The organism is Microbacterium oxydans (genome assembly GCF_900095745.1).
Taxonomy (GTDB): Bacteria; Actinomycetota; Actinomycetes; order Actinomycetales; family Microbacteriaceae; genus Microbacterium; species Microbacterium oxydans_B.
In genome coordinates this window covers 1-212,268 of sequence record NZ_FMIR01000006.1, presented here as the reverse complement: position 1 = coordinate 212,268, position 212,268 = coordinate 1, and the positions used below count along the sequence as shown (strand labels likewise).

The window sequence follows — 212,268 nt, the reverse complement described above, 5'->3', positions numbered from 1 at the left end:
CGCGCACACCCGACCCCGCACCCGCGTCGGCACCGGCCGCGGCACCGGCGAACGGCGCTCCGACGGATGCCGAGATGGCCAGGGCCACCGAGGTCCTGCGCATCATCTCCACCTCCTACTCGGCGAAGATGGTCGGCCAGGAGCGGCTGCGCACGAGCCTGCTCGTCTCGCTCATCGCCGGCGGCCACATCCTGCTCGAGAGCGTGCCGGGCCTCGCCAAGACCACGGCGGCCAGCACCCTCGCCGACACCGTGAAGGCGCAGTTCAAGCGCATCCAGTGCACCCCCGACCTGCTGCCGAGCGACATCACGGGCAACCAGATCTACGACGCGGCGACGGGCTCGTTCCGCACCGTGCTCGGTCCGGTGCACGCGAACTTCGTGCTGCTGGACGAGATCAACCGCTCCAGCGCCAAGACGCAGAGCGCGATGCTCGAGGCGATGCAGGAGCACCAGACGACGATCGGCGGCGAGATCCACCACCTGCCGAAGCCGTTCCTCGTGATCGCGACGCAGAACCCGATCGAGCAGGAGGGCACGTATGAACTGCCCGAGGCGCAGATGGACCGCTTTCTGCTCAAGGAGATCGTCGAATACCCGAGCCCGGCCGAAGAGCTCGAGGTGCTCAGCCGCATCGACTCGGGCGTGCTCGACCCGGACCGGCATGTGACCAGCGCCGTGAGCCTCGACGACGTGCGCCTGCTGCAAGACGTCGCGAGCCGCATCTACGTCGACCCCGCGATCCGCAACTACATCGTGTCGATCGCCTACGTGACCCGGAACCCGGCGCCGTACATCGGCGAGGAGCGCGCCCGCTTCATCAAGTACGGCGCGAGCCCGCGCGCGAGCATCGCGTTCCTGCAAGCGTCCAGGGCGCTGGCGCTGCTGAAGGGCCGCTCCCACGTGCTGCCCGAAGACATCCGCGAGCTGCGCCACCTGGTGCTCCGCCACCGCGTGCTGCTGACCTTCGAGGCGGATGCCGAGGGCGTCCGCAGCGAAGAGATCATCGACCAGATCTTCGCGTCGGTCCCCACGCCCTGACCCCTCCGATGGCCAGCCTGATCACGCAGGTGAAGAGCAAGCTCTTCATCCACTCGACACGCAAGTCGCTGCACGCGCTCGACGGCGCCTACGCGTCGCTCCTGCACGGGCGCAGCCTAGACTTCGAAGACCTGCGCAAGTACGAGTACGGCGATCAGGTACGCGACATCGACTGGCGGGCGACCGCGCGGCTGGGCACCCCGCTCGTCAAACGCTCCCGCGCGACCCGCATGCACACGGTGCTGTTCGTGGTCGACACGGGCCGCTCGATGTCGGCCCTCGCCGCCGACGAGCGATCGAAGAAGGAGCTGGCGATCCTCGCGACGGGAGCGCTCGGCGTGCTCACGCTGCGCCACGGCGACGACTTCAGCACCGTCTACGGCGACGCGGCGAAGGTGCGGCGTCTCGCGCCCGGCCGCAGTGAGGGCGCGCTCGAACACGCCCTGCGCACGATCGACCGGGCGATCGACGAGAGTTCGGCGCCCAGCGACCGCGACGCCCTGCTCTCGTTCGTGACCCGCACGATCTCGCGCCGGATGATCGTGGTCGTCATCACCGACGAGGCCCCCGTGACGAGTGAGACCGAGCGGATGCTGCGCCGCCTGCGCGTGCAGCACGACGTGCTCTGGCTCACCCTGCGCGACGCCGACCCGGTGCTGGACCACGCCACCGGACGCATCCGCAGCGATGCGGACAGCCGCTGGCAGGTGCCGGACTTCGTGCAGGGCGACCGTGCCATCGTGCAGGAGCTGACCGCGCAGCACGACGCCGACGCGGCGCACCGAGACGAGCTCCTCACCCGCCTCGAGATCAGCCACTCCTCCCTCGACGGGCAGGACGACGCCGTCGCGCAGCTGCTGCAGTTGCTGAACCGGAGGTCGAATGCCCGGCTCTGAAGAGCTCTACCCGCCGGCGCAGTACGGCTGGGGATGGATGCTGCTCGCGATCGGCATCCTCGTTCTCCTGGTGCTCGGCGCCTGGCTGCTCATCGTGCTCACGCGGCCGCGGCGCACGCTCCCCGTGGATGATGCGGCCGGGCACCCGCCACTGATCATCGACGTGCTGTCGCAGCTGCGCACCGAGTACATGGGTCGCATCCAGCAGATCGAGAACGAGTACCGCGAGAGCCGACTCAGTGCCCGGCAAGCGAACCTCGAGCTGAGCCGCGTCGTCCGCACCTTCGTGAACGAGTACAGCGGCCTCGAGGCCCCGGTGCTCGCGCTCGACGACCTCGTGGCGCGGGGCGTGCATCCTGCCCTGATCGACGCCATGGGCAGGCACTACTACCCCAGCATCTTCCGTCCGGGGCCGGCCATCGATCCGATCGCGGGCGCCGAGGCCGCACGAACGGTGGTGCGGGCGTGGCACTAGCGAACGTGTGGATGCTGGTCGCCGCGGTCGCCGTCGTCCTGGTCGCCGTCACGGTCGGCCTGATCCTCGGGCTGCGGCGGAGCGGAGGCGGTCGCGGCGGCGACACGGCGCGCGTCGCTCGCGCCGAGCGCCTGCGCGCACTGCCGACGTTCCGTCGCGCGCTGGCGCGGCGGGCTCTCGCGCTGTCGGGCATCCTGGCTCTGGGCGCGGTGACGGCTATCGTGGCGGGCGTCGTGGCCGCTCGACCGATGTCGGCCCAGACCATCCAGCCGGTCAACACGAGCCGCGACATCATGCTGTGCCTCGACGTCTCCGGCTCGATGTCCGAGGTCGACGTCGAGGTGCTGACGGTCTTCGAAGAGCTGCTCGACGACTTCGAGGGCGAGCGGATCGGGCTGACGATCTTCAACAGCTCCCCGGTGCAGATCTTCCCGCTGACCGACGACTACGACTTCATCCGCGAGCACCTGGAGAGCATGACCCGGAGCTTCGACTACGTCGACCAGATCCCCGAACACTGGGTCGGCACCCTCAACGGCGACGGCGCCTCCCTGATCGGAGACGGCCTCGCCGCCTGCACGATGGGGTTCGACCGTCCGGGCGACGATCGTTCGCGGTCGGTGATCTTCGCGACCGACAACGAGGTCAACGGTGCCTCCATCGTCACGCTCGACGAGGCGGCGGCGTATGCGGCCTCGAAGGAGGTGCGGGTGTTCGCCCTGAACCCGGTGCAGGGCAAGGATGCCGACGTCAGCGCGGAGCTCACCGCCGCGGCTGAGGCCACCGGCGGGGCCGCGTTCGGCCTGCGCGACACGACGACGGTCTCCGACATCGTCGAGCAGGTGCAGGAGCAGGAGGCGACCGAGCTGCGCGGCGAGGCGCAGGTGGTCTGGACCGACGCACCGAATCTCTGGATCGCGGTGCTCTCGGTCTGTCTCCTCGGCTTCGTCGTGGTGCTGTGGAGGGTGCGACTGTGATCTTCCAGCCCGTGCTGAACCCGCTGCTGATCCTGCTGCTGATCGCCCCGATCGCCGCACTCGCGATCTGGGTCCTGGTGCGACCGCCGCGGTCTGCCGGAGGGACGCCCGCCGACGCGCGCACGGTCGCCGGACACCGCGCACTGTGGGCGATGCGCCTGGTGCTGGTGCTCGCCTGCGCCGCGCTGCTGCTGCGCCCCGGCATCCCGGGGGGCGCGACCCAGACGCTCGCGACCGATACCGACATCGTGCTCGTCGTCGACACGACCGCGAGCATCGTCGCCGAGGACTGGGGCGACGACGAGCCGCGGCTCGACGGCATCCGTGACGACGTGCGTGCGCTCGTCGAGGAGTACCCGGGAGCGCGCTTCGCCCTCATCACCTCGGATGCAGCGGCCGAACTGCGGATGCCGCTGACCACCGACACCACGGCGCTCATGGGATCGCTGGAGGTGCTGCGCCCCGAGGTGACGAGTCAGTCGCGAGGCAGCTCGATCGGCATCGCGGCGCCACTGCTGACCGAGACCCTCACCTCGGCCGCGGAGTCGTCACCCGACCGCTCGCGGATGGTGTTCTACTTCGGCGACGGCGAGCAGACGGTCGACAGCGAGCCCGAGTCGTTCAGCTCGAGCGAGAAGTACACCGACGCAGGGGCCGTGTTCGGCTACGGCACGGCGGAGGGCGGGCCGATGCGCATCACCACGGGCGGGCTCGCCGAGGGCGGCGCCGAGTACATCCAGTACGAGGGGGCAGATGCGCTCTCGGTGATCGACGAGACGAACCTGGAGGCCATCGCCGACCAGCTCGGCGTGGAGTACGAGCATCGGACCGCAGAGGCCGACCCCGTGCTGCCGGAGGCGCCGGCCACCACGACCAACTACGCCGAGTCGGGAGAAGTCGGCAACGTGATGGAGCTGTACTGGGTCGCGGCGCTGATCATCCTCCTCATCCTGGGCATCGAGCTCACGCGCGCGACGATGCTCATCGCGAAGCTCCGGCAGCTGCGCCCGACGCGGCAGCGGCATCCCGGCGGCTCCGGGCAGTAGCACCGATCGCCTCACGCTCGACTCGACCACCGGGGCCGTGCGCGATCCGGTATGAAGGTGCGGGATCCGTGGCGCTCCCGTCCTCCGGTTTGTATCGTTTTACCTGCCACGGGCTACCTGTCCGGGCATAGGTTCGTCGTCGCGGATCGACCGTGTCGCAGGCTCGTGGGGAAGCCGACTCGGTGGGAACGCGCGGCGATGTCATGTCGGCCTGAAGGTCGACATCAAATCACTGGGGAACAACACATGGGGAACATCCTTGCGCTGAAGCGCGCCCGGAAAGCGGCCATCGGCGCCGCCGTCGGGGCCCTGGTCGCCGCCGGCCTGGTCTCATCCGGTGGCGGAGCGGCGATGGCGGCAGAGACCTCACCGCCACCACTGCTGCAACGTGACGACAACGTCGTCACGTCGGATCCGATTCCGACCGTCCAGATCGACAACGGCTACGTCTGGGCGCAGACGACGATCGGGTCCACGGTCTACGCCGTCGGCAAGTTCGACAACGCGCGCGAACCGAAGGCCGCACCGGGCGCGGCACTCACGGCGCGTTCGAACGTGCTCGCCTACGACATCGACACCGGCGCACTGCTGCCGTTCGCACCCACGGTCAACGGCGTGATCAAGGCCGTCGCGGCATCGCCCGACGGCAGCCGCATCTACATCGGCGGCTCCTTCAACGCCGTCAACGGCAAAGACCGGTGGAACATCGCCGCGCTCGACGCCGCGACCGGCGAGCTGGTGCCGGGCTTCGTGCCCTCGATCGGCGGATCGGGCGTCTATTCACTGGCGACTTCCGGATCGAGCGTGTACGCCGGTGGGCTTTTCACCCAGGCCAACGGCACGGCCAGGAAGAACCTCACCGCGTTCAACGTGCCCGACGGCAAACTGCTGCCCTGGGCACCGACGACCGACTTGCAGGTCGACGCACTCGTGATGGACCCCGCTGGGGCGAACACGATCATCGGCGGACGCTTCGGCCAGATCAGCGGCAACACCGCACTGCGCGGCATCGGAGCGGTCGACAAGACCACCGGCACGGTGGACACCGCCTGGCAGACACCGTCCGCGATCAACAACGTCCGGATCACCCGTTCCGCGGGGCAAACGGGAATCTTCGGTCTCGCCACCGACGCGACGGGCGTCTACGGCACCGCCTGGTCTTACGGAGCGGTACAGCCGACCAACCTGGAAGGGGCCTTCGCCGCCGAAGCCGGCAGCGGCAAGATCCGCTGGATCGCCGACTGCCTCGGCGACCACTACGGCGTCTACTCCACCGGCGAGGTCGTCTACACGACGAGCCACACCCACGCCTGCGAGACCGTGGGCCTGCACCCCGAACAGCGGCAGACGACGCACCGCTACTCCGAAGCCTTCACTGCCGATACCCGGGGAACGCTGGGACACCAACCCAACGTGAACTACAGGGATTGGGCAGGAACCCCGGCACCATCCGCGTACGCCTGGACCCCGGACTGGGGCGTGGGCCAGACCACGGGTATGGGTCAGGCCGGTCTGTCCATCACGGGCACCGGGAACATGATCTCCATCGGAGGTGAGTTCCGCTCCGTCAACAACGGGCAGTTCGAGGGCATCGTCCGCTTCTCCACGACGCCTCCGGGAGGAGCGAAGGACAAGCCGCGTCTCTCCGGCGACGACTGGACAGGAAGTGTCGAGCGGAACGCCGACGGTTCCACCGGCGTCACCGCCACCCTCCCCTCCAACTGGGATCGTGATGACCTGACGCTGACCTACGAGCTCCACCGCTCCGACAGCGCGACGCCGGTGGCCACGACGACGGCCGACGCGACCTGGTGGAACCGACCGCTCGTCACCCTCGTGGACGAGACAGCGACCGACGATACGCCACGGGAGTACACGGTGACGGCGAAGGATGCCGACGGCAACGTCGCCACCAGCGGCGGCATCACCTGGATCGAGCCCAACTGATCGAAGGGTCTCCGGCCGCCCGCCTCCGCATCCTGAGTGGAGTGAACGAGAGCCGACCTCGGGCTGCACCCGAGGTCGGCTCTCCTGCTTCGACAGTGGCCGTCCGGCCGCGCAGGGCCATCGATTTCAGGTCTGCAACGGGGCTGATCTCGCCCTGCTTCGCAAACCGGCATCCGATATGCTATTATTTTAGCATGTCGATAGCTATCATGCTTCGACTTGAGGATTCGTCGTTGCGAACCGACTGAGCACGGCCTCTGGGGAAGCCGTCCAGTCTGGAGCGCACGGCGACGTCATGCCGATCTGGGGTCGGCGTCAGATGACTGGGGAATCAACATCATGGGGAACAACTCTGCGCTGAAGCGCGCGCGAAAGGCGGCATTCGGCGCCGTCGTCGGTGTCTTGGTCGTCAGCGGCCTGGTCTCGTTCGGTGGCGGAGCGGCGGTGGCGGCGGAAGTCTCGTCGTCGCCGCCGCCGCTACTGCAGCGCGACGAGAACGTCGTGACGTCGGATCCGATTCCGACGGTCCAGATCGACAACGGTTACGTGTGGGCGCAGACGACGATCGGGTCGACGGTGTACGCCGTCGGCAAGTTCGACAATGCTCGCGAACCGAAGGCCGCACCGGGCACCGCGCTCACCGCCCGGTCGAACGTGCTCGCCTACGACATCGACACCGGGGCGCTGCTGCCGTTCGCGCCGAACGTCAACGGGGTGATCAAGGCCGTCGCTGCGTCGCCGGACGGCAGCCGCATCTACATCGGCGGATCCTTCAACTCCGTCAACGGCAAAGACCGATGGAACATCGCCGCCCTCGACGCGAAGACCGGCGAACTCGTCCCGGGCTTCATCCCCTCCATCGGCGGAACGGGCGTCTACGCCCTGACGACCTCCGGAACCAGCGTCTACGCCGGCGGGCTCTTCACCCAGGCCAACGGCACCGCCAGGAAGAACCTCACCGCGTTCAACGCGCCCGATGGCAAGCTGCTGCCCTGGGCGCCCACGACCGACCAGCAGGTCGATGCCATGGTCATGGACCCGGCCGGCAAAGACACCATCATCGGCGGACGCTTCACGCAGATCAGCGGCAACACCGCGATGCGGGGTCTCGGCGCCGTCTGGAAGGGCAGCGGCGTCGTGGACACGAACTGGCAGGCCCCCCGGACGATCAAGAACGGAGCGACCGCGACTTCCGCGGGGCAAGCCGGGATCTTCGGTCTCGCCACCGACGCGACCGGTGTCTACGGCACCGCCTGGGCTTTCGAGGTGGGCGAGACGGTCAACCTGGAAGGCGCGTTCGCCGCCGAGGCCGGCACTGGCAAGATCCGCTGGGTCGCCGACTGCCTCGGGGACCACTACGGCGTCTACTCCACGGGCAAGGTGGTCTACACGACGAGCCACACCCACGCCTGCGGGACCGTCGGCCTGCACCCGGAGCAGCCGCAGACCACACACCGCTACTCCGAAGCCTTCACGGCCGACGCGCGCGGAACACTCGGACACCAGCCTGCGGCTCCCAAGTACAAGGACTGGGCGGGCACGCCCGCTCCCTCGGCGTACAACTGGACTCCGGACTGGGCTGTCGGTGTGACCTCGGGCCTCGGCCAGGCCGGACTGTCGATCACCGGAACCGGGAACATGATCTCCATCGGCGGCGAATTCCGCTCCGTCAACAACGGCCAATTCGAGGGCATCGTCCGCTTCTCGACCATGCCTCCCGGCGGAGCGAAGGACAAGCCGCGCCTCTCCGGCGACGACTGGGTCGGCTCCGCAACGCGAACCACCGACGATGCGAAGCGCGTCACCGTCACCATTCCCGCCAACTGGGATCGTGACGATCTCACGCTGACGTACGAGCTCTACCGGTCGGGCACCTCGACGCCCGTTGCGACCACGACGGCGGATGCGACCTGGTGGAAGCGTCCGGACGTCGTGCTCACCGACACGGCGGCCCCGCCCGGTCCGCTGCCGCAGTACACGGTCGTCGCGAAGGACGCCGCCGGGAACACCGCCACGAGCGGCATCGCCCGGACCACGCCGCCGACCGGCACCATCGCCCTGGTCTCGAAGTTCAGCGGCAAGGCCGTCGGAGTCTCCGGCACCGCATCCCCCACGGTGCAGCAGCCCGTCACGGGAGCGGCATCGCAGCAGTGGACCACTGTTCCGAAGCCGGACGGCAAGTTCCAACTGAAGAACGTGGCGACTGGGGCCTGCCTCGCGGTGTCCCTGAGCAAGGTCTTGTCGGGAAACGCGCAGGTGCTGCAGTGGGCCTGTGCCGACACCGCCAATTTCCTCTGGAGCCTCAAGGACGTCGGCAACGGCTACGGTCAGCTCGTCGCCGGCCACTCCGGCAAGTGCCTCACGCTCAGTGGCGGCACCGCAGACGGCGCGAACTACGTCCAGACCGACTGCGGCGCGACCACCGGCGCGGACAACCTCAAGTTCCTCCTGCGCCCCGCCGGCACCGTCGCGCTGGTCGCGAAGGACAGCGGCAAGGCCCTCGGTGTCTCCGGCACCGCCTCGCCCGCAGTCCAGCAGACCATCACGGGAGCCGCCTCGCAGCAGTGGACCGTCGTGCCGAAGCCGTACGGCAAGGTTCAGCTCAAGAACGTGGCGACCGGAGCGTGCCTCGCCGTGTCGTTGAGCGCCAAGGTCCTGTCGGGACACGCGCAGGTGCTGCAGTGGGGCTGCTCCGACCAGGCGCACCTCCTGTGGAGCCTGAAGGACCTGGGCAACGGTTACAGCCAGCTCGTCGCCAGCCACTCCGGCCAGTGCCTCACGTTGCTCGGCGGCAACACCGCAGACGGTGCGAACTACATCCAGAACGACTGCACCGCCACACCGTCGACGTTCTCGCAGTTCACCCTGCCCACCGCAGGCTAGGGCGCACGGACAGAGAGCCGACCTCGGGGATACCTGAGGTCGGCTCTGTTGTTCCCTGGATAGGATGTTCAGCGCTTCCCGTGCCGATTCGAGGACCGCTCGTCTGCCGCAGAACGGGGCGCGAGTGGCGAGGAGGTGGAGCGTGACGCACGCTTCGACACGCCCCGTCGCCGAAGCGCACCGCGCATCCCTCCCGAACGAGGCAGCGGCCGCGCTGCTCCGCTCGAACCGTCGCCGCCGCAGCATCCGCCGGTGGGTCGCGATCGGGACCATCCCGCTCACCCTCGCGGCGCTGCTCTTCGTGGGCAAGCTGCTGAGCATGTACGCGTTCGCTCACCAGGCGATCACCGCCTACGTGGTCGACGACTTCGCAGGCTCCGAAGCCTCGGCGCGCGGACAGGACTTCGTCAACTGGTTCGAACCGTACAAGGCGCCGTTCAACATCGGCACCGCGCTCGGCGCGGCCGAGCAGCTGCCCGAGGCCAGGGCCGAGCTCGAAGAGGCACTCGACCTCGCCAGCGGACTGGAGGTGTGCGGGGTGCGGATCAACCTCGCGCTCGTCGTCGAGCGGATGGGCGACGCCGCGCGTGCCGACGGCGACGGTGCCGCCGCCGCCGAGTTCTACGGCGAGGCGCTGACCATCACGGTCGAAACGCCGGAGGAATGCCACAGCGACGAGGCGCAGCAGCAGTCCTCCGACCCGCAGCGCGACATGTCCGACACCCTCGACGGCACCGAGGATCGGCTCAAGCAGAAGCAGCAGGAGCAACAGCAGGAGCCGCAGGAACCCGAGCAGCAGCCCGGTGAAGACGAGCAGCCCTCCGAGGGCAAACTCGACGAACTCGAGGGCAAGCTCGAACAGGGCACGCAGGAGCGGGATCAGCAGCAGGGCGACGAGCCCGGCGGCACGGGAACGGACAAGCCGTGGTGAGCGATCACGAGCAGCAGCGGGCCCGCTACCTCGCCGGGGCCGAAGGGGCACCGCCCGTCCCCCCGCCCGGCGGTTATCACGGTGCGCGACGCCAGGCCTCGGCTCCCACTCGCGAATCCGCCGTCGCCCCGCCCGCGCCCCTGACGCCCGAGGAGCCGAAGCAACCCGCGAACGCCCTCGGATGGATCGCCCTCGCCATCGCCGTCCTGTTCGCGCTGACCCTGCTCGGCACGCTGGTCGCCGGCGGCACGGACGTGCTCTACGGCGTCACGATGCTCACGGCGCAGCTCGTGGTCGTCGGCACGGTCGTCGCCGCCCTGTTCTCGCCGCGTGCGCGGAAGCTGGGGGCGATCGCGCTGATCGTGACCGTCCTGTTCAACGTCGCGACCGTCGGCGGCATGAGCGCTCTGCAGACCTCGGCCGCGGGCAGCTACGAGGGCGCCAAGACCGCAGATCAGAAGCACGCGGAGGCGTACCCCGGCATCAAGGGCACCGATCCGCAGAAGACGCTCGGGCAGCAGTCTCTGGAAGAGGTGCGCGCACAGTCCGAGGAGCTCTTCGCCGACATCCGGACGAGGCTCACCCAGGAATTCGGATACACGTGGGTTGCCGTCGGCGACGAGGATCTGCGCCCCGAACGCAACGGCTACGGCGGCGAATCGATGCTCGTCGAGTACACCTCCGCGGCGTGGGCGACCGAGCAGCCCGTGCAGGGCTACGCGCGCAAGCAAGAGGTGATGGCCGCGATCGACGACGTGGTCGTGCAGCACGGGCTGTGGAACCTCTACTCCTTCAACGACCCGACCGGGTCGGGGATCGACCCGTCGATGATCGCGAAGCTCTACGGCAGCGACGACCCCCGCACGCAGCACACGTGGGAGTACTACACCGAGAACTACCCCGATCCGATGCGGTTCTACGCCAACATCTACGACCTGTCGAACGACCAGGACGGCGGATTCCTCGCCGCGCGCGAAGCGCAGGCCGCCCGCTCCGGAGAACCGCTCGAGGGTCTGCAGCTCGTCGTGATCGCCAGCGGTGTGCTCGGCGAAGACGACCGTGCCGAGTTCGAGACGAAGCTGCAGGAGTACCCCGGCTTCGAGTGACCGTCCGGAGCATGCGTGACGTCGGCGCATGCCCCACCCGCGCAGGATGAGCCGCGTCCCGACGGCGCCGCGGCGCGTGCCACACTCAGGCATCCCCTCGAAGGAGGACGCATGGACGCGCTCGTCTCCGCGAACCTGATCTGGACGATCCTGGCCCTCGCGGCCCTCGCCATCAATGTGATCGCCCTGATCTACATCCCCCGCGACCGCAAGCCCACGGCCGCGATGGCGTGGCTGCTGCTCGTGTTCCTCGTGCCTTTCGTCGGCATGGGCCTGTACCTGCTGATCGGCAACTTCCGGCTGCCCAAGAAGCGCCGCGACGAGCAGAAGCGCATCACGGAGATGATCTCCGCCGAGGCCGTCGACCATCCCGACGCACAGGCTCCCCGGTGGCTCCAACGCGTGGCCCAGCAGAACCACGCGCTCACGGGACTGCCGGTGGTCGGCGATTCGTCGGCCGAGCTGATCGACGACTACCAGGGGTCGATCGACGCCATGGCCGCCGCGATCGACACGGCCGAGCGCTACGTGCACGTCGAGTTCTACATCGCCGCACGGGACGCCACGACCCAGGGGTTCTTCCTCGCGATGGAGAGGGCGGTCGCCCGCGGCGTCTCCGTGCGCCTGCTGGCGGACTACATCGCCTCCCGCAAGATCCCGAAGTCCGAGGAGACGTTCGCCGAGCTCGACCGGATCGGTGTGACCTGGTCGTGGATGCTGCCGGTGCGGCCGTTCAAGGGCCAGTACCAGCGGCCCGACCTGCGCAACCACCGCAAACTCGTCGTCGTGGACGGGAGGGTCGGGTTCGTCGGTTCGCAGAACCTCATTTCACGGGACTACAACGCGGAGAAGAACATCAAGCGCGGGCTGATGTGGCAGGAGCTGATCGCGCGGGTCGAGGGTCCGGTCGTCGCCCAGGTCGACGCCGTGTTCCTCTCCGACTGGCTGATCGAGACCGGGGAGGATCTGTCGGCCGTCGAACGAGTCCCGGCATCCGCCGTTCCGAAGCCCTCGGGCGCCGACCTGCACTGCCAGATGGTGCCCAGCGGTCCGGCGTACGGCACCGAGAACAATCTGCGGATGTTCCTCTCCCTGATCCACGGTGCCACCGAGAAAGTCATCCTCACCAGCCCGTACTTCGTGCCCGACGAGGCGATGATCTACGCGATCACCACGGCCTGCCAGCGCGGGCTCGACGTGCAGCTGTTCGTCTCCGAGCTCGGCGACCAGGGCATGGTCTACCACGCGCAGCGCTCGTACTACGAGACCCTGCTGCGCGCGGGCGTGCGCATCTTCCTCTACCCGGCGCCGTACATTCTGCACGCGAAGCACTTCTCGATCGACGACGACGTCGCCGTGATCGGCTCGAGCAACATGGACATCCGCTCGTTCAGTCTGAACTCGGAGATGTCGCTGCTCGTGCGCGGCAAGTCGTTCGTGGCGCAGATGCGCGAGGTCGAGCAGAAGTACCGCACCGCGGGGCGGGAGCTGACGCTGGACGAGTGGCTGCGCGAGCCCGCGAAGTCGACGTTCCTCGACGGAGTGTTCCGGCTGACGTCGGCGCTGAACTGAGACGACCCGCTCAGGAACCGAGCGTCAGCAGCATCCGGGCGAGCACGTACCGAGCATGCCCGCGGGAGGTGCGCGGGTCGTAGCCCAGGGTCTCGACGAGAGCCGTCATCCGCTCCTGCACGCTGGAGTGATGACGACCCAGGCGCAGGGCTGCGGCGCGCACGCTCTGCTCCTCGGCGACGGCGTCGAGCAGCTCGCGACTGCGGTCGTCGAGGGCGGCGAGCGCGGCGGCATCCGGATGGAGGGGCCCCTGCTCCGCGGCGTCCGCGACGAGCAGCAGGGCTCCGAGGTCGGCGACATCGACGATCGGCTCGGCGGGACTGGTCAGCCGTACCGCCACCAGCGCGGAAGCCCACGACCGCGGAAGCTGCTCCCCGGGTCCCGCGGCGCCGAGACCGAGGCGCAGCCCTTCGCTGTCAGGCCATGCGCTCACGGCATCCGTCTCGGCATCCAGGATCGTTGCGCGGGTCAGGCCGTGACGGGTGGCGACCACGGCAGACGGATGCTGCGGCAGGGGCGCGGGATCGGGCGGTGAGGCGACCAGGCGCAGCGTGCTCGCGCCGAGCCGGAGCCGAGGCAGCGCGGCAGCCCGCTCGTCCGACCCCGCGTAGGAGCTGATCGCGAGTTCGACGGCGCTCTCCGGACCGACCGAGCGGCGTGCGCGGATGATGCCGAGGGCGAGGGCGAGACGTTCCAGGATCATGGCGTCGTTGGTGTGCGCGGCACCCTCGCGTTCGATCCACGCGATCGCTCCCGGCCCGCTCTCGCGCACCGGCCAGGCATGCGAGGGCTCGATCGGGTCGATGCGCACACCATCGGCCCGCACCCGCACGATCTGCCGTCCGTCGCGCTGGCCGACTGTCGCGCCGCTGAGCACAGCGGCCCCGCGCAGCATGCTCTCCACGCCGACCGATCGGGCGACGAGGGCGTCGAAGTACGTGACGACCTTGAGCGTCTCACTGGCATCCGGGTCGAGGGCGGTGAGCCGCCCCAGCAGATCTTGCATGTCGGGCTCCATCGCGCACGGGGATTCCACCCTACGGGGTCGGTGCGGCCCCGCAGGGTGGGATCGGACTCAGGAGAGCAGGCGGTTCACCCAGTTGTCGCGAGCGGCGAGCATGGCCTGCGCGACGGCGGTGTGCGGGGCGAACATGTCGAAGCCGTGGAAGCCGCCGGCCCAGACGTGCAGCTCGGCCTGGACCCCGGCTTCCCAGAGCTTCGTGGCGTAGGCGACATCCTCGTCGCGGAACACCTCGGCGCTCCCGCAGTCGATGAACGCGGGCGGCAGACCGCTGAGGTCGGTGGCCCTGGCCGGGGCGGCGTAGATCGAGACGTCGTCGGTGCCCTTGCGGTCGCCCAGGAGAGCCGTCCATCCCGTGACGTTCGACCCGCGGTCCCAGATGCCGATGCCGTCGATCTGGTGGGTCGAGACCGACTCGTCGCGGTCATCGAGCATCGGGTAGATGAGCAGCTGCCCGATCAGCTCAGGGCCTTGCCGGTCACGGGCCAGCAGAGCGGTGCCGGCAGCCAGACCGCCGCCCGCGCTCCCGCCGCCGATCATGAGGCGTGACAGGTCGATGCCGAGCTCCCCCGCGTTCTCGGCCGCCCACAGCAGCGCGGCGTAGCAGTCCTCCACCGGGTACGGATCGGGGAACTCGGGGGCGAGCCGGTACTCGACCGTGACGATCACGCCGTTGAACCGCTCGGCCCAGTCGAGGAAGCCGACGACCCCGAGCCAGCGGTTGCCGATAATCATCCCGCCGCCGTGGGTGTGGAAGAAGCCGGGACCGGTGCCGGTCCTGCCTTCCTTCTCGATCACGGAGACGACGATCTCGTCCCCCTCGTGGCCGGGGATCGACACGTCGCGGTACGTGAAGCCGCGCTCGGCGAGCGCGGCGAAGATCTCGTCCTCGCCACCGACCGGCGACTGGCGCAGGAACGGGATCATCTCCGGCGTGAGAGTGGACGGCATCTGGTCGCCCACGAGGGCGAGGGCGGCTTCGAGTTCGGGATCGAAGGGCGGGCGTGCCAGGGTCGTGTCAGTCATCAGAACTCCTTTGTCCTCGGCCGCCATCGCGGCGGCGTCCCGCCAGCCTCGTGCACGTCGCATCCGAGGGTAACCCGCCGGTCGGGGCGGATCCGACGCCTCCCGTCCGCCGGGTGGCGGGGTCGCGGTTCCGCCGGTGGCGGACTCCCTTGAAGGGTCGTGTCGCCCCGGATAGCCTGGCGCCAGAGGGAAGGAATGCGCATGATCCGAGAACTCGATGAACAGCAGTCCTACGACCTGTTGAGCACGACCACGATCGGACGCATCGGCTTCGTCCATGACGGGCGGGTGCAGATCCACCCGGTGAACTTCGCGGTCTCCGGGCACGAGTTGGTTCTGCGAACGTCACCCGACGGCCTGCTGGCCGATCTGACGCGCGATCCGGTCGACGTCTCGTTCGAGGTGGACTATCACGATCCGATCGGGAGCACGGCGTGGAGCGTCCTGCTGCACGGCAGCCTCTCCCGAGCGGCCGAAGAAGTGGCGGCCGACATCACCGCTCGAGTGCACCCCTGGGCGGGTGAGGATCGCAGTCTCCCTCTTGTCCTGCACATCGACAGCATCTCCGGTCGCAGCGTACGCCGAGAGCCGGCACACCCGAAGATCTGAGACGCAGCGGCGGGGTCTGCCGTCGCGCGCGCTCTCACGCCAACGCCAGCCCCGCGGCGAGCGCGAAGCCCAGCACGGTCGCGAGCCCGGTCGATTCCTTCGCCTTGGACTGCGCTTCGGGGATCATCGAGTCGACGAGCATCACCAGCAGCGCTCCGGCCGCGAAGCCGCTCGATGCGGATCGGAAGGCGTCGCCCGTCAAGCTGGCCAGCGCGAACCCCGCGACGGTCGCCGCCGCACAGATCACGGCCACCCCCGCCCAGAGCAGCAGCACCCGCGACTTCGCCATGCCCCCCTCGAGCAGGTCGGCGGCCGACCCGATCGACTCGGGCAGGTTCGACACGAGGATGGCCACCACGAGCGCGATGCTCACCGGCTCCCCTGATGCCAGCCCGATACCGAGCACGAGCTGCTCGGGGATGCCGTCGAGCAGCGCGCCCACGGCGAGCTGGCCACCGCCCGCCTGCGACTTGCTCTTCGCGGCACGGGCATCGAGGATGCGATCGGCGATGTAGTAGCTGATGGCGCCGGCCGCGACGCCGACCACCAGCGGGACGGGACCGGCGAGGTCGAGCCCTTCTTCCCAGAGCTCGAAAGCGATCGAGGCCATGAGGGCACCGGCGCCGAATCCGAGGACGATGCCGAGCCACCGCGGGGGCCATTTCCGGAGCAGGGCCAGCACCGCGCCGATGAACAGCGGCGCGGCCGCCACCACACCCCACAGGACTGCTTCGCCCATGTCGCACCTCCGTGCGGCCTACTCTCCCACCTCCTTCCGCGTCTCCCTGGCTCGACCCACCAGGGGAGAAGGCGGTGAATAGGATGACAGCAGCGGGCGGCGACGGAGTGAGGCGGAATGAGCGACAGACCCAAAGAGGTGCTGCGCGTCCCCGCGTTCGCCCTCTACTGGTCGTCTTCCACCCTCGGCGCGTTCACCGGGGCGGTGACCGCGATCGCGTTCCAGGTCCTGATCGTGACGACGCTGGACGCCACTCCGTTCGAGATCGGCCTGCTCAACGCGGCCAACGTCGTGCCTTACCTGCTCTTCGGCCTGGTGGTCGGCGCACTGATGGACCGATGGCGGCGCAAGCCGGCGATGGTCTTCGCGAGCATCGGCCGTGCGCTGACGCTGGCGCTCGTGCCCGTGCTGTGGCTCACGGGGACTCTGACCGTCTGGTCGTTCGGCGCCCTGTTCCTGCTCTACGGCGCGCTGACCCTCATCGCGGACTCGGCCGCACAGCCGATGCTCCCCCGCCTCGTGCCCCGGCATCAGCTCGTGGCCGCGAATGCGCGCCTGGGCCAGGCCGGCACGGTCGCCCAGACCACGGGCCCCGCGGTCGGCGGTGCCCTCGTCGGCTGGCTCGGCGCTCCGTTCGCCATCCTCATCGATGCGGTCGCGTACGTCGTGAGCGCGGTGCTGTTGAGTCGGATCCGTGTCGAGGAGGCGAAGGCGCAGCGCCGGACCGATGGCCGCCACCTCGGACACGACATCATGGAGGGCCTGCGCTGGACGTACTCCCACCGCACGCTCGCCCCGATGGCCGCATCGGTCAACGTCTGGTTCCTCGGCAACAGCATCGCGCTGACCGCATTCGCCCCCTATGCGCTGAGGGAACTCGGACTGAGTCCGCTGATGTTCGGCATCGTCCTCGCGATGGGCGGCGTCGGCGGATTCGCCGGCGCTCTCCTCGCCCCGGTGGCGGGGAGACGATTCGGCGTCGGCGGCGCCGTGCTCACCGGACGCATCCTGTCGGCGGTCGCCTGGACCGCCATCGTCGTCCTCCCGCTCTCAGACATCGCCTCTCTCGCGATCATCGCCATCCCCCTCGGAGTCGGGCAGCTCCTGTTCGGGTTGGGTATGGGTCTGGAGGATCCCAATGAGATGGGCTACCGCCAGGCCGCAGCCCCCGACCACATGCAAGGGCGGTTGAACGCGTCGATCCGCACGGTCAACCGCGTCACCTTCCTCGTCGGCGCACTGCTCGCGGGCGGCCTCGCCACCGCTTTCGGCTACCGCGTGACGATCGCGGTGGCCGTGGTGGTGTTCACGGTCGCCGCGCTGATCGTTCTGTTCTCCCCGCTGCGCACGGCACGCCATGAGGATGTCGCCCCGCCGGAGTAGTCGGTCGGCCCGACCCCCTCGTGCCGACCAAATGGTATTCTGATGGCATGAAAGCAACCATGGACAAGGCAGGACGAATCGTCATCCCTGCACCGCTCCGTGAGCGCGTGGGGCTGATCCCGGGCCCGGTCGACCTGATCCTCGACGGCAACGGCATCCGAATCGAGATCGAGGCGCCGGACAACCTGATCGAGAAGGATGGTCGCCTCGTCATCGCGTCGTCTGGCACCACTCTCACGCCCGAAGACATCCGCGAGCTGCGCCTTGCCGACCAGCGCTGACCTTCTTCTCGACACGAGCGCGGCGGTCGCTCTCCTCGTCGAAGACAACACCGCGCACCTCGCTGTCCAGACCGCCTGCGCCGGCGCAGTCCTCGGACTCGCAGGCCATGCTTCAGCTGAGACCTACTCCGTTCTCACGCGCCTCCCGGGCCCGAATCGTCTGACTCCTCCCGCCGCGGCTCGCGCGATCCGGACTGCGTTCCCCCGGTCGGTCTCCCTCCCAGAAGAGACTGCGCGGACCGCCGTCGACGTTCTCGCCGACGCCGGGGTCTCCGGTGGAGCGGTGTACGACGGATTGGTCGCGCTCTGCGCTCGCACAGCTGGTGTGACGCTCCTCAGTTGCGACCGCCGCGCCATGGTGACATACGCAGCCCTCGGCGTGGCTGTCGCCGTCGTCTGACGCGGCACGGGGCGACACGCCGCACGCGGATAGACTGGAAAGCATGTCCAAGGTCCTCCAGTCCCTGCCCGTCGGCGAGCGCGTCGGCATCGCCTTCTCCGGAGGACTCGACACCTCCGTCGCCGTCGCGTGGATGCGCGAGAAGGGCGCCGTGCCCTTCACGTACACCGGCGACCTCGGCCAGTACGACGAAGACGACATCGCCTCGATCCCGGGCCGTGCGCTGGAGTACGGCGCCGAGGCCTCGCGGCTGATCGATTGCAAGACCGCCCTGGTCGAAGAGGGCCTGGTCGCCCTCTCCTGCGGCGCCTTCCACATCCGCTCCGGCGGCAAGACCTACTTCAACACCACGCCCCTCGGGCGCGCGGTCACCGGAACGCTGCTGGTGCGCGCCATGAAGGAGGACGGCGTCGACATCTGGGGCGACGGCTCCACCTACAAGGGCAACGACATCGAGCGGTTCTACCGCTACGGTCTGCTCGCCAACCCGCGCCTGCGCATCTACAAGCCGTGGCTCGACGCCGACTTCGTCACCGAGCTCGGCGGCCGCAAGGAGATGAGCGACTGGCTCGTCGCCCGCGACTTCCCGTACCGCGACTCGGCCGAGAAGGCCTACTCGACCGACGCGAACATCTGGGGCGCGACGCACGAGGCGAAGACCCTCGAGCACCTCGACGTCTCGCTCGAGACCGTCGACCCGATCATGGGTGTGAAGTTCTGGGACCCGTCGGTCGCGATCGAGACCGAAGACGTCACCGTCACGTTCGAGGCGGGCCGCCCCGTCGCGATCAACGGCGTCGAGTACTCCGACCCGGTCGCCCTGGTCATGGAGGCGAACACGATCGGCGGACGCCACGGCCTCGGCATGAGCGACCAGATCGAGAACCGCATCATCGAGGCGAAGTCGCGCGGCATCTACGAGGCTCCCGCCATGTCGCTGCTGTTCATCGCCTACGAGCGCCTCGTCAACGGCATCCTGAACGAAGACACCCTCGCCACCTACCACGAGCAGGGTCGCCGCCTCGGCCGCCTGATGTACGAGGGCCGCTGGCTCGAGCCGCAGTCGCTCATGCTGCGCGAGTCGATCCAGCGCTGGGTCGGCCTCACGATCTCGGGCACCGTCACGATCCGCCTGCGCCGCGGCGACGACTGGACCATCCTCGACACCGTCTCGCCGAACCTGTCTTACGGCCCCGAGAAGCTGTCGATGGAGCGCGTCGGCGACGCCGCCTTCGGGCCGGTCGACCGTATCGGTCAGCTCACGATGCGCAACCTCGACATCGCCGACTCGCGGGCCCGCCTCGAGCAGTACGCGGGCCTGGGCCTCGTGGGTGGTGCGACCGGCGAGCTGGTCGGCCGCGTGACCGCCGGCGAGTCCGCCGAGATCACCGAGTCGGTCCACGGCTCCATCTCCGAAGCCGACGAGAACCTGGCGGATGCGGTCGACACCGCGTCCGAAGGCGCGGCTTTCGACTCCGGCACCGACTGACGCCGTACCGTCCGGCGTCGGGAGCCCGTGCTGCCGACGTCGGAGAGGTGCAGCCGCTAGGCCGGTGAGTCGCGGACGCTGCGCCGTTCGTCTGCGGCGTCGAGTTCCTCAGCGCGGTCGATGATGCTCGGCAGCACCTCGTCGAAGAGCGTCACGATCGCCGCGCGGGTCTCGGCCGCGTCGCGCTGCCGGATGGCCTCGCGGACCGCGACGGTGGATTTCTCGACCGCCGCCCAGTCGAACGAGCCGCGCGCGTGCTGCGAGAAGCGGCGGATCTGCGGCCCGAGGAACTCGATGACGGTCACCCGCGTGGAGTTGCCCTCGATGCGGGCGAACCCGTTCGCGATGGTACGCAGCGCTCCACCGAACTCGACGACATCCTGCTCCACGACCGCGGCGGACATGTCCTCGGTGAGATCGACGAGATACGTGACGTCGTCAGCCTGGATCAGCGGCATCGCATGGCGCACCGAGCCGATCCAGATGTCGCCGAAGAGTGCGAGCGCGTCTCGGATGCGGTCGAGGTCGAGGGGAGCCACCCGCGTGTAGCGGTTGCGCTGCATCTCGACGAGTCCTCCCTCGGCGAGTCGCGCCAGCGCATGCCGCACGGGCGTCTTCGACGTCCCGAGATCCGCCGCCAGCTCGTAGTCGCGGATCGGTTCGCCCGGTCGCAGCTCGCCACTGACGATCGCGTCCCGCAGTCGCTGATAGACGTCTTCACTCACTGAACGCCGTTCCAGCGCTCCATCCATGCTCACCAAAATCACACCCTCCTTCGACCACTGTGGCTCCCCCACCACTCGATGCGGCCGACATCGGCGACCGACGGCACTCTCGTGCCGAGCCTCCGCATCGCCCCTGATTCGCGCGTAGCGCAACGGGTAACATAACACATGCGCCTGAATAGATGATCCATGAGCACTCGGACGGATATGATGCGAATGCGCGACCCTGAAACGCGCACTGGGGCTCGGTGGGACTGAGTTCCACCTGTCTACCCGAAAGAGTTCTCGACGATGATGACCGATTCGCAGGAGTCCGCCGTATCCACCCGCCCGTCACTGGGTGCCCGGATCGGACGCATCTCCTTCCTCGTGTTGGCCGCGATCGTCGTGATCGCCGTGGCCGCCGCGTTCTTCGTGACGTGGACGATCCAGCGTTCGTTCCCGCAGACCGCGGGCACCGTCGAACTCGACGGCTTGAAGGCCGAGGTCACGGTGCAGCGCGACGAGCGCGGGATCCCGACGATCACCGCCGACTCGACCGACGACCTGTTCTACGCCGAAGGCTTCGTGCACGCGCAGGACCGGTTCTTCGAGATGGACTTCCGCCGACACGTCACCGCGGGGCGGGTCGCCGAGATGTTCGGAGAATCCCAGGCGGCCACCGATGCGTTCCTGCGCACACTCGGCTGGCGCACCGTCGCCGAAGCCGAGGTCGAGGCGATGGACGACACCACCCGCGGCTACTACGAGGCCTATGCCGACGGGGTCAACGCCTACCTCGCCACCCGGTCGGGCGCAGAGCTCTCGCTCGAATATGCCGTTCTCGGCATCCAGAACCCGGAGTACGCTCCCGAGCCGTGGGAGCCCGCGGACTCGGTCGCCTGGCTCAAGGCCATGGCCTGGGATCTGCGCGGCAACATCGAGGATGAGACCGAGCGTTCCCTCCTGGCCGCCGAGCTGGATGCCGGCACGGACGACGACGCGGGCGAGTCGGTCGACACCGGCGAGATGCTCGCGAAGCTCTACCCCGACTACCCGTTCGACGAGAATCCGGTGATCGTTCCGAAGATCTCGACGGTGCCCGCACTCGACACCGGTGCCGAACCCGCCGCATACACGCCCTCCGAATCGGACGACGAGATCCAGCAGGCGACCACCACGATCGAGTGGGAGGAGACCTCGAACGTGATCGAGGCGGCGAGCGAGCTCGTCGGCGACGTCGGCGAGGGCATCGGATCGAACTCCTGGGTGGTCTCCGGCGACCTCACCGAGACGGGGATGCCGCTGCTCGCGAACGACCCGCACCTCGGCGCCTCACTGCCATCGGTCTGGTACCAGGTGCAGCTGAAGTGCTCGACCGTGAACGACGCCTGCCCGTTCGACGTGGGCGGCTTCTCGTTCTCCGGGCTTCCCGGCATCGTGATCGGCCACAACCAGCACGTCGCCTGGGGGTTCACCAACCTCACCACCGACGTCACCGACCTCTACGTCGAGCGGGTCGTCGGCGACGAGTACTGGCGCGACGGGGCGCTGGTCCCGCTCGAGCAGAGCACCGAGACGATCAAGGTCGCCGGCGGCGACGACATCGAGCTGACGATCCGCTCCACCGTGCACGGACCCATCATCTCGGGGCTCACCGACGACTTCACCGCGATCGCCGATGACCCGGAGCCGGCGCTGGCCGAAGGCACGGAGGCGCCCGCTGCCCCGCCCGCCGGTCAGGACGACGCCGAGTACGCCGTGAGCCTGCGCTGGACCGCGCTCGACCCCGGCACGACCGCGACCGCGATCTTCGCCCTCTCCACCGCGCAGAACTTCGACGACTTCCGCTACGCCGCATCCCTCTTCGATGTGCCGGCACAGAACCTCATCTACGCCGACACCGAGGGCAACATCGGCTACCAGACCCCGGGGCGCCTCCCGATCCGCGGTGCCGACGACGGATGGATGCCGCAGCCGGGATGGGACAGCAGCTACGACTGGACGGGCTACATCCCGTTCGACGAACTGCCGGTCTCGTACAACCCGAGTTCGGGGTACATCGTCACCGCGAACAACGCGATCGTCACCGACGACTACGCGTACTTCCTCTCCCGCGACTGGGACTACGGGTATCGCGCGGCGCGCATCGCCCACCTGATCGAACGACGCGCGGCCGCCGCTCCGCTGACCGCCCAGGACATGCGTGACATCCAGATGGACGACGAGATGTGGATCGGCACGCAGCTGGCGACCGCCATGGCCGACGTCGACGTGAGTCGAGCGGACGTCCAGGCAGCCGTTGACCTCCTGCTCCCGTGGGACGGCCAGAACGCGGCCTCCTCGCCCGCCGCGGCCTACGCGAACGTGCTCTGGTCGAACCTCGTGCAGAACATCTTCGGCGAGCGCGAGCAGCCCCTGCCCATCGACGGGCAGGGACGCTTGTTCACGGTCGTCGCCGACATGCTCGAGGACCCCTCCGATCCGCTCTGGAACAACCCGGAGATCGATGTCGACGGGATGGAGGCCATGCTGGCGTTGTCCGCCGAAGAGGCCTACGACGAGCTCGTCACCCTGCAGGGAGACGTCCCGACGCGCTGGAACTGGGGCGACCTGCACGCGATCACCCTCACCAGCGACACCCTCGGCACCTCGGGGATCGCGCCGGTCGAGGCCCTCTTCAACCGCGGGCCGTACCCGGTGAGCGGCGGGGCCTCCGTGGTGAACGCGACCGGGTGGGAACTCGGCGTCTCGTACGCCACCACCACGGTGCCGTCGATGCGCATGGTGATCGATCTCTCCGACTTCGACGCCTCGACCTGGAACCACCTCACCGGCGCTTCGGGTCACGCCTTCCATGAGCACTACACCGACCAGACGGCCGATTGGGCCGTCGGGCTCCAGCAGCCCTGGGCGTACTCGGGGAAGGCCGTCGGAGCGTCGACCATCGACACACTGATCCTGTCGCCGACCGGCTGATCCGCGGGGCTGCGCCGTCCTGAAGGGACGGCGCAGGTTGCTCCGATACCGTGGGTAGGTGCCATCCAGTTACCTCGCCCCGAAGGGCACGACCGTCACGCTCCTCGAGTTCGAGCACGGCGGCGCCACGCTCATCGCCGAGACGTTCGGCGAAGGCCCGCACACCTACCTCCTGCTGCACGGCATCGGGATGGGTCGCAGCGTCTACCTCGACGTCGTGCAGCGGCTCGAGGGCCGAGTGATCGCGCTGGACCTGCCCGGCTTCGGCGAGGCACCAGAGCCGACGCGCACGCTCACCATGGAGCGTCATGCCGACCTCGTCGCCGCCTACCTGCAGCACGTGGACTCGGGCCCGGTGGTCGTGATCGGGCACTCGATGGGCAGCCAGATCGCGGCCGAGCTCGCCGCACGGCATCCGTCCCTCGTGGAGGGTGTCGTGCTGGCCGGGCCCACGGTGAACAAGGCGGCGCGCAACATCGCGGCGCAGGCCCGCTACCTCCTGACCGACCTCGTCGGCGAACGGCCGCTGGTGATCTGGCGCGGCGCGCGGGAGTACCTGCGCGGAGGCCCGCACCTGATCCGCAAGATCCGTGCCACCGTCGTGCACGAGCCCGAGGACGCCTTCGTGCGCATCGAGTGCCCGGTGCTGGTGCTGCGCGGTGAAGACGACCCGCTCGCGCCGATGAGCTGGTGCCGGGAGATCCTCGACGCGATCCCCGGCGCCGCGCTCGAGGTCATCCCCGATCACGGACACGGCACTCTCATCAGCGACTCCGAGCCCGCAGCCCGCCTGATCCACGAGTTCGCCGCCCGGCTCTAAGGCTCGGTCTCGCGGGCTCAGCCGGCGGCGGGCGGGGTCTGCTTCGACTCGGCGAGCTCGTCCACGACGAGGCCGCGCTGCTCGATGGTGCCGTTGCGGTAGGCCTGTCGCCCGACCATGTGCGCAGACAGCGGAGCCGTCGCGAACTGCATGAGCACGACGGGCGCGACGAGCACGAACCCCAGCAGGATGCCGCCGATCGACCGCTGCGACAGGGCGATCGCGATGCAGATCAGCAGCAGTCCGAGCACCTGCGGCTTGGTCGCCGCGTGCAGACGGGACGGCACGTCGCGGAAGCGCAGCAGCCCGACCGCCGCCGACAGGCACAGCAGCGCCCCGAGCAGGATCAGCACGAGCACAGCCACGTCGATGACGGGGTCGGGGATCACGAGACCGAGGATGTTCATGAGGTCGTGTTGTCCCTTCTCGCGACGAACCGGGCGACGGAGATCGAGCCGAACACCCCGATCGCGGCGATGATGAGGAGCACGGGGATGTTGCGGGTGTGACCGTTGATGGCCATCTCCGCCCCGAGCACGCACATGACCTCGGTCAGGAGCACATCGGAGGCGACGGCGCGGTCGAGGATCGACGGACCTCGGACGATTCGGATCAGCGTGAGGATCGCGGCGATACCGAAGACCACCATGATCAGCATCAGCAGGATGTTCATCGGGCACCGCCCTTCGTCGATCCGGTCAGGCCGGCGCGCTGGTCGGCCTTGAGCGCGCGGTACTGGGCGGGGTCGCCCAGCGCCCGGACGACCCGTCGCTCCCAGCGGAGCACTCCGGCGCGCTGCTTCTCGACGTCGGCGCGGTTCCTCACGCCGATCACGTGCAGGTAGAGGATGCGCCGGTCGCGGTCGGTCTCGACCACCAGCGAGCCGGGGACCAGCGACGACACGACGGCGACGTGGGTCATGACCAGATCGTCGGCGTAACGCAGCGGCACCGCGATGATCGCTGTGCCCGGCTGGCGGCGGAAGTCGAACACCTGCAGGGTCACCGAGATGGCTCCGCTGAGCACTGCGAACAGGAACTGCACCACGAACAGGGCGGCATAGCCGAGGTTGATCCGGCCGGAGAGCTCGACGGTCGGCAGCCGGAACACGCGGGTCACGAAGATCGCGACGACGAGTCCGGAGAGGAACGACAGCACGGTGAACTGCGCCCACAGCAGCATCCACAGCACGACGAGCCAGGCGAGGAACGGCAGCTGGACCCGGATGTCTCGCCAGAGGTGGCGCTTGGTCTGACGTCTCATCCGCCCACCTCCTCTTCCAGTTGGACGAGGCTGACGGGCTGCAGCAGTGCGGCGCCGATGCGGTCGCAGAGGGCGTACAGGGGTCCGGCGAAGATCGTGAGCGAGACGGTGACGGCGACCATGCCGGCCGTGGCGATCGTCATGATCTTCGGGATGCGACGTCGCTCCTGCTGCTCGTCGGCGGCCGGGGCGTTGCCGAGGTACGAGATGCGACCCTCGGTCTCGGTGGAGTCCTCCTCCTCGCGCCAGAACGCGAGGTTCCAGGCGCGCATGAGTGCGTACAGGGTGAGCAGGGAGGTGACGATGCCGCCGAAGATCAGCACGATCATGATCGGTGTGCCGACGGATGCTGCCGCCTCGAAGAGCGCGAACTTGCCGATGAACCCGGAGAACGGGGGGAGTCCGCCCAGGTTGATCGCGGGCACGAAGTAGAGCACGGCGATCACCGGCGCGACCTTGAGCAGCCCCTTGACCCGCAGGATCGACGTGCTGCCGGCTCGACGTTCCACGAGACCGACGGCGAGGAACAGGGTCGTCTGCACGACGATGTGGTGGACGATGTAGTACACGGTCGCCCCGATCGCGGCGGGTGTCGCTATCGCGAGCCCGAAGATCATGTAACCGACGTGGCTGACCAGTGTGAACGACAGGATTCGTTTGAGTTCCGCCTGCGCCACGGCACCGAGCACACCGACGATCATGGTCGCGAGCGCGATGATCAGCAGCAACGTGTCGATGCTGTTCGAGGCGAAGAGCTGGGTCTCGGTGCGGATCAGGGCGTAGACGCCGACCTTGGTCAGCAGGCCCGCGAACACCGCCGTGACGGGGGCGGGAGCGGTCGGGTACGAGTCGGGCAGCCAGAACGACACCGGGAAGATGGCGGCCTTGATGCCGAAGGCGACCACCAGCATCAGGTGCAGCACCAGCTGCGTCTCCTGTGGAAGCTCCGACATCCGCTCGGCGATCTGCGCCATGTTGACCGTGCCGAGTGCGCCGTAGATCATGGCGATCGACGCGAGGAACAGGATCGACGAGACCAGCGAGACGACGATGTAGACGGCGCCGGTACGGATGCGGGACTCGGTGCTCCCGAGGGTGATCAGCACGTACGAGGCGACGAGCAGGATCTCGAAGCCGACGTAGAGGTTGAACAGGTCGCCGGCGATGAAGGCGTTGAAGATACCGGCCGCGAGGATCAGGTACGAGGGGTTGAAGATCGAGATCGGGGTCTCGTCGGTGCCGTCGGCGGCGCCCTGGCCGATGGAGAAGAGGAGGACGGCGAGGAGCACGATGCTCGAGATGAGCACGAGGAGTGCGGCGAGCCGGTCCACGTAGAGCACGATGCCGAAGGGCACGGGCCAGCCGCCGACCGAGACGGCGAGCGGGTCGCCGGAATCCACCACGACCAGGAGCACGGCGGCGATCACCGAGACCGCGGCGAGTGTGGCCACGGTCACGACGACCTGGAGCCGCGCGTTCCTGCCGAACACGAGGGTGATGGCTGCGCCGAGGAGCGGGAGCCCGACGAGGAGCGGGACGAGAGCGGTCATGGCCGGCCCTCCTCGTTCTCGTCGTGGTCGTCGGGTTCATCGGGGCGCGCGTCGTCGCCCTCGGTTGAGCGCGACGAGGGTTCGTCTCCCCACCCGGTCGGCGCATCGAACGGGGCGTCGTCGTGGATGGAGGGGTGGTCGCGCATGTGCAGCACCGTGATCGGTGCGGTCTGCACGCCGACGAAGTCGGTGGTCGCCTCGTCCTCGTCCGTCTCGGACTCGTCGTCCATGAGGTCTTCGTCGGCGTCGGTGCGCTCGCGGAGCGCGATGTCGGCCTCGTCGTCCTCGACGGTGTCGGCCTGGCCCAGCTGCCAGGAACGATAGATCAGGGCGAGGAGGAAGGCCGAGACCGCGAAGGTGATCACGATGGCGGTCAGGGTGAGCGCCTGCGGGAGCGGGTCGCTCATCTCGCCCTCGGTGCCGAAGAACGGCGCATTGCCCGGAACGCCCATCACGGTCAGCAGCAGCAGGTTCGTGGCGTTGCCGAGCAGCAGGAAGCCGATCAGCACGCGGGTGAGGCTGCGCTCCAGCATCGCGTACACGCCGCACGCGAAGAGGATGGCCATGATGACGATGAGGGTGAGCGAGACATCCATCAGCTGCTCCCCCGTCCGCGCGAGAGGAAGCCTTCAGGACCGGGGGTCGAGCGCAGCGCCGCCTGCCTGTCGACCTCGGCGCCGAGGCTGCGCAGCACGTCGAGCACGAGCCCGATCACGACGAGGTAGACACCCACGTCGAAGATGGTCGAGGTGACGAACTCCATGTGACCGATACCGGGGATCTCCCATTCCCAGAACGTGCTCGTCAGAGGCGCGAGCCCGAAGAAGAGCGGGACGACGGCCGTGCCGACGGCGAGGATGAGGCCGGTGCCGAGCAGCCGGCCGGCATCCGTCGGAGCAGCAGCGCCGAGCTCCCAGCGACCACCGGCGATGTAGCGCATGACCAGCGCCATGCCGGCGACGAGCCCGCCGGCGAAGCCGCCGCCCGGCAGGTTGTGCCCGGCGAACAGCAGGAAGATCGACACCACGATGATCGTGTGGAAGAGGATGCGGACGATCACCTCGAGCAGGATCGACCTGTTCTCGGGTTTCATCTTCTGACCGCCGACGAGCCACGCCCGCGGGCTGCTCTCGTTGTCGGAGTTCTGGAACCGGATGCCCTCGGTCGTCTCGACGAGCGGACGGCTGCGCGCGGCCCTCCGCGTCGCCTTCGGCAGGTTCTTGGTGGCGGCGAGCAGGTCGGCTCGGTGCGTGACGAACACCAGCGAGGCCACGCCGGTCGCGGCGAGCACGAGCACCGACAGCTCGCCCATCGTGTCCCAGCCACGCAGGTCGACCAGGGCCACGTTGACGACGTTCTTGCCGTGACCGATCTCGTACGCGAGCTGCGGGAACGCCTCCGAGATCGGATCGGCGATGCGGGATTGGGTGGCGACCACCGCGACGAAGGCCATGGTGACGCCGACGCCGATCGCGAGCAGCGCCCGGGGGACGCGGCCGACCGAGGCGTTGTGCTCGCCCATCCGGGCGGGGAGGCGGCGGAGCACCAGCGCGAACGTGACCATGGTGACGGTCTCGACGAGGATCTGCGTCAGCGCCAGGTCGGGAGCGCCGCTCGTCGCGAACAGCACGACCATGCCGAGGCCGGTGACCGAGACCAGGACGACGCCGGTGTAGCGCTTCTGGGCGCGGACCGCGAACACTCCGGCGATCGCCATGATCGGGGCGACGACGATCTGCGCGGGCGTGTGCCAGGCGGAGAGGTTGTACCGATCGATGTCGCTGGCGATGAGCGCCGTGACCTCGGCGGCGACGAAGACCACGAAGATGGTGCCGACGTAGACCGGCAGCGAGCCGCGCTGCGTGAGAGTGGTGCTGAGCACGGAGAGCCGGTCGATACCGCGCATCACCAGGAAGTAGACATCGGCAGCGGTGAAGCGCAGGAGGCGGGGCTTGCGGTCCCAGCCGGTCCTGCGGGTGAGCAGGAAGATCCCGATGCCCAGAAGGATCGAGACGATCGAGATGCCGAGGGCGGGCTCGAGGCCGTGCCACAGCGCGAGGTGCCCTGGACCTTCCACGGCTTCGCCCGCGTGATCGAGCCCGGGTGTCGCGGTGACGGCGTAGCCCTGCAGCGCCACGTCGAGCGCGGGGGCCCCGATCCCCGCAGCGAGAGTGACGCCGGCGAGGATGATCGGCGCCGACAGGAAGCCGACAGGCGGATCGGGCCAGGCGGTGTCGGGCAGCTGGCCCTGCTCGTCGCGCTTCTTCCAGAAAGCTCCCCAGAGGAATCGTGCTCCATATGCCGCGGTGAGCATAGAACCGAGTACGACGCCGATGAGCGCCACCAGCCCCCACGGAGAGCCACCCAGGGCGTCATCGAGCAGAGCCGTGAGCGTGGACTCCTTGGCGACGAAACCGATGGTCGGCGCGATGCCCGCCATCGATGCCACCGAGATGAATGCCGCCGTCGCCATGACCGGAGCCTGCCGCCCGACGCCGGAGAGCTCGGTGATGTCACGGGTCGACAGCTGGCGGTCGATGACGCCGACGATCAGGAACAAGGCCGACTTGAACAGGGCGTGGCCGATCACGAGCGCGAGCCCTGCCAGCGCCGCCGCCTGCGTGCCGTAGCCGACGACGATCGCGAAGAATCCGAGCTGGCTGACCGTGCCGAAGGCGAGGATGCGCTTGAGGTCGGTCTCCCGCAGCGCCTGGATGCCGCCGATCAGCATCGTGAGGATGCCGAGGGTGATGACGATCGGGCGCCAGGGCGCGCTGAAAGCGAAGATCGGCGCGAACCGGGCGATCAAGTAGATGCCGGCTTTGACCATCGCGGCCGCGTGCAGGTACGCGCTGACCGGGGTGGGCGCCGCCATCGCTCCGGGAAGCCAGAAGTGGAACGGGAACAGGGCCGACTTGCTGATCGCGCCGATCAGGAGCATCACGATCGCGGCATCCACCGCGGGGCCCGTCGGGGCGATCTCGAGGATCTCCCGGATGCTCGACGTGCCGGTGTCGACGACGAGGACCACGACGCCCACGAACATCACGAGTCCACCGAGAGTGGTCACGAGCAGCGCCTGCAGTGCCGCACGTCGGCTGGCGGCACGGCGGCGATAGTGGCCGATGAGGAGGTACGAGAGGATGCTCGTCACCTCCCAGAACATGACGAGCATGACGAGGTCGTCGGTCAGCACGAGGCCGTACATCGCGCCGGCGAAGCCGAGGAGGACGCCCGCGAACTGCCCGACCCCGGCCGAGTCCTCGTAGAAGTACCACCGGCAGTAGAGGAGCACGAGGGCGCCGACACCCGTGACGATCAGCGTGAGCACCCAGCCGAGCACGTCCATGTTCATGGAGAGGTTCAGCCCGAGCTGCGGGATCCACTCGACCGACTCGAACGGGACCGGGCCGTCGAGCACCTGCGGCGTCAGGACGAGCGCGTGCACGAAGGCCGCTGCGGGGACGAGTGCGGCGATGGCGAAGGCCTGAGCTCCGAGCCATCGCACCAGAACGGGCATCAACAGCGACCCGAGCAGGAACACGGCGAGGAGCGTCAGCATATACGCGGCTCCCTCGGGGGTCGTCGGCCTTGAGGCCAGGCGGGGGGGGTGTCGCCATTAGTTTACCCGGGCGAAAAGGCCGTCCGGTCCGCGGGTTGCACGATCGTGCAAGAGTGGTCGCATGCGGCGGGTCTGGGTGCGGGAGCTGGCCGGGTGGTTCGGCGCCCTGTCGCTCGCAGTCATCACCGCCGCACAGGTCGCATCATCGGCGCGATCGGAGTTGCTGTTCCGCGACGGAGATTCCCTGATCGTGGGGATGTTCGCGCGGTCGCTCCTTTCCGGTGAACCGCTGGATTGGGCGATGTCGAGCGTGCTCTTCCTTCCCGAATCCGCCGTGTTCTCGGGGCTCGACCTGCTCGTACCGCTCGACGTGAACGGCCTGCTCGCGGTGAATGCCGTGATCAACATGCTCGCCTTCTACGGCGCGCTTCGGCTCGTCGCGGGTCGCCGGAAGGACGGCGGAGCACCCGTCGCGTGGGCGCTCCTCGGGCTCGCGGTGTTCTGCACCATCGCCGTGACCGAGCTCTCTGCATCGCGCGATGCCCTCGAGCTCGCCTCCCTGCAGCTCACGACGACCTACTACTCGGCCACCGTGGTCGCGGTCGTGCTCTCGGTCGGGCTGGTGCGACGCGCGCTCGACCGCGAATCGATGAGCCTCGGTCTTCCGGTCGCGCTCGGCGCCACCGCGGCCGTGTCGACGCTGTCGAATCCGCTGTATGCGGCGTGGGCGACGGTTCCGATCGCGGTGCTGCTCGCGATTCTGACCATCCGATCGCGGCAGCGCTTCCGGCTGGCGCTACTGCTCGGTGTGCTCCTGGGCGGCACGGCACTCGGCACCCTCGGACGCATTCCCTTTCGGGCATGGATCGCCAACACGGGCGCCGGCTACGTGCAGCCGGCGCGATGGGCCGAGTCGCTCGGGTACTACGGCGGGCTCGTGGCAGACCGCCTCTCGACCCCCGGCGGGGTGTTCGGCTGCCTGATCGTGCTGGCACTCCTCGTGCTCGCGGTGGTCCGCACGACACGAGCCGCGAGTGAGGGCTCGCGCTTCGTCGCCGCCATTTCCTGGCTCACGCCCGTTCTCGTCGTGATCGGCGCCATCGCCCTCGGCACCCACGCGGCCCGTTACCTGCAGCCCGTCGCGTTCGCGCCCGTTCTCGCCCTGGTCGCCCTGCCGCGCGCGGGGTGGATGCCGCTCCGCGCACGGTCGCTCATCGCGCTGGTCGCCGCGGCGCTGCTCGCGGTCGGCGGCATCCTGAGCATCCCTCGACTCGCTGCGGCCGCCGAGGCCAGCGACCCCGACCTCACCTGCGTCACCGACTGGGTCGGTGCCTCCGGCCGCACCGGAGCCGGTCAGTTCTGGACCGTGCGCCTGCCGAAGCTGCACCTCGACGACCCGGCGCAGCTCGTGCAGGTCGATCACGAACTGCGCGGCTATGCCTGGTTGGTGAACCGTGACGATTTCGGAGTCGGCGAGGTCACGTTCCTCGTGGAGGATGCCCAGTCGATCCCGTGGAACCTGCCCGCGCCGGCCATCCCCGACGAGGTGATCGACTGCGGCCGCTACCGCATCCTCGATCTCGGTGACACGGCGCTTCCGCTCGGCCCGCAGCGCAGCTGACCGCGGCCCCGGAGCCGCGTCGGGGGACGGATCTCAGCGTGCGGCCGGGCCGGTCGTGGTGCCGGCGCGGAAACGGCAGGTGAGATGCTGCGTGATCCCCGGCTCGCCTCGCAGCATGCGCGCGACCTGCTCTCCCGCGGCACGGCCCTTCTCGACGGCCGGCTGCACGCTCGTGGTGAGGGTGAGGTCGCCGAGGCCGTCCAGCGCGATGCCGTCGAAGCCCGCGACGGAGAGGTCCTCCGGGACGCGGAGTCCCAGCTCTTCGGCCGCCCGGATGACGCCGACGGCCAGCAGGTCGCTCTGTGCGAGCACTGCGGTCGGTCGCGTGGCGGGGTCCGCGAGCAGCATCCGGCCGACCCGCACGCCTTCGTCGATGAGGCTGCCGGATGCCGAGATCGCGGGGGCGTCGGGGAACACCTCACGGGTGCCCGCCAACCGGTGGACCGTGACGTCGACCGTCGCGTTGGCGAGGCGCTCCGGGGTGACCGCTGCGCACTCGCGGTCGCTGTCGAGCGGCAGGGTGACCAGCGCGACATCGCGGTGGCCGAGGTCGCGCACGTGCTTCGCGATGTCGGCGGAGGCTGCCGCGTTGTCGAGTGTGACCCGCGGGATGGCCTCTCCGGCGTCCCCTTCGATCACGACGACCGGGAGGCCGCGGCCGACGACCACCTCGAGGGATGCCCGGGTGCGTCCGGAGCATCCGATCAGCACGACGGCATCGACGGGTGCATCGGCGATCGCCGTGCCCTCCCCCGGCTCGTCGCGCATCAGCAGGATGCCGGCGCTGAGTTCGGCGAGGCCGTCGGTGAGGCCGTCCATCATGGCCGTCGTCACGGGGTCGAGGAAGGCCGCACGCAGGTGTCCTTCGAGCACGACGGCGACGATGCCGCTGCGACCGCGTCGCAGGGAGGCGGCGCGGGGGTCCGGTCCGGCGTAGCCGAGTTCGGCGGCGGCGGCGAGTACGCGCTCGCGGGTCGCGGGTGCCACCTTCGCCTTGCCGCTGAAGACGACCGAGGCGGTGGACGTCGCCACACCCGCCTCGCGTGCGACGTCGGCGATCGTGGGCCGACGCGGCGTCTCCTGACTGCTCATGCTTCGAGGATAGCTCGCTTCCGTTCCCCCGGGTCGAATCGATTCGATAGGCTGTCCGGCATGGAAGCAGCCCTGACCCGTTCGCAGTTCGTCCGCTGGCGCGCCGCGATCTTCGCCATCTTCCTGGCGAGCGGCCTCTCGATCGCGACCTGGGCGTCGCGCGTGCCGGGGATCAAGCAGGCGCTCGAGCTCGACAACGCGCAGGTCGGGATGCTGCTTCTCGGCATGGGTGTCGCCTCGATCATCGGCATCTCGACGAGTCCCGCGGTGATGGCGCGCACCGGCGCCCGCCGCGGCATGCTGGCGGCGATGCTCATGTTCGCGCTGGGCATCGCACTCGTGGGCCTCGGCGCGACGGTGTTCGGCTCGGTGGCCGTCGTCCTCCTCGGCATGGCCCTGTTCGGATTCGGCAACGGCTGCGTCGACGTGATGATGAACGTCGAGGCCACCGCGATCGAGCAGCAGATGGGCCGCACGATCCTCCCCGTCTTCCACGCCTTCTTCAGCTTCGGAACCGTCATCGGCGCCGGCATCGGCGCCCTCGCCGCCCACCTCGCGATCGATGTCGCGACACATGCGGTGACCATGGGCGTGCTGATCGCCGTGATCGCGGTGGTCTGCTTCTTCCAGGTGCCGGTGCGTGCGGCCGCGCTCGACCCGGAGGATCACGTCAAGCCGCCGTTCCGTGCGCGCATGCACACCGCGCTCGAGGCCTGGCGCGAACCCCGCACCTACCTGATCGGCGTCGTCATGCTCGGCATGTCGTTCGCCGAGGGCGGCGCCAACGACTGGATCGCGCTCGGCACCGAACAGGGTCATGGTTTCGCCGAGGGCACGGGAGCCGTGTCGCTCGCCGTGTTCTCCATCGGGATGACGACGGTGCGCCTGTTCGGCGGCCCCCTCGTCGACCGATTCGGACGCGTCCTGGTGCTGCGGATCCTCGCGGTCGCCGCGGCATCGGGGATCCTGCTGTTCATCCTCGCGCCCACCTTCCCGCTCGTGCTCGTCGGCGCGGCGCTCTGGGGCATCGGGGCCTCCCTCGGCTTCCCTCTCGGCATGTCCGCCGCCGCAGACGACCCGGCCAAGGCGGCGGCTCGCGTGAGCGCGGCCGCCACGATCGGCTACATCTCGTTCCTCGGCGGCCCGCCCGTGCTCGGCGTCATCAGCGAACACATCGGCCTGCTGAACACCCTGTTCATCCTGGTGGCCCTGGTCGTCATGTCCGGACTGTTCTCGGGCGCGGCCCGCCCGCTGCGCGACGACGAGAAGACCCCGGCGGCGAGCGCGGAGCAGCGCTGAGCGCTCAGTCCTCGCGGCCGCGCACGATCGCGGCCGCGTGCGAGCGGCTGCGCGCACCGAGCTTGGTCAGCACGTTCGACACGTGCGTCTTGACCGTGGGCACCGAGATGCGCAGGCGCGCCGCGAGCTGCGCATTCGACCAGCCCTGCAGGATGCCGTCGAGGACCTCCCGTTCGCGGACGGTCAGGTCGGGCTGCTCCGTCGCACTCGATGCCGGTGGCGGTGCCGCCACGCCCTGGGCCACGGCGGCGAGCGCGCGTCGCGTCACCCGAGGGTCCAACGCACCCTCTCCGGCAGCGACGGAGCGCACCGCCTGAACGAGCGCGGGGGCATCGACCGTCTTGAGGAGGAAGCCGACGGCACCCGCGCGTATCGCCCCGAGGACGAGCTCATCCTCATCGAAGCTGGTCAGCACGAGCACGTCGCCGAGTCCTCGTTCGACGATCTCCCGTGTGGCGGAGACGCCGTCCCTGCCGGGCATCCGCAGATCCATGAGCACCACGTCGGGTCGCAGGGCCGCCGCGTTGCGCACGGCGACGTCGCCGTCCGCCGCCTCGCCGACCACGGTGATCCCGTGCGCCTCGAGCATGATCCGCAATCCCGCTCTGATGGCGCCGTGGTCGTCGGCGAGCAGTACGGTTGGCGCGCTCATACGCGCACCTCGAGCGGAAGCCGGCCCTCGACGGACCACCCGTCCGGGACGGGGCCCGCCGAGAAGAATCCGCCGAGCGCTCCCACGCGCTCCCGCAGCATCTGCAGACCCCACCCTTCGCCTCCGTGCGCGGCTGCCGCGCTGGCCACACCTCCGCGGGACCGGACCCTCACCTGCACCTCGGCGTTCCGCTCCACGATCTCGATGTCGACCTCGGCGCCGCCCGCGTGCCGGATGCAGTTCGTCAGGGCTTCCCGCACGATGCGGACGACGGCCTGCTCTGCGGCGGCTCCGAGCTCGGGCTCGTCCGCGGCGTCGAAACGGACCACGAGCCCCGCGCGCTCGGCCTCTCGCACGATGCCGTCGAGATCGGCCCAGCGCGGGGTGGGGACGAGGGCGCCGTCGCCGCGACGGAGCACCGAGATCATCGACCGCAGGGCGCCATGGGCGTCCAGGCCCGCATCGCGCACGGCCTGCAGCGCTTCTCGGTCCTTCGTCTGGTCGGGTGCCGTGGAGAGGGCGGCTTCGGCTCGGATCGCCATCGCCATCACGTGCCCGGCCACCACGTCGTGCAGCTCGCGCGCCATCGCCTCGCGCTCGCGCTGCACGGCTTCGGCGCGGTCCCGTTCGGCGACGGCCGCCGCGTCCTCCGCGCGCTGACGGTGCAGCTCGGCCAGCTCCTGCGCCTGTGAGACCGCGACCGCCCACCAGTAGTCCGTGCCGAAGATCGCACCGAACTGCACCCCGATGAGGACGGCGACCGCGAAGGGCATGTCGGTGAAGAGCCAGGCGACGACGAAGAGGATGACCGTCGCGGCGCTGAGGAGCACCAGAAGAGCGCGCCGGCGACGCGGGCCCGAGAGGAACACCGTCGTCCACAGCACGTCGAGCAGCACGAAGAGCGTCCCGATGCCGCCGACCGTGAGGAGGTCGGCGACGAAGAGGATCGTCACGAGTCCGAGCACGGTCATCGGCAGACGTCGCTTGACGAGCGCGAGCGCACACGCCGGAAGAGCGAAGGCGAGCGCCCACCACGGCGACACCGATCCAGACAGGAGGGAGAACGAGCCCCAGACACCGCGGAATCCGAGTGCGGCCATCACGACGGCGAGGAGCGCCATCCCGGCCGGGTCAGCCCACCCGCGGTGCCGGCGGTACCAGGCGCCGATGCCGTCGTCGACCTGCTCGTGCATGACCTCATGGAACCACGGCGCGGGTGCGGTCGCATCCGTCGAAGGGATGAGGGGCCCGCGGCGAACGATACTTTCGCCCGATCCCCCGCCTCGCCCGCTCGGGCGACAGTGGGGCCATGGAACTCTTCGGCGGGCTCCCGCTCCCCCTCTCCCTCGCGCTGCTGGCGCTGATCGACGGGCTCAGCGTCGGCACACTCCTCATCCCGGTCTTCCTCCTGTTGCACCCCGGGCGCGTGCGTGCCGGACGCATCCTCCTCTACCTCGTGACGATCGCGGTGTTCTACCTCGTCGTCGGCCTCCTCTTCCTGTGGGGGCTGGTGAACCTCGTCGACGTGGCCTCGGACTTCCTCGCCTCGCCGACCGGCCTGGTCGTCCGACTCCTCGTCGGAGCCGCGCTCCTCATCACCGCGTTCGTGATGCCGACCGGCGACAAGCAGTCGAAAGGCGCCTCGGACGCGGCGGGGACTCCGTCCGTCGCGGCTGCGCCCCAGGTCTCTCCATGGACGGGGATGCCCGGGCGCGACACGCCTGCTCCGGCGACGCTGACACCACCTCCGCCCTCCCCTGCCGCAGACCAGGCCGAGGCGACGGCGACTCCTCGCCCCGGCCGCATCACACGCTGGCGTGAGCGCCTGCTCGACCCGCGCACCCGTGGCACCGCCGTCATGGCCGTCGCGATCGCCGCCGGGGTGGTGGAGGTCGCCACGATGCTGCCGTACATCGTCGCGATGACGATGCTCGCGGATGCCGCCGTCGACACCCCGCTGCGTGTGCTCTCACTCGCGGGGTACTGCGCCCTGATGATCCTGCCGGCGATCGTCCTGCTCGTCCTGCGCATCGTCGCCGCTCCCCTCGTTCAGCGCCCGCTCGAACGCTTCGCCGCCTGGATGGAGCGCACGGGCGCCGAGAACACCGCTTGGATCATCGGCATCATCGGGTTCCTCATCGCCCGCTCCGCAGCCACCGAGCTCGGAATCTTCGAGGCGCTCGGCGGGTTCCTCGGCAACTGATCGCCACGCACCCCGAGGCGGCGAACAACAGGACTCCGACGAAGTAGGCTCGACGGGTGCGTCTCGTCATCGCCCGCTGCTCGGTCGACTACACCGGTCGGCTCAATGCCCATCTCCCGCTCGCCACGCGTCTGCTCGTGCACAAGGGAGACGGGAGTCTGCTCGTGCACTCCGACGGCGGAAGTTACAAGCCGCTGAACTGGATGAGCCCGCCCTGCTCGCTGTCGAGCGAGGAACCGGGCGAGGAGGAGGCGAGCGCCGGCGTCGTCGAGGTGTGGCGCGTCACCCACAAGAAGACGGGCGATGCACTGCGCGTGCAGATCTACGAGATCATCCACGACACCTCCCACGAGCTGGGCCTCGATCCGGGACTCCAGAAGGACGGCGTCGAGGCCGACCTGCAGCGGCTGCTCGCCGAGCAGGTGGAGCGCATCTCCGAGGGCGCCACCCTGGTGCGCCGCGAGTACCCGACGGCCATCGGCCCGGTCGACCTGCTGGTGCGGGATGCCGACGGCGCCGCGATCGCGGTGGAGATCAAGCGCCGCGGCGACATCGACGGCGTCGAGCAGCTGACCCGTTACCTCGAACTGCTCGGCCGCGACCCGCACCTCTCCCCCGTGCAGGGAGTATTCGCGGCACAGGAGATCAAGCCCCAGGCCCGTGTGCTCGCCGAGGACCGCGGCATCCGCTGCCTGGTGCTCGACTACGACGACATGAAGGGCATCGAGTCGGGCATCCCCCGGCTGTTCTGAGCCTCTGCCGTCTGATCCCCGCACGGATCAGCGAGCCGCCATCAGCCGCGGAGCCGGACCCTCGAGTCGCGCGACCGCGATCTTCACCTCGGTCATCTCGAGCTCGACGAGACGGAGCCGCTGATCGACCCGGTCGAACCGTTCATTGATCCGCTTGAACCGTTCATCGACCCGTTCGAAGCGGCGGTCGATGCGATCGAACCGCAGTTCGAGCTTCACATCCTGCGCTTCGAAGCGTGCGTCCATCCGAGCGATCATCCAGCCGAACCCGCTGACGATCGCGACCAGAGTCGCCGCTGCTGTCGCCAGCATCGTGATGACTTCTACCGACACGTACATGCCCCCATTCTGACCTGCAACTCCGCTCTTGTCGCGACCTTACATGAGGACATTTCGCCCTCACATAAGGTGTGAGCAAGCTTTTTCGGAGCACAGCTGTGCAGGAGGAATGGCCCTCGCCGCCGGGCCCATAGGCTGGAGGCATGCCCCACTCCCCCTATTCCTGCGTGCTGTGGGACGTCGACGGCACGATCATCGATGCGTCCGTCGGCATCCTCCGCCGGCTGAACGTCGCCCTCACCCATTTCGGCCATCCGGCGCCGACGCGTGAGGAACTGGTGCACTGGATCGGGCCGCCCATGTTCCAGTCGTTCCAGGACCAGGCGGGGATGACGCCCGAGGAGTCCCGCGAGGCGGTCACCTTCTATCGCACGCTCGGCAAGGCCGACGGCTACACCACCGATGTGGCGACGTACCCCGGCGTCACCGACCTCATCCACGAACTGGCGGCGGCGGGCATCCCGCAGGCGACGGCCAGCTCGAAGCCGGAGCACCAGGTCGACGCACTCGTCGACCACTTCGGCCTCCGCACCTCGTTCCAGACGACCGTCGGCGCGACACCCGATGAAGCGACCCTCGCGTCCAAGACCGACATCGTCGCCGAGGCTCTGCGCCGGCTGCGCGAGCTCGGCGCCGACACGTCACGACCGGTACTCATCGGCGACCGGCACCACGATGTCGAGGGCGGCAAGGCCAACGGCGTCCCCGTGATCTTCGTCGGGTGGGGGTTCAGCGACGCGCACGAGGGCGACGACGCGGAGTTCCGCGTGACGAGCGTGGCCGAACTGCGCGCTCTCCTGATCGGCTGACGCCGGCACTGGCGACCCGCGTGCATCCGGCGGTCGCCGTGCCGGCACGCCGGAGCAGACCGCCGGAAGCACAGAACTCCCCGCCGGATGACGCCGTCATGGCGCTCCGGTCGGGGAGTCCTGTGTATCGCCCGTCTCAGACGGGGCGGATGTTCTCTGCCTGCAGGCCCTTCGGGCCCTGTGCCACGTCGAACTCGACTCGCTGGTTCTCTTCGAGAGACCGGTAGCCGGACGATTCGATGGCGGAGTAATGTGCGAAGACGTCAGCGCCTCCGTCGTCGGGGGAGATGAAGCCGAAGCCCTTCTCCGAGTTGAACCACTTAACCGTGCCCTGGGTGCTCATGTACTGCCTGTTCTGCTGATGAAGAAGCCGACGCAGGGATGCCCCGACACCGCTAACGCTAGTGGAGGAGACCCCGAGGGGAATAGCCGCGGCAAGAAGGTAATCCAAATGTTGCACGAGCGGCACATGGCCGTCATGCGGCGGGTTCCCGGGGGCGCGCGAGCGGATGACGCCCAGAAAATGGTGTGGCCCTCACCGCGGGGGGAGCGATGAGGGCCGAAGACGACCGGAGGGTGCGTCAAGAACAGCCTAACTCCTTTTCGGAGCGCGTGTCCCCCTTTTGGGGGACAAATCCGAAAATCGGTGTGCAGGACCCGATAGCGACCCCCTCGAGCAGTCCATTGGGGACTGAACTACTCGAGGGGGCCCAATCGCATGCACGGATCGTCTTGCCCCTGGGGTGGGCCGTCCGTCTCCTGGGGAGAGACGGAGACGATCAATCCCCTTGTGCACGCACCTTCACCATAGGGGAGTGCGCACGGTCCCGTCACGGACCTCCTCCGGGTGAGATCGACCCACGTCGGGCACTGCTCCCGGTGCCCGAAAGGACGCGGAGGTAGCCTGATGCGGTGACGCTGCTCAACAAGGACATGACGCTCTGCATCTCGCTGTCGGCGCGGCCGAGCAACAACGGGACGCGCTTCCACAACCACCTCTACGAGGCGCTCGGACTCAACTGGATCTACAAGGCCTTCGCTCCGACCGACCTCGCGCAGGCCATCGCCGGCGTGCGCGGACTCGGCATCCGCGGCTGCGCGATCTCCATGCCGTACAAGGAGGACGTGATCGCGCTGGTCGATCGGATGGACCCCTCGGCGACGGCGATCGATTCGGTCAACACGATCGTGAACGACGCGGGCGTGCTCACGGCGTACAACACCGACTACTCCGCGATCGCGCAGCTGATCACGCGCAACGAGCTGGATCCCGCAGCCTCCGTACTGCTTCGCGGCTCCGGCGGCATGGCCAAGGCCACCGCAGCCGCCTTCCGCGACGCCGGCTTCACCGACGTCACCGTCGTCGCGCGGAACGAATCCAACGGGCGCGCACTCGCCGACCTGTACGACTTCGCCTGGGCGGCGGAAGTCGGCGATGCGACGGCGGACATCCTCGTCAATGTCACTCCGATCGGGATGGCCGGTGGCGCAGAGGAGCACACGCTCGCGTTCTCGGAGGCGGCGATCGGGGCGGCATCCGTCGTCTTCGACGTCGTCGCGCTGCCCGCGGAGACACCCCTGATCATCGCGGGCCGCGCGGCAGGCAAGACCCTGATCACCGGGGCCGAGGTCGCGACTCTGCAGGCTCTCGAGCAGTTCGTGCTCTACACCGGCATCCGCCCGAGTGTGGAGCAGGTGCAGGCGGCTGAGGAGTTCATGCGCACCGGAACCGCGTGATCGGGAGCCCGATACATCGGTACCCTTGGCGCATGAGCGCCCCTCGCACCGCACGAAGGACCACCATCCGGCGAACACCTGCCGCCCTGGCGACGGCGGCGATCGTCGCGCTGGTGCTGGCGGCCTGCACCGGTGGGGGAGAAGAGCCCACCCCCGACGACAGCCAGGGTTTTCCCGACGACGGCTGCACGCACATCACCGTGGCGACCTCGTCGGAGAAGGTCAACATGCTCGACGAGCTGGCGACCGCGTTCAAGGACTCTCCGGAGCACGACAAGCTCGACACCTGCGCCACCGTGCGTCCGACGAACGTCTCATCCGGCAACGCCGCCCGCTACCTGACATCCGGCGAGGACTGGCCGAGCGACGACCGTGCACTGTGGCCCACCCTGTGGTCGCCCGCATCCACCGTCTGGACCGACCGTGTCGCGGCGGCCGCCTCGCAGAACCTCGTCGGCACACCCGCATCCTTCACCCGCACCCCCGTCGTGTTCGGCATGCCCGAGCCGATGGCCAAGGCGCTCGGCTGGCCGGACAAGCCGATCAGCATCACCGACCTCGAGGGCCTGTGCCAGGACCCCGACGGCTGGGGGAGCGTGGGCAAGGACATCTGGGGCGCCTTCAAGATCTCGAAGACGAACCCGAACACCTCGACCACCGGGCTGTCGACCATCCTGATGCAGTCGTACGAGGCGTCGGGCAAGGCGGAGGGGCTGACCTCGGCGGATGTGGATGCCGCAGCCGACTTCTCCCGCGTGTTCGAGGAGTGCGTGATCCACTACGGCGACACCACGGGCAACGTGCTGTCGACGCTGTACGACGAGACGCAGAACGGCGCCAACGGCTCGGCCTACGTGTCGGCGGTCGCACTCGAGGAGACCTCGCTGCTCAACTACAACAAGGGCAACCCCGACTCGCACACCGTGCAGCCGGGAGAGACCCTGGTCCCGCCGAAGACCAAGCTGGTCGCCGTGTACCCGGAGGGCGGTTCGATGTGGTCGGACAACCCCGTCACCGTGCTCGGTGCCGACTGGGTGACGCCGGAGCAGCGCACGGCGGGTGAGGCCTTCGCCGCGTTCCTGCAGACCGAGGCCGCGCAGACGATCCTTCCCGAGTACGGTTTCCGTCCGCTCGACGAATCGGTCCCGCTGGGCGACCTGTTCACCGCGAACTTCGGTGTCGATCCCGCACAGCCCACCGTGACGCTGCCGAAGCCCGAGGTCGACGTGATCTCCACCGCGATCGACCAGTGGACGCAGGTTCGCAAGCCCTCATCCGTGCTCGAGCTCATCGACATCTCCGGCTCGATGGACGAGCCGATCGGCGACGGACGCTCCCGGCTCGACGGGGCGATCCAGGGCGCACAGTCGACGCTCGACCATTTCCGCTCCACCGACGAGGTCGGCGTCTGGGCGTTCACCACCGGCGTCTCCTCCGACGAGGGCGAGAGCATCCAGGTGCTTCGCGGGGTCACGCCTCTGGGGGCCGACGGCGAGAAGCTCGACTCCTCCCTCGACGACCTCCGTTACGCCGAGCGCAACGGCACACCGCTGTACGACGCGGTGCTCACCGCGTACGAGGCCATGAGCGAGCGGGCAGAGCCCGGACGGATCAACGCGATCGTGGTGCTCTCGGACGGTGAGGACACCGACTCGACGACTTCACTCGACTCGCTGATCGCGAAGATCGGCAAGAGCACGAAGGAGGGCGGCACCGACGCCCCGGTGCGGATCTTCCCGATCGCCTACAGCGCGGCGGCTGACACCTCGGTGCTGCAGCGGATCGCCGATGCCACCGGGGGCCAGATGTTCGACGCGTCGGACGCCGAGCGCATCGACCTCGTCTTCGCCTCCGTGATCAACAACTTCTGAGGTGGGCATGATCATCGTCGCGGCATCCGACCTGAGCGGGGTCACCGACACTGTCGCCGGCGCTCTGCAATCGGGGAACGTCTACGTGGCCCCCGATGTGAAGGGCGGGGACTCCCTGACCGCCGCGCTCACCGATGTCCTTCCCGCTGACGGCTCGATCGCGGTCGTGGTGCTGCCGACGGATGCCGATCTCGGCGCGGCATTCGACCTCGAACTGCTCAACCGGATCACCAAGGAGGCCCCGCAGAAGACCGTGGTGCTCGCCATCGGGGACGACCTCCAAGCCGCGTCGACAGCCATCGAAAGCACAGAGGCGCTGCGGATCGCCAACGAGAACGAGGCAGCGGCGGGCGACACCCAGACCGCGCTCGTCGAGACCGTGCAGCAGATCGTCGAAGAGACCCCCTCCTCTCCGGGTGCGAGCGGCACCGGTGGAGGAGCGGACTGGTTGCTGCCCGTCGTGATCAGCGGCGCCGTCCTGCTCGCGGCGGGCGGCACGGCGATCGGACTGCTCGCCCGACGCCGTCGCACGCCGAAGACCGCGGCGGATCCGGTTCCTCGCGGCATCCGCCTGCGGGTGAACCGACTGCGCGAGCTGCGGGTCGACTACGCGAACCTGCCGAACAACCCGGTGGCCGCGGAGACGGCCGCGGGCATCGACGCGCTCGCCTCACACGTCGAGCAGCTCTTCGTGCGACTCGACGCCAAGGCAGAGACCGACCAGGTCGCTCTGGCCGAGGCGGAGTACTCCGATAAGCTCGCCCGCCTCGTCGCCGCGCTGGAGCCCGACTATCTGCTCGACCTGCTCACCCGGCCCGACCTGTGGGATGCGCCGGAGGAACGGATCGCCGAGGTGCGCGAGGCGCTGGCGGCGGTGACGACGCAGATCGTCGACAACATCAAGCAGGTCAATGCCCGCAAGGGACTGCTGTTCCAGGTGTCGCTCGACTCGCTCATCGGTCGCTCCGAGCTGCGCGACTGGGAGCGGCAGTTCAAGAAGAACTCGGGGGAGTGACCCCGCCCGGGCTCCTGTCGTCGTCACCCGCTCGACCCTCGGCGAGATAGGCGAGCCGGTGCAGTGTCTCGGCGTTGCGCCAGCGCAGCATCGGCGTGGTGAGGAATCGGGGGATGAGCGCCGCCGGCCCCTTCACGGGTTCCTCGTCGATGCGCACCTGACAGCCCGATGCCGTCGTGCGCGCGCGCAGCGTGACCTTGGCCTCGCCCATCGGCCAGCCGCGCGCGGTGAGCACCATCCGGTGCGGCGCATCCCACTCCTGCACCTCGGTCCTGTCATCGAGCAGCGCCGGCCACACACCGAAGGAATGATGCAACTGCGCGCCGACCTCGGGCCAGGACTCATCGACGTCGCGCATGCGCGAGGCTCCGACCACCCATCCGGGATACAGCCAGCCGTTCGCGAGCACGCGGAACACATCTTCCGTGGTGCAGGTCAGGTCACGAGTGTTCGTCGCCATGATTCCTCCGTCCGCGATCATCCTGCACGCCCGGAGACGACCGCAGAAGACGCTTGACACGGGCGGCTGCGCGTCTGTCAACCCGGTTGGCTGTACCGCATCCCTCGACGAACGTGGGCCGACACGGACCGATGATCGGAGGACACCATGAAGGCACTCACCTGGCAGGGCAAGCGCAACGTGACCGTCGAGGAGGTCGCCGATCCGGTCATCCACGAACCCACGGACGCCATCATCCGTGTCACCTCCTCCGCGATCTGCGGATCGGATCTGCACCTGTACGAGTTGCTCGGGCCGTTCCTCGATCGCGGAGACATCCTGGGCCATGAGCCGATGGGAGTCGTCGTCGAGGTCGGTGCGGGCGTCACGAAGCTGTCGGTCGGCGACCGCGTGGTGATCCCGTTCAACATCTCGTGCGGCGAGTGCTTCCTCTGCCGGCGCGGACTGCAGTCCCAGTGCGAGACCACGCAGGTGCGGGAGTACGGCAGCGGGGCGGCGCTGTTCGGGTACACGAAGCTCTACGGCCAGGTTCCGGGCGGACAGGCCGAGTATCTGCGGGTGCCGCTTGCCGACTACAACCACATCCCGGTGGCGTCCGACCTGCCCGACGAGCGCTACCTCTTCCTCAGCGACATCCTCCCCACGGCCTGGCAGGGCGTCGAGTACGCGCAGGTTCCGGAGGGCGGGACGCTCGCCGTGATGGGCCTCGGGCCGGTCGGACAGTTCGTCTCGCGCATCGGACGGCATCGCGGGTATCGGGTGCTCGCGGTCGATCCGGTGCCGGAGCGGCGGGCGATGGCCGAGCGCCACGGCATCGAGACGTTCGACCTGACCAACACCGTCGTCGAGGAGCTGCGGGATCTGACCGAGGGGCGCGGCGCCGACTCGGTGGTGGATGCCGTGGGACTCGAGGCGCACGGCAACTCGGGAGTCGAGTTCCTGCAGAAGGCGGTCGGGCTGCTTCCCGACCCGGCCGCGCGCCAGGTGTTCGACAAGGCCGGGGTCGACCGGCTCGCCGCCGTCTACGCCTCGATCGATGTCGTGCGCCGGGGCGGAACCGTGTCGCTGAGCGGTGTGTACGCGGGGGACGCCGACATCATGCCCATGAAGACCCTCTTCGACAAGCAGATCACCCTGCGCATGGGGCAGTGCAACGTGAAGAACTGGGTCGACGACCTGCTGCCCCTCGTGGAGGATGCCGCCGATCCGCTGGGCGTCATGGACCTGACCACCCATCACGCACCGCTCGACGATGCGCCCGACCTGTACCGCACGTTCCAGAAGAAGGAGGACGGCTGCATCAAGGTCGTGCTGCATCCGTCGACCGTCTGAGGGGCCTCGCCGCGAACCCGGCGAAGCAACCCAGGTTGACATTGTGGTCGCGAGCAACGTAGGTTGACAGACATGGAATCCCTCGATGTCGCACAGATCGCCGCGGACACGACAGACCCCCGTGCGGGACTGCGGGCGGTCGCCTCCTTGCGCACCCTCGCCGATGCCCTCGAACTGCGCCAGGTCGAAGCCGGATTGCGCTCCGGCATGAGCTGGCAAGCCATCGCCGATGCCCTGGGTGTGACTCGGCAGGCCGTGCACAAGAAGCACTCGAAGCGGATCGATCCGACTATCGTCGTCCCCCGGAGGAACTCATGAGCCGGTTGATCGACGCCGCCGCCACCATGCACGCGCTGTCACTGGCCGCGATGGAGGAAGCCTCCCGTTTCGGCGTGCGTGACGCCGACATCGATCACCTCCTGCTCGCCCTGACGATCGACCCCGACACCGGCGGGCAGATCCTGCGAAGCATGGGCGCGGGCCTGAACGCGGCGCGTGCGGCCGTGACTGCCCAGCACGCGGCTCAGCTCGACCTCGTGGGCATCGCCTCCGACACGGACAGCACCGGTCGCATCGTGTTCCACGAGACCTCGGGCTACGAATGGACCGAACGGGCGATCGCGGTGTGGAAAGAGGCGTCGAGTGGAGGTCGCCGGGGTGACTCCGCAGCGGTGCTGCGTGCACTCGTGGACGAGCCGAGCGGTCTCATCGAGGCGATCCTGCGACGACTCGACCTCGACCCGGATGCGCTGCGGACCCGCCTCGACGACGCGCGGCGATTCGGCCTCTCGCGGCGCCCGACATTCACCGAGAACACCTTCTCCGGCACGCGTGCGGTCTTCGTGCCCGCGTCGCTCGACGACGTGTGGGAACTGCTGTCGTCGGCGACCCGTATCCCCGAGTGGGACCATGTGGTCGACGAGGTCGACGCGCCCGCAGCGGCCACCGGCCCCTGGGAGGCGAGGACGAGGACCACCAGCCGCGACGGCAAGGCGATTCCCGTCAAGGATCCCGTCCGGCGGCAGTTGATCCACCTCGATCGTTCCGAGGACCGGGCGTTCGTCACCTGGCGCTTCACGTATCCGGACTCCGACAACGGGGTCCCGCGAGTGGTGGCCTTCGCGCTCGAACATGCCGCAGGCGGAATGCAACTTCGGGTGACCCTCACATGGGAGACCGTCCCGCGCCGCCGCCGGGCCCTCCGTCGCGTCCGCCGCGCACTGCTGGGGCCGATCCTCCGGCTCCTCGTCTACATCCAACTCACCCAGATCGAGAGCGGCATCACCCGCGTCTTCCGGTGAGGGACGGAGTCGGCGGATGCATCACCGCCCACACGAGGATGCATCCGCCGTCGTCGAATCCGATCAGCCCTTGGCGCCCTTACGCGGCTTGATGAACTCGGCTGGTGCGTTCTTCTCCCGCTTCGCAGCGCGCTTCTCCTTGAGCGATAGCTGCGGCGTCTTCTTGCTGTCGCGACCCTGGATGGACTTTCCGGACATGGTTACTCGCTTCCCCTTCGGTGGCTGGCGTAACCTCCGACCATAGCCAGCCTCCCAGGGAAGTCAAATTTCGCCCTGACCGGGAAATTTTTGCTAAGCTATGACGGCGAGAAATGCGTTGACACAACGCTGCGAACGGGACGACCCGGTCGTGGTCATCAGTCGGGGACGACCCCACCTCGAAGGAGTCCTGCGATGTCACGCGCGGAATGGAAACGACTGATCGGACCGACGGACATCGTCCGCGTCGCTCTCGGGTGGGGCGCATTCGCGGCCCTGCTCCTGCTGCACCCGGTACTGGCGCCGCCTGTGCCCGGCCCGGTCCTCGTGATCGCTCTCGTCGCGATCATCGTCGTGATCCTCGTCTGCGCATTCGGGGTGGTGAAGCAGGCCGAGGCGCTCGCACATCGACTCGGCGACCCCTACGGATCCCTCGTCCTGACGCTCTCGATCGTGCTGATCGAGGTCATCCTGATCTCGGCCGTCATGCTCGGACCGGGCGAGCATGCGACCATCGCCCGCGACTCGGTGATGGCCGTCGCGATGATCATCATGAACCTCGTCATCGGTCTGGCGCTCCTCCTCGGCGGCCTCCGCCACCGCGGCATGGCCCACAACCGCACGGGCACCTCGGCCTACCTGTCGATGCTGGTGGTGCTGGTCGCCCTCGCGTTCGGACTCCCTGCGCTCATCGGGACGGACGGCTCGTACACGACGGGGCAGGAGATCCCCATCATCGTGCTCACCCTCGTGCTCTACGCGTTCTTCCTCTACCGGCAGATGGGCGCACAGGCGAGCGACTTCACCGAGGTCGACCCGCGACTGCGGCAGACCGCGCAGCATCAGGACAAGTCGGAGGACACCGGCGGGATCCGGCAGGTGCTGGCCGAGCACCGCACGGAGGTCCTCGTCCGCCTCGCGCTGCTGGTGGTCACCGTCATCCCCATCGTGCTCCTGTCGCACGACATGGCGGCGCTGCTCGACGACGGACTGGGCCGCCTCGGCGCTCCGGTCGCCCTCGCCGGCGTGGTCATCGCGGGAATCGTGTTCCTGCCGGAGTCGATCACCGCGGTGCGCGCCGCTCTCGGTGGCGAAGCCCAGCGCGTGAACAACCTCGGCCTCGGAGCGCTGGTCTCCACCGTCGGCCTGACGATTCCTGCAGTCCTGATCATCGGGATGCTCACCGGTCAGACGGTCGTCCTGGCGGAGTCTCCGGCGAACCTGCTGATGCTCGGCGTCACGCTGCTGCTCTCCGTGACCACGTTCGCGGCGAAGCGGGTGACCGCGATGCACGGCGCCGCGCACCTGGTGACGTTCGCGGTCTACGTGATCGTCCTGTTCAGCTGACGGTTCGGATGCCTGCGGGCATGGGGGATCGCGATGTTCACGCTCCGTGGCGGCGAACCGTGACGCGAGAAACAGTTGCCTCAGGCAACTAAAGGCGTAGACTGACGGCATGACGGTCGCAGACGGTGTCGCAGGCATCCATGTCGCGCTCGTCCGGGTCGTCTCCGAGTGGACTGAGAGCGACCTCCAGGCCTCGGTGGCGGAAGGCGTCGGCGTCGCGCTCGACCCCACCGGCATCCGCGCCGTCTATCTGATCGGCCTCAACGGCGGGGCGATGGGTTTCGGGCAGCTCGCCGAGCATGGATCGATATCGCGCCCGACCGCGTCGAAACTGGTCTCCCGCCTGGAGCTGCAGGGCATCGTCGACCGGGTACGCTCCGGACGCACGGTCGAGGTGCGACTGACCGATGCCGGAACGCAGGCCTACGCACGCCTCGTCGCCGCCGGGCATCGCATGGTCGACGACGCACTGGCCGGCTGGGATCCGCGTGAGGTCGAGCAGTTCCAGTCGCAGCTCTCGCGCTTCGTCGTCGCCCTGTCCCGCACGAGCATGCAGCCGTCTCACGACGTCTCCACCGACGTCGCCATCCCCCAGGAGGAAACATGACACGCACGTACATCGTCACCGGCGCCGCCTCCGGCATCGGTGCAGCCACCACCGAGCTGCTGCGCAAGCAGGGCCACACCGTGATCGGGGTCGACCTCGCCGGCACCGAGGTCGAAGGCGACCTGTCGACCCCCGATGGCCGCAGGGCGGCGGCGGATGCGGCCATCACGGCCGCCGGCGGCATGATCGACGCGGTCATCGCGTGTGCCGGCATCGCCGCGCCGGTCTCGAAGACGATGGCCATCAACTACTTCGGCGTGACCGAGTTCCTGGAAGCGCTTCAACCGACGTTGAGCCTCGCCGACCAGCCCCGCGCCGCCGTGGTCTCGTCCATGGCCTCCCTGCAGCCGGTGTCGGCCGAACTCGTCGACGCCGCGCTGAGCGGCGACGAGACGCTGGCACTGTCGATCGGCGACCAGCTCGCGACCACCCCGGAGGCCGGATTCCTGAACTACTCGTCGAGCAAGCGTGCTCTCTCGCGCTGGGTCCGGCGCGAGTCGGTGTCCGCGGCCTGGGCCGGCGCCGGCATCCCCCTCAATGCGGTTGCTCCCGGCACGGTCACCACGCCGATGACGGCAGGACTGCTCGGAAACCCGGAGGGCCTGGCGCAGGTCGACGCCGCGGTGCCGATGCCGCTCAACTACCACCAGCCGGCATCCTCTATCGCCGAGCTACTGGTGTGGTTGACGAGCCCTGCCAACACCCACATGGCCGGCCAGACCATCTACTGCGACGGCGGCGCCGATGCGGTACTGCGCGGCGACGACATCTGGTCTTGGAACGACACTCCGCGCGGCTGACGCGCAGGGGATGACTGGGCCCGATCCGCAGCGGATCGGGCCTTTTCGCATTTCAGTGTCTCGGTTATTTTGAATGACTCAAAATAACGTGATACGGTCAGAGGGAACCGGACGGCCAGATCGTCCTTCCTGCGTCGACATCCGACAGTCTTCGGGAAGGCCCCTGGCCGCAGGACCGCGCGCCGTCCATCGGGGGCACTTCACCCCAGGGCTGTTCGGCGTGCCCGCGCACGAGACCGAGTGCACCCGCATTCGACAGCGTCCGGAGAGACGAGAGGAAACGCTGATGGAAGAGACCCGAACCGGCTGGAAACCGAGCCCGGTGTTCAGCTCGATGCCGCACTCGATGGGCCGCGGCTCACGCGAAGACATCGTGTGGGAGGCGCTCGAACGCGTGAACGGCAAGCCGACGCCCACGATGGGCGCGATGCAGGCCGCCATGGGAAACGAGTCGCAGATCCGCATCGTCCAGGACACGATCCGCGCCTATCTCGACGCGCACGGCCTCCGCGATCTCGCCGACCTGGGCGCCCGTGCCGGGGGTGCCGCGTGAAGGCCCGGCCGGCGCAGGCGGACCTGACCCTGCGCATCCGCCCGGCGGACCTGTGCCGCACGCCGCCGAAGAGCCCGGCTGCCGATCAGTTCATCGCCCATCTCGGCTCGACCGGCCTCGGCAGCGTCTCCTACATCGTCGGGCGACGTGATCCCGCGGCGCCCCGATGGATCGTGCTCGACTACGCCGACGACGCGCATGAGCGAGTATGGCGACGAGCGCGTGCGCACGCAGACGGCGTGCTGTCCTACACCCTCGTCGAGGACGACTCCTCGAACGGGTACCTCACCGTCGCCTGAGGGGAATGCGCTGGGTGAGCCACGGTCATCCTCCGAAGACGACCACTGAACCGGCCCGCGACCTGGCGGCCCGGAGCGCCACGGCGCCCAGAGCCCCGGTGGCGAGGATGCGCACCAGGGTCAGCAGGTTCGAGACGAGGATCATCGCACCTTGGTCGGTCACACTGCCGGACATGAAGGCGACCTCGAGCAGCGACCCGAGGACGACGGCGGCGAGCGCGATCGCAGGGATGAGCCTCCAGGGGCTCGGCAGCGCACTGCGGAGGATGCCGGCGACGATCGCACCGCTCAGCCCCAACTTGACGAGGGCGTTCAGATAGAGCGGTGCCGCCGAGGTGATGCCGAATGAAGCGGTCAGCACCGGTGGAGCCACAGGAAGCCAGACCGCGAGGAGGAAGAGCGAGATGATCGCGACCCTCGGCAGGCGGAGGGTGTGGTCGTCGCGCACAGCCCCGACGCCGGCGGCGACGAGCGCGAGGCTGAAGGCCAGGGTCACCGCGGTCGAGACCCCGATGAGAGCATCCAGGTCAAGCGAACCGGGAAGACTGCGGAACGCGGCCAGCAGTGCCGAGGCGATGAACAGCGCTCCGGATGCCAGCCACCACGGCGACCACCGCGACGGTGCGTCTTCGACCCCGATCACCGGGGAATCAGGTCCACTCATCGTTCACCGCTTCATCGTCCAGGGGCAGGGCCTGCGTTCCACCCTGTCAGAAACCGCAGAGTATCGCCCTAAAGCCCGGACCGAGGGCCCACCGGGCCGACTCCCTCGCGAAGGCAGGACACACTCACCTCACGACGCGGGTGTTCCCACTGGTCAGCGGCGCACCGTCGGCGCCGAGGGGCGCGGATGCGACCACCCGCTCGCCCGCAGCATCGACGAGAGTCGAATGAGATTCCCCGGCAGCGAAGGCATGGCGCTCTCCCCAGCCCCGCAGGGCGAGGATCACCGGGAAGAACTCTTCGCCGGCCGGGGTGAGCTCGTAGTGCTTGCGCTTGGCCGGGGGAGCATCGACCTGCTCGATGAGCCCGTACGCGGCGAGGCGGCGGAGCCTGTCGGCGAGCATGTTGCGTGCGATGCCCGTGCGCTTCTGGAAGTCGGTGAACGTGCGGGCGCCGTCCATCGCGTCGCGGATGATCAGCATGCTCCAGCGGTCACCGACCAGATCGACGGTGCGCGCGACGGGACAGGTCGGATCGGTCCATTGCGGACGATCGGGGGCATCGCTCATGAGATCTCCAAGAGTTGCAATCTGCAACCATTATGCCCTACCGTCACTTTGGTAGCAATTTGCAACCAAAGGAACGATGTGACTCTCCGGATGAAGACACTGCTGGCCGCCATCTGCGCCGTCGCGGTCGCGACGGTCTATGCCGCGCAGCCCGTGCTCGGCGAGATCGGGAAGAGCCTTCAGGTGCCGACCGATGCGCTCGGCTGGCTGGTGTCGGCGGGGCAGCTGGGTTACCTCATCGGCCTCGTCCTGCTCGTACCGCTGGGCGACCGCTTCGACAGGCGACGCCTGATTCCTCTCCATCTGGGCCTGGTGGGCATCGGGATGCTCGCGGTCGCACTCGCTCCGGCCGCGTGGGTGGCGTTCGCCGGATTGGCGTTCGCCGGCCTGTTCGCGGTGGTCGTGCAGACGACGGTGGCCTACGCCGCAGCAGTGTCCGAACCCGGCGAGCGCGGACGGAACCTGGGCTTCGTGACGTCGGGCGTGGTGGTCGGCATCCTCGGCTCGCGGCTGATCGCCGGCATGATGGCCGATCTCTGGGGGTGGCGCAGCATCTACGTCCTTCTCGCGGCGCTCTCCCTCCTGCTGGGGGCCGCAGCACTTCGACTGCTGCCCGTCGATGTGCGCCCGCCATCCCGCCACCACAGCGTCCTCGTCGGCGGCATCGGTCGGCTGCTCACCGAACCGGCCTTCCTCAGCCGGGGCGTGATCGCCTTCTTCATCTTCGCCTCGTTCGGAACGCTCTGGAGCGGGATGGCGCTGCCCCTGTCGGAGGCGCCCTGGCACCTCACGGAGACCCAGATCGGACTCTTCGGCCTGGCCGGCCTGACGGGTGCTCTGGGCGCCGTTCGCGCGGGCCACTGGGCTGACGGCGGTAAGGCGAATCGCGTGACCGGTCTGGCGCTCGTCGCACTCGTCGCCTCCTGGGTGCTGATCGCACAGCTCCCGTGGTCACTGACGCTGCTGGTCGTCGGCATCGTCGTGCTCGACTTCGCCGTTCAGGCCGTGCACGTCAGCAACCAGCACATCCTGACCGCGCAGCATCCGGATCGGGTCTCCACGACCATCGGCGGGTACATGGTCTTCTACTCGCTGGGGTCTGCCGTCGGCGCCGTCACGACGACCGTCTCCTTCAGCGCGTGGGGATGGGCCGGATCCTCGATCCTGGGCGCGGTGTTCGCCGCCGCGGCTCTCGTCGCGTGGGGACTCGGACTTCCCTTCGTCGGGAAGCCCCGGAGTGGCGAGCCGGACTCGGCACGCCACTCGGGCTCGGTCACGCACCGGGAGTGACCGGCGACATCAGTGGGCCAGGTTGGTCCAGACCGTGCGCGTCTCCAGGTACGACTCCAGGTTGGCGTGGCCCATGTCCCTGCCGTAGCCCGACATCTTGAATCCGCCGAAGGGGGCGGCCGCATCGGTCGCACCGTACATGTTGATGTAGACGGTTCCCGCCTGCAGGAGCGCTGCGAGCCGATTCGCCTTGCCGATGTCCCGCGTCCAGATGCCCGCCGCGAGGCCGTAGGGCGAGTCGTTCGCCCGGCGCGCGATCTCGTCGATGTCGTCGAAGGGCTGCGCCACCACGACGGGGCCGAAGATCTCTTCACGCACGGCGGTGAAGGTGTCATCCACGTCGGTCAGCACGGTGGGACGGATGTAGTAGCCCCCGGGGATCGCGGCGTCGGGGAAGGCGGATCCTCCCGCGGCGACCGTCGCCCCCCGCTCCTGAGCGCCGTCGATGTAGCCGAGCACGCGCTCGTGCTGGCGGGTGGAGATGACCGGTCCGATCTGCGCCGACGGATCGAAGCCGTGGCCGACCGTCATCGACGAGGCGATGTCGGCGAGCCGACCGACCACGTCGTCGTACGAGCGCTTCTGCACGTACAGCCGCGAGCCCGCGGCGCAGGCCTGACCGGCGTTGAAGAAGATCGCGCTGGCCGCGGCGGCCGCGGCCTCCTCGACAGGACTGTCGTCGAAGATGATGTTGGGGCTCTTGCCGCCGAGCTCCAGTGTCACTCTCTTCACCATCGGCGCGGCACGCTGGGCGATGCGCGTGCCCACAGCCGTCGATCCGGTGAAGGCGACCTTGTCGACGTCGGGGTGGTCGACCAGCGCCTCGCCGGCCTCGGCGCCGTATCCGGTGAGGATGTTGAGGACGCCCTTGGGCATACCGGCTTCGAGGGCGAGCTGGCCGAGACGCAGCAGGGAGAGCGGGGTGTTCTCGGCGGGCTTCATGACGATGGTGCAGCCGGCGGCGAGCGCGGGAGCGATCTTCCACACGCCCATGAGCAGCGGGTAGTTCCAGGGCACGATCTGGGCAACGACCCCGACTGGGACCCGCTCGGTGCGCACCATCGCGTCCGTCACGGACACGGGGATCGTGTTGCCCTCGATCTTCGACGGCCAGCCGCCGAAGTACTCGAAGTGGTTGATCGCGAGCGGCAGGTCGACGCTCGCCGCGGCACTCTTGAGCTTGCCGCCGTCGAGCACCTCGAGCTCCACGAACTCGTCGGCCCGCTCCTCGAGCAGCCGGGCGAGACGCAGGATGATCCGTCCGCGATCGAGCGCGCTCATCTTCCGCCAGGGGGCGTCCGGGGCGAAGGCGCGACGCGCAGCCTGCACGGCACGGTCGGCGTCCACGGCGTCGGCGGCGGCCGAGCGAGCGATGACGGCACCGGTGCCCGGGTCGACGATGTCGATGGTGCGTCCGGAGTGGGCCTCGACGAGCTCCCCGTCGATGAGCAGCCGGGGAGGCTGGGCGAGGAAGCGCTTCGTCGCCTCGCTGATGTCGGGGTCGATGCTGATGTGCGTGGGGACGGTCGTCATCGCGGCTCCTGTTCAGGCGTGGTGCAGGGCGGCGAGCGCCTCGGCGGGGAAGGCGGACTCGGTGTCGCCGAGGAGCAGCGCGCGGTAGGTCGCGGTGGCCGCCTCCTCGAGGTTGAGTGCGCGGCGGAAGGCCATGCTCACGGAGTCGCCGAGGGCGGAGCAGCCGTGGTGGCCCATGATGATGCAGTCGTGGTGCGCGGCCTGCTCGGCGGCGGAGTCGGCGAGTTCGTCCGATCCGTTCGGGTAGTACGGAGTGGTCCCGACCGAGCGCACGTAGTACGCGTGGTCGAGGGTGATCAGACGCACATCGTGACCGAGGGCGTTGAGGAGCACGGCGTGCTGCGGGTGCACGTGCACCACCGCGTTGACGTCGGCTCGTGTCTCGTAGCTGCGCTGATGCAGCTTCCATTCGCTCGACGGGCTCGGCGAGCCGCTGACGACCTCACCCGACAGGCTCATGACCGAGAAGTCCTCGGGCGTGAGCCTGTCGAGCCAGGTGCCGGAGCCCGTGACCACGAAGGTGTCCTCATCGATACGCGCCGAGATGTTGCCTCCGGAGGCGAGGGCAAGCCCGCGGGCGACGATGTCGACGCCGACGGCCGAGAGTTCTTCGATGAGTGATTCCACACGCGTGGTCATGGGTGACTCCTTGTCAGGGTGGGGGATTCAGGCGGTGACGGCGGTCGGGGCGGGGCTCGCCGAGACCGCGTCGTCCGCATCCTTGGGCGTCTTCAGCAGGAACGTCAGGCCGAAACCGACGAGGTAGAGGGAGGCGATGATCCAGACCGTGCCCTCGACGCCGACGGGTGCGGCGAGGCCGGCGATGACCGGCCCGATGAACTGGCTGAGGCCGGCGCCGAGGTTCAGGATGGCGACCGCGGCGGCCTTGTTCTTCGGGGCGAGCAGCGGGACGATCGCCGACAACGGCACGAACATGCCCAGCGCCAGACCGTAGACGAAGGCGATCGAGATCGTGATCCAGAAGTTCGGCCCGATGAGGGTGGGGACGTAGAACAGCGCGAGAACCGTGACGAAGCATCCGATGCCACCGGCCCAGGCGACCACGTTGACGCGCCCGATCCAGTCGGCGAGGTAGCCGGAGAGCAGGTTCGCGGCCACGTTCGCGGCGAGCATCGTGCCCCAGATGATCTGCCACTGGGCGAGGTCGAAGCCGACGTCGCGGACCATGTAGGTCGTGAGGAACACGACGAACGCATAGAAGGAGAGGGTGTTGATGATGCGGACCACGCCGCCGACGCCCACCTTCGGGTTGGTCGCGACGATGGTGAGGGAACTGACGACACCCTTGACGCTGCTGGCCACGGTGACCTTCTTGGTCACGGGGTTGCGCAGCAGTACGAGCACCATCACTCCGCCGACGACGACGAAGGCCAGCGCCATCCACAGCGTGGCCAGCTCGCCGATGATCGGGATGACGGCTCCGGCGAAGTACGAGCTCAGGACGCCGAGTCCGAGCGTGGAGAAGAACCAGTACCAGCCGACGGCGCGGCCCATGACGTGCTCATCGGTGTCGATCGTGACCCAGACCAGGAACCCGTAGGCGAACATCGGGTATCCGAGCCCGCGGATTCCGAAGGCGAGGAGCATGATCTCGAAGTTGCCGGCCATGACGCCGAACACGAGGAAGAGCACCTCGAAGACGACCCAGATGCCGAAGCCGAGCATCATGACGCGCTTGGGCCCCCAGGCTTCGGCCAGCGCGCCGCTCAGCCAGGCGGCCACGGCGACGACGATGCCGTAGACCGACCAGAGCAGGGCGATCTGGCTGCCGTCGAAGCCGCGCTCGTCGAGGTACGGCGAGAGGAAGCCGGCCTCGATGCCGTCGCCGATCATGAAGATCGTCAGGGCGACGAAGCCCCAGGCGATGGGCCGCGAGATGCCCTGAGAGCTGAGGAGGCGCGCGAAGCGGCCCTCGGCGGGAGGTGATGCGGGGGTGACCATGGGTGTCTCCTCGTTGAGCGCGTAGAGATTTCGGGATGTGGTGTACATTTGTTCAGCATCGTGAACGAATGCCCATGGACATCTTGGGCACGCGTCGCGGAATTGTCAAGCAAGACCGGAGGAGTCGGCGTGGGAGGATGTTCAGCATGCTGATGGGTCGCGTGGCGCGCATGTACTACGAACTGGGGCTCACGCACCAGGAGATCGCCGACGCACTCGGCCTGTCCCGCGTCCGCGTGACGCGACTGCTCGCCGAGGCCCGCGACAGCGGCATGGTCGAGATCATCGTGCACGTGGAGGAGTCGCTGTTCGCCGCCGAGGAGCAGGCGCTGCTCAGCCGCTACGGACTGCGCCAGGCCTGGATCGCCCCGAGTGTGGACGATCCGGCGAAGGCCTCCCGCGCGATGGCGACGGTCGGCGCGGAGGCGCTCGCGAGCGTCATCGACAAGGACACCACCGTCGCCATGGGTCTCTCCACGGCGGTCGCCGCCGTGGTCGACGCCTTCCCCGCCCGACCGCTCGGCGCCCGCTTCGTGCCCCTCACCGGATCGAGCAGTGGTCTCGCGAACGGTGCCAACCCACACGAGCTCACCCTCGCACTGGCGCGCCGCACCGACGGATCGGCCTTCCACCTCCCCGCACCTCTCGTCGCCGCGACGCCGCAGGCCGCGGAGAGTGCCTACGCCGACCCCGGGGTGCGCGAGGTGCTCGCACGAGCGGCAGAGGCCAGCACACTGATCGCGGGCATCGGCAGCACGCACGACAGCCGCGGACTGCTCTTCGGGTCGCTGAGCGAGCGCGAACGAGCCGCGCTTCTCGAGGCCGGAGCGATCGGCGACATCGGCGGACGCTTCTTCGATGCGAACGGAGCACCGGTCCGCGGCGAGCTCGACTCCCGCGTCGTCGGACTCGACCTGGATCAGCTGCGCGCCATCCCGCACCGCCTCGCGATCGCGGCGGGCGCGGCGAAGCTCGACGCCGTGCGCACCGCCCTCTCGAGCGGCATGGTGAACATGCTCGTGACCGACTCGAACACCGTCACGGCGCTGCTCGACTGAGCGCACCGAGGAGCGGACCGCGCGACGCACGTTCCGCTCCCCGGGCTCAGACGCTCCTACGCTCAGACGCTCAGCCGACCGCGGCGAGCGCCTTCTCGTTCGCGGTTCCGGGAACGCGCTGCCCGCTCAGCCACCCCCGCAGCGCCGCCGCAGCGATGCGCGAGTGCTCGACGATGACGTCATCCGAGGCGCCCGCGATGTGCGGCGTCAGCGTGACGTTGTCGAAGGTGAAGAGCTCGTGGTCTTGCGGGAGCGGCTCCTGGTAGTAGACGTCGAAGCCGGCACCGGCGATCCGGCCGTCGCGCAGGACGGCCATCAGGGCCTGCTCGTCGATGATCGCCGCGCGGCCGGCGTTGATCAGATAGGCATCCGGGCGGAGGAGGGCGAGTTCGCGCTCACCGAGCAGGCCCTCGGTCTCGGGCATCAGGGGTACGTGCACGGTGACGATGTCGGAGGTCGAGAGCACCTCGTCGAGGGGCACGACGCTGGCCTCGTCGCCGAACGCATCGGGGGCGAGGAACGGGTCGTACACCTTGACGGTCATACCGAATCCACGGGCGCGGGTGACCATCCGACGGCCGATCGCCCCGCCGCCGAGGATGCCGAGCGTGCGGCCGCCGAGCCCGATCGAGCGGAAGACCTCGTAGGGCTCGAACACGTCGTCCTCGGTCCAGTTGCCAGCACGCAGCCAGCGCTCCGATTGGCTCACCTTGCGCACGGTGGCCAGCAGCAGGGCGAAGCTCAGGTCGGCCGTGACCTCGGCGTTGCGACCCGGGGTCGTGAACACCGGGATGCCGCGGGCCGTGCAGGCGTCGAGGTCGACGTTCGCCGGTTTGGCGCGGCACGAGACGACGGCCTTGAGTTCGGGAGCCTTCGCGAGCGCGCTCTCGTCGACCACGTCGAGCTCGGCGATCACGACATCCGCTGCGGCAAGCGCCTCGTCGACGCCGCGGTCGGCGAGGGATCCGCCGTCCATGGTCGGGTCGACCAGAGTGACGTCGAACGCTTCGGCGAGGGAATCGGCGATGCCGGCATCGAACGGAGCGGTGATGAGCACCTTCGGGCGGGACGTTTCAGTCATGTGTCTTCTTTCAGGTGGTGGTCAGTGAGCCGGGGATTCGGGGGCGGGATGCTGCTCGGCGCTGTCGCGCAGGCGGCGGAGTCCACCCCAGTGCGGGCGCAGGGCATCGCGTGTCGCGAGGAAGAGCGCATACGCGTCGTCGTACAGCGCGGTGCGGGCGGCGTCCGGCGAGAAGGTCGTCGTCGACGGTGTCAGTCGGCGCGATGCGTGGTGCAGGTCGTCCGCGAGTCCGATCGCTGCCATCGCGAGCGTGGCGACCCCGCGGGCGCCCACCTCCGGTTCGTCTTGACGCACGATGTCGCGTGCCAGGACGTCGGCCAGGATCGTGCACAGGAGGTCTGAGTCGGAGCCTCCTCCGCAGACGAGCAGCGGGCCGTCGAGCCCCAGTGCGTCGGTGGACTCGCGCAGGCTGAAGGCCAAGCCCTCGTAGACGCTCCGCAGCAGCTGGCCCGCCGTCGTGGTGACGCTCATCCCGAGCCAGGATGCCGAGGCGTCGGGGGCGAAGAACGGAGCCCGTTCGCCGCTCGGGGCGCCGTACGGGAGGTAGATCACGCCCCCGCTGCCTGGTGCGACCGCGACGGCCTGCTTCTCGACGACGACCCAGTCCTCGTCCGCGAGGCCGAGCGTGGCGCGCACCCAGTCGAGGTTGGGGGTACCGGTCATCGGGGCCATGGACTCCAGAACCTGGCTCCCTCGACCGGTGGCGAGCACGATGCTCGATTCGCTGCGCACGTCGGCACGCGAGGCGTGGTTGATGCCGACGAGGCTCGTTGTGCCGAGGATGGCGTAGCCGCGGCCGTCGTCGAGCACGCCGAGTCCGATGCCGGCAGCCGCGGTGTCGACGACTCCGACGACGACGGGCAATCCTTCCGGGAGACCCAGTGCTGCCGCAACTCTCGGCTCGAGCCGGCCGGCGATCTGCTGCGGATCGAGCACCTCCGGCAGGTATTCGCGCACGTGCTCCTGTCCGAGTGCGGGGAACAGCTCTTCGGCGTAAGCCCCCGTCGCGGTGTCGAGGTAGGTGCGCGAGGCCTCGCTGGGATCGGTCGCACGGCGACCGGTGAGCTTGAAGCGCAGCCAGTCCTTGCAGTTCAGCTGCGTCGTGACCCGCTCCCGCAGGGTCGGATCCGCCGCCATCAGCTCGTCGACGAGGATCGGCAGCGCTCCGGAGAAGAGGGGAGAGCCGGTGGCCTGGTGCACGGCCGCCGCGCGTCCGTCATCCAGCCACTCATCGAGGCGTTCGTGAGCGCGCCCGTCGAGCCAGAGGGCTGCGGGACCGACGGGCCGACCGTCGGCATCGACCAGCCAGGCGCCGTCACCCTGACCCGTCACGCCGATCGCCACGATCTCCGCGTCGCCGATGTCATCGACCACCGCCGCGATCGTGGTGGCCGCGGCATCCCAGATGTGGTTCATGTCGGCTTCGGCGCGCCCGTCCTCGGCGCGCTGCACGCGCACGCTCGAGCGGGAGACACTCGCGATGCGACCGTCGAGATCGAAGGCGACGGTCTTCACCGATGTGGTGCCGGCGTCGACGCCGAGGATGATGCGAGTGCGGCTCTGCACACTGAACTCCGAACAATAGTGCGGGCTGGTGATCTATTGTTCAGTATAGCTCGGTGTCCGCAGAGCGCAACGGCGGGGGTCGCCAGGGCCACGGACACGGCGCCTCGGCCCAGAGCACGCGCGCGAACCCGGGTGCCGGCCGGAAGGCGGGCACCCGGGTAGGACGAGCGCGACGCTACTCGATCGACTGACGTCGGCGGCGGATCGCCACCAGGAGCCCGCCCGCGACGAGCAGAACGACACCGGCAGCCAGTGCGCCGACGGCCACCTGGCCACCGGTCACCGCGAGTGGATCCGGTTCACCCAGCGGATGCGTGGTGCACAGGCCGTTCCCGTCGACGCAGATCGGTTCCTCGCCGGTCACCGCGATCACGTTGCCGAGGCTGTGGTTCCCCTGATCGGCCCACGGCTGCACCGTGACCACGTATGTCACGGTGGCCGTGCCTCCGGATGCGACCGAGCCCGTGATGCGGATGGTCTGCCCCTCGACCGCCGTGGCCAGCGCCTCCGTCGACCCCTGGGGTCCGCGGGTCAGTGTCGCATCGTCGAGGACTTCATCCAGGTGATCGGTGTAGTCCACGTCTGCACCCGCCGCATCCGGGTCGGTCGAGACGTTGCGGAACGTCACGGTGTACTCCACCTGCTGCCCTTCCTCCACCTCGGTTCCCGAGGCCGGGTCGGCCGACTTCACGACCACCACGCTGCTGACGTGATCGACGGTGCAGTCGGGGTACTCCTCGCCCTCGGCGATGACGCACTCGGTCGGCGGGGCCGCGTCCGGGTCGAGGAGGTAGTTCGACAGGCGGTCGTCGCCACGCTCACCGTCCGCGTTGACCGTCGCCTGGTAGGTGACGGTCACGGCATCTCCGGGTTCGAGCGCTCCGGTGATCCCGAAGCGCCCGTCGACGATCCCGGAGACGGCGAGCAACTCATCGGAACTCACCGGATCCGACGTGACGGTCGCATCATCGATCACGGCCGTCAGATCGTCCTCGCGGTCGACCGTGATCGACCCGGTGCCCACGCTCTCGAAGTGCAGCGTGTACGTCACCACCTGTCCGGGCACGACCGTGCCTCCGGAAGCCGGATCGACCGTCTTCCAGTCGCGCAGTTCGCCGATGAAGTGCTCGGTGCGGGGTGGCACGAACGGGTCGCAGTCGGGGTCGCTGTCGTCGCACACGTAGGGCGGGGCGTCAGGGGTGAGGACGTTGGTGAGGATGTTGTCGCCGCGGTCTCCGTCCGGCAGCACCGTCACCTGGTAGGTCACCGTGACGACGGCGCCCGCGGGGAGGGAACCCTCGATGCGGATCTCCGCCGCGTCCGCATCGAAGGCCGCTGTGATGCCGGCGACATCCGCCGTCGGCTCTGTCGTGACCTCGGCATCGTCGAGCACCGCCGACACATCGTCGGTCGACGCCACATCGCCGGCGCCCTGGCCGCTGTTGGTGAACGTCAGCGTGTACGTGACGACCTGACCGGCCACGACGGTCGTCCCCGAAACCGGGTCCGACGACTTCTCGGGAGTGATCCGCGGCAGCTCGATGTCCACCGGCGGCGTCACCGGATCGCAGACCACGCCCGGCGCGCACACCGGCGTCGCGGCATTGACCAAGTCGGAGTCACCGGCGTTGGTCACCGTCACCGAATAGGTGATCGATACGGACTCGCCGACGGCGATCGGACCCGACCACGCGAGAACGGGACTCTCCAGAGTCGGAGCCGGCACCAGCGATCCATCCGACGCCACCGCTGCAGCGTCGCCGTTGTAGGAGGCGTCGTCGATCACATCGGTGAGGTCATCCGTGAAACCCGCGGGTACGAACGACGTGTACGCGCTCTCCCCGTCATTCGTCACGGTGACCGTGTACGTCACCACATCACCGGTCTGCACGCCCGCCGTCGCATCCGCAGCCTTCTCGACCGAGAAGTGGCGGATCGGGTTCGAGGTGTCCGGACAGTCCTCGATGCCGCACGATCCGTCCGGGTTCTGCACCACGTTCGCCAGAACATGGTTCTCCTGATCGGCGAACGCACTCACCGTGACGGAATAGGTGACCGTGTACGTCGCGCCGGCGGGCACGGATCCGGTGACCACCAGATCGGTTCCCTGCAGCTCTGCGATCAGCGCCGCGTTCGATGGCGTGATCGAACCGGCGACCAGCGCAGCGTCATCGAGCACGTCGGACAGGTCGTCGACCTTGTCCACCGTCGATGCCGCAGCACCGACACTCTCGAACGTGAGCGTGTAGGTCACGACCTGCCCGACCTCCACAGCTGTGCCGGACGCCGGGTCCACAGTTTTGTCCACCGCGAGCTGGCCGACGGGGTGTTCGGTGCTCGGCGGCACGAACGGGTCGCAGTCCGGGTCGCTGTCACCACACACGTAGGGCGGCACGTCCGGGGTCAACACATTGGTGAGGACATTGTCCCCGCGTTCGCCGTCCGGAAGCACGGTCACCTGGTACGTGACCGTGACCGCGACACCCGCGGCGAGCGCGCCCTCGATGCGGATCGCGGCGGCGTCCGGATCGAACGTCGCCGTGATGCCCGCGACATCCGCGGTCGGGTCGGTCGTCACCTCCGCGTCGTCGAGCACGTCGGAGAGGTCGTCGGTCGAGTCCACATCGCCCGCGGCCTGGCCGCTGTTCGTGAAGGTCAGTGTGTAAGTGATGACGTCACCCGCGACGACCCCCGCGCCCGAGACCGGGTCAGACGACTTCTCCGGAGTGATCCGTGGCAGGTCGATGTCCACCGGCGGTGTGACCGGATCGCAGATGACGCCCGGTGCGCACACGGGCGTCGCCGTGTTCACCAGATCCGCATCACCGGCGTTCGTCACGGTCACCGAGTACGTGACCGATACGGATTCGCCCGCCTCGAGCGGGCCCGACCACGCAAGCAGGGGCCCGGTGACCGTCGGAGTCGGCACCGTCGATCCGTCCGACGCCACTGCGGCCGCATCATCGTTGTAGGACGCATCGTCGATCACGTCGGTGAGATCGTCCGTGAACCCGGCCGGCTCGGTCGCCGTATAGGCACCCTCACCGTCGTTCGTCACGGTGACGGTGTACGTCACCACATCGCCCGTCTGCACGCCCGTGGTCGCATCCGCGTCCTTCTCGACGACGAAATGACGGATCGGGTTCGTCGTCTCGGGGCAGTCCTCGACACCGCACGATCCATCCGGGTTCTGCACGATGTTCGCCAGAACGTGGTTCTCCTGGTCGGCGAACGCACTCACGGTCACGGAATAGGTGACCGTGTACGTCGCTCCGGCGGGAACGGACCCGGTGACCACCAGATCCGTGCCCTGGAGCTCTGCGGTCAGCGCCGCATTCGACGTCGTGATCGACCCCGCCACCAACTCCGCGTCGTCCAGCACGTCGGACAGGTCGTCGACCTTGTCGACCGCCGATGCCGCGGCACCGACACTCTCGAACGACAGGCTGTAAGTCACCACCTGTCCCGCGTCCACCGAAGTGCCCGACTCCGGGTCCACCGTCTTGTCCACCGCGAGCTGCCCGACCGGGTGTTCCGTGCTCGGCGGCACGAACGGGTCGCAGTCCGGGTCGCTGTCATCGCATACGTATGGCGGCGCATCCGGGGTTACGACGTTGGTGAGGATGTTGTCGCCGCGCTCACCGTCCGCCAACACGGTCACCTGATAGGTCACGGTCACCGTCGCACCGGCGGGGAGCGCCCCCTCGATGCGGATCTCGCCCGCGCCCGCGTCGAACGTCGCCGTGATGCCCGCGAGATCGGCCGTCGGGTCGGTCGTGACCTCCGCGTCGTCGAGCACCTCCGAGACATCATCGGTCGATGCGACGTCACCCGCGGCCTGGCCGCTGTTCGTGAACGTCAGCGAGTACGTGATCACGTCACCCGCGACGACCCCCGCCCCCGAGGCGGGATCGGACGACTTCTCCGGAGTGATCCGTGGCAGGTCGATGTCCACCGGCGGTGTGACCGGCTCGCAGATGACGCCCGGTGCGCACACGGGCGTCGCCGTGTTCACCAGATCGGCGTCGCCGGCGTTCGTCACCGTCACCGAATAGGTGATCGACACCGACTCGCCGGCCGCAAGAGGTCCGGACCAGGCGAGAACCGCACCGGCCACCGTCGGAGTCGGCACCGTCGAACCGTCCGACGCCACTGCGGCCGCATCACCGTTGTAGGACGCATCGTCGATCACATCGGTCAGGTCGTCCGTGAAACCGGCCGGCTCGGTCGCCGTGTAGGCACCCTCACCGTCGTTCGTCACGGTGACCGTGTACGTCACGACATCGCCCGTTTCCACGCCCGTCGTCACATCCGCGTCCTTCTCGACGACGAAATGACGGATCGGGTTCTCCGTCTCCGGACATCCTTCGACATCACACGACCCGTCCGGGTTCTGCACCACGTTCGCCAGAACATGGTTCTCCTGGTCTGCGAACGCACCCACGGTCACGGAATACGTCACGGTATACGTCTCGCCGACCGCGACGGAGCCCGCGACGATCAGGTCGGTGCCCTGGAGTTCTGCCGTCAGCCCCGGGTTCGAGGTCGTGATCGAGCCCGCGACCAACTCCGCGTCGTCGAGCACGTCGGACAGGTCGTCGACCGTGTCCACTGCCGCCGCTGCCTCGCCCACACTCGCGAACGAGAGGGTGTAGGTCACGACCTGACCCGCGTCGACCGCGGTGCCCGACTCGGGATCCACCGTCTTGTCGATCACGAGTTCTGCTGCCGGGATGCGCACACTCGCGCAGTCGTCCTGTCCTGCTGCCGTCTCGTCCGTGGGGATGCAGACGATGTTGTACAGGACGTTGTCGCCCGCGGCGGAGTCGTACGTCGCCGTGTACGTGATGGTGACGCTCTCGCCGGAGGCGAGGGGGCCGACCCAGGTGAGTTCATCTCCGACCAGCTCGGCGGAGCCGTCGGTCGGCGAGGTGATCCCTCCGAAGGTCGCGTCGTCGAGAACGGCGCTGAGGTCGTCGGTCACGCGGGCGGGCTCGGCGGCCGTGTAGGCACCGGGTCCGGTGTTCGTGGCCGTGATCGTGTATTCGACCACGCCGCCGTCCGCAGGGAGCTCGGTCGTGTCGGCAGCCTTGGTGACCGACAGCTTCGGCAGCAGGAACTCCGCCTCGGCACAGGCGATCCCGGTGGTGGGGTCGACCCCGTCGCCGTTCGGGGGGTTGCACGCCGGGGTCGGGGTATCCGGCGTGCCGCTGAACACCACGTTCCGGGCGATGCCGTCTCCCCCCGCCTCGACCGTCGCCGTGTAGCTGAGCTCCACGCTCTCGCCGACCGCGAGCGGGCCGGTCCAGGTCAGATCGGGGGCTGCGTAGGCGATGGTCCCCGGCATCGTCGCGGTGGCGTCACCGTTGTAGGTGGCGTCATCGAGGACAGCGGTCAGGTCATCGGTGACGACCGCCGGGTTCGCCGCGGTGTACGGTTCCTCACCCGTGTTGGTCGCGGTGATGGTGTACTCCACATCGTCACCCGGACGGGTGTCGATGGTGGCGTCGGATGTCTTCGTCAGCGTCAGGCAGTTCCCGGGCGAAGACGCCTGTGCGCTGACGTCGATGTCGCCGTAGGCCCAGTTGTCGATGGCCGCGAAGTTGCCCCACTGGTTCGTGCCGGTGGATGCCCACCCGTGGATGAAGCCGGCGCTGCTGAGACCGGCGAGATTGACGACCGGAGTGCTCGTCGTGGATTTAGGGCCCACACCCGACAACGGAACCTCGGTGTCGTCCCAATAGATGGTGTCGTTTCCGGCGCTCGACCCGACGATCTGCGTGATGCGGATGCCGCCGGGCAGAGTCTCCACGTCGCCGAGTACGAAGTGGATCTCGTCGGTCTTCTCGATCGCCACCTCGAAGTTCACCGTCGTGCAGACGTCGACGAGCGTGCCGGCGGAGTCCCGACCGTTCCACGGAGCGCTCACGGTGCCGTCCGTTCCCGACTGGGGGAGAGCGACATCCAGAGGATCCGTGTACGAACCGTTTCCGTCGACATCGACCCGCACGACGTAGTTGCCCGTGAAACTACTCAGGTCATACGAGAGCGCTCCGGCGTGCGAAAGAGCGTTGGTACGCGTGTACGTGGTGTCATCGAAGCTCGGAGTGACGTAATCGGGATTGACGAACTCGTTCCCATCGGCCGACGAAGCGAACCCGGGAAGGTCGGCTGCCGGGGGTTCGAAGAAGAGGTTGTAGCCGGGCCCGCACTCCGGGCCCGGACCCTGATGCTCGGGCGAGTTACTCGTCTGCGCGAGCGATCGGTAGGCCGGGGTGCAGAGCGCCGGGTCGACGACGTTCCCGAAGGCATCGCTGCTGAAGCTCCAGCCACCACCGTTGAACACGGGCATCTCCACGGTGTACTGCGAGCCGTTCTCCGACACGACCCAGAAACCGAGGTCGGAGTTGGGGAAGGCGGTGCCCGATCCCGGAGTGAATGAGCTGTACGCGCGGTACTGCTTCGACCACACTCGACCTTCGATCGGTGCGCCGCCGGAGAGCACGGTGATGTCCCATCGCGTGTCGTTTCCCGACCCCGCCGGCCAGTTCGGCGTCTCCGCCCCGATTCCGTCCGTCTCGAGGAGCCATACCCCGCCGGGACCGGTCATGCCGGCCGGCACGGTGCAGACGGTTTCCGGGGCAGTGGCCGGCGGAAGGTCGCAGGTCCAGCGCACGGCGCCCGAGGGGTCGGTCAGGGTGAAGGTCTGTCCCTGCGTCGGATTGAGATCATTGGCGATGAACTCTGCTGTGACGACGTCGCCGGCGGCGGCGTACACATAGAAGGTGTTCTCGCCGATGAGCACCGTGTTCGGTGCATTCGACTCGGCCTGCGCTGGCGCAGCGGCCAGGGGACTCAGCGCCCCGAGCACACCGACGGTGAGGGCGACGGCCGCGGCCGTGAAGCGGCTCCTCAGAGAGTGCGGGTTCTGCCGGGCGCGCCTGTTGCGGGACTTGTCGGTCATCAGAACCTCTTCGTGTCGGGCGAGGTCCGTGCGGACTCGCGGGGCGCGCCCCTATGGACCCGCTCCCTCCCCCGAGAGGCTGCGCATATTCAACCACGCCCACACTTTTTTCGCACCTGATCCGGAGAATATCGCCTGGACTGAAGTGGCTGCCGCGGCATCCGACGCGTCACCTCAGCTCGGCATGCACCGGCTTCGGGATGAACATCGAGAAGATCAGCGCACCGACCAGCACGACGGCTCCGGTGACCAGTGCGGCGACGTATCCGGCCCCCGCTCCCGCCGACTCCGAGGCGAACGACGTCTGAGCGGCGTAGATGACGACGAAGCTCAGCCCGGCGCCGAGGTTGATGGCGCCGGTGTTCAGCCCGGGAAGCGACCCCGGGCGCTCCTTCGGCGAGAGCACGACGCCCAGGCCGTTGAGCATGATGTTCCCGATCCCGGCGTAGGTGATGCCGACGGCGACGGAGAGCAGCAGCAGAACGAGGCGTGAGGCGGTCTCGACGTTGGCGACCATGAGCCCGAGCACCACGATGGTGCCGCCGAGGCCGATCCGCAGCATCGTCCGGTACCCGACCGTGGCGGCGAGTCTGCCGCTGAGCGGACCCATCAGCAGGCCGGCGAGGGCATACGGCATGAGGATCCACAGCGACACCTCCTCGGCACTCATTCCGAGGTTCATCGAGGAGTCCTGCGCGAGGGCCGGCACCACGCCGTTCATGATCGCGAAGATCCCGGAGAGGGTGACGAGTGAGGTGGCGCTCAACGCCCAGGTGGCGCGCTGCTTCAGCTGGGGAATCGAGACGAGCGGATGCTCGATCGTGCCCTCGAGCTTCCAGAAGGAGACGAACGAGACGACGGCGACCACGGCGAGGACGAGCACGAGGATCAGATCCGCATCGGCGAGCTTCCCGAGCTCGTTCAGAGCGACGAGCATCGAACCGACGGAGACGACCAGCAGCAGCGACCCCCACCAGTCCATCCGCGGACGGTCTTCGGCCATCGTCTCGGGCGCGAGGAAGCGCACGACGAGAGCAGCACCGACGGCGACACCGCCCATGGTCCAGAAGATCGAGGCGAAGCCGTGGTTGGTCGCCAGATACCCGCCGAGCAGCGCGTCACCGCCGGCGATCCCTCCGTTGACCGCGGTCACGACACCGAGCAGGGTGCCGTAGACCTTCGGATCCGCGACGGCCGCGCGCAGCATGATCAAGCACAGCGGAACCACCGGTCCCGACACCCCCTGGATGAGGCGACCGATGAAGAGCATCGGCACGTTGGTGGCGAGCGCCGCGACGACGCAGCCGACCGCCATCACGACGAGCATCCCGACGAGAACCCGTCGGCGCCCGATCAGGTCGCCGAGACGGGGGAGGAAGAGGGTGAAGAGGGCGGCGGCCGTGAAGAAGACGGTCTGGGTCGACGCGATCTCGGATGCCGTCGCGTCGAGCTCACGCTCCATCGTCACCAGGGCCGGGCTCAGCATGCTGGCGTTGAGTTGGAACGCGAGGCATGCCGCGAGGAGTGCGATCATCAGCGAAACCACGCTGGAGCGGGTACGAACCGCATCTGTCTGGTTGGTCATTGCTCACTTCTTCGTGTCGAGTCGTCGGGTGTTCGCGTGCGTAATCCTTTACGCACGACATATCTTTGAGTCGTGGTGCCGTCGGCACCGGGGATGAGGGTCGTGATGAAGAAGGCGTCCGTCACACTGCACGAGGTCGCGGCCGCCGCCGGCGTGTCCATCGCGACGGTCTCGCGGGCCCTCAACGGCAAGGACCGCGTGTCGGGACGCACGGCCGAGCATGTCGCGCAGGTGGCCGAGCAGCTGGGCTACCGGGTCAACCTCATCGGTCGCGGCCTTCGTGCCGGCACGGGCGCCACCATCGGCGTGGTCGTCCCGGTCATCAGCAACCCCTTCTACGGTGAGCTCATACACCGCCTCGAGGACCATCTGCAGCGCCGCGGGTTCGACCTCGTCATCGCGGACTCGCATGGCGATGTCGACCGCGAGCGCGACCGCCTGCGCATGCTGGTCGAACGGCGCGTGGAGGGCATCTTCGTGGTGCCGTCCGACGCCGAGCTCTCGTTCGAGGCGGTCGCCGACACCGCGCTGAGAGTTCCGCTGGTGCAGCTCGACCGGCGCGTGCTCGATCTTCCGGCCGACTTCGTCGGGGTCGACAACGATGCCGGCATCGACCTCGCGGTCGAGCACGTCACCTCCCGCGGTGCGAAGCGGGTCGTCCTCGTCTCCGGCAACGACGTCACCTCGGTCGGGCGCGAGCGGCGGGCCGCGTTCGAGGCGACGGTGCGCACCCGGGCGCTGCCGCAGGAGGAGAACATCTTCGGCGAATACCTGCTGTCGTTCGGCGAGAACGCCGCGGAAGCGCTGCTGGCCCGCGGTCCGCTTCCCGATGCGATCATCGCCGGAGACGACCTCGTCGCGGCCGGCGCGATCGCGGCGCTGAAACGCGCGGGGATGAGCGTCCCGTCCGACGTGCAGATCACCGGGTTCGACGGCACGATGCTCGCGGATGTCTGCGAGCCGCGGCTGACGACCGTGGTGCAGCCGTTCGACGAGCTCGCACGCGAGGCGACGGAGGCACTGGTGCGACGGATGGAAGACCCCGACGCCCCGTACATCCTCAGCCGTCTGGCACCGAGTCTGCGCGTGGCCGAGTCGACGACGCCCGTCGCGCCGCGCTGAGCGTCAGGCCAGCGCGCCGACAGCATTCGTCACCAGGTCCCAGAACTTCGGCACATCGAGGGTGATCGCGACGTCGGTGTTCGGCTCCTTGCCCAGCATGTCGTGCAGGTCGACACAGGTCGCACCCGCCGTGAACTCGCCGGTCGTCTCGATGTCGACGTGGCAGCGCTGAATCGACGCGACGGCCCGGTCGATCGCGATGGCGACGGTGATGGGGTCGTGCAGCGGTCCTTCCGGCATGCCCTCGGCCTTCTCGTAGGTGCTGCAGAAGAAGCGCAGCAGCTCCACTCCGAATGCCGAGGTGTCGTTGCCGACCGCACCGATGCGCTGGATGACCTCTTCGGTGATCAGCGCCTGATGGGAGATGTTGAGCCCGACCATGGTGAGCGGAACGCCGGACGCGAACACCACGGCCGCGGCCTCGGGATCTGCCCAGGCGTTGAACTCCGGATACGCGCCGACATTGCCGCGGCCGGTCGAGCCGCCCATCCAGATGATCTCCTTGATCTGGGGCACGACCTCCGGATGCTGCTGCAGGAGGAGCGCGATGTTGGTGAGCGGGCCGGTGGGGATCACGGTGATCGGCTCCGGCGAGGCGGCGAGGGTGTCGGCGAGGAACTGCACGGCGTGGCGCGGGTCGAGCGGCACGGTGGGTTCGGGGAGAACCGGTCCGCCGAGCGCGTTCTCGCCGTGGATCCACGCGCCGGGGGTGAGTTCACGGACGAGGGGCTTGTCGGCACCGGCGGCGACCGGCACGTCCGTCACGCCGGCGACCGTGAGTGCGATCCGCGCATTCCGGGTGGTGTGCTCGAGGTAGCCGTTGCCGCCCACCGTCGTCACACCGCGCAGGTCGATGGCGTCGTTTCCGGCCGCGAGCCAGATGGCGAAGACGTCGTCGTGGCCGGGATCGCAGTCGAGAAGGACGGGAATTGTCATGGTGCTCCTTTGCAGATGTGCGTGCGTAAACGTTTACACTTTCTATCATGAACGTCAAGTCGACCGCGATCTCCGCGTTCCGATGCCTCCGCTCAATCCGAAAGCTGCTGCCATGACCTCTCCTGCTCTTCCGTCCGTCGTCGTCGTCGGCAGCGCGAACGTCGACGTCACCGCGTTCGTCGAACGACTCCCCACTGCCGGGGAGACCGTGGCCGGCGGGCGACTCTCCCGCGACCTGGGCGGGAAGGGCGCAAACCAGGCTGTCGCCGCCGCGAAGTTGGGCGGAAAGGTCCGGATGGTCGGCGCCGTCGGCGACGATGCCGACGGTTCCTGGACCCGGCAGGAGATGGAGCGTGCCGGCGTCGATGTCAGCGACCTGCGCACCGTGGATGACGCCACCGGAACCGCGCTCATCGTCGTCGACGCGGATGCCGAGAACCAGATCGCGGTCTGCCCCGGCGCCAACGACCACGTCTCGCTGGACGGCGTGACCTTCGGCTCAGACGAGGCCGTGCTCATGCAGCTGGAGATCTCGCTCACGGTGGTCGAGGAGGTCGTCGCATCGGCGGAGGGATTCATCGCGCTCAACGCCGCGCCCGCCCAGCCGTTGCCCGAGGCTCTGCTGCGCCGGGTCGACCTGTTCATCGTGAACGAGACCGAGCGCGAGCTCATGCCCGAGCTGGCAGAGGCGGAACTCGTCGCGGTCACCTACGGCGCGGCCGGCGCTGCACTGTATCGCCGTGGCGAGGAGATCGCCCGAGCCGACGGCGTCCCCGCCGAGGCCGTCAACACCGTCGGTGCCGGTGACGCCTTCTGCGCGGCCCTCGTGCTCGCCCTGCGCGCCGGGAACGCGCCCGCCGATGCGCTTGCCGCTGCCTGTGCGGTGGGATCGGCGGCGGTGTCGCACTTGTCGTCCCAGCCGCCGTTCGAGCACCTGAGTCGGTATCTGCCGGGGGCCTGAGCGACGCCCGGAGACGGAGAAGGCCCGGTGCCCTCAAGGGAACCGGGCCTTCATCAGAATGACAAAGGCCGAACCCTCTGGGCCCGGCCTTCTGTCATTCGCTGTGCGCGAGGGGGGACTTGAACCCCCACGTCCTTACGGACACTGGCACCTGAAGCCAGCGCGTCTACCATTCCGCCACTCGCGCGAGTGTGTCGTTCCGAAGAACTCAACTTTCCAAAGATATCACGCGATTTCACCCCCTGATGCACACCCCGGAACCCCGATCGGCGGCGTTCCCCCAGGTCACCTGGCTACGATGTGTCTACCGGTCGGCATGCCAGAGGAGCCCAGTGGGACTACTTGACAGCTTTGAGAAGGGTCTCGAGCGCGCAGTCAACAGCGCGTTCGCGAAGACCTTCCGCAGCGGCATTCAGCCGGTGGAGATCGCTTCGGCGCTCCGCCGCGAGGCCGACACGAAGGCGGCGGTCGTGAGCCGCGATCGCATCATCGCGCCCAACAGTTTCGTCGTGCGCCTCAGCCCCGACGACGCGGAGCGGATGCGCGGACTCGGCGGAGCCCTCACCGATGAGCTGCTCGCGCTGCTGACCAAGCACGCCAAAGCACAGGGGTACAGCTTCTCCGGCCCGCTGTCGATCAACCTCGAAGCCGACGACAAGGTCGCCACGGGAACCGTGCGCGTGAACTCGGGCACGGTCGAGGGCCGGGTGAGCTGGCAGGCCGTGGTCGACGTCGACGGCCGTCGTCTCTCGATCAACCGCGCCCGCACGGTCATCGGCCGGGGGACGGATGCCGACATCACGATCGCGGACGCCGGATCGAGCCGCAAGCACGCCGAGATCCTGTGGGACGGCGAGCGCGCCATGATGCGCGACCTCGGCTCCACGAACGGCACCAAGGTCAACGGCCAGAAGCTCCGCGAGGCCGCCCTCCCCACCGACACCACCATCACCATCGGACGTACCGACCTGGTGTTCCGGATCGTCCCCGTGGCCAGCCCGTCGCGCCCCGCGCCACGCGGCGACGACGCCACCCGAGCGTTCGGAGCCCTCGGTTGAGTGAACTGATCCTCCTCCTTCTCCGCATCGGGTTCCTCGTCCTGATGTGGTTCTTCGTTTTCGGCGTCGTGTACTCGCTCCGCGCCGACCTGTTCGGCGTGCGTGTGCGCAAGCTCCCCGCCGAGGCGTCCACGGGCGCTCCTGCTCCTGCGGCAGCACCGGCTCCGACCCCCGCGGCGAGGCCGGCATCCGCCCGCCCGTCGACGGGACCTGCCACCGTCGCGACCGCGAAGCGCCTGGTCATCACCTCCGGCCCCAAGGCAGGCCTCGAACTGCCTCTCAGCGCCGACTCGCTGACGATCGGCCGCTCCAGCGAGTCGGCTCTCGTGATCCGCGACGACTACACATCCAGCCACCACGCGCGCCTGATGCTGCGCGGCGACAGCTGGGCGATCCAGGACCTCGACTCGACCAACGGCACCTTCGTCGCGGGCCAGCGCGTGTCGGGCTCACCGGTCGCCCTCTCGCTCGGCACCCCCATCAAGGTGGGCGCCACGACCTTCGAGCTGCGAGCCTGACCCCGGCATGGTCTTCGAAGGCTCGAGCGTCGCGATCTCCCACACCGGGAAGATCCGCTCCAACAACCAGGACTCCGGGTACTCCGGAGCGAACCTGTTCGCCGTCGCCGACGGCATGGGCGGCCACGCCGGTGGAGACGTCGCCTCGAGCATCGCGATCCAGCGACTGCAGCCCCTCGACCAGGGCTACTCCTCGGTCGAAGACGCGCAGGCTTCGCTGCAGGCCGCCGCGACGACCGCCGCGGGCGATCTCATCCGCGCCGCGAAGGAGCGTCCCGAACTCGCCGGCCTCGGCACCACCGTCAGCGCGATCATCATGGTCGACGAATACGCGGTCATCGGCCACATCGGCGACTCGCGCATCTACCTGTATCGCGACGACGCGCTGACCCAGATCACCGCCGACCACACCTTCGTGCAGCGCCTGGTCGACTCCGGTCGGATCACCCCGGAGGAGGCGCGCTACCACCCGCGCCGCTCGGTCCTCATGCGCGTTCTCAGCGACATGGATGCCGACCCCGAGCTCGACATGTTCGTCATGCACACGCAGCCCGGCGACCGGTGGCTGCTCTGCTCCGACGGTCTCTCCGGCGTGGTCGACGAGACACGCATCCTCAAGGCGATGCAGCTCGGTGTCGCACCCGGCCGCACGGCGGACTACCTCCTCAAGCAGGCGCTCGACGGCGGGGCCCCCGACAACGTCACCATCGTGCTGGTCGACGTCGGCGGACAGCATCCGATCCACTCCGGCACCCCCACGATCGTAGGTTCCGCGTCGAACCCCGACGGCGTCTACGTCCCGCCGGTGCGCCCGCCGCGCGGAAACTGGCTGCACCCGGTGCGACAGGCCGCGAACGAGCCCAGCCACTTCGAGCCAGCCCCCGAGTACCTCGAGGAGCTCATCGAAGAAGATCGGCGTCGCGCGAAGCGCCGCCGGGCGGGCTGGATCGCCGGTGCGCTCCTGGTCGTCGCGATGCTCGTCGTGGCCGCCTTCGCCGCGTACAGCTGGACCCAGACCCGCTACTTCATCGGCGCCGACGACGACAGCGTCGTGATCTTCCAGGGCGTGCAGCAGAACATCGGCCCGATCACGCTGTCGACCCCGATCGAGGACACCGACATCCTCCTCGCGAACCTCCCGCAGTATCAGCGGGCATCCGTCGAGCGCACGATCAACGCGCGCTCGCTGGCCGACGCGATGGCGATCGTCGACCGCCTGCGGGCGGGCGCCGACGCGAACGTGATCGAGCAGACGCCACTGCCGACCCCGCTGCCGACACCGGCACCGACCGCAACCCCCGCGGGAGGTGAGGGATGAGCACCGACCTGCAGGCCGACACCACCGTCATCAAGGCCCTCAAGCGGCTCCGGATGCCGCAGACGCAGCGCAACCGCGAGTTCTGGCTGCTGCTGTTCGCGTGCGCGATGAGCGGCGCCGCCCTCGCTCTCGTCCAACTGGGCGCACTCGGTGTGATCGACCCGATGATCCTCGCGATCGGCGGCGGCCTCGCGGCCCTCGCCTTCGCCCTGCACATCGTGCTGCGTTTCGTCGCCGCCGATGCGGATCCGTTCGTCCTGCCGATCGCGACACTGCTCAGCGGCCTCGGCATCGCGATGATCTACCGCATCGACATCGCCTTCAAGAACACCGGCTGGGACGCCTACTCCACCAAGCAGCTGGCCTGGACCGCGATCTCCCTCGCAGGTGCCATCGCGGTCGTGATCCTGCTGCGCAACTATCGGATCCTGTTCCGGTACACCTACATCTTCGGTCTCGCCGGAATCGTGCTCCTGCTGCTCCCGTTCGTCCCCGGTCTGCGCATCGACGACGCGAACGCGGCCGTCTGGGTGTCGCTGGGTGGCGTCTTCGCCTTCCAGCCGGGCGAGCTCGCGAAGATCTGTCTCGCGATCTTCTTCGCCGGCTACCTCGTGCGCACCCGCGAGAGTCTCACGTCGGTCGGCAAGAGGGTTCTCGGCATCACCTGGCCCCGCATGCGGGAACTGGGACCGGTCCTCGTGGTCTGGCTCATCTCGCTCGGGATCATCGTCTTCCAGCGCGACCTCGGCACCGGAACCCTGATCTTCGGCATGTTCGTCGCGATGCTCTACGTCGCCACGGGGAAGACCAGCTGGGTCCTCATCGGCCTCGGACTCGTGGTCGCCGGCGTGGCGGTCGCGACGCAGATCCTGAGCTACGTGCACGGCCGCTTCATCAACTGGCTGTTCCTGTTCGACGCGAACCAGGTCGACCCCGACGGAGCGGGTTATCAGCCCATGCAGGGCCTGTTCGGGCTCGCCCGCGGCGGACTCATCGGCACCGGCTGGGGCCAGGGACGCCCAGAGGTCACGCCGCTCGCGCACAGCGACTACATCATCACCAGCCTCGGTGAAGAGCTCGGCCTGATCGGGCTGTTCGCCATCCTCTGCCTCTACATGGTCTTCGTCAGCCGCGGCATGCGCATCGGTCTCGCCGGTCAGGACGACTTCGGCAAGCTGCTCGCCACCGGCCTCTCGTTCACCATCGCGCTGCAGGTGTTCATCATGGTCGGTGGCGTCACCCGGCTGATCCCGCTGACCGGCCTGACCACCCCGTTCCTCGCCGCCGGCGGATCGTCGCTCGTGGCCAACTGGCTCATCGTGGCGCTGCTGCTGCGCATCTCCGACGGCGTCCGCCGCCAACCGAGGGTCGTGATCGGATGACGCGAGAGCTCCGCCGCCTCAGCATCGTGATGCTGTTCATGTTCATCGCCCTGTTCGCCGCGACCAGCTGGATCCAGGTCGTCGAGGCCGATGCCCTGGCCCAGAACAGCCACAACAAGCGCACGCGCCTCGACAGCTACGAGATCCAGCGCGGCGCGATCATCGTCGACGGCGCCACCATCGCCAACTCCGTGCCGAGCGACGACAGGTACCAGTTCCAGCGCGTCTACACGGACGCCGCGATGTGGGCGCCGGTCACCGGCTACTTCAACGCGGCGCTCGACTCGCGCACGGGCATCGAGCGCGCCATGAACGCCGAACTCTCGGGCACGGGCGCCAACGCCCTGCTCGCCGAGGTCGAGCGCATCATCTCCGGCCAGCCGCAGCGCGGTTACAGCGTGGAGCTGTCGCTGAACACGGCGGCTCAGCGCGCCGCCTACGAAGCACTCGACGGGCTGCAGGGTGCCGTCGTCGCGATGGATCCGAAGACCGGACGCATCCTCGCCATGGTCTCCACGCCCGGTTTCGACACGAATCAGATGGCGACGCACGACGCGGATGCCGCGAACGCCACCTACGATCAGCTCGTGGCCGACCCCGGCAAGCCGCTGTCCAACCGCGCGATCGCCGGCGACCTCAACCCGCCGGGATCGACCTTCAAGGTGGTCGTCGCGGCGGCCGCGTACGCCAGCGGGAACTGGACCCCGCAGTCGACACTGCCGAACCCCATCTCGTACACCCTCCCCGGCTCTTCCAATCGGGTGTCGAACGCCTGGGGCGGCAAGTGCGGGCCGGGCGCCACGGTCACGATCGCCGAGGCCATCCGGCTCAGCTGCAACATCCCGATGGCGGAGCTCGCCGTCGAGCTCGGCGACGACACGATCCGCGAGATGGCCGAGAAGCTCGGTTTCAACAAGTCCTTCGAGACTCCGCTGGAATCGACCGCCTCCAGCTACCCCCGCGCCCTCGACGACGCGCAGACCGCGCTCACCGGATTCGGTCAGGGCAAGGTCACCGCGACCCCCCTGCAGATGGCCATGGTGTCGGCGGGTCTCGCGAATGACGGGGTCGTGATGAACCCGCGGATGGTGGATGCCGTGATCGGGAACGATCTGTCGGTGATCGAGGCCTTCCAGGACAGCGAGTTCGGCCGTGCGATGGAAGCCGATGTCGCCAACGACGTGACCGCGTCGATGGTGGCCAGCGTCGCTACGGGCGCGGCCCAGGGTGCAAGAATAGACGGGATCGACGTGGCCGGTAAGACGGGCACCGCAGAGAACGGAAACAGGCCGCACACGTTGTGGTTCACCGGCTTCGCGCCGGCGGACGACCCCGCGGTCGCAGTAGCGGTCGTCGTCGAAGACGGCGGCGGACAGGGACAATCAGGCAGTGGCGACACCATCGCCGCTCCGATTGCGAAGAAGGTCATAGAGGCGGTGCTGGGCAGATGAGGCCGACGCAGGGTGTGTCGTTCGGTGGTCGTTACGAGCTGCAGTCGCGTATCGCGATCGGTGGCATGGGCGAGGTGTGGGAAGCGACGGATCACGTCATCGGACGTACCGTCGCGATCAAGATCCTCAAGGACGAGTACATGGGGGACCCCGGGTTCCTCGAGCGGTTCCGTGCAGAAGCGCGGCACGCTGCTCTCGTGAACCATGAGGGCATCGCCAGCGTCTTCGACTACGGCGAGGAGAACGGCAGCGCCTACCTCGTCATGGAACTCGTGCCCGGCGAGGCTCTCTCGACCGTGCTCGAGCGCGACGGTGCGCTCAGCGCCGACAAGACGCTCGACATCGTGGCCCAGACGGCATCCGCTCTGCAGGCCGCACACGCGGCCGGTCTCGTGCACCGCGACATCAAGCCGGGAAACCTGCTGATCACGCCCGACGGCCGCGTCAAGATCACCGACTTCGGCATTGCCCGCATCGCCGATCAGGTTCCGCTGACGGCGACCGGTCAGGTCATGGGCACTGTGCAGTACCTGTCGCCCGAGCAGGCGTCCGGTCACCCGGCCTCGCCCGCCACCGACACCTACTCGCTCGGCATCGTCGCGTACGAGTGCCTGGCGGGCAAGCGTCCGTTCACGGGCGAGTCGCAGGTCGCGATCGCGATGGCGCAGATCAACGAGCAGCCGCCGCCGCTGCCGCCGACCGTGCCGATCCCGGTGCAGAACCTCGTCATGGCGATGATCGCCAAGAAGCCCAGCGACCGCCCCTCGTCGTCCGCGACGGTGGCCCGCGCAGCGCAGGCGCTTCGTCGCGGCGACCTGAACTCCGCAGCCATCGCCGTTCCCGCGATCGCGACCGGGGGGATCGCCGGCGACGACGACGCGACGCGCATGCTCACGGCGTCGGGAGACGACGGCACCACCCGCATCCTTCCCACCACCGCCCAGCTCCCCACAGACGAAGCGGCGGCGGACGAGAAGAAGAAGAAGAAGAGCCCGTGGACCTGGCCGCTGATCGCTCTGATCGCCCTGCTGGTGATCGTGCTCGGCGGAGCCGTGTGGGCGATGCTGATGAACCAGGGTGACCCTGACGCGAAGCCGTCGGATTCGGCTTCTCCGTCGCAGTCCCAGACGCAGACACCGCCGCCGGCGACGACTCCACCGCCCGAGGTGGTCCGCGTCGACGTCACCGCGTTGAACCTGGTGAAGATGGACTGCGGCACGGCCACATCCACTCTCAAGGAGGCCGGCTTCACGGGCGAGATCACCTGCCCCGAGGGCGACCCGGCTCCGACCGATGGCGACGTCGGCAAGGTGTACCGTGTGGTCCCCTCCGGCAACGTCGAGACGACGCAGCCGATGACCCTCACGATCTACGCCGCGCGCGCAGCCCTGCCGACCCCGACCGACACCCCGACCATCACGGGTGACCCGATCGCCGGCAGCACCGTCACCATCTCCTGGGGCACCGGGTTCACGTGCCCGAGCGGCACGACGCTCTCCGGATACGTCGTCTCGCTCCAGAACGGCACGTTCGTGTCGGGCGGGCCGAACTTCCAGCCGACGCAGCGGAACACGCAGATTCAGGTGGCTGATGCCGCGGGCCAGCAGCTGATCGTCACGTACCAGGGCATGTGCTCGGGTGGCGACCAGCGCACGTCGTCCGCGTCCCCGCCGCTCTCCGTTCCGATCGTCGCCGCGACCGACCCCGGCGAGGGTGACGGAGGCGGCGGCACCGAAGGGTAGCCTTTAATCCAGCTCAGCCGCAGTCGTTTTCCAGGGGGTAGTACGTGTCCACAGAGCCACGAGTCATCGCGGGTCGATACCGCGTCGACGAGCTCATCGGGCATGGCGGTATGGCCAAGGTCTATCGCGGCTACGATCTGACGCTCGGCCGTGAGGTCGCGATCAAGATCCTCGATCCCGACCTGGCACGCGACACCGCCTTCCGCACCCGTTTCCGCCTGGAGGCGCAGGCGGCGTCACGCATGTCGCACCCGTCGATCGTGCGCGTGTTCGACGCCGGCGACCCCTCGTCGAATGATCCGTCGTCCGACGAGCCGCCGTACATCGTGATGGAGCTCGTCAAGGGCACGCTCCTCAAGCAGATCATCTCCGAGGGACCGGTGCCGGTGGCCGACGCCGTGCGCTACGTCGACGGCATCCTCGAGGCGCTCGACTACTCGCACCGCGCGGGTGTGGTGCACCGCGACATCAAGCCCGGCAACGTCATGGTGACCGACAAGGGCCAGGTCAAGGTGATGGACTTCGGCATCGCCCGAGCCGTCTCCGACTCCTCGTCGACCGTGGCCGAGACCACGCAGATCATCGGCACCGCCGCCTACTTCTCGCCGGAGCAGGCCAAGGGCGAGCCCGTCGATGCCCGCGCCGACCTGTACTCGACCGGTGTCGTGCTGTACGAGCTGCTCACCGGCCGCCAGCCGTTCCGCGGCGAGTCGCCGGTGGCGGTCGCCTACCAGCACGTCAGCGAGACCCCGATCCCGCCGACCGAAGTGAACGAGGATGCGCCGGGCGCACTCGACCCGATCGTCCTGCGAGCCCTCGCGAAAGACCCCTATCAGCGGTACCCGGATGCCGCGCACTTCCGCGCCGCCCTGGATGCCGCCGTCACCGGGATCGCGCCGACCCGCAAGCAGCTCGGTGCACTGACGAGCGAGCTGTACGGTCCGAGCCCGCGTCAGGCTCAGGAGACCGCGCGTTCGCTGCGCCAGCTCAGCTCCGACACCACCATGACCCGCACCCAGTCGGGTCCTCCGGTCGCCTGGATCTGGGCCGGTGTCGCCCTGCTCGCGGTGCTGCTGGCGTCCGTGCTGTTCTGGGTGGTCACGATCAGCATGCGTCCGCCCGAGGTGCCGAGCACCTCGCGCATCATCCCCAACCTCGTGAACGTGTCGTCCGAGCGCGCACAGGACGACCTCGCGAAGCTCGATCTGACGGCGAAGATCGTGATCGAGTCGAGTTCCGAGATCACCGAGGGCAACGTCATCCGCACCGACCCCGAGGCGGGAGTCTCGGTGGAGGAGGGCTCGACGGTCACCGTGCACGTCTCCTCGGGCGTGGAGACCGTGGTGGTGCCGAAGATCGAAGGCATGGGCCTCGACGATGCCACCAAGGCGCTGAAGGCCGCCGGCCTCGAACTCGGGACCGTGATCCAGCGCAACGACAAGGGTCTCGCCGCCGGCACCGTGATCTCCGCCAGCGAGGCGGCAGAGACTGAGGTCGCCCCCGACACCGTCGTCAACCTCGTCGTCGCCAGCGGCAAGGTGACGCTGACCGACCTCGTCGGCTGGACCGTCGAGGCCGCGACGACGAACCTCACCGACCTCGGGCTGACGCCGGTGCCCGTGGAAGAGGCGGACTGCGCTCCCACGGAGCCCCCGACCGTACACTCGATGTCGGTCGCACCGGGCGACGTGCCGATCGGCTCGCCGGTCGAGCTGCGCTACTGCGCGGCACCCTGAGTCTCTCGCGACGCACCCCGTGCACCGTCGTGTCAGCGTGAGAGTGGATGCAGGCTTTCGGATCGAGCCACGGCATCCTCGTCACCGCAGAGTTCCAGCCAGTTCGCGAGAAGGCGGTACCCGCCTTCGGTGAGCACGCTCTCCGGGTGAAACTGCACGCCGTGCAGCGGCAGCTCTCGGTGCGCGAGCGCCATGACCGTTCCACTCTCAGTCCAGGCGGTGACGACGATCTCGGGCGGGAGGTCGGCTGGCGCGAGCGCGAGGGAGTGATACCGGCCGACGTCGAACGGCGACGGGATTCCCGCGAACAGCGCTGATCCGTCGTGCGTGACCGCGGAGACCATGCCGTGCATCAGCTCGGGTGCCTCTCTCACCGCGGTGCCGAGCGCTTCGCCGATGGCCTGATGCCCGAGGCAGACCCCGAGCGTCGGCATCCGTAGTCGTGCGGCGATCCGTACCGCGTCGAGAGACATTCCGGCGTCGGCGGGGCGGCCGGGACCGGGGGAGAGCAGCAGGGCGTCGTACCCGGCGAGCATCCGCTCGAGTTCGGCGGCGTCCAGCGCGTCGGATTCGACCATCGTGGTCTCGGCGCCGAGCTCGTGGACGTAGCCGACGAGGGTGTGCACGAAGCTGTCGTGGTTGTCCACCACGAGAACTCGGGTCATTCGACGTCGACCTCGCCGGGGGCGATGATCGGGCTGATCCAGGGGAACACGTACCAGAACAGCCCGTAGAGCACGGCGGCGATGACCACGACCAGGATGAGGACCCGCAGCCACCACGGGCCGGGCAGCAGGCGCCAGAGTGCGGCGTACATCAGTCTTCTCCCTCGTGAGCGTCCACGGTCACACCGATGGGGCGGCCGGAGGCGGCGGCGGGTCGGTCAACGCGGTCGGAAGTCCCTCGGCGCGGGGCTGGAAGCTCTCGAACACCCCGTAGGCGACGATGCGCTCCGCGAGGGAGTACAGCGGGGAGCAAGCCGTGAGCGTGATGTACTGCTCTCCGGTCTGCTGCTCCGGCATCTGCGGCACGTCGGCGAGCACATCGGTCTGTGTCGGCTTGACGTATTCGAGCGTGCGGAAACGGTACGTGTACCAGCCGTCGGGCGTCTCGACCACGATCGCATCGTTCAGCTGCAGCTTGTCGAGCTGGTTGAACGGCTTGCCCCAGGTGGTGCGGTGTCCGGCCATCGAGAAGTTTCCGACCTCGCCGGGCATCTTCGAGTCCTTGTAGACGCCGATGCCCTTCTGATCCAGGGTTCGCGCACGGCTCGTTCCGCCGTAGATGCCGAAGTTGTAGTCGGCTCCGAAACGGGGGATGTGCATCTGCCCGAACCATGTGGCGTCCGCCGGTGCTGCGGGCACCGGGGGCACATAGGCGGTGGTGCCGTCGTCCTCTTCCACGACCGGCGGCAGCTCAGGCGCCTCGCCCTGTGCGAGCTCCTGCGAGATGGCTGCACCCTCGTCGTTCTTCTGAGCGCTGATGATGATGTCGCCGATCCACATCTGCCACGCGACGAAGAGCAGGACGAGCACTCCGGCGGTGAGGAGCAGTTCGCCGAGCACGCTCGCGAACGTGGCGCGAGAGCGTGGTCGCTCTCGCCGCGGGCGTCGCCCCCCAGGCACGACGGATGCAGTCATGCCGCGATCATATCCCGGGACGCTGAACGGCTGTCGGTGAGCCCGCCGTCGCTCGCTCGCTGCGGACTCGGCGGCTCATGGGTGTCATGGGTACAATGACGGCATGGCACGTGACCGTAAGAGTGAAGAACCCGTTGTCGAGCGCGCCGAAGGCGAGGCCGCTCCCAATGCGGTGTGGTTCAAGCCGGTGATGATCGGCTTCATGCTCCTCGGTCTCGCGTGGATCCTGGTCTTCTACATCTCGGGCATGCAGTTCCCGATCCCGGGTCTCGACAACTGGAACCTGGCCATCGGCCTCGGCATCGCTCTGATCGGCTTCCTGATGACCACTCGCTGGCGCTGACGCCACTCCTTCTTCCCGAAAGGCCCCTCGCACAGCGAGGGGCCTTTCTTCATGCTCCGAGTGAGGATGGCTCAGGCAAGGGCGCGGGGTTGTTCCCGGAGCGAGCATCGGGAGGGACCCGCGAAGCGGGAGGGAACCCGCTCTGCGAGCGAAGGAACGACCCCGCGCCCGACCCACAAGCCGAACCGAGCGAAAGTTATCCACAACCTTCTCCACAGCCTGGGGAGAATTACACCGGTGTTATTCACAGGGGTTAACAACCCTGTTAACAACTCGGGATCAGGACAAAATGATCAGCGGCGGGATGAAGGCGACGATGACGATCAACAGGACGACGAGCGCGGAGAGCAGAACGATCTGCCACGTGCGCTGGTCTCGACGCCTCGTCCGGGTGTAGATGAGGGCGACCAGCGCGCCGACGATCGCACCGCCGAGGTGCGCCTGCCAGGAGATGCCACCGGCGAAGAAGCCGAAGGCGAAGTTGATGCCGAGGATCACGAGGATCCCGGTCACGTTCGCGCCGATGTGGCGACCGATGATCAGCAGCGAGGCCAGCATTCCGAAGATCGCACCGGATGCGCCGACCGTCGGGTCCAGGGGTGCGAGGAGAGCGACCGCCACCGAGCCGCCGAGGCCGCTGATCAGATAGAGGGCCAGGAAGCGGGCGCGACCGAGCATGGGTTCGAGGCTCTGGCCCAGCATCCACAGGGCGAGCATGTTCAGCGCGAGATGGATGAAGCCGCCGTGCACGAACAGCACGGAGAGGAGGCGCCAGGGCTCGAAGCCCGCGCCGAAGAGATTCGGGTAGAGATACGGCGCGTAGAAGGCGAGAGCCTGCGTGATCGGCCCGTTCATCCCGGGGATCAGCTGCACCAGGCCGATGAACGACGTGACGGCGAGCAGGATGTACGTGACGATCGGCTTGCCGCTGCGGGCGATCGCCATGGTGCCGCCGCTGCGAGCACCCCACCGACGCTGGGCCTTCTTCTGCGCGGGGGTGCGGTTCTTGCGCTCGGCGTTCATGCACTCCGGGCAGATGACGCCGACGGGCGCCTGTGTCTGGCACTCGGGGCAGATGGTGCGCATGCACCGCTGGCAGAGCACGAAGCTCTGCCGATCCGGATGCCGGTAACAGAAGTTGTCGCGATTGCTCGTGAACTCAGGCGTGGTCATCCGGATCGGCCGCAGCTGTCGTCAGGCCGCGACGATGTCGATCGACTGCAGCACGACGGGCTCGACCGGCCGGTCTCCGCCACTGGTCGGCACGGCACCGATCTTGTCGACGACAGCCCGCGAGGCGTCGTCGGCGACCTCGCCGAAGATCGTGTGCTTGCCCTGGAGCCACGGGGTCGGGTCGGTGGTGATGAAGAACTGCGACCCGTTGGTGCCCTCGGGCTTGCCGGTGATGGCGTTGCGGCGAAGGCCGGCGTTGGCCATCGCGAGGATGTACGGCTTGTTGAAGTCGAGCTCCATGTTGATCTCGTCGTCGAAGTTGTAGCCGGGACCGCCGACGCCCTGTCCGAGCGGGTCGCCGCCCTGGATCATGAAGTTCGGGATGATGCGGTGGAAGATGACGTCCTTGTAGAGAGGACCCTCGCCCGGCTTGCCGGTGGCGGGATCGGTCCACTCCTGGGTGCCGTCGGCGAGGCCGACGAAGTTCTTGACCGTCTTCGGTGCGTGATCGCCGAAGAGGTTGATGACGATGTCACCGTGGTTGGTGTGCAGGGTTGCGACGTGGGAAGCGTGAGCCATGCCCTCATTCTCGCAGAGCTTTCGGTGAGTTCGCCCGGCGTACCCCGGATCCGCCGACAGCGCAAGGGCCGGGCGATTCCCGCCCGGTATCCAGCCTCCCGTGGCAAGATGGGGAACCCGTACTCCAATGGACAGGAGAGCATCGTGAGCCTCAGCCGCAAGCGGAAGAAGGAACTGCGTCGTCTTCAGAACGACGCCAACCAGCTCTGGGAGAACCAGCAGGTGCTCGTCGGTCACGCCGCCGATGTCGCCCGCGAGGCCGGACGTCAGCTCGGAAACATCAATCGCGAGCAGGTCGTGCCGGTCATCCAGGACACGTACAACCGCCGTGTCGCCCCGGTCGTCGACCGTGGCGTGAAGCTCGGCAAGCACGTCGTGGACGACAAGTTCGTCCCGATCGTGGGCGGAGTCGTCGGTACGGCGCTGACCGCGTGGGACGTCGCGAACGCCAAGCGCCACGGTGTGGCCGTGCAGGTGCGCAAGGCGACCGCGCCGCAGAAGTCGGGCCCGGGCGTCGGCTCGGTCATCGCGATCATCCTCGGTGCTGCCGCGGCCGTCGGTGTGCTCTACGCCGCATGGCAGGCGCTGCGTGCCGACGACGAGCTCTGGGTCGCGGACGACCCGCTCGCCGCGCCCGACGCGTGACCCCGTCTGATCTCGCCTCCGTCGCCTCTGGTGGCGGGGGCGATCGGCATGCGCGGGTGCGTGAGGCCGCCGCCGCGCGCGGACTCGACATCGAGATCCGCGAACGCCCTGCGGCAGGCAGCCTCTTCGAGGCGGCCGAGCTGCTGGGCATCCCGCCGTCGGGCATCGTGAAGACGCTCGTCGTGAAGCGCTCGGACGATACCTTCCTGTTCGCGCTCGTGCCCGGCGGACGCTCGATCTCGTGGCCGAAGCTGCGCGCCCTGGTGGGCGTGAACAAGCTGCGCCTGCCCGAGCCCGAGCTCGCGCTCCAGGCGACCGGCTACGAGCGGGGCACCATCGTTCCCATCGGCAGCACCACGGATTGGCCGATCTACGCCGACGAGTCCATCGTGGGTCAGCGCATCGCGATGGGTGCCGGCGCTCACGGTTACAGCCTCTTCGTCGAGGCCGACGACCTCATCGCCGCGTACGGAGCGACCGTCGCCGACATCTCGGTTCCCGAGGAGCGCTGACCTCAGAGGATGCCGGCCATGCGCATCGCGATGTCGACGAGCTTGACCCGCTGCAGTTCGGCCACGGACTTCAGGGGGAACCACTCGGCCATGTCGGTCGAGCCATCGGTCTCGAAGCGCAGCTTGCCGCCCGTGACCTGCGCGCGATAGACGATGCGCAGCGTGTGCAGCGGATCCGCGGCCTTCTGCACGCGGCGTCCCGCGGGGATGACCCGGGAGTGGATGCCGAGGAGCTCGCCGACCTTCACGGTGTAGCCGGTCTCCTCCCGGAGCTCGCGGCGCACCGCATCCTCCGGGGACTCACCGGGTTCGAGTCCGCCTCCCGGCATGGTCCACGCGACGCGACGCCCGTCGATCCACCGCGCCAACAGCAGACGCCCGTCGTCATCGGTGACGACCGCGTACGCCGCTACACGCAGGTCCATGGCTCACACACTATCCGGCGGCGGAGACCCCGGATGACCGCATGTCAGACGACCCGGGCGCCGCTCACATAGGTCGCGGTCACCTGAGTTTCGGCGAGGTCTTCCGCCGAGACCGTGAGGGGATCACGGTCGACCACGATGAAGTCGGCGAAGAGTCCGGGGGCGAGGGTGCCGACCTCATGCTCGCTGAAGAGCTGCCAGGCCGCGTTCGCGGTGTGCGCGAGAAGTGCCTGTTCGCGCGTGACCGGGGTGCCGCCCGGCATCCGGTGTCCATTGCGAGTCGTGCGGGTCTCGGCGACGGCCATGTTGCGGAAGGGCTCGTTGGGGGTGACCCAGCCGTCGTTGTGGAAGGTCGCCCGATGACCGGCGGCGAAGGCGGCACCGGCATCGGCCCACGCACCGCCGTGCTCCGGGCCGAAGAGGTCGTCGACCAGCACCTCTCCCCAGTAGGTGATGTGGTCGACGAAGAGACTGACGGTGACGCCGAGGGATGCCGCGCGCTCGAACTGCTCCGGCGTCATGGCTCCGCAGTGCTCGAGCCGGAAGCGGTGGTCGGTGAGCCCGTGCTGCCGGATGAGCTGCGCATACACGTCGAGGGTCGCGTCGATCGCGAGGTCTCCGTGCGCATGGCAGGCGAGCTGCCAGCCGGCGGCGGCATAGGGATCGGCGATCGTCCGCAGCTGTTCGGCCGTGTAGTTCGCGTGCCCGACATGGTGCGGCTCGAGCCCGAGGGAGCGGGTCGCCGCGGTGTCGAGGTAGGGGAAGGAGGTGGCGATGTTGCCCACCCACGGGGAACCGTCGGACCAGGTCTTCACCCCGGTCTGCCGGAACACGGGATCGTCTTCGCCGCGCGGAGCCGCGACTCCGCCGGGGCGGGACATCTCGTACCACCGCAGCCGCACAGGCATCGCACCCTGCGCACGAAGGGCGTCGATGAGCGGGTTGAGCTCGGGGTTCCACGACAGGTCCGACACCGTGGTGATGCCGCGGGATGCGAGGTCGTGCAGGTGCGCGGGGAGGATCCGGGGGAGGTGCTGCTGCGCCTTCGCGAGCATCGGCGCCACGACCTGCTCGACCGCGGCGGCCTCGAGGGCGACGCCCGTGAGCTCCCCCGCGGCATCGCGGCCGAACGAGGCGCCGACCGGATCGGGGGTGTTCCGATCGAGGCCCGCGGCGAGCGCGGCCGCGGTGTTGAAGTACACGGAATGGCCGGAGTTGTGGATCACGACGAGGGGCACGCTGCCCGCGAGCTCGTCGAGGAAGCGGATGTCGGGGTCGGGCAGTCCGCGCTGCAGCAGAGCATCCCACCCGTTTGCGAAGACCGCTTCGCCCCCGGCATCCGCCACCGCCGCTCGGAGCGCGGCCAGGACGCCTTCCGCCTCGGGGATCACGACGGGACGGAGGTCGACCACGAGGTCGGACAGCAGGATCGCGGAGAATCCCGGATGCCCGTGCGGTTCGATCAGACCGGGCATGACCCAGCCGTCGAGGGCTGCGGTCTCGGCATCCGGGAAGCGACGGCGGAGTTCGTCCGCCGCCCCGACGGCGACGATCGTGCCGTCGTCGACGGCCATCGCCTCGGCTTCGGCGTCAGCGCTCGGGGAGAGCGGACGGATGCGGCCGGTGAAGACTGTCGTCATGGCGCCAGTCTGGCAGTCGCGGTGCCGTCGAGGATCGATCACGAATCGAGAAGCACACCGCGGCCGAGCGTACGTAGTCTGAATCCCACACCCGGCAGCACATCGAGAGGACCGACCATGGCCGAGAAAGAGAAGAACTTCAGCGCCGAGGAACGCGAGGCCATGCAGGCCGCCGCGAAGGAGGCCCGCACCCGTCGCTCCCGCGCGAAGAAGTCGCCCGAGGAGCTGCGCGCTGCGGGGGAGGCCGACATCAAGGAGGCGATCGAGAAGCTGACTCCCGAGGATCAGGCGCTGTCGAACAAGCTGCACGCCCTCGTCTCCGAGGTCGCGCCCGAGCTCGTGCCCCGCACCTACTACGGCATGCCGGCGTGGGGTCGCGACGGCAAGGTGCTCTGCTTCTTCCAGCCCGCCAGCAAGTTCAAGGTGCGCTACGGCACGTTCGGCTTCGAGCCCATCTCGAACCTCGACGACGGCACGGTCTGGCCGACCGCGTACGCGGTCACGGACCTCACGAAGGCCGATCTGGAGTTCCTCGCGGAGCGCATCCGCGTCGCGATCAGCTGACCGCGCGGCGAGCAGAGGTGCGCGGCGACGGACCGCGCACCTCTCGCTCAGCCGCTGATGATCTGCGGCACGGCGACCGACTTCAGCCCTTCGACTCCGAACTCGAGTCCGTAGCCCGACGACTTGTGGCCCCCGAACGGGATCATCGGATGCACACCGCCGTGCGAGTTGATCCACACGGTTCCGGCCTGGATGCGCGCGGCCACCTTGCGGGCCTCCTCACGTTCCCCCCAGACTGATGCGCCGAGGCCGACGTCGAGGCCGTTGGCGCTGGCGATCGCGTCATCCACGTCGGTGTAACGGATGATCGGCAGTGCGGGTCCGAACTGCTCCTCGTCGACCAAGGCCACCCCGTCTGTCACATCCGCCACGAGGGTGATCGGGTAGAAGAGCTCTCCGAGCTCCGTCGCCGGTGCACCACCCGTGACGATCCGGCCGCCGTGGCGCGCCGCGTCGTCGACCAGGTCGCGCACGATCTCGAACTGGGCGTGGTTCTGCAGCGGACCGAGCACGTTCTGCTCATCCAGGCCGTTGCCCATCGGGGTCTGCCGAGCGACATCGGCCAGCGCGTCGACGACCTCGTCGTAGACGGAGTCGTGCACGTACAGGCGCTTGAGCGCGGCACAGGTCTGTCCGGTGTTGATGAACGCGCCCCAGAAGAGATCTTGCGCGATCGCCGTCGCGTCGACGCCCGGCAGCACGATCCCGGCGTCGTTGCCGCCCAGCTCGAGCGTGAGGCGGGCGAGGTTCTGCGCCGAGCTCTCGACGATGCTGCGTCCGGTCGCGGTCGATCCCGTGAACATGACCTTGCCGATGTCGGGGTGCGACGCGATCCTGGCCCCCACCTCGCGATCACCGGCGACACCGATGAGGACGTCGCCGGGGAGCACCTGGTTCATGACCTCGATCAGCGCCAGCACGCTGAGTGTCGTGTATCCGCTCGGCTTCACGACGACCGTGTTGCCCATGCGCAGCGCCGGAGCGATCTGCCAGATGCCGATCATGAGGGGCCAGTTCCACGGGCCGATCGCACCGACCACGCCGATCGCGCGGTAGTGCAGCTCAGCATGGGTCTCATCGTCGTCCACCACGGTCTCCGGCTCGAGGGGCGTGGCAGCGGCGGTGCGCAGCCACGCGGAGCAGGCACCCACCTCGAAGCGCGCGTTCGGACCGTTGAGTGGTTTGCCCTGTTCGCGGGAGAGCAGTCGGGCGAGCGGCTCGGCATTCGCGTCGATCGCATCGGCCACCCGGTTCAGAAGCGCACTGCGCTCCGCATGGCCGAGTGCATCCCACCCGGGCTGAGCCGCCTTCGCCCGCGCGACCGCGGCGTCGAGCTCGTCGACCGTGTGCACGGGTGCTCGTCCGATCGGTTCGCGCGTCGCCGCGTCGACCACTTCGCGACCCCGACCTTCGGGGGCGCCGACGCGCTCCAGCAGGGCGGCCTCGTCCAGAACCGGGGCGTTCTCCGACATCACTGTCTCCTCACGATGGGGTGCGCGACAGGTTCATCGCGCAGTTCGAGTCTGTGCTCGGCGGTCGAGCGGGGTTTGACTGCCCGTGCGGCGCGCTTGTCGGTCCGTGACCGAACAGCGGAGCCCGGAACGCGGCTCAGTGACCGCCGCCGCGGTACGGACCGACGGTCGCCAGTCGGTCGAGGTGGGCGGCCATCGAGAAGTGCGGATCGATCCCGGCGTCGCCCGGCTGCGTGGCGAGCCGAGCGGCCCATTCCCCGAGCACGGGCGCGAACTTGAAGCCGTGGCCCGAGAGACCGGTCACCGTGACGACTCGCTCGCTCTCGCTCACGTCGACGATCGGGGTGCGATCGGGCGTGTAGGCACAGTGGTGCACGCTGGAGCGCACGGGCTCGGGGTTCAACGACGGGAAGAACTCCTTCGCCTGCTGCCCGATCTTCACGAGTTCGTGCCGGGTGTACTCCCGCGGAACCTCGTCGACATCGCGGGCGACCGGCCAGGTCGGGTTGCTGCTCGCCTTGATCGAGTAGCCGTCGAGGCTCGGCGCTCCGAAGAAGTGCACGGGGCCGACGTCGCGCAGGAACGCGGGGAACCGTTCAGGGAGGAAGGCGGCGATGTCCGTGGGCATGAACCAGGTCAGCCCGAGCACCTGCAGTCGCAGCAGGTCACGCAGTCGACCGTCGAGTCGAGTTGACCAAGACCCCGATGCGAGGATCACGGTGTCAGCGCGGATCGCCTCGGTCGGGGTCCGCACCACGACGCCACCGGGCTCTTCTTCGATCGCGAGCACCGGGGTGTGGAAGTGCAGCTGCGCGCCGGCGGCCTCGGCGAGATCGAGCGCCGCCATCAGCGAGACCTCTGGTCGGATGCCGCCGCCGTGGTGGTCGAGCACCCCGACGTCACCGTCGTGCACGTTGTGCTGCGGGTGGGCGCGACGCAGCTCCTCGGTGTCGTAGAGCGTGTGCGGCAGGTCGAACTCGCGCACCGTATCGAGAGTCGTGCGCATCTCGACCCGGTCGGGCTGCGCGATCGACAGCGCACCCACCTCGAGGTAGAGCTCCCGGCCGGACTGCTGCTCGAGTTCACGCCACAGCCGCCTTGACTCCTGCAGCATCGGCACGTAGCGACCACCCTCGTGATACGCCGTGCGGAACACGCGGGACTCCCCGGCGTACGAGCCGCGGTCGTGCACCTTGCCGTACTGCTCGATGCCGATGACCTCGACGTCGTCGCGCTGTGACAGTCGCCATGCGGCGAGCGCACCCACCGCTCCCAGCCCGACGACGACGATCCGCTTTTTGGCCTGTGCACTCATGAAGACTCCTGCCGAATGGTCGATGGGGGACGGACGCCGGTCATGCCAGAGCCGGGGTATCCCAGAGCAGCAGCTCCGTGCCGATACCTTCTGCCACCGCGCGCCGGTAGACGACGGTTCCCCACGCGACGTCTTCCACCGGCATCCCGCCGACGGAGTAGAGGAAGATCTCGTCCTCGCTCCCACGCCCCTCGGCCTCGCCGCTCATGATCGCGGGGAGGTTCTCGAGAACCTCGTCGCTCACGTCTCCCGAACGGATGCGGTCGAGCAGGTACATGCCGTGGAGGCCGATGTGCTCGTGCGCCGGGTGCGGCACCTCCTCGCTCCACGCCTCGTACAGGCCGCGGAAGTCGGCGACATGCCGCGCTCCGCGGAGCAGCTCGTCGTCGATCATGATGTCGGCGGGCAGGCTCACCAGCGCGCCCGGCTTCAGCCAGCGCTTCTCGATCCGTACGTAGTTCGCCGAACCGGCCGGCGTCGTGGGGGCGATCGTGACCAGGTCGCTGTCGCGCACGGCGTCCTCCACGCTGTCGACGACCGTGACCGTCGTGAACTGCGGGTACTCGCGCCGGACCCAGTCGACGAACGAGTCGATGCTCGATCGGCTGCGGCCGGCGACCTTCAGGGTGTCGAGCTCGGGGCGCACGGCCACGAAGGCTTCGAGCGTCGTCCGGTTCATCACGCCGGGTGCCACGATACCCACGCTCCGGGCATCGGGGTTCGCGAGGTGGCGGGCACCGACTCCCGGCACGGCGCCCGTGCGATACGCACTCAGCAGGTTCGCCGACATGTGCGCGAGAGGTGCGCCGGTGTCTTTGTCGCTCAGCGTGAGCATCAGGATCGACCGCGGCAGACCGTTCTCGCGGTTGGCCATGTTCGACCCGTACCACTTGCATCCGGCCGTCTGGAAGGTGCCGCCGAGGTACGCCGGCATCGCCATCATCCGGCGATGCGGTCCGTCGAGCGGCATACCGTCGTGCGTCGATTCCGCGGGGAAGGTGACCATCGAGCCGTGCGAGTTCCCGTCCGGTCCGCCCATCCGGTAGTCGCCGGCGTCGACGAGACGCAGGGTCTCCTCCATCACGTCGACGCACAGCCGCATGTCAGTGACGCCCGCCGCGATCGTGTCCGGCTCGGACAGATACCGGAAGGTCAGTCTGGTGTCGGTGGTGCTCACGGGTTTCCTCTCGTCGCGTCGACCGCCGGCTCGCCCAGGAGCGGAGCCTCCGGCAGCTCCGTGCCGTGGCCGATCTGCCGGTAGACCTCGGGCCTCGCCCTGCGCAGCCACAGCGCCCACACGACGGCCAGGGCCGAGGGCACGAGGAGCACGGCCGGGAGGATGAAGGTCGTCGGCGTGGACTCTGCCTGACCGAGCAGCACATCCCAGTTCAGAAGGATCAGCACCCAGACGATCGCCAGCGCGACGAACGCGATGATCGGCGCGACCAGCCTGCTGCCGGTGCCCACCCCGCGCTGATCGCGCCGGAAGAAGCCGATCACCGCGACGGACACGAGCACCAGGAGCAGCACGAGCCCGAAGGCGCCGAGGTTGGTGAGCCAGGTGAAGAGCGTGATCACCGGGTACGGACCGTTCTCGGGGTTCCAGCCCTGCTCACCGATCGCGAAGCCGACGATCACGACGACCGCGATCGCGGACTGCAGGAGCGACCCGGCCCACGGCGCACCGCTGCGAATGCGGACGGTACCCAGCACCCGGGGCAGCACGCCCTCGCGACCGAGTGAGAAAGCATACCGGGCGACCGCGTTGTGGAAGCTGACGAGGGCGGCGAACAGGCTCGTGATGAAGAGGATCGACATCACGTCGACCCAGATCACGCCCAGGTGCTCGGCGACGAAGTTGAAGAACAGCGGGGGACCGGCCTCCTCCGGCGAGATGCCCGCGGGGTCGGTGATCTTGCTCGGGCCGACCGCGAGCGCGAGCGCCCAGGAGGAGATGGCGTAGAAGATGCCGGACACGCAGACCGCGAGGAACGTCGCGCGCGGGATGGTGCGCTTCGGATCCTTCGACTCCTCGCCGTAGATCGCTGCCGACTCGAAGCCCATGAACGCGGCGATACCGAACGCGAGCACGGCCCCGACCCCCGGGACGAACAGCGCCGACGGGGTGATGGGTGCCGCCGTGAATCCCTCGGCCGGGTTCCCGAAGGCGAACAGGTCGAACACGATCACCGCCACGAACTCCAGCGCGACGAGCACTCCCAGCACCTTCGCCGAGAGATCCACCCGGTGCACTCCCAGCACGCCGACGAGCACGATCGTGAGGAGGACCCAGACCCACCAGGGGCTCGCCCAGCCGGTCTTCGACTCGATGAACGAGCTGATCTGGAACCCGAGCATCCCGTAGATGCCGATCTGCATGGCGTTGTACGAGAGGAACGCGAGGACCGACGCCCCGACGCCGGTCGGGCGACCGATCCCCTGCGCGACGTATGCGTAGAACGCCCCCGCATTCGTGACGAACCGGCTCATGGCGGCGTAGCCGATCGCGAAGATGCCGAGGGCCACCGCGAGCACGATGTAGCCGAACGGGATGCCGTCGACGTGGGTGACCGCGTAGGCGCTGGTCACCCCGCCGGCGAGCACGGTGAGCGGCGCGGAGGCGGCGATGATCATGAACGCGACCGCGAAGACGCCGAGGCGCCGATGTTCGGCCGTTCTCGTCGTCGACGTTGTGGGAGTGGACGTCACCATGGCACAGCTCCTTCGATGCTCGGGTAGTCCTCATACTCGCCACGGGGAGGCGTCGTCGATTGACGGCGAGAGCAGAACACTTGTCTACGCGGGCACAGCGCCCGAATGCTAAAATGCAGCATCGTATATGATCGGCCACAGTGAGGTGAGCCCTGATGCAGAGTCTGTCGTTCCTCGACTACCGCCATGCGGTCTCCCGCGCCGTCGTCGCGCTGGATGTGACCGCGCCGGAGCAGGATCGCTTCCGCGGTGCGATCGATGCCACCGCTGCCGGAGACATCCACGTCTTCGCGATCGACGCCGACGGGCACGGCGTGCACCGCACCCCCTCGCTCATCTCCCGTGCCCCGCAGCAGTACTTCAAGTTCTCCCGCATCGAACGCGGCAGCGGCATGATCGTGCAGGACGGACGGGAGACCGCGCTCGGCAGCGGCGATATGGCGCTCTACGACACCGACCGTCCGTACTCCCTGCTCTTCGATGACGCCGTGCAGATGTCGGTGGTGATGTTCCCGAAAGTCCTCCTCGACATCCCCGCGGAGGACACCAGCCGCATCACGGCCACGCGCCTCAACGCCGGCGGAGCGCTGGGCGCGATGGTGGGTCCCTACCTCGGCTCGCTCGCCGAAGGGGCGCACCACCTCGACAGCCGCATCGCTCGGCGGATGCTGCGGACCGCGGTCGACATGCTGAGCACGGTGTTGGAGGCGAACCTCGTCGCGACCGACGGCCCGGTGAGCGCCCATTCCACGACGCTGACGCACATCCTCACGTACATCGACGTGCACCTCTCCGACAGTGAGCTGTCTCCCTCGCAGATCGCGGCGGCGCACTACATCTCGGTACGGCATCTGCACTCGATGTTCAGTGAGCAGGGCGCCTCGGTCTCCACGGTCATCCGACGACGCCGACTGCAGCGGTGCTATGACGCGCTGACCGACCCGTATCAGGCGCACCGCTCCATCGCCGAGATCGCGATCGGTGCGGGCTTCGTCGATGCGGCGCACTTCAGCCGTGTGTTCCGCGCCCAGTACGGAGTGCCGCCCCGCGCGGTGCGTGGCGGCTGACCCCGCGTTCACGGAACCGGATGCCGCTGCGAGCACCCGCGCAGTAGCGTGGAACCCGTGAGCACACTGCCCTTCCCCGCCTCCGTGTACGCCGCCCGCCTCGCCCGCGCCGCATCCCTCGCCGCCGAATCCGGGCTGGATGCGATCATCGTCGGGCCGGGCCCCGACCTGCAGTATCTGCTGGGCGTCGAGGGCGACACGATCGAGCGACTGACGGCCCTGGTGATCGGCCCCGACATCGCTCCGACGGTCGTCGTGCCGCGGATGGAGCTCGCGAAGGTTCGCACCACCGCTGTCGGTGAGCTCGGACTCGCGGTCGCCGACTGGGTCGACGGCGAAGACCCGTACGCGCTCGTGACCGAGGCCGTGGGTACGGTCTCCCGCGTCGGCGTCTCGGATGCGCTGCCCGCGCTGCACGTCGTCCCGATCGGCGAGCGTCTCGGCGTGCGTCTCGAGCTGGCGACACCCGTGCTCCGCGAAGGACGCATGATCAAGGATGCCGAGGAGATCGCCGAGCTGCGGCGGGCCGGAGACGCGATCGACGCGGTACACCGCCGCGTGCCGGAGTGGCTTCGGGCCGGACGCACCGAGCGCGAGGTCGCGGCCGACATCGCGGAGGCCATCGTGGCGGAAGGCCACCGCACGGTCGAGTTCGTCATCGTCGGATCGGGTCCGAACGGTGCCGACCCGCACCACGAGGTCTCGGACCGGATGATCGAAGAGGGCGACACCGTCGTGGTCGACATCGGTGGTGCGGTGCCGAGCGGCTACAACTCCGACAGTACGAGGACCTACGTCGTCGGCAGCCCTGACCCGGAGGCGGCCGAGCGCATCGCGGTTCTCGTGCGCGCGCAGCAGGCGGCGGTGGACGCCGTCCGTCCGGGCGCGACGGCCGCACAGGTCGATGCCGCGGCCCGCGACGTGCTCGCGGACGCGGGTCTCGGCGAAGCGTTCCTGCACCGCACCGGCCACGGCATCGGCGTCTCGGTGCACGAGGAGCCCTACATCGCGCCGGGCAACGACCTGGTGCTGCGGGAAGGGATGGCGTTCAGCATCGAGCCGGGCATCTACTTCGCCGGCGCGTGGGGCGCACGCATCGAGGACATCGTGATCGTCACGGCCGATGGCGGCGAGCGGCTGAACGTCGCGCCGCACGAGCTCGTGTCGGTGGGTGCGCACGCGATCGGTTCCTGATGGACGACGTATCGGCGCGGCCGCAGAGTCCCCAGAAGATCGCCGCCACCCGCGGCGGTCTCATCCATGAGGTGAGGATCAGCTGGTGGCAGACCGATGACTGGCAGTGGGTGGTGGTCGTGAACTCCCCGGAGCTCGGCGCTGTCGAGCGGCAGGCGAACGATGCTTTCGAGGCGCTGTGCCTGTTGCGCGAAGAACTCGACCCGCGCGGGTGGCGGTTGGGGGTCGCCGGTGCACGGGCCGACGTCTGGCCCAGTGGCATGGCGCGCGATCAGGGTGGTGGTCTGAGCGCGTACCGGCTCGGCGCCGCTGGTCCGCAGGACCCCGTGTTCACGTTCAGCCCCGTGGATCCGGCGACCGTCGCTTCCGTCGCAGAGCAGCGCACGGCGGCTGACCGCTTCTTCTCGAAGTTCGGCGGCGGCGGGCGTTGAGCCCGCATCCACCGCGGTAGCATCAGCGCATGCGCCGCCCCCGCAAGGTCTCCTCCGCCAACGCGTCGCCGGCGACACGTGCGCGGTACGCCAAGCGTCGGACGAACCGACTCGCCAAGGTCGACAACGATCTCACCGACGCCCAGTGGCACGACCTCATGGATGCCTGGGGCGGATGCGCCTACTGCGGCGGCGAGGGGGCCGCGTTGCAGCGCGACTGCATCCAACCCATCTCGCGCGGCGGCCGCTACACGCTCGAGAATGTCGTCCCTGCCTGCGCATCCTGCAACGCCAGCAAGCACAACGACGAGGTGACCGGCTGGCTTCGCCGAAAGAAGCTCGACGAGCGCACGTTCCTCGTCCGGCAGGCGACGATCCTGCGCAATCTGCGTCCGGTCGAGTGAGGCTGTGTCGGGCGGAGCCGCTTCCCTCGGGTCATGACGCTGATCGAGGAAGCCTACGTAAGAGCAACCCGCGGCAATCGCTCGGGTCCAACCCGAAAGTGAGTACGCCCGATGGCCAAGAACGACCGGAACAACCAGCAGGGAAAGCTCGGTGAAATCCGCGTGGCAGAGGTTTTCGTCAAAGCCGGATGCGCGGTCAACTTCCTGCCGTTCATGGATCTCGGACTCGACCTCCATGTCCAACTTCCCGTCAGGGTCCCCGAAGCGGATGATGAGTCCTGGCCGATGTCCGGGTTGACCGCTCATGTGCAGGTCAAGACGACGAGGACGACGAGCCTGCCTGCAATCACGCGAGAGACGGCGGCTGCGTGGCAGCTCGGTGCGCAAGCAGGAACGCCGACGTTCGTCATAGCCGTCGTCTCCGACGAGCACGCAGGCGTTCACTACCGTTTCTTCGATCCTCTCCTCGTCAAGCAGTACGTCGACAAGAGCAAGGGCGAGAGCTTCAAGCTCCCCATCAGCCGCGGGGTCGTCGTTCAGCCCGATGACCTCTACGATCACGTTTCGGAATGGGTCGTCAGGGCCCGGTACTACCTTTCGGCTGCGATCGATTTCGTCTGGTCCGACGTGAAGGCGGATGTGTGGGAATCCGCGCGGACGATGGTCTCGCAGATGACGCTCATCCATGAACGAGCGTTCCGCTCTCCGTCGACGTCCACGCACCTTCAGCCGTGGGCCGATACGGCACGCACCCTCATGTCCGCCTACCTCGACGGTGCCGGGTACCCTCCGGAGACGCTCGACGAACCGTTCGGTGCCCAGGGTGACTCACTTCTTCATGTGATCGAGCAGGACGCCTTCGACAAGGTCAACGATGGCGGTTCTGAGAAGCACGGATGGAACGAGTGGGTCGAGCCTCTGGCCTCGGTATCGCCGGTGCGCGATGAGAACGGTTCCCTGACATACCTCGAAGAGATCTGTCGTGCCTATGGTCGGGTGTCGAACCCAGACGGCGGTGTGCGATCAGGGCCGGAGAACGTGGGCCAATGAGAGAAGCCCCCGGCAACTGCCGGGGGCTTCTCGATCCTGTGGAGCCTAGGAGATTCGAACTCCTGACATCCTGCTTGCAAAGCAGGCGCTCTACCAACTGAGCTAAGGCCCCGTGAGGGAATTTCTTGAGTTAAAGGGTGGGGCTACCAGGACTTGAACCTGGGACCTCTTCATTATCAGTGAAGCGCTCTAACCGCCTGAGCTATAGCCCCGTCAACCTCCAAGACTTTACCGGAGAAACACGGAAAATCCGAATCGAGGGTGGGGACCCGGGAGAGTCCCCACCCTCGACGGTGTTCAGCGGCCGGGACGGATCGTCGCGGTGCCCGCGGAGAGCGACACGTCGATGGTCCTTCGCGAGCTGGAGCCCTCGTCGACCTTGGCGTTCAACGTGCCGGCACTGACGTCCTGGGTGATCGCGTACTCGACGTCCGGCACGGTCAGATCGAGCGTTCCGGCATTGACCTCGATCGTCGTCTCCGAGGGTGCCGTGCCGGTCAGCTCCACCGTGAGATCGCCGGCGGAGACACCGAGGTCGGCGCGGCTCACCCCGTCGAGGAGGATGTCGGCACGACCCGCGTTCATCTGCGCATCGAGCTCCGCGGCAGACCCTTCCACGTCGAGCGACCCTGCGTTGACGCTGACGTCGAGCACTCCGAAATCGCCCACGACGTCCAGGTTGCCGGCGTCCAGATTGAGGTCGGCATCGATCGCGTCGCCGCGCAGGCTCTCCGGCAGCGTGAGGACGGCGATCTCCTCGTCACCGAACCAGTTACCGAACCACCAGCCGAACACACCGTCGGGGCTCCGGACGATCAGTTCGTCGCCGTCCCGGTCGAAGGTCCATGCGGAGCCACGGCCGTTGGTGATCGAGAGCTGTGCTTCATCGACATCGCCGAACTCGACACGCATGCTGCTGGCGTCCGCATCGACGTCGATCCCCTCGATGCCGTCCACGCCCACGGTCTGCACCGAGTCGGGCCGGCTCGACGAGATGATGTTCCCGGCGGCGGCCGCGGCGGCCGTTCCTCCGGAACCGAGCAGGGCGATGCCGCCGACCACGGCCGTGATGACCATGACCGCCGTCGCTCCCGACGAGCGGCCACCAGAGCCCCCGGGCGGGGGCGTCGTCGGAGCCGCCTGCGCGGCGGGCGTCGGGGGTGCCGGCGTCTGCGGCGCGGAAGCGGGCGGGGGAGAAGCGGGCGGCGGGGTGAGCGAGGTGTGCTCGCCCGGGGCGCCGTTGTTGTCGGTGGTCATCGTGCCACTCCTGTCTGGCCGGTCGGCGGCGTCGGGCCACCGGTGTTCTCGATGTGGGCGAGGGCGGCGAGAACGCGGCGGTTGCCCGACTCGTCCTGCTCGAAGCCCAGCTTCTGGAAGATGGCGGTGATGTGCTTCTCCACACTCGCCTCGGAGAGGAACAGGATCCCGGCGATTGCCTGGTTCGACTTGCCCTCGGCGATCAACGCGAGCACGGTGCGCTCCCGTTCGGTGAGACGCATCATCCTGTCGTCGCGGTTCCGCCGCGTGAGGAGCTGCGCCACTACTTCGGGGTCGAGCACCGTGGCACCCTCGGAGATGCGCTGCACCGAGGCGAGGAACTCCGACACGTCGGCGACGCGATCCTTGAGCAGGTATCCGAGCGGACCACCCTGCGCCGCGATCAGGTCGGAGGCGTAGCGCTCCTCGACGTACTGCGAGAGCACGAGGATGGCGAGCGACGGATGCGTGGACCTCAGTCCGAGCGCGGCCCGGATGCCCTCATCGGTGAACGTCGGGGGGAGTCGCACGTCCAGGATGCACAGATCGGGCGCTGTGGTGGCGACGGCATGGTCGAGACCCTGGATATCGGGGAGCGCGGCGACCACCTCGTGGCCGGCGTCCTCGAGCAGACGGACCAGTCCTTCTCGGAGGAGGACGGAGTCCTCGCAGATCAGGATGCGCACGGTACGTTCACCTCCAGGCTGGTCGGTCCGCCCTGCGGACTGTCGAGGCGGAAGGTTCCGCCCGCGGCGAGGATGCGATTCGCGATGCCGTCGAGGCCGCCACCCGGCTGCACCTGCGCGCCGCCGATGCCGTTGTCCTCGACGCGCGCCCAGAGGGTGTTCCCCTCACGGAGTCGCACGATGACCCGGGCCTCACTTGCCCGCGAGTGCTTCGCGGCGTTGGTGAGGGACTCCGCTATCGAGAAGTAGACGGCGGCCTCGGCCTCACGGCTGCATCGTCCGTCCATGCGCACATCGAGGTGCACGGGGATGTGCGACCGGCTGGCGAGAGCCGACAGCGCGGCGTCGAGGCCGCGGTCGTCGAGCACGGACGCGTGGATGCCGCGGGCGAGCTGTCGCAGCTCCGTGATGGCCGCCTTGGTGGAGGTGTGCGCCTCGTTGATGAGTTCCTTGGCCGTGTCCGGATCGCTGTCGATTTTCTGCTGAGCGAGCCCGAGGGTCATGCCGACCGAGACGAGCCGCGGCTGCACGCCGTCATGCAGGTCGCGCTCGATGCGAGTGCGCTCCAGGTCGGCGGCGCGGACCGCTCCTTCCCGCTGGGCGGTCGAGGTGCGGACCCGTTCGGTGAGTTCCGTCTCCTTGCTGCGGACCACGATCGCCAGTGACAGCGTGCGGTGCAGCAGAGCCAGCCCGATCATCCCGACCACCGAGGCCGCGATGCCGAGGATGCCGACCAGCGGTGCCCAGGCGACGGGGATGCCTCCGCCGCCGAACGGTCCCATCACCGCATCCGCCGCGGTGAGCGGGGCGAAGGAGATGATGATCGACCACACCAGGCTCCAGGCGAGCCGCAGCACGATGAAGCCGAGCACGGCCGAGATCGCGAAGTTCGCGACCGCACGCCACATGCGGGGGTCGATCGCCTGTCGTCCGAGGGAGCGCAGCCAGCCGACGAAACCGGGGCGGTCACGCTGCTGCAGTCGCAGCGGGGTGATCGGCGCGCGGTAGAGGGCACCGACACGGGCGACCTCGAACCAGCCGAGTCCGTACAGCGCGTATACGAGGCCGACGAGGAGCACGACGCCGATGCCGGCGGCGAAGAGGAGTCCGAGTCCGGTGCCGAGGAGTCCGCCGAGCATGCCGAAGATGGCGCCGCCGAGCGCGCCGACGCCTGCGAGATGCAGGATCGTGAGCAAGATGCGCAACGGCGGCTTCACCGCCGTGACGGGTGCCGCGGTCGCAGTCTGAGTGGTCATGGTTCCAAGGTACGGCGGGGCCGACACGCACGACACCGAGTCAGCCGGACACTCCGCTTCGGGTTTTCCGTAAGCGGTCGCGGGTGATTTCCGCCCTATCGAGCGCACGGTCTGCTTCACTGGCTGCATGACAGCCCACGAAGGCGAGCTCCATCGCGCAGGTCTCGGCCAGCGACTGAACTGGTTGCGGGCAGGAGTGCTCGGCGCGAACGACGGCATCGTCTCGGTCGCCTCGCTCGTCGTAGGCGTGGCGGGCGCGACGAGCGACAACGCGGCACTGCTCACCGCGGGAATCGCCGGACTGGTCGGCGGTGCGATCTCGATGGCGCTCGGCGAGTACGTCTCGGTGAGCAGCCAGCGCGACAGCGAACGCGCTCTGATCGCGAAGGAGAGCGAGGAGCTGCGGACCATGCCGACCGCGGAGCTGGCCGAACTCACCGAGCTCTATCGCGATCGCGGTCTCTCCGAGGAGACCGCACGTCAGGTCGCCGAGGAGCTCACCGCCCACGATGCGCTCTCCGCCCACTTGGAGGTCGAGCTCGGCATCGACCAGAACGATCTCGTCAATCCGTGGCATGCGGCGATCTCTTCGGCCGTGTCCTTCACGCTCGGAGCGCTGCTCCCCCTGCTCGCCATCCTGCTGCCGCCGCCGGAGTGGCGTGTGCCGGTCACCTTCGTCGCCGTCATGATCGCCCTCGCGATCACGGGTGCGGTGTCGGCGCGGATCGGCGGTTCCCCGCCCCTGCGAGCGTCGATCCGACTGGTCATCGGCGGGGCGCTCGCTCTCGCCGCGACCTGGCTGATCGGTATCCTCCTCGGCACGACCGGCGTCGTCTGACCGCCGAGCACCTCGTGGGACGACGAAGGGCGGATGCCGCAGCATCCGCCCTTCGTGAATCCGGTTCGAAGACCGAGGATCAGTTCGACATGAACCCGACGAGCAGTCCTCCGGTCACCTTCACGGCGAGGTTGTAGATGCCGGCGACGACGGCGCCGAGCACCGTGACGACGATCAGGTTCAGGATCGCGACAACCGCAGCGAAGGCCATCACCTGCGGCAGGCCGACGACCTCCGACAGCACGAACTCGTTGCCGGTGATTCCGAGCAGGAAGCCCTCAGCGGTGTTCATGACGTTGGTTGCCTGGAGCACCAGGAAGATCAGGAAGAAGGCCACCATCGTGACCACGGCGAGAGCGACCGCTCCGAGGAACGAGAGCTTCACGGCCGACCAGAAGTCGACGTAGACGAGACGCAGGCGAACCTGCTTGCCACTGGTCTTTCGTGTCGACTTCTTCGCCAGCTTGTCGGCCACTGTACTCATGCGTCTGTATCCTCGGGGGTCTCTGTCGTCTCAGGTGCCTGTGTCTCGGCATCCTCCGCATCCGCCTCGTCATCGGCGAGGCCACGCTCGCCATTACGGGCGATGGCGAGGATGCGGTCGGCCTCCGTCGTCCGGGCGAACACCACTCCCATGGTGTCTCGACCCTTGGCGGGGACCTCGGCCACGGCAGAGCGTACCACCTTGCCGCTGGAGAGAACCACCAAGACCTCGTCGTCCTCGGCGACGATCAGACCACCCGCGAGAGTGCCCCGATCGTCGTTCAACTTGGCCACCTTGATGCCCGTTCCACCGCGTCCCTGGACCCGGTATTCCTCGACAGCGGTGCGCTTCGCGTAGCCGCCGTCAGTGACGATGAACACGAACTTCCCGGGGGCGGCGACGGATGCCGACAGCAGGCAGTCCTCGTCGATCTTGAACTTCATGCCGCGCACACCGGCCGTCGCCCGACCCATCGGACGCAGCGCCTCATCGGTCGCCTCGAAGCGCACCGACATGCCGCGACGGCTGATGAGGAGGATGTCGTCCTCGGCGTTCACGAGGAGAGCACTGACGAGCTCGTCCTCGTCGTTGAGGCGGATCGCGATGACGCCGCCCTGACGGTTGGTGTCGTACGCCTCGAGGCGAGTCTTCTTGACCAGACCCTCGCGCGTGGCGAGCACCAGGTAATCGGCGACCTGGTAGTCGCGGATGTCGAGCACCTGAGCGATGCTCTCGTCCGGCTGCAGCGCCAGCAGGTTCGCGACGTGCATGCCCTTGGCGTCGCGCCCGGCCTCCGGCACCTCATAGGTCTTCGCGCGGTAGACGCGACCCTTGTCGGTGAAGAAGAGCAGCCAGTGGTGCGTCGTCGTCACGAAGAAGTGCTCGACGATGTCGTTGGCACGGAGCTGCGCGCCCTTGACGCCCTTGCCGCCGCGGTGCTGGGAGCGGTAGTTATCGCTGCGCGTGCGCTTGATGTAGCCCTCGCGCGTGACGGTGACGACCATCTCCTCTTCGGCGATGAGGTCTTCCATCGAGACGTCGCCGTCAAAGCCATGCAGGATGTGCGTGCGGCGCTCGTCGCCGAAGCGGTCGACGATGCCGGTCAGCTCCTCGCGGATGATCGCGCGCTGGCGACCCTCGTCGGCCAGGATCGACTTGTAGTCGGTGATCTGCGCTTCGAGCTCGTTCGCCTGGTCGATGATCTTCTGACGCTCGAGAGCCGCCAGACGGCGCAGCTGCATCTGCAGGATCGCGTCGGCCTGGATCTCGTCGATGTCGAGGAGCTTCTGGAGTCCCTCATTCGCATCGGCCGTGGTCTGCGAACGACGGATGAGGGCGATGACCTCATCGAGCGCGTCGAGCGCCTTCAGGTATCCGCGCAGGATGTGCATGCGCTTCTCGGCCTCGCGCAGACGGTACTCCGTGCGCCGGACGATCACCTCGATCTGGTGCGTGATCCAGTGCGTGATGAAGCCGTCGATCGCGAGGGTGCGCGGCACACCGTCGACGATCGCGAGCATGTTCGCGCCGAAGTTCTCCTGCAGCTGCGTGTGCTTGTACAGGTTGTTCAGCACGACCTTCGCGACCGCGTCGCGCTTGAGCACGACGACCAGGCGCTGGCCCGTACGGTCGGACGACTCGTCGCGGATGTCGGCGATGCCGGTGATCTTGCCGTCACGGGCGAGGTCGCCGATCTTCACCGCGACGTTGTCGGGGTTGACCTGGTACGGCAGCTCGGTGACGACGAGGCAGGTGCGACCCTGGATCTCTTCGACGTTCACGACCGCGCGCATCGTGATCGATCCGCGGCCGGTGCGGTACGCCTCGTGGATGCCCTTGGTGCCGAGGATCTGCGCGCCGGTCGGGAAGTCCGGACCGGGGACGCGCTGGATGAGACCGTCGAGCAGCTCCTCGCGGGAGATGCCGGGGTTGTCGAGCGCCCAGAGTGCCGCAGCCGAGACCTCGCGCAGGTTGTGCGGCGGGATGTTCGTGGCCATGCCGACCGCGATGCCGACCGATCCGTTGACGAGCAGGTTCGGGAAGCGGGCCGGGAGGACCGTCGGCTCCTGCGTCTGACCGTCGTAGTTGTCGGTGAAGTCGACGGTGTCTTCTTCGATGTCGCGCACCATCTCGAGCGCGAGCGGGGCCATCTTGGTCTCGGTGTATCGGGGAGCCGCGGCGCCCATGTTTCCGGGCGAGCCGAAGTTTCCCTGACCGAGAGCCAGCGGATACCGCAGCGACCACGGCTGCACCAGACGCACGAGGGCGTCGTAGATCGCCGAGTCGCCGTGCGGGTGGTACTGGCCCATGACCTCGCCCACCACACGGGCGCACTTCGAGAACGACTTGTCAGGACGGAATCCGCCGTCGTACATGCCGTAGATCACACGACGGTGCACCGGCTTGAGGCCGTCGCGCACGTCGGGGAGCGCGCGCCCCACGATGACCGCCATGGCGTAGTCGAGGTAGCTGCGCTGCATCTCGAACTGCAGGTCGACCTGATCGATCTTGCCGTGGTCGTGTTCCGGCTCGGTGCGTTCTTCGTCAGTCATCAATCAATCTCTCTGTCACACATCTGGTCTGAGCCCGCGGGGCGTCAGATGTCGAGGAAGCGGACGTCCTTGGCGTTGCGCTGGATGAAGCTGCGTCGGGACTCGACGTCCTCACCCATCAGCACGCTGAAGATCTCGTCGGCGGCGGCGGCGTCTTCGATGGTGATCTGCTGCAGGGTGCGCGTGGTGTGATCCATCGTCGTCTCCCACAGCTCCTTCGGGTTCATCTCACCGAGACCCTTGTAGCGCTGGATGCCGGCATCCTTCGGGATCCGCTTGCCGTTGTCGAGACCGTGCTTGAGCAGGGCGTCGCGCTCGGAGTCGCTGAACACGTACTCGTGTGCGGAGTTCGACCACTTCAGGCGGTACAGCGGCGGCATCGCGAGGTACACGAAGCCGGCCTCGATGAGTCCGCGCATGTAGCGGAACAGCAGCGTGAGCAGCAGCGTGGTGATGTGCTGACCGTCGACGTCGGCATCCGCCATCAGCACGATCTTGTGATAGCGCGCCTTCTCGATGTCGAACTCTTCGCCGATGCCCGTGCCGAAGGCCTGGATCATCGCCTGGACTTCTTTGTTGCCCAGGGCCTTGTCGAGACGCGCGCGCTCGACGTTGAGGATCTTGCCGCGGAGGGCCAGGATCGCCTGCGTGTGCGGGTCGCGACCCTGCACGGCGGAACCACCGGCCGAGTCACCCTCGACGAGGAAGATCTCGCTGATCGAGGGGTCCTTGCTCGTGCAGTCCTTGAGCTTGTCGGGCATGGCCGCCGACTCGAAGACGCTCTTGCGTCGAGCAGTCTCGCGCGCCTTGCGGGCGGCGAGGCGAGCGGTCGCCGCATCGAGAGCCTTGCGGATGATGTTCTTCGCCTGGACCGGGTTGCGTTCGAACCAGTCTCCGAGCTGATCGCCCACGACCTTCTGCACGAAGGCCTTCGCCTCGGTGTTGCCGAGCTTGGTCTTGGTCTGGCCCTCGAACTGCGGCTCACCCAGCTTGATCGAGATCACCGCCGTGAGACCCTCTCGGACGTCGTCTCCCGAGAGGTTGTCGTCCTTTTCCTTGAGGATGTTGTTCGCGCGGGCGTACTTGTTCACCAGGGTCGTCAACGCAGCACGGAATCCCTCTTCGTGCGTGCCACCCTCATGGGTATTGATCGTGTTCGCGTAGGTGAAGACGTTCTCGGTGTACGAGGTGGTCCACTGCATCGCGACCTCGAGCGAGATCTTGCGCTGCGTGTCCTCGGACTCGAAGGCGATGATCTCGTCGTTCACGACCTCGGCATGGCGCACCTTGTTGAGGTACTCCACATAGTCGACGAGTCCGCGCTCGTAGAAGAAGACGTCACCGGGCTGCTTCGTGATCGTCGAGCCTTCTTCCTCCACCTCATAGGCGGAGGACTCGCGCTCGTCGCGCAGCTCGATGCGCAGCCCCTTGTTGAGGAACGCCATCTGCTGGAAGCGCGTGCGCAGCGTGTCGTAATCGAAGTCGATCGATTCGGTGAAGATGGACTCGTCGGGCCAGAACGTGATGCTGGTTCCGGTCTCGTCGGTCTCCTCTCCCTTCTCGAGCTTCTGCTGCGGGATGCCGCCGTCGGCGAACGAGTGGCGCCAGACGAAGCCCTTCTGCTTGACCTCGACGTCGAAGCGGGTCGACAGCGCGTTCACGACCGAGGAGCCGACGCCGTGCAGACCACCGGAGACGGCGTAGGCGCCGCCGCCGAACTTTCCACCGGCGTGCAGGATCGTCAGCACGACCTCGACCGTCGACTTGTTCGGGTCGGAGGAGTGCGGATCGACCGGGATGCCACGACCGTTGTCGACCACGCGCACGCCGCCGTCGGCGAGCATCGTCACCACGATCGTGTCGGCGTAACCAGCGAGTGCTTCATCGACCGAGTTGTCGACGATCTCGTAGACCAGGTGGTGCAGACCGCGCGGACCCGTGGATCCGATGTACATACCGGGCCGCTTGCGCACGGCCTCGAGGCCTTCGAGGATCTGGATCGAGTCGGCACCGTACTCGCCGGGCTGCTTGATCTTGGGGGAGATCGTGTTGCTCGTGGTCTCGGAGCCGTCGATGGGGTCGGAGGGTCCCCCGGTGTTCGATTCCGTCTCGTCAGCAGGGGATTCAGGCGTCATCAGAGGGCATTCTCCACATCGATATCACGAACTCCCATTCTAGCGGGGTTTCGTCGGGAAATGCCGCTCAACGGCCGTGTGTGGCCCTCTGAGCGTTGCGGACCCCATTCGTGGTGTCCTACCCGTAAGTGTCGCGCGGGCCCCGTCCTGGAACGACTCTGGGGCCCCATTTCCAGGAGGGGACGTCCGGCCCGATGAAGCGGAGGTTCTCCACACCCGCATCCGGATACCGTCGCCCGATCTCGGTGAGAATCGTCGCGCGCATGAACTGGAGGTTCTTCGCCCACGCCGTGGAATCGCACTTCACGGTGAGCAAACCGCGCTCGAGCGAGACCGGTTCGGAGTGCTTCGCGGTGTCGGCGCCCGCCAGATCGGCCCACTGCCGGACCAGGTCCTCGCGGGCGAGCGTGATCTGCCAGCCGGAGTCCCGACTCAGCTTGTCGAGCACCGCGCCGAGTGCACCCGGATCCCGACCCGGAGTGAACGGCGCGTTGTCGTCGTCGGTGACGATGCGGCGCTTGCGCTTCCAGCTCTTCGAACTCGGCTGCAAACCGCGCAGACGCAGGTACGTTCCCACGGTTTCGGGCACCTCGACAGGCGGGGTCGATGCGGCGTCAGTCATCCGCTGCCTCCCGCTCATCGCTGATCGTCCCGGCGTTGATGCGCACCACGTGGGCATGCAGCACCTCGGGGATATCCTCCTCCACCGCTGCGGTCACCACCACCTGCTCGTAACCGGCCGTGAGGGTCGCGAGGCGCTGTCGCCGATCGGCATCGAGCTCGGCGAAGACATCGTCGAGGATCAGGACCGGGTCTCCCGCCGGGGACTCGCTGCGCAAGAGCTCGGCCGACGCCAGTCGAAGAGCGAGTGCCACCGACCACGACTCCCCATGCGAGGCGTAGCCCTTCACCGGAAGATCGCGCACACGCAGCATCAGGTCGTCGCGGTGCGGACCGGTGAGCGTGAGCCCTCGATCGATCTCGGTCGACCGTTTCGCCGCCAGCGATGCGCGGAACAACTCGGCGATGTGCTGCTGATCACCGAGCTTGGCGACGGCCGGTGCTTCGTCCGCATCCGTCGCTGCGTCGTCGTCTTCCTCCGGATCAGCGCCGCCGACCGACAACGCCCACTCCAACTGCGGACGATGGTCGGCCCCGGCGATGGCTTCGTAGGCGTCGGCCACCGGCTGCTGAAGATCGGCAGCCAACCGCTGCCGCGCCGTGATGATCTCGGATCCCAGTGAGACGAGCTTGTCGTCCCAGACATCGAGGGTGCTCAGCCCTTCTCCGCGGATGCCGCGAGCTCTCGCTGACTTGAGCAGAGCATTGCGCTGCTTGAGCACACGGTCATAGTCCGCGAGGACCGCCGAGATGCGAGGAATGCGCTGGATGAGGAGCTGATCCATGAATCGGCGACGCGCAGACGGATCGCCGCGCACTATCTGCAGGTCTTCCGGGGCGAAGAGCACGACATGCGCGTAGCGCGGAAGCTCGTTCGGCTTCGACGGCGAGCCGTTGATGCGGGCCTTGTTCGAGCCCTGCCGGTTCACCTGCACCTCGGCGAGAACGCGCCGTTCGCCATGCGAGAGTCGCGCACGGATGATCGCGAACTCCTGCCCATCGCGCACCATCGGCGCATCCGACGACACCCGGTGCGAACCGAGAGTGGCGAGGAACACCACCGCCTCAGCCAGATTCGTCTTGCCCTGCCCATTGCGACCCACCAGCACGTTCGGGCCGCGGTGGAGGGCGAGTTCAGCGGTCGCGTAATTACGGAAATCGACCAGACTCAGGTGCTCCACAATCACGGAGTCAGCCTATCTTCGGGGTCTGACACTTGTTCTTCTCTGGTGTTCGCGCGTGGGTCGTGGGTGAGGACGCACCCTTCGCTCGCAGAGCGGGTTCCCTCCCACTTCGTGGGTCCCTCCCGATGCTCGCTCCGGGAGCATCCTCACCCGCGACGGTTCGTAGATCGGCTGACGGCTGATCCGGGAACGTTTCGGGTAGGAGGGAGAAGAGATCAGCGGAGGAGGAGGTTCGGCTGAAGAAGGTACTTGAACGAGTCGAGACCGGCCTGATCGACCGAGGTCTGGCTCGTGATGAGCACGGGGCTGAGCTTGTTGGCGTTGTCGCTCGACGTGAACGTCACGCGGACGAACTCGCTCTTCACCGCACCGAGCGCTTCGATCAGGTACTGCGGGTTCAGGCCGAGCGTGACCTCGTCGCCGCCGGAAAGGATCGCGTCGACCGACTCGGAAGCCCTGGCGTGCTCGCTACCCGAAGCATCCATCGTCACGCTGTCGCTCGAGAACGTGAATCGCAGCGGCGCGGCACGGTCGAGCACGAGCGACACACGCCGGACGGCCTCGACGAGATCGGCGGTGTTGACGACCGCGTAGTGGTCGGTCTGCTCGGGGAAGAGACGGCGGACGGGCGGGAAGTTGCCCTTGATCAGCAGTGATGTGACGGTCTTGTTGCCGGCGGTGAAGGCGATGATCTCGCGGTCGCCCGCTCCGGAGAAGGCGATCTGGATGGTGCCGGCGTGGCCGAAGGTCTTTCCGACCTCGAGCAGCGTGCGTGCCGGAACCAGTGCGGTTGCCTCGACGGATTCGCCGTCCCACGGCACATCGCGGAGCGAGACACGGTAGCGGTCGGTGGCGACGAGGCTGAGGCTGTGGCCCGACACCTCGAGCTGCACACCCGTGAGCACCGGGGTCACGTCGTCGCGGGAAGCCGCGAAACCGACCTGCGAGATCGCCGTGCCGAAGTCATCCGCAGGAACGACGCCGGACGATCCGCTCACCTCGGGGATCGACGGGTATTCCTCGACTGGCATGGCAGCGAGCGTGAATCGAGCGGAGCCGCAGGTGACGGTGATCCCACCGTCTTCTTCGACCGCGATCTCGATCGGAGCATTCGGAAGGCGGCTGGCGATGTCGGAGAGAAGTCGACCGTGCACGAGGATCGTGCCGGGAGTCTCGACGGTGGCTTCGATGGTCGTACGTGCGGAGGCCTCGTAGTCGAAGGCGGAGAGTGTGAGTCCGGAACCGTCTGCCTCGATCAGCACTCCGGCCAGGATCGGCTGCGGATTGCGCTGCGGCAGAAGCTTGACGACGAACGAGACAGCCTCGCTGAAGACATCGCGGTTGACCTGAAACCTCACTGGTGCTCCCTTGTCGTCGAACTGTGACGCGTTGTCGTCGGCCCTGCCGGTGCAGGGCTTCCCATGCTAGCCCCCAGTCCGGTCTGTTCCCTACGTCGGAGTTCTTGTCGTTCGTTCGACGGTTCTCCCCACCGTCTGGTGATGGGATCGCGCCTTGAAAGACTTAACTCCTTAACGGTGTTAACAGCTGTGGATACTGTGGATAACTCGGTGGATAGCAAGAGCGAGTAAGGAACTACACGCTTGTCAGTTGTGGAATCCCTGAGGAATCCGGGGGCTACGGCCGACTGGGGGTGCGGAGGCTCCCCCAGAGTTATCCACAGGTTTGACCGATTGGCCCACATTCGTCCCGACCTGAGTGACAGTCATCCACAAGTTATCCACATGTGCATAGAGGCATCTTTCCGCGGCCGGGAATGCCTGTCCGGACGCGAAAAGGGGGACTCAGCACCCCTTCGGATGCCGAGTCCCCCTCATGCCCGCGTGTCGCGGCGTCAGCGTCGCCCGAGCTGCGTCGTGATCTCGGTGACCTGGTTGTAGATCGAACGTCGCTCTTTCATGAGCTCACTGATCTTCTTGTACGCGTACATGACGGTGGTGTGGTCACGGTTGCCGAACAGCTGACCGATCTTCGGCAGGGACAGACTGGTGCGCTCACGACAGAGGTACATGGCGATCTGCCGAGCGGTGGCGATCTGCTGCGACCGACTCGAGCCGTAGAGGTCGTCGACCGTGAGCTTGAAGTACTGTGCCGTGGCGGTGATGATGTCCGTCGGCGAGATGATGTTGTCCTCGGCCGTGTCGATGATGTCGCGGAGTACGGTCTGAGCCAGCGAGATGTCGAGTGCCGATCGATTCAGGCTGGCGAACGCCGACACCCGGATCAGGGCTCCCTCGAGCTCACGGATGTTCGACGAGACGACGGTGGCGATGTACTCGAGGACCTCGTCCGGGATGTGCAGTGCCTCGCTCTGCGCCTTCTTCCGAAGGATCGCGATGCGTGTCTCCAGGTCCGGCGCCTGAACGTCGGTGATCAGACCCCATTCGAAGCGGCTGCGCATCCGGTCTTCGAAGCCGGTGAGGTGTTTCGGGGCGACGTCGCTGGTGATCACGACCTGCTTGTTGTGATCGTGAAGCGTGTTGAAGGTGTGGAAGAAGGCTTCCTGCGTCTCCGCCCGCCCCTGCAGGAACTGGATGTCGTCGATCAGGAGGATGTCGACATCGCGGTATCTGGCCTGGAACGCGGCGCCACGGTTGTTCGCGATCGAGTTGATGAAGTCATTGGTGAACTCCTCACTCGAGACGTAGCGAACCTTGACCCCCGCATAGAGGGACTGTGCGTAGTCGCCGATCGCGTGGAGGAGGTGTGTTTTGCCGAGGCCGGAGTCGCCGTAGATGAACAGGGGGTTGTAGGCCTTCGCCGGGGCTTCGGCCACAGCGACGGCTGCCGCGTGGGCGAAGCGGTTGGACTGGCCGATCACGAAGTTGTCGAAGGTGTACTTCGGGTTGAGCCGCGACTCATGGCGCAGCTGTGTCGGCTGCTCCATGGGCGACTCCACGCGGATCTGCTCGTGTCGCCCGAAGTCGCCGACCGCGATCGGAGCCGCCTGCTGCTCGGCGAGCTCGTGGTTGACCACGACTCGATAGGAGGTGACCTCGTCGCCGATGTGCGAGAGCGCCTCCATGATGGGCAGCCGCAGGCGCTTGTTGATCTGCGCGGCGGTGAGGTCGTTCGGCACCTCGAGGTAGAGCGTCGCGGACATGACCCCGGCCGGGACGGCCAGACTCAGAAAGCCTTGTAGCTGGGGAGTGACGCGATCGTCATCGACCAGAAGCTCCTGCACCGTGGTCCAGATGGGGACGTCGGGCTGGGCAGGTGATGACATGACGCTCCGGACGAGGAATCGAGGCGGGGTCGACGTGCTGTGCCCCTGTGGATAACTTAGGATGCCACGGTAGTCACCGCGGCTGTGAACGGCAACCTGCCCTGGAAAATACGCGCGCGTGTTGTGCTCGTCGGGCGCGCCTCGGTTGTGGATAATGGCTGTGCGGTTCGTGCCGGTGTCCGATCACGGAAGCGCGCAGATTTGCTCTGCGCGCCGGTAAGACGTACCCTAAGTCGGTTGACTTATGCCTTTTTCGGCAGTTCCCCATGTCTCCGGTCGAAGTGAATCCGGTGGCAGCATTCCCGGAGTGATTCCATGAGCAAGCGCACCTTCCAGCCCAACAACCGTCGTCGCGCCAAGAAGCACGGCTTCCGTGCCCGCATGCGTACGCGTGCCGGCCGCGGCATCCTCGCTGCCCGCCGTGCGAAGGGCCGCACCGAGCTCTCCGCGTAGTCCACTGTGCTCGCCCGCCCGTATCGGCTGACCCGCGGGAGCGACTACCGTCTGGTCGTTCGACGCGGATCCCGTTGTGGCGGGGCGCGCGTCATCACCTCGGTGCTGACGACGGGCGAGAGCAGGGCCGCGAGGTTCGGATTCATCATCAGTAAGCAGGTAGGCACCGCTGTGGTGCGCAACACCGTGCGTCGGCGACTCAAAGCCGTCTGTGCGGAGTCGCTCGCGCGCGTTCCTGAGGGCACGGATGTCGTCATCCGTGCCCTTCCTGCGTCGGCGACCGCCTCCTTCGCGGAACTGCGCGCCGATGTCGATCGCTGTCTGAGCAGACTCGCGCCGGTGCCGGCCGCGGTGTCGGCATGACCGCTCTGCCGGCCTCGTCCATCGGGACGGCGCACATGCAGTCGCAGGATGTGCTGCGCAGCGTTCCTCTGGTTCCCCGCAATCTGGTGCTGGGGTTCCTCACCGCGTACCGCAAGGTGATCTCCCCGATGCATGGAGATGTCTGTGCGTACTACCCCAGCTGTTCCGCCTACGCTGTAGGTGCGGTGCAGCAGCACGGCGCGGTGAAGGGGGCGATGCTCTCGGCATGGCGCATCCTCCGCTGCAATCCCTGGACCAGCGGTGGCGTCGACGACGTCCGTCCGCATGAACACTTCCGCTACGACCTGACTGCACACGGTTTCGTCGTCCCTTCCCGAAAGGACTGATCGGTGGGTCTTGACCTTCTGCTAGCCAGCTCCACTCCCAGCGACGCCCCCGCTGCAGGTGGGTTCGATCTGCTCGGCACCATCCTCTGGCCGCTGAAGTGGGTGGTCGAGCTGATCCTCGTCGCCTGGCACTGGCTCCTGACGTCCGTCGGTCTCCCTGCGGCATCCGGACTCACCTGGGTGCTGTCGATCGTCGGACTCGTCATCGTCGTCCGTGCTGCGCTGATCCCGCTCTTCGTGAAGCAGATCAAGAGCCAGCGAAAGATGATGGAAATCGCTCCTGAACTGCGAAAAGTTCAGGAGAAGTATCGTGGCAAGAAGGATCAGCTCTCTCGCGAGGCCATGAGCCGCGAGACCATGGGCCTCTACAAGAAGCACGGCACGACACCGATGTCGAGTTGCCTGCCGCTTCTGGTGCAGATGCCGATCTTCTTCTCCCTCTTCAGTGTTCTGAGTGACGTCAAGAAGCATGCAGAGGCAGGCATCGGCGGCGTGGGCTTGATGAGCCCCGAGCTGACGAAGGAGTTCTACGACGCCAAGCTGTTCGGTGTCGCCTCGCTGCACGAGAACCTGGGCAACGCGGTCGACGCGAAGAACACCACGGCGATCGTCATCCTGGTCACCCTCGTCGTGCTCATGATCGCTTCGCAGTTCTTCACGCAGCTGCAGATCATCTCGAAGAACCTGTCACCCGAGGCCAAGACCGGCCAGGCGTACCAGATGCAGAAGATCATGCTCTACGTTCTGCCGCTGGGCTTCATCTTCTCCGGTGTGTTCTTCCCCCTCGGCGTCGTCGTCTACTGGTTCATCTCGAACCTCTGGACCATGGGCCAGCAGTTCCTCGTCATCCGCGAAATGCCGACTCCCGGCTCGGAAGCCGCCAAGGCCCGTGAAGAGCGCCTCGCTCGCAAGGGCAAGGCGCTCGACTCCTCGGGCAAGGTCGTCCCGATGGCCGCGTACGAGGCAGAACAGCAGCGTCTGCTCGAAGAGGCTGAGAAGGCCAAGGCGGAAGCACCGAAGCGTCAGCAGCCGGTGGGCAAGAAGCGCGCGAAGAAGAAGGGGAGCGGTTCATGAGCGAGACCATGACCGAGAACACGGAGCCGACGGTTGCTCAGCTCGAGAACGAAGGCGATGTCGCGGCCGACTACCTCGAGGAGCTCCTCGATATCGCCGACATCGACGGAGACCTGAATCTCGACGTCCGTCAGGGTCGTGCCTACGTCTCGATCGAAGCCGAGGGCGACGGGCTGTCCCTGCTCTCCGCTCCGGATACCGTGCAGGCGCTGCAGGAGCTGACGCGCCTGGCGGTGCAGAGCAAGACCGGTTCATTCTCGCGACTCATCCTCGACATCGCCGGTTCGCGCGACACGCGTCGCCGCCAGCTCGAGACCCTCGTCGACGCGGCTGCCGCGAAGCTTGATGAGGGTTCGTCGCAGGCATCGCTGCCCTCCATGTCGAGCTATGAGCGCAAGCTCGTGCACGACATCGCCGCGGAGCGCGGTCTTGTCTCCGAGTCCTACGGCGAAGGCGCCGACCGGCACACGGTCCTCCGCCGTCGTTGATGTTTCACGTGAAACATCGATCTATCGCGGACGCTCATGAGTGACCTCGAGCTGGAACCGGAGATCTCCGCGGAACTGTTCGGAGATCGTATCGATGTCGCACGCGCGTTCACGGAAGCGCTCGCGCGCGAAGGTGAGGAGAGGGGACTCATCGGTCCTCTCGAGCTTCCTCGCCTGTGGACGCGGCACATCCTCAACAGCGTGATCGCCGCACCGCTCTTCCACGGTTCTGTTGCGGACATCGGATCGGGAGCAGGTCTTCCGGGGATCGTCCTCGCTATTGCTCGACCTGATGTGCAGTGGACTCTCGTCGAGCCGATGGAACGCCGCGTCACCTGGCTGAACGAGCAGGTTTCGGAACTGGGACTGACCAACACAACGGTGCTGCGGGCGCGTGCCGAAGACGTGCCCCCCGCAGCTTTCGACATCGTCACTGCCCGCGCCGTGAGCGCGCTGCGAACTCTGATCCCGATCACTGCACCGCTGGTGCGTGACGGGGGAGAACTCACTCTGCTCAAGGGTATGAATGCAGCGAACGAGATCGAAGCCGCCCAGAAGCAGATCAAGAGGTTCCGCCTCTCCGACGTGCGAGTCGAAGTATTGGGCGAGGGTGTGCTCACGGAGACGACCCGTGTCGTTCGGGCTCGCGTCCGCTGAAGTTCTCGCATCACGCCAGCGGGGTGTTTCACGTGAAACACCCCGCTTCGGAGTTTCTGGACACGCTTGTCTGCACCGATGTATCACGTGGAACATCGGGGTAGCTGCGTCGTGCCGGCCTTCTTCTCTCGCTTCATGAGGTGACCATCAGGCAGTCACCCTGTGAGCACACAGTGGTGACGGGGCTGACGTTCGAAGGATTGAAGAAGAGGTCGCGGTCCCGGGTGCGGAGTGCGCGTGGACAGTCCCCGTTCGGTTGAGGCATTCCATCCAGAGGGACAGCCGGAGCTGGTCTTGTGTGGACGTCGATGGCTGGCAGCCCATGCTCTCGGCTCCGAAGTGTCGGAGCCATCTGTGCCCTGCGCGCGCGTTCGGCGTCTACGCGATCCACGATGTTTCACGTGAAACGGCGCGGTGCGGCGTAGGGAGATGTCCCTGCTTCATAGATGTCCCTGTCCCGTGGGGTCGTATCCGCATGTCGATCATGGGCGTGGTTTCGGGGAGGTAATTGACACCGTGCCGATCGCGACAGAGGGAGGAATGCGCAGGCAACTCTTCCGGCAGTTGCGATTGTCGGGCTGCGTGCTTCGAGTCGACCTCGGTATCGGTTGTGTCGGACGGCTCCTCTGAACCGGAGCGCCGCTGGTCGGATAGTGCGCTCCTCGAGCATTAGTGCCGTGTTGATCGCGGGTCTGATGGCGTGGAGACGAGCCTCACCACCGGAAACAGGGGGAGGGGGAGGGATGCGCGGCGAATGCCTGCACGTCGTGCTTAGCCAAGCGGATGTTTCACGTGAAACGGACGTGTCTGCTCGAGAACTCGCAGGATTCTCGCGCGCCGACAAGCGCCAGGGAGCCTCCAGGCGCCGTTGACCATTCTCCGCATTCGTGGTCGCGATCGGGCATGGCCCCGCCCTTCGAACAGCCAACAGGGGTCGCCCTTCCGGCATCCGACCTTTCTCGCTCGGGATCGGCTGAAGGCGGTGAATCGGTCCTTGTTTCACGTGAAACATTGGTCTGGGCCACTCCGCGGTGGGGTCCTGGCCCGCGCACCGCCCCGCCCCGCCATGGTCTCCACCACAAGCTGATTGTGGGAGTTCGGGCTCGTGGGTCGGCTTTCCCACAAGTGGGCTCACGTAAGCCGGTGTCGCCCGCAGCGATTAGAGTGGAACGCGGCCCCGAAAGGAGTGGATGTTTCACGTGAAACAATCCGAGAAGACATCGGCGAACGAATCGTTCGGGATGGATACGCCGCTCGCGCGGGAGATTGCCGACCTTTCGGCTCGGAGGCGCGCGCTGGAAGCCGCGTCGGTCGAGTTCACGGGTGAGACGCGCGTGCTGACGGTGTCGAACCAGAAGGGCGGCGTCGGTAAGACCACGACGGCCGTGAATGTCGCCTCCGCCCTCGCGGGCCTGGGGGCGAAGGTCCTCGTCATCGACCTCGACCCGCAGGGCAATGCCTCGACCGCGCTGGGTGTTCCGCACAGTGCCGACATCCCCAGCGTTTACGACGTCCTCATCGAGGAGGTGCCCCTCGCTGACATCGTGCAGCCCAGTCCGGAAGACCCGAACCTGTTCTGCGCACCCAGCACCATCCACCTTGCGGGCGCGGAGATCGAACTCGTCGCGCAGGTGGCCCGTGAGCACCGACTGCGTCGCGCACTGGTGGACTACCTCGCCGACAACCCGATGGACTACGTCATCATCGACTGCCCGCCGTCACTGGGTCTGCTCACGATCAACGCCTTCACAGCGGCATCCGAGGTGTTCATCCCGATCCAGTGCGAGTACTACGCGCTGGAAGGGCTGAGCCAGCTGCTCGGCAGCATCCAGATGATCCAGAAGCACCTGAATCCCGACCTGCATCTCTCCACCATCCTGCTGACCATGTTCGACGGCCGCACCCGGCTCGCCCAGCAGGTTGCGGAAGAGGTGCGCACGCACTTCCCGGATCAGGTGCTGGAGACGGTGATTCCGCGATCGGTCCGGGTGTCTGAAGCGCCGAGCTTCGGACAGACCGTGATCGCCTATGACGGACAATCCGCCGGTGCCATCGCCTACCGCGAAGCCGCCGTCGAGATCGCATCGCGAACCGCGACGCAGAGCAAGGAGAAATGATGGCCAAGCGCACTGGACTGGGTCGGGGTATCGGAGCCCTGATCCCCACGGCTGATCAGGCGGAGCGTCCCGTCGATGTCTTCTTCCCCGGCGCGAGCCTGCGGCCGGCTGCCGCGGAGGCGACCATCGGGCCGGATGCCGAGGCCCCCGCGCTGGAAGAGGTGCCCGGGATCCATCTGGTCCAGGTGGACCCAAATGCGATCGTCCCGAACCCCCGCCAGCCGCGGACGCACTTCAACCCGGAAGACCTGGCGGAGCTGGTGCACAGCGTGCGCGAGTTCGGAGTGCTGCAGCCCGTGGTCGTTCGCAAGAACACCGAGGGCGAGTACGAGCTGATCATGGGGGAGCGGCGTACCCGCGCCGCTCGTGAGGCAGGACTCGAGACGATTCCCGCCATCGTGCGCGAGACGGCCGATGAGGATCTCCTTCGCGATGCCCTGCTCGAGAACCTGCACCGGTCCGAGCTCAACCCGCTGGAAGAAGCGTCTGCGTACCAGCAGCTTCTGGAGGACTTCGGCATCACTCAGGAGGAGCTGGCCACGCGCATCGGCCGCTCGCGTCCCCAGATCAGCAACACGATCCGACTCCTGAAGCTGCCCGTCCCGGTGCAGCAGCGCGTCGCTGCCGGCGTGCTCACAGCAGGCCACGCCCGCGCGATCCTCAGCCTCGAGAATCCCGAATCGATGCAGCGTCTCGCCGACAAGGTCGTGAACGAAGACCTCTCCGTGCGCGCCACGGAAGAGGCCGCCAAGTCGCAGCCCTCGGCCGGCAAGACGACGAAAGCGACTCCCGGAGCACGACGGGCGTACCTCGACGAGGTCGCCGGCAAGCTCGGTGATCGGCTGAACACCCGCGTCAAGATCGCACTCGGCGCACGAAAAGGCCAGGTCACAATCGATTTCGCTTCGATCCAGGACCTCAATCGCATTCTCGAGGAACTCGGCGAGAGCGGCTACGGCTCCGCCGGGTAACACCCACCGTCGTCCGCCCTTCATCTAGACTCGCGTCATCTTGACGTCGAGGGGGAGTCAGTCATGTCCAGAGCATCAGGTCCAGCTGCCATCAAGCGCCGTGTGATCGCGGTGAGCGTCGCGGCGGCGCTAGGTGGTTTCCTTTTCGGATTCGACACCGCCGTGATCAACGGAGCGGTCGACGCTCTCGCCGGTGACGTCTCCGGCTTCGACCTCGGAACCGCACTGAAGGGCTTCGCCGTCTCGTCGGCCCTCATCGGTTGCGCCGTGGGTGCCTGGTTCGCGGGACCGGTGTCGAACAAGTACGGGCGCATCCCTGTGATGGTGGTCGCCGCGGCGATGTTCTTCATCTCGGCGATCGGATCCGGACTCGCGTTCGGCGTCATCGATCTGATCGTCTGGCGCGTGATCGGCGGCCTCGGAGTCGGCGCGGCATCGGTCATCGCCCCCGCCTACATCGCGGAGGTCTCGCCGGCCGCGGTGCGCGGGCGCCTCGGATCGCTGCAGCAGCTCGCGATCGTGACCGGTATCTTCGCGGCGCTCCTCTCCGACGCGCTGCTCGCCAACCTCGCCGGGGCCGCCGACCAGCCGCTCTGGGGGCTCACCGCCTGGCGATGGATGTTCATGGTCGCCGCGATCCCCGCCCTCGTCTACGGGCTCATGTCGCTGCGACTGCCGGAATCGCCGCGGTATCTGGTGCGCAAGGGCGAATTGGAGCGGGCGGCCAAGGTGCTGGAGACCGTCACCGGGACCGTCGACACCGACGCGAAGATCAAGGAGATCACCGGGACGATCAACACGGAGCGATCCGAGTCGCTCCGGGACCTTCGGGGCAACCGCTTCGGGTTGAAGCCGATCGTCTGGATCGGCATCCTGCTCTCGGTGTTCCAGCAGTTCGTCGGCATCAATGTGATCTTCTACTACTCGACGACCCTGTGGCAGTCGGTCGGGTTCGACGAGTCGAGCGCTCTGCTCACCTCCGTCATCACGTCGGTGACGAACATCGTCGTGACGATCGTCGCCATCCTGCTGGTCGACAAGATCGGGCGACGGATCATGCTCCTCGTGGGCTCCGTCGGTATGACGGTGACGCTGGGGCTCATGGCCGTCGCGTTCTCGTTCGGCACGCTGAATGCCGAGGGCACGGCGACGCTCCCCGACCCGTGGGCGACTGTCGCACTGGTCTGCGCGAACGGCTTCGTGGTGTTCTTCGGCGCGAGCTGGGGGCCGCTGGTCTGGGTGCTGCTGGGCGAGATCTTCCCGAACTCCATCCGCGCCGGCGCTCTCGCGGTGGCTGCGGCAGCGCAGTGGGTCGCGAACTTCTTCATCTCGACCACGTTCCCGGCCTTCGCCGAGATCGGACTCACGTTCGCGTACGGCTTCTACGCGTTCTTCGCGCTCCTGTCGTTCTTCTTCGTGTTCTTCAAGGTTCCTGAGACCAAGGGCAAAGAGCTCGAGGAGATGACCGAGAACATGAAGGTCGTGCGACGCGGGCGCCCGCAGCAGACGTAGGCTTGTTGCATGACCGAGTCCGTTCAGCGCCGCGCCAGCCTGGAAGTGCTGCGCGCGGAGGCCGCCGACGAACTCGCGGTTCTCATCCAGGAGCGACTCCTCGGCGGGGAAGACCCCTGGGAGTTCATGGAGGAGTTGCCGAGCGTCGACGAGTTGGTCGTCTACCTTCTGCGCGCTGACAACATCAACGCGAACGACGGAGTGCGCCCCAACGCCGCTCGGCACTACCGTGTGCTGCGTCAGATCGCACTGGAGTACCCCGAGCTCACCTCGGCCGTCTGGGGGCTTCTCGACGAGAAGCAGCGTCATCGACGCTGGGACCCCAGCGTCGCCGACGCCTCCTGACCGCCTGAGGACACGAAAAGGCCGCCACCCCCGGGGGATGGCGGCCTTTTCGACGTCAGAGGATCAGCCGATGAATGCGGCGAGGTCCTTCTCGAGCGCGAACTTCGGCTTCGCACCGATGATGGTCGTCTTGACCTCACCACCGTGGAAGACCTTCATCGCCGGGATCGACGTGATCTGATACTTCATCGCCAGCTCGGGGTTCTCGTCGACGTTGAGCTTGAGGATGGTGATCTTGTCGGGGTTGTCGGCCTGGATCTCGTCCAGAACCGGCGCGACCATGCGACACGGACCACACCACTCAGCCCAGAAGTCCACCAGCACCGGACCGTCGGCCTGCAGAACGTCCTGCTCCCAGGTCGCCTGGCTCGTAGCCTTTGCACTCATCAGAGTTCTCCTTGATTGGGGTTCGCCTGCTACAACAGCAGACGAGCGAAAAGTGTTCCCGCCGCCTCAGGCGACGATGATCTCAGCGGCCTCTGCGGCCGGCACCTCGACCGAGGCATCCTCGAGATCCGCGAGGAAGTGCTCCGCATCCAGGGCCGCGATCGTTCCGGTGCCGGCAGCCGTGATGGCCTGGCGGTAGGTGGGGTCGATCACGTCGCCGGCGGCGAACACACCGGGAACCGAGGTCTTCGACGAGCGGCCGTCGACCCAGATGGTGCCCTCGGGCGTCAGCTCGAGCTTGTCGTGCACGAGGTGCGTGCGCGGGTCGTTGCCGATCGCGATGAAGAGTCCGTCGATGGGAAGGTCGCTGAGCGTGCCGTCGATCGTGTTGCGCAGCTGCACACCGGAGACGGAGTCGCCACCGAGGACCTCGGCGACCTCGCTGTTCCACACGAACTCGATCTTCTCGTTCGCGAACGCGCGCTCCTGCATGATCTTCGAGGCCCGCAGGGTGTCCTTGCGGTGGATCACGTAGACCTTGGAGGCGAAGCGCGTGAGGAATGTCGCCTCTTCCATCGCGGAGTCGCCACCGCCGACGACGGCGATCGTCTTCTCACGGAAGAAGAAACCGTCGCAGGTGGCGCACCAGGAGACGCCGTAGCCGGAGAGGCGCTCCTCGCCGGCGATGTCGAGCTTGCGGTAGGCCGAGCCGGTCGCGTAGATCAGGGACTGGGTCTCGTGCACCGCGCCGGAGCCGAGCGTGACCGTCTTGACGGGGCCGGCGAGGTCGAGCTCGGTGACGTCGTCGTAGAGGACCTCGGTACCGAACTTCTCGGCCTGCTCCTGGAACTTCGCCATCAGCTCAGGACCCTGGATGCCCTCGGGGAAGCCCGGGTAGTTCTCGACCTCGGTGGTGTTCATGAGCTCGCCGCCGACCTCGACCGAACTCGCGATGAGCAGCGGCTTGAGGTTCGCCCTGGCCGCGTAGATGGCAGCCGTGAATCCGGCGGGGCCGGAGCCGATGATGATGACCTGACGCATGTGCTCTCCGTCTTAGAAACTGCGGTCGAATGACCTTCGACTGCTTCAACCCATGGTAACCGCGGGGCATTCCCTCAGCAGTGTGCGCCACCGGGCTGGGAGACGCCTCCGTGCGCGGATCAGCGGCCGGGCAGGAAACGACGCACGAGGCCGCCGGCCGCCTTGAGCTCCGGGGCGCGCATGAGGGCGAGGATCGCGACGTAGACGACCACGACCGTGAGGCCGATGATCGCGGTGCCGACGGCTCCCTGGATCTTGTCGGCCATCGTCCAGCCCGCGGTACCGCCCAGGAGTGCGAAAGCGCCCCATCCGGCCAGACCCGCGGGGACGCCGGCAACCGCGAAGCGACCGATGGCTGACATCCAGGAGCGGATTCGCAGGCCGCCGATCTTTCGGTGCAGCAGCCAGGTGGCCACGACCGTCTGCAGGATGCTGGCGAGCGACTGTCCGAGCGCGACCGCAGCGGCGAGAGCGGTGATCGGGATGATGCCCGCCTCGCGCATCCCGAGCGCGATGAGGGCGGTGACCACGATGAGGACGCACTGGAAGATCGTGAACCAGAACGGGGTACGTGTGTCGTCGTACGCGTAGAACGTGCGCTGGACGATGAACAGGATCGTGAGCGGGATGAGGCCGACGAGGTAAGCGATCAGCACCAGAGCCGCCGCCTGGGCATCCGCCGCCGAGTCGGTGAACACGCGCGAGGCGGGAATGGCCGCGGCCGCGACGGCGGCGGTGGCTGCGACGATGAAGAACAACAGAGTACGGATGCTTCGTGCGATGTCGGCGCGGACCTCATCGTCGCGCCCGGCAGCGGCGTGCCCACTGATCTGAGTGAAGTAGGGAGTGCCGATCGAAAGCACGATCACTGAGTACGGGAGCATGAAGATGAGCCAGGCGTTCGCCGTCACCGTGGCGGAGGCACCGAGACCGGCGACCTCACTGACGATGTAACCCTGAAGGACTCCGGCGGAGAGGCTCGCGAAAGCCATGAGGAAGGTCCAGCCCGCCAGGCGTCCGACATTGCCCAGACCCACACCGCGCCAGTGGAAGTCGGGCTTCAGAGCGAGACCCGTTCGACGCCAGAACACCAGCAGCACGACAGCCTGCAGCGCGATGCCCAGCGTGGCCGTGGCACCAAGCAGGGTGATCATCTCCGGCGTCCAGTCCGCCGCCTTCGTGGACACCGGGCCGAAGAGAGCACCGAGTGCGAGGAAGCCGGCGATGGACACGATGTTGTTGACGACAGGCGCCCACGTGAACGGACCGAAGATCTTTCGTGCGTTGAGGGCCTCGCCGAGCATCGCGTAGAGACCGTAGAGAAGGATCTGTGGCAGGCACCAGTAGGCGAGCGCCGTGGCCAGGGCGAGAGTGGACTCGTTCGCCTTGCCGGCGACCAGATGCACCAGCCATGGCGCCGCCGCGGTCGCAATTCCCGTCACGACGACCAGAACGACGGTGCCGAGGGTGAATAGCTTGGAGATGAATGCGTTGCCGCCGTCGGCGTCCGCCGTAGCCTTGACGATCTGCGGGACGATCACGGCTGTGAGGATTCCGACCGAGATGAGAGAGAAGACGCTGTTCGGTAGCTGGTTCGCGTAGGTGAACGCATCGGCCGCTTCGGAGGCGACGGACCCGAGGACGCCGACGAGGACGATACTGCGCAGCAGGCCGGTGAGACGGGAGACGAGGGTGCCGGCGCCGATGACGGCGCTCGCGCGGCCGAGGCTACTCACGCGGGTCTTCTGTCGTGGTGGCATCCGGGCGGGCTTCCACGGCATCCTCTTCTTCCAGGGCTTCGATCTGCGCTTCGACGGCCGACTCCTCGGCTGTCTCACGGCGCTTGCGGCGCACGGTGCGGATCACACCGAGCGCGATCAGCAGCACGATGATGCCGCCGAGGACGACGAGTCCGATCGTCTCCCACTCCGCACGCACCGCGACCCTGAGCGTCTGATCGCCCTGGATCTGCACGCCCGTGGGGCTGTAGAGACTGAGTCGGAGGTCGACCTCGCCGCTGCCCACGCGAGCCGACACCGGAACCTTGATGCGTGTCGTGGACTGGGCCTGCACGATCGTCTCGTCCGGGGACCTGACCTCAAGGCGCGGATCCGTCGGCGAGACGAAGAGCTGCACTGTCACAGGCCACGGCAGGTCATTGCGCACCGCGATCGGCAGATCGGCGTTCGCCGTGAGCAGCTGAATCGTGCTGGACGGGGGGATGTTGACCGCGTCGAGAGTGGCGCTCGTCTGTGCCTGATGATCCGCGAAACCCTCGGCGAACGCGGCGGCCGATGTTCCGACCGACAGCGTGCGCAGGATCCGCATGCGTTCGGGGCTGAGCAGCACCTGCGGGTCGGCGAGGATCGACGAGAACGCGGTGAGCCGGGACTCATCGGCGAGGAGTGTCGTCACGGCGGCGGATCGCGCAGCATCCGGCTCCCCGGTGACGGTCGCCGCGGCGGGCGGGGTCGCCCGGGTCGTCGCGAGCTCGAACCCGGCGGAGTCGGCGGCGGTGATCGCGTCGCGCAGCGCGTCGGAGGAGCGGTTCTCGTCCCGGTCCAGTCCGATGAGCAGGGGAGCGGTGGGGGCCGCGCGCTGTGCCAGCTGGAGGAGGGCGGCCGCCTCGGCGAGAAGTCGCTGACGGTCGGCGGGATTCCGCGCCGCCGCCACCCGCGAGAGCACGTCGGAGGTCGCGGCATCCGTGACCAGGAGGTCGTTGCCGCCGGCTGTCGCATGAGCCGTGCTCTGTCCGCCGACCGCCGTCGAGGAGACGATCGTCGTGGTGTCGGCGCCCACGTAGCCGGCGAAGGCCGTCAGGTCGGCGGAGGTGGGGGACTGCGGCCACAGGATGTGCGGCAGAGCGCCGTCGATCGCCGTGAGCTCGTCATCGCTGGGGAGTGCCGGAGACTCCGTGGCGCTCGGGGTCGGACCGGGTGTCGCATCAGGCGCATCGGTCGGTGCGGCCGTTGCCGGGACTCCCGGGAAGTTCGCGGGATCGAGCAATGGGGTGAGAGCCCGGGGCTGCAGCAGCTCGGGCAGGCCCGCCTGCGCCTGCGCCGTCGCATCCGCATCACCGAACTGCAGCGCGAAACGCGCGTTCGGGAGGTTGTCGAGCCGTGTCAGCCAGTCGCGGGCGGTCTCCGGGGCGGCGGTGCCGAGCGCCCGGATCGCGGCGGGGATGGACGGATCGATGGCCAGCACGGCGGTCGTCCCGGCGACGCCGTCGAGCTGCGCGGTCAGGGCTCCTTCGGGAGCGGTGAGCTCCGAGAGCTCGGCGGCCGTCAGCAGTGCGCCGCCTTCCGGCGTCGCCGTGACGGGAACGAGCACCCCGACCTGCGCGGTCTGGGGGGCGGCGATCACCAGCACACTCGTCGCGGTCGCATCCACGGCCTCGGCGTCTGCGGCATCACCGGTCGAGGCGGTGAGTTCCGCGCGCAGCGGGTAGACGCCGGGCGCGAGGTCACCCAGGGTCGCCTCGGACACGAAGATCGTGGTCGTCGCCGACGCACCGCCATCGATCGGGTCGGTGTCTTCGGCGCCGATGGAGGCGAACGAACCTGTCGCCTCGCCGTCGTCGAGCCAGGTGGAGACGGCCGCAGCATCGGTGAGCGGGAGGCGATTGAGTTCGACCTCGACCTGACCCGTGGTGAGTGCCGAGTCGGTGGCGTTCTCCACGGTGACGATCGCCGACGTGGACGACCCCGGTGCGACGAGCCCGCGAAGACCGGCCGAGACATGCAGCTCGACGCTCTTCTCGTCGTCGGATTGCGCCTGATCGGCGGCGACCGCGGCGCTCGGTGCGACGAACGCACAGCCGCTCACTGCGATCGCGAGAACAGCGGTCGCTCCTGCGAGCCGTCGCAGGCGCGCACGGAGGCCGATGTCGGGGGTGATCGCGGTCATGAAGGTCTTCCTCGAACGCCCGGGAAGAGGCTGCTCGTGAGTACTGACCTAGTGATTCTAGGAGGCTCTGCGAAAGAGAACCCTGAAGACGCGTAGAGTGACGGCCGTGTCCGACACCCCCGCACCGGTCCCAGACCCGCTCCGCACGGCCGCGCTCGCCGCGGATCTCGACGCTGCGGACCTCCGCTCCGAGCCGCTGCGGCGCCTGTGGGGTGAGGAGGCGGACGACGCACTCGCCCGTGGGATGCGGGAGCCGATCCTGCGGGCGATCGACGGCGAATCGGGGCCTCTCGCGACGCTCGGCCGTCTGCTCGTGCTGGGGATGCCGCAACCGCGTGCTCACGTCAGTGATGCCTTGCCGCGGCTCGGGGTGGACGGACTCGTCGCGCTCGGTCTCGCCGAAGCGGATGCCGAGACAGTGACGCCGACGGCCCTGCTGCGACCGCAGTCGTTCGTCGATGCCGAGGGCGTGGGGGAATGGTGGATCGCGAGCGATCTCGACGAGGTCGCCCTCGACGGCCCGCTGCCGGCAGACCACGTGCTCGGCGTCGGCGGGGCATCGCGCACGCTCGCCGAGACAATCGTTCCGATCGAAGTGGAGCGCGCGCTCGACCTGGGCACCGGATGCGGCATCCAGGCGCTCCTCGTCGCACGACGGGCCGGGACGGTGGTCGCGACCGACATCTCGACCCGGGCCCTCGCGTTCGCCGAACTCAACGCCCACCTCAACGGGGTGACGAACATCGATTTCCGCCACGGCAGCATGTTCGAGCCGGTCGCGGGGGAGGCGTTCGACCTGATCGTCTCGAACCCTCCGTTCGTGATCACCCCGCGCGTCGAGGGGGTTCCGGCGTACGAGTACCGCGACGGCGGTCTCGTGGGTGATGCCCTGGTCGAGCAGTTCGTCCGCAGCGCCCCTGCCCATCTGACGCGGAACGGCATCGCGCAGCTGCTCGGCAACTGGGAGTCGAAGACCGCCGTCACCGGGCTCGCGCGTCTCGAAGCCTGGGTGCCGGCCGAGCTCGACCTGTGGGTGATCGAGCGGGAGGAACTCTCGCCTCTGGGCTACGCGGAGCTGTGGATCCGCGATGGTGGGACCACGCCCCGCGACCCCGCATTCACGCCGCTGCTGACCGCATGGCTCGACGACTTCGCCGCCCGCGGGGTGACCTCGATCGGCTTCGGCTACGTGCTGATGCGCCGGGGCACTTCGGCCGAACCACTGCGGCGCACCGAGCGCATCGCCCAGCACATCGCGAACGTCGGGGCCGCCCTGGCGACGGGCCTCGCGGCGCAGGATGTGCTCGCCGAAGGGCTGCCGGCCACCCTGGTGGTCGCTGCCGACGTCACCGAGGCGCGGCACCTGATGCCGGGAGATGACGACCCGAGCGTGATCGAGCTGCGTCAGGGCGGCGGCTTCGGCCGCACGATCTCGGTCGACCCGGCTCTCGCCGGTTTCGTCGGTGCCTGCGACGGCGAACTCACCGTGGCGCAGATCGCGGCCGCGCTGGCGGACCTCTTCGAGGTGCCGCTCGCCGACCTGTGGGCGGAGCTCGAGCCCCGCATCCGCTCCCTCATCCTCGACGGCATCCTGCTGCCGGGGGAATAGACCTCTGATTCATGCGTTGGAATAGATCATGAAGGCTTTCGGATTCCTCTCTTTCGGTCACTATGCCGACGTGCCCGGCTCGGCGACCCGTACCGCGGGCGACATGTTGAAGCAGACGATCGAGATCGCCGAAGGGGCCGACGAGATCGGTGTGAACGGCGCCTCGGTGCGGGTGCACCACTGGGCGCGTCAGGCCGCTTCCCCGATGCCGCTGCTGTCGGCGATGGCCGCGCGTACGAAGCGCATCGAAGTCGGCACCGGCGTGATCGACATGCGCTACGAGAACCCGTTCCAGTTCGCCGAAGAGGCGGCCGCCCTCGACTTCATCGCCGACGGCAGGATCGCGCTCGGCGTGAGCCGTGGTTCACCCGAGACGGCGCTGCGCGGCTATGAGACGTTCGGCTACGTCGACGAAGAGGACCCGGAGCGCGGCAGTGTGCTCGCGCGGGAGAAGTTCGACCTGTTCCTGCGGGCGATCGACGGCGAGGGCCTCGCTCCCGGTGACCCGCGGATGGTGGGTGCCGGTCGGTACCTCGCGATCGAGCCGCAGTCGCCGACCCTGCGCGATCACATCTGGTGGGGCTCGGGTTCGCGCGCCACGGCCGAGGAGACCGGACGCAAGGGGCTCAACATGATGAGTTCCACCCTCGTGACCGAGGCGACCGGTCAGCCGTTCCACGAGCTGCAGCGCGAGCAGATCGAGCTGTTCCGTTCCTCATACAAGGAGGCAGGACACACCGGCCGCCCGCGGATCTCGGTCAGCCGCAGCGTCTTCCCGCTCGTCTCCGACATGGATCGGGCGTACTTCGGCCTGCGCAGCGAAGAGAACGCCGACCAGATCGGTGTGATCGATGGATTCCGCTCGACCTTCGGCAAGACCTACGCCGCCGAGCCGGACGTGCTCATCGCGCAGCTGAAGCAGGACGAGGCCGTGATGGCCGCCGACACCCTCCTTCTGACGATCCCGAACCAGCTCGGGCCGGAGTACAACCTGCACGTGCTGGAGGCGTTCGCGACGCACGTCGCGCCGGCGCTCGGCTGGAAGCCCAACACGGAGGGACCCGTTCAGGGCGACGCCGTCTGAGGACGGGCGCCGCCCTCGATGGGCGGCCCGTATCGAGGAATTCACTTTCGGACCGAAGCGGTATACCAGTACTCTGACCGCATGCGTGCCTCTCGCAGAGCGACCATCGCCGGAACCATCGTCCTCATCGCGGTGCTCGTCGGCGCCCTCCCGGCCTCGGCCGCGACCGTCGCCTCCTGGGCGACCTGGCAGCCGCTCGTCGGTGTCGGCGGGGCATTCACGACGTCGGTGCAGGTGGCGGCGAAGCCCGCCATCACCGCGACCGTGACCAGCGATTCGCGCGGCGGACAGGTCGGCGTGATCAGCGGTGCCTCGACCTGGCTCTCGGAGGGCACCGCGATCGGGGCGAAGTACGGCTCGAGCAGGGACCAGCCGTACCTGAACCTGCGCCCCCGGGCCGACAACGCCACGAGCCCCTCGACCACGACGTACTCCTTCGCGACGCCGACCCCGACTTCGGGATGGGCCTTCGCAGTGGGGGACATCGACGCGGACTCGGTGCGCATCCAGGCCGTCGCCCCCGATGGACATGTGCTCGACGCGACCGAGATCGGGCTGCGGGACCGGTTCAACTACTGCGCCCCCGGAATCGCGGGGAAGCCTTCGTGCACCGGTGCTGCCGATGACGTGCCGAGCTGGGATGCCACGACCCTCACCCTCACCGGCAACGCGGCGGCCCTGGACACCAGCGGCGCGGCGGCCTGGTTCGAGCCGAGCACCCCGATCAGCTCCCTCAGCCTGATCTTCACCCGCCGCTCGGGCCTTCCCGTCTACCAGACGTGGTTCGCGTCGATCGCCCAGGACATCACCGGCACCGTCACCGACACGGGGGCGCCGACGCCCGGCGTCACCCTCACGCTGACGGACGCGAACGGCACGGTCGTGGGGACGACGACCACGGCGGCGGACGGAACCTACTCCTTCCCCGGGTTCGTCGCGTCTGACGGGTACACGGTGCGCGTCACCCCGCCCGCGGGCAAGATCTCGACCGGCCCGACCACAGTCGCCGCGAACCTCAGTGCGGGCGACGCGGTCGCCGACTTCGGGCTGCGCGACATCGTGCCCGTCGCGGTCTCCGGAACCGTGACCGACACCACCGGTGCTGCGGTCCCCGGTGCGACCGTCACGATCGACGGCCAGACCACGACGACGGATGCTGACGGGAACTACCTGTTCGACCAGGTGGCCGTCGGGACGCATCCCGTGTCGATCACGACCCCGCCGGGCTACACGGTCGCCACTCAGCCGCCGCCCGTGACGGTTCCGGACGGCAGCGAGACTCCGATCACCGACGTGGACTTCGTGGTCGCCGAGAACGCCGACCTGCGCGGCGCGGTGCGCGCCAACGGCACGGGTGTGGCCGGCGTCACCGTGACCGCGGTCGCTCCCGGCGGGGCGACCCTCACACGGGTGACGGATGCGTCGGGGGCGTACTCGTTCCCCCGACTCGCTGCCGGTGACTACACGATCACGATGACGACGCCCGCGGGATTCGTCGCGACGTCTCCGGCCACGCGGAACGAACAGGTGGCCGCGGTCGACGTGGAGAACGTGGACTTCGAGCTGGCGCGCCTCGGCGCGATCGACGGCTCCGTGCGCGATGACGACGGTGCCCCCGTCGCGGGCGTGGTGGTGACACTCACCGGACCGGGCGCGCCGCAGCAGCTCACGTCCGACGCGGACGGCACGTTCGGGCTCGGCGCCCTGCCGCCCGGCGCCTACACCCTCACGGTTGTGCCCCCGACGGGCACGAGCGTCGTCGGCTCGGCGACGCGCACGGTCGTCATCACCGCCGCCGGAGACGTGATCGCCGAGCAGGACTTCACGCTCGCCGCCGATGCCGTCGTCGTGCCGCCGGACCCGACCGACCCGCCGGACCCGAGCACTCCGCCGACCAGTGGGGGCAACGGGACCGACCCGCTTCCCGCGACGGGACTCGGGCCCGAGACGCTCGCGTGGGCGGCCGGCGGTGCTGCCGTTCTCCTCCTCGGCGCGACACTCCTGATCCTCGGCCGCCGGCGCTCCGCGCGGAAGTAGCCCGGGCGGAGAGTCGCACCCGCGTCGCACAGTCCCCCGGGAATCGTGCGACCGCGGGCGAAGACTGCGATCGCGGTCAGCTGCTCTTCGGCGGGCCGAACAGCTCCTCGCCGTGCTCGTGGAGCAGCTTGTACGCGTCGGCGAAGGTCTCCGGCTCCTTCTCGCCGGGTTTGCCGTACCGGGCCAGAAGCAGCCCGAGCAGCCCGCGTGCCGGGGGCGTCAGCGGCTTGAGGTGCTCCTTCACATCGGGTTGCGGCACCGCTTCCTCCGGATTCGGCGGCGTGTACGAGGGCTTCGTCGTCGGCCAGTCGGCCGGATGCCGGGGCTGATCCAGATTCACGACGTTGAACAGGGTGTTGGCCGAGGCGTCGCGGTCGTTGAGCGGCTTCAGACCGTGCAGACGCGAGAGCGTCGCCGTGACCGAGCCGTGGTGCATCTCGTCGTGGATGATCGTGCCGCGCTTCGTGTACGCCGACACGGCGATGGCCGGGACACGGCATCCGAGTCGATCGAAGGTGAATCCCATCTCACCCGCTTCGGTGTCTTTCGTGGGCTTCGTTGCGGCGGGCGGCGGCACGTGGTCGTAGCATCCGCCGTGTTCGTCGAAGGTGATCAGCAGCAGGGTGTTGACGGCGTTCGACCCCGTCGGCGACGCGCTCGTGCGCACCGCCTCGTAGATGTCGTGGATCAGCAGGTCACCCGCGCGCACGTCGGAGATCGCGCTGTCGAAGACCTCTTCGCCCTCGACGAAGCCCTCCCGCGGTGAGCCGAACGGCGGGTGGAAGTCGTTGTGGTCGTAGACCATCCGCGGCTCGATGAAGGCGTACGCGGGGAGCTTGCCGTCTTTCGCGTCGGCGTAGAAGTCCTCCATCGTGCCGAAGTGATCCGTGCGCCAGTACTTCTCCAGCACCGGTGCGTGCAGCATGCCGGTGAAGGAGACGAGTTGGAGCTTGTCGATGTAGATCTTCCAGTCGAGCTTCTTCTCTTCGAGCCGGTTGAACACCGTCGGCGCTGCGGGTGCATCGATCCACTTGTCGTAGCCGCCGCCGGCCTGGTTCGTCACGAAGCCGTGCGACGTCGAGGCGTGGAAGAAGGAGCGATTGCAGAACGTCTGTGACGGGACGCCGGCGTACCAGTGGTCGAACACCGCGAACTCGGCGGCGAGCGTCGACAGCACCGGCAGCATCGCGGGGGAGAAGGAGCCCATGATGTGCTTCGCCTCGTCGACGCTCGGCTCCTTGCCCTTGCGCAGCCGACGGAAGTTGATGATGTAGTCCTGGAGGAACCCCGACATCGAGGCCTTCTCGCCGTTCGTCGGGGCGTTGTAGGGCGCCTCCATCTGGTCGACGAAGAGCTCGGCATTCGACTTCGGATCCACCGTTCCGAAGATCTGGGTGTTGACGTGCGGATACTCCTCACCCGGATCGGGATCGGGGTGACTCATGATCCGATCGGTCTCGCCCTCGTAGACGTGCGCCTCGACCACGGTGCCGTCGGACGCCTTGTTGCTGTGCGTGCCGAATGCCAAGCCCTCGAACGTCTCACCCGCCGGCAGGTTCTCCTTCGAGTAGAGATACCCGAGGAGATTGTCGAACGAGCGGTTCTCGCCCATCACGACCACGACGTGGTCGAACCCCGGCTCACTGCGCGGGGTCAGCGCGGCGTACGGGTCCGGATCGTCGGCGAAGCCGTCGCGCGCACCCGCCGCGACGGATGCTCCGATGGCAGCGCCGCCCGCGCCACCGACGACCGCGCCCGCGAGGGCCGCCCCGCCGATCTTGAAGAAGCCTCGGCGGGAGGTGTCGGGTGCGGGGGAGGACTGCACGTCATCGTCGGCCATGCCGCGATCCTATGGCCGTGGCGTCTCATCGCCGTGGGATGCCGTGGAACTACCCCTGGTGAAGATGCGTCGGGTCGGTGATCGAGGGGCCGGGCCTTCAGGCGGCGGCGATCCAGAGCAGGGCGCCAGCGCGCCAGCCGAGACCGGCGGTGCCTTCGGGGATCGGATCCTCGTGCCGGGGACGCACGACCCTCATCCGCTTGCCGGCGAGCTCGACGATGTAGACGATGTCGGCCCCGCGGTAGACGTGGGCGATGACGTCGACGCTCACCGGGGCGTCCGCGCCGACGGTGGGGGACAGGTGCAGGTCCTCCTGACGGAGCACCACCTCTCCGCCGCCGTCCGGGCCCGCGCCGGTCAACGGCATCTGGATCCCTGTTCCGTCGAGCGTCGCGACAGCGCCCGAGCGGGTCGCCGGAAGGAGGTTCGCCGCCCCGATGAAGTCGGCGGCGAACGGGGTGCGCGGTGCGCCGTAGAGCTCGGCCGGTGCACCCTCCTGCTCGATCACACCGCCGTTCATGAGGACGATCCGGTCGGAGAGGCTCATCGCCTCCTCCTGGTCGTGCGTGACGAACACGGTGGTGAGCCCGAGTGTGCGGTGCAGCTCCTTCAGCTCGACCTGCATGTCTTCACGCAGCCGGGCGTCGAGGTTCGACAGCGGCTCGTCGAGCAGGAGCACGCGGGGCTCGAAGGCGATGGCGCGGGCGAGTGCGACGCGCTGCTGCTGACCGCCCGACAGTTGCGCCGGCATCCGATCGGCGAGGTGTCCCATCTGCACGCGCTCCAGAGCTCGTACAGCCAGCTCCTTCTGCTCGGCCTTGGACTTCTCGCCCGACATCCGCAGACCGAAGCGCACGTTCTCGACCACGCTCATGTGCGGGAAGAGCGCGTAGCTCTGGAACATCATGCCGAGGTGCCGCTTCTCGGGCGGGAGCTTGGTCACATCCTGACCCGCGATCTCGATCGTGCCGCCGCTGGGCGACTCGAGACCCGCGATGCAGCGCAGGAGTGTCGTCTTTCCGCAGCCCGAGGGGCCGAGGAGGGAGACGAACTCTCCGGACTGCATCGAGAGGTCGATGCCCTTGAGCACCTTCGTCCCCTTGAAGTCCTTGGTGAGTGAGGTGATGGTGAGTGTTGTCATCAGACGAACAACCTTCCCAGGCCGATGATGCGTTCGAGCACGATCATGAGGACGACGGTGAGCAGGACCATGAGAGTCGAGACGGCCGCCACGGTGGGCGACGTGCTGAACTCCAGCTGGCCGTAGATGGCGATGGGGAGCGTCTCGAGCTGCGGGGTGCGCAGGAAGAGGGCGATGACCGCATCGTCGAACGAGATGTTGAAGGCGAAGAAGGCACCGGCGGCGATGCCGGGGCGGGCGATCGGGAGCACGACCAGCCGATAGCGGTTCCAGGTGCTGGCACCGAGAGTGCGCGCCGCCTCCTCGGTGAAGTGGTCGGCGCGGGTCATCACACCGGTCACGGTGCGCATCACGTAGGGGATCGCGATGACGATGTGGATCGCGATCAGCACACCCACGTTGGGCGAGCCGATCGTGAGCGACGCGATGGAGAGGGCGCCGATGGCGAGGATGATCGTGGGGATCGTCAGCGGCGACATCAGCAGCGCCTGGATGGCCGCACCGCCGGGAACCTTGAAGCGGGTGAGCGCGAGCGCGGCCGCGGTGCCGATCGCGGCGGCGAGGATCGCGACGGTGATACCCACGAGCAGGCTCAGGCGGAACGGCTCGAGGTACGTGTCGGAGGTGAGCGCTTCGACGTACCAGTCGAGCGTGAAGCCCTGCCCGGGAAAGGTCAGGAAGCGGTTCTCGCCGACCGAGGCGCCGGCGACGACCATGAGCGGCACGAGCATGTACAGCGTCACGATGACGCCGAGGACGATCGCGAGGATTCTGCCGAGGATCGGAACGGAACGGACCATGGTCACACCTTCTGCTTCCCGAGCCGGGACGTCGCTGCGAGCACGAGCATGACCCCGGCGAACAGCAGCACGGCCTGCGCGGCCGCGAACGACCAGTCGAGGTTGGTGGTCGCGTCGACGTAGATGGTCTGCGCGAACACCGGGATCTGGGCTCCGCCGATGAAGCGGGGGGTGATGAACGAGCTCACCGACAGGACGAAGACGAGCGAGGCGCCGGCGACGATGCCGGGCACAGCGAGGGGGAGGACGACGTGCCGCAGCGTGCGCCAGAATCCGGCGCCGAGGGTGCGGGACGCCTCTTCGAGCTGCGGGGTGATGCCCGAGATGACACCGAGGATGCTGAGCACCGCGAAGGGGAGGAGCACCTGCACCATGGCGATCACGACGCCGGTCTCGGTGCCGAGGAAGCCCTGGGTGCCGCCGACGAGGAACTCCGCGCCGGGGATCTGCATCATCAGCCCGGAGGGTCCCATCAGGACGACCCATCCGAACGTGCGGACCACGACGCTCGTCATGAGCGGGAGGATCACGACGATTAGGAGGAAGGAGCGCACCTTCGAGCCGGCTCGGGCCATCACGTAGGAGAGGGGGATGGCGATCACGAGCGTGATCACCGTCTGGATCACCCCCAGGCGGAGCGAACGGAGCGCCGCCTGGAGGTGATATTCACTCGTGAACAACCGGGTGAAGTTGTCGAGGGTGAACCCGCCTGCCGACGATTGCACGCTCATGAGGAGCATGCCGGCCACCGGCGTGACGAAGGCGAGCGCGAGCAGTGCGATCGCCGGCAGGAGCAGGAGCCAGGGCTCCCTACGGGTTCGGACGCTCATTTGGTGATCAGCGCATTCCACTCGTCGGTCCAGGACTGACGGTCGGCGGCGATGTCGCCGGGCGCGTAGACCACGACCGTGTCGAGCTCGTCGCCCGTGAGGACCGCATCCGCCGCGTCGTCCGAGAGCTCCGCCTTGGTGTTGACCGGCGAGTACCGCATGTTCTCCGCGAAGACGGCCTGCGCTTCGGGGCGCAGCTCGAAGTCGATGAAGAGCTTCGCGAGGTCGGGGTTGTCCCGGCCCTCGACGACGTTCGCCGTGATGAGGGAGGCGGTGGCGCCCTCCTCGGGCACGATGAACTCGACCGGAAGACCCGCATCCTGCAGTGTGCCGGCGTAGTCCATCGCGTAGGGAGCGATCCACGTGTCGCGCTGGGCGAAGGCGGTCTGCAGGTCGGGCGACGTCGGGACCACGATCGCGTCACCCGCCGAGGCGAGTGCCCCGAGGTCGGCGATGGCCTTCGAGGGGTCGTCGATTCCGCCGCCGAGAGCGTCGGCGACTCGGAGCATCGAGAGCACGCCGTACGTGTTCGAGAAGTCCGTGAGGGCAACGTGACCGGCGTACGCGTCGTCGAACAGGTCGAGCCACGAGGTGGGCGCCGGAGCATCCGCCTCGGTGTTGTAGACGAGTCCGATCGGCGCCAGCTGGATGACGGGGCCTTCGCCGCGCTCGAGCCCCGCGGTCGCGAGGTCGATCAGGTCACCGGACTCGGACAGGTCGTCGGCCGCGATCGGGGCGATGAGCCCGTCCTGAGCGGCCGTGAACTCCTGGCCGCCCGAGAAGTGCACGACATCGATCTGCGGGCTGGCCTTCTGGGCGGTGACCTGTGCGAGGGCGTCGGCGCTGTACAGCGTGATCAGCTCGACCTTGGCGCCGGTCTCCTCCTCGAAGGGATCGACGACGGCCTCGATGAAGGCCTTCTCCCAGTCGCCGCCGAAAGAGGTGACGACGATGGTCTCGCCGGCGAACTCCTTGTCGCCGGAGGATGCGGTGTCGTCACCGGATGCGCAGCCGGCGAGGATGAGGGCGCCGGTGGCGACGAGCGCTCCGGTGGTGAGAATTCTTCGGGTATTCATGCACTGCTCCTTCGGGATGGGTCCAGCACTGAGTGAACGCCTTAGACCAGGCGTCCGATGGTGAGCTGCTTAGCTCCGTCGATGCGGATCGCGGCGCTCTCCTTGGCGAATTCCGCGAGTCCTTCGGTGATGCCGCCCCAGATGTTGACGGGTGTCCATCCGAGCGGGCCGAGAGTACGGGCACCACGATCGTAGAAGACTCCGATCTCGTACCACTCGAACGGCAGGCCGCCCATCTGCATCGGACGCTGCCAGTACCACTGCAGGTCACCCGGTGCGGGCACGACCTGCTGGTTCTCGAACGGCACCTTCTCGGGGTCGAAGTTCTGGGCCTCTTCGGGAAGGCCGACCATGACCTCGGGTCCGGCGTACATCGCGTGCATCGCCTGCATGGTGACCGGCTTCTCCAGCGCACCCCACATGGCCTCGCAGGTGCGAGGGGCGAGGTCCTCGAACAGGGTGGCGACGGCGCGGACGCCGTTCTCGTACTCGAGGAAGACCTGCTTGGTCATCGTGTTCCTTTCTCTGCAGCGGGGTGTTCCGCTGCGCGTTCACGGGCGGCCGAGACGAACGCCGCGAACAGCGGCATCTCCTCTGCGGCCTCATCGGGGGCGATCATCTTCTCGGGGTGCCACTGCACCGCCCAGAAGGGCCAGTCGTCGTCGGCCTCGACGGCTTCGACGATGCCGTCCGGCGCCCAGGCGACCGGATGGAGGCCGGGGGCGGGGACGTCGATCGACTGGTGGTGGATGGTGTTCACGACGCGATTCCGCGTGCCGTAGAGCGCCGCGAGACGGCTGCCTTCGGCGAGCGTGATCGGATGCCGGGCCGCCAGCTGCTGGTCGGCGCCGCGCACGGGCTGGTGGTCGGCGGTCGTCGGGATGTCGACGATCAGCGATCCTCCGAAGGCGACGTTGCTGACCTGGAGGCCGCGGCAGATCGCCAGCACCGGCAGACCGCGTTCACGGGCTCCGCGGGCGAGCGCGAGTTCGTAGCCGTCGCGCGAGGGGTCGTAGTTCTTGCCCTCCTGCGGCGCGGCGCCGTAGCGCGAGGGGTGCACGTCTTCTCCGCCGGAGAGCACCAGCCCGTCGAGGCGATCGAGCACCTCGTCGACACCGGCGGTCGGCGGCAGCAGCACCACGGCGCCGCCCGCGGCCTCGATGGGCGCCGCGTACTCCGTGCCCAGGCTGTGGGCCGGGCGACCGCTTCCGAGGTCGGTTTCGATGAAACGACGCCAGGTGGTGATGCCGATGAACGGGCGGGTCACGAGAGCTCGATCCAGGTGGTCTTCAGGTCGGTGAACTTCTCCAGGGCGTGCAGGCTCTTGTCGCGGCCGAAGCCCGATCCCTTGACGCCGCCGAAGGGGATCGTCATGTCGCCCTCCTCGAAGCAGTTGACCCAGACGACTCCGGCGCGCAGGCGTCGCGACAGGGTGTGCACGGCATTGAGGTCGGTGCTCCAGAGGGCGGCGGCCAGACCGAACTCGGTGCCGTTGGCGATCGCGAGTGCGTCTTCGACGTCGTCGTACGCGATGACGGAGAGCACAGGACCGAAGACCTCGCGCTGGGCGACCTCGTGTTCGGGGGTGACGCCGAGCACGACCGGGGCGAAGTAGCTGCCGCCGTCGACGGCCCGGAACCGCTCGGCACTGCCGGCGGCGAGCTCGCCGCCCTCGGCCTGGGCGCGCTCGACGAATCCGGCGATGCCCGCGAGCTGCCTCTCGCTGACGATCGCGCCCATCGAGGTGGCGACGTCGAACGGGTCGGCGGGGAGGCTCGTGCGCGCGACCTCGGCCGCGATCTCCAGCGCGCGGTCGCGCTGAGAACGCGGCACCAGCAGGCGGGAGGATGCCGTGCACATCTGCCCCTGGTTGTAGAAGCAGCCGTCGGCGGTGGCGCGCACGGCCCGTTCCAGGTCGGCATCCGGCAGCACCAGGCTCGCGGTCTTGCCGCCGAGCTCGGGCCAGACGCGCTTGCCGTTGGACGCGGCCGAGTAGCCGAGGAACTTCCGGCCGACCTCGGGCGAGCCGGTGAAGGTGACCACGTCGACGTCGGGGTGTTCGCCGAGTGCGCGGCCGGCGACCTGGCCGGTGCCGGGCGTGACGTTGAGGACGCCGGCGGGGATGCCGGCCTCGACCGCGAGCTCGGCGAGGCGCAGCGCGGAGAACGTGGTGTGCTCGGCGGGCTTGAGCACGACGCTGTTGCCGACCGCGAGGGCGGGGGCGAGCTTCCACGCGGTCATCGTCAGCGGGAAGTTCCATGGCACGACGGCGGCGACCACTCCGGCCGGCTCGCGGGTGACCAGGGCGAGGCTGTTCGGCGCGGTGACCGGCATCTCGTCGAGCACCTTGTCGGCGGCCTCGCCGTACCAGCGGAAGCAGTTCACGACCGCGCGCAGCTCGGTCTGCAGGGCCTCGCGGATGGGCTTGCCCATCTCGAGCGAGATCGTGAGGGCGAGCTCCTCGGCGTTGTCGTGGATCTTCTGCGCGAAGGCGATGAGCAGCTGTCCGCGCTCGCGGGGTGCGATGCGCGACCAGACGCCGGAGTCGAACGCGGCGCGGGCCGAGCGGACGGCCCGGTCGACGTCGGCGGCGGAGGCGGCCGTGATCGGCGGGAGCGCACGACCATCTCGCGGGCTCACGGGAGTCAGCGGCTCGGCAGAGCCCGCCTCCCACGCGCCGTCGATGAACATGCGCGTGTGCAGGGGCAGCGTCGCAGCGCGATCCGCCCAGTCGTCTCCCGTAGCCGTGAACACGATCGTCCTCTCCAGGGGTGTTGGCCCTGGAGAGGATACTCGCCCTATTTCGCCACTAGGTCAAGCGGTTAAGAACTATCTCGCCATTTCGTTACATGTCAGTAACAGAATCGGCCTATAGGCGGATGGCGCCGGTAGGCATGTCGTTCGCCAGCGCCTCGGGCGCTTCGTCGACGATCAGCGAGCCGCGCAGCACCGGGGTGATCACCACGAGCGACTCCACGACCTCGAGACCCTCATGCCCTGCGACTGCCGGGCCGGTGAGGAAGCGGTAGAACTCGTCGGCGTCCTTCACGAGCACATTGGCGAGCAGCTGCGAGGTGCCGGTGGTGGCCGCGATGAACTTCACCTCGGGGGCGGCGGCGAGGGCCGCGCCCACCTTCTCGAGCCGGGCCATCGGCACGCGCAGCCATACGAGAGCCTCGAGTCCCAGACCGAACAGGCTCGGCACCACCTCGGTGCGCGGGTGCATCAGTCCGCGGCGGCTCAGCGACTCCATGCGTCGCCGGGTCGTCGTGACGTTGAGGCCCAGGGCGCGGGAGAGCTGGGCCACCGGCATCCGCCCGTCCTTCAGGAGCAGTCGGATCAGAGCCTCCTCATCGTCGCTCAGGGAGTCGGCGGGGTCGACCTCCGAGCCGGACGACTCGTCGAGCATGCGTGCCTGTTCGTCGGTCAGCACGCCCGCACGCCAGTCGTGCCCCGAGCGGAAGAACTTCAGGACCGTGGTGACGTTGATCGAGTCGATGCCCTCGAGCTCGGGGAAGTCGGTGAACAGCAGCTCGCGGATCGAGGCGTCGTCGTGGGGGAGCAGCATGCCGGCGATGTCACTGCTGCCCTCGAGCACCGAGACCGATGAGGCATCCGCGCGCCGGGCGAGGGTGCGCGCGACGTGCCACAGGGCGTGCGGGTCGGTCGTGATGCGGAACAGCACCGCGCGGGCGTGCAGTACGCGGGCGGGGTCGACGTAGGTGGAGACGCGGACCAGTCCGCGATCGAGCAGCCGCTGACCGCGACGGGCGACGGTGCGCTCGGGCAGGTCGACCACGCGGGCGATCTCTCCCCACGACGCACGGCCGTTCACCTGCAGGGCCGCGGCGACGATCCGATCGGTGTCGTCGGCCATCACATCGTTCGCGGGCACGGGCTCTCCTTCAGCGGGACGGACTCGGTGGAAGGTTATCCCAGTCCGGGGTCGCGCTGAGGCGTCGGTGGTCTCTTCGGCGCGGCAGGGTGGAGCGTCGCCGATGACCCATACTGAACCGATGAACCTTCCCGGACACGCCTTCAGCACCACCACCTGGGCGGAGATCGAACCCACCATCCACCCGGGAATCACGGGGCAGGCGGTCTGGCGATCACAGCAGATCGGCGACACCCGCATCCGCATGGTCGAATACTCGCCGGGCTACGTCGCCGACCACTGGTGCTCGCGCGGCCACGTGCTGTTCGTCGTCGAGGGCACCCTCGAGACAGAGCTCGAAGACGGTCGGACCTTCACTCTGCACGCCGGGGAGAGCTATCAGGTCGGCACGGACATGGAAGCCCATCGCTCGAGCACCGAGACCGGCGCGCGTCTGTTCGTCGTCGACTGACGTCCGGCGTCCTTGCCATCCCGACTGTCAGGCTGGTGACCTAGGTCGTCGGCTGCTCGCCACCCCTGACCCGTGGACTCGAATCAGATGTCGCTGAAGTCGTTGCCACCAGTGCTGAGACGGGAGACGGCGTCGTCGGTGATCTTCAGGTCGATGTACTCCACACCGACCTCACCGGGATTCACGAGGGACGACGTGCCAGGAACCTCTCGGACGCCGATACTGAGATAGTCGGCGGTGCCGTCGCCGTCCTCATCCCACCCGTCCACGGCTCCCGCGGCAATCGCCTCGGCGCGCGTCGAACCGATGCCGATGCCCTCCGGGGTGCGGAACGTGACGCCGGGGGCATCCGCCGACACGACGAGATCGATACGGGGCTCTCGGACCGTCGCTTTCGTTCCTTCCCAATCGAACCCGGCGTACACGCTGCCATAGGGACCCTCGACCGGACCTTCGATCGGTGCCGATCCGAATGCATCGGTGAGGGCGGCGACAGCACCCTCCGAGTCGTCGTACGCGATCACGGGTCCGCTGTCGACCGAAAGCCCGTCGACGGAGATCTCGACGATGCGGTCAGCCGGCGTGGGGGTGGCGGAAGGAGAATCGGCGGGCGATGACGTCGGTGACGGGGAGGCTGATCCGCCCGTGCTCGCGGGGGTGCAGGCGGTGAGCGAGAATCCCAGCAGTACGGCTGCAGCGGAAGCGAGGACGAGGCGGGAGCGACGGTGCATGGCACGAGCCTAGGGTGAGCGTGGGGGAGGGGGCTGACCCGCAGCGAGCGCAATCTGCATCGTTACCGATGGGAGATCTGTGCGCAGCAAGGGCGCCGCCGAGGTCGAAACCCCGACGGCGCCCGTGGATGCTGCGGACTACTCCGCGTCGATGACCTCCACCGCCGCGTGCTGCCGACGGCGGCGCATCGCGAACAGGCCGAGGCCCGCCGCGAGGAGCACGACGGCCGCGACGATGTACGGCACGCTGTCGGCACCCGTGGTGGCGAGGTCGCCGTCCGGGCCACCGGAACCGCCCGAGCCGTCGCCCGGAGTGACCGCTCCGCCGCCGGACACCGCGGTGACGGTGACGGAGGCCGTGACCTCGGTGCCGTCCGGCAGGATCGCGGCGAGCGTGTGCGCCCCGGCCGGAGTGTTGGCCGGGATCGTCACCGTGCGCTGGAACGATCCGTCCGCACCGGCGGTGGCCGTGCCCAGCTGCACCGGGTCGGAGCGCAGCTCGAGTCGCAGCTCGGCGCCTTCCGCGAAGCCACTGCCCGAGACCGCGAGGGTGCCGCCGGCCGTGACGGATGCTGCGCCCAGCTCGATCTCGGCGGGAACCTCGGGCTCCGGCGTGACCGGAGGCGTGACGCCCTTCTCGGTGACCCACTTCTCGCCGGCATCCGACTTCGTCACCGTGAACGTGTCGTACACGGCGCCGACGGGGAGGTCGGTGGTGGCATCCGGCTGCTTCTCCGCCAGGTACGAGCGGTAGACGAGCTGATTCTTCGATACGTCGATCACCTGGTAGGTGGTGACGCCCTGGCCGCGCAGCACCTGGGTGGCGCCGTTGTTGGTCCAGACGTTCTTCTCGGGCGTCTCGAGCTCGTAGTGCTTCGCGCCGGAGTTCGACACCACGTAGACCGGGCCGGTGGTGATGCCGGGCGTCTCGGTCGCGTCGGTGTTCACGTAGCCGCGAGCATAGGTGTGATCGTGGCCCATGAGCACCAGGTCGATGTCGTTGCGCTGGAACACGGGGACCCAGTCGGCGCGGAGCTTCGGCTCGTCGCGACCCTCGGATGCCGAGAAGACCGGCTGGTGGAAGGTGACGACGTTCCACTTCGACGGGCTGTTCTGCAGCAGCAGGTCGAGCCAGGCGCCCTGGAAGCGGATCCACAGCTCCTCGCCCTGGGCGATCGGGCAGTCGGCACTCGTGCACGACGGCAGCGCCGGCGGGGTGAGGAAGGTCGCGTCGCGCGTCGCGTTGAGCGTGATGAAGCGCACGCCCTGGTAGTCGGTGTAGTACGCGGTCTCGGCGGCGAAGGCGCTCCAGTGCTCGAAGAGGGCACGGTACTGGGCCGCGACCTCGGTGTCACCCTTGGCGAGATCGGCCAGTTCGCCGATGGAGCTCATCGACGGGTTGTTGTGCGGGTACTCGAAAGCGGCCTTCCACGCGGTGAGCAGCTTGTCGCCCGAGTACTCGTGGTTGCCGGGGGCGGCCATCACGTTGGTGCGCACGGCCGAGTCCTTCATGCCCTTGAACCAGTTGACCCATTCGTCCTCGTTGCTGGACTTGTTGATCAGGTCGCCCGCGTGCACGGAGCCGATCGAGCGCGGAGCGTTGGCCTCCGCCTGCTTCACGACGCTCGGCCACGTGGTGTCGAGTCCGATCTGCGCGTCGCCGTAGTAGATGAACTGGAAGTCGGTCGCCTTCGGGTCGGCCGTGCGGAACTCGTACCAGTCGCTCCAGCTGCCGGGCAGGCCGACGCGGTAGCGGTATTCGGTCGCCGCAGTGAGACCGGTGACGGTCGCCGAGAAGTGCTTGTTCGGGTTGCCGTTCACGACACCGGCGTCGTACGCGTCGACGGTGCGGATGTCGCCACCCGCGGTCGGCGCGATCTCGACCTGTCCGACCGTGTGCGACGCGTCGCCGGCGAGCCAGGAGAACGCCTGGGAGATGGCGGGCTGCTCGGTGGGGGTCAGGATGACGCGGGTCGGCGGGGCGATCACAGGCGTACCGGGGTCGGATGCCTTCACCAGGGTCAGCGACGACATGTCGAAGTAGATGTCGGAGCTGGTCTCGCGGTCCTGGAACAGCGAGACGGCGATCGTGTTGGTGCCGTCGTGCAGCAGGTCGCCCTCGGCGCTGAACGTGGTCGTGAGCGGGTCGCCGTTGGAGTCGCCGGCGTACTCGACGTTCTTCGTGTCGGTGATGCGGCCGTCGACATAGCGGGCGACTTCTTCGCCGTTGATCCACACGATCACGGCGTCGTCGTAGGTGATGGTGCTCTGCAGCGCCGCGACCTGCTCGGCGACTCCGGCCTCGAGCTCGAACGTCGTGCGGAAGAAGTACGTCGGCACGGTCGGCGCCGCAGCCCCGTCGAGGTAGTGGTTCAGGAGCGTCTTCGGCGTCTGAGGGCCTACCGATCCGAGCTTGCCGTTCTTCGCGCCGAACGAGCCGGGAGCGGTCTTCCAGCTGCCGTCGTCGAACGCCGGGAGCGTCCAGTCGCGGAGTGCGGCCGGGGCGGGCGACGGGTCGGATCCGTCGTCGAGGTAGTGCCAGGCGGTGTCGCCGGTGACCAGCGATCCGGTCGGCACCTCGGGCTCGGGGGCGGCGAGGGCCGCGGGGGCGACGACAGCGCCGCCGAGCAAGGCGAGGAGCGCGACGGACGTCAGTCCGTGACGCCGCCAGCGCACCGCAGGGGTGGGGGAGGTCATGTCAGTCCTTCATGGGGGTGGGGTTCCGTGCTCAGCCGCACGGGGCTCCTCCACCCCATCGGTGTCGGGTGACGGGAGGCTGGCCTTCGGGCGACCGGGAGGTGAACGGTGCGTCCGGTACCTGCCGAAGCCCCACCGGCCCGCCCCGGTACGCTGGAAACCATGCTCAACATGGCTGACGGCCTCGCCCGTCTCGGTGCGCTCGCCGAGAACGCGGTCGTCCGCACCCTCGCGACCGCGTTCGCGGATGCCGGTTTCGACCTGGCCGTGGTCGGTGGTCCGGTGCGCGATGCGCTGCTGGGTCGGGCGACGCACGACCTCGACTTCACGACGAACGCCGCGCCCGACGACATCCTGACCATCGTCACCCCGATCTCGACCGCGCAGTGGGACATCGGTCGCGCATTCGGCACGATCGGTGCGCGCGTGCAGGGCGAGCAGGTCGAGATCACGACCTATCGTGCCGACAGCTACGACGGCGTGACCCGCAAGCCCACTGTCGAGTTCGGCGACACGATAGACGGCGACCTCGTGCGCCGCGACTTCACCGTCAACTCCATGGCGCTGCAGGTACCCGCCGTGAAGCTGGTCGATCCGACCGGTGGCGTGGAAGACCTCATCGCCGGCATCCTGCGCACCCCAGCTGACCCGCGGATCTCGTTCGGCGACGACCCGCTGCGGATGCTGCGTGCTGCCCGCTTCAGCGCCCAGCTCGGGTTCCGCGTCGAGGGGGCCACGGCCGAGGCGATCGCCGAACTGCGCGAGACCCTCAAGATCGTGAGCCCGGAGCGCATCCAGTCCGAGGTCGTGCGCCTCATGCAGACCGACGATCCGGTGCGCGGTATCCGCGTGCTGGTCGACACCGGTCTGATCGACGAGTTCCTCCCCGAGGTCACCGAACTGCGCCTCGAGGTCGACGAGCACCACCACCACAAAGACGTCTACGAACACTCCCTCACCGTGCTCAGCCAGGCGATCGAGCTCGAGCACTCCCGGCATCCGGGCGCCGCCCCCGATGTGCCGCTACGCCTCGCCGCGCTGCTGCACGACATCGGCAAGCCGCGCACGCGCAAGCTCGAGCCCGGTGGCGTGGTGACGTTCCACCACCACGACGTCGTCGGCTCGCGCATGGCTCGCAAGCGCCTGCAGTCCCTGCGGTTCGATACCGACACGACCGATGCCGTCTCCACGCTGATCGAGCTGCATCTGCGCTTCTTCGGTTACGCCGAGGGCACCTGGACGGATGCCGCAGTGCGGCGGTACGTGCGCGACGCGGGTGACCTGCTGGAGCGCCTGCACATCCTCACCCGCGCCGATGTCACCACGCGCAACAAGCGCAAGGCCGGACGCCTGGCGAGCGCGTACGACGACATCGAGTCGCGCATCGCGGCGCTGCGCGAGCAGGAGGAGCTCGACTCCATCCGTCCGGAGATCGACGGCAACCGCATCCAGCAGGTGCTCGGCATCGCGCCGGGCCGCGGGGTGGGCGAGGCGTACCGGTTCCTGCTCGATCTGCGTCTGGACGAGGGCGTGCTCGGTCCCGACGTCGTGGAGCAGCGGCTGCGCGAGTGGTGGGCTGCGCGTAGCTGAACCCCGGGGTCAGCGCAGTTCGGGGACGATGATCTCGACCTCGTCGGACACGAGCTCGAAGTCCTTCGGGTTGAACGTGAGGAAGGCGGCGCCGAGCGCGTAGGCGTGCCCGGCCAGCATGATGTCCTTGCTTCGGGCGTGGGCGGGACGGTTCAGGATCACCCGTGACGCGAGGCGCGCGTAGCCATCGGCGGCGGCTTGATCGAACGGAAGCCAGTCGGCTTCGAGCAGCGCTGACAACCGCATCAGTTCGTTGCGTCGACGGCGACGGAGAACCGGATCTGTCGCCCGCTCGACTCCGAGTTGCAGCTCGGAGTACGCGATTGCACTGAGCGCCACGTCAGCCGGCGGCAATCGGACGGCATCGAGCCGGATGAGGACGTTCGTGTCAAGAAGAATCACGGCTCTCCCACGGATCTCTGAAGGAGTCGAGGAAGAACGGGTTCTTGCGGTCGGCCTCCAGTTCGGCCAGCCATTCCTCCCGCATCTTGTCCTGTTCCGGAGTCGACGGGTTCGCATCGACCCTCGCCATCACCTCGCTCGAGGGGACAGAAAAGCGTCGCGGGCGGGGCATCCGCTGCTCGAGCTGTACTTCGAGCCCGCTCTCATCGCCCTGCGCCAAGCGTGTCAGCACATCTCGCACCTCGGCCTCCATCGAGCGAGAGTTCCGCCGGGCGCGTTCCTTGAGTGCGACGACGACATCGTCGCTGAGATTCCGGATGGTCACGGTCGCCATGTCTGCCTCCTGACAGCACAATGCTAGCACTCGGCGACCTGTCGTGCCGGGGCTAATCGGAGGGGCGGGCGATCACCGCGGCGGTGTCCGGCGGGAGGGCGACCGCCCCGCTCTCGTGCACGGAGTCTCCCGTCGACAACAGCACCTCGTACCCCGGCGCGACCTCGTACGTCGCCGGCTCGGCCGAGAGGTTCACCAGCACCGAGAGCCCGCCCCGATCGATGCGGTACACCCGGTGCTCGGGGCGCCCGTCCGTGTCGCGAACCTCGACCCGCGTGCTCCTCGCATCTGGATCGGTGAGCTCGCCGCGCTCACGCCGCAGTCGGGCGAGGTCGCGGTACAGCCTGAGAAGACGGTCGTGCACCGGGTCGTCGAGTTCGCTCCAGTCGAGGTGCGACCGCCGGAAGGTGTCGGGGTCCTGCGGGTCGGGCACGGCATCCGGGTCCCACCCCATCCGCGCGAATTCCGCGGTGCGTCCCTCGGCGACGGCCCGCCCGAGCTCGGCCTCGGGGTGCGAGGTGAAGAACTGCCACGGGGTGGACGCGCCCCATTCCTCTCCCATGAACAGCATCGGTGTTCCCGGCGAGGTCAGCGTCAGTACGGCGGCCACCGCGAGCCGGTCGGGCGAGAGCGTGGCCGAGAGCCTGTCGCCCGCCGCACGGTTCCCGATCTGGTCGTGGTCCTGCGCGAACGTCACCAGGCGCCAGTCGGGCACCTCCGGCGGGATCGGCGATCCGTGCGGGCGCCCGCGGAACGACGAGTACGTGCCGTCGTGGAAGAACCCGCGTTCCGTCACCTTGGCGAGAGCGTCGTGCGCGGCGAAGTCGGCGTAGTAGCCGGTCGTCTCGCCGGTGAGGGCGACGTGCACGGCATGGTGCCAGTCGTCGGACCACTGCGCGGTGAGCCCGTGGCCACCGGCCTCACGCGGAAGGATCATCACGGGATCGTTGAGATCGGACTCCGCGATGAGGCTGAGCGGCCGGTTCAGCTGTGCGGAGAGGGCATCGCCCCGCGTCGCCAACTCCCGGAGGATGTGGACCGGCTGCCGGTCCCGCAGGGCGTGCACGGCATCGAGCCGCAGCCCGTCGACATGGAAGTCGCGCAACCACATCAGCGCGTTGTCGATGATGTATTCCCGCACGGGCGGCTCGTCGAGGTTCACCGAGTCGCCCCAGGCGGTGCCGTCGCCCTCGCGCAGGTAGGGCCCGAACTTCGGCAGGTGGTTCCCGCTGGGCCCGAGGTGGTTGTACACGACGTCCTGGATCACGGCGAGGCCGCGCCCGTGGGCGGCGTCGACGAACCGCTGATACGCGGCCGGGCCGCCGTAGGCCTCGTGCACCGTGTACAAGAGCACCCCGTCGTACCCCCAGTTCCAGTGCCCGTTGAAGGCGTTCACCGGCAGGAGCTCGACGTGCGTCACGCCGAGGTCGACGAGATGATCCAGTCGCTCCGTGAGCGCGTCGAGCGTGCCCTCGGGGGTGAACGTGCCGATGTGGAGCTCGTAGATCAGGCCGCCTGCGAGCTGTCGGCCCGTCCAGGAGACGTCGTTCCACGCGTGGGCCACGGTGTCGAAGACCGCCGACGGGCCGTGCACGCCCTCCGGCTGCCGCCGCGAGCGGGGGTCGGGCCGCAGCTCCTCCTCGTCGTCGATCACGAAGCCGTACCGCTCGCCGTCGCCGAGGGTGACGTCGCGGCGCCACCACCCCTCGGCCGCCGGGCGGAGGTCACTTTCGTCGACCGTCGTGCCGTCGCTGTCGATCCGCCGCAGCCGCATCCGATTCGCGCGCGGCGCCCACACCTCGATCACCGGGGCTCCGTCTTCACCGTGCGAGCTCGATCAGCGCGACCGGGTAGGTGTCGAGCAGCTCGGCGAGTCGCACCGGGCCCGGCGCGATCCGGCGTCCGGTCAGCACATCTGTGCCGGGGATGTCGGGCCGCATCATCACGGTGTCGCCCCACCCACCGCGGGCCGCCAGGCCGACCGGAAGACGGGTCGCCACGGCGGTGATGCCGCCGCGATGGACGGCGACGGCGTGCTCCGCCGCGGGTCCCTCGACCACCGCCGGACGGTAGACGGTGAAGAGCTCGGGGTTGTCGCGCCGCAGTCGCAGCGCACGCGAGACGACGAGCAGCTTGGCCCGGCCCGAGTCGTCGATGGGCGGAAGGATGCCGCGGGCGACGTCGGCGTCGAGCTCCTCGAGCATCCGCGCGCGCAGGGCGAAGTCCACGGGACGACGATTGTCGGGATCCACGAGCGACAGATCCCACAGCTCGCTGCCCTGGTACACGTCGGGGACGCCCGGCCCGGTGAGCTGCAGCAGCGTGGCCGACAGCGAGTTCGAGCGCCCCGCATCGACGATCTCGCCGACGAAGCGGTCGAGGACTGCCGCGGCATCGCCCTCGACGGCGTGGGCGATCCGGCCCAGTCCCTCTTCGAATGCCGCATCCGGCTGCTGCCAGGTCGTCGCCTCCGCGGCTTCCCGCGCGGCCTTCGTGGCATAGGCGAGAAGGCGATCGGTCGAGATCGGCCATGCACCCACGGTCGCCTGCCAGATCAGCGCATCGAGAGGACCGTGACCGGTCGTCGCGATCGCCCGCAGCTCGTCCAGCACCGCCGCCCAGCGCTCGGGCATCTCGGACAGCACGCTCAGCCGCGCGCGCACATCCGCGGAGCGCTTCGTGTCATGCGTCGACAGCGTGGTCATCGACGCCGGCCACGCGGCGAGCCGCGCCCGCTGCGCCTCGTGGAACTCTCCCACCGTGAGAGCGGGGATCGACGGGTCGCCGCCCACCTCGGTCAGGGTGCCCAGGCGGGTGCAGCGGTAGAAGGCGGTGTCCTCCACGCCCTTGGCCATGACCGCTCCACTCACCTGCGGGAAGCGCTGGGCCACCTCGAGGCGAGGGTCGGCGAGAAGCGGCTCCAGCTCGGCGAACGTGGCGGCGAGGTCGGGCCGTCGGCGTCGTGCCTCGGTGAAGGCATGCTCCAGATGCTCGCGTCCCTCCGGCAGGTAGGAGCGGTACACGGGGAAGCAGGCCAGCAGCTCGACCAGTCCGTCCTCCGCCCGCACGATCCCGTGGGGAAGGGTGCGCACCAGTCGCCGCACCTCCGATCCGAGGAGCTCTTCCGCCACCAGGCGCTTGGTGGCGTGGATCAGGTCGGTCCATGACTGCGCCGGCGGCAGACCCGTCTCGGCGCGCAGGCGCTCGTCGAGACGGTCGAGCTGGTCGACGCCATCCCGGTCCACCAGCACGCGGTCGAACTCGACGAGCGCGTCGTACCCGGTCGTGCCGTCGGTGCGCCACCAGGCGGGCAGCGCCTCGCCCGGCTCGAGGATCTTCTCGACGACGGTGTATGCCCTTCCCGTCGCATCCGCCAGCTGCTCCAGGTAGCCACCGGGATCGGCGAGGCCGTCCGGGTGGTCGACGCGCAGCCCGTCGGCGAGACCCTCCCGGATCCAGCGGACGATCTCGCGATGCGACTCGGCGAAGACGTCGGGCAGCTCGACGCGGATGCCGGCGAGCTCGGACACCGCGAAGAAGCGGCGGTAGGTGAGGTCGGTGTTCTGGTCGCGCCAGAACCGCAGCTCGTAGTGCTGCGCGTCGAGCAGCGCGGGCAGGTCATCGGCCAGCGTCGAGGTGCCGGGAGCGAGCGGGAGCACGTGCTCGAAGTAGGTGAGCACGCCGTCCGGCGCATCGGGAGCGAAGGTCGCATCGACGACCAGCTCGCCGTCTGCGATCGCCTGCTCGGGGGAGGAGCCGAGCACCGGCAGGATCACGCGTCCGCCGCCGGCGGCCCAGTCGATGTCGAAGGCAGCGGCCCGGCGTGTTCCCTTCCCGAGCCGCAGCACCTCCCACCACCACTGGTTCTGCCGCGGCACCGCGACGCCGACGTGGTTGGGCACGATGTCGACGAGGATGCCGAGGTCGGCTGCGCGCGCGGCGGTGGCGAACCGGACGAGGCCCTCCTCGGCGCCTCGGTCGGGGTCGACGCGCGAATGGTCGACGACGTCGTACCCGTGGTTCGATCCGCGCACGGCGGCGAGCAGCGGCGAGAGGTACGCCCACGAGACGCCGAGGTCGGCGAGATAGCCGGTCACCGCCGCGGCTTCTCCGAGAGGAAAGTGCTCGCTGATCTGCAGCCGGTACGTCGACAGCGGTCTTCTCGTCACGATGTGGCCTGCTCGTTCTGGATGCGGAGGGAGGCATCGACCGAATCGTCGATCTGCGGCGGTGCCGCGTCGGCCTCCTGCAGCACGAGCATCGCCCTGCCTTCCAGAAGTACCGTATCGCCGGGCCGAACGGCTGTCGCCTCGTGGAGCGCGCCGGCCGTATCGACCGCGGCATCCCACTGGTCTCCGTAGCCCTCATCGGGCACCACGACATCGACCGGGTCGTCGCCGCTGTTGAAGTACAGGAGGAAGTTCACGTCGGTGACAGGCCGTCCACGGCTGTCGTTCTCACGGATCCCTCGACCGTTCAGGAACACGCCGACGCAGCGTCCGAATCCCGAGTCCCAGTCCTCCGGCGCCATCGGACCGCCGTCGGGTCGCAGCCACACGACGTCGGGGATGCGCTCGGCATCCTCGGCGCGCACCGGACGCCCGTCGAAGAAGCGGCTCCGACGGAAGGTCGGATGCTCGCGCCGCAGCCGTGAGATCGCCGCCGTGAACTCGACGAGCGGCAGGTCGGCGTTCTTCCAATCGACCCAGGCGATCTCGTTGTCCTGCGCATAGACGTTGTTGTTGCCGCCCTGGGTGCGCCCCAGCTCGTCGCCGTGGGCGAGCATGGGAACGCCCTGCGAGAGCAGCAGCGTCGCGAGGAGGTTGCGCTGCTGGCGCGCTCGCCGCCGGTTGATCTCGAGGTCGTCGGTCGGTCCCTCCGCGCCCATGTTGTCGGAGCGGTTGTGGGATTCGCCGTCGGCATTGTCCTCGCCGTTGGCCTCGTTGTGCTTCTCGGCATAGGAGACGAGGTCGCGCAGCGTGAAGCCGTCGTGCGCGGTGACGAAGTTGATGGAGGCCACCGGCCGCCGCCCCGAGTGCTCGTACAGGTCGGCCGAGCCGGTGATCCGCGAGGCGAACTCGCCGAGGGCCTGCGGCTCCCCGCGCCAGAAGTCGCGCACGGTGTCGCGGTACCGGCCGTTCCACTCCGACCACTGCGGCGGGAAGTTCCCCACCTGATAGCCGCCGGGGCCCACGTCCCACGGCTCGGCGATGAGCTTCACCTGTGACACCACCGGGTCCTGCTGCACGAGCTCGAAGAAGGCGGCGAGCCGGTCGACGTCGTAGAACTCCCGGGCCAGGGCGGAGGCGAGGTCGAAGCGGAATCCGTCGACGTGCATCTCGGTCACCCAGTACCGCAGCGAGTCCATCAGGAGCTGCAGCGCGTGCGGGTTGCCGGCGTTGAGGCTGTTCCCCGTCCCGGTGTAGTCGGTGTAGTAGCGGCGGTCCTCCTCGAGCCGGTAGTACGCCTCGTTGTCGATCCCTCGCATCGAGAGCGTCGGGCCGAGGTGGTTTCCCTCGGCGGTGTGGTTGTACACGACGTCGAGGATGACCTCGATCCCGGCTTCGTGCAGCGTGCGCACCATCGCCCGGAACTCCTGCACCTGCTCGCCGCGCTCTCCCGTCGAGGCGTAGGCGTTGTGCGGGGCGAAGAAGCCGAGGGTGTTGTAGCCCCAGTAGTTGGAGAGGCCTCTGTCTTCCAGCACGGAGTCGTCGACGAACTGATGCACGGGCATGAGCTCGAGCGCGGTGATGCCGAGCCGCTGCAGATGCTCGATGACCGACGGATGCGCCACGCCCGCGTAGGTGCCGCGCAGCTCTTCCGGGATGTCCGGATGCAGCTGCGTGAGGCCCTTCACGTGAGCCTCGTAGATCACCGTCTCGGCGTACGGCGTGTGCAGCGGCCGGTCGCCGGCCCACTCGAAGAACGGGTTGACCACGACGCCCTTGACCATCGCATCGGCCGAGTCGTCGTCATTGCGGGATTCGGGGTCACCGAAGTCGTAGCCGAACAGCGACTGCCCCCAGTCCATCCGCCCGGCGACGGCCTTGGCGTAGGGGTCGAGGAGGAGTTTGTGCGGGTTGAACCGCCGGCCCTGCTCGGGCTCGTGCGGACCGTGCACCCGGTAGCCGTACAGCTGCCCCGGCTGCACCGTGGGCAGGTAGCCGTGCCAGACATAGGCGTCGACCTCGGTCAAGGCGATGCGCTCTTCGTTGCCGTCTTCGTCGAAGAGGCACAGCTCCACGCTCTCGGCGCCCTCGCTGAACAGGGCGAAGTTGGTGCCCTGCCCATCGAAGGTCGCCCCCAGCGGGTACGCCGAACCGGGCCAGATCTCGCGGCTCATCCGGCGAGAGGGCGCTGTCGCGACCGGGCGGCGCGTTCGTCGAGCAGCCGCACGGCACGATCGAATTCGTGCACCTGCGCGACCTCTTCGGCCTGTGCGTACGGATGGCCGAGGTAGCAGACGAAGACCGGAGGTACGGCTTCGATGTAGCCGATCGGCCCGTCGTGCGACACGACGTAGCGGTCGAAGCCCACTCGGTCGTACTTCGGGGAGACGACGGCCTGGATGTCGGCCTGCTCTTCGCGCCGTGCGGAGCCAGTGGGGATGGGGGTGCGGACGTTCATGGCGCCTCCTGACTCGTGGTGTGCTCACACGCTAAGGGAGTGCGGCCGGCGGGGAAATGATCTTGCCAGGAGGGGCCCGAGGGGGTATGCGTTCTCGCGGGGGCCGCCCGAGGCCCCCGCGAGAATCGTCATCGGCCGAGCCGCCGTTCCAGCTCGGTGACGACGACGCCGGACTCGTACGCCGTCGTCGCGACCGCGTCGAACCGCTCGGGACGGTACGCACGCTCGCCGAACAGCGGGATGCCCGATCCGAACAGCAACGGCTGCCGCTTCAGCACGAGCCGATCGATCTCGTCGGCGAGCGACGCGGCGAGAGCTCCGCCTCCACAGAGCCAGATGTCGGCGCCGTCCTCCTGCTTCAGCCGCCGCACCACCTCGACCGGATCCTCGGCCGTGACCTCCAGGTTCTCGGCCTCCGCGGTCTTCGTGCGGCTGAACACGATCTGGCGGAGGTGCGAGTAGGGGCTGGGGAGGCCTCCCACCCGATAGGTGTTCCAGCCCATCAGCACCGTGTCGAACACGTCGCGCTTCTGGGTGATGCCGAGCGCGTCGGCAGCAACCGTGGGCAGCGTGTCGGCGAAGCGGGCGTTGATGCCGTCCATGTGGTCGCCCTCGATGAGGAAGGCATCGAATTCGCCGTCCGGACCGGCGATGTAGCCGTCGAGGGTCACGGCGGCGTAGTACACGAGTTCTCGCATGGTTCTCCAATCACTACAGATGTCGCAGTTACAGTACAACAGGCGTAGTGATTGCGCTAGTGTCGTGTCATGGTCAAGAACGACTCGCGGCGACGGGCGATCGCGGATGCCGGACTCACGGTCCTCGCCCGAGAGGGTTCGCGGGGGCTCACCCATCGCGCGGTCGACAGCGCCGCACAGGTTCCCACCGGCACGACCTCGAACTACTTCCGCAGTCGGGATGCGCTGCTCGAAGGACTCGTCGAGCGGATCGGGGAGCGCCTCGCACCCACGCCCGAAGATCTGGAGCGGCGCGCGACCACCGCTCCCGGTCCGGCGCTGTTCGCCGACTACATCCGCGACATCGTGCGTCGGCTGACCGAGGATCGGGATGTGACCCTCGCGTTGTTCGAACTGCGGCTCGAAGGAGGGCGGCGACCCGAGGTCGCGGCGGTCCTCGGCGCCTGGCAGCGGGCCGGCTTCGACGGCGACGTCGCCTTCAACACCGCGGCCGGCCTCCCCGGTGGGCGCCGCGAGATCGCCCTGTTCCACTACGCCATCGACGGTCTGCTGCTCGACAGGCTGACCACGCCGATCGATCCGGAGACGTCCACCGACGAGGTGATCGACGACCTGGTCGCCGGGCTCATCCGCTGACGCGACGGGGTGTTCCCTCGGGCGCGCGCTGCTCGTACACTGAGGCAACGCACCTCTTCGACGATCGGAGACCGCTGTGTCTGCGCCGTGGCAGGTATCCCGCGAGTCACTTCCGGCGACATCGCGACTGATCGTCGAGCGTGCGCATGAGGAGCTGCTGGCCGGCAACCTCGAAGACCGGCGGCTGCAGGAGGTGCGGCCCCTCGTGCGCGAGTCATGGGAGCGGTCGTGGCGGCGCAGGGTCGGACCCGAGGCTGCTCCGCCGCTGGAACTCGTCAGCGACGAGCTCGAGGAGTACCGCCTCGCTCACCCGCTGGCATCGGCCATGGACATGATCCGTGCGCTGCTGCTGCCGGGCGAGACCGAGGACACCGGTGTGATCATCGCGGTGGGCGACCAGGCCGGACGACTGCTGTGGATCGAGGGCGACGACCAGCTGCGCACGCTCACCGATGACATGGGCTTCGTCGCCGGGGCGAACTGGTCGGAGGATGCGGTCGGCACGAGCGCGCCCGGCACCGCGCTCGCTCTCGGGCAGTCGGTACAGATCCGCGGCGCCGAGCACTACAACCGGCTCGTGCATCCGTGGTCCTGCACGGCCGCGCCCGTGCGCGACCCGGAGACCAAGCGGGTGCTGGGCGTGATCGACATCACCGGCGGCCCCGAGGTCGTCTCGCCGCAGGCTCGGCTGCTGGTCGATGCGACCGCCCGGGCCGTGGAATCGGAGCTGATGGTCGCGCGGCTGCGGGAACGGAGCGAGGCCCCCCGGAACAGGCCGACGACCTCGAAGCCGCGCACCCCCGTGACCGCCCGGGCGACGCTGCATGTGCTCGGACGGGACCGCGCGCGGCTGGAGACGGAGTCGGCGCACGACGAATCGATGATCGAGCTCAGCGCGCGGCACGCCGCCATCCTGCTGATGCTCGCCGTGCATCGGCAGGGTCTCTCTGCCGAGCGGCTGTGCGAACTCGTCTACGGCTCCGGCGTCTCGCCCGACACGCTGCGGCCCGAGATGGTGCGCCTTCGCAAGGTGCTCGAGCGCACGGCTCCCGACCTGGTTCCGGAGTCGCGTCCGTACCGGCTGCCCGTCGCCCTCGACACGGATGCGCACGACGTGCTCTCCCTGCTCGACCGCGGCGCGCACCGCGTGGCGCTCACCGCCTATCGCGGACCCGTGCTGCCCGAGTCGACGTCGCCCGGGGTCGAGGACTTCCGCGAATCGGTGCGCGCGGCGCTGCACGAGGCCATGCTGTCGGAGGCCAGCCTCGACGTGCTGCTCGCCTACGCCGAGATCCCGGAGGGGCAGGCCGATGCCGAGGCGCTGCGCCTCGCCCTCGAGATGCTTCCGGCGCGATCGCCGAAGCGCGCGGGAGTGGTCGCACGGATCGAGCGCCTCGCCGCCGAGTGAGGCCGCAATATATTGCAACGTTGCGCATCTGCGTGCAACCTCATGCGACCTACCTTCGGAGCACAGCCGCGAACCGAAGCGCGGCTCCGTCGAAGGAGACCCCCATGAGCATCGTCGAAGAAGACGTATCCCTCGCCTACGCCGCTCCCGGGCAGCCGGGTGCCGTCGCGAACTATCGCCCGCAGTACGGCCACTACATCGGCGGCGAGTTCGTCGCACCCGTGAAGGGCCAGTACTTCGAGAACATCAGTCCGGTGAACGGCAAGCCCTTCACCGAGGTCGGCCGCGGCACCGCAGAAGACATCGATCGTGCGGTCGAGGTCGCCTGGAAGGCCTTCGCGAGCTGGGGCAAGACGAGTCCGGCCGAGCGCTCGGTGATCCTCAACCGCATCGCCGATCGGATCGAGCAGCACCTCGAAGAGATCGCGGTCGCCGAGACCTGGGAGAACGGCAAGCCCGTGCGCGAGACGCTCGCCGCCGACATCCCGCTGGCCGTCGACCACTTCCGCTACTTCGCCGGGGTTCTCCGCGCGCAGGAGGGCGGCATCAGCCAGCTGGATGAGAACACCGTGGCGTATCACTTCCACGAGCCGCTCGGTGTGGTCGGCCAGATCATCCCGTGGAACTTCCCGATCCTGATGGCCGTGTGGAAGCTGGCGCCGGCGCTCGCCGCAGGCAACTGCGTCGTGATCAAGCCGGCCGAGCAGACACCGGCATCCCTGCTCTTCCTATTCGACATCATCGGCGACCTGCTGCCCGCCGGCGTCGTGAACATCGTCAACGGGTTCGGCATCGAGGCGGGCGCTCCGCTCGCGCAGCACAAGCGCATCCGCAAGGTCGCCTTCACGGGAGAGACCACGACCGGGCGCCTCATCATGCAGTACGCCTCGCAGAACCTGATCCCGGTGACGCTGGAGCTCGGAGGCAAGAGCCCGAATGTGTTCTTCGAGGATGTCGCCCGCTCGACCAGCGACCCGTTCTACGACAAGGCGCTCGAAGGCTTCACGATGTTCGCGCTCAACCAGGGCGAGGTCTGCACCTGCCCGTCGCGCGCAGTGATCCAGCGGTCGATCTACGACGGCTTCCTCGCCGACGGGCTGGAGCGGGTCGGCAAGGTCGTGCAGGGGAACCCGCTGGACCCGACGACCATGATCGGCGCACAGGCGTCGAACGACCAGCTGGAGAAGATCCTCAGCTACATCGACATCGGCAAGCAGGGCGGGGCGCGGCTGCTGGCTGGCGGCGATCGGGTCGACCTCGGCGGCGATCTGAGCGAGGGCTTCTACGTCGCTCCGACCGTGTTCGAGGGCACGAACGACATGCGCATCTTCCAGGAGGAGATCTTCGGGCCCGTGCTGTCGGTCACCTCGTTCGACGGGTTCGACGACGCGATCTCGATCGCCAACGACACCCTCTACGGGCTCGGCGCGGGAGTCTGGAGTCGCAGCGGCGATACCGCCTACCGCGCGGGCCGTGCGATCGAGGCCGGACGCGTGTGGACGAACACCTACCACCAGTACCCGGCGCACGCGGCCTTCGGCGGATACAAGCAGTCGGGAGTCGGGCGCGAGAACCACAAGATGATGCTCGACCACTACCAGCAGACGAAGAACCTCCTCGTCTCCTACGCGGAAGGCCCGATGGGCTTCTTCTGAGCTCGACTCCGGGCGGGCGCTGCGGCGTCCGCCCGGATCCATTCCCCGGAAGGCATGAATCATGGTCAGCATCGGCACCTATCAGCGAGTCGACGTGACGGATGCCGCGGCATCCCTCGTTCGCGACCTGACCGCGCAGCACGGGCCGCTCATGTTCCATCAGTCCGGCGGCTGCTGCGACGGGTCATCACCCATGTGTTACCCGGTCGGGATGTTCATCACCGGCCCGGGCGACGTGCTGCTCGGCGCACTCGATGCCGGGCTCGAGGCGCCCGTCGAGGTCTACATGTCGGAGTCGCAGTTCGAGTACTGGAAGTACACGCACCTGACCATCGACGTCGTACCCGGTCGCGGAGCCGGCTTCTCGGTCGAGGGTCCGACCGGGATGCGGTTCCTGATCCGCTCGCGGATGCTGAACGACGCGGAGCTGGCGTACTTCGGGTTGGCGGCGTCGGGGACCTGACGGGCGGAGGGGCTTCAGCGCGGCAGTCGCGGAACCGCGTCGACCAGCGCCCGCGTGTACGGGTCCTGGGGATCGTGGAGCACATCCGCCGTCGCACCCTGCTCGACGACGCGACCGTTCTGCAGCACGACCGTGCGGTCGCAGGCCGCGGCGATCGCGGTGAGGTCGTGCGACACCATCACGAGCGAGAGGCCGTTCTCGCGGCGCAGCCGGTCGAGCAGCTCGAGCACCTGCACCCGGGTCGTGACATCGAGCGCACTCACCGGCTCGTCGGCCAGAAGGACCCGCGGGCGGGACACCACGGCCCGCGCGATCGCGATGCGCTGACGCTGACCACCGGAGAACTCGTGCGGGTACCGGCGTGCGGTGTCGGCGGGAAGCCCGACGGAGTCGAGGGCCTCGGCGATGCGATGCTGTGCGTCGGCGCCCGATGCGAGTCCCAATGACCGGAGCGGTTCGCCGATGATCCGGTCGATCCGCTGGCGGGGGTCGAGCGACGAATACGGATCCTGGAAGACGGGCTGCACACTCGCGCGGAACCGCCGCATCTGCGCGCGGTCGCGCAGCGACAGGGGAGCGCCGTCGAACAGCATCTGCCCATCGCGCGGGGCGGCGAGGCCAAGCATCAGTCGCAGGATCGTGGACTTGCCCGCACCCGACTCGCCCACGAGACCGAGTGAGTCGCCGTCAGAGAGGCTCACCGAGATGTCGTCCAGCACCCGGCGGGAACCGTACGCGAAGCCGGCGCCTTGTAGTTCGAGGATCGTCATCGTGTGCCCTCCCCGGCGTCGAGGTACGCGTCGAGGGCGCGGGCACTGTCGACCAGCATCCGCGTGTACGGCTCGGCCGGCTCCTGCAGCACCTGGGCCACCGGCCCTGCCTCGACGACACTTCCGTCGCGCAGCACCACGATGCGATCGACCATGCGCGAGACCACGGCCAGGTCGTGGCTGATGAACAGGAGTGCCATGCCCCGTTCGGCGATCAGCCGCTCGAGGAGCGTGAGCACGCCGTCCTGCACCGTCACGTCGAGCGCCGTCGTCGGCTCGTCGGCGATGAGCAGCTGCGGTTTGGCGGCGAGGGCGATGGCGATGGCCACGCGCTGACGCTGACCACCCGACAGCTCGTGCGGGTAGGCGCGCGCGAACCGCGGCTCCGACAGGGCCACCTCATCGAGGGCGGCATCGACGGCTGAACGCAGCTCAGTACCGCGAACCCCGAGATGGCGGCGCAGCGGTTCGGCGACCTGCCGGCCGACCCGCATCAGCGGATCGAGAGCGGTGAGCGGCTCCTGGAAGACGATCTGCGCCACCGGTCCGCGCAATGGCCGGAGATCGGCATCCCGAGCGCCGACGACCTGATGCCCGTCGAGCAGCACGGAACCCGAGGCGACGAGGGCATCCGGCAGCAGACCGGTGACCGCCAACGAGGTCAGAGACTTGCCCGAACCGGACTCTCCGATGAGCCCCAGGCGTTCGCCGGCTCCGAGCGAGAACGAGACGTCGCGCACGAGCACGCCGGACGAGGAGCGGACCGTGAGGCCGGTGACATCGAGAAGGCTCATCGGCTCCTCCTGCGGGTCGGGTCGGCGAGGTCGCGCAGACCGTCGGCGAGGAAGTTCACACCGAGCACGAGCGCGATGATCGCGACACCGGGAGCGATCGCGCCGACGGGGGCCGTGAGCACGGTGCCCTGCGCCTCCTGCAGCATCCGCCCCCACGAGGCGTTGGGCGGCGGTGCGCCGAGGCCCAGGTACGACAGGCTCGCCTCCGCGAGCACGGCAGCGCCGAACTGCAGCGCGAGGCTCACGGCCAGAGTCGGCGCGATGTTCGGCAGGACGTGCTGGAACACGATTCCGATCACGCTCGTGCCGCTCGTGCGCGCCGCGGTGACGAACTGCTCCTGCAGCACGCGACGCGCGAGGATGCGGGTGAGACGGGCGATCACCGCCGACATCGCGAGCCCGATCGCGAGCACCGCCGACCACAACGACGCACCCTGGACGGCGACGACCAGCATCGCGAGCAGCAGCACGGGGAAGGCGATCACCACGTCGAGTCCGGCCGAGAGCGTGTCATCGACCCAGGGCCGGGCGAAGGCGGCGAGGAGGCCGATGATCGTGCCGAGGACAGCCGCGATCGCGACCGAGCAGGTGCCGACGATGAGGGCGATCCGCGCGCCCCACATCAGCTGCGAGAGCAGGTCGCGACCGAGTCGGTCGGTTCCGAGCAGGTGCAGCGCGCTCGGTCCTTCGAGACGGCCGCCGCTGGTGTCGGCGAGCGGATACGGAAGCCAGAACAGGGAGACCAGGGCCATGAGCACGATGAGGCCCGTGAGCACGATCCCGATGACGAGGGTCGCCTTCGGACGCCGGCGCACGGGCACGGATCCGGTGATCAGCTGTTCGGCGACGCGACTCATCGGTTCCCCGAGACGCTCGTGCGCAGGCGCGGGTCGATCAGGCGCTGCACGATGTCGGCGGCGAATCCGACGAGCAGCACGAAGAGGGTGCTGACGACGAGAACGCCCTGGATGACCTGGAAGTCGTGCTGCTCGATGGCCGACAGCAGCAGGCTGCCGAGCCCGGGAAGGGTGAACACGCTCTCGACGACGACCGCGCCGAGCAGCGTCGTCGACAGCTCGATGCCGAGGATCGCGACGACGGGCACCGCGCCGTTGCGCACACCATGACGCAGCAGCGCCTCACCCATGCCGGAGCCTCCGGCGCGAGCGGTGCGCAGATAGTCGCTGCCGAGCACGTCGAGCGTGGCCGAGCGGACGTACCGGCTGAGGGAGGCGCTCATCACGATCACGATCGTGGTGATCGGCAGGGCGAGCGATCGCAGCGCGTCGGCGGGGTCCTCCCAGTCGTCACGCGGGAAGCCGCCGGAGGGCAGGACGCCGAGCCCGAGCGCGAACACCCAGACGAGCACGACGCCGACCCAGAACACCGGGACGGCGACGCCGAGCTGCGCGAACCCCGAGAGCACGATGCCGTACCAGCGGTCGGACTTCACTGCCGCGGTGATGCCGATCACGAGGGAGACCAGCAGGGCGATCGTGAAGGCGATGAGCGTGAGCGGAATGGTCACGGCGAGGCGGTCGGCGATGTCGGGTCCGACGGGACGCGAGCTCAGGAACGACTCACCGAGGTCGAAGCGGAGCAGCTGCCCCGCCCACGTCGTGAACTGCTGCAGCAGGGGCTGGTCGGAGCCGACCTGCTCGCGGGCCGCGGCGATCTGCTCGGGGGTCGCGTTCACCGAGAGCAGCGCGTTGGCCGGGTCGCCGGGGAGCAGACGCAGCAGCACGAAGATCGCGACCATGGCGACGACGAGCGACACCACGAGGAACGCGAGGCGGCGCAGCAGGTAGGCGAGCATGTGTTCTCAGGATGACGAGGGGATGCCGACGCGCGGCATCCCCTCGCACGTCAGGACTTGACGATGTCGTAGGCGAAGAACTGCGAGTTCAGGCCGTTGACCGGGTACCCGCTGAGGTCACTCGAGGCGACCACGATCTGCGGGTACAGGTACAACCATACGCTCGCGGCATCCGCGGCGATCTTCTCGTTGACCTGCTTCAGCAGGGCCGTCTGCTCGTCGGTCGTGGTGGCCTGTTCGGCATCGGCGACCCACTTCTGCACGTCGGCGTCGTTGTAGCCCCAGTAGAAGTCGGGGTTGCCGTACCAGACCACATCGCGGTCGTTCACGTGCTCCTGGAGGGTGGCCTCGAAGTCCTGCTCCTTGAAGACCTTCGTGTACCACTCATCGGCGCTGATCGTGTTGATCTCGACCGTGATGCCGACCTCGGCGAGCTGCGACTGCAGGAACTCCGCGACGGCGGGGTGCGGGTCGTAGCTCGGGGTGTCGAGGGTGAACGTGAAGCCGTCGGCGTAGCCGGCCTGCGCGAGCAGGTCCTTCGAGAGCTCCACGTCGTAAGGGTTCACCGAGGTGAGGTCTTCGTACCAGGGGTCGGTCGGGGGAACCATCGAGCCGATCAGCGTGCCGTAGTCGCCCCAGATCGATTCGAGCAGCTTCTTCGTGTCGATCGCGGAGTAGATCGCCTTGCGCACGAGGGCGTCGTCGAAGGGGGCGACGCGGTCGTTGAACGCGAGCAGCTCCTTCGTGGTCGAGGTGCCCTCGCTGATCACGTACTCGTCGTTGTCGAACTGCGCGAGCGAGTCGGGGCTCTGCACGCTGGTGATCACGTCGATCTCACCCGTGAGCAGCGCGTTGTTCTCGGCCGTCGCGTCGGTGAAGTACGTGTAGACGACCTCGCCGTTCTTGGCGGGCTCGCCCCAGTAGTCGTCCCAGCGATCGAGGGTGAGGGTCGAGCCCTTCTTCCACTCGTCGAGCGTGTACGGACCGGTGCCGTCTTCGGCGCTGGTGATGTCGCCGGCCTCGTCGTTCACGATCCAGACGTAGCTGAGGTTGTAGAGGAACGAGATCGACCGCTGCGACAGCGTGAACACGACGGTCGAGTCGTCGGGGGTGGCGATATCGGCGATCACGCCGAAGCTCGACTTGCGCGCCGACACGGAGTCTTCGGCGGTGACGGCCTCGACGCTCGACTTCACGTCGGCGGAGGTGAGTGGGTCGCCCGAGTGGAAGGTCACGTCGTCGCGCAGCGTGATCGTGTAGGTCAGACCGTCGTCGGACACCTGGGCGTCTTCGGCGAGCAAGGGTTCGACCTCACCGTCGTCCGTCAGCCGGTACAGGCCCTCGTAGACGTTGCCGGTCAGCGCCTCGGTCACGCCCTGGCCGCCACCCTGGGTGTTGCTGAGGTTGGTGGGCTCGTACAGCGAGCCGATGAAGACGGTGGCGTCTTCGCTCGAGGCGTCGTCGGTCGTGCCCGACGCGCAGCCGGCCACGAGGGCGAGCGTGGCGACGGCGCCGAGCGCGCCGAGGATGCGAGTTCTTCTCATGACTACTCCAGGGTGAGAGTGCGCGGTGTCAGACCGCGTAGATGTCGAAGCCGTCGCGGAAGACGACGTTCTTCTCGCCTGCTCGGATAGGCAGGGGGAAGCGGTTGGATGCCGGCGGCAGCGGGCAGTTGTACTGGGCGCTGAAGCCGCAGGGCGGCACGAACGCGCGGTTGAAGTCGAGGGTGACGGAGCCCTCGTCGTCGCGCAGCTGGACGAACAGGAAGCGACCGGATCCGTAGGTCTCCGAGCCGTTGGTCTCGTCGCCGAAGACGAGCAGCAGCGTGCCGCCGTCGTCGAACGCGGCGAGGTCGTACTCGCGGCCGTTCAGCTCGAGGCGGATGTCGCCGGGGACGACGAGGTCGCGGGTGCCGCCGTTGTCGCGGATGTGCTCGAATGAGACCCGGCGATCACCGGAGACGGGGGTGAAGTGGCCCTCGAGCACCCACGCCGGGTCGTACTCGTACGTGTCGATGCGGTCGAACGCGCGGATGGCGGGGGCGTCGGCATCCCAGACGCGCAGGCCGTGTTCCGCCTGGCCGGTCTCGATGTCCGTGCGCTGGAGCGGCGTCACGATCTCGGTGGGGGATGCGGCACGCTGCGCGGCATCCAGGTCGGGGCGCTCGCCGGTCCAGCGCGTCTCGACCAGGGCGAGGTTGCCGGTGGCAGACGTGACGGAGGCGCGGCGCTCGGCCTGCCACTGGGTGTGCTCTTCGCGTTCAGACATCACTCTCAATTCTCCGGCATGCAGAACGGGGTGGGGCCGGACCCGTCACTCGGGGTAACGAGGTCCCGCGCTCAGCCACGGGTTCGTCATTGCGGTCGGCGGCGAGGCAGGGCGATTGCCGCGTCCCGTGACAGATCGCCCTAGACGTTCGTCTGTCGGCCGAAGAGGGACAGACGTCTAACTAGTTAGCAGGTAACGTTATAGCTCATGATTCCATGAGCTTGGAGCCTCACTCGACACGGAAGAGCACTATGCATATTCGGAGAACACTCGGGACGGGGCCGCGACAGCCGTTGCTCTGCTGGTGGCGCTAGGGGTTGCTGCTCCTGCGCAGGCGGTTGAGATCGCCCCGACTCAGGTCGTCTCAGTCGCGTCACCGACAACGGCTTCTCCCTCGGTTCCGGCAAGAGATCTGGGACCATGCTGGGCGCAAGCTGGCAGGGTCGTAGGTGGAGGGGTTGTGGTGATTGGGACTACCGTTACAGCACCATGGCTGTCCCCTGCAGCTCTGGCCGCATACCTCGGGCAGATGGCCCAGGAGCATATGTCTGATGGGTACTTCACATGCTGACGATGGAGAGGAATGAAACCGTGAGCACAGAACGTAAGCCCGTTCGCGGGCAGTCCTTTGGTCGTGCGCTGGCCGGCTGGACCTTCGTTTTCCTCGCCGCGTGCATGGCGTTTGGTGCAGCCGCTACCGCAGTCGATGAGGGATGGCGGATCTTCTTGTTCATCGATGGCGTCGTACTGGTTTTGGGACTTGTCGTTCTCATGTCGATGTGGATCCTTCGCCGACGTCGCGCGGTAGCGCAGGCGTAATGCCCTCTGGGCCCGCCCAGTAGGCGGCTCGCCCGACAAAGGGGGGCGCCTCCGCCTTCATCTGGAGGTGCCGGGGTGGGTCTGATGTGAGGACAGATCGGGATGCGTCGCGCAACGCGACGCATCCCGACCGGGCCGGACCCGTCACCTGAGAGAGCGAGTTCCGTCGCTCAGCCGCACGGAGGCTCCCAGATGTACGGAGATCTGCCGTACAATCGATCCCATGAGCACCTCGACTTCTCCGCTGAAGAGCGCCCGTCTGGAGTTCCGGGTCACGGCGGATCAGAAAGAGGCGATCGAGCAGGCAGCTGCGATCGAAGGCCGCACCGTGACCGACTTCTCGGCTTCCGTCCTCGTGGAGCGGGCGCAGGAGGTCATCGAGCGCGAACGCCGATTGCTCGTCGATGCCGTGCGGTTCGACGCCTTCATCGAGGTTATGGACCGCCCACCCCGCACCGTCGAGGGCCTGCGGGAGCTGCTGAGACGCGAATCCGTCTTCGTTGACTGAGCTCCTGACGCCGCGGCCCCTTGCGGCCGGCGACAAGCTGTCCGACTTCCGTTGCGGTGAGGAGAGTCTCGACATCTGGCTGCGAGGTCAGGCCCGCTCGAATGAGAAGAACGGTGCCTCGCGCACCATGGTCTCGGTCACGCGGGAGGGGAGAGCCGCAGGGTATTACTGCCTGGCCTCCAGTGCCATCGATCGCGGCGATGGGCCGCCACCACTCGCGGTCGGCATGCCCGGGTCTGTTCCCATCGTGCTGCTCGGCCGCTTGGCCGTCGACCGGGAGTACTCGGGTCGCGGCTTGGGATTCTCGCTTCTGCAGCACGCGACGATGCGGGCGCTCGAAGCCGCAGGCGCCATCGGCGTGCGCGCGATCCTCGTGCACGCGATCAACGACGAGATCGTCCCGTTCTACGAGCGGTTCGGCTTCACCGTCTTCCCTGATGCGCGTCGCACCCTCTTCCTCCTGGTGAACGACGCCCGCGCGACCCTCGCGCTGTGACGGGGCTGTCGAGTCCCCCGGAGTGACGCACTCGGATGCTCACGCGAACGGGAGTCTCGTACTCTGACACGAACCGTGAGGAGAGAAATGGACGACCAGCGCCGCAACCGGAGCCTGCCGGGCGACCACGTCATGTGGTTCCACGTCTTCGTGTCGGTGGTGGCTGCGCTGTTCATCTTCATGAGGATTCTCGAGATCGCTGGGTGCACGGCTCGCTGCGACTATCCCGCAATAGGCTCGTCCACTCACGCGTTCTGGTGGACGGATCTCTCGCTCTTCATCGTCGCCGCAGGCTCCTACGGTTACTTCAGGTCTCGAATCCGAAGGTCCTGGATCATCCCGACGAGTGGCGTCGCCCTCACGCTGATCGCGTTCGTCGTCGCCAACATGGCGCTGAGCGCCGCGTTGGGCCAGTTGTAGGGCGAGAGGCAGCGAAGGCAGACGTCACGGGTGGTCGGGGTCCTCTAGTCAGCGGGAGACAGCCTCGTCGCCGTGATCTCGGCATCGACCGCCTCGCGCAGCCACGCGGCGTAGCGGTCGGTGGTCCACCCGGACTGCGCGACGAGCTGCTGGTAGCTCTCGGGGGAGAGCAGGAACGACAGGGCGTCGGCTGTCGTCGCCTCATCGATGCCGGGGGTGGCGATGCCGCGCCGTCGCAGCTCCGAGACCAACATGCGGTAGTCCGCGCCGCGACGCTCCAGGATGCGGTGCAGGGCGGCGTCGACGACCGGGTCGGAGAGTGCGGCACCGAGCAGCACCGTCCACAGCCCGTGACCTCGCGCGTTCGCAGTGGTGATCTGGGTCAGCACCGCATCGAGGAAGGCCTCGTCCGGCAGCTCGAGCAAGCCGGCGGCGACCTCGGTGTCGGCGAGGGAATCCGCGCCCTCCGATCCCGAGAACGTGGTCTCGAATGCGGCGATCAGCAGCTCGGCCTTCGCGGCCGTCGTCTTCACGGTCTCGGCGGACACTCCTGCCTCCCGGGCGATCGCGGCGATCGTGGTCGCCTGATACCCCTGCGTCGCGAACAGGCGGGCGGATGCGGCGACGATGCGCGAGCGGGTCTCCTGCGCCTGGCGGGCGCGCAGCTCCGATCGATAGGCGCGGGGAGCGGCCTCAACCATTGACTTTCCTAACGGGGTGATGAATACTACGACGGTACATCCGATCTTAGGGAAAGAATCCGCCATGTCCCGCTACCTCATCACCTGCACGCCCGCGCACGGCCATGTCGTGCCCTTGCTGCAGATCGCTCGCCACCTCCTCTCCCGCGGCCACGACGTGAGCTTCCTCACGAGCGGCCGCTATGCCGAACGTGTGCAGGCCGCCGGTGCGCGCTTCCTCCCGCTGCCCGTCGACGCCGATGTCGACCTCGACGACGCCGATGGCGCGTTCCCCGAGCGTCGGGGGCTCACCGGTCCCGCAGCCCTGCGGTTCGACATGAGCAACCTCTTCGTCCGCCCCGGCGCCGCGCAGCTCGCCGCGATCCGCGCCGAACTCGAAGCCCGCCCCGTCGACGCCGTCCTCACCGAGCCGCTCTTCGTCGGCGGGGCGCTCCTGCAGCTGCTGCCCGCGGACGAGAGGCCGCCCGTCGTAGTGCTCGGCATCTTCCCGCTCGGGGCGCGCAGCGCCGACACGGCGCCGTTCGGGCTCGGTGTCACCCCGATGCCCGGCCCCCTCGGCCGCTTGCGCAACGCCGCCCTCCGCACGGTCGCCGAGCGCGCGATCTTCGGTGGAGTCCAGAAGGAGGCCGACGCGATGGCGCGGCGCGAGGTCGGCCGCGACCTCGGCGGCTTCGTGCTCGACTGGGCGGGCCGTGCCGACGCCTACGTGCAGTTCACCGTGCCCGAGTTCGAGTACCCGCGCCCCGACCTTCCCGCCACCGTGCACTTCGCGGGACCGCTGCCGCCGTCGCCGTCCGACCCCGTCCTGCCGGAGTGGTGGTCCGAGCTCGACGGTTCACGGCCGATCGTGCACGTCACCCAGGGGACCATCGCCAACTCCGACTTCGGGCAGCTCGTGCAGCCGACGATCGCCGCGCTCGCCGCATCCGATGCCCTGGTCGTGGTGTCGACGGGTGGACGCCCGGTCGATGCGCTGGCCGGAAAGCTGCCCGACAACGTGCGCGTCGCCGAGTACCTTCCGTACGACCGTCTGCTGCCCCTCGTCGATGTGCTGGTCACCAACGGCGGCTACGGCGGCGTGCAGCAGGCGCTCGCGCACGGGGTTCCGCTCGTGGTCGCCGGGCAAACCGAGGACAAGGTCGAGGTCTGCGCGCGAGTCGGGTGGTCGGGCGCCGGGGTGAATCTGCGCACCAGCACCGCGACGCCGGCGCAGGTCGCGCGCGCCGTGGAGCGCGTGCGGTCGGACTCCTCCTATCGCGCGAACGCCGAGCGGATCGGTGCGGCCATGCGCGATGCCGACGCGTGGCTGTCGCTCGACCGGTCCCTCGACGAGCTCGCGGGTCGGTGGGCGCGGGTTCGGGGCGGCGCCCGGAGCTGACCCCGTCGGCAGAAAGCGCATTCCGGCGCATGGATGCAACGCGTTGCAACCCCATCCGGTATACCATTCGGGTATACGCCCAGAGGTGTCAGTCCCCAGCTGACCATGGGCGGGGCGGCTCAGCCGCCATGCGGAGGGAGAGTCGATCTTCTTTCGATCCCGAGGGGGGATGGGGTGGGAGTTCGGTCCCCAGCCGACACCCACCCCCACACTCGGACTCCGCCTCAGTTCATGCGACTCAGGAACCAGAACGCGGCGAACGCGATCACGACGATCAGCGGCAGCCACGTGCCGCCGCGCTTCAGTCGTCGTCCCTGCGGTGCGACGCCCGGCGGCGGCGTGAGCAGGCCCGCCGGCGCAGCGAACGGCAGCGCCTGGCCCGGAACCGCTGCGGATGCCGTGGCGCCCGGGTTCTCGGCGACCAGGCGCTCGTCGCGCCACCGCGCCCACTGATCGAACTTCGTCAGCAGCGCGCCGACCGTGCCGAACAGCCAGGCCCAGGTCGCCGGATCGAGGGTCGACACCTTGCGCTGCGTGTACAGGAAGAGCCAGTCGTCGACGATCTCGACGTCGAGCTGCGCCGCGTTGTCGATGAACCGCGCCATGATGTCGGGCGTGAACAGGTAGAGCGCATCGCGTTCGTAGCCGGCCGGGCAGTACAGGGTGAAGTGCTGGTCGAAGTCGCCCTCGAGCGACAGGCGCTGTTCCTTGTGGAATGAGGCGGGCAGGTTCGAGCCGAAGCCGTTGTTGCCCTTCGCGTCGAGCACGATGTTCGGCAGCGGCACGTCGAGCTTCACGGCCACGTAGCCCCAGCGGTAGGTGGTCGAGTTCTTGCCCGACTGCACCGTGTACTGGTAGTTGCCGAACTCCACGAAGCGCGGCCTCGTGCCCCGGAGCAGGTCTGTCGACTGCCGCGACCGGCCGAGGCTGAAGATCATGCCGGGCAGGGGAGGGTCGGCCACCTTCGGCTCGTACGACATGCCGTTCGCCTGCGCGAACCGATGCAGCCGGTACCGCGTGGTCTGCGCGTTGCGCACACCCATCCAGATCATGACGCCCGCGGCCGCCAGCAGCAGGACGATCAGTACCAGCGGGATAGCCATCGCAGACGGGCTTCCGCCGAGCGACGCGATGCTCACGATCACACTGACCATGACCGGGATCAGCACGACCGCGGCGATCGCGACGGCGATGATGCCGATGACGGTGGATGCCGACGTCCGCGACGACGGACGCGAACGCAGCTCCGCGGCGAAGGCGCGCACGGCGGCTGCGTCGACCGGGTCGCTGAGCGGTCGCGCGTCGAAGGGCGTCTGCGGCGGACTCACCGGTTCACCATGTCGGCGTCCCACGTGAGGTCGGCGCCCTCCGGAATCGCGAAGGCCTCGAGCCGCTCGTCGGCGCAGAGCGTGTCGATCAGCGCGGGGGAGCAGGCCACGATCGTCGAGTCGAAGTCGACCTCGCTCACCATCACCCAGGCGTGATCCTCGGGCCACAGCAGGCTCGGGCTCTGGGGCGGCCGGGGGAACCCGCGCTCTTCGGCGATGCGATCGCGCCACGGAACCTGTCGGGCCCACTCCGGGTCGGCGAAGGCGCGCGGCGGCGCCGAGAACAGCACGTGATCGCGCATCGGGAGCCGGAGGCGCGGCCCCTCGGAGATCTCGCGCGAGAGGATGCCCTCCTGCCAGGTGGGCTTGCGGAAGACGTTGTTGAACGGATCGTGCGTGCTGCGATCGAGCATCGCCTGATGGTTCGGGTCGTCCGTGAAGGCCAGGGAACCGCCGGCCGGGGTGATGCCGTAGAAGCCGAACAGATCGCCGCGGCCCTCCCAGAGCGCGGCGAAACCGGCATCCGGAGTCTGCGTGTGGTCCACGAGGTGCGTCGCGATGGCCGCCAGGTGCTCCGGGGCGAGCTCGCCCTCCAGCGGGGCGGAGAACTCGCGACCGTCCGGAGCGATCCGCGTGCGCCAGTCCTCATCGGTCTGTGTCCGCACGATCCGGTGCCACTGTGCGAGCGGGTGCAGGGTCGTGTCGAAGGCAGCGGCCGTCTGCGCCCAGGTGGCAGGCTCGTCGACGAACTGCCCGCGCAGCGCCTGCTGCTCCGACTCGGGCAGCCGGTCCCACTCGTCCGAGGTCGGCACCGCACGGTCCGGGAGCGAGCGGACGATCGCCGGATGCAGGATCCGCGCATAGGCGGCGAAACCGCGCGGGACCACCGAATGCATCGTCTCGAGGTCCGTGTCGAGTCGCTCGCGCACCCAGGCTCCCGCCGAGGGATCAGACATCCACTCCATGCGACCACGCTACCCGGACGTAGGGTGAGACCCGTGTCCCCGACAGCCGCGCCTTCGTCCCGTGCGTTCGCCCCGGAGTATCCGATCCGCACCGAACGCCTGCTCCTGCGCCCGATCGCTCCCGGCGACGCCACCGCGATGCACGTGTACAAGTCCGACGCGGATGCCGTGCGCTACGTGCCCTATGGGCCGCTGGAGCACGCGGACATCGAGCGGCGCATCGCCACGATCTGGTCGAACACGCGCTTCGACAACGAGGGCGACGCCGTGAGCCTCGCCGTCGAAGAGCGCGAGACCGGCGAACTCGTGGGTGACGTGGTGCTGTTCTGGCGGAGCGAGAAGGATCGATCAGGCGAGGTCGGCTACATCTTCGACCCTCGTGTCGCCGGACGTGGCTACGCGACCGAAGCCGTGCAGGCGCTGCTCACGCTCGGCTTCGACGGACTCGGCCTGCACCGGATCGCGGCACGGATCGATGCACGCAACACCGCATCCGCGCGGGTCGTCGAACGGCTCGGCTTCCGACTCGAAGCGCGGTTCGTCGAGAGCGAGTGGTTCAAGGACGAGTGGGCGACCCTGCTCGTCTACGCGCTCCTCGAAGACGAATGGCGCGGGCGTGACGGCGGGAAATGCCGAGACGGCGTGCGATCGGTGATCGCACGCCGTCTCGGGTCGCCTTCGGCTACTGCTTGAGCATGGCGACCGCGAGCTTGTGCTCGTCGTCGATCAAGTGGGAGTGGTCGTCATCACCGAGGTCGATGCGCACCCACTCGATCGTGCCCGTGAATCCGTTGCCGGTCGCGGCGTAGTCGGGCGACACCGGCGAAGCCAGGTCGTTGCCGATGTCGACCGTCTCGTCGAACGTGAACTGGAACGGGATCGTCTTCTGCACACGACCCTCACCGATCTTCTCGTCACCGGCGTAGAGGGTGACGGTGCCGCCTTTGGCGAGCCCGCCGCCGTCGTACGCGAAGTGGGCGCGCACCTCTTGTTCGCCGGTCGGGACCGGGGAGTCGGAGCGCACGATGTCGACGTCGATACCGAGCAGGTTGTACGCGAAGGCGAGATTGCCGTCCTTCGCATAGAACGACCAGCCTCCGTAGGCGCCGCCCTGGGCGATGAGCACGCCGTCGGCACCCGCATCCGGCACCGAGACCTGCGCGGTGACGGTCCACGACTTGTTCTTGATGTTGATCGTCGAGTTCTCGCTCATGCGCTTCATGCCCGGGTAGAACTTCTGCGAGTCGCCGGTGATGAGCTGCGGGCGCCCGGCGATGTCGGGATTCATCCGCTCGGCGGACCGGATGTCGAGCGGGAGCACGTTGAAGCGTGCGGCCTGGATGAGGAACAGGCGCTGCAGGTGCGCGAGGCGCTCGGGCTCTGCGGCGGCGAGATCGTTCGACTGGGTCCAGTCCTCCTCGACGTTGTAGAGCTCCCACACGTCGTCATCGAGGCCGTGTGACGAGGCCAGCCAGGGGTCCTTGTGCTTCGCCACGGCCGTCCACCCCTTGTGGTAGATCGCGCGGTTGCCGAGCATCTCGAAGTACTGCGTCTCGTGCTGCTCCGCCGCATCGGCATCCGAGAACGTGTAGTTCATCGGCGTGCCCTCGTAGGGACGCTGGGTCACACCGTTGACGGTCGTCGGCTCCGGGATCCCCGCTGCGGCGAGGACGGTCGGGGCGACGTCGATCACGTGGCTGAACTGGTTGCGGATGCCGCCCTTCTCCACGCCGCCGTTCGGCCAGCTGACGATCGTGCCGTTGCGGGTGCCGCCCCAGTGGCTGGCGACCTGCTTCGTCCACTGATACGGAGTGTCCATGGCGTGCGCCCAGCCGACCGCGTAGTGGTTGTACGAGCTCGGCGTGCCGATGTCATCGATGTGGTCGGCGACGTACTGCTCGGTCTCGATCTCGTTCATGTGGTTGATCGTGAAGCTCTCGTTGGTCGTGCCGTGCATCGAACCCTCGGCGCTCGCGCCGTTGTCGCCGATGATCACGTAGACGAGGGTGTCGTCGAGGATGCCGAGCTCTTCGTATGCGTCGAGCAGGCGTCCGACATGATGGTCGGCGTAGGCGAGGAACCCGGCGTAGACCTCCATCTGTCGGGCCAGGGCGGGTTTGATCAGGTCGCTCATCTCGTCCCAGGCGGGGATGCCGGGGCTGCGCTCAGTGAGCACGGCGTCGGGCGGGATGACGCCGAGTTCGAGCTGACGGGCGAAGGTCTCCTTGCGGATTTCGTCCCAGCCCTGATCGAACTGGCCCTTGTACTTATCGGCCCACTCCGCGGGGACGTGGTGCGGAGCGTGCGTGGCACCCGGGGCGAAGTAGGTGAAGAACGGCACCTCGGGGGCGAGCGACTTCTGCTCACGCACCCAGGCGATCGCCTTGTCGGTCATGTCGCCCATGAAGTGGTAGCCGTCCTCGGGCGTGCCCCACGGTTCGATGGGCGTCGTGTTCTCGTAGATGGCCGGGTACCACTGGTTCGTCTCGCCGCCGAGGAAGCCGTAGAAGTACTCGAAGCCGTTGCCGGGCGTCGGCCAGCCGTCGAACGGTCCGATCGCGCTGGCCTGCCAGACCGGCACCTCGTGGCACTTGCCGAACTGCGAGGTGTTGTAGCCGTTGAGCTTGAGCGTCTCCGCCAGCGGCGCGCAGCTGTTGGGCCGCAGCGAGTTGTATCCCGGTGCCGAGGTCGCGATCTCGGTGATTCCGCCCATGCCGACGGTGTGGTGGTTGCGGCCACTGAGCAGGGCGGCTCGAGTGGGCGAGCACAGGGCGGTCGTGTGGAATCGCGTGTACTTGAGTCCCGCGGCCGCGACGCGCTCGAAGGTCGGGGTCTGCACGGGGCCGCCGAACGCGCTCGATGCGCCGAAGCCGGTGTCGTCGATGAGCACGACCAGCACGTTCGGTGCTCCCGCGGGCGGTCGCACCGGGGTGATCGGAGGGAACGCGGTGTCCGGATCGGTCGCGTCGTAGGTGACCGTGCCGGTGTACGCCAGGTCGGGGATCGGAAGGCTGGAACGCTGCAGATCGGACATGAAGCTCCTACGGCTCTCGGCGACGGGGCACACGTCGCCTCTTGCGGCACAGCCTAAGGACGGCGGGGAGGAGCCCGGCGGCCGGATCACCCGGTGCGGGTGACCGGTGGCCGACGGCATCCCGCATAATCGAGGGTGTGACTGCGACAGCAACCCTCCCCTCCCTCGACGGCCGCCGCTTCCGGATGGTCTCGTCCACGACTTCTGCGGTCGACCCCGAATCCCCGAGCATCTTCGAGTACTTCGAGCGCGACGGCGCGATCTGGGGCGGGTACGAGGGCGACACGGTCACGTTCGGCAAGTTCGTCGGCACGCGCACCGCTGACACGATCTGGGTGTCGTTCGTGCACGTGCTCAAGGCCGACGGCACCGTGGTGACCGGCGATGGTGAGAGCGAGCTCGAGCTCACCGACGACGGCGGCATCCGCCTGGTCGAGCACTACGAGATGCACGGACTCCCGCAGCTCAGCGTGTGCGAGGAGATCGCTGCCTGACGCAGCGCCCCCGTGCGCCGAGCAGTCGCTCCCGTGCGCCGAGCAGTCGCTCCCGTGCGCTGAGGGGTCAAGAAACGCCCAATCACAGCGTGGAGATGCGGCGTGTCCTGACCCCTCAGCGAAGAGCGGCAGCGGGGAGCGCGACTCAGCGCGGCGGCAGCGCGTCTCGACCGGCGGTGGCCGGCGTCCAGCGCGTCATCCCGAGCGGGATCTCGGTGCTGCGCTCGGGCAGATCGGCCGGCAGCAGGTAGGGCCGGCGGATCACCTCGTCGAGCACGACGACGCTGACCACGGTCCGCACCTCCGGGAGCTGCGCGATCACCCCGGTGGAGAACTCGTGCACGCCGCTCACGTCGACCGCGCGGATGAGCAGCATCGCGTCATGCTCGCCGGTGGTGATGGCGCACCACTCGACATCGGGCATCTCGAGCACACGCTCCCGGAACGATGCCCAGGCCTGCGGCATCACCGTGACGAACACGAGCGCGCCGATCGAGAGTCCGGCCTTGGCCTGATCGACCCGCGCGCTGAAGCCCGTGATGACCCCGTCGTGCACCAGCGACTCGACCCGCGTATACGCACTCGCGCGGGAGATGCCCACCTTGTCGGCGAGAGCGGCGATCGAGACGCGACCGTTATCACGCAGCACATCGAGGATTCTGTATGCCGTCTCGTCCAATGGGGCGGCACTTCGTCCAGAATGCTTCGACTGATCCGCATCCTTGCTGGACATATTGCTCCTCACGACCGACGTTCTGGACAGAGCGTGCTGGGACCACCCACACTCGCTGGACACATCGTCGCATATGATGCGAATCTGAACCCCGGTCGTCCACATCGGTGGCGACTCACCCGAATGTACTCCTCGCCCCTGGAGGTCCTCATGTCGTCACGCCGTATTACGCCGGTCATCGCGCTCGGAGCGGTCGCGATCTTCGCGCTCGCCGGATGCTCGGGAGGGAACTCGGCAGGCAATGGCGACTCCGCCGGCTCCGACTCGCTCGTCATCGACACCGCGTTCTCGATCGAGACGGCCGACCCGGGTCACACCTACGACCCGACCGGCAACATGATCGCGAAGGCGCTGTACGAGACCCTCGTCGACTTCGAAGGCTCCGACGTCTCGACCCCGGTGCCCGGCCTCGCCTCGTGGGAGCAGAACGACGAAGCGACCGAGTTCACCTTCACGCTCGAGGGCGACCGCGTCTTCTCCGACGGCTCGCCGATCGAGGCGAAGGACGTCGTCTTCTCGCTCCAGCGCATCCAGGGCATGGCCGACGCCAAGCCGAACTTCCTGCTCGGCGGCCTCACCATCACCGAGGTCGACGACAAGACGATCCAGATCACGTCGGAGACCCCGCTGCTGCAGCTGCCCGCGATCCTCGCGAACCCGGCGCTCGGCATCGTCAACTCCGACGTCGTGATCGAGAACGGCGGCACGATCGACGGCACCGACTCGGCGCAGAAGTTCCTCGACGGCGAGTCCGCGGGTTCCGGTCCCTTCGTCCTCGACACCCTCGACCTCAGCTCGCAGGTCGTGCTGACGAAGAGCGACGAGTACAACGGCGACGAGGAGTCGGCGTACAAGCGCGTCGTCGTCCGCAACGTCTCCGAGAGCGCCACGCAGCTCGCCAACCTCAAGGGCGGCGACTCGATGGTCGCGATGGACCTCAACGGCGACCAGGTCGCCGGCCTCGGCGACGGTGTCACGGTCGACTCGGTTCCCTCCGGGCAGACCATCTTCCTGCTGCTGAACCAGTCCGAGGCCGTGGCCGGTGAACTGGCGAACGTGAAGATGTCCGAGGCGATCCGCTACGCGCTCGACTACGACGCGCTGCTTGAACTGGCCGGTGCCGGCTCCGTGCAGGCGACCGGCGTCATCCCGCCCGGATTCGAAGGCGCCCTGGAGTCCGGCGTGGATCAGGACCTCGACAAGGCTGAAGCGGCACTCGCCGAGGCCGGTTACACGGGCCAGACCCTCCAGCTGAAGTTCCCGAACGACTACCCGGTCGGCGGCGTGGAGTTCACCCCGCTCGCCGAGCGCATCCAGGCGCAGCTCGAGGATGCCGGCATCACGGTGGAGCTTGCCCCCGCGCCCTTCGCGACCGAGCTCGACTCCTACGTCAACGGCACCGAGGGCTTCGGCCTGTGGTTCTGGGGTCCGGACTACGCGGACTCCGCGAACTTCCTGCCCTTCGCGCCCGGACTGAAGGTCGGACTCCGTGCCGGCTGGGCTGCTGAGGCCAACCCCGAGATCGCGGGAATCGCCGCCGGCGCTGCCGCGGCGACCGACCCCGAGCAGCGCACGGCCGCGTTCACCGAGTTCGTCGAGGCGATGCAGGCCGAGGGCCCGTTCGTCCCGCTGATCGTCCCCGGTCGCAACATCTCGTCGGCCGACAGCGTGAGCGGTGCGGTGTACAACTCCGTCTGGGAGATGGACATCGCCGAGATCACGCCCGCCGGCTGAGCGGACATCTCATGACGACAGTGGCGGTGCAGAGGCAGGCGCAGCGGCGCCGATCGCCTCTGGTCGGATACCTGCTGCGGCGGGCGGGAACCTCCCTGCTCCTGCTGGTGGGCGTGACGATCGTGACGTTCGCGCTCACCAACCTGGTGCCCGGAGACCCGGTCTCGGCCGCGCTCGGTGAGGGTGCGTCGCAGAACCCGGCGACGCGTGAGGCGTTCATCCAGGCGAACGGACTCGACCAGCCACTGTTCGTGCAGTACTTCATCTATATGGGGAACCTGCTGCGCGGGGACCTCGGCACGTCGCTGGTGACCGGACAACCGGTCACCAGCGACCTCGCCACCGCGGTGCCCGCGACCATCGAGATCGCGATCGGCGCGATCATCGTCAGCCTCGCGGTCAGCATCGTGCTCGGCACCCTCGCCGCATACCGTCGCGGCCTCGTCACCGACCAGGTCATCCGGGTCGTGACCCTGGTCGGGCTGAGCGTGCCGACCTTCTGGCTGGCGCTCGTCAGCTTCTACGTCTTCTTCCTCGAGCTGCGCATCGCGCCGGGATCCGGCCGCATCTCGCCGTCGATCACCCCACCGCCGCGCGTGACCGGCCTCTACACGGTCGACTACCTCCTGAACGGCGACGCGGTCGGCTTCTTCGACGCCCTCGCGCACCTCGCGCTGCCGGTCATGGTGCTCTCGCTCGTGACGATCGGCCTGCTCACCCGCTTCATCCGCACCTCGGTGCTCGAGGTCCTCGGCAGCGACTACGTGCGCGCCGCCCGGGCCAAGGGTCTTCCCGCCATGCGCGTGATCCTCGACTACGTGCTCCGCGGCGCCTCGCTGCCGATCCTCACCGTCGTGGGCGTCGCGTTCGGGGCCCTGCTCTCGGGGACGGTGCTCGTCGAGTCGGTGTTCGCCTGGCCGGGGCTCGGCACCTACGCCTACAACTCCGCCGCCAACCTCGACCTGCCCGGCATCATGGGCGTCGGTCTCGTGGTCGGCATGATCTACCTCCTCATCAATTTCATCGTCGACATTCTCTACGGCGTGCTCGACCCGAGAGTGAGGATCGCATGAGCCGCATCGCCGCCGCCACGCCCGCCGGCCGCTTCCGCTTCCGCTGGCCCCGCGCCTGGCGCACACCGCTCGGCATCATCGGCACCGTCATCGCGGGCGCCTGGGTGATCGTGGCGTTCACCGCGCAGTGGTGGGTGCCGTATCCGCCGAACGCCCAGGTGCTGCCTCGCCTGCAGGCGCCCGGCATCGACACGCTGCTGGGCACCGACGGCAACGGCCGCGACATCTTCTCGCGTCTGATGACGGGTGCGACCGTGAGCCTCCCGCTCGCGCTCATGCTCGTGATCGCGGCGATGATCATCGGCACCGTCATCGGCGCCGTCGCCGGCTACTTCGGCGGCTGGATCGACGAGACGCTGATGCGCATCACCGACCTGTTCATGGCGTTCCCGACCGTGATCCTCGCGATGGTGGTCGCGGCCTCGCTCGGTCCGTCGCTGTTCAACGCGGTGATCGCGGCGATCGTGGTGTCGTGGCCGCAATACTCCCGCGTCACCCGCAGCATCGTGCTGGGTCTGCGCGGCCAGAACTACGTGATCGCCGGACGACTGCTCGGGCACTCGCCCGCCCGGACGCTGTTCGTCGACATCCTCCCGAACATCGCCGGCCCGGTCCTGGTGCTCGCGACGCTCGACATCGGCGCGGCCATCCTGCTGCTCTCCGGACTCTCCTTCCTCGGCCTCGGCGCCCAGCCGCCGACCGCCGAGTGGGGGTCCATGATCTCGGGTGCGATGCAGAACTTCGACGCCTGGTGGCTCGGGGTCTTCCCGGGTCTCGCGATCCTGACCGTCGTGCTGGCGTTCAACTTCCTCGGCGACGCGATGCGCGACGTGCTCGACCCCACGGCCGAGATCACGCACGAGAAGGCCGCGGAGCACAAGGCATCGGCGACGGGGGTGGCGGCATGACCACCGTGCAGGGATCCAGCGTGCTCAGCATCCGCGACCTGACCATCGACATCGGCCGCCCGCTCGTCAAGGGCGTCTCGCTCGAACTCGAGGCCGGTCGCATCCACGGTCTCGCCGGCGAATCCGGATCGGGCAAGACGCTGACCTCGCTCGCCGTGCTGGGCTTGCTGCCGCGGCAGGCGAAGACCGGCGGATCGATCCTCCTCGGCGGCGAGGAGCTCGTCGGGCTCAAGCGCCGTTCCCTCAACCGGGTGCGCGGCAAGCGCATCGCGATGGTGTTCCAGGACCCGTCGGCGTCGCTGCACCCGCAGCTGCCGGTCGGCCGCCAGCTCACCGACCACATGCGCGTGCACCTCGGGCTCAAGGGTGCGGCGGCACGAGAGCGGGCGATCGACCTGCTCGAAACCGTGCAGGTGCCGAACCCCGCCGAGGCGCTGGGGCGCTACCCGCATCAGTTCTCGGGTGGCCAGCGTCAGCGCATCGCCATCGCGTGCGCCCTGGCCTGCGACCCCGAGGTGCTGCTGGCCGATGAGCCGACCACGGCCCTCGACGTCACCGTGCAGGCCGGCATCCTGCAGCTGCTGCGCGACCTCGCGGTGCAGCGCAACCTCGCGGTGCTGCTCGTGACGCACGACCTGGGTGTGATGAGCGCGATCGCCGACCGGGTGGCCGTCATGAAGGACGGCCGTGTGGTCGAGCTCGCCGATCGCGAGACGCTGTTCCTCGACCCGCAGCACGACTACACGCGGATGCTGCTCGCGGCCCTGCCGGGGTCGCGCATCGATGAGGCACCGGAGCAGGAGGCCGCAGATGAGTGAGGTCGCAGTCCTCGACGCGCAGGACGTGGTCGTGCGCTACCCGGGCAACCCGCCCGTGATCGCCGTGAACGGGGTGTCGATCCGTGTTGCCGCGGGTGAGACGGTCGCGCTCGTCGGCGAGTCCGGCAGCGGCAAGTCGAGCCTCGCCCGCGCCGTCGTCGGCATCGAGAAGACCGCCGGCGGAACGGTGCTCTTCCGCGATGAGCCCGTGGCCCCCCTCGGCATCCGTCGTCGTCCGACCGCGATGACCGGCATCCAGATGGTGTTCCAGGATCCGGCGACGTCGCTGAACCCCCGCCGCCGTGTGGGCGACCAGATCGCCGACGGCATCGCGACCGCGCGTGCGCGCGGCGCCGAGGGGTCGACCGTGGACGAGTGGCTGGAACGCGTCGGCCTGCCGACGACCGTGAGCACCCGCTTCCCGCACCAGTTCTCGGGTGGGCAGAAGCAGCGCATCGCGATCGCCAGGGCACTGGCCGCGCGGCCATCGCTCCTCGTCGCCGATGAGCCGATCTCGGCACTCGACGCCTCGACGCAGACGAGTGTGGCAGGCCTGATGCGTGACCTGGTCGCGGAGTCTGGAGCCGGGATGCTGTTCATCTCGCACGACCTCGCCGTGGTGCGCCGCATCGCCGACCGCACGTTCGTGATGTTCGGCGGGCGTGTGCTCGAGTCCGGTCCGACGGATCAGCTCTGGGCGGCGCCGCAGCATCCGTACACGCAGGCGCTGCTCGCGGCGATCCCGGAGCCCGACGGTGCCGGCCGCATCCCCGCCGCACCCTCGGTCGACGACCGCACGGTGTGGGCCGAGATCCCGCCGGTCATGTACTGAGCGGCCATGTACTGAAACGCGTGACACGAAGGAGATATCCCGACCTGAAGGACCGGATCGGGCACGAGCTCCTTCACAACGCGCGATCTCCTGCATTCCGTGTGACCCGGAGCCTCGCGGAGATCCCCGAACGCACTGCGGGCCGAGGCAGCAGCCCCGGCCCGCAGCATCAGCCCCGCATCAGAGCGGTGCGACGATGTCCTGCTTCACGTCCCACTCGGTGATCTCCATCGAGATCTCGACCGACTGGCCCTCGAGCGAGGCGGTGCTGGTCGACGCGAGGTTGACATAGTCCGCCGTGACCTCGAAGACGACGTCGACCGTGGTGCCCTGCTGGTCGATCGAGCCGGTCAGGAGGAAGACCTCTTCGCCCAGGCGCTCGCCGGTGCCGGTCACCGTGAACTCGCCGGTCATGGCCTCGGCGGCAGCAGCCGGGTCGAGCGACGTGACGTCGGCGGCGGTGGCACTCAGCGCGGCGATGACCGGGTCGCTCGACTTCGGATCGGCGACCTGCCACTCGCTCGTCGCGGACTTCACCCAGACGTCGTCGCCGATGGCGATCAGCGAGCCGGCCGGAGAGATCGACTCGAGGGCCTTCTCCGACGGGTTGAACTTCGCCGTCGACTCGATGCCCATGACGGTGGTCTTCGCGGCGTAGCCCGCGGTGTCCGACATGGCGTCTGCGATGCAGGCACCGAGCGCCGCGCCGTCGACGGTGTCGCCGTCCTTCAGCTCAGGGCAGTCCGTCGCCGGAGCCTCGGCCTCCTGCGAAGCACCGCTACTGGGCTTCGACTCGGCCGGCTTGTCCGATCCGCCCGCCGAGCATCCGGTGAGCAGCACGGCGGCGGCGAGAATCACGCCGACCCCCCATTTGTTGACGCGCATGGCGTCCCCCCTCTGGTCGAGTGCCCGATGACCGTCACCGGGCACGCCCTCCAGCATGCCAAGGGTGGGCGCCGACCCGTGCGGGCGACACGGAGGAATCTCCGCTAGACTGTCGAGGTTGTCTGCTTTCCGGCGTCCATTCGGGATTCCTGGGGCGGGCACGTGCACACACCCTCCTGCTCCCGGGAAAGTCCCGAGAGCCGTTCTAGTCCGAAGGAGGTGGGTAAGTGACGCACCAGTACGAACTCATGGTCATTCTGACTCCCGAGATCGACGAGCGCCAGGTCGCACCTACGCTCGACAAGTTCCTGAAGGTCATCACCAACGATGGTGGCTCGATTGACAAGGTCGACATCTGGGGTAAGCGCCGTCTGGCCTACGAGATCCAGAAGAAGAACGAAGGCATCTACGCCGTCGTCAACTTCACCGCTACCAGCGAGGCCACGCAGGAGCTCGACCGTCAGCTGAAGCTGAACGAGCAGATCATGCGCACCAAGGTCCTCCGCTCGGAAGAGGCTCAGGCGATGGTCGCTTCGGAGGCCAAGCGCTCCGAAGAGAAGGCTGCTCGCAAGGCCGCCAAGGCTGCGAAGGCCTGACGTCCATGGCCGGCGAAACCGTCATCACCGTTGTGGGAAACCTCACGGCCGACCCCGAGCTGCGCTACACGCAGAACGGGCTGCCGGTGGCGAACTTCACCATCGCTTCGACGCCTCGGAACTTCGACCGTGCCGCGAATGAGTGGAAGGACGGCGATGCGCTGTTCCTCCGTGCATCCGTCTGGCGCGAGTTCGCCGAGCACGTGGCGGGTTCGCTGACGAAGGGCATGCGCGTCATCGCGCAGGGCCGTCTGCGTCAGCGCTCCTACCAGGACCGCGAGGGCAACCAGCGCACCGCGATCGAGCTGGAGGTCGACGAGATCGGCCCCTCGCTCCGGTACGCGACCGCGCAGGTCACCCGTGCGGCTTCGACCGGTGGTGCCGGCGGTGCCGGTGGTGCCGGCGGCGGACAGGCTCGTCCCGCGCAGCAGCAGGTGTCGGAGGAGCCGTGGTCGACCCCCGGTTCCTCGACGAGCGCAGATGCCTGGAGCACTCCGGGCAGCTTCGGCGACGACACCCCGTTCTGAACAACTTCTGGATCCGGCCGCCGAGCTCGTCTCGGAAACCGGCATCCGCTCATCACTAAGGAAAAACAATGGCTGGAAAGTCGAGCGGCGACCGCCGCAAGCCGCGGAAGGGTGGCAAGCCCACCGCTCCCGCGAAGTCCATCCGGGTTGGTGTCATCGATTACAAGGATGTCGCCACCCTTCGCAAGTTCGTCTCGGAGCGCGGCAAGATCCGCGCCCGTCGTATCACCGGTGTCTCGGTGCAGGAGCAGCGTCTGATCGCCACGGCGATCAAGAACGCGCGCGAAATGGCGCTCCTGCCCTACGCTGGCGCCGGCCGGTAAGGGGTATCGAGATGGCAAAGCTGATTCTCACGAACGAGGTCGCCGGGCTGGGTAGCGCCGGTGACGTTGTCGAGGTCAAGAACGGGTACGCCCGGAACTTCCTCATCCCGCAGGGCTTCGCTACGGCGTGGACCCGCGGTGGCGAAAAGCAGGTCGCTTCGATCCAGGCCGCGCGTCAGGCACGCGCGATCCACGATCGTGACGACGCTGTCGCGCTGAAGAACGCTCTCGAGGGCACCAAGGTGCGTCTCGCGGTCAAGGCCGGCAAGGAGGGTCGTCTCTTCGGCTCCGTCAAGACCGACCACGTCGCGGATGCTGTCGCAGCCGCCGGCCTGGGTTCGATCGACAAGCGCAAGGTGCACATCCCGTCGCCCATCAAGGTGACCGGTGACCACGAGGCGACCGTGCGTCTGCACGAAGACGTCACTGCAGTCATCACGCTGCAGGTCGTCGCCGCTAAGTAAGGCACTTCCCGGAACGCCCTCTGTCCTTCGGGACAGGGGGCGTTCTGTGTGTGTGTGGGGCGTGTGCTTCCTCCTCGGTCGCCGTCCGTCTGTCTGTCGGCCGGGGTGCGGATGTCGGGAGGATGCACGGATGTCGGACGAAACGCCGCACTTCCTCCCGACAGGTGTGCGAGGTCCCGACATCTTGCACCGCGGGACGGAATCGGGGGTACCCATCGTGCCGCCTTCATCGGGGACCGCTGGACAAAGGTCGTACCCACACCGCACAAGTCTGTTCGAAGGTTCTCAGCCTTTCAGCGTAATGAGTGCACCCCTCCCGCCGTCTCTCCCAGTGAGGGAATGTTCGGCCGAAAGGGGGCCGGGCTGCAGGAGGGTGAGTGAATCGTGAAGGATAGACGTCGCGTGGAGCGGCTGTTCGAAGAGCTGGAGGCCGAGTGCGGCACCAGCGTGGAGTGCCTCGCCGACCGCGTGTCGGCGCTGACCGGTATGGACATCGAGATCGATGTACTCGAGGAATCGGAATGGACGGCCGTCGCGCCGTTCGTCCTCGTCGAGGGTGATCGCGTGCGGATACCGGTCCGCGGTTCCGATCCGCGATGGTTCCGATTGCACACCGTGACCCATGAGCTCGCGCACGTGCTCTGCGGGCATTTGCGCTGCGAGACCCTGCCGATGACCTTCGACCAGCTGCGTACCCCGGCCCGATCCTGCGCTCTGGTCGGAGCCGGGGGCGGGCCGGGAGCTGCTTCTTCCGAGATCTCCGAAGCCGAAGCCGAAGCCGAGGCCGAAGCCGAAGCCGAGGCCGAGGAGCTCGCGCTGCGCCTGAGCGCGTTCGTCCGCGCACCGAGTCTGGCGCACGCCTAGCTGCTCTTCTCCCGGACGTCCGACGCCCGTCGGTGATGCCGTCGCCTCCTCGTCGGACCGCGAACAGGTCGGGTGCCCCGAATAGACTGACGCTCCCGGTGCGCAGCGGCGCCGGCAGAAGGGGACGCCATGGGGAAGCGCAAGACGCCGGAGCAGCTCGCGGACGAGGAACGCCGCTACCGGCTGGCTCGGGGCGCGCACACCCCGGAGGACTTCGCACAGCTCGTCGACGACCCGAATCAGGCGATCCGTGCCGCCGCCGCCCACAACCCGGATGCCGATGCGCAGGCACTCGCCCGCTTCGCCGCCGACCGGTTCTGGGGTGTGCGGATCGAGGTGGCCCATCACTCCAATGCCACCCGTGAGCTCGTGCTCGGCCTGCTCGAGGCCGACCCGCGCAAGCGCGGCGTGGTGCATCATGCCGCCCGTGAGCGCCTGAGCGCTGAGGGCGTCGCCTTCGATGGCGAGGGCCTGCCCGTCGTCGACTGAGTTCGCGGCGCTACACCTGTCGGGAGTTTCCTCCGTGTGAGGAGCCGGGACGGCGTGTTCTCCCGACATCCGTCCGAACTCCCGACAGGCGGCCGGGGATTCCGCATCTTTGCGGCATGAAGCGCTGTTCTCCGAGCGAACTGCAGCGGGCAGGGCGCGACGGATGCCCCGCGGTGGGGTCCACGGGGCATCCGTCCTAGTGGCGCCGGCGTCGAGCGACGAGCGGGGGACCCGTCGGCATGGGGATGGACGCCGTGCGCACCGGCGATGCGGGGTCTCCTCCCCCGAGGACGACCGCACCGCCGGCGTCTTCGCTACGCCGTCAAACGACGACGGCGCAGGAGTCCGGCCCCTCCGAGGAGGAGCAGGGCTGCGGCGAGGGCGATCAGTCCTTCGGTCGGAGCGCCGCCGGTCATGGCGAGCCCTTCCGCCTGGCCGGTGGTCACCGCGCCAGAGGCTGTCGCGGCACCGGCCGACGTGCCCGGGTCCGTTCCGGGGTCGGTGCCCGGGTCGGTTCCCGGGTCCGTGCCCGGGTCAGTTCCCGGGTCGGTGCCCGGGTCCGTGCCGGGGTCCGTCCCCGGGTCAGTTCCCGGGTCGGTTCCGGGACCGGGGTCGGTCACCGTCGCCTCGCCGACCACCGAGATGGCGTTCCCGCCGATCGTGATCGGCAGCGTCACCGGCAGCCCCACCTGGGTGCCGCCGAGGATGCCGTCGGTTCCCGTGGTGGTGTTGCCTCCGGTGGTGGGTGCGGTGGGTGCGGCGGTGGTTCCACCGCCGCCGGTGACGGTGGCGTCGTCGAGGGCGGAGATCGCGTTGCCGGTCACGGCCACGGGGGCGGTGATGGGTGCGGTGATCTGGGTGCCGCCGAGGATGCCGTCGGTTCCGGTGGTGGTGTTGCCGCCGGGCGCGGGCGCGGTGGGTGCCGGGGTGCCGGCCGTGCCGGATCCGGTTGCCGCGCTGTCGCCGAGCAGGGAGATCGCGTTGCCCGCCACCGTCACCGGTGCCGTCACGGGTGCGATCGCCTGCGTGCCGCCGAGGATGGCGTCATCGCCGGAGGTTCCCCCCGTCGTGGCGGGAGCGGAAGAGTCCCCGGTGCCGGCCGTGCCGGATCCGGTTGCCGCGCTGTCGCCGAGCAGGGAGATCGCGTTGCCCGACACCGTCACCGGTGCCGTCACGGGTGCAACCACCTGGGTGCCGCTGCCGGTCCCGTCGTCACCGGACGACGTGCCCGATGCCGCCGGAGTGGAGGATGCCGGTGCTGCGGCTCCCTCTCCACTCGGTGCAGCGCTTTCGGAGTCGCCGAGCAGCGACACGGCGTTGTCCGTGACGGTGATCGGTGCATTGACCGCGAGCAGTGCCTGCGTGCCCGAGAGCACGCCGTCCACGCCGTTCGTGGTCACGAGAGGTGCCCCGGCCGGGGTCTCGGCCTGGGGAGCCGAGTTCTGGGGAGTTGCGGCCGGGGCACTGGTCGATGAGCTGTCGTCGAGCACGCTCACCGCGTTGCCCGATACGGTGACGGGCAGGTTCACGGTCACCACGGCCTGGGTGCCGGATGCCGTGCCCGAGGACCCGCTGGTCACCGGCGCCGGCGCCGGAGCCGGAGCCGGCGCGGGTGCCGGAGCGGGTGCGGGTGCGGGTGCAGGGGCCGGGGCCGATGCGGGCGCCGCGACGACGTCGCCGAGCACGGAGATCGCATTGCCGACCGCCGAGATCGGTGCCGAGATCGCTGTCTCCGCCTGCGTGCCGGAGAGCAGTCCGTCGTCTCCGGATGTCTCGGCCGCGTTGGCGGCCGTCGCACCGAGGAGCGTGATGCCCCCGGCGATGAGCGTGCCCCACAGGGCTCGCTTGACGTAAGTGCGCATGATCGTTTCTCCTGACTGGATGGATCGTCTGATGGGTGCGCGCGATCAGAGTGCGCGCGCAGCACGGCATCTGTCGTCCCCGGGGGAACGACGTGACGGTCCGTCAGTCAGGTGAGACGTCGGTGTCGGCGACCGGCGACGAAGGAAGCACGTCGTCGGATGCGCCGGATGTCCGCTCGCCAGCACGGAGCGGAGCAGGGTCCACGTCGCTGAGGCGCGCGTGGGCAGGGCTGGATCCTCCGCCGAGGCCGGCGGAGGAAGATGCGGGTACGGGGGCGCCCGGCGGGCTCCCGGACGGAGTGCCCGTGGGTGCCGTCGTCGTGTCTTCCGTGGCCGGGGCGGACTCGTGCGAGACGAGGTCCGCAGCCGAGAACGACACGGCGGATGCCCGCGCGGAAGCGGTGCCCGAAGCGCCGAGGATCGGTGCGGAAGTCGCCTGCGTCGCGGAGACGGCGGCGACGGTGGTCGGGCTCACGGGGGGATCGACGACACCGGTACCCGGGGTCGGATCGGGGGTCGTCGGATCGAGCGCCTCGAGCGCCGGCGGCACGGTCCCGTTCGTCACCTCTCCGAGGAGAGCCGTCGTGTCATCGACCACTCCGACCACATCGCGCACCGCGGTGACCACGCCGAGGTCGGACACGAGTCCGCCGACGACGGGGACGCCCGCGACGGCGTCGAGGATCGGGTCGGTGATCTGCGCGACCGGCGAATCCGTGAGGACCTCGGTGACGGGTTCGACGACCGCGTCGACCGTCTCGGTGACGACGTGCACGACCGGCGCGGTCGCAGGACCCACGACGGGGGTCTTCGCGACGGTGTTCGTCACGGTCTCGACGACGGCGGGAACGGCCTTCTGCACGGGAGCGACGACCTTCGTGACGACGGGTGCGACGACCTTCGTGACGACGGGGGTCACGGGTGCGGTGACGGCCGACACGGTTTCACTGACGATCGAGGTCAGCCCGTCGAGCGGGCCGTCCTGCTGCTCATCGGCGTGCGCGGATCCGCCTCCGAAGAAGAGGGTGAGCGTCGCCCAGGCGAGCGCTCCGACGGCACCCCAGAGGACGACGGCAGGAACGCCGCGTCGGGTGGCCGGAACGTCCACGTCGACCTCCCCCTCCGAAGGCAACGTACCTCGACGCAGGTGCATCGATTGCGGGTGACGATACTCGCGAGCAGACCGTCTGTCTAGGGGGTTTTGCGCGCGTTTCCGGGGATGTCGGGTTGTGACGCGCCCGGTGAAATCTCGGCTTGACTTTCCCCAGGTTCTACACATCCCCCTCCCGAGAGGGGCAACCTTCAATGCGCGATTTAAACTGATTCTCATCCACAGGCTGGGGAAACAGCTAAACCCTGGTCAGGACAAAGAAAAAAGTTTGAACTCACACCCATCCACGGGGTTATCCACACCCGTTGTGCACAGACACTCCGGCTTTGTCCGCACGCTTTCCACATGGTTATCCACAGGCCGTGTTGCGTGTGGAAACAGTCGCTCGTAGCGTGGGCGAGCGACCGAATGTCGGAGGCACCTGTTTCGCTGTGCGGAGCGGCACTTTTGGCCGAGAGCCACACGGCCCGCCGTCGGAACGCTTCATCAGAACATCGCATCGGAAACGTCGCATCGAAGGGAAGACTGTGTCGATCGCCGACATCTCAGAGGAGCGGATGGGCGCGAAGCGCGCGCCGGAGCGTACGCCTCCTCACGACCTTCTCGCCGAGCAGAGCGCGCTGGGCGGAATGCTCCTCTCGAAGGATGCCGTCGCCGACGTGATCGAGACGCTCAAGGGCGCCGACTTCTACATCCCGAAGCACGAGCTCATCTTCGAGGCGATCCTCTCGCTGTACTCGCACGGCGAGCCGACCGACGTCGTCGCCGTCACCGACGAGCTCATCAAGACCGGCGAACTCGGTCGCGCCGGTGGCGCCGACTACCTGCACACCCTCACCTCGATCGTCCCGACCGCGGCCAACGCCGGCTACTACGCGGGCATCGTCTCGGAGCGCGCCATCCTCCGTCGCCTCGTCGACGCCGGCACGCGCATCGTGCAGCTCGGCTATGCGGGCGAGGGTGATGCGACCGACATCGTCAACAACGCGCAGGCCGAGATCTACTCGATCACCGGATCCGAGACCGCCGAAGACTACGTCCCGCTGCAGATCGCCGTCGACGCCGCTCTCGAAGAGATCGAGGCCGCCAGCGGCCGCGACGGTTCGATGACGGGTGTCCCCACCGGCTTCCGCGAGCTCGACGAGCTCACCAACGGCCTCCACGGTGGGCAGATGATCGTCGTCGCCGCGCGTCCCGCCATGGGTAAGTCCACGCTCGCGCTCGACTTCGCGCGGTCGGCGTCCATCGGCCACAACATCCCCTCGGTCTTCTTCTCGCTCGAGATGGGCAAGAGCGAGATCGCGATGCGTCTGCTCAGCGCCGAGGGCCAGATCCCGCTGCAGAACATGCGCAAGGGAAACCTCGACCCGCGCGACTGGACGACCGTCGCCGCGACCCGAGGCCGCATCAACGATGCCCCGCTCTACATCGACGACAGCCCCAACATGACGCTCGTCGAGATCCGCGCGAAATGCCGTCGACTCAAGCAGCGCGAGGGCCTGCGCATGGTCATCATCGACTACCTGCAGCTGATGACTTCGGGCAAGCGCGTCGAGTCGCGTCAGCAGGAGGTCTCGGAGTTCTCGCGAAGCCTCAAGCTCATCGCCAAGGAGCTGCAGGTTCCGGTCATCGCCCTGTCGCAACTGAACCGTGGTCCCGAGCAGCGCACCGACAAGAAGCCCGCGATCAGCGACCTGCGTGAGTCCGGCTCGATCGAGCAGGACGCCGACATGGTCATCCTGCTGCACCGCGACTCGGTCTACGACAAGGACGTGCGTCCCGGCGAGGCCGACCTGATCGTTGCCAAGCACCGTAACGGTCCCACCGCCACGATCACCGTCGCGTTCCAGGGCCACTACTCGCGCTTCATGGACATGGCCCCGGGCGGCGACTTCAATTGACGTGGGGCGGCGGGAGCGCGCCTCCATGCGTCCCGCTTGAGGCGTGAACTCGAGGGCCCGGGTTTGACCGTTGCGGGGCGTCGCCGCGATCATGAGGGTTCACGCGCCGACGGTGGCGCACGGGTGAGGAGCGGAATATGCAGCGTGGGTCGAACCTCCCTGCTGTAGGCGTCTACAACCAGGCGCTCGTCTTCGACCTCATCCGCCGGTCCGAGGAAGGGCTCAGCCGCAGCGAGCTCGCCGAACGCACGGGGCTGTCGACGCAGACGCTCAGCAATGTCACTCGCCGACTTGCCAACGAGGGGCTGATCGAAGAGACCGGGAAGGTCATCTCGGGCCCGGGAAAGCCGCGGACGCTCCTCGCGCTGCGGTCGGATTCGCGCTACGCGGTCGGTGTGCATCTCGACCCGGCCGTCGACACCGTCGTGGTCGTGGATGCCGCCGGCGCTGTCGTCGCGCGGACCGAGCAGACCCCCGGAGGCGCTGAGGCGTCGCCGGATGAACTCGTGGGGCGTCTCGGAGACAGCGTCCGATCGCTCATCCTCGAGGCGCGCCTTCCGGCCGAGCGCGTGCTCGGGATCGGTGTGGCCGCTCCGGGGCCGTTCGACCGCGACGCGGGTCGCCTGCTGAATCCGCCGCTCCTCCCCGCCTGGCATAACGTGTCGGTGCGCAAGGAGTTGGAAAGGGTCAGCGGGCTGCCGACGCTGCTCGAGAAAGACGTCGTGGCGACGGTCGTCGGGGAGCAGTGGTTCGATGCAGGGCAAGAGCTCGCCGACGCGATGTTCCTCTACTACGGTGCCGGACTCGGCCTCGGGCTCTCCGTCTCAGGGGCGCCGGTGCACGGCAGGACGGGTAACGCCGGCAATATCGCGCACATCGTCGTCGACCCGGAGGGGCCGCTCTGCACCTGCGGATCGCGCGGCTGCATCGGAGTGATCATGGAGCCGCGAATGCTCCTGGCCCAGGCGGAGCGGACGACTCCGCCGAGCGGCACGGGAGATGCGCGGATGCAGCTCGAGCTGCTGTCGTCTTTGGCCGCCGCCGGAGACAAGGGGGTGCTTGCCGCCCTTGAAAGCGCGGGGAGGCACCTCGCAACAGCGATCGTCGAGGTGAACAACCTCCTCGATCTCGGCATCGTCGTCCTGGGAGGCCCCGCGTGGTCGAGGCTCGGTGAACGGCTTCTCCCGGCGCTGGATCACTGGGTGCACACCACCGCGGTCAGCACGTCCACAGCACCCGTGCAGCTGCGCCCCTCGCAGATGGGAGCGGACGCGGCCGCCGTGGGGGCCGCGTGCCTCGTGCTCGACGACGCGCTCACGGCGCGGCCGTCGCGGCTCATGATCAGCCGCTGACCGCTGTCTGCCGTCATCCCGAACGGCATAGCGTTCCGTGACGGAACTGTTACGAGGCCCTATCTACCCAGTTATCCCATTTGATAGGGTTATCCGTCTGAGGGCCTCAACAGCGAGGTCCGCATGCAAAGGAGCAAGCAGATGCGAACGAAGCCCTTCGCCGCCATCGGCGCGATCGCGGTCGGCGCAGTCGTCCTCTCGGGATGCGGTGCGTCCGGGGACGCGGAGACGTCCGACAGCGGAGACCGCACCATCACCGTCGCGTACCAGATGACGTCGGCGTTCCACCAGCTCGATGACCTCTTCCAGAAGGTCAAACCCGAGTTCGAGGCCGCGAACCCCGGTGTGACGGTCAAGCTTCAGCCGATCGAGTCCGAGGACGAGTACTTCACCAAGCTCGCCCTGATGAACGGCTCGCCCGACACGGCACCCGACGTGATCTACGAGGACACCTTCCAGCTGCGCTCCGACGCTGCTGCCGGCTACCTGCTCCCGATCGATGACTACCTCGCCGACTGGGATGACTGGGACCAGTTCTACGACGCAGCCAAGGAGGCCGGACTCGGTGGAGACGGCAGCACCTACGGCATCTCGATGGGCACAGACACCCGCGCGATCTACTACAACAAGGAGATCTTCGCGGCGGCCGGGCTCCCCACCGACTGGCAGCCCACGTCGTGGCAGGACATCCTCGACGCTGCCGAAGCGGTGAAGGCGTACGACGCCGACCTGATCCCGTTGAACATCTACGGCAGCAAGAGCGCCGGTGAGCAGACGTCGATGCAGGGTCTGGAGATGCTGCTCTACGGCACCGAGTCCACCCTGTACGACGCCGACTCCGATAAGTGGGCGGTGGGCTCAGAGGGCCTCACCGACGCTTTCGGTTTCTACGACACGCTCTACAAGAACGATCTGGCGACTCCGCTCGATCTCGCCCTCGACTCGACCATCGGCAGCCGCGTCCCCACGGTGCTGCTCCCCGAGGGGAAGCTCGCCATGGCCATCGACGGTTCTTGGCTCCCCGGTGGCTGGATCAGCGGTGAAAGCGCCTGGGACGGCTGGGAGGACACGATCGGTCTCGCCAAGATGCCGACGCAGGACGGCGGCGACCCCGGCTACACCTCGATGTCCGGGGGCTGGACCCTCGCGGTCGGCTCTCAGACCAAGCACCCGCAGACGTCCTTCGACTTCATCGCGATGGCGCTGAACCAGGAGAACTCCCTCAAGTACGACACCGAGAACAGTCAGATCGCCGTCCGCGAAGACGTCGCGACCGACGATGCGTACCTCTCGTACAACCCGACCTTCGCGTTCTTCTCCGACCTCGTGCAGTACACGCACTTCCGTCCGACCACGCCGGACTACTCGCAGATCACCAGCGCGCTTCAGCAGGCCACCGAATCGGTGATCACCGGAGAAGCGAGCCCAGAGGATGCCGCCAAGACCTACGACGATGCGCTCACCCAGATCGTCGGCGCGGACAACGTCGAGTAGGAATCCCGCAGTGACCTCCGCTTCCGCAACGCACAGCCCGGCCCCGGTGCCCACCGGGGCCGGGCGGCGCGCCCCTCTCCGCGAGCTGATGCGCTCCGTCCCGCTGCTGCCCGCCGTGGTGCTGCTGGTCGTGTTCCTGCTCGGGCCGATCATCTACGCCATCTGGGGATCGTTGACCAACCGCGCCCTCACGGGCTACCGGGCGGCGCAGCCCGAGTTCGTCGGACTCGACAACTACGTCTCGCTCTTCACCGACCCGAACTTCTGGACGGCGCTGGTCCTCACGGTCGTCTTCGTGCTGTTCTCCGCGATCATCGGCCAGAACGTGCTGGGCCTCGGCGTCGCCGCGCTCATGCGCATCGGTTCGAAGTCGGTCAACAGCGTGGTCGGCGCACTTGTCGTCGTCGCCTGGGTGATGCCCGAGATCGTCGCCGCCTTCGCCCTCTACGCCTACTTCTCGAAGGACGGCACGCTCAATGCGCTACTCGAGGCCATCGGCATCCCCGCGGTGAGCTGGCTCATCGAGTACCCGATGTTCGCCGTCATCCTCGCCAACGTCTGGCGTGGCACGGCGTTCTCGATGCTCGTGTACGGAGCCGCCCTCAACGAGGTGCCGCCCGAGGTGATGGAGGCCGCACAGATCGACGGTGCGAACGCCACGCAGCGCTTCTTCCTCATCACCATCCCGATGATCCGCCGCTCGATCTCGACGAACCTGATGCTCACCACCTTGCAGACGCTCGGCACCTTCGGTCTCATCTGGGTGATGACCAAGGGAGGGCCGGGCGTCTCGAGTTCGACCCTTCCCGTCCTCGCCTATCAGGAGGCCTTCCAGTACTCCCAGATCGGCTACGGCACGGCGATCGCTGCGGTGACCCTCGTGCTCGGCGCGATCTTCGCGATCTTCTACATCCGCATCCTCAAGCCGGAGGTCGACTGATGACTGCCACTGAAGCAATCGTCCGCCCCGCCGTGAGACGCGGCCAGCGGATCTCCGTCGCGACGCCGGCGAAGCGTCGCTCCGCGTGGCTCGCCAACACCGTCCTGATCGTGATCGGGGTCGTGTTCCTGGTGCCGATCGCGTGGATCGTGTTCTCCTCGGTGTCTCCGTCGGCCACGGTGTCGATCTCGGTGCCGGAGAGCCTCACGTTCGACAACTTCGCCTCGGTGTTCGACTGGTCGATGACCCTGCTGCCGTTGTGGAACTCGGCGCTGATCTCGTTCGGAACCGCCTTCATCACCGTCGTCGTCGGCGTGCTCGCCGCGTATCCGCTCTCACGGCACAACTCGCGGTTCCAGCGCGGTTTCATGTACTCGGTCCTGTTCGGCTCCTGCCTGCCGATCACGGCCATGATGGTGCCGGTCTACGCGCTCTTCGTGCAGTTGAAGATGCTGGATTCGCAGGTCAGCGTGATCCTGTTCATGGCCGCCACGTCATTGCCCATGGCCATCTGGATGCTGAAGAACTTCATGGACTCGGTGCCGGTCTCCCTCGAGGAGGCCGCATGGGTCGATGGAGCCTCCGCCATGCGGGCGCTGTGGACCATAGTCCTGCCGCTCATGCGCCCCGGTATCAGCGTCGTCTTCATCTTCGTGTTCACGCAGGCGTGGGGGAACTTCTTCGTCCCGTTCGTCCTGCTGTTCAGCTCGGAGAAGATGCCGGCGGCCGTCGCGATCTTCACCTTCTTCGGCAACCACGGCGCCGTCGCCTACGGGCAGCTCGCCGCGTTCGCCACGTTGTACTCCGTGCCGATCCTCGTCCTGTACCTGCTCGTGCAGCGTCTCTCCGGCAGCAGCTTCGCGCTGGCCGGCGGCGTCAAGGGCTGATCCTCGCCTCCTCGCACAATCCCCTCGATCCAGAAAGCACCACACATGCATGACCGCACCGCGCTCATCGAGATGCGCATCGACCGATTCATCCGCGAGCGCCTCCGTCCGGCACGTCACCGCCTGAGCCACCCGCTCGAGGTGCGCGCGTGGGAGGTGCCGGGGGAGCCGGTGCCCTTCACGGATGCCGTTCAGGCGGAGTACGCGCCCACCGCGGTCGGCGCTCCGTGGGGGCGCCCATGGGGCACGACGTGGTTCCGTGTGAGCGGGCAGGTCCCGAGCGAGTGGCGTACGGCATCCGGCGAACTTCCTGACGGCACCAGGGCAGAGCTCGTCGTGGACCTCGGCTTCACGGCCGGACAGAGCGGCTTCCAGGCCGAGGCTCTCGTCTGGGATCTCGACGGGAGTCCGATCAAGGGCATCTCGCCGTTCAACAACGCGGTCGCCGCGGCAGTGCAGTCGGACGGCCGCATCGACGTGCTGCTCGAGGCGGCGTCCAATCCCGACGTGGGCAGCATCTTCACGTTCGACCCGACCGCGCTCGGCGACCCCGAGACCGCGGGTACCGATCCGATCTACGTGCTCCGCGTCGTCGACGTGGCCCTGCGCGACCTGACCGTCGAGTCGCTGCTCGACGACACCGTGATCCTGCGGGGGCTCCTCGGTGAGCTGGATGCCTCGTCACCGCGGCGGGCGGAGATCGTGCAGGCGCTGGATCGGATGATCGACCTCGTGGACCCGCATGACGTCGCGGGCACGGCGGCAGCGGGCCGTGAGGCGCTCCGAACGGTCCTGGCGAGTCCCGCCCATGCCAGCGCGCACGTGCTGCATGCCGTCGGGCACGCGCACATCGATTCGGCCTGGCTGTGGCCGGTGCGCGAGACGGCTCGCAAGGTGTCGCGGACGTTCTCGAACGTGCTCTCGCTGATGGACGAGAACCCCGAGGTCGTGTTCGCCAGTTCGTCGGCACAGCAGTTCGCCTGGATCAAGGAGCGCTACCCGGAGATCTGGGAGCGGCTGGTCGAGCGCGTGCGCGAGGGCCGCTTCGTTCCGGTCGGCGGCATGTGGGTCGAGTCCGACACGAACATGGTCGGCTCCGAAGCCCTCGCCCGCCAGTTCGTCGAGGGCAAGGGCTTCTTCCTCCGCGAGTTCGGGATCGACACCCCCGAGGTCTGGCTGCCCGACTCCTTCGGCTACAGCGGCGCCCTTCCGCAGATCATCAAGGCCTCGGGATCGAAGTGGTTCCTCACGCAGAAGATCTCCTGGAACGAGACGAACCGGATGCCGCACCACACGTTCCTCTGGGAGGGCCTCGACGGAACGCGCGTGTTCACGCACTTCCCTCCGGTGGACAAGTACAACTCGGACGCCTCGCAGGCCGATCTCGCGCATGCGCAGCGGAACTTCCAGGACAAGGGCAGAGCCCGTGTCTCGCTGCTGCCGTACGGTTACGGCGACGGCGGAGGCGGACCGACCCGGGAGATGGCTGCGCAGGTCGAGCGCGCGGGGTCGTTGGAAGGGTCGCCGGTCGCCCGGCATTCCACCCCACGGGCGTTCTTCGAGCAGGCCGAGTCCGAGTACCCGTCACCCGAGGTGTGGAGTGGCGAGCTGTATCTCGAGTTCCACCGCGGCACGTACACGAGTCAGCTGCGCACCAAGCAGGGCAACCGCCGCAGCGAGCACCTGCTCCGCGAGGCCGAGCTCTGGGCGGCGACGGCGTCTGTCCGAACCGGACGCGCCTACCCGGCCGAGCAGCTCAAACGCCTCTGGCAGCTCGTCCTGCTCCAGCAGTTCCACGACATCCTGCCCGGAACGTCGATCGCCTGGGTGCACCAGGATGCCGAGCGCAACTACGCGGCGATCGCCGTCGAGCTCGAGCAGATCATCGCCGACTCGCTGCGTGCGCTGGTCGGCGATGGTACGCGCAGCCTTGTGGCCAACGCGGCCCCGCATGGGCATGCCTCGGTCTGCGCGCTGGCGATCGGCGAGGCGGATGCGGTCGCACCGGCCACGCCGGTTGCGGCGGACGGCGGGTTCGTGCTCGACAACGGGCTTGTGCGTGCGACGATCGACGCCCGCGGGGTGCTGACATCGATCATCGACCTGGCGAGCGACCGAGAGGTCGTGCCGGCCGGTCAGAGCGCCGGCGTCTTCCAGCTGCACCGGGATACCCCGACGCAGTGGGACGCCTGGGACATCGACGAGCACTACCGCCGCAACGTCACCGACCTCCTCGATGTGGACGGCATCGAGATCGTCGACGGCGCCGTGGTGATCTCGCGGTCCTTCGGCGCGTCGACGCTGGTGCACAGCATCCGTCTCGACGAGGGGTCGCGAACCCTGAAGCTGGCTGTCGACATCGACTGGCACGAGCAGCAGAAGCTGCTCAAGCTCAGCGTCCCCGTCGACGTGCACACCGACCACGCCGCCTCCGAGATCCAGTTCGGGCACATCGTGCGTCCGACCCACACCAATACCTCGTGGGATGCCGCGCGCTTCGAGACCGTGGCGCACCGGTGGGTCAGAGTGGGCGAGAGCGACTTCGGTGTCGCGGTCACCAACGACTCCACCTACGGCCACGACATCACCCGGCATCCGCGTGAGACGGGCGGCACGTACTCGACCGTGCGGCTCTCGCTCGTCAGGGCCGCGCTGTTCCCCGACCCGCAGCAGGACCAGGGGCGGCATCATCTGGAGGTGGGCATCGTCGTCGGCGGCGAGCTCGTCGACGCGATCGCCGAGGGGTACCGCACGAACCTCGCAGAGCGCCGCATCGAGGGCGCCGACGATGTGAAGCCCCTCGTCTCGATCGATCACCCGGGTGTGGTGGTCGAGGCGGTCAAGCTCGCCGAAGACGGCAGCGGCGACGTCATCGTCCGTCTGTACGAGGCTCTCGGGCGTCGCGCCGACGCCACGGTCGCCGTGGGCTTCCCGAGCGGTGACGCCAGCGAAGTCGACCTGCTCGAGCGTGAGAGCAAGCAGGCGGTGCTGACGGGTCAGGATGCCGACGGCATCCGCCTGGCGCTGCGTCCGTTCCAGCTCGTGACCCTGCGGCTGCCGCGGGCCTGAACCGGTGAGGGGGTCTCCGTCCGTGCGGAGGCCCCTCAACTGTTCAGCGGATGGTGTCGGCCGGGTGCTACCGCCCGCCGACCAGCTGGTTCCCGGAGCGCGCGACCAGCGGACCGAGAACGGTGGCGGCGTCGAGCTCGGCCACGCCGTCGATGCGGAACGCCGTACGCTCGCCCGGAAGCAGGGTCACCAGGCCGCGGTCGACTCGGGCGTCGGGAGACAGCCGGTCGACGAGCAGGGTGAGGTCGCGCACCAGTGCGCCCGCCGTGGCGGTCACCAGGTGCCCGCCACCGTCGATGCGTTCCACCTCGGCGGTGAGGCGCGGCTCGGCGAGGGCGCTGTCGCGGGGCTCGGCGAACCACCAGAGCCCGCGGGCTCCGGACGCTTCGGCGACGATCAGCTCGGCGGAAGCGTCACCGGGCGTGGCGACGGCATCCGGAATCGCAACGCGCGTCGACTCCCGCGGAGCGATCGACACCGCCACCTCGACCGAGGCATGCACCGTGCCGTCGAAGCCGATCCGTCGCAGGGAGAGGGTGTCCGACCAGGAGTCATCGGTGTCGTTGTGCAGCACGGCTTCGAGGCCGTCGCCCGAGGGCTGCACCGTCACCACGCGGGGTTCGAAGGCGTTCTTGATGGCGAAGAGCAGCGGCTTCTCGCATCCGTCGCCGTCGATCGCCGCCCACGAGGTCACGGGCCAGCAGTCGTTGAGCTGCCACACGATCGCGCCGGCATTGTGCGGGGCCAGTGAGCGGAACCAGTCGAGCGCGAAACCCACCGCATTCGCCTGATTGAGCTGCATGGCCCAGTGCCAGGTCTCGATGTCGTCGGGGATCGGATAGTGCGCGACCAGCCCGGAGCCCAGCTTCGCGTTCCCATCGGCGGCCTTCTGGTGCACGATCATGCCGGGGGAGTCGGGCGTGATCGGATCGTCCGAGATGGACCGCGTCAGTGTCGACCACGTGGGCGGCCCCTGCCACCCGAACTCGGCGACGAACCGGGGGCGATGGTTGCGGTACGTCGGCCAGTCCCGCCGGTTCCACTGCTCCCACAGGTGCATGGTGCCGTGCGCCTCGTCGTTCGGATGCGGGCCGGTCTGCTGACGCCCGTCCCACCCCGCGCCCGGGCTGAAGGGGCTTCCGGGTGCGTAGGGAACGTGCGGGGCGAGCTCGTCGATGATCGCCGGGAACAGCTCGTAGTAGTAGTGGGCGCCCCAGGTCTTGCCGTCGAGCAACGTCTTCCAGCCCCAGTCCTCATACCCCCAGGTGTTCTCGTTGTTGCCGGTGAGCAGAACGAGTGAGGCGCGGTGGGCGAGGCGTGCGACGTTCTCCCGCGCTTCCGCCTCGATCTCGGCGCGCAGCGGATCCTCCTCCGCGTACGCGGCGCAGGCGAACAGGAAGTCCTGCCAGACCAGCAGGCCGAGCTCGTCGGCGAGATCGTAGAAGTCCTCGGACTCGTAGATTCCGCCGCCCCAGACGCGGACCAGGTTGAGGTTCGCCGCCTTCGCCTGCTCGAGCCGGGTGCGATACCGATCCCGGTAGACCCGGCTCGGGAACGCGTCGTCGGGAATCCAGTTCACGCCCTTCACGTAGATCGGTCGGTCGTTCACGAACAGGGTGAACGGTGTGCCGGATGCATCCGCGGTGGTGTCCCAGCGCAGGTCGCGGAACCCGACGCGTCTGGTCGCGGAGTCCAGCGCCGTGCCATCGGCCAGGAGGGCGATCTCGACGTCGTACAGCGGCTGGGCGCCATGGCCGGCGGGCCACCAGCGCTCCGCATCGCTCACCCGGACCTCGATCTCACCCGACGTCTCCGAGGCGGCGATCGGAACCGTCCGGACGGTCCCCGCGACCTCGACCGTCAGCTCGAGCGGGAGTGCCGAGGCGCGCTCGACCTCGACGGCGACGCGCACCGTGCCCTCCGTGCCGTCCGGTGTCGCGTGGACGCGGACGTCGCTCAGGCGGGCGTCGGACCAGGACTCCAGACGCACCTCGCGCCAGATGCCGCTCGAGTAGGTGGCGATGCCCCAGTCCCACCCGAAGCTGCACGCCGACTTGCGCAGGGCGTTGAACGGCGAGGGGTACGGACGCGGTCGCGCACCGAGCGCCACGCTCTGCGCGTCGGCGTACCGGACCGGGCTGCGGAAGGCGACGGTGACCGTGTTGTCGCCGGTGGTGAGCAGGTCGGTCACGTCCAGTCGATAGGAGCGATGCTGGTTGGCGACCTCGGCGATCACACTCCCGTTCACGGTGACGGTCGCCACGGTGTCGAGCCCGTCGAACACGAGCTCGTGACGATCGGCCGCCTGCTCATCCGGCTCGAGCGCGAGGCTGCCCTCGTAGGTCCAGTCCACGAGGCCGATCCACGCGAGGGCGGATTCATTGTCGTCGAGGTACGGGTCGGGGATGAGGCCCGCCCGCAGCAGGTCGAGATGCACCACACCGGGGACGACGGCGGGGATCCACGCATCGGCCACCTGTGCGGGTCCGCCGTTCGGGCGGACGCGCCAGCCCTCGGCGAGCGGACGGCGGATGAGGGGAAGGGTGGACGCGACGCTCACGGGACGGCTCCTGCTTCGACGCCTCTGCAGTTCCCACTCTGGAAGGAGCATGAAGGCGACGGGGGTGGGGGATGGTGACGGCATCCAGCTTCGCAGCTTCGTCGACCGGGAGACGGATTTGCGGGACGAGTCGGGCGAAGACGCGCGAGTCCACCCGATCCCGGCCGGCGCCATCACTCCGAGAGGACTACCCGGCAGATCCTGGTGCCGGCTTTTCTCCGCGGCTGCCCGCGGAGACCGGCGCGAACCGATCGGTCCCCGCTGTGCCCGCGCGGAAACGGATGCGGATCACCGGGAGCGGGCCCATCGGCCGATCCTGCGGGATCGAGATGACCAGGTTCCCCCAGGGGTCGTCGTCCCGGGCGTGCGCGGGATCGACGATGGCTCGGAAGTCGAGGTCTTCCCCCGTCGTCAGGAGTTCCACGCCGAGCACGGACTGAGGTCGAATGCCGCGCACGGTGGCGGTCTCGTCCGGCCAGGCGACGAGGTGCAGGTACAGGGCGTTCTCGTTCATCGTCGTCGGACCGTAGAACTGCCACGGTTCCAGCCCCGGTCGAGCGCCGATCACGCTCTCGCGATGGGTGCGCATCCAACCGGCGATCTCGTGGAGCGACTTCTCCTCTTCGGGTGGCAGAGCACCGGTGCTGCTCGGCCCCACGTTCAGCAGGAGCGAGCCGCCGTTGGCGACACAGTCGACGAGCGTCCGGATCAGGTGCGCGGTGGTCTTGTAGTCGTGGTCGCTCGGGTCCCATCCCCACGTGTCGTTCATGGTGATGCACGCTTCCCAGGCGTCGCTGAGAAGCTCCGCAGGGATCGACTGCTCCGGCGTCACGTAGTCACCGATTCCGGGGAGGCGGTCGTTGAGGACGATGTCCGGCTGATGGGAGCGGATGTGCCTTTCCAGTTCCGCGCTGTCCCATTCCCCCTCGGTGCGCTCCCACCCGCCGTCGAACCAGAGCAGATCGATCGGCCCGTAGTTCGTGAGCAGCTCGCTGAGTTCGGCCTTCATCCCTTCGCGGAATCTCGTCCACTGTTCGGGGGTCGCGCGCGGGTACTCCTCGAACGCGTACGGTGCGAACTCGGCGCGCCATGCCGGGTAGTCGGGATCCGACCAGTCGGACACTGAGTAGTAGAAGCCGATGCGCAGTCCTGCCTCCCGGAAGGCATCCACGTAGTCGCGGACGAGATCGCCTCCGCGAGCTCCATAGGGAGATGTGGAGATGTTCAGCGGTGTCGCCTCGCTCGGCCAGGACGCCCAGCCCGAGTGATGCTTCGTGGTGAAGACGGCGTACTGCATCCCCGCATCCCTCGCTGCCTGTGCGATGGCGCGAGGATCCCACTCCCGAGGGTCGAATTCGTCGGCGTGCCGGAAGTAGTCGACCGCACTTCGTGCGTGCACACCCGTGCCGTCATCGCTGGTGAGCCCGACCATCGGCCAAGACAGATCGACGCCGAGTCGGCTCGCCTGGTCGAAGTGGATGAAAAGCCCGAACGAGGCGGAACGGAACCAGTCGAGGCGGGAACGGCGGGGGGAACCCACGGCGGCAGATGCCGGAATGGGAGGCGTGGCGATGGGCATCTGCTTCTCTTCGTCCAGGGCGTGATCAGGGTCGGATCGCCCGCAGATGCGAGCACTTGACAAGGCGACGCGCATCAATTTACGCTCGCCAGCAACGTTAGGCAACCGGTTACCTAAATATCGGTGCGGTGATGGGACAACCATCGACAACGTCCTCGCGTCCCGATAAGTAGATCCTTCAATGAAGAAGTCGCAGCAGCGAATGATTCGTTCCGCCAGTGCCTTCACCGCCCTCGTGACGGCACTGGCTCTGGCCGGTTGTTCATCCGGCGATTCGTCGATCACGACCGACGACGGCCGGACCGTTCTCACGGTGTACGGCTGGAAGGGCGGCGAAGGCGAGCCGGCGAACGTCGCCGAGATCAACGCGGCTTTCGAGAAGGCGAACCCCGACATCAAGCTCGAGTTCGAGGCGATCCCCGCGAACGAGGCCTATTCGCAGCGCGTGCAGCCTGAGCTGCTGGCCGGCAATGCCGCCGACGTGATCATGCTGGACAGCAATCTTCTCGCGACATGGGGGAAGTCCGGATACCTCGCAGACCTGTCCTCGGCGTCCTGGGCCGACGACATCACCCCCGAGGTCGAGAGCTTCGCGACCTATGACGACGCCGTGCTCGCCATGCCCATGGAGGCCATCGGTGTCGGTCTGTACTCGAACATGGAACTGCTGAGCGAGGTCGGTGTGAACGAGGTGCCGAAGGACTGGGAGAGCTTCCTCGACGCGCTCGCCAAGGTGAAGGCTGCCGGCCACGACCCGATCACTCTTCCCGACAAGGCCGGGTGGACGGGCGCGATGGCGCTGCTGAACGCTGCGGCCACGACCGTCGACAAGGGCTGGGACGAAGAGTTCTCCGAGGGTGATGCGAGCTTCTCGGACTGGAAGCCGGCGGTCGAGCAGCTGCTCGACCTGCAGGAGCAGGGCTTCATCGATTGGAAGACCGAGCTCGGCGAAGACGAATGGTCGCAGGGCGCAGACGACTTCACGGCGGGTGACACGGGCTTCTGGCTCCAGGGCGCCTGGAACCTCGGCGGCGTCGCCGAAGCCGGAATCAAGAGTCAGTTCACGGCCTGGCCGGGTGGGGAGCCGGGCGTCGACCCGAACGAACTGCTGTTCGTGGGGACGATGTGGGGCGTCAACGAGGCATCCCCGGTGAAGGACGCCGCGGAGAAATACGTGGACTTCTGGTCTCAGCCCGAGAACCTCGATCTGTTCCTCCAAGCGGAGAACGCGATCTCTCCGTTCGAATCGGGCACCAGCCCGAAGAACGACGCGACGGGCGAGTTCCTCGCGTCCTACGAGGCAGGGAACTACCGCTTCATGCAGACGAACACCTGGATGGCGGGCGACGTGCAGACGCAGATGGGCTCTCGCCTGCAGGCGCTGTTCCTCGGTGAGATCACGACCGACGAGTTCCTCGACGAGATGGACGGGATCGCGAAGAAGGCGGATTAGTCCCGTTCCTGGTGCGGTCGCCCTCTCCGGTGGCCGCACCGCTCTCGCTGAAGGATTGTCATGATCTCCAAACGTCCCCTCGTCGCTCTCGGGTTCCTTCTTCCCGCGCTCGTCGTCTACGGGCTCCTCATCCTCTACCCGCTGGTCAACGGCCTCTGGCTCAGCTTCACGGACAGCAGCGGGGGTCCGCGGGCGAACTTCGTCGGTCTCGAGCAGTATTCACGACTGTTCACCGACGGGGAGGTCATCCGAGCAGTCGGCACGACCGTGCTCTACGCCGTCATCGTCGTCGTCCTGCAGAACCTCTTCGGGTTGCTCCTGGCCAGAGCGCTCTACAACCGGCCGCGGATCCGCAAACCGGTCAGCGTCCTCATCCTCATGCCGACGCTCGTCGCCCCGGTGATGGCATCGTTCATCTTCTCGTATCTCTACGCACCGGATGGAACGATCAACGAGGTGCTCCGCGCCCTCGGGCTGGACTCCCTCACCCGCATCTGGCTGGGCGAGACGAGCACAGCACTCGGCGCGGTGGCTCTGGTCAACATCTGGATGTTCGCCGGCTACTCCGCGGCGATCTTCCTCGCCGGATACCTCGCGTTACCCGCCGATGTCCTCGAAGCGGCCGACCTCGACGGTGCGACGGGATTCCGCCGATTCCGCACGATCGAATGGCCTCTCCTCGCCCCCTCGCTCACGGTGAACATCACGCTCTCCCTCATCGGCTCGCTGAAGGTGTTCGAGTTCCCGTTCGTGCTGACAAACGGCGGCCCGGCGGGATCCACCACCACGCTCACCCTCCTCGTCTACCGCAAGGTCTTCGGCGGGGCGGGCGAGTTCGCCTACGGAGTGACGATCGCGGTCCTCCTCCTCGTCATCGTCGTCGTGCTCAGCAGCGTCGCCACGTCCGTTCTGCGCATGCGCGAGAAAAGGATCTGAATCCATGTCCGCATCTCTCCCCGCCCCGGCCCGGTCACGCGACCACCGCCTGTGGAACGCCGGCAAACGCCGGCTCGGCGACATCGGGCTCATCATCGGCGTCGCACTGCTCGTGACCCCGTTCGCGTTCGCCGTGCTGACCGCGATCCGACCGGCCGCTGACGTGTCGGCGAATCCGCTCGGCTGGCCCGAACACCTCACGCTCGACAACGTCGTGGATGCGTTCCAGCGCATCAACTACGCGCAGAGCGTCGCGAACACCCTCATCATCCTGGTGTGCTCCTGCGTGCTGACCGTCGCCTTCGGCGCCATGGCCAGCTACCCGCTGAGCCGGATCGGGCGCTCCTGGACGAACACCACCTACCGCGTGTTCATCATCGGGACCACCATCCCGATCTATGTGCTCATCGCACCGCTGTACCTGATGATCCGGGATCTGCACATCCTGGGCACGCATCTCAGCGTGATCCTCGTCTACACGGCCATGAACCTTCCGATCGCCGTGTTCTTCTACACCAGCTTCATGCGCCAGGTGCCGACCGAGCTGGAGGAGGCCGCGGCGATCGATGGTGCGGGTCCGCTGCGGATCTTCTTCGTCGTGATCTTCCCACTGCTCGCGCCCGTGACCGCGACGCTGGTGACGTTCATCAGCCTGGTCGTGTGGAACGACCTCATCGTTCCTCTCGTGTTCCTCCAGGGCGAGCAGAACCGCACGATCATGGCGAACGCCTATGCCCTGATCGACCCGAACACGGTGGAGCCGACGACGCTGTTCCCGGCGGCGCTTCTCGGCGTCCTGCCGCTGATCCTGGTGTTCAGCTTCCTGCAGCGCTACGTCGTCGCCGGCATGTCGGCGGGTGCCGTGAAGACCTGACCAGATGAGCGGTGCTCGGCGGCTCGTGGGATCCTGAGAGGATGAGGGATCGGGAAGGAGCGCGATGAGGCGGCCGGTGACCTTGAAGGATGTCGCGGCAGAGTCGGGTGTCTCTGTGCCCACGGCCTCGCGCGTGCTCAACGGCGGCGGACACGTATCCGTCGAGACGCGGCAGCGCATCCATGAGGCCGCGGCACGACTGGACTTCAGGCCCAATGCGCTCGCGCAGTCGTTCGCGCTCGGGCGCAGTTTCACGGTCGGTGTTCTCGCCCAGAAGGCATCCGGCAACTTCTCGACTCCGGTCATCACCGGGATCATCGCCGAACTCAGCAAGCACGACGTCGCCGTGCTCGTCTACGACGATGAGGACAACGCCGCTGCCCGGCCGGACAATCTCCGCACTCTGCAAGCCCGTCGAGTCGACGGGATCATCGTGGTGGGTGACGGCACGGACGTTCCGTTCCCCTCGATATCGGAGTCGTTCCAGACGCCGGTGATCCATGTCTTCGGAGTCTCGGACAACCCCGAGGACACGTGCTTTCTCCCGGACGATGCGCAGGCAGGGCGCCTGGCCGCCGCGCACCTCCTTCGCCAGGGGAGAACGAGGATCGCGCATGTGACCGCGATGGAGTATTCGCGGGCGGTCCAGGATCGTCTGAGCGGTTTTCGTGCCGAGCTCGCCGCAGCCGGCATCGAGATCGCGCTGTCGGAACCCCTGTTCGGTGACTGGACCATTCCGTGGGGCTACCGGGCCGGTCTTGAGCTGCTCGAACGGCGGGGCGAGTTCGACGCCGTGTTCTGCGGCAACGACTACATCGCTCTGGGCGTCACCCGTGCGTTCGAACAGGCCGGGGTCCGGGTCCCGGAAGACGTCGCACTGGTCGGCTACGACAACTGGTCGAAGTACAGCGGGAGCCCCGATCGATTCCTCACCTCGGTGGATCCTCAGCTGAACAGCCTGGGGCGAGTGGCAGCCGAGGCATTGCTGGCGGACGACCCCGCAGCCCGGCAGCCGGGCGTCAGCTATCAGCCGTGCGTCCTCGTTCCGGGCATGTCGTCAGGAGCGGTCGCCTCCGACGGGCTGGGCGCGATCGCGCTCAGATGAGCGTGTGAAGCGGAGGAGCCGGTGAACCCGTCCTCGCGCTGAGACGCGGGCAACCGTGCCGTGAACGGCGACGTGCCCTCCTCACCCGGCATCGCGGATGAGAAGGGCACGAGGGGCGGACGCGTCAGTCCGCAGGTGCAGTCGTGAAGGATGCGGAGAAGTCCGCCACTCCCTCCGGCAGGAACGGTGCCGTTCCGACCTCGACGAGCGGGTCGTCCTTCGTGTGGTTGCTCCACGGCGCCGGGAGCACGCGGAGCAGGAACTTCTCGATCTTGACGATGGCGCCCGCCTCGGGGTTGACCGTCAGTCGGAACCGGGCGTCGTCGGTCTCGTAGACGAGCACTTTGTCGGCGGTGGCGCCGTCTTCGACGGTGATCCCGTCGGCCAGCGCGAGCGCCTCGAGGAACGTCGCTCGATACTCGGGGGATGCCGTCAGGATGGGCACCGAATGCCCGAGCTCGTTCAGCATGTGCTCGGCGGCCGGTATCGCGAGCCGCTCCTCGATGCTCGCGTACAGCCCGTTGGTCTCGGGCTCGCCGTCCTGGGGCATCTTCGCCGCGGCAGCCTTCTCAGCGACGAGCTGCGATTCCATGCCACGCTCCCACGCGGCGAGGAATGCCGCCGGGTCGGCGGGGAAGTCCGTGGGGGAGACGGGAAGCGTCGCATCGCCCGCGCCCGGCTCGACCTCGGTTGACGTTGCAGGAGCCGCGCCGATCGGATATGCCGCGCCGTAGTAGCCCGTCCACGCCCGCTCGACCTTTGCCTCGTTCCCGAACAGCTCCGCGGCATGGAAATCGGTGCGGCCGGTGAGCGAGTATGTGCCGTCGGTCGCGCTGAGATAGGTCGCGCTCGACTCGGTGAGGACGGCGGCCGTCGCATCCGTCCTGAGGTTCCCGAACGGCAGGAACTTCTCGTTCGGGCCGCCGATCATGCCCAGGTGCCGCGTCGTGATCGTCACTTCCATCGGCGCGGCGACGGCGGCGCGGATGGAGGCCGCGGTCTCGTTGAGGTACGTCGATGCTGAGGCCGCCTGCGGCTGGCCGACGACTCCCGGGGGAGTGAGGACGGTGGCTGTCACCGCCACCGCGGCGACGGCCGTGCCTGCCAGTGCCACCGCGACGATGCGTCCGACGGGGCGTCGGCGTCGCGACCGGGCGATCTCCTGGTGGAGGGCGCGACGGGGAGCCTGCGAAGACGCGGGGTAGGTGGGCTTCATCTCGCGCACCGTGTCAAGGATGTCCATGGATGATCTCTTTCTCAGCAAGTCGGATGTGTGCGGTCGCGGGCCGGGGCTCATGGGGAACCTTCGGCGGTGGCGACGGCGGTGGGGCCGCGAGTTTGGTGCGGATGCGGCTCAGTCTCGATCGGACGGTGCCGACGGGGATCCGCAGCGCGGCGGCGATCTGCTCGTAGGTGAGGTCTCCCCACGCGTGCAGGAAGAGCACTTCCCGATCGCGGGCGGAGAGGGCTGCGATCCGCGGATAGAGGCGCTCGATCTCACCGGCCGCATCGAGCTGTGCAGTCGATCGATCGTGGTCGTCCGCGGCGATCGGGTCGCTCTGGGCGACGGACGCCTGCAGAGCTCGCCAGTGCTGGGCCTGTGCGCGGCGATGCTGGCCGAGGACGTTCGTCGCGATGCCCATCAGCCACGGCAGCGCCGATGGCCGGGACATGTCGTAGCGCCCGCGCTTGCGGAACGCGATCAGGAAGGTCTCGCTCACGACGTCGTCTCTCGCCGCCGGTCCGACGCGGCGCGCGACATAGCCGGAGACCGCGTCGATATGTCGTTCGAAGATCTCGGAGAATCGCTCCGCGGCGTCGAACGATTCACGGATGATGTCGTTGTCGTTGCTCACACTGGTTATTCGTCTCCCGCCGGCATCCGGTTCCATCCCTCCCTGTGGGATCGAGCCGGGCCGCGCGATTACCGGCGCATCCGGTCGGTCGAGTACTCCGCACTCGCGTACGTCCCGCCCTGCGGCATCGACGCATCGAGCGGCTCTTCGGCACCCCAGTCGGCGGCATCGTCCTGCGGCGTGAAGCCGATCGACGCTCCCGCGTCGAGATCCCACCAGCGCGTCGTGTTCGCGGACACGGCGTAGAAGACGGCCGTGTGCTCGGTGGTGGTCATCGCGGCGAGGAACGCGCGCACCGCATCCGCAGGGCTGAGCCAGGTGCGCTGTTCGCGCGCGGACCCCGGTCGCTGCTCATAGCTGCCGATGCGCACCGAGACGGTGCTGATGCCGAACTTGTCGGCGTAGAGCCGGCAGAGCGCTTCGCCCGCCACCTTCGCCACCCCGTAGAAGCCGTCGGGCCGGGGCGGCATCTCCGGCGAGACGCGCTCGCCGGAGGGATACATCCCTGTCAGGCGGTTGCTGCTCGCGAAGACCACTCGGGGAACTCCGGCACGTCGAGCGGCCTCCAGGACGTGGTAAGTCCCGACGATGTTCACCTCGGCCAGGTCGTGGAAGTCAGCCTCGTCGGCGATCCCGCCGAGATGGATGACGCCGTCGGCGCCGGCGAACAGCTCGACGAGTGACTCCAGGTCGCCGAGGTCCATCTCCGTGACGGAGTCATCGGGGCCGACCGGCGACGTCGGGCGGATGTCGGTGGACACCAGCTCGACCTGCTGTTCCGCGAGGGCGGCGCGCAGCGCTGATCCGATGGTTCCCGCAGCACCCGTGACGACCCAACGGCTTCCAGTGATCATGGTCGGATGCTACCCGCGGTTCGAGGGGTGGCGGCCGGATCGTGGAGCATCCGAGCGGCCGCGGGCTAGCGTGGGGCTCACCCTCGGCAGTGTTCGAGGCTGATCCGCTTGCGCTGACGACCACCCTCCCGGCTATGCTCGTGATTGCTATAGCAAACGGGAAGTGCATCCGACCCACTTCAGCGCCGAGAGGGACACATCATGACCGAATCCGCACGCAGCGTCGTGGTGACCGGCAGCGGAAAGGGCATCGGCCGCGCCATCGCCGAGCGACTCACCGCCGACGGATGGATCGTCGTGGGGCTGGAGCGGTCTCCGGGATCGGGCACGCTCGAGGAGGGGATCGTGGCCGAGGTCGTTCTCGGTGACGCCTCCGACCGCGCCGTCCACCAGCGGGCCGCAGAGGCAGCGATCGCACGGGCGCCCCTGGCCGGTTGGGTGAACAACGCCGGCATCACAAAGCACACCCCGCTGCACGAGCTCGACGAGAGCGTCGTGCGCGAGGTCCTCGACATCAACGGCTTCGGATACATCTGGGGCTGCTCGACCGCAGTATCGGCCTTCATCGATCAGGGCCTCGCCGGGGCGATCGTCAACGTCGGCTCGATCCACGGCCGCGCCAGCCACCCCGACCACGCGGCCTACGAATTCACCAAGGGCGGCATCGACGCGCTGACCCGCAGCGTGGCGGTGAGCTACGGCCGACTCGGTATCCGTGCCAACACCGTGGCTCCCGGCGGTGTGCGCACCCCGCACCTCGAAGCGAAGATCGCCGCAGCCCCCGACCCCGCCGCCGAAGAGCGTGGACTCGCCGAAGGGCCGCCGATGGGACGCATCGCCCGATCCGAAGAGGTGGCCGCGGTGACCGCGTTCCTGCTCTCCGACGAGGCTCCGTACCTGAGCGGCGAATCGATCGCGGTGGACGGGGCGTGGACGGCATCCTTCGGCGATGTCGATGTCGACCCGACGCTGGCCGCCCGGTTCCGGCGGGCGTGAGCGCCGGCGGGGAGACGCGGGCGACTCAGCGGAGGATCGCGGCGTCGTCGCGCTGAAAGCGGCTCCGGTACTCGCTGGGAGTGAGGCCGTAGAGCGCGCGGAAGCGCCGGCTCGCATAGTTCGCGTCGTCCCATCCGACGGTTTGGCCGACCTCGGAGACGCTCTTGTCGGTGAGAGCGAGCTGCGTCGCGGCCGCTTCGCCCCGTGCGCGGGTGAGCCACGCCATGGGGGAGATGCCGACATGCGTCTTGAACACCCGATGCACCACCGCGGGCGAGAAGTTCGCGACCCTGCTCAGGTCGGCGATCGTCCAGCGGGCGCTGAGATCGTCCTGCATGAGATTCATCATCGTGATGACCGAGCGCGCGATCGTGCTATCCGTCGCCGGCTGCGGGGAGAGCGCGAGGGTGCTGAAGGAGTCGAGCACGCAGGTCGCCAGACCGATCAGTGTGGGCGCGTGAACCGTGCGCGAGTGCTGCGTGATCTGCTCGAGCCAGCTCAGCACCCGCGCGCACGACTCCTCGTCGAACTCGCCGAGATTGGGTTCGCCGCCGAGCAGAGCGCGCGCCAGATCGGGATACTCGACGATCCAGGAGAGCTCGCGAAGCAGGAGCTCCGGAGCCAGATAGAGGTTGAAGGTCCACAGCTCATCGGTGTCACGATAGGCATGCCAGGAGCCCGGACGGATGATGATGACCGACCCGCGCGCGATGGGCAGACGCCCCTCACGTGTCACGTGCACCCCGGTTCCCCGGGACACCACCGCGATCTCCAGGTAGTCGTGGGTGTGCTCGGGGATGCCGCCCAGAGCGGGCACGTCGTTCGAGGCGATGGGGAGGGCGCCGGCGCGGAAGACCTCGTAGCGCTGGATGGAGGGGTAACGGACGACCACCACCCCACACTGACATAGCGGACCTCATCGGAGAAGACACCCGCGAGGATCGTGCTAGTGATGAACAGCATCGTGCTGGCAGCGGCACGGAGCGCCGGACAGGATTGTCGATATCCCCCGCTGGGCGACGACGCGAGAACTCAGGGAGCAGTACACGCATGTTCAATGCCGAACAGAAGACCGCACCACCGATGAGGAGTGCCTTCGCACCCGCTCGTCGACGGCGGTGGCGTGGTGCCCACGTTCCGCTCTGGTTCATCGTTCCCGCGCTCCTCCTCTACGCCTTCGTCACACTCGTGCCCTCGGCGCGCGGCACCGTCTTCGCCTTCTCGGACTGGGACGGGATCAGCGCCGACTTCGACCTCATCGGGTTCGGCAACTTCGTCGAGGTGTTCACGGACCCGCTCGCGACAGCGGCCCTGGTGAACACGTTCGTGTTCGCCGCGGTCACGATGATCCTGCAGAACGGTCTCGGCCTGCTGCTCGCACTCGCGCTCAACACAGTCGTCAAGAGTGGCGGGCTGCTGCGCACGATCTTCTTCGCCCCGGTGGTCCTGACCCCGCTCGTGTGCGGATACATCTGGAGCTACCTCCTCGCGCCGACTGGCGGCGTCAACGCCGTGCTCGGAGCCCTCGGACTCGACTCGCTGCAGCAGAACTGGCTGGGCGATCCGCAGTTCGCGCTCGGCGCCGTCTGCGTCGCGTACCTGTGGCAGTTCACGGGCTTCTCGATGGTCATCTATCTCGCAGGTCTCAAGGCGCTGCCCTCCGAGGTGATCGAGGCCGCCGTGATCGACGGTGCGGGTCCCGTGCGCCGATTCTTCTCCGTCGTGCTGCCGCTCATCAACGGAGCGGTCGTCATCAACCTGCTCCTGACGCTCATCAACGGCCTCGCCCAGTTCGACCAGGTGTACGCGATGACCGGCGGCGGACCTGCTCGGGCCACGGAGACCATCTCGACCGTCGTGTACAAGGTCGGATTCCAAGGAGGCGACGTGCCCTACGCCACCGCGCTCGCCACGGTGATGGCGATCGTCGTCGCGGTGCTCGCCACAGTCCAATACCGCCTCACTTCGAAGCAGGTCGACCGATGATCAACCGATACACGGGGCGCACCCTCACGCTCGAGATCGCACTGTGGGCAGTCGCGGCCGTCTTCCTGCTGCCGCTCTTCGCCCTCGTCAACCTCTCGCTCAAGGCACCGCACAACCCGACCGGCGCGTTCGTCATCTCGGGCCAGTACAGCGTTGAGAACTTCGGCCGCGCGTGGGAGGACGGCCACCTGGGCGCCGCTCTCATGAACAGTGCCGTCGTGGCCGTGGTCAGCATCGTGCTGGTGCTCGTGGCGGCCTCGCTCGCCGCCTATCCGCTGGCGCGGCTCGGCTCCCGCTGGTCGCGGGGGATGTTCTACCTCTTCATGGTCGGGCTGGTCGTGCCCGCGCAGCTCGGCGTGCTGCCGCTGTTCCTGAGCATCCGCGACCTCGGCCTCAACGGCAGCCTGCTCTCGGTGATCCTCGCCGGGGCCGGCAGCTCGATCCCGTTCGCCGTGTTCATCATCACCATGTTCCTGCGCGAGAGCCCACGCGACTTCGAGGAGGCGGCATCCCTCGACGGATGCGGTCCGATCCGCACCTTCTGGCACATCGTGGTCCCGCTGCTGCGGCCCGCGATCGGCACCGTCGCCATCCTCAACGTGATCTCGATCTGGAACAGCTTCTTCATCCCGCTGCTGTTCCTCTCCGGAACCGGCAACGAGACACTGCCCGTGCGCATCAGCGGATTCGTGCGCACGTATCACGCCGACTGGCCGGCGGTCTTCGCCGCGCTCCTGATCTCAGCCGCCCCGATCCTGATCGCGTACTTCTTCCTGCAGAAGTACATCATCCAGGGATTCGCCGGCGGTCTGAAGGGCTGAACCCTCAGCCACCCCCTGCCCCACCC

Annotated in this window: 194 protein-coding genes and 3 tRNA genes; 104 read left to right on the top strand and 93 right to left on the bottom strand. The window is 68.1% G+C overall.

Annotated features, from left to right (window positions below; all coding sequences use genetic code 11):
- Positions 1-74: 74 nt before the first annotated feature.
- The 10 genes from BQ2383_RS01780 (at position 75) to cls (ending at position 12,873) form a co-directional block, all read left to right on the top strand.
- Entirely contained in the window at positions 75-1,040 is a 966-nt protein-coding gene (locus BQ2383_RS01780; RefSeq protein WP_091028356.1) for an AAA family ATPase, read from the top strand.
- An 8-nt stretch (positions 1,041-1,048) separates the two neighbouring features.
- Complete coding sequence (locus BQ2383_RS01775) at positions 1,049-1,936, top strand: DUF58 domain-containing protein (RefSeq protein ID WP_091028351.1); 888 nt, start codon at positions 1,049-1,051, stop codon at positions 1,934-1,936.
- On the top strand, positions 1,923-2,411 hold the full coding sequence (locus BQ2383_RS01770; protein WP_091028349.1) for a hypothetical protein: 489 nt from the start codon (positions 1,923-1,925) through the stop codon (positions 2,409-2,411). Before BQ2383_RS01775 ends, BQ2383_RS01770 begins: the two co-directional genes overlap by 14 nt.
- Entirely contained in the window at positions 2,402-3,388 is a 987-nt protein-coding gene (locus BQ2383_RS01765) for a VWA domain-containing protein (RefSeq protein WP_244175854.1), read from the top strand. The genes BQ2383_RS01770 and BQ2383_RS01765 overlap by 10 nt, the downstream gene beginning before the upstream one ends.
- Positions 3,385-4,434 carry a VWA domain-containing protein gene (locus BQ2383_RS01760; RefSeq protein WP_091028342.1) on the top strand — a complete coding sequence of 350 codons (1,050 nt, stop codon included), beginning with the start codon at positions 3,385-3,387 and terminating at the stop codon, positions 4,432-4,434. Before BQ2383_RS01765 ends, BQ2383_RS01760 begins: the two co-directional genes overlap by 4 nt.
- Before the next feature lie 246 nt (positions 4,435-4,680).
- Complete coding sequence (locus tag BQ2383_RS01755; RefSeq protein WP_208617601.1) at positions 4,681-6,381, top strand: hypothetical protein; 1,701 nt, start codon at positions 4,681-4,683, stop codon at positions 6,379-6,381.
- A gap of 339 nt (positions 6,382-6,720) precedes the next feature.
- The gene (locus BQ2383_RS01750) at positions 6,721-9,264 is read left to right on the top strand and encodes an RICIN domain-containing protein (RefSeq protein WP_091028339.1); all 2,544 of its coding nucleotides are present in this window, start codon (positions 6,721-6,723) and stop codon (positions 9,262-9,264) included.
- A 142-nt stretch (positions 9,265-9,406) separates the two neighbouring features.
- Positions 9,407-10,195 (top strand): hypothetical protein, encoded by a 789-nt coding sequence (locus tag BQ2383_RS01745; RefSeq protein WP_091028335.1) that lies wholly within the window; start codon positions 9,407-9,409, stop codon positions 10,193-10,195.
- On the top strand, positions 10,192-11,301 hold the full coding sequence (locus tag BQ2383_RS01740) for a hypothetical protein (RefSeq protein ID WP_244175853.1): 1,110 nt from the start codon (positions 10,192-10,194) through the stop codon (positions 11,299-11,301). The genes BQ2383_RS01745 and BQ2383_RS01740 overlap by 4 nt, the downstream gene beginning before the upstream one ends.
- Positions 11,302-11,412: 111 nt before the next feature.
- Complete coding sequence (gene cls / locus BQ2383_RS01735) at positions 11,413-12,873, top strand: cardiolipin synthase (RefSeq protein WP_091028328.1); 1,461 nt, start codon at positions 11,413-11,415, stop codon at positions 12,871-12,873.
- A gap of 10 nt (positions 12,874-12,883) precedes the next feature.
- On the opposite strand, the gene BQ2383_RS01730 is transcribed toward cls, so the two are convergent.
- Both BQ2383_RS01730 and BQ2383_RS01725 read right to left on the bottom strand, forming a co-directional pair.
- Positions 12,884-13,879 carry a hypothetical protein gene (locus tag BQ2383_RS01730; protein ID WP_244175852.1) on the bottom strand — a complete coding sequence of 332 codons (996 nt, stop codon included), beginning with the start codon at positions 13,877-13,879 and terminating at the stop codon, positions 12,884-12,886.
- 69 nt (positions 13,880-13,948) lie between these two features.
- Positions 13,949-14,920 (bottom strand): alpha/beta hydrolase, encoded by a 972-nt coding sequence (locus BQ2383_RS01725; RefSeq protein WP_091028392.1) that lies wholly within the window; start codon positions 14,918-14,920, stop codon positions 13,949-13,951.
- A gap of 201 nt (positions 14,921-15,121) precedes the next feature.
- Here BQ2383_RS01725 and BQ2383_RS01720 point away from each other — a divergent pair, with 201 nt between their 5' ends.
- Positions 15,122-15,529 (top strand): pyridoxamine 5'-phosphate oxidase family protein, encoded by a 408-nt coding sequence (locus BQ2383_RS01720; RefSeq protein ID WP_091028322.1) that lies wholly within the window; start codon positions 15,122-15,124, stop codon positions 15,527-15,529.
- Between the two features lie 34 nt (positions 15,530-15,563).
- Here the strand turns inward: BQ2383_RS01720 and BQ2383_RS01715 are convergent, their stop codons facing one another.
- Positions 15,564-16,268, bottom strand: coding sequence for a ZIP family metal transporter (locus BQ2383_RS01715; protein ID WP_091028320.1), 705 nt, complete (start codon positions 16,266-16,268; stop codon positions 15,564-15,566).
- A 117-nt stretch (positions 16,269-16,385) separates the two neighbouring features.
- On the opposite strand from BQ2383_RS01715, the gene BQ2383_RS01710 reads away from it, so the two are divergent.
- The 4 genes from BQ2383_RS01710 to argG are packed head-to-tail and all read left to right on the top strand — an operon-like array spanning position 16,386 to position 19,821.
- Complete coding sequence (locus BQ2383_RS01710; RefSeq protein ID WP_091028317.1) at positions 16,386-17,651, top strand: MFS transporter; 1,266 nt, start codon at positions 16,386-16,388, stop codon at positions 17,649-17,651.
- A 47-nt stretch (positions 17,652-17,698) separates the two neighbouring features.
- Positions 17,699-17,932, top strand: coding sequence for an AbrB/MazE/SpoVT family DNA-binding domain-containing protein (locus BQ2383_RS01705; protein WP_237682326.1), 234 nt, complete (start codon positions 17,699-17,701; stop codon positions 17,930-17,932).
- Positions 17,850-18,332 (top strand): PIN domain-containing protein, encoded by a 483-nt coding sequence (locus tag BQ2383_RS01700; RefSeq protein WP_244175851.1) that lies wholly within the window; start codon positions 17,850-17,852, stop codon positions 18,330-18,332. Before BQ2383_RS01705 ends, BQ2383_RS01700 begins: the two co-directional genes overlap by 83 nt.
- 43 nt (positions 18,333-18,375) lie before the next feature.
- The gene (argG, locus tag BQ2383_RS01695; RefSeq protein ID WP_091028311.1) at positions 18,376-19,821 is read left to right on the top strand and encodes an argininosuccinate synthase; all 1,446 of its coding nucleotides are present in this window, start codon (positions 18,376-18,378) and stop codon (positions 19,819-19,821) included.
- A 56-nt stretch (positions 19,822-19,877) separates the two neighbouring features.
- On the opposite strand, the gene BQ2383_RS01690 is transcribed toward argG, so the two are convergent.
- The gene (locus tag BQ2383_RS01690; protein WP_091028308.1) at positions 19,878-20,573 is read right to left on the bottom strand and encodes a GntR family transcriptional regulator; all 696 of its coding nucleotides are present in this window, start codon (positions 20,571-20,573) and stop codon (positions 19,878-19,880) included.
- A gap of 264 nt (positions 20,574-20,837) precedes the next feature.
- Here BQ2383_RS01690 and BQ2383_RS01685 point away from each other — a divergent pair, with 264 nt between their 5' ends.
- On the top strand, positions 20,838-23,504 hold the full coding sequence (locus BQ2383_RS01685) for a penicillin acylase family protein (protein ID WP_244175849.1): 2,667 nt from the start codon (positions 20,838-20,840) through the stop codon (positions 23,502-23,504).
- A 58-nt stretch (positions 23,505-23,562) separates the two neighbouring features.
- Positions 23,563-24,324: an alpha/beta fold hydrolase gene (locus BQ2383_RS01680; RefSeq protein WP_091028301.1), complete on the top strand. Its 762-nt coding sequence runs from the start codon at positions 23,563-23,565 to the stop codon at positions 24,322-24,324.
- A 17-nt stretch (positions 24,325-24,341) separates the two neighbouring features.
- Here the strand turns inward: BQ2383_RS01680 and mnhG are convergent, their stop codons facing one another.
- From mnhG to BQ2383_RS01650, 6 genes are read right to left on the bottom strand one after another with little or no spacing between them, the layout of a single operon-like run.
- Positions 24,342-24,731 carry a monovalent cation/H(+) antiporter subunit G gene (gene mnhG, locus BQ2383_RS01675; RefSeq protein ID WP_091028298.1) on the bottom strand — a complete coding sequence of 130 codons (390 nt, stop codon included), beginning with the start codon at positions 24,729-24,731 and terminating at the stop codon, positions 24,342-24,344.
- Positions 24,728-24,997, bottom strand: a complete 270-nt coding sequence (locus BQ2383_RS01670; RefSeq protein ID WP_091028295.1) for a monovalent cation/H+ antiporter complex subunit F — start codon at positions 24,995-24,997, stop codon at positions 24,728-24,730. The genes mnhG and BQ2383_RS01670 overlap by 4 nt, the downstream gene beginning before the upstream one ends.
- Positions 24,994-25,587, bottom strand: a complete 594-nt coding sequence (locus BQ2383_RS01665; protein ID WP_091028291.1) for a Na+/H+ antiporter subunit E — start codon at positions 25,585-25,587, stop codon at positions 24,994-24,996. Before BQ2383_RS01665 ends, BQ2383_RS01670 begins: the two co-directional genes overlap by 4 nt.
- Complete coding sequence (locus BQ2383_RS01660) at positions 25,584-27,137, bottom strand: Na+/H+ antiporter subunit D (RefSeq protein WP_091028287.1); 1,554 nt, start codon at positions 27,135-27,137, stop codon at positions 25,584-25,586. The genes BQ2383_RS01665 and BQ2383_RS01660 overlap by 4 nt, the downstream gene beginning before the upstream one ends.
- Positions 27,134-27,733: a Na(+)/H(+) antiporter subunit C gene (locus tag BQ2383_RS01655; protein WP_091028284.1), complete on the bottom strand. Its 600-nt coding sequence runs from the start codon at positions 27,731-27,733 to the stop codon at positions 27,134-27,136. Before BQ2383_RS01655 ends, BQ2383_RS01660 begins: the two co-directional genes overlap by 4 nt.
- Positions 27,733-30,699 (bottom strand): Na+/H+ antiporter subunit A, encoded by a 2,967-nt coding sequence (locus BQ2383_RS01650; protein ID WP_091028281.1) that lies wholly within the window; start codon positions 30,697-30,699, stop codon positions 27,733-27,735. The genes BQ2383_RS01655 and BQ2383_RS01650 overlap by 1 nt, the downstream gene beginning before the upstream one ends.
- A 121-nt stretch (positions 30,700-30,820) precedes the next feature.
- Between BQ2383_RS01650 and BQ2383_RS01645 the strand changes: the two genes are divergently transcribed.
- On the top strand, positions 30,821-32,320 hold the full coding sequence (locus BQ2383_RS01645) for a hypothetical protein (RefSeq protein WP_091028278.1): 1,500 nt from the start codon (positions 30,821-30,823) through the stop codon (positions 32,318-32,320).
- A 33-nt stretch (positions 32,321-32,353) separates the two neighbouring features.
- On the opposite strand, the gene BQ2383_RS01640 is transcribed toward BQ2383_RS01645, so the two are convergent.
- On the bottom strand, positions 32,354-33,412 hold the full coding sequence (locus tag BQ2383_RS01640) for a LacI family DNA-binding transcriptional regulator (RefSeq protein ID WP_091028274.1): 1,059 nt from the start codon (positions 33,410-33,412) through the stop codon (positions 32,354-32,356).
- 60 nt (positions 33,413-33,472) lie between these two features.
- Between BQ2383_RS01640 and BQ2383_RS01635 the strand changes: the two genes are divergently transcribed.
- Positions 33,473-34,711, top strand: coding sequence for an MFS transporter (locus BQ2383_RS01635; protein WP_091028270.1), 1,239 nt, complete (start codon positions 33,473-33,475; stop codon positions 34,709-34,711).
- A gap of 4 nt (positions 34,712-34,715) precedes the next feature.
- On the opposite strand, the gene BQ2383_RS01630 is transcribed toward BQ2383_RS01635, so the two are convergent.
- Positions 34,716-35,363 carry a response regulator gene (locus BQ2383_RS01630; protein WP_091028268.1) on the bottom strand — a complete coding sequence of 216 codons (648 nt, stop codon included), beginning with the start codon at positions 35,361-35,363 and terminating at the stop codon, positions 34,716-34,718.
- On the bottom strand, positions 35,360-36,556 hold the full coding sequence (locus tag BQ2383_RS01625) for a sensor histidine kinase (RefSeq protein WP_091028265.1): 1,197 nt from the start codon (positions 36,554-36,556) through the stop codon (positions 35,360-35,362). The genes BQ2383_RS01630 and BQ2383_RS01625 overlap by 4 nt, the downstream gene beginning before the upstream one ends.
- A 116-nt stretch (positions 36,557-36,672) precedes the next feature.
- Between BQ2383_RS01625 and BQ2383_RS01620 the strand changes: the two genes are divergently transcribed.
- Both BQ2383_RS01620 and nucS read left to right on the top strand, forming a co-directional pair.
- Complete coding sequence (locus tag BQ2383_RS01620) at positions 36,673-37,566, top strand: GAP family protein (RefSeq protein WP_091028264.1); 894 nt, start codon at positions 36,673-36,675, stop codon at positions 37,564-37,566.
- Between the two features lie 56 nt (positions 37,567-37,622).
- Complete coding sequence (nucS, locus tag BQ2383_RS01615) at positions 37,623-38,318, top strand: endonuclease NucS (protein WP_029264137.1); 696 nt, start codon at positions 37,623-37,625, stop codon at positions 38,316-38,318.
- 27 nt (positions 38,319-38,345) lie between these two features.
- On the opposite strand, the gene BQ2383_RS01610 is transcribed toward nucS, so the two are convergent.
- Positions 38,346-38,657 carry a response regulator gene (locus BQ2383_RS01610; protein WP_091028261.1) on the bottom strand — a complete coding sequence of 104 codons (312 nt, stop codon included), beginning with the start codon at positions 38,655-38,657 and terminating at the stop codon, positions 38,346-38,348.
- Positions 38,658-38,800: 143 nt separating this feature from the next.
- Between BQ2383_RS01610 and BQ2383_RS01605 the strand changes: the two genes are divergently transcribed.
- Complete coding sequence (locus BQ2383_RS01605) at positions 38,801-39,466, top strand: HAD hydrolase-like protein (RefSeq protein ID WP_091028259.1); 666 nt, start codon at positions 38,801-38,803, stop codon at positions 39,464-39,466.
- A gap of 136 nt (positions 39,467-39,602) precedes the next feature.
- Here BQ2383_RS01605 and BQ2383_RS01600 read toward each other — a convergent pair whose 3' ends face one another.
- Positions 39,603-39,809: a cold-shock protein gene (locus BQ2383_RS01600; RefSeq protein ID WP_028501254.1), complete on the bottom strand. Its 207-nt coding sequence runs from the start codon at positions 39,807-39,809 to the stop codon at positions 39,603-39,605.
- A gap of 569 nt (positions 39,810-40,378) precedes the next feature.
- Between BQ2383_RS01600 and BQ2383_RS01595 the strand changes: the two genes are divergently transcribed.
- From BQ2383_RS01595 to BQ2383_RS01585, 3 genes are read left to right on the top strand one after another with little or no spacing between them, the layout of a single operon-like run.
- Positions 40,379-41,203, top strand: coding sequence for a shikimate 5-dehydrogenase (locus BQ2383_RS01595; protein ID WP_279627343.1), 825 nt, complete (start codon positions 40,379-40,381; stop codon positions 41,201-41,203).
- A 32-nt stretch (positions 41,204-41,235) separates the two neighbouring features.
- Complete coding sequence (locus BQ2383_RS01590; protein WP_091028255.1) at positions 41,236-43,074, top strand: substrate-binding and vWA domain-containing protein; 1,839 nt, start codon at positions 41,236-41,238, stop codon at positions 43,072-43,074.
- Positions 43,075-43,081: 7 nt separating this feature from the next.
- The gene (locus BQ2383_RS01585; RefSeq protein WP_140403284.1) at positions 43,082-44,089 is read left to right on the top strand and encodes a hypothetical protein; all 1,008 of its coding nucleotides are present in this window, start codon (positions 43,082-43,084) and stop codon (positions 44,087-44,089) included.
- Here BQ2383_RS01585 and BQ2383_RS01580 read toward each other — a convergent pair.
- Complete coding sequence (locus BQ2383_RS01580) at positions 44,067-44,549, bottom strand: SRPBCC family protein (RefSeq protein WP_091028248.1); 483 nt, start codon at positions 44,547-44,549, stop codon at positions 44,067-44,069. The two genes, BQ2383_RS01585 and BQ2383_RS01580, sit on opposite strands and share 23 nt — an antisense overlap.
- Before the next feature lie 147 nt (positions 44,550-44,696).
- Between BQ2383_RS01580 and BQ2383_RS01575 the strand changes: the two genes are divergently transcribed.
- The 3 genes from BQ2383_RS01575 (at position 44,697) to BQ2383_RS01565 (ending at position 47,182) form a co-directional block, all read left to right on the top strand.
- On the top strand, positions 44,697-45,881 hold the full coding sequence (locus tag BQ2383_RS01575) for an alcohol dehydrogenase catalytic domain-containing protein (RefSeq protein ID WP_091028242.1): 1,185 nt from the start codon (positions 44,697-44,699) through the stop codon (positions 45,879-45,881).
- A 72-nt stretch (positions 45,882-45,953) separates the two neighbouring features.
- A complete protein-coding gene (locus BQ2383_RS01570) occupies positions 45,954-46,199 on the top strand; it encodes a hypothetical protein (RefSeq protein ID WP_091028239.1) in 246 nt (81 codons plus the stop codon).
- Positions 46,196-47,182 carry a Clp protease N-terminal domain-containing protein gene (locus BQ2383_RS01565; protein WP_091028236.1) on the top strand — a complete coding sequence of 329 codons (987 nt, stop codon included), beginning with the start codon at positions 46,196-46,198 and terminating at the stop codon, positions 47,180-47,182. Before BQ2383_RS01570 ends, BQ2383_RS01565 begins: the two co-directional genes overlap by 4 nt.
- A 63-nt stretch (positions 47,183-47,245) precedes the next feature.
- Here BQ2383_RS01565 and BQ2383_RS19565 read toward each other — a convergent pair whose 3' ends face one another.
- Positions 47,246-47,380: a hypothetical protein gene (locus BQ2383_RS19565; protein WP_258131296.1), complete on the bottom strand. Its 135-nt coding sequence runs from the start codon at positions 47,378-47,380 to the stop codon at positions 47,246-47,248.
- Positions 47,381-47,575: 195 nt separating this feature from the next.
- Here BQ2383_RS19565 and BQ2383_RS01560 point away from each other — a divergent pair, with 195 nt between their 5' ends.
- The 5 genes from BQ2383_RS01560 to BQ2383_RS01540 all read left to right on the top strand — a co-directional run bounded on the left by BQ2383_RS01560 (position 47,576) and on the right by BQ2383_RS01540 (position 50,986).
- Positions 47,576-48,727, top strand: a complete 1,152-nt coding sequence (locus tag BQ2383_RS01560; RefSeq protein ID WP_091028233.1) for a calcium:proton antiporter — start codon at positions 47,576-47,578, stop codon at positions 48,725-48,727.
- A gap of 109 nt (positions 48,728-48,836) precedes the next feature.
- A complete protein-coding gene (locus tag BQ2383_RS01555; RefSeq protein WP_091028231.1) occupies positions 48,837-49,334 on the top strand; it encodes a MarR family winged helix-turn-helix transcriptional regulator in 498 nt (165 codons plus the stop codon).
- The gene (locus tag BQ2383_RS01550) at positions 49,331-50,134 is read left to right on the top strand and encodes an SDR family oxidoreductase (RefSeq protein WP_091028228.1); all 804 of its coding nucleotides are present in this window, start codon (positions 49,331-49,333) and stop codon (positions 50,132-50,134) included. Before BQ2383_RS01555 ends, BQ2383_RS01550 begins: the two co-directional genes overlap by 4 nt.
- 286 nt (positions 50,135-50,420) lie before the next feature.
- Positions 50,421-50,687 carry a hypothetical protein gene (locus tag BQ2383_RS01545; protein WP_091028224.1) on the top strand — a complete coding sequence of 89 codons (267 nt, stop codon included), beginning with the start codon at positions 50,421-50,423 and terminating at the stop codon, positions 50,685-50,687.
- Positions 50,684-50,986: a hypothetical protein gene (locus BQ2383_RS01540; RefSeq protein ID WP_091028220.1), complete on the top strand. Its 303-nt coding sequence runs from the start codon at positions 50,684-50,686 to the stop codon at positions 50,984-50,986. The genes BQ2383_RS01545 and BQ2383_RS01540 overlap by 4 nt, the downstream gene beginning before the upstream one ends.
- Positions 50,987-51,011: 25 nt before the next feature.
- On the opposite strand, the gene BQ2383_RS01535 is transcribed toward BQ2383_RS01540, so the two are convergent.
- Both BQ2383_RS01535 and BQ2383_RS01530 read right to left on the bottom strand, forming a co-directional pair.
- Positions 51,012-51,650 carry a hypothetical protein gene (locus BQ2383_RS01535; RefSeq protein WP_140403283.1) on the bottom strand — a complete coding sequence of 213 codons (639 nt, stop codon included), beginning with the start codon at positions 51,648-51,650 and terminating at the stop codon, positions 51,012-51,014.
- A 124-nt stretch (positions 51,651-51,774) separates the two neighbouring features.
- A complete protein-coding gene (locus BQ2383_RS01530; RefSeq protein ID WP_091028212.1) occupies positions 51,775-52,218 on the bottom strand; it encodes a winged helix-turn-helix transcriptional regulator in 444 nt (147 codons plus the stop codon).
- Positions 52,219-52,308: 90 nt separating this feature from the next.
- On the opposite strand from BQ2383_RS01530, the gene BQ2383_RS01525 reads away from it, so the two are divergent.
- Complete coding sequence (locus tag BQ2383_RS01525; RefSeq protein WP_091028208.1) at positions 52,309-53,508, top strand: MFS transporter; 1,200 nt, start codon at positions 52,309-52,311, stop codon at positions 53,506-53,508.
- 9 nt (positions 53,509-53,517) lie between these two features.
- On the opposite strand, the gene BQ2383_RS01520 is transcribed toward BQ2383_RS01525, so the two are convergent.
- Genes BQ2383_RS01520 through BQ2383_RS01510 form a run of 3 tightly spaced genes read right to left on the bottom strand, consistent with a single transcriptional unit; the run spans position 53,518 to position 57,051 of the window.
- Positions 53,518-55,041, bottom strand: a complete 1,524-nt coding sequence (locus BQ2383_RS01520) for an aldehyde dehydrogenase family protein (protein WP_091028203.1) — start codon at positions 55,039-55,041, stop codon at positions 53,518-53,520.
- 12 nt (positions 55,042-55,053) lie between these two features.
- Positions 55,054-55,680: a class II aldolase/adducin family protein gene (locus BQ2383_RS01515; RefSeq protein ID WP_091028200.1), complete on the bottom strand. Its 627-nt coding sequence runs from the start codon at positions 55,678-55,680 to the stop codon at positions 55,054-55,056.
- A 27-nt stretch (positions 55,681-55,707) separates the two neighbouring features.
- Positions 55,708-57,051 (bottom strand): MFS transporter, encoded by a 1,344-nt coding sequence (locus BQ2383_RS01510; protein WP_208617599.1) that lies wholly within the window; start codon positions 57,049-57,051, stop codon positions 55,708-55,710.
- A gap of 98 nt (positions 57,052-57,149) precedes the next feature.
- Between BQ2383_RS01510 and BQ2383_RS01505 the strand changes: the two genes are divergently transcribed.
- The gene (locus tag BQ2383_RS01505; RefSeq protein ID WP_167381513.1) at positions 57,150-58,061 is read left to right on the top strand and encodes a sugar-binding transcriptional regulator; all 912 of its coding nucleotides are present in this window, start codon (positions 57,150-57,152) and stop codon (positions 58,059-58,061) included.
- Between the two features lie 70 nt (positions 58,062-58,131).
- On the opposite strand, the gene BQ2383_RS01500 is transcribed toward BQ2383_RS01505, so the two are convergent.
- The 4 genes from BQ2383_RS01500 to BQ2383_RS01485 form a co-directional block, all read right to left on the bottom strand.
- Entirely contained in the window at positions 58,132-59,142 is a 1,011-nt protein-coding gene (locus tag BQ2383_RS01500) for an NAD(P)-dependent oxidoreductase (RefSeq protein ID WP_091028192.1), read from the bottom strand.
- A 21-nt stretch (positions 59,143-59,163) separates the two neighbouring features.
- Positions 59,164-60,708: an FGGY family carbohydrate kinase gene (locus tag BQ2383_RS01495; protein WP_091028190.1), complete on the bottom strand. Its 1,545-nt coding sequence runs from the start codon at positions 60,706-60,708 to the stop codon at positions 59,164-59,166.
- 175 nt (positions 60,709-60,883) lie between these two features.
- On the bottom strand, positions 60,884-67,672 hold the full coding sequence (locus tag BQ2383_RS01490; RefSeq protein ID WP_091028187.1) for a DUF11 domain-containing protein: 6,789 nt from the start codon (positions 67,670-67,672) through the stop codon (positions 60,884-60,886).
- Between the two features lie 169 nt (positions 67,673-67,841).
- A complete protein-coding gene (locus BQ2383_RS01485; RefSeq protein ID WP_091028183.1) occupies positions 67,842-69,257 on the bottom strand; it encodes an MFS transporter in 1,416 nt (471 codons plus the stop codon).
- A 105-nt stretch (positions 69,258-69,362) separates the two neighbouring features.
- Between BQ2383_RS01485 and BQ2383_RS01480 the strand changes: the two genes are divergently transcribed.
- The gene (locus tag BQ2383_RS01480) at positions 69,363-70,379 is read left to right on the top strand and encodes a LacI family DNA-binding transcriptional regulator (protein WP_167381512.1); all 1,017 of its coding nucleotides are present in this window, start codon (positions 69,363-69,365) and stop codon (positions 70,377-70,379) included.
- A 3-nt stretch (positions 70,380-70,382) separates the two neighbouring features.
- Here the strand turns inward: BQ2383_RS01480 and BQ2383_RS01475 are convergent, their stop codons facing one another.
- Positions 70,383-71,315 (bottom strand): nucleoside hydrolase, encoded by a 933-nt coding sequence (locus tag BQ2383_RS01475; RefSeq protein ID WP_091028176.1) that lies wholly within the window; start codon positions 71,313-71,315, stop codon positions 70,383-70,385.
- 112 nt (positions 71,316-71,427) lie between these two features.
- On the opposite strand from BQ2383_RS01475, the gene BQ2383_RS01470 reads away from it, so the two are divergent.
- Entirely contained in the window at positions 71,428-72,276 is an 849-nt protein-coding gene (locus BQ2383_RS01470) for a ribokinase (protein ID WP_091028172.1), read from the top strand.
- 104 nt (positions 72,277-72,380) lie between these two features.
- On the opposite strand, the gene BQ2383_RS01465 is transcribed toward BQ2383_RS01470, so the two are convergent.
- Positions 72,381-72,463: transfer RNA gene (locus BQ2383_RS01465), tRNA-Leu, on the bottom strand.
- Positions 72,464-72,608: 145 nt separating this feature from the next.
- On the opposite strand from BQ2383_RS01465, the gene BQ2383_RS01460 reads away from it, so the two are divergent.
- The 7 genes from BQ2383_RS01460 to pknB all read left to right on the top strand — a co-directional run bounded on the left by BQ2383_RS01460 (position 72,609) and on the right by pknB (position 81,481).
- Positions 72,609-73,334, top strand: a complete 726-nt coding sequence (locus tag BQ2383_RS01460; RefSeq protein ID WP_091028168.1) for an FhaA domain-containing protein — start codon at positions 72,609-72,611, stop codon at positions 73,332-73,334.
- A complete protein-coding gene (locus BQ2383_RS01455; protein WP_091028166.1) occupies positions 73,331-73,852 on the top strand; it encodes an FHA domain-containing protein FhaB/FipA in 522 nt (173 codons plus the stop codon). The genes BQ2383_RS01460 and BQ2383_RS01455 overlap by 4 nt, the downstream gene beginning before the upstream one ends.
- Before the next feature lie 7 nt (positions 73,853-73,859).
- Positions 73,860-75,170, top strand: a complete 1,311-nt coding sequence (locus tag BQ2383_RS01450) for a PP2C family protein-serine/threonine phosphatase (RefSeq protein WP_091028162.1) — start codon at positions 73,860-73,862, stop codon at positions 75,168-75,170.
- Positions 75,167-76,552, top strand: a complete 1,386-nt coding sequence (locus BQ2383_RS01445) for an FtsW/RodA/SpoVE family cell cycle protein (protein ID WP_091028156.1) — start codon at positions 75,167-75,169, stop codon at positions 76,550-76,552. The genes BQ2383_RS01450 and BQ2383_RS01445 overlap by 4 nt, the downstream gene beginning before the upstream one ends.
- Positions 76,549-78,003 (top strand): penicillin-binding transpeptidase domain-containing protein, encoded by a 1,455-nt coding sequence (locus BQ2383_RS01440; RefSeq protein ID WP_091028153.1) that lies wholly within the window; start codon positions 76,549-76,551, stop codon positions 78,001-78,003. Before BQ2383_RS01445 ends, BQ2383_RS01440 begins: the two co-directional genes overlap by 4 nt.
- Positions 78,000-79,745, top strand: a complete 1,746-nt coding sequence (locus BQ2383_RS01435; RefSeq protein ID WP_244175848.1) for a protein kinase domain-containing protein — start codon at positions 78,000-78,002, stop codon at positions 79,743-79,745. Before BQ2383_RS01440 ends, BQ2383_RS01435 begins: the two co-directional genes overlap by 4 nt.
- Before the next feature lie 110 nt (positions 79,746-79,855).
- The gene (gene pknB / locus BQ2383_RS01430; protein ID WP_237682341.1) at positions 79,856-81,481 is read left to right on the top strand and encodes a Stk1 family PASTA domain-containing Ser/Thr kinase; all 1,626 of its coding nucleotides are present in this window, start codon (positions 79,856-79,858) and stop codon (positions 81,479-81,481) included.
- A 32-nt stretch (positions 81,482-81,513) separates the two neighbouring features.
- Here the strand turns inward: pknB and BQ2383_RS01425 are convergent, their stop codons facing one another.
- Genes BQ2383_RS01425 through BQ2383_RS01420 form a run of 3 tightly spaced genes read right to left on the bottom strand, consistent with a single transcriptional unit; the run spans position 81,514 to position 83,121 of the window.
- Positions 81,514-82,146, bottom strand: a complete 633-nt coding sequence (locus tag BQ2383_RS01425; protein ID WP_091028143.1) for an anthranilate synthase component II — start codon at positions 82,144-82,146, stop codon at positions 81,514-81,516.
- Positions 82,143-82,298 (bottom strand): DUF4175 domain-containing protein, encoded by a 156-nt coding sequence (locus tag BQ2383_RS19145; RefSeq protein WP_140403281.1) that lies wholly within the window; start codon positions 82,296-82,298, stop codon positions 82,143-82,145. The genes BQ2383_RS01425 and BQ2383_RS19145 overlap by 4 nt, the downstream gene beginning before the upstream one ends.
- Positions 82,299-82,326: 28 nt before the next feature.
- Positions 82,327-83,121 (bottom strand): class E sortase, encoded by a 795-nt coding sequence (locus BQ2383_RS01420; RefSeq protein WP_091028137.1) that lies wholly within the window; start codon positions 83,119-83,121, stop codon positions 82,327-82,329.
- A 103-nt stretch (positions 83,122-83,224) separates the two neighbouring features.
- Here BQ2383_RS01420 and BQ2383_RS01415 point away from each other — a divergent pair, with 103 nt between their 5' ends.
- Positions 83,225-83,464, top strand: coding sequence for a cell division protein CrgA (locus BQ2383_RS01415; protein ID WP_091028134.1), 240 nt, complete (start codon positions 83,225-83,227; stop codon positions 83,462-83,464).
- A gap of 279 nt (positions 83,465-83,743) precedes the next feature.
- Here BQ2383_RS01415 and BQ2383_RS01410 read toward each other — a convergent pair whose 3' ends face one another.
- Together BQ2383_RS01410 and BQ2383_RS01405 are read right to left on the bottom strand one after the other, a co-directional pair.
- Entirely contained in the window at positions 83,744-84,637 is an 894-nt protein-coding gene (locus BQ2383_RS01410) for a rhomboid family intramembrane serine protease (protein WP_091028130.1), read from the bottom strand.
- Positions 84,638-84,658: 21 nt separating this feature from the next.
- Entirely contained in the window at positions 84,659-85,216 is a 558-nt protein-coding gene (locus tag BQ2383_RS01405) for a peptidylprolyl isomerase (protein WP_029264182.1), read from the bottom strand.
- A 144-nt stretch (positions 85,217-85,360) separates the two neighbouring features.
- Here BQ2383_RS01405 and BQ2383_RS01400 point away from each other — a divergent pair, with 144 nt between their 5' ends.
- A complete protein-coding gene (locus BQ2383_RS01400) occupies positions 85,361-85,861 on the top strand; it encodes a hypothetical protein (protein ID WP_029264183.1) in 501 nt (166 codons plus the stop codon).
- Positions 85,862-85,917: 56 nt separating this feature from the next.
- Positions 85,918-86,373 carry an aminoacyl-tRNA deacylase gene (locus BQ2383_RS01395; RefSeq protein WP_208617602.1) on the top strand — a complete coding sequence of 152 codons (456 nt, stop codon included), beginning with the start codon at positions 85,918-85,920 and terminating at the stop codon, positions 86,371-86,373.
- A 2-nt stretch (positions 86,374-86,375) separates the two neighbouring features.
- Here BQ2383_RS01395 and BQ2383_RS01390 read toward each other — a convergent pair whose 3' ends face one another.
- Both BQ2383_RS01390 and BQ2383_RS01385 read right to left on the bottom strand, forming a co-directional pair.
- Entirely contained in the window at positions 86,376-86,798 is a 423-nt protein-coding gene (locus BQ2383_RS01390) for an NUDIX hydrolase (RefSeq protein WP_091028127.1), read from the bottom strand.
- 44 nt (positions 86,799-86,842) lie between these two features.
- Positions 86,843-88,438: an amidohydrolase gene (locus tag BQ2383_RS01385; protein ID WP_091028121.1), complete on the bottom strand. Its 1,596-nt coding sequence runs from the start codon at positions 88,436-88,438 to the stop codon at positions 86,843-86,845.
- A 117-nt stretch (positions 88,439-88,555) separates the two neighbouring features.
- Between BQ2383_RS01385 and BQ2383_RS01380 the strand changes: the two genes are divergently transcribed.
- Entirely contained in the window at positions 88,556-89,002 is a 447-nt protein-coding gene (locus tag BQ2383_RS01380) for a DUF1801 domain-containing protein (RefSeq protein WP_091028115.1), read from the top strand.
- A 47-nt stretch (positions 89,003-89,049) separates the two neighbouring features.
- On the opposite strand, the gene BQ2383_RS01375 is transcribed toward BQ2383_RS01380, so the two are convergent.
- From BQ2383_RS01375 to BQ2383_RS01360, 4 genes are all read right to left on the bottom strand, one after another.
- A complete protein-coding gene (locus BQ2383_RS01375; protein WP_091028111.1) occupies positions 89,050-90,474 on the bottom strand; it encodes an aldehyde dehydrogenase family protein in 1,425 nt (474 codons plus the stop codon).
- Between the two features lie 136 nt (positions 90,475-90,610).
- Entirely contained in the window at positions 90,611-91,789 is a 1,179-nt protein-coding gene (gene solA / locus BQ2383_RS01370) for an N-methyl-L-tryptophan oxidase (RefSeq protein WP_091028107.1), read from the bottom strand.
- A gap of 40 nt (positions 91,790-91,829) precedes the next feature.
- Positions 91,830-92,966 carry a tyramine oxidase subunit B gene (locus tag BQ2383_RS01365; protein ID WP_091028104.1) on the bottom strand — a complete coding sequence of 379 codons (1,137 nt, stop codon included), beginning with the start codon at positions 92,964-92,966 and terminating at the stop codon, positions 91,830-91,832.
- Entirely contained in the window at positions 92,963-94,501 is a 1,539-nt protein-coding gene (locus BQ2383_RS01360) for an APC family permease (RefSeq protein WP_091028102.1), read from the bottom strand. Before BQ2383_RS01360 ends, BQ2383_RS01365 begins: the two co-directional genes overlap by 4 nt.
- Positions 94,502-94,656: 155 nt before the next feature.
- On the opposite strand from BQ2383_RS01360, the gene BQ2383_RS01355 reads away from it, so the two are divergent.
- The 5 genes from BQ2383_RS01355 (at position 94,657) to BQ2383_RS01335 (ending at position 98,647) form a co-directional block, all read left to right on the top strand.
- Complete coding sequence (locus tag BQ2383_RS01355; protein WP_091028099.1) at positions 94,657-95,568, top strand: helix-turn-helix domain-containing protein; 912 nt, start codon at positions 94,657-94,659, stop codon at positions 95,566-95,568.
- 57 nt (positions 95,569-95,625) lie between these two features.
- A complete protein-coding gene (locus BQ2383_RS01350) occupies positions 95,626-96,762 on the top strand; it encodes a M24 family metallopeptidase (RefSeq protein WP_091028379.1) in 1,137 nt (378 codons plus the stop codon).
- Positions 96,762-97,193, top strand: coding sequence for a hypothetical protein (locus BQ2383_RS01345; RefSeq protein ID WP_091028097.1), 432 nt, complete (start codon positions 96,762-96,764; stop codon positions 97,191-97,193). The genes BQ2383_RS01350 and BQ2383_RS01345 overlap by 1 nt, the downstream gene beginning before the upstream one ends.
- A 29-nt stretch (positions 97,194-97,222) precedes the next feature.
- Positions 97,223-97,597 (top strand): HNH endonuclease, encoded by a 375-nt coding sequence (locus BQ2383_RS01340; protein ID WP_091028093.1) that lies wholly within the window; start codon positions 97,223-97,225, stop codon positions 97,595-97,597.
- Between the two features lie 111 nt (positions 97,598-97,708).
- Entirely contained in the window at positions 97,709-98,647 is a 939-nt protein-coding gene (locus tag BQ2383_RS01335; RefSeq protein WP_091028089.1) for a hypothetical protein, read from the top strand.
- A 39-nt stretch (positions 98,648-98,686) separates the two neighbouring features.
- Here BQ2383_RS01335 and BQ2383_RS01330 read toward each other — a convergent pair.
- The 5 genes from BQ2383_RS01330 to BQ2383_RS01310 form a co-directional block, all read right to left on the bottom strand.
- Positions 98,687-98,759 (bottom strand) — tRNA-Ala (locus tag BQ2383_RS01330).
- A gap of 26 nt (positions 98,760-98,785) precedes the next feature.
- A tRNA-Ile gene (locus BQ2383_RS01325) sits at positions 98,786-98,859 on the bottom strand.
- 85 nt (positions 98,860-98,944) lie between these two features.
- The gene (locus tag BQ2383_RS01320) at positions 98,945-99,904 is read right to left on the bottom strand and encodes a DUF4097 family beta strand repeat-containing protein (RefSeq protein WP_091028085.1); all 960 of its coding nucleotides are present in this window, start codon (positions 99,902-99,904) and stop codon (positions 98,945-98,947) included.
- Positions 99,901-100,590, bottom strand: coding sequence for a LuxR C-terminal-related transcriptional regulator (locus BQ2383_RS01315; RefSeq protein ID WP_091028082.1), 690 nt, complete (start codon positions 100,588-100,590; stop codon positions 99,901-99,903). Before BQ2383_RS01315 ends, BQ2383_RS01320 begins: the two co-directional genes overlap by 4 nt.
- Positions 100,578-101,846, bottom strand: coding sequence for a sensor histidine kinase (locus BQ2383_RS01310; RefSeq protein WP_091028078.1), 1,269 nt, complete (start codon positions 101,844-101,846; stop codon positions 100,578-100,580). The genes BQ2383_RS01315 and BQ2383_RS01310 overlap by 13 nt, the downstream gene beginning before the upstream one ends.
- A gap of 127 nt (positions 101,847-101,973) precedes the next feature.
- Here BQ2383_RS01310 and BQ2383_RS01305 point away from each other — a divergent pair, with 127 nt between their 5' ends.
- Entirely contained in the window at positions 101,974-102,684 is a 711-nt protein-coding gene (locus tag BQ2383_RS01305; RefSeq protein ID WP_091028074.1) for a VIT1/CCC1 transporter family protein, read from the top strand.
- A 79-nt stretch (positions 102,685-102,763) separates the two neighbouring features.
- Here the strand turns inward: BQ2383_RS01305 and BQ2383_RS01300 are convergent, their stop codons facing one another.
- From BQ2383_RS01300 to dnaA, 7 genes are all read right to left on the bottom strand, one after another.
- Positions 102,764-103,168, bottom strand: a complete 405-nt coding sequence (locus BQ2383_RS01300) for a DUF3566 domain-containing protein (RefSeq protein WP_091028070.1) — start codon at positions 103,166-103,168, stop codon at positions 102,764-102,766.
- Positions 103,165-105,720, bottom strand: a complete 2,556-nt coding sequence (gene gyrA, locus BQ2383_RS01295; protein WP_091028067.1) for a DNA gyrase subunit A — start codon at positions 105,718-105,720, stop codon at positions 103,165-103,167. The genes BQ2383_RS01300 and gyrA overlap by 4 nt, the downstream gene beginning before the upstream one ends.
- Before the next feature lie 44 nt (positions 105,721-105,764).
- Entirely contained in the window at positions 105,765-107,855 is a 2,091-nt protein-coding gene (gene gyrB / locus BQ2383_RS01290) for a DNA topoisomerase (ATP-hydrolyzing) subunit B (protein WP_279627342.1), read from the bottom strand.
- Between the two features lie 118 nt (positions 107,856-107,973).
- Positions 107,974-108,477, bottom strand: coding sequence for a DUF721 domain-containing protein (locus BQ2383_RS01285; RefSeq protein ID WP_029264204.1), 504 nt, complete (start codon positions 108,475-108,477; stop codon positions 107,974-107,976).
- Complete coding sequence (gene recF, locus BQ2383_RS01280) at positions 108,470-109,663, bottom strand: DNA replication/repair protein RecF (RefSeq protein WP_091028063.1); 1,194 nt, start codon at positions 109,661-109,663, stop codon at positions 108,470-108,472. Before recF ends, BQ2383_RS01285 begins: the two co-directional genes overlap by 8 nt.
- A gap of 212 nt (positions 109,664-109,875) precedes the next feature.
- Complete coding sequence (gene dnaN, locus BQ2383_RS01275; RefSeq protein WP_091028059.1) at positions 109,876-111,018, bottom strand: DNA polymerase III subunit beta; 1,143 nt, start codon at positions 111,016-111,018, stop codon at positions 109,876-109,878.
- Between the two features lie 494 nt (positions 111,019-111,512).
- A complete protein-coding gene (gene dnaA / locus BQ2383_RS01270) occupies positions 111,513-112,781 on the bottom strand; it encodes a chromosomal replication initiator protein DnaA (RefSeq protein WP_432206331.1) in 1,269 nt (422 codons plus the stop codon).
- A gap of 438 nt (positions 112,782-113,219) precedes the next feature.
- On the opposite strand from dnaA, the gene rpmH reads away from it, so the two are divergent.
- The 10 genes from rpmH to BQ2383_RS01220 all read left to right on the top strand — a co-directional run bounded on the left by rpmH (position 113,220) and on the right by BQ2383_RS01220 (position 121,231).
- Positions 113,220-113,357: a 50S ribosomal protein L34 gene (gene rpmH, locus BQ2383_RS01265; RefSeq protein ID WP_013584598.1), complete on the top strand. Its 138-nt coding sequence runs from the start codon at positions 113,220-113,222 to the stop codon at positions 113,355-113,357.
- Positions 113,358-113,363: 6 nt separating this feature from the next.
- Positions 113,364-113,720, top strand: a complete 357-nt coding sequence (gene rnpA, locus BQ2383_RS01260) for a ribonuclease P protein component (protein WP_091028051.1) — start codon at positions 113,364-113,366, stop codon at positions 113,718-113,720.
- The gene (gene yidD / locus BQ2383_RS01255; protein ID WP_091028049.1) at positions 113,717-114,067 is read left to right on the top strand and encodes a membrane protein insertion efficiency factor YidD; all 351 of its coding nucleotides are present in this window, start codon (positions 113,717-113,719) and stop codon (positions 114,065-114,067) included. Before rnpA ends, yidD begins: the two co-directional genes overlap by 4 nt.
- Positions 114,068-114,070: 3 nt before the next feature.
- Entirely contained in the window at positions 114,071-115,141 is a 1,071-nt protein-coding gene (gene yidC, locus BQ2383_RS01250) for a membrane protein insertase YidC (protein ID WP_091028046.1), read from the top strand.
- Positions 115,138-115,629, top strand: coding sequence for a protein jag (locus BQ2383_RS01245; protein WP_091028043.1), 492 nt, complete (start codon positions 115,138-115,140; stop codon positions 115,627-115,629). Before yidC ends, BQ2383_RS01245 begins: the two co-directional genes overlap by 4 nt.
- 36 nt (positions 115,630-115,665) lie before the next feature.
- Positions 115,666-116,286, top strand: coding sequence for a 16S rRNA (guanine(527)-N(7))-methyltransferase RsmG (rsmG, locus tag BQ2383_RS01240; protein ID WP_091028039.1), 621 nt, complete (start codon positions 115,666-115,668; stop codon positions 116,284-116,286).
- Positions 116,287-117,527: 1,241 nt separating this feature from the next.
- Positions 117,528-118,403, top strand: a complete 876-nt coding sequence (locus BQ2383_RS01235) for a ParA family protein (protein ID WP_237682582.1) — start codon at positions 117,528-117,530, stop codon at positions 118,401-118,403.
- On the top strand, positions 118,403-119,374 hold the full coding sequence (locus tag BQ2383_RS01230) for a ParB/RepB/Spo0J family partition protein (protein ID WP_091028033.1): 972 nt from the start codon (positions 118,403-118,405) through the stop codon (positions 119,372-119,374). Before BQ2383_RS01235 ends, BQ2383_RS01230 begins: the two co-directional genes overlap by 1 nt.
- Positions 119,375-119,437: 63 nt before the next feature.
- Positions 119,438-120,886 carry a sugar porter family MFS transporter gene (locus tag BQ2383_RS01225; protein ID WP_205829379.1) on the top strand — a complete coding sequence of 483 codons (1,449 nt, stop codon included), beginning with the start codon at positions 119,438-119,440 and terminating at the stop codon, positions 120,884-120,886.
- A 9-nt stretch (positions 120,887-120,895) separates the two neighbouring features.
- On the top strand, positions 120,896-121,231 hold the full coding sequence (locus tag BQ2383_RS01220; RefSeq protein WP_017829903.1) for a hypothetical protein: 336 nt from the start codon (positions 120,896-120,898) through the stop codon (positions 121,229-121,231).
- Positions 121,232-121,294: 63 nt separating this feature from the next.
- Here the strand turns inward: BQ2383_RS01220 and trxA are convergent, their stop codons facing one another.
- The 4 genes from trxA to BQ2383_RS01200 all read right to left on the bottom strand — a co-directional run bounded on the left by trxA (position 121,295) and on the right by BQ2383_RS01200 (position 126,565).
- Positions 121,295-121,618: a thioredoxin gene (gene trxA, locus BQ2383_RS01215; protein WP_021201395.1), complete on the bottom strand. Its 324-nt coding sequence runs from the start codon at positions 121,616-121,618 to the stop codon at positions 121,295-121,297.
- A gap of 66 nt (positions 121,619-121,684) precedes the next feature.
- Positions 121,685-122,659, bottom strand: a complete 975-nt coding sequence (gene trxB, locus BQ2383_RS01210) for a thioredoxin-disulfide reductase (RefSeq protein WP_091028028.1) — start codon at positions 122,657-122,659, stop codon at positions 121,685-121,687.
- 119 nt (positions 122,660-122,778) lie between these two features.
- Positions 122,779-124,395, bottom strand: a complete 1,617-nt coding sequence (murJ, locus tag BQ2383_RS01205) for a murein biosynthesis integral membrane protein MurJ (RefSeq protein WP_091027976.1) — start codon at positions 124,393-124,395, stop codon at positions 122,779-122,781.
- Complete coding sequence (locus BQ2383_RS01200; protein WP_091027973.1) at positions 124,388-126,565, bottom strand: DUF6049 family protein; 2,178 nt, start codon at positions 126,563-126,565, stop codon at positions 124,388-124,390. Before BQ2383_RS01200 ends, murJ begins: the two co-directional genes overlap by 8 nt.
- A 97-nt stretch (positions 126,566-126,662) precedes the next feature.
- On the opposite strand from BQ2383_RS01200, the gene BQ2383_RS01195 reads away from it, so the two are divergent.
- The 3 genes from BQ2383_RS01195 (at position 126,663) to BQ2383_RS01185 (ending at position 131,295) form a co-directional block, all read left to right on the top strand.
- Positions 126,663-128,174: a DUF7059 domain-containing protein gene (locus tag BQ2383_RS01195; protein ID WP_091027970.1), complete on the top strand. Its 1,512-nt coding sequence runs from the start codon at positions 126,663-126,665 to the stop codon at positions 128,172-128,174.
- A 28-nt stretch (positions 128,175-128,202) separates the two neighbouring features.
- The gene (locus BQ2383_RS01190) at positions 128,203-129,258 is read left to right on the top strand and encodes an LLM class flavin-dependent oxidoreductase (protein ID WP_091027966.1); all 1,056 of its coding nucleotides are present in this window, start codon (positions 128,203-128,205) and stop codon (positions 129,256-129,258) included.
- An 81-nt stretch (positions 129,259-129,339) separates the two neighbouring features.
- Positions 129,340-131,295, top strand: a complete 1,956-nt coding sequence (locus BQ2383_RS01185; protein ID WP_167381510.1) for an MSCRAMM family protein — start codon at positions 129,340-129,342, stop codon at positions 131,293-131,295.
- Positions 131,296-131,371: 76 nt separating this feature from the next.
- On the opposite strand, the gene BQ2383_RS01180 is transcribed toward BQ2383_RS01185, so the two are convergent.
- From BQ2383_RS01180 to BQ2383_RS01140, 9 genes are all read right to left on the bottom strand, one after another.
- On the bottom strand, positions 131,372-133,135 hold the full coding sequence (locus BQ2383_RS01180; RefSeq protein ID WP_091027959.1) for an alkaline phosphatase family protein: 1,764 nt from the start codon (positions 133,133-133,135) through the stop codon (positions 131,372-131,374).
- A 97-nt stretch (positions 133,136-133,232) separates the two neighbouring features.
- Entirely contained in the window at positions 133,233-134,276 is a 1,044-nt protein-coding gene (locus tag BQ2383_RS01175) for an ABC transporter ATP-binding protein (RefSeq protein WP_091027956.1), read from the bottom strand.
- On the bottom strand, positions 134,276-135,076 hold the full coding sequence (locus tag BQ2383_RS01170; RefSeq protein ID WP_205829381.1) for an ABC transporter permease: 801 nt from the start codon (positions 135,074-135,076) through the stop codon (positions 134,276-134,278). The genes BQ2383_RS01175 and BQ2383_RS01170 overlap by 1 nt, the downstream gene beginning before the upstream one ends.
- A 2-nt stretch (positions 135,077-135,078) precedes the next feature.
- On the bottom strand, positions 135,079-135,906 hold the full coding sequence (locus BQ2383_RS01165; protein ID WP_029264225.1) for an ABC transporter permease: 828 nt from the start codon (positions 135,904-135,906) through the stop codon (positions 135,079-135,081).
- Positions 135,903-136,982 (bottom strand): ABC transporter substrate-binding protein, encoded by a 1,080-nt coding sequence (locus tag BQ2383_RS01160; RefSeq protein ID WP_091027949.1) that lies wholly within the window; start codon positions 136,980-136,982, stop codon positions 135,903-135,905. The genes BQ2383_RS01165 and BQ2383_RS01160 overlap by 4 nt, the downstream gene beginning before the upstream one ends.
- Before the next feature lie 41 nt (positions 136,983-137,023).
- A complete protein-coding gene (locus tag BQ2383_RS01155) occupies positions 137,024-137,494 on the bottom strand; it encodes a DUF3830 family protein (protein ID WP_017829890.1) in 471 nt (156 codons plus the stop codon).
- Complete coding sequence (locus BQ2383_RS01150; RefSeq protein ID WP_167381509.1) at positions 137,491-138,249, bottom strand: gamma-glutamyl-gamma-aminobutyrate hydrolase family protein; 759 nt, start codon at positions 138,247-138,249, stop codon at positions 137,491-137,493. The genes BQ2383_RS01155 and BQ2383_RS01150 overlap by 4 nt, the downstream gene beginning before the upstream one ends.
- Entirely contained in the window at positions 138,246-139,736 is a 1,491-nt protein-coding gene (locus BQ2383_RS01145) for an aldehyde dehydrogenase family protein (RefSeq protein WP_091027946.1), read from the bottom strand. The genes BQ2383_RS01150 and BQ2383_RS01145 overlap by 4 nt, the downstream gene beginning before the upstream one ends.
- Positions 139,737-139,851: 115 nt before the next feature.
- Positions 139,852-140,877: an Lrp/AsnC family transcriptional regulator gene (locus tag BQ2383_RS01140; protein ID WP_167381508.1), complete on the bottom strand. Its 1,026-nt coding sequence runs from the start codon at positions 140,875-140,877 to the stop codon at positions 139,852-139,854.
- Between the two features lie 121 nt (positions 140,878-140,998).
- Here BQ2383_RS01140 and BQ2383_RS01135 point away from each other — a divergent pair, with 121 nt between their 5' ends.
- The gene (locus BQ2383_RS01135; RefSeq protein WP_091027940.1) at positions 140,999-141,328 is read left to right on the top strand and encodes a DHCW motif cupin fold protein; all 330 of its coding nucleotides are present in this window, start codon (positions 140,999-141,001) and stop codon (positions 141,326-141,328) included.
- Positions 141,329-141,411: 83 nt separating this feature from the next.
- On the opposite strand, the gene BQ2383_RS01130 is transcribed toward BQ2383_RS01135, so the two are convergent.
- A complete protein-coding gene (locus BQ2383_RS01130) occupies positions 141,412-142,059 on the bottom strand; it encodes a hypothetical protein (RefSeq protein WP_091027935.1) in 648 nt (215 codons plus the stop codon).
- A 138-nt stretch (positions 142,060-142,197) separates the two neighbouring features.
- Positions 142,198-144,756: a purple acid phosphatase family protein gene (locus BQ2383_RS01125; RefSeq protein ID WP_091027931.1), complete on the bottom strand. Its 2,559-nt coding sequence runs from the start codon at positions 144,754-144,756 to the stop codon at positions 142,198-142,200.
- A gap of 162 nt (positions 144,757-144,918) precedes the next feature.
- Here BQ2383_RS01125 and BQ2383_RS01120 point away from each other — a divergent pair, with 162 nt between their 5' ends.
- On the top strand, positions 144,919-146,346 hold the full coding sequence (locus tag BQ2383_RS01120) for a CCA tRNA nucleotidyltransferase (RefSeq protein WP_091027928.1): 1,428 nt from the start codon (positions 144,919-144,921) through the stop codon (positions 146,344-146,346).
- A gap of 9 nt (positions 146,347-146,355) precedes the next feature.
- On the opposite strand, the gene BQ2383_RS01115 is transcribed toward BQ2383_RS01120, so the two are convergent.
- From BQ2383_RS01115 to BQ2383_RS01085, 7 genes are all read right to left on the bottom strand, one after another.
- On the bottom strand, positions 146,356-146,748 hold the full coding sequence (locus BQ2383_RS01115) for a type II toxin-antitoxin system VapC family toxin (RefSeq protein WP_140403279.1): 393 nt from the start codon (positions 146,746-146,748) through the stop codon (positions 146,356-146,358).
- A complete protein-coding gene (locus BQ2383_RS01110) occupies positions 146,735-147,082 on the bottom strand; it encodes a FitA-like ribbon-helix-helix domain-containing protein (protein ID WP_091027920.1) in 348 nt (115 codons plus the stop codon). The genes BQ2383_RS01115 and BQ2383_RS01110 overlap by 14 nt, the downstream gene beginning before the upstream one ends.
- Positions 147,083-147,134: 52 nt before the next feature.
- Positions 147,135-148,889 (bottom strand): malto-oligosyltrehalose trehalohydrolase, encoded by a 1,755-nt coding sequence (gene treZ / locus BQ2383_RS01105; RefSeq protein ID WP_279627341.1) that lies wholly within the window; start codon positions 148,887-148,889, stop codon positions 147,135-147,137.
- 13 nt (positions 148,890-148,902) lie between these two features.
- A complete protein-coding gene (treY, locus tag BQ2383_RS01100; protein WP_091027917.1) occupies positions 148,903-151,251 on the bottom strand; it encodes a malto-oligosyltrehalose synthase in 2,349 nt (782 codons plus the stop codon).
- Entirely contained in the window at positions 151,248-153,425 is a 2,178-nt protein-coding gene (gene glgX / locus BQ2383_RS01095; RefSeq protein WP_091027913.1) for a glycogen debranching protein GlgX, read from the bottom strand. The genes treY and glgX overlap by 4 nt, the downstream gene beginning before the upstream one ends.
- Positions 153,422-153,709, bottom strand: coding sequence for a hypothetical protein (locus BQ2383_RS01090; protein ID WP_091027910.1), 288 nt, complete (start codon positions 153,707-153,709; stop codon positions 153,422-153,424). Before BQ2383_RS01090 ends, glgX begins: the two co-directional genes overlap by 4 nt.
- 128 nt (positions 153,710-153,837) lie before the next feature.
- Positions 153,838-154,407, bottom strand: a complete 570-nt coding sequence (locus tag BQ2383_RS01085) for a dihydrofolate reductase family protein (RefSeq protein WP_091027906.1) — start codon at positions 154,405-154,407, stop codon at positions 153,838-153,840.
- Between the two features lie 69 nt (positions 154,408-154,476).
- Here BQ2383_RS01085 and BQ2383_RS01080 point away from each other — a divergent pair, with 69 nt between their 5' ends.
- The 4 genes from BQ2383_RS01080 (at position 154,477) to BQ2383_RS01065 (ending at position 158,569) form a co-directional block, all read left to right on the top strand.
- Positions 154,477-155,043 (top strand): TetR/AcrR family transcriptional regulator, encoded by a 567-nt coding sequence (locus BQ2383_RS01080; protein WP_091027903.1) that lies wholly within the window; start codon positions 154,477-154,479, stop codon positions 155,041-155,043.
- Between the two features lie 76 nt (positions 155,044-155,119).
- Positions 155,120-156,451 carry a GAF domain-containing protein gene (locus BQ2383_RS01075; protein WP_091027899.1) on the top strand — a complete coding sequence of 444 codons (1,332 nt, stop codon included), beginning with the start codon at positions 155,120-155,122 and terminating at the stop codon, positions 156,449-156,451.
- Positions 156,452-156,555: 104 nt separating this feature from the next.
- Positions 156,556-158,106: an acetaldehyde dehydrogenase ExaC gene (exaC, locus tag BQ2383_RS01070; RefSeq protein ID WP_091027897.1), complete on the top strand. Its 1,551-nt coding sequence runs from the start codon at positions 156,556-156,558 to the stop codon at positions 158,104-158,106.
- Positions 158,107-158,167: 61 nt separating this feature from the next.
- A complete protein-coding gene (locus BQ2383_RS01065) occupies positions 158,168-158,569 on the top strand; it encodes a DUF779 domain-containing protein (RefSeq protein WP_091027892.1) in 402 nt (133 codons plus the stop codon).
- Positions 158,570-158,583: 14 nt separating this feature from the next.
- Here the strand turns inward: BQ2383_RS01065 and BQ2383_RS01060 are convergent, their stop codons facing one another.
- The 6 genes from BQ2383_RS01060 to BQ2383_RS01035 are packed head-to-tail and all read right to left on the bottom strand — an operon-like array spanning position 158,584 to position 164,217.
- The gene (locus BQ2383_RS01060; protein WP_091027887.1) at positions 158,584-159,339 is read right to left on the bottom strand and encodes an ABC transporter ATP-binding protein; all 756 of its coding nucleotides are present in this window, start codon (positions 159,337-159,339) and stop codon (positions 158,584-158,586) included.
- A complete protein-coding gene (locus BQ2383_RS01055; protein WP_091027883.1) occupies positions 159,336-160,133 on the bottom strand; it encodes an ABC transporter ATP-binding protein in 798 nt (265 codons plus the stop codon). The genes BQ2383_RS01060 and BQ2383_RS01055 overlap by 4 nt, the downstream gene beginning before the upstream one ends.
- On the bottom strand, positions 160,130-160,990 hold the full coding sequence (locus tag BQ2383_RS01050; protein WP_205829347.1) for an ABC transporter permease: 861 nt from the start codon (positions 160,988-160,990) through the stop codon (positions 160,130-160,132). Before BQ2383_RS01050 ends, BQ2383_RS01055 begins: the two co-directional genes overlap by 4 nt.
- Positions 160,987-161,949, bottom strand: a complete 963-nt coding sequence (locus BQ2383_RS01045; protein ID WP_091027880.1) for an ABC transporter permease — start codon at positions 161,947-161,949, stop codon at positions 160,987-160,989. Before BQ2383_RS01045 ends, BQ2383_RS01050 begins: the two co-directional genes overlap by 4 nt.
- 50 nt (positions 161,950-161,999) lie before the next feature.
- On the bottom strand, positions 162,000-163,493 hold the full coding sequence (locus BQ2383_RS01040) for an ABC transporter substrate-binding protein (protein WP_091027876.1): 1,494 nt from the start codon (positions 163,491-163,493) through the stop codon (positions 162,000-162,002).
- Between the two features lie 28 nt (positions 163,494-163,521).
- Positions 163,522-164,217, bottom strand: a complete 696-nt coding sequence (locus BQ2383_RS01035; protein WP_091027873.1) for a DUF1684 domain-containing protein — start codon at positions 164,215-164,217, stop codon at positions 163,522-163,524.
- Positions 164,218-164,808: 591 nt separating this feature from the next.
- On the opposite strand from BQ2383_RS01035, the gene BQ2383_RS01030 reads away from it, so the two are divergent.
- From BQ2383_RS01030 to BQ2383_RS01015, 4 genes are all read left to right on the top strand, one after another.
- On the top strand, positions 164,809-165,036 hold the full coding sequence (locus BQ2383_RS01030) for a hypothetical protein (RefSeq protein WP_140403278.1): 228 nt from the start codon (positions 164,809-164,811) through the stop codon (positions 165,034-165,036).
- Between the two features lie 223 nt (positions 165,037-165,259).
- On the top strand, positions 165,260-165,544 hold the full coding sequence (locus tag BQ2383_RS01025; RefSeq protein WP_091027866.1) for a DUF1778 domain-containing protein: 285 nt from the start codon (positions 165,260-165,262) through the stop codon (positions 165,542-165,544).
- Positions 165,537-166,040 carry a GNAT family N-acetyltransferase gene (locus BQ2383_RS01020; RefSeq protein ID WP_091027862.1) on the top strand — a complete coding sequence of 168 codons (504 nt, stop codon included), beginning with the start codon at positions 165,537-165,539 and terminating at the stop codon, positions 166,038-166,040. Before BQ2383_RS01025 ends, BQ2383_RS01020 begins: the two co-directional genes overlap by 8 nt.
- Positions 166,041-166,127: 87 nt before the next feature.
- Positions 166,128-166,460, top strand: coding sequence for a hypothetical protein (locus tag BQ2383_RS01015; protein ID WP_091027859.1), 333 nt, complete (start codon positions 166,128-166,130; stop codon positions 166,458-166,460).
- Positions 166,461-166,504: 44 nt separating this feature from the next.
- On the opposite strand, the gene BQ2383_RS01010 is transcribed toward BQ2383_RS01015, so the two are convergent.
- Entirely contained in the window at positions 166,505-167,161 is a 657-nt protein-coding gene (locus BQ2383_RS01010) for a TetR/AcrR family transcriptional regulator (protein WP_091027856.1), read from the bottom strand.
- A 64-nt stretch (positions 167,162-167,225) separates the two neighbouring features.
- On the opposite strand from BQ2383_RS01010, the gene BQ2383_RS01005 reads away from it, so the two are divergent.
- Entirely contained in the window at positions 167,226-168,539 is a 1,314-nt protein-coding gene (locus BQ2383_RS01005) for a glycosyltransferase (RefSeq protein ID WP_091027852.1), read from the top strand.
- Between the two features lie 224 nt (positions 168,540-168,763).
- On the opposite strand, the gene BQ2383_RS01000 is transcribed toward BQ2383_RS01005, so the two are convergent.
- A complete protein-coding gene (locus BQ2383_RS01000; protein WP_091027848.1) occupies positions 168,764-169,867 on the bottom strand; it encodes a hypothetical protein in 1,104 nt (367 codons plus the stop codon).
- On the bottom strand, positions 169,864-170,832 hold the full coding sequence (locus BQ2383_RS00995) for a hypothetical protein (RefSeq protein WP_091027844.1): 969 nt from the start codon (positions 170,830-170,832) through the stop codon (positions 169,864-169,866). The genes BQ2383_RS01000 and BQ2383_RS00995 overlap by 4 nt, the downstream gene beginning before the upstream one ends.
- A gap of 33 nt (positions 170,833-170,865) precedes the next feature.
- Here BQ2383_RS00995 and BQ2383_RS00990 point away from each other — a divergent pair, with 33 nt between their 5' ends.
- The gene (locus tag BQ2383_RS00990) at positions 170,866-171,525 is read left to right on the top strand and encodes a GNAT family N-acetyltransferase (protein ID WP_244175847.1); all 660 of its coding nucleotides are present in this window, start codon (positions 170,866-170,868) and stop codon (positions 171,523-171,525) included.
- On the opposite strand, the gene BQ2383_RS00985 is transcribed toward BQ2383_RS00990, so the two are convergent.
- The gene (locus BQ2383_RS00985; protein ID WP_091027840.1) at positions 171,515-173,866 is read right to left on the bottom strand and encodes an arylsulfatase; all 2,352 of its coding nucleotides are present in this window, start codon (positions 173,864-173,866) and stop codon (positions 171,515-171,517) included. The genes BQ2383_RS00990 and BQ2383_RS00985 overlap by 11 nt on opposite strands.
- Positions 173,867-174,003: 137 nt before the next feature.
- Between BQ2383_RS00985 and BQ2383_RS00980 the strand changes: the two genes are divergently transcribed.
- The gene (locus BQ2383_RS00980; RefSeq protein WP_231481877.1) at positions 174,004-174,360 is read left to right on the top strand and encodes a hypothetical protein; all 357 of its coding nucleotides are present in this window, start codon (positions 174,004-174,006) and stop codon (positions 174,358-174,360) included.
- A 145-nt stretch (positions 174,361-174,505) separates the two neighbouring features.
- On the opposite strand, the gene BQ2383_RS00975 is transcribed toward BQ2383_RS00980, so the two are convergent.
- The gene (locus BQ2383_RS00975) at positions 174,506-175,093 is read right to left on the bottom strand and encodes an Lrp/AsnC family transcriptional regulator (RefSeq protein ID WP_237682566.1); all 588 of its coding nucleotides are present in this window, start codon (positions 175,091-175,093) and stop codon (positions 174,506-174,508) included.
- A gap of 150 nt (positions 175,094-175,243) precedes the next feature.
- On the opposite strand from BQ2383_RS00975, the gene BQ2383_RS00970 reads away from it, so the two are divergent.
- Genes BQ2383_RS00970 through BQ2383_RS00950 form a run of 5 tightly spaced genes read left to right on the top strand, consistent with a single transcriptional unit; the run spans position 175,244 to position 180,458 of the window.
- Positions 175,244-176,827, top strand: a complete 1,584-nt coding sequence (locus BQ2383_RS00970; protein WP_091027837.1) for an ABC transporter substrate-binding protein — start codon at positions 175,244-175,246, stop codon at positions 176,825-176,827.
- Between the two features lie 11 nt (positions 176,828-176,838).
- The gene (locus BQ2383_RS00965; protein ID WP_091027833.1) at positions 176,839-177,900 is read left to right on the top strand and encodes an ABC transporter permease; all 1,062 of its coding nucleotides are present in this window, start codon (positions 176,839-176,841) and stop codon (positions 177,898-177,900) included.
- Positions 177,897-178,808: an ABC transporter permease gene (locus BQ2383_RS00960; protein ID WP_091027829.1), complete on the top strand. Its 912-nt coding sequence runs from the start codon at positions 177,897-177,899 to the stop codon at positions 178,806-178,808. Before BQ2383_RS00965 ends, BQ2383_RS00960 begins: the two co-directional genes overlap by 4 nt.
- Positions 178,805-179,626, top strand: a complete 822-nt coding sequence (locus BQ2383_RS00955; protein WP_091027826.1) for an ABC transporter ATP-binding protein — start codon at positions 178,805-178,807, stop codon at positions 179,624-179,626. The genes BQ2383_RS00960 and BQ2383_RS00955 overlap by 4 nt, the downstream gene beginning before the upstream one ends.
- Complete coding sequence (locus tag BQ2383_RS00950; RefSeq protein WP_091027822.1) at positions 179,619-180,458, top strand: ABC transporter ATP-binding protein; 840 nt, start codon at positions 179,619-179,621, stop codon at positions 180,456-180,458. Before BQ2383_RS00955 ends, BQ2383_RS00950 begins: the two co-directional genes overlap by 8 nt.
- A 180-nt stretch (positions 180,459-180,638) precedes the next feature.
- Here BQ2383_RS00950 and BQ2383_RS00945 read toward each other — a convergent pair whose 3' ends face one another.
- Positions 180,639-181,343 (bottom strand): hypothetical protein, encoded by a 705-nt coding sequence (locus BQ2383_RS00945; RefSeq protein WP_244175846.1) that lies wholly within the window; start codon positions 181,341-181,343, stop codon positions 180,639-180,641.
- A gap of 227 nt (positions 181,344-181,570) precedes the next feature.
- Here BQ2383_RS00945 and rpsF point away from each other — a divergent pair, with 227 nt between their 5' ends.
- The 6 genes from rpsF to BQ2383_RS00915 all read left to right on the top strand — a co-directional run bounded on the left by rpsF (position 181,571) and on the right by BQ2383_RS00915 (position 184,606).
- The gene (gene rpsF / locus BQ2383_RS00940; RefSeq protein ID WP_029264265.1) at positions 181,571-181,939 is read left to right on the top strand and encodes a 30S ribosomal protein S6; all 369 of its coding nucleotides are present in this window, start codon (positions 181,571-181,573) and stop codon (positions 181,937-181,939) included.
- A 5-nt stretch (positions 181,940-181,944) separates the two neighbouring features.
- Positions 181,945-182,466, top strand: coding sequence for a single-stranded DNA-binding protein (locus tag BQ2383_RS00935; RefSeq protein WP_091027809.1), 522 nt, complete (start codon positions 181,945-181,947; stop codon positions 182,464-182,466).
- A gap of 68 nt (positions 182,467-182,534) precedes the next feature.
- Positions 182,535-182,789, top strand: a complete 255-nt coding sequence (rpsR, locus tag BQ2383_RS00930) for a 30S ribosomal protein S18 (RefSeq protein ID WP_017829850.1) — start codon at positions 182,535-182,537, stop codon at positions 182,787-182,789.
- Between the two features lie 11 nt (positions 182,790-182,800).
- The gene (gene rplI / locus BQ2383_RS00925) at positions 182,801-183,253 is read left to right on the top strand and encodes a 50S ribosomal protein L9 (protein WP_029264267.1); all 453 of its coding nucleotides are present in this window, start codon (positions 182,801-182,803) and stop codon (positions 183,251-183,253) included.
- 384 nt (positions 183,254-183,637) lie between these two features.
- On the top strand, positions 183,638-184,117 hold the full coding sequence (locus tag BQ2383_RS00920; RefSeq protein ID WP_140403277.1) for a hypothetical protein: 480 nt from the start codon (positions 183,638-183,640) through the stop codon (positions 184,115-184,117).
- A gap of 129 nt (positions 184,118-184,246) precedes the next feature.
- Entirely contained in the window at positions 184,247-184,606 is a 360-nt protein-coding gene (locus tag BQ2383_RS00915; protein WP_091027801.1) for a hypothetical protein, read from the top strand.
- A gap of 314 nt (positions 184,607-184,920) precedes the next feature.
- On the opposite strand, the gene BQ2383_RS19560 is transcribed toward BQ2383_RS00915, so the two are convergent.
- Together BQ2383_RS19560 and BQ2383_RS00905 are read right to left on the bottom strand one after the other, a co-directional pair.
- A complete protein-coding gene (locus BQ2383_RS19560; protein ID WP_091027799.1) occupies positions 184,921-186,468 on the bottom strand; it encodes a chaplin family protein in 1,548 nt (515 codons plus the stop codon).
- 103 nt (positions 186,469-186,571) lie between these two features.
- Complete coding sequence (locus BQ2383_RS00905; RefSeq protein WP_244175845.1) at positions 186,572-187,576, bottom strand: hypothetical protein; 1,005 nt, start codon at positions 187,574-187,576, stop codon at positions 186,572-186,574.
- Between the two features lie 530 nt (positions 187,577-188,106).
- On the opposite strand from BQ2383_RS00905, the gene dnaB reads away from it, so the two are divergent.
- From dnaB to BQ2383_RS00875, 6 genes are all read left to right on the top strand, one after another.
- A complete protein-coding gene (gene dnaB / locus BQ2383_RS00900) occupies positions 188,107-189,480 on the top strand; it encodes a replicative DNA helicase (RefSeq protein ID WP_029264272.1) in 1,374 nt (457 codons plus the stop codon).
- A 137-nt stretch (positions 189,481-189,617) separates the two neighbouring features.
- The gene (locus BQ2383_RS00895) at positions 189,618-190,832 is read left to right on the top strand and encodes an ROK family transcriptional regulator (RefSeq protein WP_091027790.1); all 1,215 of its coding nucleotides are present in this window, start codon (positions 189,618-189,620) and stop codon (positions 190,830-190,832) included.
- A gap of 141 nt (positions 190,833-190,973) precedes the next feature.
- Entirely contained in the window at positions 190,974-192,326 is a 1,353-nt protein-coding gene (locus tag BQ2383_RS00890; RefSeq protein WP_091027786.1) for an extracellular solute-binding protein, read from the top strand.
- Positions 192,286-193,266: a carbohydrate ABC transporter permease gene (locus BQ2383_RS00885; RefSeq protein WP_208617598.1), complete on the top strand. Its 981-nt coding sequence runs from the start codon at positions 192,286-192,288 to the stop codon at positions 193,264-193,266. Before BQ2383_RS00890 ends, BQ2383_RS00885 begins: the two co-directional genes overlap by 41 nt.
- Positions 193,266-194,153 carry a carbohydrate ABC transporter permease gene (locus BQ2383_RS00880; RefSeq protein WP_091027780.1) on the top strand — a complete coding sequence of 296 codons (888 nt, stop codon included), beginning with the start codon at positions 193,266-193,268 and terminating at the stop codon, positions 194,151-194,153. The genes BQ2383_RS00885 and BQ2383_RS00880 overlap by 1 nt, the downstream gene beginning before the upstream one ends.
- 45 nt (positions 194,154-194,198) lie before the next feature.
- A complete protein-coding gene (locus BQ2383_RS00875) occupies positions 194,199-197,222 on the top strand; it encodes an alpha-mannosidase (RefSeq protein ID WP_091027776.1) in 3,024 nt (1,007 codons plus the stop codon).
- Between the two features lie 67 nt (positions 197,223-197,289).
- Here the strand turns inward: BQ2383_RS00875 and BQ2383_RS00870 are convergent, their stop codons facing one another.
- Entirely contained in the window at positions 197,290-199,782 is a 2,493-nt protein-coding gene (locus BQ2383_RS00870) for a glycoside hydrolase family 2 protein (protein WP_244175844.1), read from the bottom strand.
- 187 nt (positions 199,783-199,969) lie between these two features.
- Positions 199,970-201,361, bottom strand: coding sequence for an alpha-L-fucosidase (locus BQ2383_RS00865; protein ID WP_167381507.1), 1,392 nt, complete (start codon positions 201,359-201,361; stop codon positions 199,970-199,972).
- Positions 201,362-201,563: 202 nt separating this feature from the next.
- On the opposite strand from BQ2383_RS00865, the gene BQ2383_RS00860 reads away from it, so the two are divergent.
- The 4 genes from BQ2383_RS00860 to BQ2383_RS00845 all read left to right on the top strand — a co-directional run bounded on the left by BQ2383_RS00860 (position 201,564) and on the right by BQ2383_RS00845 (position 205,729).
- The gene (locus BQ2383_RS00860) at positions 201,564-202,814 is read left to right on the top strand and encodes an ABC transporter substrate-binding protein (RefSeq protein ID WP_208617597.1); all 1,251 of its coding nucleotides are present in this window, start codon (positions 201,564-201,566) and stop codon (positions 202,812-202,814) included.
- Positions 202,815-202,874: 60 nt separating this feature from the next.
- Positions 202,875-203,750 (top strand): carbohydrate ABC transporter permease, encoded by an 876-nt coding sequence (locus BQ2383_RS00855; RefSeq protein ID WP_029264277.1) that lies wholly within the window; start codon positions 202,875-202,877, stop codon positions 203,748-203,750.
- A 4-nt stretch (positions 203,751-203,754) separates the two neighbouring features.
- Entirely contained in the window at positions 203,755-204,624 is an 870-nt protein-coding gene (locus BQ2383_RS00850) for a carbohydrate ABC transporter permease (protein ID WP_091027765.1), read from the top strand.
- Positions 204,625-204,700: 76 nt separating this feature from the next.
- Complete coding sequence (locus BQ2383_RS00845; RefSeq protein ID WP_167381506.1) at positions 204,701-205,729, top strand: LacI family DNA-binding transcriptional regulator; 1,029 nt, start codon at positions 204,701-204,703, stop codon at positions 205,727-205,729.
- A gap of 124 nt (positions 205,730-205,853) precedes the next feature.
- Here the strand turns inward: BQ2383_RS00845 and BQ2383_RS00840 are convergent, their stop codons facing one another.
- From BQ2383_RS00840 to BQ2383_RS00830, 3 genes are all read right to left on the bottom strand, one after another.
- Positions 205,854-206,972, bottom strand: a complete 1,119-nt coding sequence (locus BQ2383_RS00840) for a hypothetical protein (RefSeq protein WP_091027758.1) — start codon at positions 206,970-206,972, stop codon at positions 205,854-205,856.
- Entirely contained in the window at positions 206,959-207,585 is a 627-nt protein-coding gene (locus BQ2383_RS00835) for an RNA polymerase sigma factor (RefSeq protein ID WP_205829424.1), read from the bottom strand. The genes BQ2383_RS00840 and BQ2383_RS00835 overlap by 14 nt, the downstream gene beginning before the upstream one ends.
- 68 nt (positions 207,586-207,653) lie before the next feature.
- Complete coding sequence (locus tag BQ2383_RS00830) at positions 207,654-208,439, bottom strand: NAD-dependent epimerase/dehydratase family protein (RefSeq protein WP_091027753.1); 786 nt, start codon at positions 208,437-208,439, stop codon at positions 207,654-207,656.
- A 201-nt stretch (positions 208,440-208,640) separates the two neighbouring features.
- Here BQ2383_RS00830 and BQ2383_RS00825 point away from each other — a divergent pair, with 201 nt between their 5' ends.
- Positions 208,641-209,435 (top strand): SDR family NAD(P)-dependent oxidoreductase, encoded by a 795-nt coding sequence (locus tag BQ2383_RS00825; RefSeq protein WP_091027749.1) that lies wholly within the window; start codon positions 208,641-208,643, stop codon positions 209,433-209,435.
- Positions 209,436-209,460: 25 nt separating this feature from the next.
- Here the strand turns inward: BQ2383_RS00825 and BQ2383_RS00820 are convergent, their stop codons facing one another.
- Positions 209,461-210,327 (bottom strand): AraC family transcriptional regulator, encoded by an 867-nt coding sequence (locus BQ2383_RS00820; RefSeq protein WP_167381505.1) that lies wholly within the window; start codon positions 210,325-210,327, stop codon positions 209,461-209,463.
- A 158-nt stretch (positions 210,328-210,485) separates the two neighbouring features.
- On the opposite strand from BQ2383_RS00820, the gene BQ2383_RS00815 reads away from it, so the two are divergent.
- Together BQ2383_RS00815 and BQ2383_RS00810 are read left to right on the top strand one after the other, a co-directional pair.
- Positions 210,486-211,421, top strand: coding sequence for a carbohydrate ABC transporter permease (locus BQ2383_RS00815; RefSeq protein ID WP_231481646.1), 936 nt, complete (start codon positions 210,486-210,488; stop codon positions 211,419-211,421).
- Positions 211,418-212,242, top strand: a complete 825-nt coding sequence (locus BQ2383_RS00810; protein ID WP_197021093.1) for a carbohydrate ABC transporter permease — start codon at positions 211,418-211,420, stop codon at positions 212,240-212,242. Before BQ2383_RS00815 ends, BQ2383_RS00810 begins: the two co-directional genes overlap by 4 nt.
- The last annotated feature ends 26 nt before the right edge of the window (positions 212,243-212,268 follow it).

Coding starts and splice junctions, on each gene's coding strand:
- BQ2383_RS01390 (WP_091028127.1), bottom strand. CDS start 86,798: ATGGACCTGCGTGTAGCGGCGTACGCGGTCGTCACCGATGACGACGGG.
- BQ2383_RS19560 (WP_091027799.1), bottom strand. CDS start 186,468: ATGCGCACTTACGTCAAGCGAGCCCTGTGGGGCACGCTCATCGCCGGG.
- BQ2383_RS01645 (WP_091028278.1), top strand. CDS start 30,821: ATGCGGCGGGTCTGGGTGCGGGAGCTGGCCGGGTGGTTCGGCGCCCTG.
- BQ2383_RS01730 (WP_244175852.1), bottom strand. CDS start 13,879: ATGCAAGATCTGCTGGGGCGGCTCACCGCCCTCGACCCGGATGCCAGT.
- BQ2383_RS00975 (WP_237682566.1), bottom strand. CDS start 175,093: ATGTCCAGCAAGGATGCGGATCAGTCGAAGCATTCTGGACGAAGTGCC.
- BQ2383_RS19565 (WP_258131296.1), bottom strand. CDS start 47,380: ATGTCCGGAAAGTCCATCCAGGGTCGCGACAGCAAGAAGACGCCGCAG.
- BQ2383_RS01085 (WP_091027906.1), bottom strand. CDS start 154,407: ATGCGAGAACTCGTGTACTACGCCGCCGTGACCCTCGACGGCTACATC.
- BQ2383_RS01410 (WP_091028130.1), bottom strand. CDS start 84,637: ATGACCACGCCTGAGTTCACGAGCAATCGCGACAACTTCTGTTACCGG.
- BQ2383_RS00880 (WP_091027780.1), top strand. CDS start 193,266: ATGACTGCCACTGAAGCAATCGTCCGCCCCGCCGTGAGACGCGGCCAG.
- BQ2383_RS01690 (WP_091028308.1), bottom strand. CDS start 20,573: ATGGATGGAGCGCTGGAACGGCGTTCAGTGAGTGAAGACGTCTATCAG.
- gyrA (WP_091028067.1), bottom strand. CDS start 105,720: ATGACTGACGAAGAACGCACCGAGCCGGAACACGACCACGGCAAGATC.
- BQ2383_RS01700 (WP_244175851.1), top strand. CDS start 17,850: ATGGTCGCCTCGTCATCGCGTCGTCTGGCACCACTCTCACGCCCGAAG.
- BQ2383_RS01450 (WP_091028162.1), top strand. CDS start 73,860: ATGGTCTTCGAAGGCTCGAGCGTCGCGATCTCCCACACCGGGAAGATC.
- BQ2383_RS01135 (WP_091027940.1), top strand. CDS start 140,999: ATGAACCTTCCCGGACACGCCTTCAGCACCACCACCTGGGCGGAGATC.
- BQ2383_RS01505 (WP_167381513.1), top strand. CDS start 57,150: ATGCTGATGGGTCGCGTGGCGCGCATGTACTACGAACTGGGGCTCACG.
- BQ2383_RS00935 (WP_091027809.1), top strand. CDS start 181,945: ATGGCCGGCGAAACCGTCATCACCGTTGTGGGAAACCTCACGGCCGAC.
- BQ2383_RS01725 (WP_091028392.1), bottom strand. CDS start 14,920: ATGACTGACACGACCCTGGCACGCCCGCCCTTCGATCCCGAACTCGAA.
- BQ2383_RS01770 (WP_091028349.1), top strand. CDS start 1,923: ATGCCCGGCTCTGAAGAGCTCTACCCGCCGGCGCAGTACGGCTGGGGA.
- BQ2383_RS01515 (WP_091028200.1), bottom strand. CDS start 55,680: ATGACCACGCGTGTGGAATCACTCATCGAAGAACTCTCGGCCGTCGGC.
- BQ2383_RS01665 (WP_091028291.1), bottom strand. CDS start 25,587: ATGAGACGTCAGACCAAGCGCCACCTCTGGCGAGACATCCGGGTCCAG.
- BQ2383_RS01060 (WP_091027887.1), bottom strand. CDS start 159,339: ATGACGATCCTCGAACTACAAGGCGCCGGCTTCGCGTACGGTTCCCGC.
- BQ2383_RS01570 (WP_091028239.1), top strand. CDS start 45,954: ATGGAATCCCTCGATGTCGCACAGATCGCCGCGGACACGACAGACCCC.
- BQ2383_RS01065 (WP_091027892.1), top strand. CDS start 158,168: ATGGTCAGCATCGGCACCTATCAGCGAGTCGACGTGACGGATGCCGCG.
- rplI (WP_029264267.1), top strand. CDS start 182,801: ATGGCAAAGCTGATTCTCACGAACGAGGTCGCCGGGCTGGGTAGCGCC.
- solA (WP_091028107.1), bottom strand. CDS start 91,789: ATGAGTGCACAGGCCAAAAAGCGGATCGTCGTCGTCGGGCTGGGAGCG.
- BQ2383_RS01585 (WP_140403284.1), top strand. CDS start 43,082: ATGATCATCGTCGCGGCATCCGACCTGAGCGGGGTCACCGACACTGTC.
- argG (WP_091028311.1), top strand. CDS start 18,376: ATGTCCAAGGTCCTCCAGTCCCTGCCCGTCGGCGAGCGCGTCGGCATC.
- dnaA (WP_432206331.1), bottom strand. CDS start 112,781: ATGTCCGCGACGCTCTACCTCGAGGTGCCGAACGACCTCACCGCCGCG.
- BQ2383_RS01405 (WP_029264182.1), bottom strand. CDS start 85,216: ATGGCTCACGCTTCCCACGTCGCAACCCTGCACACCAACCACGGTGAC.
- BQ2383_RS01155 (WP_017829890.1), bottom strand. CDS start 137,494: ATGACCAAGCAGGTCTTCCTCGAGTACGAGAACGGCGTCCGCGCCGTC.
- BQ2383_RS01650 (WP_091028281.1), bottom strand. CDS start 30,699: ATGCTGACGCTCCTCGCCGTGTTCCTGCTCGGGTCGCTGTTGATGCCC.
- BQ2383_RS00950 (WP_091027822.1), top strand. CDS start 179,619: ATGAGTGAGGTCGCAGTCCTCGACGCGCAGGACGTGGTCGTGCGCTAC.
- BQ2383_RS01160 (WP_091027949.1), bottom strand. CDS start 136,982: ATGAATACCCGAAGAATTCTCACCACCGGAGCGCTCGTCGCCACCGGC.
- trxA (WP_021201395.1), bottom strand. CDS start 121,618: ATGAGTGCAAAGGCTACGAGCCAGGCGACCTGGGAGCAGGACGTTCTG.
- BQ2383_RS01005 (WP_091027852.1), top strand. CDS start 167,226: ATGTCCCGCTACCTCATCACCTGCACGCCCGCGCACGGCCATGTCGTG.
- BQ2383_RS01110 (WP_091027920.1), bottom strand. CDS start 147,082: ATGGCGACCGTGACCATCCGGAATCTCAGCGACGATGTCGTCGTCGCA.
- BQ2383_RS01380 (WP_091028115.1), top strand. CDS start 88,556: ATGGCCGAGAAAGAGAAGAACTTCAGCGCCGAGGAACGCGAGGCCATG.
- BQ2383_RS01245 (WP_091028043.1), top strand. CDS start 115,138: ATGAGCGAGACCATGACCGAGAACACGGAGCCGACGGTTGCTCAGCTC.
- BQ2383_RS01610 (WP_091028261.1), bottom strand. CDS start 38,657: ATGTACGTGTCGGTAGAAGTCATCACGATGCTGGCGACAGCAGCGGCG.
- BQ2383_RS01055 (WP_091027883.1), bottom strand. CDS start 160,133: ATGAGCCTTCTCGATGTCACCGGCCTCACGGTCCGCTCCTCGTCCGGC.
- BQ2383_RS00960 (WP_091027829.1), top strand. CDS start 177,897: ATGAGCCGCATCGCCGCCGCCACGCCCGCCGGCCGCTTCCGCTTCCGC.
- rsmG (WP_091028039.1), top strand. CDS start 115,666: ATGAGTGACCTCGAGCTGGAACCGGAGATCTCCGCGGAACTGTTCGGA.
- BQ2383_RS01225 (WP_205829379.1), top strand. CDS start 119,438: ATGTCCAGAGCATCAGGTCCAGCTGCCATCAAGCGCCGTGTGATCGCG.
- BQ2383_RS01185 (WP_167381510.1), top strand. CDS start 129,340: ATGCGTGCCTCTCGCAGAGCGACCATCGCCGGAACCATCGTCCTCATC.
- BQ2383_RS01750 (WP_091028339.1), top strand. CDS start 6,721: ATGGGGAACAACTCTGCGCTGAAGCGCGCGCGAAAGGCGGCATTCGGC.
- BQ2383_RS00955 (WP_091027826.1), top strand. CDS start 178,805: ATGACCACCGTGCAGGGATCCAGCGTGCTCAGCATCCGCGACCTGACC.
- BQ2383_RS01685 (WP_244175849.1), top strand. CDS start 20,838: ATGATGACCGATTCGCAGGAGTCCGCCGTATCCACCCGCCCGTCACTG.
- BQ2383_RS01775 (WP_091028351.1), top strand. CDS start 1,049: ATGGCCAGCCTGATCACGCAGGTGAAGAGCAAGCTCTTCATCCACTCG.
- cls (WP_091028328.1), top strand. CDS start 11,413: ATGGACGCGCTCGTCTCCGCGAACCTGATCTGGACGATCCTGGCCCTC.
- BQ2383_RS01550 (WP_091028228.1), top strand. CDS start 49,331: ATGACACGCACGTACATCGTCACCGGCGCCGCCTCCGGCATCGGTGCA.
- BQ2383_RS01630 (WP_091028268.1), bottom strand. CDS start 35,363: ATGAGCGCGCCAACCGTACTGCTCGCCGACGACCACGGCGCCATCAGA.
- BQ2383_RS01345 (WP_091028097.1), top strand. CDS start 96,762: ATGGACGACGTATCGGCGCGGCCGCAGAGTCCCCAGAAGATCGCCGCC.
- BQ2383_RS01045 (WP_091027880.1), bottom strand. CDS start 161,949: ATGCTCGCCTACCTGCTGCGCCGCCTCGCGTTCCTCGTGGTGTCGCTC.
- BQ2383_RS01010 (WP_091027856.1), bottom strand. CDS start 167,161: ATGGTTGAGGCCGCTCCCCGCGCCTATCGATCGGAGCTGCGCGCCCGC.
- BQ2383_RS01660 (WP_091028287.1), bottom strand. CDS start 27,137: ATGACCGCTCTCGTCCCGCTCCTCGTCGGGCTCCCGCTCCTCGGCGCA.
- BQ2383_RS19145 (WP_140403281.1), bottom strand. CDS start 82,298: ATGTACGCCGCACTCTGGCGCCTGCTGCCCGGCCCGTGGTGGCTGCGG.
- BQ2383_RS00840 (WP_091027758.1), bottom strand. CDS start 206,972: ATGGACATCCTTGACACGGTGCGCGAGATGAAGCCCACCTACCCCGCG.
- BQ2383_RS01040 (WP_091027876.1), bottom strand. CDS start 163,493: ATGAGAAGAACTCGCATCCTCGGCGCGCTCGGCGCCGTCGCCACGCTC.
- rpmH (WP_013584598.1), top strand. CDS start 113,220: ATGAGCAAGCGCACCTTCCAGCCCAACAACCGTCGTCGCGCCAAGAAG.
- BQ2383_RS01015 (WP_091027859.1), top strand. CDS start 166,128: ATGGACGACCAGCGCCGCAACCGGAGCCTGCCGGGCGACCACGTCATG.
- BQ2383_RS01320 (WP_091028085.1), bottom strand. CDS start 99,904: ATGACCACCGACAACAACGGCGCCCCGGGCGAGCACACCTCGCTCACC.
- BQ2383_RS00970 (WP_091027837.1), top strand. CDS start 175,244: ATGTCGTCACGCCGTATTACGCCGGTCATCGCGCTCGGAGCGGTCGCG.
- BQ2383_RS01300 (WP_091028070.1), bottom strand. CDS start 103,168: ATGAGTACAGTGGCCGACAAGCTGGCGAAGAAGTCGACACGAAAGACC.
- BQ2383_RS01355 (WP_091028099.1), top strand. CDS start 94,657: ATGCAGAGTCTGTCGTTCCTCGACTACCGCCATGCGGTCTCCCGCGCC.
- BQ2383_RS01435 (WP_244175848.1), top strand. CDS start 78,000: ATGAGGCCGACGCAGGGTGTGTCGTTCGGTGGTCGTTACGAGCTGCAG.
- BQ2383_RS01780 (WP_091028356.1), top strand. CDS start 75: ATGGCCAGGGCCACCGAGGTCCTGCGCATCATCTCCACCTCCTACTCG.
- BQ2383_RS01590 (WP_091028255.1), top strand. CDS start 41,236: ATGAGCGCCCCTCGCACCGCACGAAGGACCACCATCCGGCGAACACCT.
- BQ2383_RS01600 (WP_028501254.1), bottom strand. CDS start 39,809: ATGAGCACCCAGGGCACGGTTAAGTGGTTCAACTCGGAGAAGGGCTTC.
- BQ2383_RS01025 (WP_091027866.1), top strand. CDS start 165,260: ATGAGCACCTCGACTTCTCCGCTGAAGAGCGCCCGTCTGGAGTTCCGG.
- exaC (WP_091027897.1), top strand. CDS start 156,556: ATGAGCATCGTCGAAGAAGACGTATCCCTCGCCTACGCCGCTCCCGGG.
- BQ2383_RS01535 (WP_140403283.1), bottom strand. CDS start 51,650: ATGAGTGGACCTGATTCCCCGGTGATCGGGGTCGAAGACGCACCGTCG.
- BQ2383_RS01180 (WP_091027959.1), bottom strand. CDS start 133,135: ATGGCCGACGATGACGTGCAGTCCTCCCCCGCACCCGACACCTCCCGC.
- BQ2383_RS00890 (WP_091027786.1), top strand. CDS start 190,974: ATGCGAACGAAGCCCTTCGCCGCCATCGGCGCGATCGCGGTCGGCGCA.
- BQ2383_RS01190 (WP_091027966.1), top strand. CDS start 128,203: ATGAAGGCTTTCGGATTCCTCTCTTTCGGTCACTATGCCGACGTGCCC.
- BQ2383_RS01130 (WP_091027935.1), bottom strand. CDS start 142,059: ATGCACCGTCGCTCCCGCCTCGTCCTCGCTTCCGCTGCAGCCGTACTG.
- BQ2383_RS01340 (WP_091028093.1), top strand. CDS start 97,223: ATGCGCCGCCCCCGCAAGGTCTCCTCCGCCAACGCGTCGCCGGCGACA.
- BQ2383_RS01035 (WP_091027873.1), bottom strand. CDS start 164,217: ATGTCTGAACGCGAAGAGCACACCCAGTGGCAGGCCGAGCGCCGCGCC.
- BQ2383_RS01580 (WP_091028248.1), bottom strand. CDS start 44,549: ATGGCGACGAACACTCGTGACCTGACCTGCACCACGGAAGATGTGTTC.
- BQ2383_RS01510 (WP_208617599.1), bottom strand. CDS start 57,051: ATGTACACCACATCCCGAAATCTCTACGCGCTCAACGAGGAGACACCC.
- BQ2383_RS00945 (WP_244175846.1), bottom strand. CDS start 181,343: ATGCGCGTCAACAAATGGGGGGTCGGCGTGATTCTCGCCGCCGCCGTG.
- BQ2383_RS01480 (WP_167381512.1), top strand. CDS start 69,363: ATGAAGAAGGCGTCCGTCACACTGCACGAGGTCGCGGCCGCCGCCGGC.
- BQ2383_RS01470 (WP_091028172.1), top strand. CDS start 71,428: ATGACCTCTCCTGCTCTTCCGTCCGTCGTCGTCGTCGGCAGCGCGAAC.
- BQ2383_RS00965 (WP_091027833.1), top strand. CDS start 176,839: ATGACGACAGTGGCGGTGCAGAGGCAGGCGCAGCGGCGCCGATCGCCT.
- BQ2383_RS00985 (WP_091027840.1), bottom strand. CDS start 173,866: ATGTCCGATCTGCAGCGTTCCAGCCTTCCGATCCCCGACCTGGCGTAC.
- BQ2383_RS00855 (WP_029264277.1), top strand. CDS start 202,875: ATGATCTCCAAACGTCCCCTCGTCGCTCTCGGGTTCCTTCTTCCCGCG.
- BQ2383_RS01050 (WP_205829347.1), bottom strand. CDS start 160,990: ATGAGTCGCGTCGCCGAACAGCTGATCACCGGATCCGTGCCCGTGCGC.
- BQ2383_RS00825 (WP_091027749.1), top strand. CDS start 208,641: ATGACCGAATCCGCACGCAGCGTCGTGGTGACCGGCAGCGGAAAGGGC.
- BQ2383_RS01635 (WP_091028270.1), top strand. CDS start 33,473: ATGGAAGCAGCCCTGACCCGTTCGCAGTTCGTCCGCTGGCGCGCCGCG.
- BQ2383_RS01655 (WP_091028284.1), bottom strand. CDS start 27,733: ATGGATGTCTCGCTCACCCTCATCGTCATCATGGCCATCCTCTTCGCG.
- BQ2383_RS01530 (WP_091028212.1), bottom strand. CDS start 52,218: ATGAGCGATGCCCCCGATCGTCCGCAATGGACCGATCCGACCTGTCCC.
- BQ2383_RS01625 (WP_091028265.1), bottom strand. CDS start 36,556: ATGCACGAGCAGGTCGACGACGGCATCGGCGCCTGGTACCGCCGGCAC.
- BQ2383_RS01500 (WP_091028192.1), bottom strand. CDS start 59,142: ATGACTGAAACGTCCCGCCCGAAGGTGCTCATCACCGCTCCGTTCGAT.
- BQ2383_RS01670 (WP_091028295.1), bottom strand. CDS start 24,997: ATGAACATCCTGCTGATGCTGATCATGGTGGTCTTCGGTATCGCCGCG.
- BQ2383_RS01710 (WP_091028317.1), top strand. CDS start 16,386: ATGAGCGACAGACCCAAAGAGGTGCTGCGCGTCCCCGCGTTCGCCCTC.
- BQ2383_RS01230 (WP_091028033.1), top strand. CDS start 118,403: ATGGCCAAGCGCACTGGACTGGGTCGGGGTATCGGAGCCCTGATCCCC.
- BQ2383_RS00885 (WP_208617598.1), top strand. CDS start 192,286: ATGCGCTCACCCAGATCGTCGGCGCGGACAACGTCGAGTAGGAATCCC.
- BQ2383_RS01165 (WP_029264225.1), bottom strand. CDS start 135,906: ATGAGCGTCCGAACCCGTAGGGAGCCCTGGCTCCTGCTCCTGCCGGCG.
- pknB (WP_237682341.1), top strand. CDS start 79,856: ATGGCCAAGGTCTATCGCGGCTACGATCTGACGCTCGGCCGTGAGGTC.
- BQ2383_RS01560 (WP_091028233.1), top strand. CDS start 47,576: ATGTCACGCGCGGAATGGAAACGACTGATCGGACCGACGGACATCGTC.
- glgX (WP_091027913.1), bottom strand. CDS start 153,425: ATGAGCCGCGAGATCTGGCCCGGTTCGGCGTACCCGCTGGGGGCGACC.
- BQ2383_RS01720 (WP_091028322.1), top strand. CDS start 15,122: ATGATCCGAGAACTCGATGAACAGCAGTCCTACGACCTGTTGAGCACG.
- BQ2383_RS01415 (WP_091028134.1), top strand. CDS start 83,225: ATGGCACGTGACCGTAAGAGTGAAGAACCCGTTGTCGAGCGCGCCGAA.
- BQ2383_RS01475 (WP_091028176.1), bottom strand. CDS start 71,315: ATGACAATTCCCGTCCTTCTCGACTGCGATCCCGGCCACGACGACGTC.
- BQ2383_RS01445 (WP_091028156.1), top strand. CDS start 75,167: ATGAGCACCGACCTGCAGGCCGACACCACCGTCATCAAGGCCCTCAAG.
- BQ2383_RS01605 (WP_091028259.1), top strand. CDS start 38,801: ATGCCCCACTCCCCCTATTCCTGCGTGCTGTGGGACGTCGACGGCACG.
- BQ2383_RS00995 (WP_091027844.1), bottom strand. CDS start 170,832: ATGGAGTGGATGTCTGATCCCTCGGCGGGAGCCTGGGTGCGCGAGCGA.
- mnhG (WP_091028298.1), bottom strand. CDS start 24,731: ATGAACATCCTCGGTCTCGTGATCCCCGACCCCGTCATCGACGTGGCT.
- BQ2383_RS01490 (WP_091028187.1), bottom strand. CDS start 67,672: ATGACCGACAAGTCCCGCAACAGGCGCGCCCGGCAGAACCCGCACTCT.
- rpsR (WP_017829850.1), top strand. CDS start 182,535: ATGGCTGGAAAGTCGAGCGGCGACCGCCGCAAGCCGCGGAAGGGTGGC.
- BQ2383_RS01485 (WP_091028183.1), bottom strand. CDS start 69,257: ATGACCAACCAGACAGATGCGGTTCGTACCCGCTCCAGCGTGGTTTCG.
- BQ2383_RS01375 (WP_091028111.1), bottom strand. CDS start 90,474: ATGTCGGAGAACGCCCCGGTTCTGGACGAGGCCGCCCTGCTGGAGCGC.
- yidD (WP_091028049.1), top strand. CDS start 113,717: ATGACCGCTCTGCCGGCCTCGTCCATCGGGACGGCGCACATGCAGTCG.
- BQ2383_RS01440 (WP_091028153.1), top strand. CDS start 76,549: ATGACGCGAGAGCTCCGCCGCCTCAGCATCGTGATGCTGTTCATGTTC.
- BQ2383_RS00815 (WP_231481646.1), top strand. CDS start 210,486: ATGTTCAATGCCGAACAGAAGACCGCACCACCGATGAGGAGTGCCTTC.
- BQ2383_RS01360 (WP_091028102.1), bottom strand. CDS start 94,501: ATGGTGACGTCCACTCCCACAACGTCGACGACGAGAACGGCCGAACAT.
- BQ2383_RS01520 (WP_091028203.1), bottom strand. CDS start 55,041: ATGACGACCGTCCCCACGCACATCAGCATCGACCCCGACATCAGCGAG.
- BQ2383_RS01090 (WP_091027910.1), bottom strand. CDS start 153,709: ATGAACGTCCGCACCCCCATCCCCACTGGCTCCGCACGGCGCGAAGAG.
- BQ2383_RS01565 (WP_091028236.1), top strand. CDS start 46,196: ATGAGCCGGTTGATCGACGCCGCCGCCACCATGCACGCGCTGTCACTG.
- BQ2383_RS01175 (WP_091027956.1), bottom strand. CDS start 134,276: ATGACAACACTCACCATCACCTCACTCACCAAGGACTTCAAGGGGACG.
- BQ2383_RS01335 (WP_091028089.1), top strand. CDS start 97,709: ATGGCCAAGAACGACCGGAACAACCAGCAGGGAAAGCTCGGTGAAATC.
- gyrB (WP_279627342.1), bottom strand. CDS start 107,855: ATGACGCCTGAATCCCCTGCTGACGAGACGGAATCGAACACCGGGGGA.
- BQ2383_RS01385 (WP_091028121.1), bottom strand. CDS start 88,438: ATGACGACAGTCTTCACCGGCCGCATCCGTCCGCTCTCCCCGAGCGCT.
- trxB (WP_091028028.1), bottom strand. CDS start 122,659: ATGCGTCAGGTCATCATCATCGGCTCCGGCCCCGCCGGATTCACGGCT.
- BQ2383_RS01555 (WP_091028231.1), top strand. CDS start 48,837: ATGACGGTCGCAGACGGTGTCGCAGGCATCCATGTCGCGCTCGTCCGG.
- BQ2383_RS01575 (WP_091028242.1), top strand. CDS start 44,697: ATGAAGGCACTCACCTGGCAGGGCAAGCGCAACGTGACCGTCGAGGAG.
- BQ2383_RS01420 (WP_091028137.1), bottom strand. CDS start 83,121: ATGACTGCATCCGTCGTGCCTGGGGGGCGACGCCCGCGGCGAGAGCGA.
- BQ2383_RS01200 (WP_091027973.1), bottom strand. CDS start 126,565: ATGACCGCGATCACCCCCGACATCGGCCTCCGTGCGCGCCTGCGACGG.
- BQ2383_RS00895 (WP_091027790.1), top strand. CDS start 189,618: ATGCAGCGTGGGTCGAACCTCCCTGCTGTAGGCGTCTACAACCAGGCG.
- BQ2383_RS01525 (WP_091028208.1), top strand. CDS start 52,309: ATGAAGACACTGCTGGCCGCCATCTGCGCCGTCGCGGTCGCGACGGTC.
- BQ2383_RS01425 (WP_091028143.1), bottom strand. CDS start 82,146: ATGACCCGAGTTCTCGTGGTGGACAACCACGACAGCTTCGTGCACACC.
- BQ2383_RS01220 (WP_017829903.1), top strand. CDS start 120,896: ATGACCGAGTCCGTTCAGCGCCGCGCCAGCCTGGAAGTGCTGCGCGCG.
- BQ2383_RS01235 (WP_237682582.1), top strand. CDS start 117,528: ATGGATACGCCGCTCGCGCGGGAGATTGCCGACCTTTCGGCTCGGAGG.
- BQ2383_RS00915 (WP_091027801.1), top strand. CDS start 184,247: ATGGGGAAGCGCAAGACGCCGGAGCAGCTCGCGGACGAGGAACGCCGC.
- BQ2383_RS01305 (WP_091028074.1), top strand. CDS start 101,974: ATGACAGCCCACGAAGGCGAGCTCCATCGCGCAGGTCTCGGCCAGCGA.
- BQ2383_RS00850 (WP_091027765.1), top strand. CDS start 203,755: ATGTCCGCATCTCTCCCCGCCCCGGCCCGGTCACGCGACCACCGCCTG.
- BQ2383_RS00860 (WP_208617597.1), top strand. CDS start 201,564: ATGATTCGTTCCGCCAGTGCCTTCACCGCCCTCGTGACGGCACTGGCT.
- BQ2383_RS00875 (WP_091027776.1), top strand. CDS start 194,199: ATGCATGACCGCACCGCGCTCATCGAGATGCGCATCGACCGATTCATC.
- BQ2383_RS01310 (WP_091028078.1), bottom strand. CDS start 101,846: ATGACCACTCAGACTGCGACCGCGGCACCCGTCACGGCGGTGAAGCCG.
- BQ2383_RS00810 (WP_197021093.1), top strand. CDS start 211,418: ATGATCAACCGATACACGGGGCGCACCCTCACGCTCGAGATCGCACTG.
- BQ2383_RS01705 (WP_237682326.1), top strand. CDS start 17,699: ATGAAAGCAACCATGGACAAGGCAGGACGAATCGTCATCCCTGCACCG.
- BQ2383_RS01120 (WP_091027928.1), top strand. CDS start 144,919: ATGCTCAACATGGCTGACGGCCTCGCCCGTCTCGGTGCGCTCGCCGAG.
- BQ2383_RS00830 (WP_091027753.1), bottom strand. CDS start 208,439: ATGATCACTGGAAGCCGTTGGGTCGTCACGGGTGCTGCGGGAACCATC.
- BQ2383_RS01755 (WP_208617601.1), top strand. CDS start 4,681: ATGGGGAACATCCTTGCGCTGAAGCGCGCCCGGAAAGCGGCCATCGGC.
- BQ2383_RS01125 (WP_091027931.1), bottom strand. CDS start 144,756: ATGACCTCCCCCACCCCTGCGGTGCGCTGGCGGCGTCACGGACTGACG.
- BQ2383_RS01285 (WP_029264204.1), bottom strand. CDS start 108,477: ATGACTGACGCCGCATCGACCCCGCCTGTCGAGGTGCCCGAAACCGTG.
- BQ2383_RS01620 (WP_091028264.1), top strand. CDS start 36,673: ATGGAACTCTTCGGCGGGCTCCCGCTCCCCCTCTCCCTCGCGCTGCTG.
- BQ2383_RS01545 (WP_091028224.1), top strand. CDS start 50,421: ATGGAAGAGACCCGAACCGGCTGGAAACCGAGCCCGGTGTTCAGCTCG.
- BQ2383_RS00865 (WP_167381507.1), bottom strand. CDS start 201,361: ATGCCCATCGCCACGCCTCCCATTCCGGCATCTGCCGCCGTGGGTTCC.
- BQ2383_RS01640 (WP_091028274.1), bottom strand. CDS start 33,412: ATGAGCAGTCAGGAGACGCCGCGTCGGCCCACGATCGCCGACGTCGCA.
- BQ2383_RS01715 (WP_091028320.1), bottom strand. CDS start 16,268: ATGGGCGAAGCAGTCCTGTGGGGTGTGGTGGCGGCCGCGCCGCTGTTC.
- BQ2383_RS01170 (WP_205829381.1), bottom strand. CDS start 135,076: ATGGTCCGTTCCGTTCCGATCCTCGGCAGAATCCTCGCGATCGTCCTC.
- BQ2383_RS01080 (WP_091027903.1), top strand. CDS start 154,477: ATGGTCAAGAACGACTCGCGGCGACGGGCGATCGCGGATGCCGGACTC.